The organism is Streptomyces sp. TRD_SC_5 (genome assembly GCF_056836825.1).
Genome location: NZ_JBWZZS010000001.1, coordinates 790,912 through 1,019,710 on the forward strand (window position 1 = coordinate 790,912; position 228,799 = coordinate 1,019,710).

The window sequence follows — 228,799 nt, forward strand, 5'->3', positions numbered from 1 at the left end:
GGCGGACCCTGCCCACCACGGTCGACACAGAAGCGGCGTACCGTGCGCTGTACGGCGAAAGCACGTACGCGTTCTGGCTGGACAGCAGCCGGGTCGAGTCGGGGCTCTCCCGCTACTCCTACCTCGGCGACGCAGCCGGCCCACTCGGCGAAGTGCTCACCTACCGAGTGACCGACCCCTTCGTGCGTATAGCGCACAGCAACGCCACACACACCGAGGAGCCAGGCGATGTCTTCGAAGTGCTGCAGCGACGTCTCGACGCAATCCGCTTCGAGAGTGAGGAGTTGCCCTTCGACTTCACCGCGGGGTACGTCGGCTACTTCGGCTACGAGCTGAAGGCGATCACGAGCCCGACGAAGAACAGGCACTCCGCCGACACCCCGGACGCAGTCTGGCTCTTCTCCGACCGATTCGTGGTAGTCGACCACGCCACCGGTTCCACTCACGCGGTGGCCATTCATGAGGTCGGGGATGCAGCGCGTAAGAACGCAGCTGACTGGGTGGACACGACTCTGACGACCTTGGCGACCCTGCTGCCCACTCCGGACAGTGCCGTAGAAACAACGGCGACTCCGCAAGGGGAGACCGCAGCCGCTCGCGAACTGTCCCGCAGCCCACACCAGTACCTGTCCGACATCGAGGCGTGCCAACGGCAGCTCGTCGCGGGTGAGAGTTACGAGGTTTGCCTGACGAACAGTCTCCGAGTTCCTTTTCGGGGACGGGACCTCGACTTCTACCGCCGTCTGCGCTCCCTTAACCCTGCCCCCTTCGCGGCTTTGCTCCGAGCCAATGAAGTAACCGTCTTCAGCAGCTCCCCGGAACGATTTCTACGGGTGCAGAAGAACGGAACCGTCGAAAGCAAGCCGATCAAAGGTACCGCCCCACGGTCAACCGACCCGGCCCAGGATGAGGCACTGAGGAACGCGCTCACCACGGATCCGAAGACCCGTGCCGAAAACCTCATGATCGTGGACCTTATCCGCAATGACCTCGGGCGTGTGTGCATGACGGGAAGCGTGCATGTGCCGGCCCTCATGGAAACCGAAACGTACGCCACGGTCCATCAGCTCGTGTCAACGATCACCGGCACTCTCCGTCCTCATATCTCCCCAGTTGAATGCACCCGCGCCTGCTTCCCCGGCGGCTCCATGACCGGAGCACCCAAGGTGCGGACCATGGAAGTCATCGACTCACTGGAGACCACGGCCCGCGGAATCTACTCCGGGGCGCTCGGTTACTTCTCGATCAACGGAACAGCCGACCTGAGCATCACTATCCGGACGGCAATCCGCCACGGGGACGAACTGTCCATCGGCGCCGGCGGTGCGGTCGTCCTGGACTCCGACCCCGTGGACGAACTCAACGAAATGCTGCTGAAGATGAATTCGTCACTACGCGCCTACCAGGAGCCGCAGGCAGAGCGGCGCGAAGCCACCTGACATCTGGAGACCGCACACGACCAGCAAATCATGTATGTGCCGGCCGGAGGGTGAGCCGGGCGGCTGAGGGCTCCGCGGCGAGGGAAAGACGGATGAGGACGCCCCTGATCATCGCGGACATGGCCCGGGTCCGGAGGAACTTCACCACCATCACGGTCCCGCCTCAGCAGGTCCGGGCCTCCGCCGCAGACTCGTGGCAGAGATCGCGCGCCACTGCTCGCTGGATGAGCGGATCGCGGCCAACCACCTAGAGATCGGGACGCGTCGGTGCCGACAAGCGCGCGGACATCATTTCGTGGGGGTGCGCCACAGTGTTTCGTAACTTATCCGCTGGTCACGGGACAGCCGGGCCCATCTCACCACGCTGTGTCATCCCATTGGTCGAGCAGAGCCTCGGTGGGGACGTCGTCGGCGGCGCCGGCGCCGCCGTGCAAGGGTTGCTCAGCCCAGATGACCTTGCCGTTGTGGGTGTAGCGGGTGCCCCATCGATCGGCGAACTGGGCCACGAGAAACAGGCCGCGTCCGCCCTCGTCCGTGGTGGCCGCCCGACGCAGGTGGGGAGATGTGCTGCTGCCGTCGGAGACTTCGCAGACCAGAGTGCGGTCGTGCAGCAGCCGGACCCGGATGGGCTGGGCGCCGTACCGGATGGCGTTGGTGATCAGCTCGCTGAGGATGAGCTCAGTGGCGAACGCCAGCTCCCCCAGCCCCCATGCGTCCAGCTGTCGGGCGCAGTTGGCGCGGAGGGGACCGACGGCCGCAGGGTCTGTGGGCACGTCCCAGGCGGCGACCTGGTCGGGGGCGAGAAGCCGGGTGCGGGCCACCAGGAGGACGATGTCATCGCTGGGGCGCTGGGGCAGCATGGCCTCCAGTACGGCAGCACAGGTCTGCTCCGCGGTGGGGTCCGCCCCGGCCGTGGCCAGAGCCGTGTGCAGCATGTGCAGACCGGCATCCACGTCCCGGTGGCGGCCCTCGATGAGGCCGTCGGTGTACAACACCAGGCGGGATCCCTCGGACAGCTGCAGGTCGACACTCTCAATGGGCAGGCTGCCGGCGAGGCCCAGGGGCGGGGAGACGGGCACCTCCGGGAAAGTGACGTGGCCGTCGGGGTGAACCAGCGCGGGCCCGGGGTGACCGGCGCTTGCCAGGGTGACCCGGCCCGCGATGGGGTCGTAGATGGCGTACAAGCACGACGCTCCCGTGACCGACACGTCGTCGCTCTCGTCCGCCTGGTCCTGGTCGATCTGGATCACGAGCTCGTCCAGGTGACCGAGCAGCTCGTCCGGCGGCACGTCGAGGGTGGAGAAGTTGTGCACAGCGGTACGCAGTCGGCCCATGGTGGCGGCGGCGTGCAGGCCATGGCCGACGACGTCCCCGACGACCAGGGCCACCCGGGCGCCGGGCAACGGAATGACGTCGAACCAGTCGCCGCCCACTCCTGCCTGGGCGGGCAGGTAGCGGTAGGCGACCTCCAGGCCGCTTTGTTGGGGCACGCCGCTGGGCAGCAGGCTGCGCTGGAGGGTGACCGCCAAGGTGTGCTCGTGCGTGTAGCGGCGGGCGTTGTCAATGGCCAGGGCGGCGCGGGCCGTCAGCTCCTCGGCGAAGGACACGTCCTCGTCGTCGAACGGTTCGGAGGTGTCTCGGCGCCAGAAGTTCACCAGTCCCAGGGTGCCGCTGCGGGCCCGCAGCGGCACCGTGACGAGCGAGTGAATGCCGTAGTCCAACACCTGCTGGGCACGCTCGGGATCCTGAGCCCGCCAGCCTTCGGCGGCCGCCAGGTCGGCCTCCAGCACGGCATGGCCGCCCGCCACGCCGACGGCCATTGGGGTATTGGGGTCCCAGCTGATCAGCTCGCCCACCGGATGGAGGGGCTGGTCGGTACGGACACCGAAGACGGCAGCGCGGCGCATGCGGCTGCCGGCCGGTGCCTCTCCGCGCAGGACCGGCTCCAGCAGCTCGACAGTGACGAAGTCGGCGAACTGGGGAACAGCCACCTCCGCCAGCTCCTCGGCGGTGCGCACCACGTCCAGGGTGGTGCCGATCCGCACCCCAGCCTCGTAGAGCAACTGCAGGCGTTGGCGGGCCACTTCGGCCCTGCCCGCCAATGCCCGCAGTTCGGTGGTGTCCCGCAACGTCACCACGCTGCTGACCGGTCCTCCGTACCCCGCAGTGAGCCGCTTGTTCACCGCCAGCAAGCGATCACCCGCCAGATGTACCTCGTCGGTGGCGGCCCGTTCCGAGGCGAGCAGCTCCGTCACGCCGGCCTCCAGGCCCAGCTCCCCCATGTGCCGCCCCTCGGCATCCGTCGGCAGATCCAGCAGCCGGCGCGCCTCGTCATTGGCCAGCAGCAGCCGCCCGTCCGCCGCGACGATCAGCACGCCTTCGCGTACCGCGTGGAGCACCGCGTCATGGTGCTCGTACATTCGCGTCATCTCAGAAGGCCCAAGGCCACGGGTCTGCCGCCGAAGCCGTCGGCTCACCAGCGCTGTGCCACCCGCGGTTACGACCAGGGCGCCGGCCGCGCCGCTCAGCAGGACCGGCATCTGGCGGTCCACCGTGTTGCGTACCCGCTCGGTCGTGATCCCGGCCGCCACAACACCGAGGAATGCGCCGTCGGCGCTCATAACGGGAACCGTCGACACCACAGAAGGGCCGGCGGATGTCGGGATGGTAGTAGTCACTGTCTCGCCGGCCAGCAACCGCGCGTCGACGGGTTCGGTTACGCGCTTGCCGATCCTGCTCGGGTCGGTGTGCGCGATGCGGACCCCGTCCTTGTCGAACACCGCGAGGAACGCGCCGCTGGTGCCCTTCAGGGCTCCCACGACCTTCGGCTGAAGCTGCGCAGTCGCATCGGGACTGCCGATCGCTTCTGCCGCTCCTGAGGCCTGCTCAAACGTCACGGCGACGGCGAGTGACCTCTGGCGCGCCTCGCTGTCACTGTCGCGCCGGGCCTGCAATACAAGAGCCACCGCGGCAGCGATGACGAGCAGTACCACAACCGCCACCTGCAGCCAGAACACTTGCCCGGCGAGGCTGCGCACGCCCAGCAGAGCGCGCAGGCGTCGCCCCGGTTGCTGATTCCCACCGGACGTCGACCGTGGAATCATCCCGGGGAGTACCCGGGACGACGAGCCCGAGGAGCGACCAAAACGTCCCGTCATGCCCCAGTTGTAGCATGGCGGGGTGGCTGGATCTCCATCCTCCGGACGCGTTCGGCCTGCTTGAACCCGGTATCAGCACGAAGTTCGTCGGCTTTCTGAGTGCGCATGTGAGGGTCGCTGTCAATGGTGGCGATGACCTTGTCGAGACGGCTGCCCACAAACGACCCCAAGCCCTTGACCACCGGTGCCTACATCGAGATCCAGGCGCACGCTGACGAATGGCAAGACTCCGGCATCACAGCTGTGCCAACGCAGCTACAGGCTCCCCGAAGCCCTCGACAAGTCCCGGTCCGGTCGAGTCTCAGCAGAGCCCCGACCTGCCCACCGGCCTGGCTTACCGCCAGTAAGCAAGATCAACGAGCGTCACGAGCGTCATTTCAGCGTCAAGATATCGTCTGAAACGCCCACACCGCCCATAACGCGCACCCACAAAACCGCAGGTCAGGCGCCCTACTTAACCGGCTCCAGGATCGCCACGCACTCCACATGATGAGTCATCGACAACACGTGGACCCAGCAGTCATCACATGTTCGGCATGCGTGCGGCCACAGACCACGCTACCGAGAGTGTGCCCGACAGCGTCCGGGCGTCGCGGGCCGGGGACACCGCGGTGGGGCGGCCGGGGTACCACGAGAGAACTACCACGAATACACCATCGCGCCACACCAGGGCCAGCCGAGCCCGCTCACGTCACCCTCAGCCACGCCGTTCCGGTCCGTAGGGGCTCCATCCCCTGAGGTGCGGCTTGAGTCCTCCGGCGTGGGTTCACGCGTGTGCGGCATCTCTGGAAGCCCGCTCAAGGGGTCTATCGACCTAACGTACCCCCTTGCCCACTCCAACCAGCGTCGAGCCGAGTCCAGAGCCGAGTCGTCCACGGCGCCGTCCAACTCGCCGATACGACGTTCCAATGCCATGCAGTACGCACTGAGGGCAGCGGCCTCTTGCCAGCACCCGGCCTCCTCGCGTAGCACCCGGGCAAGTTGTTCGCGAACAGCTTGTTCCTTCGCCACGTCCATGGCTGCTTGCCAACGAAGTTCGCGTCCTGCCCTGGCCTGCTGTTCATCCCGCCGCCGCCGAGCGTCCTCGACAGCTCGTGCCTCGATCTCTCCAACGATCACGCCCAAGGCTTCTTCAAGCGTCCGGCTCTTCCGATCCCGCCAGCGACCGGGCCGACCGGTCAGACCATGGGCAAGCTCCACGACGAGACGTGCGGAGCGCTCCGGATCCGTGGACTCCGGGAACTCCTGCCTGATGGTGACGATATACGCGAAGCCGTCGACAGCGACGTCCACTCCGCCCTCGCGCGGGAAGCACCGTCGACACCGCGATCACGCAGGGCGCGGCCGGCCTGTCCACGAACACGAGCCAGAGCCTGCGGGATCTGTATCTCAACACCGCGCAGCAGGGCATCGACGCGAACACCCCCGGGACCGCCGGCCGCAGCCACGACGCCTACAAGCTGGCGAAACGGATGCGTGAGCGAGTCGATCAAGTCCTCAACTTCACCCTGGACTTCCACGTCGAGTGGACCAACAACCCAGCCGAGCAGGCGATCAGGATGGCCAAGCTCCAAGCCAAGATCAGCGGGAGCTGGCGCAGCATGCGAGGACTCACCGCGTTCTGCCGCGTCCGTTCCTACATCGCCACGGCCGAAGCCCACAGCGTCGAGGTCTTCACAGCCCTACGCAACGCCTTTCTGGGCGATCCCTGGAGCATCGCCACACCGGCATGACCATCAGGTCATCGCTGAATGGACCGTGCCCGCGGGTGGCGCGAGCGAAGGATGGTCGGGCGCGGGGCGGGCAGTCACGCCTGCTGCGGCCTGCGGAGTGGCTCGCTGTCGAGGCTGGCTGCCAGGGTCGCCGGTGATGCGATGCGGCGTGGCCAGGTCCAGGCGGAGCGCAGGATGAAGGCCAGGAGCAGCACCTCGAGTCCGATGGAGAGGCCGTAGAAGTAGAAGAAGGTCCAAGACTCCCCTACCGCGTTGAACATCGAGACGGGGATGTAGAGCGTTGCTACGACGAGGTTGATGGTGCGGTTGACACGGGCGGGCAGTGTCGCGGAGAGCAGGATCATGAGGATCGGGATGGCCATGAGCGTGAGCGCAATGGCGACAAAGGTTGGACCGATGTCGAACTCGTGGACGATGCCGGCCAGGATGTCGTCGACGAAGCCGGGCTTGTACAGGGCGAGGTAGTCGACGTAGATGTAGAGGAACATGAAGCTGGTCCATGCTGCTGCGAGCTTGGCCTGCACGGGCATGCGCAGATCTTCCAGCGTGCTCTGGGACGGCGGATTCTCTAGTGCGGTACGGGGTTGAGGCGTTCTCATCACAATGCTCCCTGGCTTGATTGGGTGGGTGCTTCCACCTTCACGGATGCCGGCGGCGGGCACATCAGCCGCGGAGCCTGATTCGACCTGGCCGTTGGCACAGCCGAGCTGTTGTACTTTCGGCGGATACACCGAGCACGCGGGCCGCCTAGGCTGATCAGATGGCCACCAACGCACTCCGCTCGCTGTGGGCCGAACCTCGACCCACGAATGCCCCGGACCGGAGGCCGCGGGACTGGGCCTTGGTCGCAGTACTGATCTGCTGGTCCCTGCTGGAAGTGGTGCTTCGCCAGGACCTGGCGCCACGCCCGCTGCTGCTACTCGCGGTGCTCGCGGTCCTCGGCCCCCTGCTGTGGCGACGCACGCACCCGCTCGTCGCGGTTGCGGTCTCCTTCGGCACGTTGACGATCGTCGACATCGTCAGAATCCTCACCGGGTCGCAAGGCGCCCTGCTGAACAGCATCTCCGCGGCGCTGATCCTGGCCTACGCCCTGTTCCGGTGGGGCTCCGGTCGGGAAGCCGCAAGCGGCCTCGGCGTCATCCTGCTCTGGCTGGCCATCACCAACGTCGCCGACACCACCAGCCTGGCGGATTCGGTCGCAGCATACGGGTTCTTCCTGTTCGCCGCCGCGCTCGGCGCCGCGATCCGCTATCACACGAAGATCCTCATCCGCGACATCGACCAAGCCAAGGCCCGCGAACGCGAACAGCTCGCTCGTGAACTCCACGACACCGTCGCCCACCACGTCTCGGGCATCGCCATCCAGGCCCAAGCAGGACGTGCCATCGCGGCCTCCCACCCCGAGCGTGCCATCGAGGCCCTGGCCATCATCGAGGACGCAGCGACCCGCACCCTCACCGAGCTGCGCGCCATCGTCGGCGTGCTCCGCGCCACGCAGGACACCGAGTTCGCGCCGCAGCCCGGCGTGGCCGAGGTCGAGCAGCTCGCCACCGATGGCCAGACGCGTCCCTGCGTCGAGGTGACGCTATTCGGCGAGTTCGACGACCTCAGCCCGGCGGTCGGGGCCGCGATCTACCGCCTAGCCCAGGAGTCCATCACCAACGCTCGACGGCACGCCCGCCACGCGACCCAGGTCACCGTCGCCGTCACAGGCGACGCCGACCAGGTACGGCTGACCATCGACGACGACGGCTCCGCCGCTGGCGGCCGCGCCCCAGCAGGCTACGGCCTGGTGGGCATGCGGGAACGCGCCTCACTGCTCGGCGGCACCTTCCACGCAGGCCCCGCCGCCGAGCGGGGCTGGCGGGTAGAGGCGGTCCTGCCCCGAACCGGGACGCCACGATGAGCATCAGGGTCCTCATCGCCGACGACCAGCCCATCGTGCGCACCGGGCTGACGATGCTGCTCGACGCCCAACCCGACATCGAAGTGGTCGGCGCGGCCGCCGACGGGCGCGAGGCAGTCCGCCTGGCGCTCCAGCTGCGCCCCGACGTCGGCCTGTTCGACATCCGAATGCCGCTGATGGACGGCATCGAAGCCACCCGACGCCTCGCCGGCCCCGACGTCACCGATCCCCTGCCGATCGTGGTCATCACCACCTTCGATCTCGACGAGTATGTCCACGGGGCGCTCAAAGCCGGCGCCCGCGGGTTCCTGCTCAAGGACGCCGGACCCGCCCTGCTGACCCAGGCCATCCACGCCGCCGCCGACGGAGACGCACTGATCGCACCCAGCGTGACTGTCCGACTGCTCGCAGCGTTCGCCCACGCACAGACCCCACCACCAAGGCAGCCGATAGAACCGCTCACCGCCCGCGAGGAGGAAGTCCTCGTGCCTGTAGCCCAAGGCCGCACCAACAATGAGATCGCCAACGAGCTCCAGATCACCCCAAGCACCGTCAAAGCCCACCTCGCCAGCCTCATGCGAAAGCTCGGCGCCCGAAACCGCGTCGAGGTCGCCATGTGGGCCCACGAGACCGGCCGCATCTGACGCCGCAAAGGCTCCCGCCGCCGTTTGCCGCAACCCACAGCGTCACAAAGCGGCTCGCGCGCATATCGACCAGCCTTGCAGTACGCCACTCCCCCGGTCCGTTGCTATTCGAGAGGCTCGGTCTGGAACACGCCGCAGGTTCGGGACCGTCTAGCATGGGGACACCGTCGGCGTCCCGTCAAAGAGGACGCTGGCATGGGAACTAGCTCCGTGGTGCGTGCCCCGCGCGTCCACCGGACTGTCGACGTAGCTCCTGCGTGACCAGCCGTCAAAGCAGCGGCTAGGCAGCTACCGGTTCGGGGGCAATACTCCGTAGGACGTGGGCTTGGATTCCAAGCGGGTCACCTGCTCGGGAATAGATGCCCTTTCGGCCATACTTTGCCGCGAGTAGCTTCCACATCAGCATTGGCTGTTCCGCATGGACAGTTACGGGCTCGGACTTCCTCCAGCCTCGTGCCGACAGTTGCATGAATAGTGACAACTTGCGTCGGTCGTCTATCAAACCCAAATGTGCGCCGCGCATGATAAGAGCCTGAATAGAAAAGAGCGGCTTTAACCTCGCCCCGGGACCGGCACTCGCCAGTCCCAGGCCACTGCCCGCGAACTCAGGACGAGCCCCGGCACCACGCCGCCAGTCATCCCGGGCAGCCACGGCCCGCCCCGCAGTCAGCCGCACACATTGATCGCCGGCACGTCAGAGCGGGGGAACATAGCGTGGGATCGCCGGTTAGCCCAAACCGTCGATCCCGCGCATCATTGATAGTTCACCGCCACGACCTGCCCGTACGTCGAAAGGCATCACCGAGACCCATAAATGGAACTCGTCGCGTATCCGTTAGCGATCTGCACCGCCACGGAGCTGCTGCGGGACAGGTACCGTGCGCGCTAGAGGCCACATGAGATATCGCATCTCGGACGAACCGGGAAAGAGACTGCGCCGGATTGGCCTGCCATCGATATGCGGCTCAGCGCAGGATGCCTGGCGACCTCACTTGGGTCACCGCCGTCTTGACCAATTTTCGACCCAACACCTTGCTCTGTTCACTCGCCACAGGCGTTCCAGCCACACTTCTGTGCGTCCGACATTTAGAAATGGAGAATCGAAATACACGTACAAACTAACGGAGTACAGGGCGCCCGATACAGTCCTACGCGTATCCGCGCCACCTGGGACGGGACAGGGAGCGTAGAGGACGCCTCCAGGGCGTTGGGGTTCTCGCGCGCGAAGGGCTACGACCTCGTCCACCGCGGGGAGTTCCCATGCCGTGTGCTACGCATCGGCCGTACGACACGTGTCGTCACCGCATCCCTGCTCCGAGTGCTCGAAACCGGAGAGCCGGAGTACAACGCTGCCCCCACCGGACAATGCACGCCATCGTAGACTGCCACGCGACGAAGCCCCGCTGGATATTCGGCGGGGCTTCGTCGTCTCACGCCCTCTGCCAGAATCCGGCACCGGTGAGGACGGAGCTCACGGCCGCGGCCGCAAGAGCGGCGACCGCGCCGATCCGCTTCACTGATCCCCCAGCAGCGCGGAGGGTGCTGAGGGGGGAGCGAGGGCCGGGACTACGCGGCGTGGTCGGCGAGCGCCGAGGCCAGCTCAGCCAACGCCAGGGTCCGGGCGAACCCGGACTACTCGACGTATACGCCCACGTGCCGACGGGTGCTCCGGCCGTACGGGTACTGCCACAGCTTGGCAAAGTGGAGCGGTCCGCCCTCATGGGTCGTGACGGCCTCGGCACCAGCGTGGGCCAGGACGACCCTGTACCTGACCTGGTACCCCGTATGGTCGGCTGCACCAGGCTGGATAGGTGAGGGTGACCGGGCCGTGGTCAAAGCTCGGCACCGTGACAGTGCGCCGCGCGCTCATCGGACTGCCTCCGTTCCCGCGGCGCCCCAGAGGGCGGTACCCAGAGGAGGGTGCTCGGCGAGACGGGCCGCAGGTAGTCCGCGGCCAACCAAGGTCGTCGCCCTGCTGGCCCCTCCAGGGCAACCCGGGCGTGCACGACGCGGTCGCGATGCGGTCACACTTGTTTGTTGCCGACGGTGGCTGGCGTGGGGATGGCCAGTGCTTCCAGGCCAGCCGCAAGGAGGCCACCCAGCTCGGCGCTCAGGGTGCGGTCTTGCATGGGTTCGGCTCCCTCCTTGATCGGAAGGGTTTCGGATCAAGGACCCCGCGGTGCTGGAATCACCTCCCGGGGCCGTTCCGTCTCACGCGCGTCTCACACGCTGCGCGTGACACGGTGGCCTAGGGGTCTCTGACCTGGACCTTATGGACTGTGTGGACGCTCACGAGCGGCTGAGAACGCCAGGTAAGCTCTGGTCACGTGACTGCTGCTCCTGCGAAGCCTCGCATCCCGAATGTCCTGGCCGGCCGCTACGCCTCCGCGCAACTCGCCGTCCTGTGGTCCCCCGAGCAGAAGGTGAAGCTGGAGCGCCAGCTGTGGCTCGCCGTGCTCCGTGCTCAGAAGGACCTCGGCATCGAGGTGCCCGAGGAGGCGATCTCCGACTACGAGCGTGTGCTCGACCAGGTCGACCTGGCGTCGATCGCCGAGCGCGAGAAGATCACGCGCCACGATGTGAAGGCGCGGATCGAGGAGTTCAACGCGCTCGCGGGTCACGAGCAGGTCCACAAGGGCATGACCTCCCGCGACCTCACCGAGAACGTCGAGCAGCTGCAGATCCGGCTCTCCCTGGAGCTGATGCGCGACCGTACGGTCGCCGTGCTCGCCCGGCTCGGCAAGCTGTCCGGTGAGTACGCGGAGCTGGTCATGGCGGGCCGCTCGCACAACGTCGCGGCCCAGGCGACGACGCTCGGCAAGCGCTTCTCCACGGCGGCCGACGAGCTGCTGGTGGCGTACGGGCGCCTGGAGGAGCTGCTCGGCCGCTACCCGCTGCGCGGGATCAAGGGCCCGGTCGGCACGGCCCAGGACATGCTGGATCTGCTGGGCGGGGACGCCGGGAAGCTGGCGGACCTGGAGCAGCGGATCGCCGGTCACCTCGGCTTCTCTCAGGCCTTCACCTCGGTGGGGCAGGTGTACCCGCGCTCGCTGGACTACGAGGTCGTCACCGCGCTGGTGCAGCTCGCGGGCGCTCCCTCCTCTGTTGCCAAGACCATCCGGCTGATGGCCGGGCACGAGCTGGTGACGGAGGGCTTCAAGCCCGGCCAGGTCGGCTCGTCCGCGATGCCGCACAAGATGAACACCCGCTCCTGCGAGCGTGTGAACGGCCTCATGGTGATCCTGCGTGGCTACGCCTCGATGACGGGCGAGCTGGCGGGCGACCAGTGGAACGAGGGTGACGTTTCCTGCTCGGTGGTGCGCCGTGTCGCGCTGCCCGACGCGTTCTTCGCCTTCGACGGTCTCCTTGAGACCTTCCTCACCGTGCTCGACGAGTTCGGCGCCTTCCCGGCGGTCGTGGCCCGCGAGCTGGACCGCTACCTCCCCTTCCTCGCGACGACCAAGGTGCTCATGGCTTCAGTACGGGCCGGGGTCGGCCGAGAGGTCGCACACGAGGCCATCAAGGAGAACGCAGTCGCCTCCGCGCTGGCGATGCGTGAGCAGGGCGCCGAGCGCAACGAGCTGCTCGACAAGCTCGCCGCCGACGAGCGCATCCCGCTGGACCGGGCGCAGCTCGACGAGCTGATGGCCGACAAGCTGTCCTTCACAGGTGCGGCGGCGCAGCAGGCCGGCGCCGTAATCTCCCGCATCGAGGAGATCGCCAAGCAGCATCCCGACGCCGCCGGGTACACCCCCGGATCGATCCTCTGATCCGCACGGCATGACACCGGAAGAGTTCCTCGCCGCCCGCGACCGCCTCGTCCCCGACGTGGTGGCGGGCGGCCTGCGGGTGCTCTTCTGCGGCATCAACCCCGGGCTTATGTCGGCCGCGACGGGCCACCACTTCGCCCGCCCCGGCAACCGCTTCTGGCCCGTGCTGCACCTCTCGGGCTTCACCCCCCGGCAGCTGAAGCCCGCGCAGCAGGACGAACTCCTTTCCTACGGCCTCGGCATCACCAACGTGGTGGCCAGAGCGAGTGCGCGGGCCGACGAGATAAGCGACGAGGAGTTCCGCGAGGGCGGCCGGCTCCTTACGGCGAAGGTCGAACTGCTGCGGCCGAAGTGGCTCGCGGTCGTCGGCATCACCGCCTACCGCACGGCCTTCGGCGACAAGAAAGCAGTCATCGGGCCGCAGGAGCGGACAATCGGCGGAACCCGGGTGTGGGCCCTGCCCAACCCCAGTGGCCTCAACGCCCACTGGACCGCGCAGACCATGGCCGAGGAGTACGCCCGGCTGCGAGCCGCGGCGCAGGGCGGCGTCCAGGAGCCCGAAGCCAGGAGCCGGCGGCAGGCAGACCCGGAGTAAGCCGGCTGTCGGGTCTAGTAGCCAGCCCGTAGCTAGGGCGGATCGATCTCGGTGACCACCGCCGTCAGCTCGTACGACAGCCCTCCGTCTTCCAGCGCCAGCGCCACCGCGATCCACCTGCCGTGGGCCCGCCAGATGTGCAGGCTGTCGAACTGCGCGCTCAACGCATCCCAGGGCGCCGGTATGTCCTCGCCCGCAATGCTCCGCTCCAGGACACTCCAGAGGCTGAAGACCTGGGGCTCGCCCCACTCCCCGCCGAGCACCGCCAGCAGCGCGTCGTGCTCGGCCACGCACTCTTCCCGCGCCTCCAGGCTCTGTGCGGCGTCCGAGTTCCCCAGCTCGCCGGCCGCGCTCAGCTCCGCCGTGTGATAGCCGGGTCCGCTGAAACCGGTGTCCGACCTGCCGCGCTGTGCCGGGAATTCCTTCGTGCGCAGCAGGTCTATGAGGGCGAGATACCGTGCGGTGCTCATGTCGTCAGTAAACCTCCCGGCACTGACAATTGGCTGCCTGTCAGGCGTCGCGGCGCCGCACGGCCCACCAGCCGGCCAGCAGTGCGGCAGCCGCCCAGACCGCTGTCACCGCGAGCCCCGTCCACGCCCCGAGGTCACCCTCCGGGTTCAGGTGCAGCACCTGCTGCCCGGCACGGTCCGGCAGATACTGGGCGACTCCTCCGGCTATGTCCCCGACCACGAACGAGACGATCAGAATGAAGGGGATGAGCAGACTGAGGACGGCGACGCCGCTGCGCGGCAGAGCCGTGAGTCCTGCGGCGAGCAACGCGGACTGTCCAACGCGGAGATCGCCGCGCAGCTCGTCGTGGGCACGGAAACCGTGAAGACCCATGTGAGCGCGGTGCTGGCCAAGTTGAACGCTCGTGACCGTACGCAGGCGGTCATCGCCGCGTACGAGTCCGGATTCGTCTGCCCCAGCTGACCGGACCGCGGGGCGCGCGCCTGCTCGGGGGCGGCTCGCCGTGCTCGGAGGCAGCGAGTACGATCCGGCAGAACAAGCGCGCGAGCTGGGAGGACACACCGTGGGGCGGTTGACCGGTGGGGACCCCTCTTTGTTGCGGCGGATCAACTCCGCGGTGGTGCTGCACGCGCTGCGCGGCGCGGACTCCCCCACTCTCACCGATTTGACCCGCGTGACCGGACTGTCCCGGCCGACGGTCGAGGGGGTTGTCGAAGGGCTCATGGAGACCGGGCTCGTCGTCGAGGCCCCGCCCGAGGGGGGTGAGACGCGACGGCAGGGACGGCCGGCGCGGAGGTTCCGGTTCCGCGCCGAGGCGGGGCACCTGATGGGCGTCGAGATCGGCCCGCACCGCATCGCCGCCCTGCTGTCCGGCCTCGACGGCCGTGTCATCGGCGCCGGTTCGCGCACGGTGTCCGAGACCGCTTCGGCGGACGAGCGGCTCGACAGGGTCCGCGCCATGGTCGCGGACGTACTGCGCCGCACCGGCGTCCCGCGGAGCTCGCTGCGCGCCGTCGGTGTCGGAGCCCCCGGCATCGTGGAGGCCGACGGGACCGTGCGGCTGGGTACGGCCCTCCCCGACTGGACCGGGCTGCCGCTGGGCGAGCGGCTCCGCCGGTCCTTCCGCTGCCCCGTGCTGGTGGAGAACGACGCGAACGCGGCGGCGGTCGCCGAGCACTGGAAGGGCGCCGCCGTCGACTCCGACGACATCGTGTTCGTACTGGCCGGGCTGAGCCCCGGCGCGGGCTCACTGATCGGCGGGCGGCTGCATCGCGGGTTCGGCGGCGCGGCCGGCGAGATCGGAGCGCTCCATCTGCTGGGCCGCGAGGTCACGCCGGAGATGCTGCTGTCGACGACGGACGAGCCGGTGCTCCCGCTGGACGAGCAGGCCGTGGCCACCGTCTTCCGGCGCGCCAGGCAGGGTGACACGGCCGCGCAGGAGGCCGTCGGGCGGTTCATCCAGCGGCTGGTGCACGACGTGGCGGCGCTGGTCCTGGCGCTCGACCCCGAACTGGTCGTGATCGGCGGCTGGGCGGCAGGTATCGACGGCGTACTGGAGCCGCTGCGCGGCGAGTTGGCGCGTTACTGCCTGCGCCCGCCGCAGGTGGCACTGTCGCTGCTCGGTGAGGCGGCCGTGGCGACGGGTGCGCTGCGCCTCGCTCTCGACCATGTCGAGGAGCAGCTGTTCGCAGTCGAGGGAACGGTGACGGCCCGCCGCTGAGTGCGACGGGCCGTACGGTACGACGCTGCCGGGATCAGGACGCCCTGCGCTCCTGGGTGTGGTGGCTGATCTCCAGGTCGCCCGAGTCGCCGAAGGTGAGCCGGCAGGTGTCCGCCCGGTAGGTGGCGACCGACACGGCGGCAGTCCTGCCCTCGGCGAAATAACGCGTGGTGACGACGAGGACGGGCGCGCCCGGCAGGCGGTCGAGTTCCTTCGCGTCGTCCGCGCGGGCCGAGCCGAGCTCGACGGCGCGGTCCTGACCATCCATTCCGAGGCGCTGCAGTTCCCGCAGCACACTGCGCGCGCGGGCCGCTCCCGAGGGAGCTTCGATGGCCGCGAGGTCCGGTACGGATGCCACCGGGACGTACAGCAGCTCGGCCGCGACCGGCTGGCCGTGCGTCACGCGGATCCGGCGCACCGTGTGCACCTCGTCCTGGCTGTCGCCGTCGAGCACGCGGGCAACTGCCACCGGCGGTACGGCACTCAGGCAGTCGACGGGCTGCCAGGAGTCGCCTGCCGCGCCCGGCCAGCCGTGCTGCGAGGTCCCGACGTCCACGCCCACACGTGGCGGGGCGACGGTGGTGCCCACGCCGCGACGGCGCTGCAACCGGCCTTCGAGCTCCAGCTGTTCGAGCGCCTGGCGGAGCGTGGCGCGTGCGACGCCGAAGCGCGCGGCGAGTTCACGCTCGTTGGGCAGGATCTCACCGACCGCGAAATCGGAGTCGAGTGCCTCGCTGAGCACGGTCTTGAGGTGCCAGTACTTCGGCTCCGGCACCGTATCGAGCTGCGTGGTCCCCACCCTGATCCTCCGCAATCGGCCTGATCCCGGGGCGAGTTTCCGCGCCCTTGTTTATTAAAGGTTCCTGCACTAACACTGCGACCATAAGTGCGGGGTCTGCCTTGGTCAAGACCAATCAGCGCAGGACAGGCGTCGCCTCTACAGGGCGAGTGCGGCGAGCTTGTCGGGGTTTCGCACGATATAGACGCACTGGATGAGGCCGTCCACGACGTCCAGCTGGAAGACCGAGTCGGGCTTCCCGCCGGCGAGGACCAGCAGGGCGGGCCCGCCGTTGAGTTCCAGGAACCGGTACTCGCTGTCGGGGATCGACTGCTTGGCCGCCCCGAACAGGAAACGGCCCACCTTGTCGGCGCTCTCGATGACACGCAACGGCGCCTTGGCCTTGCCGCCGCTGTCGCCGACGAGCCTGACGTCCGGCGCGAGCAGCGTGAGCAGCGCGCCGAGGTCCCCTCCCGACGCGGCGGCGAGGAAACGTTCGGTGAGGTCCCGCCGTTCGACGGGGTCCACGTCGAAGCGCGGCCTGCGTTCCGCGACATGCCTGCGGGCGCGTCCCGAGAGCTGCCTTACGGCCGATTCCGAGCGTTCCAGGGTGGCCGCGATTTCGCCGTACGGGAAGCCGAAGGCCTCCCGCAGTACGAACACGGCACGCTCCAGCGGGGAGAGCGACTCGAGAACGACGAGAACCGCGAGCGAGACGGAGTCGGCGAGCACCGCGCGTTCCGCGGTGTCCTCGGCGGTCGCGCCGAAGTCGGTTTCCAGCGGCTCGGGGAGCCACGGCCCGACGTACGCCTCGCGCCGCGCCTGTACGTGCCTCAGCCGGTCGATGGCGAGCCTCGTGGTGATCCGCACCAGATAGGGACGCGGTTCCCGTACGTCGTCGCGCACCTGGGCCGACCAGCGCAGCCACGCCTCCTGTACGACGTCCTCGGCGTCGGCGACCCGGCCGAGCATCCGGTATGCCACCCCGGTCAGTACGGGGCGGTGCTCTTCGAAGACGTCAGTCGCGGTGTCGGCAGTCACCCGTCCATCCCAGCCGACCGTTCCCGCCGTGTCCAGGCAGCACGAGTGCGTCGCCGAACACACAGCGGGGGCGGACAGGGCGGAATCCGGAACCGTCCGGCCTCTTGAACTCCAGGCTACCCAGCGGTAATTGTTGCTGACACATTGTCTAGCGCCGACCCCACCCAGGGAGCAGCAGCATGACCGCAAAGGTCTCCTTCAGCATCGAGTCCCCCACGGGCAGCCACCCGCTCTCCGTCGCGTACGAACGGGCGGGCGCCGGCGAGCCGCTCCTGCTCCTGCATGGCATAGGCCATCACTGGCAGGCGTGGCAGCCGGTGATCTCCGCGCTGGCCGCCGAACGCGATGTGATCGCCGTGGACCTGCCCGGTTTCGGAGGGTCGACGCCGCTCCCCGACGGCTTCTCCTACGACCTGTCGACGGTCGTTCCCGTGCTCGGTTCGCTGTGCGAGGCGCTCGGCATCGAACGCCCCCATGTCGCGGGGAACTCCCTCGGAGGCCTGCTCGCCCTGAAGTTGGGCCAGGAGAAGCTCGTTCGGTCGGTGACAGCTCTGTCCCCCGCCGGTTTCTGGACCGAGAGCGAGCGCCGCTACGCCTTCGGCACGCTGCGCGGGATGCGGCTCGGCGCGCAGACGCTGCCGCTGCCGGTCATAGAGCGGATGGCGCGCACGGCGGCGGGCCGGATCGCGCTGACCAGCACCATCTACGCGCGGCCCGGGTGGCGTTCACCGGAGGCCGTCGTCGCTGAGACCCTGGCCCTCCGGGAGGCGACCGGTTTCGCCCAGACTCTCTCGGCGGGCCGCCGCGTCCTGTTCACCGACGACGTTCCCGGCATACCTGTCACTGTCGCCTGGGGAAGCCGTGACCGGCTGCTGCTGCGCCGGCAGGGCGTCAGGGCCAAGCACGCGATCCCCGGCGCCCGGCTGGTCAGGCTGCCGGGCTGCGGCCACGTTCCGATGAACGACGACCCCGCACTGGTCGCCCGGATCATCCTGGACACGAGCAGCCAGTACGACCCGGGGACGCCCGCCGAACACGCCGGAGCCCAGGGCGGCTGCTCGTACCGGCGCGCCTGACGGACGGACTCGTCGAGCGCAAGCGGACCATGGACCTGGGCCACTGCGCCGCTGCCGGCGCCTACCGGGAGCGGTAGGACGCGCACACCGCCGACCGGTTCCGCGGAACGGGGGCCAGTTGTTCACTTGTGGTTCGTGTGGTTGCCGTGGCCGGGCACTAACCATGGCGTCGCACGCTCGGACCGAACCGCCACTGGAGGCGCACCGATGCCGTACCGCCGACCGCAGAGCCGGCCACAAAGTCAGTCCCCCGACCGACGCACCGTCCTGCGCGGCTCGCTGGCCGCCTCGGCCGCGCTGGCCCTGCCCGGCGCCGCAGCCCTGGGCGTCGGAACGTCCGCCGCGCCCGCCCAGGCGCTCTCCGGCCGGCCGCGCGCCGCCTGGGGCGTGCAGACGGGCGATGTCACCTCGTCGTCGGGGCTCGTGTGGGTACGGTCCGACCGCCCGGCCCGGATGATCGTGGAAACGTCCGCGACCGAGTCCTTCCGCCACTCGCGCAGATGGCACGGTCCCCTGCTCGGCCCCGGAACGGACTTCACCGGAACGACGGCACTGCGCGGTCTGCCCGGCGGTGAGCAGGTGCACTACCGCGTGACCCTCGCCGATCCCGACGATCCCCGGCGTACCGGTGAAGCGTTCCAGGGAACGTTCCGTACGGCGCCCGTGAAGCGACGCGACGGCGTGCGCTTCCTGTGGTCCGGCGACATCGCCGGACAGGGGTGGGGCATCAACCCGGACATCGGCGGCTACCGGGTGTACGACGAGATGCGCCGCCTCGACCCGGACTTCTTCCTGTGCAGCGGCGACACGGTCTACGCGGACGGCGTCATCCAGCCGAGCGTGACGCTGCCGGACGGGCGGGTGTGGCGGAACCTCACCACCCCGGAGAAGTCGAAGGTGGCCGAGACGCTGGACGAGTTCCGAGGGAACTTCCGGTACAACCTGCTGGACGAGAACGTGCGCCGTTTCAACGCGCAGGTGCCCTCGATCGTGCAGTGGGACGATCACGAGGTACGCAACAACTGGTACCCGGGCCAGATCCTCGACGACGCCCGCTACACGGAGAAGAACGTCGACGTACTGGCGGCGCGGTCGGTGCGGGCGTTCAGCGAGTACTTCCCGATTTCGACGCTCCACGCGCGCGTGGAGGGCCGAAAGGACGCCGGCCGGGTTTATCGGGTGGTCAGACAGGGCCCCCTGCTCGATGTCTTCGTGCTCGACATGCGGACGTACCGCAACGCCAACTCGCCCGGCCGGCAGACCGACGACGCCACCGGGATCCTCGGCGCCGAGCAGCTCGCCTGGCTGAAGCGGGAACTGTCGCGCTCCCGCGCCGTATGGAAGGTGATCGCCTCCGACATGCCGCTGGGAATCGTCGTCCCCGACGGAGCGGCCAACTTCGAGGCCGTCGCTCAGGGCGATCCCGGTGCGCCGCTGGGCCGGGAGCTCCAGATCGCGGAACTCCTGCGTCACATCAAGTACGCCCGTATCACCGGCACGGTGTGGCTCACCGCCGATGTGCATTACACCTCGGCCCAGCACTACGACCCGTCGCGCGCGGCGTTCAAGGACTTCGCGCCCTTCTGGGAGTTCGTGTCCGGACCGCTGGCCGCCGGCGGATTCCCGGCGGGCCGGCTCGACGCAACCTTCGGCCCGGACCAGGTCTTCGTCAAAGCACCGACGCGCGCCAACGTGTCCCCGATGGAGTCGCCGCAGTACTTCGGCGAGGTCGAAATCGACGGCGGGAGCGGAGAGCTGACGGTACGTCTGCGCGCGGAGGGAGGCGTGGTGCTGTTCAGCAAGGTGCTTCAGCCGGGCCGGGTGAGCCTGTGATGTGATTGAAAACGGTCCCAAACTGCCCAGAAGCATACTTAACCCATCAGTCACAAAGCGTTCGTGATCACGCAACACCGCTCGGTCACAGTGGTGCCATGACCGACATGACTGAAGTGAACAAGCCGACGTCCACGTGGTCCGCGAAGAGGACCCGCCGCACGCACCACTGGCGGCGGGACCTCGTCGAACTCGCCGCCCTGTTCACGGCGGTGGCCGTCGCGGACGCCGTCGCGAACATGATCGTGCACGGACCCGACGGACCGTACCTCCTGGTGATCTCGGCCGTGGTGCTGACCGCCACGGCAGGGTTCCACACCTGGTGGGCGCGACGGCACAGCCATGCTCCGCCGCCGGCTGCCGCCTCAACGGGCGCCGGCACGAAGGACACCGGCACAAAGGACACCGGTACCGAACCAGTGGCGCCCGCGCCCGAAACCGCCCTGTGGCGGATGCGCACCACCGTCAAGGACGAGCCCGGAAGCCTTGCGCTGCTGTGCACCGCCCTGGCCCGGCACCAGGTGGACATCCTCACCCTGCAGACCCACCCGCTCGCCGAAGGCACGGTCGACGAACTGCTGCTGCGCGCCCCCGCCACCCTTCAAGCCGCCCAGCTCAGCCGCGAGATCGCCGGCGCCGGCGGCAGCGACACCTGGCTGGAGCGGGCCGACGCCCACGACCTGGTCGACGCCCCCACCCGGGTGCTCGGCCTCGCCACCCGCACCGCGCTCGACGCCGCCGAACTACCCCTGGCACTGCGCCAGTTGCTCGGCCGCTGCACCATCCACTCGCTTCCCGCGACCACCCTCACCGGCCGGCCCACCGGCGAGAGCGCTCCGGTCGAGGGCGTACTCGACGGTACGGTCATGAAGCTGCGCGACCCGTCCGGCGGGGTGATCACCATCGAGCGTCACTATCTGCCCTTCACCCCGACGGAGTTCGCGCGCGCCCGCGCGCTCGTCGAACTCGACGCCCGTCTCGGCCCGCGCATCCCCCGCAGCGAGGACGTCCTGACGCTCCCCGAGGGCAACGCGATCACCGTCCGCAGGGCAGGACTCGACGACCTCGAAGCCGCCCGCGCCATGCACGACCGCTGCGGCGACCGCACCCTGAGCCTGCGCTACCACGGCCCGGTGGGCGACGCCGACCGCTACCTCAGCCACCTCCTCAGCCCGCGCTTCGGCCGCACCCTGGCCGTCCAGACGGCCTCCGGCCGCCTCGTCGCCCTCGGTCATCTGCTCTGGGACGGCGACGAAACGGAGGTGGCGCTGCTCGTCGAGGACGCGTGGCAGCGCCGCGGCATCGGCTCCGAGCTGCTGGAACGTCTGGTGGCGCTCGCCGTCGAGGCGGGCTGCGAGAGCGTGTACGCCGTGACCCAGTCGTCCAACACCGGCATGGTCGCGGCCATGCGCGGGCTCGGCCTGCCCCTCGACTACCAGATCGAGGAGGGCACGCTGGTGGTCACCGCGCGGCTGGCTGCGCCGCCGGCCGTACGACCTCGTCCCGCACACGCAGCGGCTCCGGTACAGGCACCGGACCAGGCACAGACGCGGGCCGTGCGGCCCCAGCAGCGCTGAGCGCCTCGCACAGGTCCCGCCACAGGTCCTCCACGTCCTCCAGCCCGGCCGACATCCGCAGCAGCCGGTCGCTGACGCCCGAGGACCGCCGGTCTCCCTCGGCCACGATGCGGTGGCTGATGGAGGCCGGATGCTGGATGAGCGAATCCACGCTGCCGAGACTGACGGCCGGCGTGATCAGCCGTACGCCGCCGATCACCGCATGCGGATCGCCGTACACCTCGAAGGCCACCATCGCGCCGCCCAGCTTCGGGTAGTGCACCCGCGCCACGCGCGGGTCGGCGGCCAGCCGCCGGGCCAGCTCGGCCGCGGTCGCCGAGGCGGCCCGCATGCGTACGGGCAGCGTGGAAAGCCCGCGCAGCAGCAGGTACCCGGCGAGCGGATGCAGTACTCCGCCGGTCGCGAACCGCACCTGGCGCAGCTGCCTCGCGGTCTCCTCGTCGCACGCCACCACCCCGCCCAGGACGTCGCCGTGTCCGCCGAGGTACTTCGTCGCGCTGTGCAGGACGATCCGCGCGCCGTGCTCCAGGGGCCGCTGGAGCACCGGCGTGGCGAAGGTGTTGTCGACGAGCAGCGGCACCGGCCCGCAGGCCTGTGCGACCGCCTTGATGTCGACCTCGGCGAGCGTCGGGTTGGCGGGGGTCTCGACCATCACGAGGCCGGTGTCGGGGCGTATCGCGTCCGCGATGCCGGCCGGATCTACCCAGGTCACCTCGGTGCCGAGCAGCCCGGCGTTCAGCAGGTGGTCGCTGCATCCGTACAGCGGCCGTACGGCGACGACGTGGCGCAGGCCCGCGCTCGCCCGTACGAGAAGTACGGCGGTGAGCGCGGCCATGCCGCTGGCGAACGCGACGGCGCTCTCGGCGCCCTCCAGCCGCGCGAGGGCGTCCTCGAAGCGGGCGGTGGTCGGGTTGTCCAGCCGTGCGTACACGGGTGGGCCGTCGGGCCGCGCGCCGGTGGCGGCGAATTCGTCGATTCTCGCCGCCTCCCCCCGGCTGTCGTACGACGGATAAGTGGTCGACAGGTCGAGCGGCACGGCGTGCAGGCCCAGCGCGGCGAGATCTTCGCGGCCGGCGTGCACGGCTTCGGTGGCCAGGGCCCAGGGTGTGGTCGAGGCGTCGGTGTTCATGACATGACTCTGAACAACTACCGGAGTGGAGGGACAGTACTCCGTGTTACGTTCGGGCCATGGCCGAATCTGTCGCACTTGACCCGGTCGATCTGCACATACTGCGCCTTCTGCAGAACGACGCGCGGACCACCTACCGCGAGCTGGCCGCCGAGGTCGGAGTCGCACCCTCCACCTGCCTGGACCGGGTGGCTCGCCTGCGCCGCTCCGGGGTGATTCTCGGCCATCAGCTGCGCCTCGACCCCGCCAAGCTCGGCCGCGGCCTCGAAGCCCTGCTGCTCGTCCAGGTGCGCCCGCACCGCCGTGAGCTCATCGGCCCGTTCGTGGAACGCATCAGGGCGCTTCCCGAGACGCGCGCTCTCTTCCATCTGACCGGGCCGGACGACTATCTCGTCCACGTGGCGGTGACGGACACGGCCGACCTGCAGCGATTGGTTCTGGACGAGTTCACGTCGCGGCGCGAAGTCGCCCGTGTGGAGACCCGGCTGATCTTCCAGGCGTGGGACTGCGGACCGCTGCTGCCACCGGCTGCCGGCGCCCACGGAGGACGCTGATATCAAGCCGCCGATGTCAGGCCACTGACCTCGGACAGTAGTGACGCGGAGCCCTTGCCCGTACGAGGATGTCGGCATGTCTGTCACTCCGAGCAGCCGGCTCGCCCTCCCCCGCCAGGTCGCCGACGCGTACGTCGACGCACTCATCGCCCTCGACCCGATCACCGGCACGTACTTGGGGGTGAGGGAGAGCTCCCGCAGCCTGCCGGACTTCTCCCCCGAGGGACAGCGGGCACTCGCCGGGCTGGCCCGCACCACACTCGCCGAGCTGGACGCGGCGCAGGCCCTGCCGGGCGCGGACAATGACGTGGAGCGCCGCTGCGGCCGTCTCCTTCGCGAGCGGCTGACCGCCGAGCTCGCCGTACACGAGGCCGACGAGAGCCTGCGGGCCGTCAGCAACATCCACTCCCCCGCGCACAGCATCCGCGGCGTGTTCACCGTGACGCCCACCGAGACCGACGAGGACTGGGCGGCCGTGGCCAAGCGGCTGCGCGCGGTGCCGGGCGCCCTTGAGGGATACCGGGCGTCGCTCGCGCTCGGTCTGGAACGCGGGCTGCTGGGCGGTCCGCGCGCCACGGAGACGTTCATCGGCCAGCTGACCGAGTGGGCGGGTGACGGGCGCGGCTGGTTCGAGGAGTTCGCGGCAGCGGGACCGGATGCGCTGCGCGCCGAGCTGGACGAGGCGGCCCGCGGCGCCACCGGGGCGGTCGCCGCGTTGCGCGACTGGATGCGCGATGTATACGGCCCGGCCGTGAAGGGGGCGCCCGACACGGTCGGCCGCGAGCGGTACGCCCGCTGGTCGCGCTACTTCAACGGCACCGATCTCGACCTGGACGAGGCGTACGCGTACGGCTGGTCCGAGTACCACCGCCTGCTCGGCGAGATGAAGACCGAGGCGGAGAAGATCCTGCCGGGCGCGGCCACTCCGTGGGAGGCGCTGGCCTGGCTCGACGAGCACGGTACGCACATCGAAGGGGTCGAGGAGACCAGGGTCTGGCTGCAGGGCCTGATGGACGAGGCGATCGAAGCGCTCGACGGTACGCACTTCGAACTCGCCGGGCGGGTACGGAAGGTGGAGTCCCGCATCGCGCCCCCCGGCAGCGCGGCGGCGCCGTACTACACCACTCCCTCCGAGGACTTCTCGCGTCCGGGCATCACCTGGCTGCCGACGATGGGCGAAACCCGCTTCCCGGTGTACGACCTGACGTCGACCTGGTACCACGAGGGCGTTCCCGGGCACCACCTGCAGCTCGCGCAGTGGGTCCATGTCGCGGACCGGCTGTCGCGCTACCAGGCGTCGGTCGGCATGGTCAGCGCCAACGCCGAGGGCTGGGCGCTGTACGCGGAGCGGCTGATGGACGAGCTGGGCTTCCTCGGTGACGCCGAGCGCAGGATCGGCTACCTGGACGCGCAGATGATGCGCTCCACGCGGATCATCGTCGACATCGGCATGCACCTGGAGCTGGAGATTCCGGCGGATTCCCCCTTCCACCCGGGCGAGCGCTGGACGCCGGAGCTGGCGCACGAGTTCTTCGGCATGCACAGCGGACGGCCGGCGGACTTCGTGGAGAGCGAGCTGACCCGCTATCTGTCCATGCCGGGCCAGGCGATCGGCTACAAGCTCGGTGAACGGGCATGGCTGCTGGGCCGTGAGAACGCCCGCAAGGCGCACGGCGACGCGTTCGACGCCAAGGCATGGCACATGGCGGCGCTGTCGCAGGGCTCTCTGGGCCTCGACGACCTGGTGGAAGAGCTTTCGAAGCTCTGACGGCCCACCGCGTGCGCGGGTACGGCGGCCGGGTTCAGGCCGATTTCAAGCCGATTTCATGAGCCCGGCCGTCGTCATGCGAAACCGTACTGACAGGGGGTTCCTTCCATGGGCACCGGATATCTCTTCTGCTCCGACCCGCTCGGCGCGAGACGCCCCGACCCGGCCTTCGCCGAAGAGGTGGCGAGCGCGCGGCAAGCGGGCGGGGAAGTCGCGCTCCTCGACCATGACGCCCTGCTCACCGGGGACACGGACGCGGCGCTCGCGCGGGTGCCGCGCGGCTGCGGTCCGTACTGGTATCGGGGATGGATGCTCCCGGTGTCCAGGTATGCGCAGCTGGCAAGCGGCCTGCAGGCGCGCGACTGCGAGCTGCTCACGCCCGCGTCCGACTTCGGCCGCGCGCATGAACTCCCCGGCTGGTACAAGGCCTTCGCGGAACTCACACCGCGCAGCGTCTGGTGCCCACGGCCGTACGGAGAGCCACCCTCCGCACCGGAACTCGCCGCGCTCACCGCCCCGCTCGGCCCCGGTCCTGCCGTCGTCAAGGACTTCGTCAAGTCCCGCAAGCACGAGTGGGACGAGGCCTGCTTCGTCCCCGCGCTCGCCGACACGGAGAAGCTTTCGGCGGTGGTACGCCGCTTCTTCGAGCTCCAGGAGGACTCGCTCGCGGGCGGGCTCGTAGTGCGCGAATACGAACCTTTCGAACCGGGCGGCGAGGCACGCGTCTGGTGGGTCGACGGCGAGCCCGTACTCACGACGGCGCATCCGGACTCCCCCGCCGCGCTTCCCGCGCCCGACCTCACCGCTGTACGCCCCGCCGTGCGGGCACTCGGCTGCCGCTGGGTGACGACCGATCTGGCGCTGCGCGAGGACGGGGTGTGGCGGGTGGTGGAGGTCGGCGACGGGCAGGTCAGCGGCCTGCCCGCGGGCGCGGACCCGTCCGCGCTCTTCGACGCGCTCACCCGCGCCGCAAGCCGCCCTCGGAATCAACGACCTGACCCGTCACCCACTCCGCCTAGCCCGTAGCCGGCCAAGCGATGAGCCGGGCCGGGTCGTCCGGCATGGCCCACCGTCCTTGGTGGTCTCGGGGTTTGCTGTCATCCGGTTTCCAGGGCGCGAAAAACCGCCTCTGGAGGCGGCTCCAACGCGGCCTGGGCGAGCGGGCATTACGCGTGCGACAGCGACGCCGCGCTCGATGTGGTGCTGCGGGCGGCGCGTCCGGTGGCCGAGGTGGGGCCTCGGGACGCGCGGTTCCTGCGGCCCGCGCGTCACGTCGTACGGTGAACCGGCCCGTCAGCAGCCGCAGTTGTCCGAGTCGACGGGCGCGGTGAGCGGGTCGGCGTCGCGCCGCTCGCGGCCCTCCCAGGTCTCGATCTCGAAGCCCTCGCGGATCCAGTACTCGATGCCGCCGAGCATCTCCTTGACCTGGAAGCCGAGTTCGGCGAGGGCGAGGGCGGCGCGGGTGCCGCCGTTGCACCCGGGGCCCCAGCAGTACGTGACGACCGGCACGGCCTTGTCCAGCAGCCGCTCCGCCTGGGCCGGGATCAGCGCCGTCGGCAGGTGCAGGGCGCCGGGTACGTGCCCCTGGTCCCAGGACTCGGTGGAGCGCGAGTCGATCACTACGAAGCCGGGGTCCTCGCCGGACGCGAGGACCGAGGCGACGTCGGACACGTCGGCGTGGAAGGCGAGGCTGGCGCCGAAGTACGCGGCGGCTGCGGCGGGGGCGGCCGGCGGGACGCGGAGAACAGGGTTCGCGCTGGTGGCGGGGGCCTGGGCGGTGGTGATCCGTGTCGTGGTCATGGGTAAAAACCTACGACGAGTGATCATCCAGCTGAAGTGGGATTCCCCGGCTCTTCTCTTGATCTGCCGGTGGATTCCCTGTTGTCTCGGGGCCATGACCGGATATTCACCGGACGCCACCGACTGGCGCATCCTGGAAGCCCTGCAACGCGAAGGCCGGGCCACTTTCGCCGAGCTGGCCCGCACCGTGTCCATGTCCGCGAGCGCCGTGACGGAGCGGGTGCGGCGGCTCGAAGAGGCGGGGGTGATCTCGGGCTACACGGCCGTCGTCGAACAGGAGCCGCTCGGGATGCCCATCCTGGCGTTCGTACGGCTGCGCTATCCGCACGGCAACTACAAGCCGTTCCACGACCTGCTCGAAGTGACGACCGAGGTGCTCGAAGCGCATCACGTCACGGGCGACGACTGCTTCGTCATGAAGGTCGCGGCCCGTTCGATGAAGCACCTCGAAGAGGTCTCGGGCCGGTTCGGCACGCTCGGCTCGGTCACCACCAGCGTCGTCTACTCCTCGCCGCTGCCACGGCGCGCGCTCAGCCGCTGACCCCGGCCGTGCGGTGGCGCACCACGGAGCCGTGCCGGTCCTTGACGACCTCCAGCTGGGTGGTGACGCGGCGCCGCAGGTCCGCGACGTGGCTGACGATGCCGACGCTGCGGTCCCGTTCGCGCAGGGAGTCCAGTACGTCGAGGACCTCGTCCAGGGTCTGGTCGTCGAGGCTGCCGAAGCCCTCGTCGATGAACAGCGTGTCGAGCCGTACGCCGCCGGCCTCGTCGGTGACCACGTCGGCGAGGCCGAGCGCGAGGGCCAGTGAGGCGAAGAACGTCTCGCCGCCGGACAGCGTCGCCGTGTCGCGCTCGACGCCCGTCCAGGCGTCGACAACGTGCAGGCCGAGTCCTGAACGGCCCCGGCCGCCGGACCTGACGTCGGAGTGGACGAGGGTGTAGCGGCCGGACGACATGCGCTGGAGGCGGGCGGTGGCGGCGGCCGCGACCTGCTCCAGGCGGGCCGCCAGTACGTACGACTCCAGGCGCATCTTGCGTTCGTTGTCGGCGGAGGTGCCCGCGGTGAGGGAGGCGAGTCGCGCCACTCGCTCGTACTTCTCGCGCAGGGGGGCCAGGCGTCGCGTCTCCTCGGCGGCCTGCTGCGACAGGGTCCGGAGCGCGGCGCAGCACTCGCGGGCGGCGTCGAGCGCGGACGCGGCTTCGAGCAGTCCGCGCTCGGCCGCGTCGAACTCCGCCTGGGCCCGCTGCGGTGCGGCCTGCGGCCGGTCGGCGGCTGCGGCGGTCCCGGGCTCCGCCAACCGGTCGGCGACGGCCGCCTGTTCGCGCTGCCAGTCGTCGATCCGGTGCTGGAGGTCGCGCTGCTCCGCCTCCCCGAGCAACGCCTGGGCAGCGGCGGCCGGGGTGTCGAACCCGGCCTTGAAGGCGGCGTCGGCGAGCCGGTCGTCGGCCTCCTTGAGGCGATGGGCGGTGGCTTCGACCGCCCGTACGGCTTCGGCGGCTTCACCGAGCACCCGGACGCGGCGCTCCAGCAGCGCGGCATGCTCGGCGACAGTGCGCGCTTCGCCTCGGGCTGCGGTCAAGTCCGCTTCGAGGGAGGCCTGCTCACGGTCGAGCGCTTCACGCTGCGAGGTACGGGCGGCGGCCCGCCGCTCGGCCTGCTGCTGCGCGTCGACGCGCAGCGCGTATTCGCGCTCGGCCCGGTCCAGCGCCTCGCGGGCCGCGTGCAGACCGGCGGCGGTGGTATGCGCCTGGGCGTGCTCCTGCCGCAACTCCTCGACCAGGGCCGACAGTTCGCTGACGCTCGCGTCACGCTGACGGCCGGCGGCACCGGTCGGCCCGTCTGCGGACGTACCGCGCCCACCGCTGATGGCTTCGCCGGGAGGGTCCGACTCGGCCGCGGGTCCCGCGTACTGTGCCGGAATCCCGGCTCCCGCCTCCGCGGAGCCGTCAACACCGGCGCCGCCGACACCAACACCCTCGCACGACGCCGGTTCCCGCACCGGTACGCCAGAGCCAACGGCCCGACCCGCCCCGCCACCAGCCGCGCCAGGACTACCCGCGCCGCCCGCTCCCCCTTCGCCACCGGCCGCCGGCCCGGAGGCCGCCCGCTGCGGGAGCGCGGCGCCGGCGCTTGCAACGCCGCTCCGCTCCTGGGGTGCGTCCGCGGGCCCGCGTGCTTTCCCCGACGGCACCTCTCCGGAGCCGCCCTCAACGGGCCGCCCCGCGCCCTCGGCCGCCAGGCCGGACGCCGCGCCCGGGCCGGTCGCGGCGGTGGCGCCCGTCGCGACGATCCGCGCCGGCCGGGCGGTGTGCGCGTCCGAGGACGCGGCTTCGGACGGGTCGCCGCCAACGGCGGGGCCGCGCGCCTCGGCCCGGGCCGCCGCGTGGTCCTCCCGTACCGCTGCCAGCGCGCGCTCCTCACCGCCGCGCGCCGCCTCGGCGCTCGTGTACGTCTCGTACGCCGCTTCTTCCGCCGTACGGTCCACCTGGTCCGCCGCCGCCCGTACGGGTTTCGGGTGTTCCCGGGAACCGCAGACAGCGCACTCCTCACCGTCGCGCAGACCCGCCGCCAGCTCGGCAGCGATGCCCCGCAGCCGGCGTTCCTTGAGGTCCAGCCACGTCTCGTGCGCCGCGACCGCCCCTTCACGTGCCGCCCTCAGCCGCTCCTCGGCGGCCGTGACCTGCCCGGCGAGTACGTCGCGCCGGCGCGCGGCGTCGAGCCTGCGGCGGGCCGGTTGGAGGCGGCCCGCCAGGTGCTCCGCGCGCGTCACCGCCTCCTGCGCCGCATCGATGCGCTCCTGGCAGCGGCGGCGGGTCGCGTCCCAGCCGCCCAGCCAGTCGGCGGCGTCCCGCAGCAGCTCGTCGTCGGCGCGGGCCTGGCGCTCCAGCGCCACCCGCTCCCGGCCGATCTCCTCGCTGCGGAGCTCCGCCCTGCGCGCCGCTTCGAGGCCGCCGAGGTCCTGGCGGAGCCTTCGTTCCAGCGCGGCGAGCTGCTCGGCGCCGGTGTCGGCGAGGTCCGGCGGCAGCTCGTCGCGCGAGCGTTCCCGGGCACCGCTCGCCGCGCGGTGCTCCCGCTCGGCGTCGTCGCGCAGCGACAGGGCCGGGGCGACGCGCTCGGCCCGACGGGCGCGCTCCAGCCGCTCACGCTGCCGCTCGTACTCGGGGCGCCGCGCTTCGAGTACGTCGGCGCGCCGGCTCGCGTCCGCGTAGCGCTGCTGGAGAGCGGCCAGTTCGCGCGCGGCCTCCAGTACGCTCCGGGCCGCCGCCTGCCGGCTCCCGGCCGCGGCGACAGCCGACTGTGCGATGTCCAGACGTTCCCGCGCACCACTGCGCGCGATCGCCGCCCACTCCCGTACGGCTTCGGCGAGTCCGGGCTCGCCCGGCTGCGCGTCCGGCAGTGGCCAGGCTCGCGCGTCCGCGCTGTCGCCCGCCGCCTGAGCCATCCGCTGCGCGACGGCGAGCAGCCGCTCGTCGCCCGCGCGCACCTGCTGCTCCGCCGAGCGGCGCAGCTCGGCGAGGCGGTCCTCGACGGCGGCGAAGCGGCGGGTGTCGAAGAGCCGGCCGAGTAGCTTGCCGCGCGCCTCCGCGTCGGCGCGCAGGAAACGCGCGAAGTCGCCCTGCGGCAGCAGTACCACCTGGCAGAACTGTTCTCGGCTCATGCCGACGAGCTGGGTGATCTCCTCGCCGATCTCCTGGTGGGAGCGGCTGAGCGCCTTCCACCCGGTGTCGGGCACGTGCTCCCGCAGCCAGCTCTGCGCCTTCTCCGTGGTGAAGCCGGTGCCCTTCTTCTTCGGGCGCGGCTGTGCGGGCCTTCGGGTGATCTCCAGGCGCCGTCCGCCCACCGTGAGTTCCAGGCGCACCTCGGTCGGCAGGTCGTGCGGGGCGTGGTCACTGCGCAGCGAGGCACCAGGGCTCTGCCGGGCGCCGGGCACGGCGCCGTACAGCGCGTAACAGACGGCGTCCAGGACGGACGTCTTGCCCGCGCCGGTCGCTCCGTGGAGCAGAAAGATCCCGGCGGCGCTGAGCGCGTCGAAGTCGACTTCCTGGGTGGCACCGAAGGGCCCGAAGGCCGTGATGTCCAGCGAGTGCAGCCTCACCGGGCGACCTCACGCGTCATGTCGTCCACGCGTACGTCGTCGAAGGCTTCGTACAGCACCGTGCGCTCCCGCTCGTCCGGCCCGCTGCCGCCGCGCACATGTGCCACGAAGTCCTCCGCGATCTGCTGGTCGTCGCGCCCCTTGAGCCGCTGGGCGTACGACGCGAGGGGATCCTCGGGGCCGCGCTCGGGGTCGAAGACGAGGCTGATGGTGTGCGGGAAGCGCGCGCAGAGCCGTGCCATGGGTTCCGCGGGGCGTACGGGATCGGTGAGCGTCGCTTCGATCCACGCATCCTCGTGACGTTCCAGAGAAGGGTCTTCGACCAGCTCCTCCAGCCGTCCCCGGATCCGGGCGATCCGCCTCGGCACTGGGCACTCGAGCCGCTCCGCCTCGATCTCGCCGCCGGGTCCGAGGTCGATCAGCCACATCGTCTTGCGGTGGTCCGCTTCCGAGAAGGAGTACGCGAGCGGGGAGCCCGAGTAGCGCACCCGCGCGGTGATGGCCTGGGAGCCGTGGAGGTGTCCGAGGGCCACATAGTCGACGCCGTCGAAGACCCCGGCGGGTACGGAGGCCACGCCGCCGATCGTGATGTCGCGCTCGCTGTCGCTCGGTTCTCCGCCCGCGACGAAGGCGTGCGCGAGAACGACCGACCGTGTGTTCTCGGGACGCGCGGCGAGGTCGTCCCGTACGCGCTCCATCGCCGCTCCGAGGACCGCTTCGTGCCCCACCCCGGCCACCTTGAATTCGTCGCGCACCAGGGCGGGCTCGAGATACGGCAGCCCGTAGAAGGCCACGTCGCCGTGCGCGTCAGGAAGTACGACGGGTGTCGCACAACCAGCCGGGTCGGTACGCAGATGGATCCCGGCCCGGTCGATGAGCCCTGCACCGACGCCGAGCCGCCGGGCCGAGTCGTGGTTGCCGGAGATCATGACCGTCGGCACGCCCGCGGCGGCGAGCTGATGCAATGCCCGGTCGAAGAGCTCGACAGCGGCGAGCGGCGGCACCGCCCTGTCGTACACGTCACCCGCCACCAGTACGGCTTCCACGTCCCGCTCGCGAACCGTCGTGATCAGGTGGTCGAGGAACGCGGCCTGGGCGTCGAGCAGGTTCACCCGGTGGAAGGACCGCCCCAGATGCCAGTCCGACGTGTGCAGAATCCTCAAGAGACGGCTCCGACCTGCATTCTTACTTCCTCCGCCCCCTGAGCCTGCACCGAATCAGCGCGGACCTGTCGTTCAGCACCGACCACGTTAGCGCCGCTCAGCACCTCGCCCACCACGGACCTCAGTTTTGGGTGGGCCTTCGCAGGCGTCCTCAGGCGTCGCCGTACGCCTCGCCGCCGAGATCGAATCCGGCCGTGCCCGCCGTCGCGTCGGCGAGCCAGGCGCGGAAGGGCCCGACGTCCGCCTCCGGCAGGCCGACCTCGATCGTGACCGCCTCGGCGTACCGGACGTCGCGCACAGCGCGCCCGGTCGCCCGCAGGTCGTTCTCCAGCTTTCCGGCCCGCTGGTGGTCGACGGTGACGGTGGCGAGCCGGAAGCGCTGTCTGGTGATCGTGCCGACGGCGTCCAGGGCTTCGCCGACCACTCCCCCGTACGCCCTGATCAGCCCGCCCGCGCCGAGCTTCACGCCGCCGTAGTAGCGGGTGACGACGGCGACCGTGTAGCGGACCTCACGGCGCATCAGCATCTGGAGCATCGGTACGCCCGCCGTGCCGCCCGGCTCGCCGTCGTCGCTCGCCTTCTGTACGGCGGCGTCCGCGCCGACGACGTACGCGAAGCAGTTGTGCGAGGCCGTCGGGTGTTCCTTGCGGACGCGTGCGATGAATTCCTGCGCCTCGCGTTCGGTCGCGGCGGGCGCGAGCGCGCAGAGGAAGCGCGACCTGTTGATCTCGGCTTCGTGCACGCCCGCGCGGGCGACGGTCCGGTACTGCTCCTGCATTCGGCCCACCCTAAGCGCAGGCCGGAGGGGGTTACTTCCGCAGCAGCAGGACCACGGCCGCGACCACCAGGCCGACCACCACGGCGGCGGCGCCGTGGGCGAGACGGTGGGCGCGCAGGCCGGGGAGGAAGCGGTCGACGGCGTACCGGCCGGGGCCGGCCAGGGTGAGCGCCACCGCGGCAGCCGTGAGGAGCACTTCGTACTCCACGCCCTCGGGGGCGAAGAAGCCGCCGCCCCACTTCACCGCGAGCACGTTGACCATGGTTCCGGCGACGGCCGCGCCGGCCAGCGGGGTGAGCAGGCCGAGCGCGAGCCCGAGGCCGCCGAGGGTCTCGGTGAGACCGGCCACTGCCGCCATCGCCTCGCCGGCCGGGTATCCGCTCGCGGTGAAGAACTGCCCGGTTCCTTCGAGCCCGCCGCCGCCGAACCAGCCGAAGAGCTTCTGCGCGCCGTGCACGGCCATGGTCAGGCCGAGGGCGAGACGGAGCACGAGCAGGCCCGCGTCGTAGCCGTGGAGCGAGGGGGTACGGCCGGCTGCGGTGCCGTTACTGATGACGGGTACGCCGAGGGTGCTGGTGGGGGGAGTCATGTGAGGGGCTCTCTCCTGTTGCCTGTTGCCTTCGCGGGACCGACTTGAGCATTACTTGAAACTTCAAGTCATGCATGGCGACGATACACATCCGTACAACCTTGAACAACAACGCTCCAGTGAACAGATCGCGCGCCTTCCCGGGAATGCCCGTACGACGCCGTCTGTTGGTCACGAGCAGTGACCTTTCGACTCCAGGAGGCAGGGCGTGTACGGCGACCCGGCAACGATCCGCAAGATCCTCACGCAGTCCGGTGACACCTGGGCGGTGGTGGGCCTTTCCAGCAACCGTTCACGGGCGGCGTACGGCGTGGCCGAGGTGCTCCAGCGCTACGGCAAGCGCATCGTGCCGGTACACCCCAAGGCCGAGACGGTCCACGGCGAGCAGGGGTACGCCTCGCTGGCCGACATCCCGTTCCCGGTCGATGTCGTGGACGTGTTCGTCAACAGTGACCTCGCGGGCGGCGTCGCGGACGAGGCCACGGCGATCGGCGCGAAGGCGGTGTGGTTCCAACTCGGCGTGATCGACGAAGCGGCGCACGAGCGAACCCTCGCGGCGGGCCTGGACATGGTCATGGACCGCTGCCCGGCCATCGAGATTCCCCGGCTCGGCTGACGGGCGACCGGGGCGGGGCGGACCCGGGAGGGCTCAGACACCGAGCCCGTCGATGACGACCGCGCCCGGCAAGCCCGCGAAAGCCTTGCCGGGCACGATGAGCTTGCCCCTGCGCCGACCACTGCCGACCAGGACCCATGGAACGCCGGTGACAGCGGAGTCCACGAGCAGCGGCCAGCCGGCCGGCAGTCCGATCGGCGTGATGCCGCCGTACTCCATGCCGGTCTCGCCGACGGCCGTGTCCATCGGGGCGAACGACGCCTTGCGCGCGCCCAGCTGCTTGCGGACGGCGCCGTTCACGTCCACGCGCGTGCTGGAGAGCACCACACACGCCGCCAGCGTGCTCTCGCCGCCCCGCTTGCCGGCGACGACCACGCAGTTCGCCGACGCGTCGAGGAGACCGGCGCCGTAGTGCTCGACGAAGGCCGCCGTGTCGGCGATCCCGGGGTCGGTGTCGACGTAGATCAGCTGGTCGGCGGGGATGTCGTGGCTCCATGCGCGCACAGCGTCCGCGACCGGCGCGGTCAGCAGGTCGAGGCAGTCGGGAGCGGGGGTGGCGTTGCCGAAGTCTCCGAGAGGTGCGCGCATGAATCCGACGCTAACAGCCGTTGTCTGCGAGCGTGTTGGCCGTCTCAGCGTACGGGCGGGATGGACACGGCCATCGTCATCTCGACCGTCTCGGAGCCCTCGTTGCGGTACCCGTGCGGGACGTTCGCCTCGAACGTCGCGGAGGTGCCCGCGGGCACGGAATGCGGCACACCGTCGACCACGAGAGTGAGTTCACCCGAGGTGACGTGCAGCAGTTCGGTGGTCCCGTCGGGGTGCGGGTCGGACGCGCTGCTGTCACCCGGCATCAACCGCCAGCCCCACAGTTCGAGCGGACCGCGGGCCTCGGTGCCGACGAGCAGGGTGGTGTGGCTGCCGGCTTCGGTGGACCACATACGGACGGCCTGCTCCCGTGGTACGAGCTGGACCTGCTTGCCCTGTTCGTAGTCGAGCAGCGTGGTGATGCTGACGCCGAGCGCGTCGGCGAGCTTCACCGTCGTGCCGACGCTCGGGTTCGTACGCGCCTGCTCGATCTGGATGATCATGCCGCGGCTGACGCCCGCGCGGGCTGCCAGCGCGTCCAGTGTGAAGCCGCGCTCACTCCGCCAGCGCTTGAGGTTGCGGGCGAGCGACTGCGTGAGCTGGTCGAGGTCCGACACATTCCGTCCAATATTTTGGATGACATAGTTCAATGAACTGGACTACGGTCTGGTGTACCGATCGTTCACCACACTGTACTGCGAGGCCCGTCATGACAGCACTCTTCGCCCTGGCCACCAGCCTGCTCTGGGGACTGGCCGATTTCGGCGGCGGGCTGCTGACACGACGTACGCCCGCGCTGACGGTCGTCGTCGTGTCGCAGGCCATCGCCGTGGTGGTCCTTGGTGCGGTCGTTGTGGCGATCGGCGGCTGGAGCGAGGCCGGAGCCCAGCTGTGGTTCGCGGTCGCCGCGGGCGCGGTCGGGCCTGTCGCGATGCTCTGCTTCTACAAGGCGCTCGCGCTCGGGCCGATGGGCGTCGTCTCGCCGCTCGGTTCGGTGGGCGTCGCCGTACCCGTCACCGTCGGCCTGGTCCTCGGCGAGCGCCCCGGACTGCTGCAGTTCGCCGGCATCGCGGTGGCGATCGCCGGAGTGGTGCTGGCGAGCGGTCCCCAGCTGCGCGGGGCGCCGGTGCAGCGGCAGGCGGTCGCACTGACACTGATCGCGGCGGTCGGCTTCGGCGCGGTGCTGGCCCTGATCGCCGAAGCGTCCACCACCCTTACCGGACTGTTCCTCGCGCTGTTCGTCCAGCGCGTGACCAACGTGGCGGTCGGCGGCGCGGCGCTGTACGTGTCCGTCAGGCGCGGCGCGAAGGCCCTTCCCGAGAACGGCGGAATGCGCGTCATCCTGCACTCCCTGCCCGCTCTCGCGTTCGTCGGTCTCGCCGACGTCGCGGCGAACGGCACGTACTCCATCGCCGCACAGAACGGACCCGTCACGGTCGCCGCCGTACTGGCGAATCTCTATCCGGTGATCACCGCGCTGTGCGCGCTCGTCCTGCTGAAGGAGCGGCTGCGCGCCGTGCAGGCGGCCGGAGCGGGGCTGGCGGTGGTGGGCACGGCGCTCCTCGCCGCCGGGTGACCGAGCGGCTCACTCGGCGGTCTTCGTCTCCAGCGGCTCCGGCGGCTCCAGCTCGGCCAGCGCCAGCAGCTGCTCCGGAGTGACGCCCTCGGGGATCGGTACGGGCGCGGGCGTCCGCAGCGGCGGCTGCCAGCCCTTCGCCGCGTCCCAGCTGCGTACGACGCGGGCGGGCGCCCCGGCCACCACCGCGTGGTCGGGCACCTCACCGCGCACGACCGCGCCCGCCGCCACGACGACGTTACGGCCGAGACGGGCGCCCGGGAGGATCACGGCGCCCGTGCCGATCCAGCAGCCGGGACCTATCTCCACCGGGTCCATGCGCGGCCACTGCTTGCCGACGGGGACGTCCGGATCGTCGTAACTGTGGTTCGTGGACGTCACGTAGACGAACGGGCCGAAGTAGCAGTCGTCCGCGATGGTCACCGTCGTGTCCGCGATGACATGACTGCCCCGGCCGAGGACCACACCGTTGCCGAGCCGCAGGATCGGGTCGGGGCCGAGGTCGAGACCGGGCATCATGCCGGCGGTCAGCGTGACCTGTTCCCCGATGATGCAGTGGTCGCCGAGGTGGATCCACTCCTCGCCGAACACGGTGCCCTGCGGGAAGGCGAGCTTCGTGCCGGTGCCGATCGATCCGAAGCGCAGCCGCCCCGGGCGCTCGGCGCTGACCGCCCCGGCCTGCTGGACCCAGCGCCACCCACTGTGTACGGCGCTGGTCACCAGGCGGCGCCGCCAGGCGGACACCACAGACAACGCAGACAGCGATGAGAACGTGTTTCTGTTCTTCGGCACCCGCACACGGTAGTCCGCCGGACGTGGAGGGCCCGGAGCGGCCTGCTGTGATGTTCACCCCACCCGGCATCCTGGAGGCGAAGGGCGTCGCTTACGGTTCCCCTGGCGCGACCGACCAGCACCGAAGCACCAAGGAGCACGCGATGGCAGAGCAGGCTTTGATCACCGGCGTGGGCGGCAAGGAGCCGCGGATCGACCCGTCGGCCTTCGCCGCGCCGACGTCCGTCGTCATCGGGGACGTCACGCTGGGCGCGGGCGCCAGCGTCTGGTATCACACCGTGCTGCGCGCCGACTGCGGGCCGATCGTCCTCGGCACCGACAGCAACATCCAGGACAACTGCACGGTCCATGTGGACCCGGGCTTCCCCGTCACGGTCGGCGACCGCGTCTCGGTCGGACACAACGCCGTACTGCACGGGTGCACGGTCGAGGACGACGTACTGGTCGGCATGGGCGCCACGGTGCTCAACGGCGCGCACATCGGCGCGGGTTCACTGATCGCCGCGCAGGCCTTGGTGCCGCAGGGCATGCGAGTGCCCCCGGGCTCGCTCGTGGCAGGCGTACCCGCGAAGGTGAAGCGGGAGCTGACCGACGAGGAGCGCGAGGGCATCAAGCTGAACGCGGCGATGTACCTGGAGCTGGCCAAGGGCCACCGCGACGCGCACGCGGACTAGCCGCGCCAGCCGGCCGTCATTCGACGGTCGCCGCGACCTTCTGAGGTGCGGCGGCCTCCGACCGGTCCACGGCCTCGGCCTTCGCTTCAGCATTCGCCTCGGACTGCGCCTCTGCCTGGGCGGCGGCCTTCTTCGCGCGGTTCTTGAGTACGAGCATCGAGGTGAGGCCGAACAGTACGGCGACCACCAGGCCCAGCCACGAGAAGCGCTTGAGCCACGCCTCCGCGACCACACCCACCGAGTAGATGACGGCCGTGGTGCCGCCCGCCCACAGGATGCCGCCGAAGACGTTGGCGATGAGGAACTTCCAGTACGGCATGCGCAGTACGCCCGCGAGCGGTCCCGCGAAGATCCGCAGCAGAGCGACGAAGCGGCCGAAGAAGACCGCCCACATGCCCCACTTCTCGAACGAGCGCTCCGCCATCGCGATATTGGATTCGCTGAAGTGCTTGGGGAACTTGCGGCCCAGCTTCGCCAGCAGCGGCCTGCCGCCCTTGCGCCCGATCGCGTAACCGATCGAGTCACCGATGATGGCGCCCGCCGTGGCGCACGCGCCGAGGACGTACGGGTTGATGTCGCCGTGCTGCGAGGCGAGCAGGGCCGAGCTGACGAGAACGATCTCGCCCGGCAACGGAATGCCCAGACTCTCCAGCCCGATGACAATCCCCACCAGGAGGTAGATGCTGACCGCGGGGATGGTCTCGAGCCACTCCGTGATGTGCAACGCCGGTTCCTGTCGTTCGAAAAAGTGCGGCTGAAAAGGTGCGGCTGCCCGCCGTGCGCCCCCGTGGCACACGGCGGGCAGCCTACCCGCACCTCGTCACGCCGTGACGGCGTCCAGGTGGTCGCACCCGTCACACAGGGAGGCGGATCAGCTGTTGGGACGCAGGGTCCAGACGACGGTCATCTCGCCGGTCACGGCGCCGTCCTCGCGCCGGATGGAGATCTCGACGGGGAACTCGGGGCGCTGTCCGGCGTCGAGCTCCGCGACGACGTCCGCCACCGGGCGGCCGAGCGTGGCGGTCGCGGTGACCACGCCCATGGCGAGCTTCTTGTACCCGATCTCGGCCTTGACCGCGAGCGGCACGGCGCGCGACAGCTGGTCGCCGAAGGCCGCGATGACGATGGCGCCGCTCGCCGACTCGGCGAGCGTGAACATGGCGCCGGCGTGCGGGCCGCCCACATGGTTGTGGTAGTCGGCCTGGTCCGGCAGGCGGACCACGGCGCGCTCCGGAGTGGTCTCCAGGAACTCGAGGTGGAGGGTACGGGCCATGGGAACCGTGGCGACGAGCATGTCGCCGACGGACATCTGATCTGCGCTCATGAACGCGATGTTACCCACGAGTAGCCAATCTTGGCCATCCCTCGGGGACCGGACGTAACAACTGCGGCCGCGCACCTCTATCGTTACTGGCCATGTGGCCAGGACAGCAGCCGCCCGGGGGCGAGCAGAACCCGCAGGACGCGAACCAGAACCCGTATCAGCAGCCTGGCTACCAGCAGCCGGGGTATCCGCCACCCGGCCAGCAGCAGCCGGGGTACCAGCAACCCGGTCAGCAGCAGCCGGCGTACCAGCAACCGGGGTATCAGCAGGCCGGTCACCAGCAGCCCAACCCCTACCAGCAGCCGGCCGCGCCCCAGTACGCGGCGGCGATGCCGCCGGGCGGTCCCCGGCCGCCGGACGGCAACCGGAAGAAGACCACTGTCGTCTCGATCGTCGTGGCCACCGCCGTCGTCGCGGCGGCCGTGATCACCGGCGTGGTGATCCTGGGAAAGGACGACGAGGGCGGCTCCACCAAGGCAGGCGGCAAGGGGACGTCCACGTCGCCGCCTTCCGCCACCCCCGAAGAGCCCTCCGCCCCCACCTCCCCCGCCGAGAATCCGCGCGGCGGCTCGGTCGAGCAGGACAAGCCGACGATTCCCGGCTGGAAGGTCGTGACCAACCCGAAGTACGGCACTCGCTTCGACGTACCGCCGGAGTGGGAGGTGCAGTCGCCCGGCCGGAGCCTGAGCTACACGGACGACAAGGACGAGCCGCTGATCTCGATGTCGGCACCGGCCTATTTCAAGAGCGACTGGTGCGACGGGGGGATGCTCGGAGCGGCCGGGAGCCGGGGCGCCAACGGGGCGAGCAAGACGGGTCCCGAGGCCGAGAACGTGGCCGCCGGGTGGGTCTTCGCCAAGTTCGACCAGAAGGAGACCGGTACGTTCAAGGTCTCCAAGGCCAAGCCGTTCACCGCCGCGTCCGGGCTCAAGGGCAGCGTTTCCGTCGCCACCGTCACGGGGGTCGAGAAGAAGGGCAAGTGCGACACCGACGGCAAGTCGATCGCCTTCGCCTTCAAGAACGCCAACGGCGACTTCGCGGTCTGGTGCCTGTTCACCTCGAAGGGCGTCAAGGGCGAGCTGCCCGACGCGACCATCGAGCGGATGCTCGGCACCGTCCGGCTGGCCGGCTGAATCCCGCCCCGGCCTGTCGCCCAAAACGGTTTGGCAATGACAGCCGACGCCAGCGATAGTCCCGAGGTGACATCTCCTGCCGCCGCTCGCCGCCGAGCCCGCCGCCCCGACTGGGCAGGCCGCAACTACGTACTGCTGACCGCCGCCGCGATCGTGACGAACCTGGGTACCCATGGTGCGTTGATCGCGGCGGCGTTCGCCGTTCTCCAAGCGGGCGGCGACGGAGGTGACGTGGGGCTGGTGGCCGCGGCCCGTACCCTGCCGCTCGTCCTGTTCCTCCTCATAGGCGGCGCGATAGCCGACCGGCTGCCGCGGCATCACGTGATGGTCGCCGCCAACGCGCTCAACTGTGTCTCGCAGGCCGCCTTCGCCTTCCTCGTCCTGACGGGCGACCCCCAGTTGTGGCAGATGATGCTCCTGACCGGCCTCTGCGGCGCGGGCCAGGCCTTCTTCAACCCGGCGGCCGAGGGCATGCTGCTGTCGAGCGTCAACGGCGAACAGGCCAACCGTGCCTTCGCCCTGTTCCGGATGGCCATGCACGGCGCGGCCATCGGCGGCGCGGCGCTCGGCGGCGCGCTGATCGCCGCGGTCGGCCCCGGCTGGGTTCTCGCCATCGACGCCGCGGCGTTCGCTCTCGCCGGGGCGCTGCGCGCCTTCCTCGACGTGAGCCACATCCGGCCCCGCGAGCCCGGCGGCGGGATGCTGTCCGACCTGCGCGAAGGCTGGCGGGAGGTCGTCGGGCGGCCCTGGCTGTGGAGCATCGTGCTGCAGTTCTCGGTGGTCGTCGCCGTCGTCGGAGCCGCCGAGGCGGTGTACGGACCGCTCGTCGCCAGGGACGAACTGGGCGGCGCCGCGCCCTGGGGCCTGGCCCTCGCCGCCTTCGGCGCGGGCACGCTCGGCGGCGCGCTGATGATGATGCGGTGGAAGCCCCGGCGTCTGCTGCTCGCGGGCACCCTGTGTGTCTTCCCGCTCGCCCTGCCGTCGGCCGCGCTCGCCGTGCCGCTGCCGGTCGCCGGTCTCGCCGCGGTGATGTTCTTCAGCGGCGTCGCGATCGAGGTGTTCGGCGTCTCCTGGATGACCGCGCTGCACCAGGAGATCCCGGAGGAGAAGTTCTCGCGGGTCTCGGCGTACGACTGGTTCGGTTCGGTCGCGATGCTGCCGCTGGCCACGGCGGTGGCGGGCCCCGTCGAGAGCCTCGTCGGACGCCACGAGGCGCTGTGGGGCTGCGCGGCGCTGGTGATCCTGGTGACGGCCGCGGTGCTGTTCGTACCCGACGTACGGAATCTGACGCGCCGTACGCACGAGGTGGCGAGGAAGACGGACGCGGCTCTGGCCGTGTCAGCCGATGCTGAAGGCCCCGCCGGGCGGCTCGGGTGACTCCACCGCGTCCGCGTCCCGTACGACCGTCGTACCACCGATGAAGCGCACCAGCGAAGGGCCGCTCTCCACGCGCGCGGGGAAGGCGTCGGCGGCGGTCCTGCGGGCGAGGGCCGCCGTGTCGATGGGGGCGTGCGAGGCGATCAGCACCGCGTTGCCGAAGCGGCGTCCGCGCAGCACGCCCGGTTCGGCGATCAGCGCGACCTCCTCGAAGGCGGCGGCGAAGTTGGCCAGTTGGGAGCGGAGGAAGGCGAACGGCGCGCCGTCCGCGAGGTTGGCGGTGTAGGTCCCGCCCGGCCGCAGGACACGTTCGGCCAGGCGGGCGTAGTCGACGGACGTGAGATGCGCGGGCACCCGGGAACCACCGAAGACATCGGCGACGAGTACGTCGGCCGACGCGGCGGGGGCGTTTTCGAGCCACTCGCGCGCGTCGGCGCCGTGCACCCGCACTCCGGACCCTTCCGGCAGCGGCAGGTGCTCGGTGACCAGCGCCAGCAGGCCCCGGTCGGCCTCCACCACGTCCTGGCGCGAGCCCGGCCGGGTGACCTCCGTGTAGCGGGGCAGCGAGAGGCCGCCGCCGCCGAGGTGCAGTACGTCCAGAGGTACGCCCTCGGCGGCCGCGCAGTCGACGACGTGGGCGAGCCGGCGCGCGTACTCGAACTCCAGGTGGGCCGGCTCGTCCAGGTCGACGTACGACTGGGGCGCACCGTCGACCGTCAACAGCCAGGCCCGCCGCCGGTCCACGTCGGGCATCAGCTTGGCGGTGCCCCCGTCCACGTCCCGGATCACGGGTATCGGCTCGTCCACCCCACCATTGTGCGGCGCCGGCCGGCCCGCCCGGACCGCGGAGTCGGTCCGGGCGGGCTCGGCCGTCCGCCTCAGGCGACCAGGCCCGTCACCGTGCCCGCGCCGACCGTGCGTCCGCCTTCCCGGATCGCGAAACCGAGTCCCGGCTCCACCGGCACCTCGCGGCCCAGCTCGACGGTCACCGTGACCGTGTCACCGGGGCGCGCGACAGCCGTTTCGCCGAGGTCGATGTCGCCGACGACGTCCGCGGTACGGATGTAGAACTGCGGCCGGTACCCGCTCGTGACGGGCGTCGTACGGCCGCCCTCCCGCGCCGACAGCACGTACACCTGCGCGGTGAAGCGCCTGGTGGGCGTGATACTGCCCGGCGCCGCCACCACATGACCCCGGCGCACCGCGTCGCGCGGCACGCCGCGCAGCAGCAGCGCGACGTTGTCCCCGGCCTCGGCGGCCTCCATCGGCTTCCCGAAGGTCTCCAGACCGGTCACCACCGTCTCGCCCGCTTTGAATGTCGCAGTCGCGCCCAGCACCTCCACCCGGTCGCCGACCCGGATGGTGCCGCGCTCGACGGCGCCGGTGACGACCGTGCCGCGCCCGGTGATGGTCAGCACGTTCTCCACGGGCATGAGGAACGGCGCGTCCGTGTAGCGCTCCGGGATCGGTACGTACGTGTCCACCGCGTCCAGCAGCGCCTCGATCGCCGCCGTCCAGCGCGGGTCGCCCTCCAGCGCCCTGAGCCCGGAGACCCGCACGACGGGCACGGCGTCGCCGCCGTAGCCGTGCGCGGAGAGCAGGTCGCGCACCTCCAGCTCGACCAGGTCGGTCAGCTCCTCGTCACCCGCGTCGGCCTTGTTGAGCGCCACGACGATGTGGTCGACGCCGACCTGACGGGCCAGCAGGACGTGCTCCGCGGTCTGCGGCATGATCCCGTCGAGCGCGGACACGACGAGGATGGCCCCGTCGAGCTGCGCGGCTCCGGTGACCATGTTCTTGACGTAGTCGGCGTGGCCGGGCATGTCGACATGGGCGTAGTGCCGGGTGTCGGTCTCGTACTCGACGTGCGCGATGTTGATGGTGATGCCGCGCAGCGCCTCCTCGGGGGCACGGTCGATGCGGTCGAACGGCACGAACGTGCCGGTCCCGCGCTCGCCGAGGACCTTGGTGATGGCGGCGGTCAGAGTGGTCTTGCCGTGGTCGACGTGGCCCATGGTGCCGATGTTGAGGTGCGGCTTGGTACGCACGTATGCCGTCTTGGGCATGGTGATCTTCCTCGGAAGGTCGAAGCGGGACGGGGACCCCTGGGCCTTGCCGACCCTCCCCCTGTGGGGTCCGCCGGACGATCCGGGAAGGGTCAGCTTCGGGCGCCGTCGAAGGGCGCTGCGGCAACTGCGACTTCGGCCGCTGCCGGGACGCATGCTGCGAGGGTGAACACGGCAGCCTTCGCAGCGGCCGCGACTGCGGTCCGCGCTGCTTGGAAGGCGTGCCTGAACATGCGTTGATCCTCGCGGACGGCCACCCGCGCGTCGAACGATTTATCCGCCCGACCGCCTGGTGCGGTGCGCGTTACGGCGATCACATGTGCTTGTCGGTTAGTCTCCCCGGATGCTCGACACCGTCGCCCCGCCCGCGCCCGCCGGGTTCACCGTCCGCTGCACCAGGACGTTGCTCTCCCCGTGGTCGCGGCTGTCGCTCCTCGTGGTGATGCTCGCGGCGGCGGTGACGACCGTGCTGGTCTTCGAGCCGCAGCGGCTCCTGAGCGCGGGCTGGCCACCGCAGCTGAGCGGCGCGGCGGCCGTGGTGCTGTTCGGTGTCGCGTACGGGCTGTGCACAGCGGCGTTCGTACCGCGCCCGATCCTCAATCTGGCCGCCGGCGCCCTGTTCGGCTCCCAGGCGGGGCTCGTCGCCGCCGTCGCGGGAACGGTCGTCGGCGCCGGAATCTCCTTCGGCCTGGGCCGGGTACTGGGCCAGGACGCGCTGCGTCCGCTGCTGCGCGGGCGGGCGCTGCTCGCGGCCGACGGTCAGCTGAGCCGGCACGGTTTCCGTACGATGCTCGCCATCCGGCTGTTCCCGGGTGTGCCGTTCGCGGCCGCCAACTACTGCGCCGCGGTTTCCCGCATGGGGTGGTTCCCCTTCCTCCTGGCCACCGGGATCGGTTCGGTCCCGAACACGGCCGCGTACGTGATCGCGGGAAGCAGCGCCTCTTCCCCGACGTCGCCCGCGTTCCTGATCGCGATGGGATTCATCACCCTGTCGGGTCTCGCGGCGGCGGTGGTCGCCTGGCGCAAGCGCCACCGCCTGCGCGGCGAGTAAGCCCGGCGGGCCGGTCTCCGCCTGATCGGGTACGCAGTCGGGGGCTTCCCGCAGCGCCGACATCTTCGGGCGATACGCTGCGCTGCAACTGACCTTGACTGCATCTGCACGCTGCACGCCGCTGCACACATACATCCGGGACGGCATTAGCCCCATGAGTTGGTTCGAATCATTCATCCTCGGACTCGTCCAGGGGCTCACCGAGTTTCTGCCGATCTCGTCGAGCGCCCACCTGCGGCTGACGGCCGCCTTCGCCGGCTGGCACGACCCGGGTGCGGCCTTCACAGCGATCACCCAGATCGGCACCGAGGCGGCCGTCCTCATCTACTTCCGCAAGGACATCGCCCGGATCGTCACCGCATGGTGCAAGTCCCTCGTCGACAAGTCGATGCGCGGGGACCACGACGCCCAGATGGGCTGGCTCGTCATCGTCGGCTCCATCCCCATCGGCGTACTCGGCGTCACCTTCAAGGACCAGATCGAGGGCCCGTTCCGCGACCTGCGGCTGATCGCCACCACGCTGATCGGCATGGGCATCGTCCTCGGCATCGCCGACCGCCTCGCGGCCCGCGACGAGGCCGGCGGCAGGCACCGCGCGATCAGGGAGCGCAAGACACTCAAGGAGCTGGGCGTCAGGGACGGTCTGATCTTCGGCTTCTGTCAGGCCATGGCCCTGATCCCCGGTGTCTCGCGCTCCGGCGCGACGATCAGCGGCGGGCTGCTGATGGGGTACACCCGCGAGGCGGCGGCGCGCTATTCGTTCCTGCTCGCCATCCCCGCGGTGCTCGCGTCCGGCGTCTACGAGCTGAAGGACGCGGGCGAGGGCGGCCATGTGACATGGGGCCCGACGATCTTCGCGACGATCATCGCGTTCGTCGTCGGTTACGCGGTTATCGCATGGTTCATGAAGTTCATTACGACGAAGAGCTTCATGCCGTTCGTCATCTACCGGATCATCCTCGGCATCGCGCTGTTCATCCTGGTCGGCACGGACACCCTCAGCCCGCACGCCGGGGAGTCGGCGGGCTGATCCGCATCCCTCACCAGTGCGAAGGGCGAGTCAGCGCGGGCGGAAGCCGCGTGCCGGCGTCGCCCTTCGCCGCGTTCAGCTGCGACTGGGTGAGGAAGAAGGCCCCGGTGAGGTCGGCGCCCGAGAGATCGGCGTCGCGGAAATCGGCGCCGATCAGGTCGGCCGTTCTCAGGTCCGCTCCCCTGAGGTCGGCGCCGATCAGGTAGGCGCCTCGGAGGTTGGCGCCCTCAAGGTCTGCGCCCTTGAGGTTCGCGCCTATGAGGTCGGCGCCCCTGCGGTCCTTCTTCTTGCCCTTCTCCTTCCCCTTCCCCGCACTCACGCGCGCTCGCACGAGTTCGCTCGTACGCAGAAGGAGCGCGTTCACCTCCTGCCGGTGCGCCGCCACGTCCAGGGCGAGGAGCTCGTCGGGGCTGCCGTGCGCGAGGCCCTCGATCTTGGTCAGCGCGCCGCGGAGGTTGCCGTGGAGCGGGCGGGCCGGCTCCAGCGCCAGCGCCTCGGTCAGGTACCAGAGCAGCTCGTGGAGCTGCCGCACGACGGGGAGCAGCGCGAACATCTGCCGCGCGGTTTCGGGAGCCTGCCGCCAGTCCTGTCCCGCGTACGTGACCTGGGAGATCTGCTGCCCCGCACCGAAGCAGTCGTACACCGTACAGCCCTGAAAGCCCTCGGGCCTCAGACGCTCGTGGATGCCGCAGCTGAAGTCCGTCCGGAGGTTGCGGCAGGGCTGCCCGGCGTCCTTGTCGACCGCGAAGTCGGCTGATGCTGTGAAGGCGAGTGCGACGCAACACAGTCCGAAGCAGTTGGCGCAGTCGGATCGCAGTCCGAGGCTGCCCCGGCCGGGGACGGATTCCGCATGAACGCGCTGCTCGGACAAGGTGTCGGCTCTCCTGGTGCTGGTCCGGGCGCCGCTGCTCGGAACCCGGCGGTCAACTTTAGTGCGAGGAAAGCCACTGCCGTTCTGGTGCTCACTGTCAGTGCCTGGACGTAGTCTTGTCGCATGTACCGCTCTCCCCCGCCGGTTGGTTCCGTGCGACCTCTGACCGAGGCGAATGAGGCAATTCGCGCTCTGGTCGAGTCGCGCGCGGACGAGGCCTGGCCTGCGGACGAGTACGAACTCCTGCTTCTGCAGTGGGCCGCGGCCGTACGCGGCGAGATCGCCGAAGCGGCCTAGCGCGTCCGACGAGCCCGTCACTCGTCCCGCTCACCTGCACAGGCCAGGACACCCCTACGCCACCCCCGGCAGCATGGTCACCAGCCGTTGAGACCGCGCGGCGCAGGGCGGAGGGACATCTGACCGCCCGCACGGTCCTCATGCTCACCGCCCTCACCAGCGCCATGGCTCCGACGTCATGAGCTTCGGGTTCAAATCGCGCATTTCTCTCGCCGACGGTTGACTGATGAGCGTTGTCCGCACAGATCTACGGAGGCATGCATGGCCACCTTCACCGTCTGGAAGTTCGACGCCCCCGACACCGCGGAGCGGGTCGAGACGACCCTGCTCTCGCTGCAGAAGGAAGGGCTGATCAAGGTCAACGACGCAGCGGTGGTGAGCTGGGCCGACGGCGACAACAAGCCGAGGACCAAGCAGCTCAACAGCCTCGTCGGCACCGGCGCTCTCTCCGGCACGTTCTGGGGGATGCTCTTCGGCCTGATCTTCTTCGTCCCGCTGCTGGGCGCCGCGATCGGCGCCGCGGCCGGCGCCCTGGGCGGCAAGCTGACCGACGTCGGGATCGACGACGACTTCATCGAGCAGGTCAAGGCGAAGGTCACGCCGGGCACTTCGGCACTCTTCCTGCTGTCGCAGGACGCGGTGACCGACCGGGTCCGCGACGCGTTCCCCATCGGCCACGCGGAGCTGGTGCACAGCAACCTCGACCGCGAGACCGAGGGCAAGCTCCGCGAGGTCTTCGCGAACTGACCCCCTGCGTCATGCCCAGGGGTGCCCGGTGTCCCACGGGGCACCCCTCTTGCCGTGCGGGGCACTTGGCTCAGGAGGCTCACTGCCGGAGACTGAGCCGATGACGCAGCGTGTGGAGCTCTCGACCGTAATGGACAGGCTGGCCATCGACGCGGTGATCACCGAATACGCGGTGGCCGTGGACGACGCCAACTGGTCCGACTACCGCGCCCTGTTCACCCCGGACGGCCGGGCCGACTACCGCACCGCCGGCGGCATCGAGGGACCGGCAGCGGAAGTCGCGGCCTGGCTGGCGGAAACGATGCGGCTCTTTCCCGTGTGTCAGCACCTCATCGTCAACCGGCGGCTGCGGCTCGAAAATCTCAACGGCGACACCGGGGACCTCGCGGCGCTCCAGGCCGACTACGTGAACCCGATGCGGATGGAAGCCGCGCCCGGCGACAAGACGCCCGGCGACAACACGGCCGGCGACTACACGGCCGGCGACGGCTCGCGGCCGTCGACCGAGCCCAACTTCATGTCCGGCGGACGCTACGCGTTCGGCCTGCTGCGTACGCCGGACGGCTGGCGGCTCAGCTCGGTGGTCGTGCGGGAGAAATGGCGGCGTACGACCCTCTGACCCCCTCTGACCCCTCTGACCAGCGGGCGCCTGTTACATCCGGGAACCGGCGGGCACACTGTCCGCGATCGCCGCACTCCCCCACACTGGTGGCAGGGACTGCCCCGGGACTCCTCACGGGACAGAGCGGCAGGACGAGGAGGCGCCGCATGCGGATTCCGGCCGGCCGGTGGCACTGGCCGACGTCGCCCTGGTGGCGCGGCGCCGCCGCGGTGGCGCTCGGAGCCCTGCCCGCCCTCGCCTTCCCCGCACCCTCCCTCTGGTGGTTCGCGTACGTCGCCCTCGTGCCGTGGATGCTGTTGATCCGCTCGGCTCCGACGGGCCGGCGGGCGGCGCTGGACGGCTGGCTCGGCGCCACCGGCTTCATGATCGCCGTACATCACTGGCTGATGCCCAGCCTGCATGTCTTCATCGTGGTCCTGGCGGCGTTGCTGGCGCTTCTGTGGCTGCCGTGGGGCTGGCTGGTCAGGTCGATGCTGGGCGGGGCCCCCTCCGCCCGCCGCGCGACGGCCGCGCTCGCCGTCGTCCCCTCCGGCTGGCTGATGGCGGAACTGGTCAGGTCCTGGGAGGGGTTGGGCGGCCCGTGGGGGCTGCTCGGCTCGAGCCAGTGGGAGGTGGCGCCCGCGCTGCGGCTGGCCTCGGTCGGCGGTGTCTGGCTGGTGAGCCTGCTGGTGGTCGCGGTCAACACCGGGATCGTCGCGCTGGTCGCCGTGCCCTCGGCCCGCAGGCCCGTGACGGCCGCGCTGGTGGCCTGCGCAGTCGCGGCGGGCGCCGTGTGGGCGTGGGCGCCGCGCCCGGAGCAGTCGGGCCGGGTACGCGTCGCGGTCGTACAGCCCGGAGTCGTCAACGGCGTGGGCGGCCCGGAGCGGCGCTTCGCGCTCAGCGAGGCCCTCACCCGCGACCTGGCGGGACGGGATCTCGACCTGGTGGTGTGGGGCGAGAGCAGCGTCGGCGAGGATCTGACCGAACGCCCCGACCTCGCGACCAGGCTCGCCGCCCTCTCCCGGCTGGTCGGCGCCGAAGTACTGGTCAATGTGGACGCACGGCGCTCGGACCGGCCCGGCATCTTCAAGAGTTCCGTGCTGGTCGGGCCCGAGGGTGTCACCGGCCAGCGGTACGACAAGATGCGTCTCGTCCCCTTCGGCGAGTACGTCCCGGCGCGGTCCGTGCTCGGCTGGGCCACCTCGGTGGGCAAGGCGGCGGGCGAGGACCGGCGGCGCGGCACCGGCCCCGTGGTGATGACACTTCCCGGCAGTGGCGCCACCGGCGGGCTGCGGGTCGGTCCCCTGGTGTGCTTCGAGTCGGCGTTCCCCGACATGAGCAGGGAACTGACCCGGCGGGGCGCGCAGGTGCTGGTCACCCAGTCCGCGACGTCGACCTTCCAGAACAGCTGGGCGCCCGAACAGCACGCCTCGCTCGCGGCGCTGCGGGCCGCCGAAAGCGGTCGCCCGGTGGTGCACGCGACGCTCACCGGCGTCAGCGCGGTGTTCGGCCCCGGTGGCGAGCGCGTCGGCTCACCGCTGGGGACGGACGACAGTACTGCCGCTGTGTACGACATCCCGCTGGCCGAGGGCACGACGGCGTATGTCAGGGCAGGCGACTGGGCCGTCCATGGCGCGCTCGCCGTGCTGGTCCTGCTGTGCGTGGCCGGGGGCGTACGGACTTTCAGGCGGCCCGCTGTTCCTCGGCCGCCCGGACCACCCGCTCGCACAGCTCGTGAGTCAGCAGCGCGTCCTGGGCGCTGAGCGGCTTTCCGGCCCGTACGGCGTCGAGGAAGGTGTCGACGGACTGCTCGATGCCACGCTGGCGGGCCACCGGCACCCAGTCGCCGCGGCGGCGGACGGTCGGCTGGCCCTTGTGGTCGATGACCTCGGCGAGGTTGACGACCTGGCGCTTGGCGTCCCGGCCGGAAACTTCGAGGATCTCCTCGGTGGAGCCGTTCATCCGGTTCATGGTGCCGATCGCGGTGAACCCGTCGCCGGAGAGCTGGAGGACGACGTGGTGTATCAGCCCCTCCACGACCTTCGCCCGTACGTCGATGTGGTCGACAGTGCTGGGGACCAGGAAGCGCAGGGTGTCGACGACGTGGATGAAGTCGTCGAGGACGAGGGTGCGCGGGTCCTCGGGCAGGCCGACGCGGTTCTTCTGCATGATGATCAGGTCGCGCGGGTGCTCGGCGCACTGCGCGTACCCGGGCGCGAGACGGCGGTTGAACCCGACGGCGAGGCTGACGCCGCGCTCCTCCGCGAGCCGCACGAGCCGTTCGGACTCGGCGAGTTCGTACGCGAGCGGCTTGTCGACATACGTCGGTACGCCCGCTTCCAGCAGCCGGGTCACGATCTCCGGATGCACGGCGGTGGGCGCGTGCACGAAGGCGGCGTCCAGGCCCTCGGCGAGGAGCGCGTCGAGGCCGGTGTGGCACTGCGTGCCGGGCACGCGGTACGTGGCGGCGACCCGCGCCAGGGTGGCGGGCGTGCGGGTCTGCAGGTGCAGTTCGAGCCCCGGCCGGGTGGTCAGTACGGGCAGATATGCCTTCTGAGCGATGTCTCCGAGCCCGATGACGCCGACCTTCACAGGGGCCTCCCTAACGCTGTGCCTGATGTGCCTGATGTGCCTGATCGCGGACCTGGCGGTCCCGTGCCCCGGCAGCATACGTGCGCTGGGGCGGCAGCCAGTCCGCGATGCCGTCGAAGGTGCGCAGGGCGAGACCCGGGCCGAAGCCGGCGAGGAGCATCAAGGAGTCGCGCAGGGCGACGGCCGGGGCGCTGCGGACCGACATCAGGCGGGCGATCCTGGCGGACTTGCGGACGATGCCGGCGGTGCGCGGCAGTCGGTCGGCGGAGTACGCCGCCAGGCCGGTCCCGAGGTCGGCCGCGTCCGGGAGGTGGTGGGCCAGCACGATGCCGTCCTCGATGGCCTGGTTGCCGCCCTGGCCCATGGTGGGGCACATGGCGTGCGCGGCGTCGCCGAGCAGCGCGGTCCTGCCGCGGTGGAAGGCGGGCAGCGGGGTGATCAGGTGGTGCACGTCGTGCCGCAGGACGCCGGCGGGGTCGGCCGCCTCGATGATCCCGGGGACAGGGTTGTGCCAGTCGCCGAACCTGCGCAGGAGTTCCGCCTTCTCGCCGTCGGCCGAGCGGCCTCCGGCGGGGGCGACGGCAGCGGCGTACGCGTAGACACGGCCGTCCTTGAGCGGCTGGGTGCCCCAGAGAGCGCCGCGGCCCCAGGTCTCGTGGGGCTCGAAGGGGGCGGCTGGGGCCGGTACGACCACGCGCCAGGTGGTGATCCCGGCGTACACGGGGCCGGGGTGGTCCGGGAAGAGGGCGCGGCGCATCGCGGAGTTGATGCCGTCGGCGCCGATGACGAGGTCCGCCTCGATGCCCCCGTCGGGAGTGGTGACCACGGCGGGGCGGCCGCCCGCCACGCCGGGATCCGCGAGCGTCGCGGGGGACCCGGTGCGTACCGCGCCGTCGGGCAGCCGGGCGAGGAGCCGGTCGATGAGGGTGGCACGGTGGACCAGGACGAGGGGACCGCCGAAGCGCTCGGTGGCGGCAGAGCTGCTCGTACGGGAAAGCCAGCGGCCACCGGGGGAACGCATGCCGCCGTCGCCCTGCCAGGCGGCCAGCTCGCGGATCTCCTCGCCGAGGCCGATGACGTCGAGGGCGTGGTGCCCGTTGGGGGCGAGCCCGATCCCGGCGCCGACCGCTTCCACGGCCGCCGCGCGCTCCAGGACGGTGATGTGCCAGCCGCGCTGGTGGAGGGCGACGGCGGCGGTCAGTCCACCGATTCCGCTTCCTACGACGACGGCATGGGGCTTGGTGTGGGGCTGGGCCTGGGCCTGGGCTTGGGCCTGGGGCTCGGGACTGATGGGGGCCATGACTCCTCCTCGGCAACTACACCTGTAGTGACTCCTGGAGCGTACTACAGGTGTAGTCGGCGCGGTAGATTGTTCCCATGACCGCACGCGCCGCCACGGGCCGCTCCCGTCCCGAGCTGATCACCGACGCCGCCCTGGACCTGCTCGTGGAGCGCGGCATGCGCGGGCTCACCCACCGGGCGGTGGACGAACGCGCCCGGCTGCCGCAGGGCTCCACCTCCAACTACGCCCGCACGCGCCAGGCGCTCCTGGAGGCGACGGTGCGCCGACTGGCCGAGCGCGAGGCCCAGGTGCTCGCACTGGACGCGATGCCCGCGCCGTCGGCCGGGCTCGACGGCATCGTCGGCGCCCTCGCACTCGTCCTCCACCGCTACCTGACGCACCACCGGGAGCTGCTCGTCGCCCGGTACGAACTGGGCCTGGAGGCGACGCGCCGGCCCGAGCTGCGCGAGTTCTACGACGCGGCGGGCCGGCACCGCTTCCGCGAGCCGCTCAACGCGCTGATGGCGGCTGCCGGCTCGCGTGAGCCCGAGCGGCACGCGCTGTCGCTGGTGGCCTGGTGCGAGGGCCTGTTGTTCTCGTGCGCGGCCGGTTCCTACCACTCCGCCGTGCCCAGTGAGGAGGAACTGCGCAGGGGATTCGGCGAGTTGCTGCGCGGCATGCTCGGCACACCGGGCGTCGGAGCGTGACTTACGAGAAGGGGCGGGGTGGGGTGGGGAAGAAGACCCACCCCACCGCATCACTCGTGTGGGCCAATCTCCCCCCGCGAGCACCCGCAAACCACCCCGCGCCCCCCAAAGTTGCCGGGTGCAGCGAACAAGAACCACAGCGAAGATCCTCATGGGAGTGGCGGTTTCGGCCGTCTCCGCCACCGTCACCGGATGCGTGGCCGTGGAGCCCCTCCCGGCCCATGCCCCTTCCCCCGTACCCTCCGCGGACGTCACGCCGCTCTCCCGGGGCCAGGACGTGAAGCCGCAGATCGTCCAGGCCCCCGCCCGCGAGGCTCTGGAGGCCCTGGACGCCGCGCTCCGGCCGGCGAAGAGAGCCACACCCCGGAGCGAGCCGCGAGAGACCCCGGCGGTACGTCGAACGGCCCCGCCCTCAGCAGCCCGCCGCCCGGCCGGGCCCCCGGCCCCCGAACGGCCCGCCCCCGCCGCGCCCGCGCCCCCCAAAGCCGCCGTGCCCGTACCGCGCGTCCTCCCGTCTCTGCCCGCTCCCGCCGCAGGCGCGGGCGCCGACGTGTGCGCGCTCGGCGAGGGCTACGGGGGGTGGCAGCACGACAGCCCCCAGGCTCGCATCTGCCGCGAGACGTACGGGCGTTGACACCCAGGCAGATGACCCCCTCAAGGCAGGTGACGCCGACAGGCAGGTGACGCCGACCAGGCAGACGGCGTACAGACCCTGATCAGCCCGCGTCCGCCAGCCTCCGCTCAAGCCGGTCAATGGCCGCCCGCACCCCGTCCCCGTAACCGTCGTCCCCCAGCGCGTCCGACGCCGCCCGCGCCCGCCCCAGGTGGGTACGCGCGGCGTCCGGGCGGTGCAGCTTCAGGTAGTCGGCGGCGAGGTTGAGATGGAGCGACGGATAGAACCCGCGCACCGCGACCGAGGAGTCGTGCCGGGCCACGCGCTCGTCCGTCAGCCCGTCGGCGGCGGCCAGCGCCCGTAGATCCCAGGCCAGTTCGTCCCCGGCGTCGTCCTGCGTGTCCGCCATGTAGTGCGCGAGCGTGCAGCGGTGGAAGGGGTCGCCGTCCTCGCCGATCTCGGCCCACAGCTCACCGAGCCGGTTGCGCGCCTCCTCGCGGTCGCCGGCATGGAGAAGCATGATCGCCTGCCCGATCCGCGTCATCGTGACGTCCCCGGACGTCTCCTGCTGCTCCATCGCCGTGTCTCCTGTCGCCCGCACACCCAAGCCAATCCCGACGATCTCGACGCTAGACCCCGCCACTGACAATCGGGCTCAGGCTCGGGCGCACGGCCTCGCCGTCCTGGTAGCGCTCCGCCAGGCCGGTGACCGTACGGGCCAGCTCCGCACGCAGTTCCGGCGGTCCCAGCACCTCGACCTCCAGCCCCAGCCGCAGCAGGTCCCCCAGCGCCACGGGCAGCGTCTCGACGCGCAGTACGGTCTCGACCCAGCCCTCCGCGTCCGGCGGCCCCGACGCCCGCACCGCCTCCCCACCGGCCGCGCCGCACTGCACCGGCAGCAGCCTCGCGCCGCGCGGGGAGACCCGCAGCCGGGCCTCGCCCCGCAGCACCGCGGCCTCCATCCGCCGCGTGCTCTCCTGCCAGTACGCGGCCAGATCGAACCCGGCCGGCCGCTCGAAGCTCTCGCCCAGAGCTTCCACCGCCAGCATCCGCGAAACCCGGTAGGTACGCACCGACTCGTCCGCCCGCGCCACCAGATACCAGTTGCCGCCCTTGAGTACGACACCCAGCGGCTCCAGTTGGCGGTGTACGTCACCGCGCCAGCTCCGGTACTGGACTCGCAGCAGCCACTGCCGCCAGACCGCCCCTGCCACCTCCGCGAGGTACGGCGCGGGGTCGGCGTCCCGGAACCAGGCGGGGGCGTCGAGGTGAAACCGCTCCTGGACGCGCCGGGTGCGCTCCCCCAGGCCGTCGGGCAGCGCGGCCTCCAGCTTGAGCCGCGCCGTCGTCAGGTCGGCGGCGAGGCCCAGTTCGGCCGCAGCCGCCGGCATGCCCGCGAAGTACAGCGATCCGGCCTCGTCACCGGTCAGGCCGGTCAGCCGGGTGCGATAACCGTCCATCAGGCGGTAGCCACCGGCCGGGCCGCGGTCGGCGTACACCGGCACCCCTGAGGCACCGAGCGCATCGACGTCCCGGTAGACCGTACGGACGGAGACACCGAGCTCGGCGGCCAGTTCGGGGGCGGTCATCCGCCCGCGGTTCTGCAGCAGAAGGAGCAGGGAGAGCAGTCGGTCGGCGCGCATGGGCCAAGTCTGCCTCCGTACCTGACAGAAGGTGTCAGGTACGAGCGGGATGCTGATTCCCAGGAGCGCGAGAGTGTCGCGCCGGCTCTTGAGAGGAACCTCCATGCCCACACAGGCCACCGGAAGCTTCACCTTCGCCAACTGGGACGAGACCCCGGTCGCCGGCGCCGAGGAGGGTCGCAGACTGGCCCGCGCCCGCGTCACCAACACGTTCAGCGGCGCCATCGAGGCGGCCACGACCACGTGCCAGTACTCCATCGCGTACCTGACCGACAAGACCGGCGTCTGCGTCGGTCACCAGCTGTTCAGCGGCTCCGTGGGCGGCCGCGAGGGGACGTTCGCCGTCGAGGAGCGGGGCACGTTCGGCGAGGACGGCACGGTCCACTGCACTTTCGAGGTGGTACCCGGCTCGGGCACGGGCGCCCTGGCCGGGCTGAGCGGAACGGGCGGCTACGCCGCGCGACACGGCGAGCCGACCGTCCAGTACACCTTCAGCTACGAACTGGGCTGATCAGCCCAGGTTCGGCACGGCCCAGTCGATGGGCTGATGGCCCTGCGCCGCGATCGCCTCGTTGATCTGCGTGAACGGCCGGGACCCGAAGAACTTCTTCGCCGAGAGCGGCGAGGGGTGCGCGCCCTTGACCACCACGTGCCGTTCCTCGTCGATCAGCGGAAGCTTCTTCTGCGCGTAGTTGCCCCAGAGCACGAAGACCGCCGGGTCGGGCCGCGAGGCCACGGCGCGGATCACCGCGTCCGTGAACGTCTCCCACCCCTTGCTCTTGTGGGAGTTCGCCTCGCCGGCCCGCACCGTCAGTACGGCGTTGAGCAGCAGGACACCCTGCTCGGCCCACGGCATCAGATAGCCGTTGTCCGGGATCGGGGTGCCCAGCTCCGCGTTCATCTCCTTGTAGATGTTCCGCAGGGACGGCGGCACCCTGACGCCCGGCCGCACCGAGAAGCACAGCCCGTGCCCCTGGCCTTCGCCGTGGTACGGGTCCTGGCCGAGGACCAGGACCTTCACCCGGTCGTACGGTGTGGCGTCCAGGGCGGCGAAGACCTCCTCGCGCGGCGGGTAGACCGGCCCGTTCGCCCGCTCCTTCTCGACGAATTCGGTGAGCTGCTGGAAATAGGGCTTCCGCAGCTCGTCTCCGAGGACGCCGCGCCAGGACTCGGGCAGCATGTCGGTGTCGGTCACGTCAACAACCTCCGGTAAACGATCAGTTCTTCATCAAAGAACCTACCCGCGGCCACTGACAACGGTCCCCGCAACGACTCCTACCAGCTGGTCTTCTTGTGCAGCTGCCAGACCTGCATGATCGTCTGCGGGTCCAGCGCCCGTTCGGCGCCCGCGATCTCGTCGGAGGCGGCGACGTACAGCTTGCCCTGCCACAGCGGCAGCAGACGGACGTCCTCGAGCAGGATCTCCTGGGCGCGCCCGAACTGGTCGCCCACCGCGGCGCGGTCGCTCTCCTGCCGCGTCTTCGGCAGCAGGCTGGCCGTGATCTCCGGGGTGTTGTACGGCGTACCGACCGCGTTGTTCTCACCGACGAACGGCGCGACGAAGTTGTCGGGGTCCGGGAAGTCCGGGGACCAGCCACGGCCGAAGACCGGGTACTCACCCTTCTGGTAGCCCTTGTAGAACTCGTTCCAGGGCCGGTGCTTCAGCGTGATCTTGAACAGCCCGGACTCGTCCAGCTGCCGCTTCAGCTCGGCGAACTCCAGCGCGGTGGCCGATCCGTACCGGTCGGAGGTGTACCAGAAGGTCAGCGGGACCGGCTCGGTGATGCCCGCCTCGGCGAGGAGGTTCCTCGCCTTCGGCACGCTCGGCTCACCGTAGCTGTCGAAGAAGCTGGTCGCGTGGCCGGCGACGCCGGTCGGAATCATCGAGTACAGCGGCTCGGCGGTGCCCTTGTAGACCTTGTCGACGAGAGCGCCCCGGTCGACCACCTGGGCAATGGCCCGGCGGACGGCGGGCTTGCGCGCGTTCGGGTCCTTGGGGTTGAAGACCAGGTAGCGGATCTCGGCGCCGACCGCCTCGACGACCTGGAGCTCCTTCTCCTTCGGCTGGCCCTCCAGATCGATGACCTGCTCCGCGGTCAGACCGCGGAACGTCGCGTCGATCTCCTTCTTCTTCAGCGCCGCGACCATCACGGCCGAGTCCTGGTAGTAGTGGATCGTGACGGCGTCGTTCTTGAGATCGGCGAACCCCTCGTACTTCGGGTTCTTCACGAGCTCGGCCATCTTGTCCGGCTGATAGGACGCGAGGTTGTACGGACCCGAACCCGTCAGCTTGTTGCCCGTGCGGAGCTTGTCCTTCGGATAGTCCGCGGGGCTCACCATCGACATCGCGGGCGTCGCGAGCACGAACGGGAAGGTGGCGTCCGGCTTGTTGAGGCGGAAGGTGATCTTCCGATTGCCGCTCGTCTCCACCTCGTCGAGACTGGAGAGAAGCCCGCTCGGGCCTCCCTTCTGCCCGATCGCGACAATCCGGTCGATCGAGTACTTGGCCGCCTTCGCGTCCAGCGCCGTCCCGTCGGAGAAGACGAGGCCCTCGCGGAGCGTGCAGGTGTACACCTGGTTCGAGCTGTCCGCGAAGGAACACTTCTCGGCGGCGTCGGGTTCAGGCGTGGTGCTCCCCGTGGGGTAGCTCACCAGCGTCTGGAAGACGTTTCTGTACAGCTCCCAGGAACCGTCCCATGCGCCGGCCGGGTCGAGTGTGCTGGGCGTGCTCGTCGTACCGACAGCGAGCTTTTGCTCGATGTCGGACTGATCACTGGACAGCATCCCGCATCCGCTCAGCAGGGATATGGACACAAGGGCTGCAGCGGACTGCAGACATCTGGTCCGGTTGAACACGTGCACGCTCCTCGATCAGCCATGGGTCGGCAGACCATACCGCAGCGCCCTGCCGGGTCAACGGGCAGTCCCGGCAGGGCGCTTGGGTGTAATCCACAGTAAAAGCGGGTAAAGCGACTCAGCCGACGCCGGCGTTCAGGAAGATACCGCCGTCGACGACCAATGTCTGCCCCGTGATCCAGTCCGACTGGTCCGAGGTGAGGAAGGCGGCCGCGCCGCCGATGTCCTCGGGAACGCCGAGCCGTCCCAGCGGGTACGCCGCGGCGGCCTCGGCCTCGCGGCCCTCGTAGAGCGCCTGGGCGAACTTGGTCTTCACCACGGCGGGAGCGATCGCGTTGACCCGTACGCCCGGCGCGAACTCGTGCGCCAGCTGGAGGGTCAGGTTGACCATCGCCGCCTTGCTCATGCCGTACGCGCCGATGAAGGGCGAGGCGGAGATGCCGGCGACCGAGGCGATATTGACGATCGCCCCGCCGTTCTCCTTCTGCCACGCCTTCCAGGTCTGCTGCGCGAACCCGAGCGCGGAGATCACATTGGTCTCGTACGTCTTGCGCGCGACGCCCAGGTCCAGCTCCGCGATCGGCCCGAAGACCGGGTTCGTGCCGGCGTTGTTGATCAGGAAGTCGACGCGGCCGAACGCCTCCATGGTGCGCTCGACGGCGATCGCCTGGTGCGCCTCGTCGTGGGCCTTGCCCGCGATGCCGATCACCCGGTCCGCGCCGAGCGCCTCCACGGCCTCCTTGAGCGCGTCCTCGTTGCGACCGGTGATGCACACCCGGTCGCCACGGGCGACGAGCGCCTCGGCGACGCCGTATCCGATGCCACGGCTCGCGCCCGTGATGAGCGCGACCTTCCCGCTGTCCCGTACCTCTGCCTCAGCAGCCATGATTCTCAGTCCCTCGTCAGTTGAGCGGGCCGCCGGCGACGTACATGACCTGGCCGGAGACAAAGCCGGCGTCGTCGCCCGTGAAGAAGGCGATGGCGTTGGCGATGTCGTCCGGCGTGCCGACGCGCTGCACCGGGATCTGGGTGGCGGCCGCGGCCTGGAACTCCTCGAAGCCCATGCCCACGCGGGCGGCGGTCTGCGCGGTCATCTCGGTGACGATGAAGCCGGGCGCGACGGCGTTGGCCGTGATGCCGAACTTGCCGAGCTCCTTGGCGAGGGTCTTGGTGAAGCCCTGCAGACCGGCCTTGACGGCGGAGTAGTTCGCCTGGCCGCGGTTGCCCAGGGCCGAGCTGCTGGAGAGGCTGACGATACGGCCGAACTTGGCGTCCACCATGTGCTTCTGGCAGGCCTTGGCCATCAGGAACGCGCCCTTCAGGTGCACGTTCACCACGGTGTCCCAGTCGGACTCGCTCATCTTGAAGAGCAGGTTGTCGCGCAGGACACCCGCGTTGTTCACGAGGATCGTCGGCGCACCGAGCTCCGTGGCGACGCGCGCCACGGCGGCCTCGACCTGGGCACTGTCGGAGACGTCGCAGCCGACGGCGAGCGCGGTGCCGCCCGCCGCGGTGATCTTCTCGACGGTGTCCTTGCACGCGGCCTCGTCGAGGTCGAGTACGGCGACTGCGCGGCCCTCTGCCGCCAGACGGACCGCGGTGGCGGCGCCAATGCCGCGCGCCGCCCCGGTCACGATCGCGACACGCTGCTCGGTGGTGGACATGCTGGTTCTCCTCGCCCTTGGATGCGGCGGCAAAGTAGACCGAGAGTGAGTTCCCGATCACTGAGCAACCGCTTAGTAGCTTCAGCAGACGTGACGCTAGAAGCGATGGCACGCGGTGTCAACGGCCCGAGGAACGACCCGGGGAATCAGTAGCGCAGATCACCGCACCAGCAGGTCGAGCAGACGCTCGACCTCGGCCTGGGGATCCGCCGTCAGGCCTGTGTGCACGGGGCCCGGCTGTACGACGGTGCTGCGCGGCGCGATCAGCCAGCGGAAGCGCCGCCCGGCGTCGTCACCGGCCGCCTGGCCCGCCGCCTCCCCGCCCCCGCAGACGCCCTCCACGGCGCGCAGGGCGGCCCGTACACCCGCCACGTCGGCTCCGGGGTCCAGCGCCTTCAGCTTGGTCTCGTCGAGGTGTGTCCTGGCGGCGACGAAGGACTTGGCGCGGCAGTACACGAGCACGCCCGCGTTGAACATTTCGCCGCGCTCCACGCGCGGCACCACGCGCACCAGCGCGTACTCGAAGACATCCCGCTTCGTGCTCACTTGCCGCCGTCCTTCGTCTCCTGCTCGGCCGGACGCGGCCGCGGCGTCAGGCGGTCCGACAGCCAGCCGGGGGCCTGCGACGGCTTGTCCTTGGTCGGTGCGCTGAGGGTGATCCGGTCGTGGATCGTCGCGGCGCGCGGCAGCAGCGCGTCGACGTACGCCCGGCGCAGCGCGTCGGTGCTGTCGAAGCCGGGCTCGTCGACCAGCCACTCGACGGGGACCCGGGCGGCGACCTCGGTCAGCAACTCCTCGGTGACCAGCGGTGCGAGCTCGGCGGCCGCGGCTGCGATGTCGGGGCCGAAGGGCGCGAGCACGTGGTCCGAGGCGTTGTACGGCTTCGCGGACGCGCTCTGCGCGGTCGGCCAGTTGTGGTGCCAGATCATGGTGGCGCCGTGGTCGATGAGCCAGACGTCGCCGTGCCAGACGAGCATGTTGGGGTTGCGCCAGGAGCGGTCGACGTTGTTGATCAGCGCGTCGAACCACACCACCCGGCCCGCCTCGGCCGGGTCCACCTCGTACGCGAGGGGGTCGAAGCCGATCGATCCGGGGAGGTAGTCCATGCCGAGGTTCAGCCCCCCGCTCGCCTTGAGCAGCTCCTGGACCTCCTGGTCGGGCTCGGCGAGGCCGATGACCGGGTCGAGCTGGATGGTGACGAGTTCGGGGACGCGCAGCCCGAGCCCGCGAGCCAGTTCGCCGCAGATGACTTCGGCGACCAGGGTCTTGCGGCCCTGGCCCGCGCCGGTGAATTTCATGACGTACGTACCGAGATCGTCGGCCTCGACGATCCCCGGGAGCGAGCCGCCCTCACGCAAGGGCGTGACGTAGCGGGTCGCTGTGACTTCGGAGAGCATTTCCTCAGATTACTGCCGTACTGGCGGGGTTCTCGATCAGTTTTGGCGTGCCTAGAGTGCCCGGATGGATGCCCAGGGTCTTCCTCGCCAGTTCGCCCGTACGCGTCGCTTCTCGCTCGGGGTCCCCCGTCGCTTCACCGTCTCGCCCGACGGCCGACGCGTCCTGTTCGTACGGTCGGAAGCGGGCGACGATCCGGTCAGCAGACTGTGGCTGTACGAGGACGGGCGCGAGCGGGTACTCGCCGGGCCCGAGGGCGTGGACGACGTTCCCGAGGCCGAGCGGATCCGCAGGGAGCGGGCCCGTGAAACGTCCCAGGGTGTGGTGGCGTACTCGACGGACCGCGAGGTCCGCGTCGTGGCGTACGCGCTGGGAGGCGAGCTGTGGACCGTACGGACGGACGGGGGCGTCCCGCGTCGCGTCCCGACGGCCGGCCCGGCGGTCGACCCGCGGCCCTCCCCCGACGGAACGCTCGTCGCGTACGTCACCGGGGGCGCCCTGCGCGTCGTCGGAACGGACGGTACCGGTGACCGGCTGTTGGCCGGTCCCGAGAACGCCGATGTGACGTACGGTCTCGCCGACCATGTCGCGGCGGAGTCGCTCGACCGGACGCGCGGCTACTGGTGGTCGCCGGACAGCGACGCGCTGCTCGTCGCGCGCGTGGACACTTCGATGGTGCAGCGCTGGTACATCGGCGATCCGGCGCATCCCGGGAACGCACCGCGGTCGTTCCCGTATCCGGCCGCCGGAACGGCCAACGCCGAAACTACGATGCACATCGTACGAGTGGACGGCGAGCGGGTCGCGGTGCGGATGCCTGCCGAGGCCGACGCGGACTCCCACTGGGAGGACCGGTGGACGGACCGGGCGTTCGAGTACCTCGTCACCGCCTGGTGGGACGGCGCGGGCCCGGCCATGAACGTACAGACGAGGGACCAGCGCACCGCGTATCTGATGGACATCGACGCGGCGACGGGCGAGCCCTCGCTGCTGCACCACCAGCGCGACCGGGCGTGGCTGGAGTTCGTCCCCGGCGCCCCGACGCGCACGTCGGCCGGTTCCCCGGTACTGGCGTTCGTGCCGCCACAGAGCGACGCCCGGGGCCTGAGGATGGCCCGGCACGGCGCGGTCACGCCGCCAGGACTGCATGTCCGCGAGGTGTTGTGCACGCTCGGCGAGCGGGTGCTGTTCACCGCGAGCGACGAGCCGACGGAGGTCCATGTCTGGTCGTACGAACCGGGCTCCGGTTTCGTCCGGCTGAGCGAGGGTCCCGGCGTCCACACGGCCGCCGCCGGCGGCGACACCGTCGTACTCGACAGCATGACGCCCGAGGGGCACACCGTGAGCGTGCTGCGTGACGGCAAGCACGCCGGACACATCGCCGTACGCTCCGAGGAGCCCCTTGTCACGCCCCGCCCGGTCCGTCTCTCGCTCGGCGAGCGGGAGCTGCGCAGCCTGCTCTTCCTCCCCTCATGGCACGAGCCGGGGTCGGGCAGGCTGCCCGTTCTTCTCAGTCCGTACGCCGGTCCCGGGATGCAGCTGGTCGTCAAGGCCCGCACGTGGTGGACGGCCGTGGGCCAGTGGTGGGCCGAGCAGGGGTTCGCCGTGCTGATGACGGACGGGCGCGGTACGCCGGGGCGCGGCGTCGTGTGGGAGAAGAGCATTCACGGCGATCAGCTGACACCCGTGCTCGACGACCAGGTCGACGCACTGCACGCGGCGGCCGAGTACTGCTCGGACCTCGACCTGGGGCGGGTGGGAATTCGCGGCTGGTCGTTCGGCGGCTACCTGGCAGCGGCCGCCGTACTGCACCGCCCCGACGTCTTCCACGCCGCTGTCGCGGGCGCGGCGCCCACCGATCTGCGGCTCTACGACACACACTGGAAGGAGCGCTACCTCGGGCACCCCGACGTACTGCCCGAGAACTACGCGCGCTGTTCCCTGGTCCAGCACGCGGACAAGCTGACGCGGCCGCTGACGCTGGTCCACGGCATGGCCGACGACAACGTGCTGCCCGCTCACATGCTGCGCTTCTCCGCGGCGCTGCTGGCGGCCGGGCGGCCGCACAGCGTCCTGCCGCTCCCGGGAGCGAGCCATCTGGTCACACAGGAGGGGGTGGCGGACAAATTGCTGCTATTGGAGCTCGACTTCCTGAAAAAATCACTCGGCTGCTGAACACAGCTGTCCGCTCCCCCGTACAACAGCGCATAACCAAGACGTCGAAGAGGAGTGCCGGCATGACGGGATCTCAGGAGACAGGGCGGCTGTTCGGCCGCCGTACGGTCGTCGCAGCGGTGGGCGCCGCCGGGGTCGCCGCCGCGTTGACGGCGTGCGGCGGTTCGGACAGTGACAGTCCGTCCGGCACCGCTGCCGAGAAACCGGCGGACGGGGCCGGCTCGGCGGGCGGTGGTGGCGGCGATGCCGGCGCCGTGCTCGCCAAGACCACTGACATCCCGGAGGGCGGCGGCAAGGTCTTCGCCGACCAGGGGCTGGTTGTCACCCAGCCCACGGCGGGCCAGTTCAAGGCGTTCTCGTCGAAGTGCACCCACCAGGGCTGTGCGGTCAAGGACGTGGCGAACGGGATGATCAACTGCCCTTGCCACGGGAGCATGTTCGACGCGACGGACGGCAGCGTGAAGGGCGGGCCGGCGAAAGCGCCGCTCCCCGCCGCCGCGATCAAGGTCGAGGGCGACTCGATCACCCTTGCCTGACCTCTCGCGGACGCTTCCAGCACGCGAGCACCTCATCGGTCGTGGTGATCGTGGCGACGAGGGCGAGCGTGTTGCGGATCATCGCGGGGGTGTAGTCGGAAGGCACTCCCGCGACGGCGTCCGAGGCGACGACGGCTGTGTAGCCGAGGTTGACCGCGTCGAAGACGGCGTTGGGAATCGCCACGTTGGCCGATACGCCCGTGACGAGCAGGGTCCGGCACCCGAGGTTGCGCAGCAGGGCGTCGACGTCCGTACCGGAGAGCGGCGAGAGACCGTGCAGCCGTCGTACGACGAGATCCTCGTCCGCGACTTCGATCGGTTCCGCGACGCGCACCGCGGTCGTTCCCGAGAGCTGCTGTACGGGCAGCCGTGCGGCGGCGCGGAACAGTCGCGCGTTGTCGCCGGCGCCGCGCCCGTCCAGGCGCCGTTCCGCGACCGCGTGCAGCACCTGCACCCCTGCCTCGTGGGCACCGGCGACCAGCCGCGCGATCCGGAACAGGGCACCCGAAGAGCGTGCCTCCCTGGCGAGTTCGGGAAGGGCGCTGTCCGGGCCGACTACTCCTTGCTGGCATTCCACGGTGAGCAGCGCGGTGGTAGCCGGATCGAGCTGCTCGACGAGTTGTTCGTACGACGGCAAGGCGTCCCCCTCGGGCCTGGACGCGCGAGGTTAACGGCCATTGCGTGACGAGGGAAGAGACCCCATGCTTTCTGACACCGAGTCAGAATCCATGAAGGGAAGCCGATGACCGCCACGCAGCGCAGAGGCCGCCGCATCATGATGACGGACGCCGAGCGGGACGCGTTCCTCACCGAACAGCGCACCTGCCGGGTGGCGACCGTCTCGGCGGACGGCAGCCCGCACGTCGGTGCCCTGTGGTTCGTCTGGGACGGCGAGTCGCTGTGGCTGTACTCGATCACGCGGAGCCGCCGCTGGGCGCAGCTCCGTAAGGACGCCCGGCTGGCCGTGGTCGTCGACGACGGCGTGGAGTACGGCGAACTGCGGGGCGTCGAGCTGTCCGGCACGGCCGCCTTCGTCGGCGAGGCGCCGCGTACGGGCGAGCCGTGCCCCGAACTCGACGTACCGGAACACCTCTTCCCGCCGAAGTACTTCGGCATGACACAGATGCCGCACGACGGACGCCACGCCTGGCTGCGGCTGACCCCGGACGCGGTGACGTCCTGGGACTTCCGCAAGCTCGGCAACGGCGCCTGAGCCCGGTCCAGACGGCGGGCCACGCCTCGGACACCTCAGCCACGCCCCGGAAACCCGCGTTCGGATTCAGCTGACGACGGCCGCTCCCGCCGCGCACAGGGCGTCGACCACCGCACGGATGGAGGGCCGCCGGTCGGCGTCGGCGCGCCAGACAGCGTACACATGCCGCCGCATCGCATGCCGCACCGGTACGACGCGGACCCCGTCCGGCACGGGACCGCGCCCCAGCCGGGGCGCCACGCACACCCCGAGCCCCTCGGCGACCAGGGCGAGCTGGGTCGCGTGCTCCTCCGCGACATGCGCGATCCGGGGCTCGACGCCCTTGCCGCGCAGCGTGAACATCAGCCACTCGTGGCAGAACTCACCCTCCGCCCAGGTGACCCAGTCGTCGTCGGCGAACTCCTCCAGATCCACGGTGGCGCGGCCGGCGAGCGGATGGCCGGCAGGCATGGCGACATCGGCGGGGTCGTGGAGCAGCTCCTGCTTCGCGAGCCCTTCGGGCATGGAGAGCGGCCTGTTGTACCAGTCGAGAACGACGGCGAGATCGAAGTCGCCCCGCACCACCCCGCGTACCGAATCGGCGGGCTCCATCTCACGCATCAGCACCCGTAGTTGCGGGTGCTCGACGCGGATCGCGGCGAGGGCGGCCGGCAGCAGTCCACGGGCGGCGGTGGGGAAGGCGGCCACAGCGAGGTCGCCGACGACGCGTCCGCGCTGCGCCTCGATGTCGGACTGCGCGAGCTCGACCTGGGAGAGGATGCGGGCGGCATGGTCGGCGAGCAGCCGCCCGGCGTCGGTGAGGCGGACGCCGCGGCCGTTCTTGGCGAGCAGGGGCTGACCCACCTCACGCTCGAGCTTGGCCATCTGCTGAGAGACGGCGGAGGTCGTCACATGCAGGCCCTCGGCCGCGCCGCTGACCGAACCGTGCCGGGCGAGGGCGTCGAGCGTACGCAGGCGCTCCAGATTCAACATATAAGCAATGCTAAGCGATTGACTCCACCAAATCTCGCTTGTGCTACGTAGTTGAGCGCGCGAGGGTGGGCACCATGAGCCCCGTCTCCACACCCCGCGGCGCGCTGCCCGCCACCCCTGCCACTTCCGACGCTCCGGTCGGCCCTCCGGCACCCGCCCGGCGCCCGGCCCTGGACTGGCGCATCCGTTTCGGGGTGCTCGCGCTCATCTGGGGCTTCAGCTTCCTGTTGATCAAGGTCGGCACGCAGGCGTACGCACCCTTCCAAGTCACCCTCGGGCGACTGGTCTTCGGTACGGCCGTGCTCGCCGCCGCGATGGCGGTCAAGCGGGTGGGGCTGCCGCGCGGTGCCCGGACGTGGGGTCATCTCGCCGTTGCCGCGTTCTTCCTCAACGCCCTGCCGTTCTCGCTCTTCGCCTACTCCGAGCTGACGATCCCCTCGACGCTCGCCGGCATCTGCAACGCCACCTCGCCGCTGTGGGGCATGGTGCTCTCACTGGTGGCGTTCTCCGAGGACCGCCCGACCCGCCGCCGCGTGGCGGGACTGGGCATCGGCTTCATCGGCGTACTGACCGTGCTCGGCGCCTGGCAGGGCTTCTCGGGCCTGGACTTCGGCGGTACGGCGATGGCACTGCTGGCTTCGTTCAGCTACCCGGTGGGCTGGATCTATCTGCGTCGTACGCTCGGGAGCAGCGGCAACTCCGCCCTCTCCATGACGGGCGCACAGCTCCTCCTCGGCACTGTTCAGCTGGCCGTTGTGACACCCCTGTTCACGACCATGCCGACCTCCTTCCCGGTCGTGCCGCTGCTCGCGGTGGTGGCGCTGGGCGCGCTCGGCACCGGTCTTGCCATGCTGCTCCAGTACGGCCTGGTGGCCGAGGTAGGCCCGACCACCGCCCAGATGGTCACGTACTTCATCCCGGTCATCGCCACGGTCGCGGGCGTCACGCTGCTGGGCGAACACCTCAGCTGGAACACCCCGGTGGGCGCCCTCATCGTGCTGGCGGGAGCAGCCCTGACCCAGAGCCGGGTCCGAAGCCGGAGCATCGACACGAGCCGCGCCTGAAACTGGAAGCCCCGGTCCCGCCCCCCAGGGGCGACCACCGCCCGGCGTAGGCCGGTCCCCGCGGGCGCCGGCCTACGCACGGCCGGCCGCCCCGCGCACCACTGCCGGCCACTGCCACCCAGCGGAGGCGCCCCCAGCCCCCGCCCCTCGGCCATCAGCCATCAGCCATCAGCCATCAACCACCCTCACGCATAGCGCCGCCCCCCGGTCGCCGGCCCGGCCGCTGCGGCCACCGCCTCGGCGACCGGACCCACGTCGGCCGCCGTCATCGCCGAAACGGTGATGCGCACCCCCGGCGGCGCCGCCATCCGGAACCGCGCCCCCGGCGCGACTGCCCACCCCGAGTGCAGCAGCCGCGCCACCACCCCCGTCTCGTCCGCCACCGGCACCCACACGTTCAGCCCGCTGCGCCCGTGCGCCTCGACGCCCCGCTCCTCCAGCGCCCGCACCAGCGCGTCCCGCCGTTTGCCGTACTCACGCGAGACTGCCCCGACATCCACGGCACCCGACTCCCACAGCTCGACGACCGCACGCTGCAGCAGCCGGCTGACCCAGCCGGGCCCGAGCCGCTGCCGTCCCATGACCCGGTCCACCGTGACCGGGTCGCCTGCCATCATCGCGAGCCGCAGATCAGGTCCGTACGCCTTCGCGACGGATCGGACGAACACCCAGCGGTCCGTCACACCCGCGAGCGGAAGCAGCGGCAGATCGACGATGCCGTGCCCATGGTCGTCCTCGATGAGCAGCACCTCCGGAAACATCACCAGGACACCGCGCAGCTCTTGGGCTCGCGCGGCGCTCACCGCCGCACCGGTCGGGTTCTGCGCCCGGTTGGTGATCACCAGCGCCCGAGCCCCGCCCCGAAGCGCCCGCTCCACCTCACCGGGCAGCGGCCCCTTGTCGTCGAGCCCGACCGGTACGGCGGTCAGCCCGAGCGCGGGGATGAGGTCGAGCAGGCTGCTCCACCCCGGATCCTCCACCGCGACCGCGTCACCCGGCTTCAGGTGCGCGGCAAGTACGCGCTCGATCGCGTCCAGGGACCCCGAGGTGACGGCGACGGGGCCACCCGGCACCCCGTCCGCGTCGAACGCGGCCCGCGCGAGCCGCGCGAACCCCGGGTCGACGGGATCCTGCCCGTACAGCACAGGCCGCTGCGCATTGTGCCGCGCCGCAGCGGCGAACGCGTCGTGCAGCGGCGGCAACAGCGCGGGATCGGGATTGCCCTCGCTCAAGTTCCGCACACCGGGCGGTACGTCGACCCTGATCGAATCCCGCGCCGTACTGGCCGGCCGGGGGCGCACCCGGCTGCCACGACGGCCCGAGGTCTCGATCACCCCACGCTCGCGCAGCGTGCGGTACGCGGCCGCGACCGTATTCGGATTGACCCCCAGCTCCACCGCCACCTCACGCATGGGCGGCAGCAGTTGGCCGGGGGCCAGTTCCCCGGAGCCCACCGCCCGCTCCACACTCGCCGCGATCTCAGATGCACGCCGCCCACTGATCCGATACTCTCCTAGCACAAAGACCACTATGCACTAGTGCAATGGAGAACGCAATGCCGGACACCACCTTCTACGCGACTTCCGAGCGCACCGTCCCGACCCGCTCCCGGGAACGCGCCTCGTACGACCGTGACCTGGTGCACGCGATCCTCGACGAGGGCTATGTCTGCCACCTCGGCTTCGTCCGCGACGGCGCCCCCGTCGTCCTGCCGACGCTCTACGGCCGCGTGGGCGAGCGCCTCTACGTGCACGGCTCCACGGGTTCCCGCCCCCTGCGCATGGCCGGCCAGAGCGACCCCGGCCTCGCCGTCTGTCTGACCGTCACCCACGTCGACGGCCTCGTCCTGGCCCGCTCCGCCTTCCACCACTCCATCAACTACCGCTCCGTGATGGTCCACGGCATCGCCCACGAGGTCATCGACGAGGAAGAGCGCCGCACCGCCCTCGACGCACTCGTCGACCACGTGGTCCCCGGCCGTTCGTACGACTCGCGCCCGGCCAACGCCAAGGAGCTCGCGGCGACGGCCGTGATCCGCCTCGACCTCGAGGAGGTCTCCGCGAAGGTACGCACCGGCGGCCCCAACGACGAGCCCGAGGACGCCTCGCTCCCCCACTGGACGGGCGTGGTCCCCTTGACCAGCGGCTACGACACCCCGATCCCGGCACCGGGCCTGGACCCGGCCATCGCGCTCCCCGACTACCTCACCACCCTCTGAGGCTCCCCGGCGAGGCCCCGTCCGCCCACCGACGCACTTCCTGCCCGACGCCCCGTCCGGCGCTTGAGGACCGGGGTCCGGGACAGAGCCCCGGTTCGGGAAGGGGTGGGGCGGAGAAAAACCCGCCACCACCCCACCCCAGTGCCCTTACACGAGCACCGCCGCCGCCTTCCGGCCCACCGCCACCGTCCTCGCCTCCGCGAGCGCGAGCCCCGCCACCGCCGCAAGCAGCAGCAACGTCCCCACCACAGTGGCCACCGTCAGATGCTCACCCAGCAGTACAACCGCGATGACGGCCGCGCTCACCGGCTCGAGCAGCGTGATCACCGACACCGTCGCTGACCGAACCACCGCCGCCCCGGCGAAATAGAGCGCGTACGCAAGAGCCGTCGGCACCGCCGCGACATACACCAGCAGCCACACCACCCGCACCGGATCGGCGGTGTGCGGCAACAACCCCTCGGCAGCCGCGAACGGCAGCAGGCACAGCGAGCAGATCGCGAACGCCCACGCGGTCGTATGGAACGGGTCGGCCCCGCCCCCCTCACGCCCGAGCCGCCGCGTGAGCAGCGTCATCGCCGCGTACCCACCCGCCGACAGCAGGGCGAAAAAGACGCCGAGGGGCCGCACAGCCGTACCGCCGCTGCCCAGCACCATCACACCGAGCCCTACGACCGCACCGACCACGGTGAGCACGCCGGCGCGCCCCAACCGCTCCCCCATGGTCAGCCGCGCGCCCAGCGCGATCAGCACCGGACCCGCGCCCATGGTGACGACCGTCCCGACGGCGAGCCCGGTGGCCTGGACGGCCGCGAAGTACGCGCTCTGGAAAACGGTGAGTCCGAGCCCAGTGACAAGAATGCGCATCACCCGCCGCCTCCGATGCTCGACAGGCGACTGCGCGACAGGCGACTGCGCGACAGACGACGCCGCGCCGACCCGCCGCCGACGTAGCACAGCACGGGCCGCAACCAGCAACACGAGTCCGCCGGCGCAACGCCAGAAGGACAGGGCGAGCGGCCCGAGATCGCTGACCAGGAAGGTGAGAGAGGCAGCCGCTCCCGCGGTGCCCCAGGCCGTTCCGGCGACGATCAGATAGACCAGGCCGCGCCCGACGGGCAAACCCGGGGAGGACAGGCCGGAGGAGGGCAGACCGGAGGAGGACAGCCCTGAGGAAGGACAAGAGGATTTCGACACGTGACTTCTCCGCGTGAAGACGGGACAGGTGGTCGCTCGGCTCCGCACGCGGGCAGCGACGAACCGCTCGGGGACTGCCCGAGCCCGGTCTTCGTCTTCGGCAATGCCGCCCGCGTTACGCGGCGGGAGGCGGAAGCACAGTCAGATGCATGATCGTCACCCTATGGCGCGTTCTGCCCCGCGGACAACTCCTTATCCACGTGCTGGAGATCGGCGTCGGCGGCCACCCCGCCCGCCACCGCCGGACCTCCCGCGACAGGCCCGCCAGGAGCCGCCTTGGGCGCCGACGACTGCGCGATGAAGGCACCGATGAGCACCACAGCCCCACCGACGATCTGCGGCGCGGACAGGTGCTCCCGCAGCAGCACCCACGCCAGTACGGTCGCGATGACCGCCTCCAGGCAGGCCACCACGCCGGCGACCTGCGGCGACAACTTGCGGACCGACACCACACCCGTGACGTACGCGACGACGGTGGCGATCAGCACGATCCAGCCGAGCAGCAGCGCGGCCGGCACATCCGCACCGCCCATCTCCGCGGTCCCCGCGATCAACGCCCAGTCCATGCCCCAGGGGCGCGCCACGACGGTCAGCACCCCGGCGCCAATGAGCAGACCGTACGCGATGACGCCGAGCGGATCGGCCGCGTCCTCGCCGGCGCTGCCCTGGTCCGACAGGACGAAGTAACCCACCTGACAGCAGGCCGCACCCAGCGCGAACAGCAGCCCGAGGGCGTCGAAGCTCAGCCCCGCCCACACCTCGACGACGCAAGCCAGGCCCCCGACGGCCAGCACAACGCCCACCGCGGCGGCGCGCGTCACCGGCCTGCGCTGTACGAACCTGACCCAGCCGAGCACCAGCGCCGGAGCGAGATATTCGATGAGCAGGGCGACACCGACCGGGATCCGGGACAGCGAGGCGAAGTAGAAGGCCTGGACACCGGCGACCGCGAGCAGACCGAAACCGGCGAGCAGGGCGGGTTTGCGCCGCAGCAGATCGCGGTGGCGCCAGGCCACCGGCAGCATGACGAGAGCGGCGCCCGCCACCCGCAGCCACACCACGTGCAGCGGGTCGAGCCCCGCTTCGATCAGCGGCTTGGCCGCGACACCTGAACCACCGAATGCGAACGCCGATGCCAGGGCAAGTCCCAGGCCGGCGCTCCTCCCCTGAGACGCTTGCATCGGCACATCATGCCAGTTGCGGTCAGGAGCTTCATCACTGTTACGCCTGTCGAGACACGTCGTCGACGCGCCCGGCCAGCAGCTCCGTCTCCACCCCGCCGCGCCGCAGCACTTCGACCGCCCGGCAGTCGGGATCCGCCGCGAGTGCGGCGAGCAGGTCGAGCCCGCAGGCACGCTGGTCGCCGCGCGCCGCGGCGCGCCCCAGAGCGCCCTCCATGGCCGTGACAGCGGCGGGCGACCAGCCCGCCACGCCCACCGGGTCCGGCTTGACGGACCCGACCGGAACGACCGGCACTCTGCCCGAATCCTCCACGGCGCCCTGCCAGCGCAGCCCGTAACCGATGCTGCGCTGTACGAGATAGCCGAGCACCCTGGCGACCTGCGGCGGGCCACCGTCGAACACCGCCCTCACCTCCGGGTCGGTCTCGATCACCGAGTGCAGCAGATGCGCGGTGTCGATCTGCCGGTCCCCGTCCCGCAGCGCCCGCCTGCGGGCACCCGCGACCACGGAGGCGAGCTCCGCGGTGAGCCTGGCTTCGATGTCTGCACGGTGAGGAGCGGGCTGCTGGGGGACCCGCGGGGTACGGCTTTGCACACCTCCCACCTCATCAGCCGCCGTCGGCGCGAACATCCCCGCCGGGGAGCATTCACGCATCCCACCGAAGTTGGGCAACCCCGCCCGGGTTCTCCTCCTTACGGATGAGATCAGGGATATCGGGGCAACCCGAACCCCAACAGGACTGACGCTTCATCAGTATTGAATGTTCCGCCACGCCCGGCTACGTTCCGCGACACACAACCGGCGACAGCCGACGACAGCCGACGAGAAGGGGTGGTCGCATGGCCGAAGCCAGCGCGGAGGCACACATCGGGGCACCGGCGGAGAAGATCTGGGCGCAACTGACGGACTTCACCTCGTACGCCGAGTGGAACGCGACCCACACCAGCTTCCCGAATGGCGGCCCCGCGGTGCTCGAGGTCTCGGCGACGTACGAGGAGAACATGAAGCTCATGGGCTTCCCCGCGGAGGTCATGTGGACGGTCGAAGAGCTGGAGCCGGCCAGGCTGCTCGCGACCAGAGGGAAGGGCCCGATGGGCGTCAGCCTCGCCATGCGCTACTCCCTCACGCCCGAAGGCGACGGCACCCGGGTGCGCATCGACGGGGAGTTCACCGGCGCCGCCGTCTCGCTGATGGCCGGCAAGCTGAAGGACTCGGCGGGCGCCGCCCTGAGCGAGTCGCTGCGCAAGCTCGACGGCCTGGTCGTTTGAGCCACCTGAACCACCCGAGTCACCGGACGCGGGCCGGCGCCCCGCGGTGTCCGCGGAGCGCCGACCGTCACTCCCGTTCCTGCTGTCCCTGCCGCCTCAGTCCTCGTCGGCAAGGATCAGATAGAGCTTCTTGCGGGTCTCGTTGATCACGGCGAGAGCCTTCTGCCGCTGCTCGGCGGAGCCGGTCTTCCAGACCTGCCCGAACGCCTCCATCAGCCCGAATCCGGCCTGACGGACCTCGTTCATGGCCTCCCAGTCGACCCCGCGTCCCGCTTCCTCCCACGGAGCCTGTGGCCCCGCCTCGGCCTCGGTATTCCCGGCGTCGGTGAGCGTGAACAGCTTCTTGCCGCCCTCGCTCTCACTGACGATCAGACCTTCGTCCTCGAGCAACTGGAGCGTCGGGTAGACCGAGCCGGGGCTGGGGCGCCAGGCCCCGCCGCTGCGCTCGCCGATCTCCTGGATCATCTCGTAACCGTGCATGGGCCGGTCGGCCAGCAGCGCCAGGATCGACGCGCGCACGTCGCCGCGCCGCGCCCTGCCCCTGGGTCCGCCCCGACCACGCCCGCCACCGCCCCACGGCCCGCCGAACGGGGGCCCGAAAGGACCGAAGGCGGCGCGCCGCCCCTCGAAGTCACCCCGACCGTGATGGCCGGGCCCGCAGTCCCCATGTCCATGTGAACGCATCACTACGCTCCTTCCATCGTTGATCTGTCGCGATACACCAACGATATATCGGAATAGCTCGCCCGACAAGCACTAACGAGTCCACTCACCCGAAATTGGCCTTGGCCTGCGGCTTTGCCCCTCCCCTACGTTCATGTCCATGCGCATTCGAATCGTCGACGCCTTCACCGACCGCCCCTTCGCCGGCAATCCGGCCGGAGTGCTGCTGCTGGACACCGACGCGTTCCCCGACGACGCCTGGCTCCAGCAGGTGGCCACCGAGGTGAACCTCTCCGAGACCGCCTTCGCCCACCGGCTGCCCCCAGGCGGCGATGCGGACTGGGCGCTGCGCTGGTTCACCCCCACTGCCGAGGTCGCCATGTGCGGCCACGCCACCCTGGCCACGGCCCACGTCCTGCACTCCACGGGCGCCACGGCAGGCACCGTGCGCTTCGCAGCGCTCTGCGGCATCCTCACGACCACCCCGCAGGACAACGGCGCCTTCACCCTCGACTTCCCGACCGCGCCGCTCACCGCGACCCCGGTCCCCGACGGCGTGAGCGAAGCCCTGGGCGCGAAGGTCCTCTCGGCCCACGACACCGGACCGCACATCGGCGACCTGCTGGTCGAGCTGGCCGACGAGCAGACCGTACGCGCGCTCACTCCCGACTTCCCCGGCCTCGTGGCCCACTCCAAGCGCGGCATCATCGCCACGGCCGCCGCCGAAGACCCCTCCGGCGGCTACGACTTCGTCTCGCGCTGCTTCTTCCCCCAGCTCGGCATCGACGAGGACCCGGTGACAGGCAGCGCGCACACAGCCCTCGCCCCGTTCTGGTCGTCCCGCCTGGGCCGCGACGAACTGACCGGCCTCCAGGCCTCAGCCCGCTCAGGCCTCGTCGCCACAACACTCCGCGGTGACCGCACCCTGCTGACCGGCGGCGCCTTCACCGTCATCGACGGCGAGCTGCTCGCCTGACAACTGCCGGGACGACAACAAGACGGGGGCGTACGGACCTTCCGTACGCCCCCACTCACCCCTCACCACTCACCCCTGAGTCCTCAGTCCTCAGTCCTCGAGGGTCGGCAGCCACCCCGCCTTGCCCGCCAGCAGCGCGTACCCCACGAACGCCCCCACATCGAGCAGCGTGTGCGCCACCACCAACGGCCCCACCCGCCCCCAGCGCCGGTACAGCAGCACGAAGACGACGCCCATCACCATGTTGCCGATGAATCCGCCGATCCCCTGGTACAGGTGGTACGAGCCGCGCAGCACCGAGCTCGCCACCAAAGACGCCGTCGGCGACCACCCCAACTGGTCGAGCCTGCGCAGCAGATACCCGACGACGAGGACTTCCTCCAGTACGGAGTTCTGCATCGCGGAGAGAATCAGTACAGGGAACTTCCACCACACCGGCGGCAGCGATTCGGGCACCACCGTCAGGTTGAAACCCGACTCGACGGCGACGAGATAGAAAGCCAGCCCGGCACTTCCGATGCCCGCCGCGATCAGCGTGCCCCGCCCCAGGTCCGGCCATGGCCGCGTACGGTCGAACCCGATCGCGCGCAGCCCCGCCCCCTCCCGCATCAGCAGGTACGCGACGAGCGCGACAGGCACCAGCGCCGATGTGATGCCGAACAGCTGCCAGGCGAGATCCAACCACGGCCGCCCGGGCGTATCGGACGTGTTGAGATTCGCCGCCTGGTCCCTGAGCCCACCCGGTTTCGTGACAGCTCCGACAAACCTGATCAGGGACGCCACCCCGCTCGCCCCCAGCGAGAGCGCGAGCACGATCAGGACTTCGGCCCGCAAAGTCTGCCGCGTCACCCCCGGCCCGGGAGGAAACTCGGCCACCCGCCGCGCGTCCTGCACACCAGCCTCCAGTTCGGCAATTTCGCCTCAACCCCAAGTCCGCCCCGCCAGGAGGGGCTCCACGGTCATGGGACGTCACAGCTTGCCCGACGAGGAAGCGAACGACGGCACCAGGCCCGGCGGCACAGGCACCAGGCCGGCGGCCCATGCGCTCACCGTCGTACGCCCGCCGTCGCCATCATGCCCGTCCTGAGCGTCGCAGCGGGCACGGCGCTCGCGGCCCGGGGAGACCTCTGCCCCTCTCCGGTTCCTGCTCGGACTGCGCCGTCCGTCTGAAGCCGGCCGACGTCCACGCCGCCATCCTGCGGGTCACCACGGAGGCGGGCCGGGGCGCCTGATCAGGCCCCGCTCCCTCGTGTGCGGCGTCGCCTCACGCCCGCCCCGGGAATCCCACCGGCCAGGTGTGCACCGGATCGCCCTGGTGCATCAGCTCGCTGTAGCGGCGGGTCATGGCGGCCAGCGCGGCTTCGCGCTCCAGACCGGCGTCCACGGCCCGGTGGTACGTGTCCACCTGCCAGGAAGCACCGTTCACGCGCCGCTTGCACCGCTGCTCGATGACACCGAGGTAGAAGTCGCGGTCGGCCGGCTCGATGCCCCAGGCGTCGAGCCCGGCCGCGGCCAGCGGCAGCAGTTCGTCGCGTACGAGCTTGACGGCGGGCACCCGCGCCGTCCCGTTGGCTCGGCCCGGCTTCGGCCAGATGATGTCCGCGTCGATGCCATACCGGCAGGCGGTGTCGAAGTTCTCCTCCGCCGCCTCGAAAGGCATCCGCTTCCACACCGGCCGCGCGTCCTCGGCGAGAGCCCGGACCAGCCCGTAGTAGAAGGCCGCGTTGGCCATCACGTCCGTCACCGTCGGCCCCGCCGGCAGCACCCTGTTCTCCACCCGCAGATGCGGCACGCCGTCGGCCAGCCCGTACACGGGCCGGTTCCAGCGGTAGACCGTCCCGTTGTGCAGCACGAGCTCCTGGAGCCGCGGCACCCCGCCGTCGTCGAGCACGAGCAGCGGGTCCTCGTCGTCGCAAATCGGCAGGAGGGCCGGGAAGTACCGCAGGTTCTCCTCGAAGAGCTCGTACGCCGATTCGACCCACCGCTCGCCGAACCACGTCCTGGGCCGTACGCCCTGGGCCTGCAGCTCCGGCGGGCGGGTGTCGGTGGCCTGCTGGAAGAGGGGCGGCCGCGACTCGCGCCACAGCTCGCGGCCGAAGAGGAACGGCGAATTGGCACCCAGTGCGATCTGCACCCCCGCGACCGCCTGCGCCGCGTTCCACACATCCGCGAACCGGCCCGGCGTGACCTGGAGGTGCAACTGGACCGACGTACAGGCAGCTTCGGGCGCGATGGAGGCGAAGGTGCAGGTCAGACGCTCCACTCCGGTGATGTCGAGGGTGAAGTCCTCACCTCGCGCGGCGACGATCTGATCATTGAGCAGCTGATAGCGGTCGACGTCGGAGAGATTCCCCGAGACCAGGTCATGACGTCCGAGCGTCGGCAGAATTCCGATCATCACGATGCCCGCTTCGACTTCTTTCGCTTTCCTGTGGGCATATCCCAGACCGGTGCGCAGTTCCTCCGCCAGCTGATCGAGAACTCTGCCGCCCAGCCGGTGCGGAACGATATTTACTTCCAGATTGAACATGCCGAGTTCGGTCTGGAAATCCCGGCTGGCGATCCGCTCGAGCACCTCCGCGTTCATCATCATCGGCATACCGTCGGCCCCGGCGAGATTGAGCTCGATCTCCAGTCCCATGAAGTTCTTGGGACGGTCGAAGCGATTCTCCGCCAGCAGTCGCCCCAGCCCCTCGAGGCACTGCTGGAGTTTCCTCCGGTACCTCTGCCGGTCCGACAGGTCGAACCCGCCTGCCACGACCTTCTCCCCCATCGAAGCATCCCTCCTCGAGCGGGCGGCTCACAGCATCGGGTACTCACGTCACGATCGATGATGCCCAGACGGGCCGATCCGTAACGCCCCGCGACCACCAATGACCGAGTACCCTCCTTGCGGGGCTTCAGTGGCACATTCACTCGGCATGCGGCAGAAAGCAGATTCCACCCGGCGCCCGCTGGTGAAAAAAGCCGACGAGTTTCGGCCTACCGCTGGCGCCGGGACTTTCCAGGCCACAGGGCTGCGCCCCAGATAAATGGGTGGATTCTCCGCGGGAAAAGGTCCGGATACGTCCTTGCCCGCAATGCCGTCGACAGCTAGCAGAAACACCGCGTGAACACGGCTCGTATAAACTCCGCAGACGAGGCAGAGAGTTGGCGCCCGGCCATCGCTGTACGGCCCCCCTCTGACCCCGGAACGCAGACAGCGCCGTCCGCACCGCCCACGCACACCCACGCACCACCGTGTCTCCCAAGTGAGAGGCGACCCACCATGCCGCTGCTTGTCCCCCCGGCTCCCGCGCCCGCCCTGCGCAGCGTCCTCGCGGCACTCGGTTCCCCCTCTGCCGTCCGCGAGGCCCGTCTGCCGGCCCTCCGTACGGCGCAGGGGCCCCTGCGCCCCGAGTTCCCACTCCCCCTCCACGTACTGGACGGGATCATGCCGTCAGGCAGGCCGCCGCGCAGCCGGCTTACCGGCTGGCGGTTCCTCATCCGAAGCGGCGACCGTACGGTGGCCGCCGCCGACACCATGCTCACCCCCGACGGCTGGGCCTTCTCCCACTTCTGTGAGGGCCCGTACATCGCCTCCAGCGAGCTCGCGCTGCGCCAGGCCGAGGCGATGACGAAGCACTACCAGCCACGTCTGTTGTCCGTACCGGAGCTCTACATGCTCACCCTGTGGCTGCACGACGGCCCGGAAGCCGGCGCCGACGCCGCCGAGACGATGCCGCTGCCGACGGACTTGCTCGTACCACTGGCGCCGGCACCGCCCGGCATCGCCTCGCACCGCCCGCACCGGGTCGCCGACCTGCTGTCGCTGCTCACCCACCGGCTCACGCCACCGGCGACCGTCCCGCTCCTCAGCCAGCCCGCCTGACGGCGGCAGCCCGCGTTCGCGGGTGCCCTGCGCGTCAACTGTGCCCCGTGCCCGTCCCGGCCACGGGGCACAGTGCCGCTCGCACGCCCCCCATCCGGACTAGCCCGTATCGGCCACTCCGAACCACCCGAAGAGGCACCCCGGTTGAGCTGAACCGTCCGCACGAGTGACGCGTCATTAATCAGTAAGGAGAGCTGCCGTGAAATCCCTGCGGAACGACGCCCGTGGGGCAACACTGGGACCGGACCGACTGATACGGGGGGCGGCCATGAACACCGCATCGAGCCGCAGGACACTCACCACAACGCAGCGAAAGAACCCTTCCATGTGCCAGCACCAGCCAGCCTGCCCGACTGCCGAATCCGCCGACCGGGAGGCCGCCCTTCTTGTGGCGCACCACCCGGAGCAGGGCTGGAGCCTGCTGTGCAACGGAGTTCTCGTCTTCGAGGACACCGGTGAGCTGCTGCCGGACGGCCAGATCATCGCTCCGCACCGCCCACTCGACGTGGTCAGGGCCGCCTAGGGCCTGCCCGCCGCGACAGGCGTACACACCTGTTCGCCGCTACGACGAGGGGCCGGCCCGGAGGAATCCTCCGGGCCGGCCCCGACGCATGTCCGCGCCCCTGGGACGCTTGTCGCTTCCGTCAGTTGTCGTACTCGTCCAGCGGCGGGCACGAGCAGACGAGGTTACGGTCACCGAACGCACCGTCGATCCGGCGCACCGGCGGCCAGTACTTGTCCGCGGCCGAGACGCCGGCCGGGAAGACCGCCACCTCACGGCTGTACGCGTGCTCCCACTCGCCGCCCAGCGCGGCCGCCGTGTGCGGCGCGTTGCACAGCGGGTTGTCGTCCGCGGGCCACTCGCCGGACGCGACCTTCTCGATCTCGCCGCGAATAGCGATCATCGTGTCGCAGAACCTGTCGATCTCGGCCAGGTCCTCGCTCTCGGTCGGCTCGATCATCAGCGTTCCGGCCACCGGGAACGACATGGTGGGCGCGTGGAAGCCGTAGTCGATGAGCCGCTTGGCGATGTCGTCCACACTGACGCCCGTCGCCTTCGACAGCGGCCGCAGGTCGACGATGGCCTCGTGCGCCACCAGACCGTTCGGACCGGTGTAGAGCACGGGGTAGTGCGGCTCCAGGCGCTTGGCGATGTAGTTCGCCGCGAGCACGGCGACCTGCGTCGCCCGCTTGAGCCCCTCGCCGCCCATCAGACGGACGTACGCCCACGAGATCGGCAGAATGCCCGCCGAGCCCCACGGAGCGGCCGAGATGGGCCCCACGCCCGTCTCGGGACCGGCCGTCGGCTGGAGCGGGTGGTTCGGCAGGTACGGCGCGAGGTGTGCCCGTACGCCGACCGGGCCGACGCCGGGGCCGCCGCCGCCGTGCGGGATGCAGAACGTCTTGTGCAGGTTCAGGTGGGACACGTCCCCGCCGAACTTGCCGGGCTTGGCCAGCCCGACCAGCGCGTTGAGGTTGGCGCCGTCGACGTACACCTGGCCGCCCGCCTCGTGCACCGTCGCGCAGATGTCGGCGACGTGCTCCTCGAACACCCCGTGGGTGGACGGGTAGGTGATCATCAGCACCGACAGCTCGTCGCGGTACTGCTCGATCTTGGCGTGCAGGTCCTCGACGTCGACCTCGCCGTCCTCGCGGGTCTTGACGACGACGACCTTCATGCCGGCCATCACGGCGCTCGCCGCGTTCGTCCCGTGGGCCGACGACGGAATCAGGCACACGGTGCGCTGGTCGTCACCATTTGCACGGTGGTACGCCCGGACCGCCAGCAGGCCGGCGAGCTCGCCCTGCGAACCGGCGTTGGGCTGGATGGACACCGCGTCGTACCCGGTGACCTCGGCCAGGCGCTCCTCCAGCTCGTGAATGAGCGTCAGGTACCCCTGCGCCTGCTCGACCGGCGCGAAGGGGTGGACCGCCCCGAATTCGGGCCAGGTGACCGGCTCCATCTCGGTGGTCGCGTTCAGCTTCATCGTGCACGAGCCGAGCGGGATCATGCCGCGGTCGAGCGCGTAGTCGCGGTCGGCGAGCTTGCGCAGGTAGCGCAGCATCGCGGTCTCGGAGCGGTGCTGGTGGAAGACGGGGTGCGTAAGCACCTCGTCACTCCGCAGCAGCCCCTCGGGAAGCGCGTCGGCCACCTTCGCGTCGAGCGCCTCGATGTCGGCGTCGACCCCGAAGGCTGCCCAGACCGCGGAGATCTGTGCACGGGCCGTGGTCTCGTCACAGGCGACGGAAACGTGGTCGGCGTCAACCTGGTACAGGTTGACCCCGCCCTCACGGGCAGCGGCGACAGCATCGGCCGCCTTGCCCGGAACGCGCACGGTCAGCGTGTCGAAGTACGTGCCGTGGACGACCTCGACGCCACCGGCGCGCAGCCCCTCCGCGAGCAGCGTCGCGTACCGGTGCGTGCGGAGCGCGATGCCGCGCAGCCCGTCCGGACCGTGGTAGACGGCGTACATGCCGGCCATCACGGCAAGCAGCACCTGCGCCGTACAGATATTGCTGGTGGCCTTCTCCCGGCGGATGTGCTGCTCACGCGTCTGGAGCGCCAGCCGGTACGCCTTGTTGCCGTCCGCGTCGACGGAGACGCCGACGAGCCGCCCGGGCAGGCTGCGCGCGAACTTCTCGCGTACGGCCATGAACCCGGCGTGCGGGCCTCCGAAGCCCATCGGCACACCGAAGCGCTGGGTGGTACCCACAGCGATGTCCGCGCCGAGCTCACCGGGCGAGGTCAGCAGCGTCAGCGCCAGCAGATCCGCGGCGACGGTGACGATGGCCCCGAGCTCGTGCGCCTGCTCGATGACGGCCTTGATGTCCCGCACAGCGCCCGACGCACCCGGGTACTGGAGCAGCACGCCGAAGACACCGCGCTCGGCCACCTCGGCCGGAATGCCGTCGGACAGATCGGCGACGACGACCTCGACACCGGTCGGCTCCGCGCGCGTCTGGATGACGGCCACGGTCTGCGGCAGCGTGTCGGAGTCGATCAGGAAGACGCCGTTCTTGACCTTGCCGACGCGGCGCGCGAGCGACATCGCCTCGGCTGCGGCGGTGCCCTCGTCGAGCAGCGAGGCGCCCGAGGTCGGCAGACCGGTCAGATCGGCGACCATCGTCTGGAAGTTGAGCAGCGCCTCCAGGCGGCCCTGCGAGATCTCCGGCTGGTAGGGCGTGTACGCCGTGTACCAGGCCGGGTTCTCCATGACGTTGCGAAGGATCACCGGCGGCGTGAAGGTGCCGTAGTAACCGAGGCCGATCATCGGGGCGAGCACCCGGTTACGGTCGGCGAGCGTACGCAGCTCGGCCAGCACTTCGGCCTCGGTACGCCCGTCGGGCAGCCCGAGCGCCTCGGCGCTCTTGATGACGTCCGGCACCGCGGCCGCGGTCAGCTCGTCGAGCGAGCCGTAACCGACCTGGGCGAGCATCTTGGCCTGAGCTTCGGCATCGGGCCCGATGTGGCGCTGCTCGAAGGGGATGCCACGCTCAAGCTGTGAGAGCGGAATGCGGTTTGCGGTCATCTGCGGAAGGCCTCCTGGTCTGACGCGACCTGCGAGGGGCACCACGGCACGGGTACCCGGACGGCCTCCCCCTCTGTCATCTCAACCTGAGAGCTTCACCGGAGGACCGTCCGGACGTCGCTGACGTCGAGGGTCGTTCCGGCTTTCACCGTCGGTGAGGAAGGGATCCGCAACAGGTGCTGTGCTCTTCATCAAGCACATGCCCGTCCGACGCCCACCCTGCTTTCCAGAGTGACCTCGTCCGTGCGGTACGGGTGCCTGAGAGATTCCGGGGAGGATTTGCTCCTTCGGCGCCTCCGGCATGTTCACCGGAGACTCTCCCGCACGGGGTCAGCAGCCATTGGCCAGCCTACCAGCGAGGCCCGTCGTGGATCCCTCGAGTGGCCGAGTCCACAGTTGTGCACTTTCGTATGCTTTACGGGATTACGGAGCAGCTGCGATCAGTTGGAGGGACCGTGCAGACCGACATCGATCCGCGCAGCCTGATCGGCCGCAAGGCATTCGACCGCAACGGCACCAAGATCGGAACGGTGGACGAGGTGTACCTCGACGACGCCACCGGTGTGCCCGAATGGGCTGCGGTACGCACCGGCCTCTTCAGCCGGGACGCCTTCGTCCCCCTGGAGCCGAGCAAGGTCGTCGACGACTCCCTCCGCGTGCCGTACGACCGCGCCCTGATCCGGGACGCCCCCGACTTCGGCGTGGGCCGCCATCTCTCCCCCGAGCAGGAACTGCAGCTCTACCACCACTACGGGCTCGACATCTCCTCTCCCGCGCCCGACCGCGACTTCGGGCGGCTGGCCGGCGACGACCCCGCCTGATCCCCGTCCCGATCCGCCGGCGCCCTCACCAGCGGGAGCGGATCCGACGGCGTCAGACCCGGATCGTCCACCTTGAAGGTCCGCACCCTCCCGGGCGGCGAGGTCGGCTCCTCGAACCGCACCGTCACCCGCCCGAGGCCGCTGCCCTGCACCCACCCCGCCCCGTACTCGGTGTGCCGCACGTCCTGCCCGGCCAGCCACCGGCGCTCCGCTGGCGGCTCGGGCACGGGCACCGGCTCGCCACTGCCCGTGGCCGGCTTCCCCGCTTCCTCCGCCCCGTCCGCGTCCTGTGCCTCGGCGCGCTCACCCGCCGCCTGGGCGAAGAGATCTTCCTGTGTGTAGTCCGCGAGGCCGGTGACCCCCACGCCCAGCAGCCGCACCCCACCCGTCGTGTCCACCGACTCCAGCAGCCGCCCCGCGGCCTCCCGCACCACCGCGGGATCGTCCGTCGGTCCGCGCAGCGTCTCGGAGCGCGTCAGGGTCGAGAAGTCGTACCTGCGCACCTTCAGTACGACGGTCCGGCCCGAGCGCCCGGCCGCCCTCAACCGCTGAACGCACCGGTCGGACAGCCGCACCACCTCGTTGCGGACCCGGGTCCTGTCGTGCAGGTCGACCTCGAAGGTGTCCTCGACCGACACCGATTTCGCGTCCCGCTCGGCCACTACGGGCCGGTCGTCGTGCCCGACAGCCATCCAGTACAGCGAGACCCCGTGCGCCTTCCCCAGCAGCCGTACAAGCTCGTCCTCCCCCGCCTCCGCCAGATCGGCGACCGTCGTCATCCCCGCCCGTCGCAGATGCTCCCCGGTGGCAGGCCCGACCCCGGGCAGAATCCGCACCGGCATGGGCCCCAGCAGCTCCCGCTCGGTCCCCGGCTCGATGAGCACCAGCCCGTCCGGCTTGGCCTGCTCCGAGGCGATCTTCGCCAGCATCTTGGACCCCGCGAGACCGACGGACCCCGTGAGCCCCGTGACGGCTCTGATGTCCGCCCGCAGCAGCTCTCCGGCCCTGCGGGCCGAGGCGGAGTCGTCGGCCACCCCGCCCGCCTCCAGGTCGACGAAGGCCTCGTCCAGGCTCAGCGGCTCCACCAGTGGCGAAAGCCGCCCGAGCAGCTCCATGACCTGTTCGCTGACCGACCGGTAAAGGGCGAAGCGCGGCATGAGATAGGCCGCATTCGGGCACAGTCGCCGCGCCTGGGCGACCGGCATCGCGGAATGCACCCCGAAACGCCTGGCTTCGTACGACGCGGTGGCGACGACCCCGCGCGTCCCGATACCGCCGACCACCACCGGCTTTCCGCGCAGACTCGGCTTCGCTGCCTGCTCTGCGGCGGCGTAGAAGGCATCCATGTCCAGATGCAGGATGGTCGGCGCGGATCTCACACCACCGATGCTGCCGTACGGCACTGACAATCGGCGGCCGGCGGCGCGGCGGGAGGCCGGACCGCCGGCTCAGCCTGCCTTGTTGCGGCGCCGCGCGAGCTCGTCGGTGGGGTTGTGGCCGACCAGGGTCTCGCCCGTGTCGACGCGCTCGCCGTGCAGCTGGGACAGCGCGCTCTCCACGTCCCGCCAGACCACGCCCACGGCGATCCCGAAGACGCCCTGGCCGCCCTGGAGCAGCGCGACAACCTCGTCGGGAGACGAGCACTCGTACACCGTCGCGCCGTCGCTCATGAGCGTCATCCGCTCGAGATCCTGGAAACCGCGGGCTCGCAGATGCTGGACGGCGGCGCGGATGTTCTGCAGCGCGACACCGGTGTCCAGGAATCGCTTGACGATCTTGAGCACGACGACATCGCGGAAGCTGTAGAGGCGTTGCGTGCCCGACCCGTAGGCGGGCCGCACGCTCGGCTCCACCAGGCCCGTCCGCGCCCAGTAGTCGAGCTGCCGGTAGGTGATCCCCGCCGCCGCGCACGCGGTCGGCCCCCGGTACCCGATGCTCTCCGTACTGTCGGCCGGTGTCGTCCCGCCCATGGCCGACGTCACGCCCTGCCGCCCCGCCAGAGGGTCGACCGCACTGCCGTGAAGCGGATACGGCCCGCCCGCCACCGTACCGTCGCCGCTGCTTCTCACGCCGACCTCCGTCCTTGACCTGCCCTGTCGACGGTAGGCAGTCACCCGGGGTGCGTCAACGATCGCCACACTCGGCACGCCGAGTGATAATCACCCTGAGAGTGGTTTCCCGTGCCCCACTTCGGGGAAAGGCTACTCGAATGCGCGAAAAGCCCCTGGCGCGCGGCTCACTGGCTGTTGGTCCCGAAGTCCTCGGGAGAGATCTGGTCGAGGAACTCGCGGAACTTCTCCACCTCGTCCTCCTGCTCGTCAGGAATCGCGATCCCCGCGTCGTCCAGCACCCCGTCACTGCCGTAGATCGGCGTTCCGGTGCGCAGCGCCAGCGCTATGGCGTCCGACGGCCTCGCACTCACTTCGACTCCACTGGCAAAGACCAGCTCGGCGTAGAAGACCCCTTCCCGCAGGTCGGTGATGCGGACTTCGGTGAGCTCCTGGCCGACCGCTTCGAGTACATCCTTGAAGAGGTCGTGGGTCAGCGGCCTGGCAGGGGCCATCCCCTGCTGGGCGAAGGCGATCGCGGTCGCCTCCCCCGGTCCGATCCAGATGGGGAGGTACCGATCGCCTCCCACTTCACGCAGGAGCACGATCGGTTGGTTCGAGGGCATTTCTACCCGGACACCTACGACGTCGAGCTCGTTCACACAGCAACCCTAGGACGTGCCTGGCAGGTTTGGGTAGTCGGGATCCCCCGAGCTCAGTGCAGCCGCACGCCGAGGGCTGCCTGAATGAGGGCCGAATGGAGCTTGACGGACAGCTCGGCGAGTTCCTTGGCCGTCGCCTCCGCATGGGCTCTGGTCTGCGGATTCCGGTGCCGCCGCAGTGGTGCGACGATCTGTTCGACCAGACCGGCTTCGCGATCGGCCCCGGCTTTCACCGCTCGCAAATGGCGGGGCTCCAGACCGAACCGGCCAAATTCGGCGACAAGCTTGGCCACCGTGACGACTTCGGCGTCGTAACCGCCACCCGGCAGGGGCGAGATCAAGCCGTACGACTCCCAGACGTCGAGCTCCTCGTCGCCGACCTCTGTGGCCGCCAGAAGCGCGTCCCGTCCGATCCTGGCCGCGGTCCGGCGCTCCGCCCCGGTCTCGGGCGCGCCGTCGTTCGGTTCGCCCGTCCCGCCGGCAGCCGGAAGCCGCACCTGCTCACCGCGCTCCAGCGCGTCGAGGTGCTCGCGAATGACCTTGAGCGGGAGGTAGTGATCGCGCTGCATACGCAGCACCTGGGCCAGCCGCTCGACATGGTCGGGGCTGAATTTGCGGTAGCCGGAGGCCGTCCGCTGCGGTTCGACGAGTCCCTCGGTCTCCAGAAATCGGATCTTGGAGATGGTGACTTCGGGAAACTCGTCTCGCAGCAGGTTCAGCACGGTGCCAATACTCACCAGCCGGTCGCCCGCGGTGGCGGTGCCGTTTCCGGCACCGCCCGTCGGTGTTCGCTGCATGGACCTTCCCGTACGGGTCAGATGGCCCGCTGGCTCGCGTAGAAGACCAGCCGGTACTTACCGATCTGCACCTCGTCACCGTTCGACAGCGGGACCGAGTCGATCCGCTCACGGTTGACATAGGTGCCATTGAGACTGCCGACATCAGAGACGGTGAATCCGCCGTCCGCACCCCGTCGGAACTCGACATGCCGACGCGAGACAGTCACGTCGTCCAGGAAGATGTCGCTCTGCGGGTGCCTGCCGGCCGTAGTCAGCTCGCCGTCCAGGAGGAAGCGGCTGCCGGAATTCGGGCCGCGACGCACCACGAGCAGCGCCGCACCCAGCGGAAGGGCATCGACGGCGGCCTGGGCCTCCGGCGAGAGCGAGGGAGCGGCGGTCTGTCCTGTCGCCTCAGCCTCGTACGCCTCGAGCCCGGAGATGGAGATCGTCGACGTCGTCTCCGAAGGACGCTCGGCGGCCACTCCGGCCCGCAACGGCGCTCCACAGTTGGAACAGAAACGACTGGCCTCGGCGTTGCGGTGCCCGCACCTCGTACAAACCGGCAAGGCCGACATGGACGGATCCTCCTGCCGCGGCTGCCCCTGGGGGGCATGGGATGCGTACGGGTCGGAGCCAAACTCTCCACCCGTACTTGAGGCTGATTCCCCGAAACCTATGCGGCCGGGACCAGCCGGGTCAACAGACGACGCGCCCGGTCCACCCGAAATGTCTCCGCCCGGACCAGCGACCTCGTCCCGGAACAGCGGACGCTCGCCACCCTGCTCGTCAGCTTCTCCACCACGCGGCGCACGGTGGCGCGCAGCACTGTTCGCACCGTCCTCGCGTGCACTCTTGCCGAACAACTTCGCAAACAACTTCACGGGCGATTCCCCTTGACTGAAACAGACCCGCCCGTGGGGCAGGACGAACCCTGAATGAACACACCTGCCGAACCGGACATCTTCACAACGTCCGTATCCACCAAACAGTTTCCACCACGCACCACGCCTTCGGTGCGCCGACCCCCCGCAACCTCATGCCCTTGTCCCGGTGCCCCCATGCGCCCCCGCCTCACTGGGGTGACGACTGAGCGTAGTCAGGCTGCTTCGCCGGTCGCAAGGCATCCACGACGATCTTGTCGGAGCGGGTGACGGTGGCGACGGCCCGCTCCTCCTCCAGCGTCTGGACAACGCCGCCAGGGATGTTGAGCGCCGGCTCCAGGTCCTGCGGCTTGCCGATCACTTCGAAGCGGTACGGCGCGGCGACCTTCTTCCCGTCCACCTGGATACCGCCGCCGCTGTTCTGGAAGTACGTGTCCGCAACGACCCTCACGTCATTGATCTGGATCGCTTCCGCGCCCGCCGCCCGCAGTTCCTGGATCGCGTCCAGCAGCATGTCGGCCTCGACCGTGGAGTGCGGGTCCGTGATCGTCATCTTGATTCCGGGGCCCTGCGCCGCCACGGTGCCGGCCAGCACACCGAGCTGACGCTCCTTCTCCAGCGTTTGCTTGCGCGCCTCTTCTGCCTGGTCGGAGCTGTTCTCCAGCTCGGTCTTCTGATCGTCGAGCTTCTGCTTCTCGTCCTCGAGGCGCTGCGTACGATCGTCCAGCTCGTCGAGGATGCGCACCAGGTCCTCCTGGCGCGCTCCCCGCAGAGCGCTGTCGTCGCTGTTCGACCTGACCTGAATGGCGAGTCCGAGCCCGAGCACGAACAGCAGCAGCGCGACGATCAGCTGCGCCCGCGTGACACGCGGCGGCCAGAGCCCGGCAAGCAGTCGCTGACGCCCCGTCGACGACCGCTGCGCCGGCCACTCCTGAGCCTGCGCTGCTTCTTCGTCGCGCTGAGGGTTGTCGCGCTGAGGGTTGTCTTCTGTGCTCATCTGCCTCACGCCCGGAACACGTGACGGCGAATCGCCGCCGCGTTGGAGAAGATCCGGATGCCGAACACCACGACCACACCCGTGGACAGCTGCGCACCGACACCCAACTTGTCACCCAGAAACACGATCAGCGCCGCCACCACGACATTGGAGAGGAAGGAGACGACGAAGACCTTGTCGACGAAGATGCCGTCGAGCATGGCCCGCAGACCACCGAAGACCGCGTCGAGCGCCGCCACGACAGCAATCGGCAGATACGGCTCGACCACCGCCGGAACCTCGGGCCGGACCAACAGTCCGACCACGACTCCCACGACGAGGCCCAGTACGGCGATCACGATGTGCCCTTCCCTGTGTTGGCCGCGGCCTGCCCGGCGCCCGCGACCAGCGGCTCTGCTGTACGTACGATCAGGCTCGGCGCGGCGGGAAGCCGGACCTGCTCCTGAGCGGAAATGCTCGTCCTGATGCCGTAACTCTCCTGCAGGACATGCAGGTACCGGCCATCGGCACTGTCCTGAAAAGCGGTGCTCAGCCGCTGCCCGTCCCCCACCGCCAGCACCGTATACGGAGGCACCAGCGGCCTGTTGTCGACCAGTATGGCGTCACCGGCCGCCCGGATCGCCGACAGAGATGTCAGCCGCTGCCCGTTGATGGCCACCGCCTCGGCGCCCGAGGACCACAGGCCGTTCACAACCCGCTGCATGTCCCGGTCCCGCAGTCGGCCGGTGTCGGAGAAGCTCGTGCTCTCCCGCGGCCCACCGCCGCCCTCATCGGTGTCCTTCGCATCGTCGACGACGAGCTTCACACCCCGCCCCTGCACCGGCGTCGCACCGGAAAGCAGAGCCACCAGCCCGCCCTGGTCCCCACCGTGCTGCTGAAGCGCCTTGCGCTGACGCTCTCCCACGTCGGCCCTCAGCTTGTCGACATCCTGCTCCAGCTTGTCGGCCGCCGATGTCTCGGCCTCCACCCGGTCGATGAGCTCTTCGCGCTCCTTGGCGATCACCGGCGCCTCTATCCGCGCCTGCGCCGCACCCACGGTGACGATCAGGGCGGCCAGCACCAGGCCGGCCGCCAGCCCGAGCTTCGCGCGCAGCGTGCGCGGCATGCCCGCGCTGCCGTCGGCCTTCCGCCGGGCGGTCGCCTCCGCGTACCCGTCGTCGAGGCTGTGGTCCATCACATTGGTCAGCAGCGACATGGACGCGTCGGGGCGCCGAGGTTGCGGAGAGGTACTCCGATCAGGGGACTGCTGCGACATGCCGCACATCGTCGCACGTCGCAGCAGCTACCGCCGAATGGCCCCACCGGTGTGCCGGACGGCGTTGCCACACCCTGTCCGGCACACCGGTCACACCTCAGTGACCTGCGCTGTCCACGACCGCGGACCACTCGTCGAGCAGCGCCTGGGCCGAATCGTCATCGGGCCCCTCGGCCCACAGATGAGTGACAGCCTCCGCCGGGTCGGGCAGCACCATCACCCATCGCCCATCCGTCTCCACCACGCGCACACCGTCGGTCGTGTCCACGAACCGGTCTCCGGCGGCCTCGACCACGCGACGCATGACGAGACCCTTCACCGCCCACGGCGTGGCCAGATCACGTTTCAACACATGGGCTCGCGGTATGCGCGCGTCGATCTGGCTCAGCGTGAGCTGTGTCCTGGCCACCAGACCGATCAGCCGCACAAAGGCGGCGGCGCCGTCGAAGACACTGCTGAACTCGGGAATGATGAACCCGCCGCGCCCGTCACCACCGAAGATGGTGGACTCCTCACGGCCGACCCGTGTCAGGTCGTCCGGTGAGGTGGTCGTCCACTCCACCTGCGTTCCGTGGTACGCCGCGACCTGCTCGGCGATCCTGGTGGTGGTCACCGGCAGCGCCACCCGCCCACTGCGCCGTTCCGCAGCGACGAGGTCCAACATCACCAGCAGCGCCCGGTCGTCCTCGATGATCCGGCCGCGCTCGTCCACGAGCGACAGCCGCTCACCCACCGGGTCGAACCGCACTCCGAAGGCGGCCCGCGCCGAAGCGACCATCTCACCGAGCCGCACCAGGCCGGAACGGCGCGAATCGATCGTCTCGGTGGGCCGGGACTCATCGAGCCCGGGATTGATGGTCAGCGCGTCGACCCCGAGCCGCCCGAGAAGGCTCGGCAGCACAAGACCGGCGCTTCCGTTGGAAGCGTCGACAACGACCTTGAGCCCCGAGTCGGCAATACCCGTGACGTCCAGGTTCCGCAGCAGTGACCCGGTGTACGAGTCGAAGACGCTGGCCGGGAAGTGCAGGTCGCCGATCTCACCGGGGAAGGCCCGCCGGTACTCCTGCCGCGCGAACACCCGGTCCAGCTTCCGCTGCCCGCCCTGCGACAGGTCCGCTCCCCGCTCGTCGAAGAACATGATGTCGACGGAGTCCGGCACACCGGGGGTCGTACGGATCATGATGCCGCCGGCACTGCCCCGCGCCGTCTGCTGCCGTGCCACGGGCAGCGGCACGTTCTCCAGGTCGCGTACGTCGATCGCGCTCGTCTGCAGCGCCGAAATAACCGCCCGCTTCAGCGCACGCGCGCCACGCGAGTGGTCACGCGCGGTGGTGACCGTCGCGCCCTTCTTGAGAGTCGTGGCATAGGCACCCGCGAGGCGCACCGCCAGCTCCGGAGTGATCTCCACGTTCAGAATCCCGGAGACCCCACGCGCACCGAAGAGATGTGCCTGACCCCGCGACTCCCAGATCACCGAGGTGTTGACGAAAGCGCCGGCCTCGATGGTCTTGAAGGGGTAGACCCGTACGTTGCCCTGAACAATCGATTCCTCACCGACGAGGCACTCGTCCCCGATGACGGCGCCGTCCTCGATCCGCGCAGCACGCATGATGTCGGTGTTCTTGCCGATCACGCAGCCGCGCAGGTTGCTGTGCTGCCCGATGTAGACGTTGTCGTGCACGACGGCCCGGTGGAGGAACGCCCCGCTCTTGATGACGACATTGGAGCCCACGACCGTGTGCTCACGCAGCTCCACGCCGGCCTCGATCTTGGCGTAGTCACCGATGTAGAGGGGCCCGCGCAGCACCGCGTCCGGGTGCACCTCCGCGCCTTCGGCCACCCACACACCGGGAGAGATCTCGAAACCGTCGAGATCCACGTCGACCTTGCCCTCGAGCACGTCGGCCTGCGCCTTGACGTAGCTCTCGTGCGTGCCGACGTCCTCCCAGTAGCCCTCGGCGATGTAGCCGTAGATCGGCTTGCCTTCCTTCATCAACTGAGGGAAGACATCGCCGGACCAGTCGACAGAGACGTCGGCTTCCACATAGTCGAACACCTCGGGCTCCATCACATAGATGCCCGTATTCACGGTGTCCGAGAAGACTTGCCCCCAAGTGGGCTTCTCCAGGAACCGTTCGACCTTTCCTGCTTCATCCACGATCGTGATGCCGAACTCCAGAGGGTTCGGCACCCGGGTCAGGCACACCGTGACCAGCGCGCCCTTCTCCTTGTGGAATCTGATCAGATCAGTGAGGTCGAAGTCTGTGAGGGCATCGCCGGAGATGACAAGGAAGGCATCGTCCTTCAGCGCCTCCTCGGCATTCTTTACGCTGCCCGCAGTGCCGAGTGGCTTCTCCTCATTGGCATAGGTGAGCTCCATTCCGAGCTCTTCGCCGTCACCGAAATAGTTCTTGACGAGCGAGGCCAGAAACTGCACGGTTACGACGGTTTCACTGAGCCCATGCCGCTTGAGCAGCCGTAGCACGTGCTCCATGATCGGCCGGTTGGCCACCGGCAGGAGCGGCTTGGGCATGCTCGAGGTCATGGGGCGAAGGCGGGTGCCCTCGCCACCAGCCATCACGACGGCCTTCATGTCGGAAAAGTCCTCCTCGAAGAGACGACGGTCTAGCCGACTTCGCCCGTCCGGGGCTGCCCGAGAGGCATCATGCGCAAACAATCGGGCGCCGGGACAGTGCCGCATTCGGCAGGCTCAATCGGCCGTGGTCTCCGCCTTCACCAGCCGGCGGACCTGGACCACGTAAAGGATTCCTGCCCACCAATACAGAGTTGTACCCCATCCGGCGAACGCCCATCCGAAAATAGCAGCCAGTGACGACAACCACCCGTTTCCGTCACTGAGAAGCAGCAACGGGAAGGCATACATGAGGTTGAAGGTGGCAGCCTTCCCCAGGAAGTTCACCTGGGGCGGTGGATAGCCGTGCTTGCGGAGGATGCCCACCATCACCAGAAGCATCAGCTCACGCGCCAAAAGGGCAGCGGTGAGCCACAGCGGCAGGATCTCCCGCCAGGTGAGGCCGAGCAAGGTGGAAAGGATGTACAGCCGGTCGGCCGCAGGGTCGAGCAGCCGCCCGAGCTTGCTGATCTGGTTCCAGCGGCGGGCAAGCTTTCCGTCGAGATAGTCGCTGATGCCACTGAGCATCAACACCAGCAACGCCCAGCCGTCGCTCTTGGGCCCACCGAACACAGGCAGGAGAATCAGCCACAGAAACAAAGGCACGCCGGCGAGACGAGCCATGCTGAGGATGTTCGGGATGGTGAGTACCCGGTCCGTCTGAACGCGGGTCTCCTGGACCTCCACCCGGGGGCCTCCTGTGGGAACGGTGCCAATGATGCCCCCTGACCCTACCCTCAGCCTCCGCACCAGGCACACAGGGGTACAGAAGGACCCGGAACGCAGAAAAGCCCCGCACCATAAGGTGCGGGGCTTTCCCACAATAATTGTTCGGCGGCGTCCTACTCTCCCACAGGGTCCCCCCTGCAGTACCATCGGCGCTGAAAGGCTTAGCTTCCGGGTTCGGAATGTAACCGGGCGTTTCCCTAACGCTATGACCACCGAAACACTATGAAGTTGAACAAACCGGTAAAGGCACAGTTCGTTACTTCAGAACAAACACAGTGGACGCGAGCAACTGAGGACAAGCCCTCGGCCTATTAGTACCAGTCAGCTCCACCCGTTACCGGGCTTCCACATCTGGCCTATCAACCCAGTCGTCTACTGGGAGCCTTAACCCCTCAAAGGGGGTGGGAACACTCATCTCGAAGCAGGCTTCCCGCTTAGATGCTTTCAGCGGTTATCCTTTCCGAACGTAGCCAACCAGCCATGCCCTTGGCAGGACAACTGGCACACCAGAGGTTCGTCCGTCCCGGTCCTCTCGTACTAGGGACAGCCCTTCTCAATATTCCTACGCGCGCAGAGGATAGGGACCGAACTGTCTCACGACGTTCTAAACCCAGCTCGCGTACCGCTTTAATGGGCGAACAGCCCAACCCTTGGGACCGACTCCAGCCCCAGGATGCGACGAGCCGACATCGAGGTGCCAAACCATCCCGTCGATATGGACTCTTGGGGAAGATCAGCCTGTTATCCCCGGGGTACCTTTTATCCGTTGAGCGACAGCGCTTCCACAAGCCACTGCCGGATCACTAGTCCCGACTTTCGTCCCTGCTCGACCCGTCGGTCTCACAGTCAAGCTCCCTTGTGCACTTACACTCAACACCTGATTGCCAACCAGGCTGAGGGAACCTTTGGGCGCCTCCGTTACTCTTTAGGAGGCAACCGCCCCAGTTAAACTACCCATCAGACACTGTCCCTGATCCGGATCACGGACCGAGGTTAGACATCCAGCACGACCAGAGTGGTATTTCAAGATTGACTCCACACACACTGGCGTGCATGCTTCACAGTCTCCCACCTATCCTACACAAGCCGAACCGAACACCAATATCAAACTGTAGTAAAGGTCCCGGGGTCTTTCCGTCCTTCTGCGCGAAACGAGCATCTTTACTCGTAGTGCAATTTCACCGGGCCTATGGTTGAGACAGTCGAGAAGTCGTTACGCCATTCGTGCAGGTCGGAACTTACCCGACAAGGAATTTCGCTACCTTAGGATGGTTATAGTTACCACCGCCGTTTACTGGCGCTTAAGTTCTCAGCTTCGCACGCCCGAAAGCGCACTAACCGGTCCCCTTAACGTTCCAGCACCGGGCAGGCGTCAGTCCGTATACATCGCCTTACGGCTTCGCACGGACCTGTGTTTTTAGTAAACAGTCGCTTCTCGCTGGTCTCTGCGGCCACCCCCAGCTCACCGTGTAAAACGGATCACCAGTGATGGCCCCCCTTCTCCCGAAGTTACGGGGGCATTTTGCCGAGTTCCTTAACCATAGTTCACCCGAACGCCTCGGTATTCTCTACCTGACCACCTGAGTCGGTTTAGGGTACGGGCCGCCATGAAACTCGCTAGAGGCTTTTCTCGACAGCATAGGATCATCCACTTCACCACAATCGGCTCGGCATCAGGTCTCAGCCTCAATGAGGGACGGATTTACCTACCCCTCGGCCTACACCCTTACCCCGGGACTACCACCGCCCGGGCTGGACTACCTTCCTGCGTCACCCCATCGCTTACCTACTACCACCTTGGGCCGGCGGCTCCACCACTTCCCTTTGCCCGAAGGCTCCAGGACGGCTTCACGGCCTTAGCATTAATGGATTCGATACTGGGCGTTTCAAAGCGGGTACCGGAATATCAACCGGTTGTCCATCGACTACGCCTGTCGGCCTCGCCTTAGGTCCCGACTTACCCTGGGCAGATCAGCTTGACCCAGGAACCCTTAGTCAATCGGCGCACACGTTTCTCACGTGTGTATCGCTACTCATGCCTGCATTCTCACTCGTGAACCGTCCACAACTCGCTTCCGCGGCTGCTTCACCCGGCACACGACGCTCCCCTACCCATCCACACGGGCGTTGGCCCTATATGTGTGAATGACACGACTTCGGCGGTACGCTTGAGCCCCGCTACATTGTCGGCGCGGAATCACTTGACCAGTGAGCTATTACGCACTCTTTCAAGGGTGGCTGCTTCTAAGCCAACCTCCTGGTTGTCTCTGCGACTCCACATCCTTTCCCACTTAGCGTACGCTTAGGGGCCTTAGTCGATGCTCTGGGCTGTTTCCCTCTCGACCATGGAGCTTATCCCCCACAGTCTCACTGCCGTGCTCTCACTTACCGGCATTCGGAGTTTGGCTAAGGTCAGTAACCCGGTAGGGCCCATCGCCTATCCAGTGCTCTACCTCCGGCAAGAAACACACGACGCTGCACCTAAATGCATTTCGGGGAGAACCAGCTATCACGGAGTTTGATTGGCCTTTCACCCCTAACCACAGGTCATCCCCCAGGTTTTCAACCCTGGTGGGTTCGGTCCTCCACGACCTCTTACAGCCGCTTCAACCTGCCCATGGCTAGATCACTCCGCTTCGGGTCTAGAGCGTGCAACTCAATCGCCCTATTAGGACTCGCTTTCGCTACGGCTTCCCCACACGGGTTAACCTCGCTACACACCGCTAACTCGCAGGCTCATTCTTCAAAAGGCACGCAGTCACGACGCATTGAGTAAACTCAATGCGCGACGCTCCCACGGCTTGTAGGCACACGGTTTCAGGTACTATTTCACTCCGCTCCCGCGGTACTTTTCACCATTCCCTCACGGTACTATCCGCTATCGGTCACCAGGGAATATTTAGGCTTAACGGGTGGTCCCGCCAGATTCACACGGGATTTCTCGGGCCCCGTGCTACTTGGGTGTCTCTTAAACGAGCCGTATGAATTTCAGCTACGGGGGTCTTACCCTCTACGCCGGACCTTTCGCATGTCCTTCGCCTATCCATACGGTTTCTGACTCGTCTCACAGTCGGCAGACTGTGACAAAGAGATCCCGCAACCCCGTATGCGCAACCCCTGCCGGGTATCACACGCATACGGTTTGGCCTCATCCGGTTTCGCTCGCCACTACTCCCGGAATCACGGTTGTTTTCTCTTCCTGCGGGTACTGAGATGTTTCACTTCCCCGCGTTCCCTCCACATACCCTATGTGTTCAGGTATGGGTGACAGCCCATGACGACTGCCGGGTTTCCCCATTCGGAAACCCCCGGATCAAAGCCTGGTTGACGGCTCCCCGGGGACTATCGTGGCCTCCCACGTCCTTCATCGGTTCCTGGTGCCAAGGCATCCACCGTGCGCCCTTAAAAACTTGCCCACAGATGCTCGCGTCCACTGTGCAGTTCTCAAGCAACGACCAGCCACCCATCACCCCACCCTTACGGGCGAGTGCACTGGGGCCGGCATCGCGAAGATAAGGACCGAAGTCCGTACCCTCAGATACCCAACAGCGTGCCCGACCCGATTTACTGTGCTCACTTTCCACGCCGAAGCAGTACTTGTGAACCCACCAAACCGTGCCGAGTAGTCAACGTTCCACCCATGAGCAACCAGCACCGGACGTTCGCCGATGAACTGGCCTCTGACCCGGCGAACCGAGTAAGAAGTGCTCCTTAGAAAGGAGGTGATCCAGCCGCACCTTCCGGTACGGCTACCTTGTTACGACTTCGTCCCAATCGCCAGTCCCACCTTCGACAGCTCCCTCCCACAAGGGGTTGGGCCACCGGCTTCGGGTGTTACCGACTTTCGTGACGTGACGGGCGGTGTGTACAAGGCCCGGGAACGTATTCACCGCAGCAATGCTGATCTGCGATTACTAGCAACTCCGACTTCATGGGGTCGAGTTGCAGACCCCAATCCGAACTGAGACCGGCTTTTTGAGATTCGCTCCGCCTCGCGGCATCGCAGCTCATTGTACCGGCCATTGTAGCACGTGTGCAGCCCAAGACATAAGGGGCATGATGACTTGACGTCGTCCCCACCTTCCTCCGAGTTGACCCCGGCGGTCTCCTGTGAGTCCCCATCACCCCGAAGGGCATGCTGGCAACACAGGACAAGGGTTGCGCTCGTTGCGGGACTTAACCCAACATCTCACGACACGAGCTGACGACAGCCATGCACCACCTGTATACCGACCACAAGGGGGGCACCATCTCTGATGCTTTCCGGTATATGTCAAGCCTTGGTAAGGTTCTTCGCGTTGCGTCGAATTAAGCCACATGCTCCGCTGCTTGTGCGGGCCCCCGTCAATTCCTTTGAGTTTTAGCCTTGCGGCCGTACTCCCCAGGCGGGGAACTTAATGCGTTAGCTGCGGCACCGACGACGTGGAATGTCGCCAACACCTAGTTCCCAACGTTTACGGCGTGGACTACCAGGGTATCTAATCCTGTTCGCTCCCCACGCTTTCGCTCCTCAGCGTCAGTAATGGCCCAGAGATCCGCCTTCGCCACCGGTGTTCCTCCTGATATCTGCGCATTTCACCGCTACACCAGGAATTCCGATCTCCCCTACCACACTCTAGCCTGCCCGTATCGAATGCAGACCCGGGGTTAAGCCCCGGGCTTTCACATCCGACGTGACAAGCCGCCTACGAGCTCTTTACGCCCAATAATTCCGGACAACGCTTGCGCCCTACGTATTACCGCGGCTGCTGGCACGTAGTTAGCCGGCGCTTCTTCTGCAGGTACCGTCACTTTCGCTTCTTCCCTGCTGAAAGAGGTTTACAACCCGAAGGCCGTCATCCCTCACGCGGCGTCGCTGCATCAGGCTTTCGCCCATTGTGCAATATTCCCCACTGCTGCCTCCCGTAGGAGTCTGGGCCGTGTCTCAGTCCCAGTGTGGCCGGTCGCCCTCTCAGGCCGGCTACCCGTCGTCGCCTTGGTAGGCCATTACCCCACCAACAAGCTGATAGGCCGCGGGCTCATCCTTCACCGCCGGAGCTTTTAACCCCTCCCCATGCAGGGAGGAGTGTTATCCGGTATTAGACCCCGTTTCCAGGGCTTGTCCCAGAGTGAAGGGCAGATTGCCCACGTGTTACTCACCCGTTCGCCACTAATCCACCCCGAAGGGCTTCATCGTTCGACTTGCATGTGTTAAGCACGCCGCCAGCGTTCGTCCTGAGCCAGGATCAAACTCTCCATGAATGTTTGCTCGTAATCGAGCTAGCACCACGAAAGAGCGGAACAGATCGGGCCGGAATATGGCCCGCTGTTCTCAGCGTCCTCGCTGTGTTTGCCTGGACTGCACTATCACTAGGACAGCCAGGTCTTCTTCAAAGGAACCACCAACCCACCGAAGTGGGCCGGGGTATCAACATATCTGGCGTTGACTTTTGGCACGCTGTTGAGTTCTCAAGGAACGGACGCTTCCTTTGTACTCACCCTCTCGGGCTTTCCTCCGGGCTTTCGTTCGGTATTTCGTGTTTCCGACTCTATCAGACGCTTTCGCGTCCGACTTCCTCGGCGCTTTCCAGGTTTTCGCTTTCGCGTTTCCCTTTCCGGCGATTCCGACTCTACCAGTCGTTTTCCGTTTCCCTGACCAGTGCTCTGCGGGCATGCAGAAGCTTCAGATTCGGGATATGGTTTAGACCTGTCAGAAGCTGCCGACCCGCGACCCACAATGGAGTGCGTGCTGGTGTCAGGCAGGACTACGACAGTACATCGCTCCGGCAGACGAGGCAAACCGTTGCCGGTGCACCCCTAGGTCCGCCAAGCGGCAGCTCTCGTGCGGAACCGGGACTTCTAGTGACTTACCCTTCTGAACAGTACGCCGCCCTGGACAGGTAGTGGCGGCGGCACACGAACTCTCCACCCCTGGGAGGCCCAATGACCAGCGTGACGTCCCCTCTTGCTGGACGCGCCATCGGACTCGCCGCAGTCCCCGACCCGGTGTTCTCCGGCGCGATGGTCGGTCCCGGCACCGCGATCGACCCCGTACGTGAGCCGTCGGAGGCCGTCGCCCCTGTCGCCGGGGTCATCGTCTCTCTTCACCCGCACGCGTTTGTCGTCGTGGACGGCGACGGTCACGGAGTTCTGACGCACCTGGGCATCGACACGGTGCAGCTCAATGGTGAAGGCTTCGAGCTGCTCGTCAACAAGGGGGACACGGTGACGCGCGGCCAGGCCGTCGTGCGGTGGGACCCGGCAGCCGTCGAAGCGGCCGGCAAGTCGCCGGTGTGCCCGATCGTGGCGCTCGAGGCCACCGCTGACTCCCTTGCCGATCTGGTCGAGGACGGCGACGTGAAGTCCGGCGACGTGCTCTTCAGCTGGCAGTGACGGCGGCGCCGTAAGGGCGGCCACGGGTACGACATCCATCGCGGGGGGACTGGACAGGGTCTCACCGCAACTATCGGAGACGGTGAAATGGAGACAACGCTGCGAGGCGTCGGCGTGAGCCACGGTGTGGCGATCGGCGAGGTTCGGCACATGGGCACGGCGGTTCTCGAGCCGCCGGCCAAGCAGATTCCCGCGGAGGAGGCGGAGCGCGAACAGGGGCGCGCACGCCAGGCAGTGGAAGCTGTGGCGGCCGACCTGATTGCACGCGGCAACCTGGCCGGCGGCGAGGCACAGCACGTGCTCGAGGCACAGGCCATGATGGCGCAGGATCCCGAGCTCATGGCCGACGTGGACCGGCGCATCGCTGTGGGAAGCACGGCCGAGCGTGGTGTGTACGACGCCTTTGCCGCTTACCGGGCCCTGCTCGCCAATGCCGGCGAGTACCTGGCCGGTCGTGTCGCGGACCTCGACGACGTGCGGAATCGTATCGTCGCCCGGCTGCTGGGCGTGCCGATGCCGGGTGTGCCGGACAGTGACGAGCCGTATGTACTGATCGCGCGGGATCTCGCTCCCGCCGACACGGCGCTGCTCGACCCCACGCTGGTTCTGGGCTTCGTGACCGAAGAGGGCGGGCCGACCAGCCACAGCGCGATTCTCGCGCGGGCGCTGGGTGTGCCTGCCGTGGTGGCTCTGCCGGGTGCGGGCGAGCTGGCCGAGGGCACGGTCGTCGCGGTGGACGGCAGTACGGGCGAGATCTTTGTCGAGCCCACTGCCGATAAGCGTGCCGAGCTTGAGGCCGCTGCTGCCGCGCGCAGGGCGGCGCTCTCGGCTTCGACCGGCCCCGGTGCGACGTCCGACGGCCACAAGGTGCCGCTGCTCGCCAACATCGGGGGTCCCGCGGATGTGCCGGCCGCGGTCGAGGCCGGTGCTGAAGGTGTTGGTCTGTTCCGTACGGAGTTCCTCTTCCTCGATGACAGCAAGCAGGCGCCGTCGGAGGAGAAGCAGGTCGAGGCGTACCGCAAGGTTCTTGAGGCGTTCCCCGAGGGCCGCGTGGTCGTGCGGGTGCTGGACGCGGGCGCGGACAAGCCGCTCGAGTTCCTGACGCCGGCCGAGGAGCCGAATCCGGCGCTCGGTGTTCGAGGGCTGCGGTCGCTGCTGGAGCACCCGGATGTACTGCGCACACAGCTGACCGCGCTGGCGAAGGCCGTCAAGGGCCTTCCGGTGTACCTCGAGGTCATGGCGCCGATGGTCGCGGACCGTACGGATGCCAAGGCGTTCGCGGACGCGTGCCGTGCGGCCGGGCTGCAGGCGAAGTTCGGCGCGATGGTCGAGATCCCGTCGGCCGCACTGCGGGCGCGCTCGATCCTGCAGGAGGTCGAGTTCCTTTCGCTGGGGACGAACGACCTGGCTCAGTACACGTTCGCCGCGGACCGGCAGGTCGGCGCGGTTTCGCGGCTCCAGGACCCGTGGCAGCCGGCGCTGCTCGACCTGGTGGCGGCGTCGGCCGACGCCGCCAAGGCCGAGGGCAAGAGCTGTGGCGTGTGTGGTGAGGCGGCGGCCGATCCGCTGCTCGCCTGCGTGCTGGCGGGTCTGGGTGTCACCTCCCTGTCGATGGGCGCGAAGGCCATTCCTTACGTCCGTGCGACGCTGGCGAAGCACACGCTCGCCCAGTGCGAGCGGGCGGCCGCGGCGGCGCGTGCCACGGACACCGCCGACGAGGCGCGGGCGGCCGCGCAGGCGGTGCTGTCCGGCGAGTGACCAGCGGCTGTCGTTGATCCGAGGGGCTCCCGGCCATGAGGCCGGGAGCCCCTCGGGCGTTCAGTGGTGGATGTCGGGCTCCGCGATCTCGAAGCCCGGGCAGTACTCGACGCCGGACTCAGGGGATACCGGATCGCCGGTGTCCGCGTCCGTGCAGTAGGCGCTGAAGACCTCGCCGGCGGTAAGCGCGACCAGGTGGCCCCGGTGGAGCCTCCAGCCGTGGAGCCGGTCCGGCGCCCCGGGCTCGGTGGTCCTCAGTACCACTCCACCGGGGCTTTCCACGGCGATGCCGGCTGCGAGGACCGTCACGAACTCGGCGCCTTCGGCCTCGGTCAGGTGGACCGGCTCGTTCCCGGTGCGCTCCGCGTGGAGCACGGCGAGAAGTTGCTCCTCCTCGGCAGGGACGCTGCAGACGAGGTGGTGGCTGCCGGGGCCGGCTTGTTCGAGCAGGCTCGTGACCAGGCGCGACGCTCGGTCGAGGGCCTCGCGGCCGATGTCCTCCCCGCATTCGGCGCAGTTGCCGAGCCGGGCCAGGAGCAGAGTCGCGTACTCCCAAGTGGCCCGGCGGACCGCTTCGTTGATCAGCATGGGCACGAGGCTGTCGATGGGCTGGCCGGTGTAGGGAACGGAGGCGCCGCAGACCGCGACTTCCGCGGTGAAGCGGGTCCGGCTCTGCGCCGTGTCCGGGTCGATTCCGGTGGCCCGGCAGAACTCCAGGAAGTCGTCGGGGTCGAAGAGCGCGACGGTCGTGTGCACGCCTTGGGCCGCGAGGGCTCGCAGCAGCCCTTCGACCTCCTGGAGGTAGACCGTGTGGTCGTCGAAGGCGAAGGTGCCGTACTCCGTCATGGATGCGAAGTCCTGCTCGTCGGCCAACAGGCCTACGGTACTGGGCACTTCGCGACGGAGAGTACGGCGCATGGCCTTGTTCTTGTGGTGCTTCGTGGACTTGATGTGCGCCATTTTTCCCCCTGAGCGCAGTCGATCATTGCTCACTCACCGTAACCGACTGCACTGACAACGCACTCTCCGTGAGTTCGTCAGGGGCGGGTGCGAGCCAGGGCCTCGTAGAAATGCAGGAGTTCGAGGTTGTCGACCGAGCCCGGGTTGACCGCCTTGGTGAGCGGCGTGCCCTGGAGAAGTCGCTTCACGGGTACCTCGATGCGCTTGCCGGTGAGGGTGTGCGGGACGCCGGGGACCTCGATGATCTCGTCGGGGACGTGACGCGGGGAAAGCTCGGTGCGGATGGCCTGCTTGATGCGGGCGCGCAGGGCGTCGTCGAGGGTGGCGCCCTCCGCGAGATGGACGAAGAGCGGCATCCAGTAGCCGCCGTCGGGCTCTTCGAGGCCGATGACGAGGGACTCCCTGATCTCGGGGAGGCGCTCGACCACCTCGTAGATGTCGGCCGATCCCATGCGGACGCCCTGACGGTTGAGCGTGGAGTCGGAGCGGCCGTGAATGATCACCGAGCCGTGGCCGGTGATGGTGATCCAGTCGCCGTGCCGCCACGCGCCGGGGTACGTGTCGAAGTAGCTGTCGTGGTAGCGGCTGCCGTCGGGGTCGTTCCAGAAGTGGACCGGCATGGAAGGCATGGGGTTCATGACGACCAGTTCGCCGACCTCATTGGTGAGCGGTTTTCCCTGGGGGTCCCAGGCCTGGAGATCGGTGCCGAGGCACGCTGCCTGGAGTTCTCCGATGTGGACGGGGAGCGTCGGAACCGCGCCGGCGAAGCAGCTGCAGACATCCGTACCGCCGCTGACGGATGCGATCCAGAGATCGGACGCGACCTCGTCGTGGAGCCAGCGGAATCCGTCGGGCGGGAGCGGGGAGCCGGTGGTGGCCACGCATGTGATGCGGGAGAGGTCGTAGTCGCGCGCGGGGTGGACTTCGGCCTTGGCGCAGGCCATGACGTACGCGGCCGAGGTGCCGAAGAGGGTCGCTCCGGTGAGTTCGGCGACGCGCCACTGGGCGCCCGTACCGGGATAGCCGGGGCTTCCGTCGTACAGGACGACCGTGGTGCCCGTGAGGAGGCCGGAGACGAGGAAGTTCCACATCATCCAGCCGGTGGAGGTGTACCAGAAGAAACGGTCCTCGGGGCCGAGGTCGCAGTGCAGGCCGATCTGCTTGAAGTGCTCCAGGAGGATGCCGCCCTGGGACTGCACGATGGCCTTGGGGAGACCGGTCGTACCGGAGGAGTACAGGACCCATAGGGGGTGCTCGAAGGGGACCTGCTCGAAGACCGGTTCCGTGTCCGCGGAGGTGAGGGCGGACCAGCCGACGGCGCCTTCGGGGGCCGGTGTGCCGAGGAGCGGGATGTGGACCACGGCGCGCAGGGTGGGCAACTCGCGGCGGAGCTCGGCGACGGTGTCCGTACGGTCGTGCTCCTTGCCGCCGTAGCGGTAGCCGTCGACGGCGAACAGGACGACCGGCTCGACCTGCTGGAAGCGGTCGAGGACGCTTCGGGCGCCGAAGTCAGGGGCGCAGGAGGTCCAGACTCCGCCCACGGCCGCGGTGGCGAGCAAGGCGATGGTGGCCTGGGGGACGTTGGGGAGGTAGCCGCTGACACGGTCTCCGGGGCGTACGCCGAGGGCGCGCAGTTCGGCGGCGAGTGAGCCCACCTGGCGGCGCAGCTCGGACCAGCTCACCGGGGTGGGCTCGTGGGTCTCGTCGACGTACAGGAGGGCCGGGTCGTCCGCGCGGGACGCGTCTTCGGCCGTTCGCAGGGCGTGTTCCGCGTAGTTGAGGGTGGCTCCCGGGAACCACTGGGCGCCCGGCATGGAACGGTCGGCGAGTACCGTTTCGTACGGGGTGGAGAAGCGCACGTCGAACCAGACGGCGACGGCCTCCCAGAAGGTGTCGAGCTCGTCGACCGACCAGCGGTGCAGCGCCGGGTACCCGCCGTCAGCGGGTGCTCCGTACCGCTCGGCCGCCCAGCTCTGGAAACGGGTGACAGCGGCGGCGGCGATGCGGTCCGCGTCCGGCTGCCAGAGGGGCGCGGTGTTCGCTGCTGAGGACATGGGGCGGCTCCCGGGCTGTACGCGTGGTGTGCGTGTGTCGCGCGCACGTGCGAAGGGTGTGCGCACGAGGCGGCTGACAGGGACGATGCCATGTGATCGTCTTGCGCACCAGGGCGGGCCTCCCACGGTCGCGTAGCCGGTCGTGTGCGCACACCGCGGGTGAACGGCAGTTGAACGCCCCCCGTGCGCGTCCGGCCGGGTGGCAGGGTGAGCCGCATGGACGGTCGTGACCTGGTGCGCTCGGTGAAACTGGTCGGCACGGTGCAGGGGCTGCGCTTCGCGCGCTCCGCGTGGCGGCGTCGTCGTACGGATGCCTGGGGGCTGCAGCGGCGGGGCGCGGAGCGTGCCCGGGTGCCTGGTGCGGTGACGGGCGCCGAGCCGCAGCCGGGCGGCGGGGTGATGCGTTTCGCCCGTTCCGAGCTGCGGGTGACGGTCGCGGCGGGTGGCGCGGTGTTCTGGGGCTGGGACGGGGCTGGTGCGGAGCCTTCGTACGCGCTCGCCGGTGCGTGTCCCGAGCCCGATCCCAGGGCGGAGCTGGAGCCCGACAAGGACGGCGGCTGGCAGGTGGTGTCGGAGCGGCTCACGGTCGCCGTGTCACGGCACGGTGGCGTCGAGGTGCGGACGCCGGGCGGCGTGGTGCTCCGCCGGGAGCTGCCGCCCCGGTGGTGGGAGCCGGTCGCCGGCGGGACGGCGCGCTGGCTGCAGCGCAGCGAGGTGCCGGCGGACGCCCGGTTCTTCGGTCTCGGCGGGCGGACTTCGGGGGTCCGGCTGCGGGACGGCACGTACCCCTTGTCGAACTCGGGTCCCGGTGACGGCTTCATGCCGGGTGACGAGCCGCTCTCCATGACGATGCCGGTGCAGCTGGTCGTCTCCGACGCCGGGACACATCTCGTTTTCCACGACAACACGTGGGAGGGGCGGGTGACGCTGCGGGAGGGCGAGGAGGGGGCCGGGTCGGGGCATGACCGGCCGGGCTCGAGCGAGCTGCGCATGGACGGTGGGCCGCTGCGCTGCTGGGTGGTGGCCGGGACGCCGGCGCGCGTGCTGCGGGCCTGGACAGGGCTCACGGGTGCGCCCGTGCTTCCTCCGTCGTGGGCGCTGGGCCCGCAGCACGCCTGCCCGGGGGTCGGCGGCGAACGGGAGGTGCGGCAGGTTGTCGCCGGCTATGGGCAGCGGGGGCTGCCGCTGCCCGTACTGCATCTGGACATGGACGCGGACGCGGACGAGAGCGTCGGCCGGGGCGGCGTGGACCAGGGCAACCGGGAGGAGGGCCTCGCCGTCGGACGTGAGCGGTCTCCCGGGCTGGCGCGGCTCGCCGCGGATCTCCGGGAGTCGGGGGTGCGGCTGGTGTCGGTCGTCCGTCCCGCTGTCAGGGCTGAGCCCGGGAGCGCGCTGTACGACAGCGGAACGGCAGCGGGGGCGTTCGCTCGGGACGTGCGCGGAAGGGAAGTGCGTGAGGTTCTCCGGTCCGGGGAGCGCGTGTTTCCGGATATCACCGGTCCACGCGCGCGTGCCTGGTGGGGATCGCTTCACGAGGAACGCCTGACGCAGGGGTTCTCCGGGGTCTGGCACGAAACGAACGACACAGCGGCCTTCTCGCCCTTCGGTCCGGCATTGTCGCGCTCGGCACGGCGCGACCTGGAGGGCCGCGGTGGCGATCACCGGGAGGGCCGCAGTGTCCATGGCCTGGCGATGGCGCGTGCGGGTTACGAGGCGCTGCGAGACGGTCGTTCCCGGGAACGACCGTTTCTCGTCTCGCATACCGGGTGGGCCGGCATGCAGAGGTACGGCGGCACCAGTCCGGGGGGTGTGCCGACGGGTTGGCCGGGACTGCGTGCCTCGCTCTCCCTGGTGCTCGGTCTCGGGTTGTGCGGGGTGCCGTTCTCGGGAACCGATGTCGCGGGGTTCAAAGGAACGCCTTCAGCCGAGCTGTATCTGCGGTGGTTTCAGCTGGGCGCCCACCTGCCGCTGTTCCGTACGCGTGCGACTGGGCCCGCGGGCTCCAGCCAGCCGTGGGAGTTCGGTCCGCGGGTGCTCGAGCACGCGAAGGCCGCGCTCGCCGAACGGGAGCGGCTGCGGCCGTATTTCGTGACACTGTCCCATCTGGCCCGCCTCACCGGTGCGCCTTATGTGCGTCCCGTGTGGTGGGGTGCGCCTGAGGACCGGGCGTTGCGGGACTGCGAGGACGCCTTCCTGCTCGGGGACTGTCTGCTGGTCGCTCCCGTACTGGAGCACGGCGCGGACCGCAGAGCGGTCCGTCTGCCGCACGGACGGTGGTACGACACGGCTACCGGCGCTGCGTACGAAGGGCAGGGCCAGGTACTGCTGGAGGCACCACTGTCGCGCATCCCTGTGCTGGCGAGAGCAGGCGCGGTGATTCCCGTACGCGGTGACGACGGCGGGCTCACGCTCGAGGTGTGGGCACCGTCTGCCGGGCGTACCGGAGGAGGGCTGGTCGTGAGGGACGCGGGTGACGGCTGGGAGCGGGCCGAGGTCGAGCGGTTCACTACGCGGGTGAACGGTGGGCGGGTGCTGGTGGAACGGGAAGGGGGCGGAGACGTGGGGCTCCCGGTGCGCGTGCGGGGCTGCTGACACGGGTGCGGGCTGCTGGGGCGGCGTACCGGGGAACGTTCATTCCGATGTACCCGGGAACGTTCACTTCGACGTACCCGGGAACGTTCACTTCGACGTACCCGGGAACGTTCACTTCGACGTACTCGGGAGCGCTCACATCGGTAGGCTGTAGCTTCCCGTGCACCACCGTCGTACCGCTTCTGTGTGGAGGGGAAAGGCCAGCTCGGCGGGCTCGCGCAGAAGGTGCCAGCCGGTTGATTCCGCGGTGGGGACGGAAGGCGGCAGGCCGGCGGCGGCGCGTTCGGGGAGCAGGCCGAAGAGGAGCAGGTGGCCGCCCGGGGAGCTCAGCGCGTCGGCGAGGCGTACCTCTCCCGCCGCCGCTTCGATGCCCGTCTCCTCACGCAGTTCGCGTACGACCGCCTGCTGCCACTCCTCGCCGTGGTCGATGAAGCCGCCGGGCAGCGCCGTTCCGCCGAGCTGCGGCTCGATGTCACGGGTGATGACGACGAGTCCGCCGCCCAGTGCGTCGCGTACGGGCAGCAGGGCGATTGCGACGGGCAGGGGGTTGCGATAGGCCGTGGCGCCGCAGACGGCGCAGGTACGGGGCCAGTCACCAGCCTGCCGGTACGGCGCTCCGCAGCTGGAGCAGTGGGAGTCCCTGACGGGCTTCTTCGTGGGTGCGGACACGCGCGGACTGTATCCGATCAGCCTTCCCCCACAGGCCGTTGACCTGATAGATGGAGGGTCCATGACACGACTCGCCTCCGCACTGCGCGTCCTGGCCACCGCAGCCGTCACCCTGCTCGCCGTCACAGCCGCCTCCCCCACGGCGCAGGCGAAGCCCGAACCGAAGGCCCCCAGGGAATTCGTGTCCCTGCGGTCCGTGGACCCGACGATCATTCAGGAGATGCGCTACACCACCGCGCACAATTTCGTGGGCGCTCCTGTGGACGGCTACCGCCAGCCGGTCTGCATCCTCACCAGGCCCGCGGCGAACGCCCTGCACGAGGCGCAGACGAAGCTGCTGCGGCGCGGCTATTCGCTCAAGGTGTACGACTGCTATCGGCCGCAGCGAGCCGTGGACCACTTCGTACGGTGGGCGAAGGACCTCGACGACGAGGCGATGAAGGCGGAGTTCTATCCGCAAGTCGACAAGTCGCGGTTGTTCGCCGACGGTTACATCGCGGAGAAGTCGGGGCACAGCCGGGGCAGCACTGTTGACCTGGCGATCGTGAGGCTTCCCGCGAAGCCCACCAGGCCGTACACCCCCGGGGAACAGCTCGCAGCTTGCTACGCGCCCAAGAATGAGCGGTTCCCTGACAATTCAGTCGACATGGGGACCGGCTATGACTGCTTCGACACGCTGTCCCACACGGAGGACCCTCGTATCCAGGGCACCCAGCGCGCGAACCGGCTGCTGCTGAAGGGGCTGCTCGCTGAGCTCGGTTTCGTGAATCTCGCCGAGGAGTGGTGGCACTTCACGTACAAGCCCGAGCCCTTCCCTGACACGTACTTCGACTTCCCCGTCGCCCGCCGGTCGGTCGCCGGGCACTGACGCGTTCTCAGGGCCCGTGAAAGGGACGGGCGGCCGGGGCCCCCCGTAAGTCCCGGCCGCCCGTCCGGTTCCTTCTCTTCGGACGCGTTCCCGCCGTATCCGGTTCTCCCCCGAGCCATTACCGTGCGCGTATGGAGCAGCCGACTTTCGATTCGTACGAAGATTTCTGGCCCTACTACGTCGCGATGCACTCCAGGGCCGCGACCCGGTGGATACACCTCACGGGCACTCTCACTGGGCTCGCGGTCAGTGTGTACGGCCTGGCGCGCGGCCGGAAGCGGTACGTCGCAGCATTGCCGCTCATCGGGTACGGCGCCGCCTGGCCCGCGCACTTCCTGATCGAGAAGAACAATCCCGCCACCTTCGGGCACCCCGCATGGTCACTGCGCGGGGACGTACAGATGATCCGGATGATGCTGGCCGGCCGCGACCGGGAGCTGGCGGAGACCGCCAGCAAATGGCTCGCGGAGAACCGCTGACCGCGGTTCCGTGCCGCGGTGGTCCCGGCCAGCGGTTGCTGTCCATGACCTTGACGCTCCATCACCACCGGTGAACACTTCCCGTTGTCAGTCGGCGTCGCCGTACGACGGCTCCCGGGGGCGCGGGGATCTCTGCTGCCGGGTCCGCCCTGTCGCGGTTCAGGGGCCTCCCCCACGGGCGATTCCGCCGGCTCGGCATGCTCGTATCGGATGCCGGGCGGGGAACGGGGACCTCCTGCCTCCGGCGCAGCAGCCATGGAAACGCACCCCTGCACTTCAGAACCGGGGCTCCGGTCCCGGGCGAGGGCCTAGGAGCCGCCATGAGCAACGGGGACGTCTTCGTCGGTGAGGTCATCGGCACCGGGATCCTGATCCTCTTCGGCGCCGGTGTGTGCGCCGCAGTCACCCTCAACCACTCGAAGGCGAAGGCCTCGGGGTGGGTAGTCATCTCCTTCGGATGGGGCATGGCCGTGCTGGCAGGGGCGTATACCGCCGCCCCGCTGTCCGGCGGTCATCTCAACCCTGCGGTGACCATCGGCATCGCCGTCGACACCGGCGAATGGGGCCAGGTCTGGGTCTACGTCCTCGGTCAGATGGCCGGCGCGATGCTCGGGGCCGTACTGGCGTATCTCGTGTACTACGCGCAGTTCGCGGCCAACAGAGACAAGGAAACGGCACTTCCGACGCTGGGCATCTTTTCCACCATCCCGGAGATCCGCAGCCCCGTCGCCAACCTCGTCACCGAGATCATCGCGACAATCGGCCTGGTGCTGCCTGTCCTCGCGTTCGGCATGACGAAGGGGCTCGGTGAGTCCGGTACGCAGGTGCTGATCGTGGCCCTCCTGGTTGTCGGCATCGGTCTCTCGCTCGGCGGGCCCACCGGGTACGCGATCAACCCGGCCCGCGATCTGGGGCCGCGCATCGTCCACGCCGCACTGCCGATTCCGAACAAGGGGACGTCCGACTGGGGTTACGCATGGGTGCCGGTCGCGGGGCCGCTGATCGGCGGAGCCCTGTCGGGCCTGATCTACAACGCGGCCTTCTGAGCACTGAGCACCGCGCACTGAAACACCGCGCGCTGAACACTGAGCGCTTTCAGCCGAGTTCGGACGAGGGGACGTCATGACGGAACAAGCGGGGCAAGCCGAGAAGTACGTCGCCGCCATCGACCAGGGCACCACCTCCAGCCGCTGCATCATCTTCAACCACAGCGGTGCGATCGTCGCAGTCGACCAGCGTGAGCACCGCCAGATCTTCCCCAAGCCGGGGTGGGTGGAGCACGACGCGACGGAGATCTGGTCCAAGGTGCAGGCCGTGGTCGCGGGCGCGCTCGCGAAGGCCGGTCTGCGCGCCGGGCAGCTCAGCGCTCTGGGTATCACCAACCAGCGCGAGACGACAGTGCTGTGGGACCGGGCGACGGGCAAGCCGGTGCACAACGCGATCGTCTGGCAGGACACGCGCACCGCCGCCCTCTGCAACGAGCTGGGCGGCACGGACGGCCAGGACCGCTTCAGGGAGGCGACCGGGCTGCCGCTCGCCAGCTACTTCTCCGGCCCCAAGGCGGCCTGGCTGCTCGACAACGTTCCCGGGCTGCGCAACCGCGCGGAGCGGGGCGAGATCGCCTTCGGGACCATCGACTCGTGGCTCATCTGGAACCTCACGGGCGGCACGGAGGGCGGCGTACACGTCACGGATGTGACGAACGCGGGCCGCACCATGCTGATGAACCTGCGGACGCTCCAGTGGGACCCGGCGATCCTCTCCGCGATGAACGTTCCGGAGGCTGTGCTGCCGGAGATCAGGTCGTCGGCCGAGGTGTACGGGACGGCTGTCGGGCAGCTCTCGGGTGTGCCGGTGGCCTCCGCCCTCGGCGACCAGCAGGCCGCCGTGTTCGGGCAGGCCTGTTATGACGTGGGCACGGCGAAGAACACGTACGGGACAGGCAGTTTCCTGCTCCTCAACACCGGTAGCCGACCGGTTCCCTCGAAGAACGGCCTGCTCACCACCATGGGCTACAAGATCGGCAGTGAGGCGCCGGTCTACTGCCTGGAGGGGTCGATCGCGATTACGGGGGCGCTGGTCCAGTGGTTCAGGGACCAGCTCGGGATCATCCGTTCCGCGGACGAGATTGAGACGCTCGCGGGAAGCGTCGACGACAACGGCGGGGCGTACATCGTGCCGGCCTTCTCCGGGCTGTACGCGCCCTACTGGCGTTCCGACGCCCGTGGTGTGATCACCGGGCTCACCCGGTACGTCACCAAGGCGCATCTGGCGCGGGCGGTTCTGGAGGCGACCAGCTGGCAGACCAGGGAAGTCGTCGACGCGATGTACCAGGACTCGGGCGTGGCCATCACCACGCTCAAGGTGGACGGCGGCATGACGAAGAACAACCTGCTGATGCAGCACCAGGCCGACGTCCTGGGCGTTCCTGTCATACGACCGAAAGTCTCCGAGACGACGTGTCTGGGCGCGGCGTACGCCGCCGGGCTGGCAACCGGCGTGTGGTCGGACCTGGACGAGCTGAAGTCGCACTGGCAGCGGGACGTCGAATGGACACCGCGGATGGAGGCGCAGGAGCGCGACCGGGAGTACCACAACTGGCGCAAGGCCGTGGAGCGGAGCTTCGGCTGGGACGAGGAAGGCGGCCAGGGCTGAGGGAGCGTGCCCCGGGGGCCCCATGACCGCGGCCCGTACCCCTGTCGGTGGGGGTACGGGCCGCTCGGCCGTCGCTCCAGGGAACGCTCAGTTGGCCGCCGCCTGGCGCCGGTCCGCGGAGCGGGCCAGGGCGTGCTCGACCACCGCTATGAGCACTCCCTTGACGGTCTCGCGGTCACGCGCGTCGCACAGCAACAGGGGCACGCCGTCGTCGAGGTCGAGTGCCGCGCGTACGGTCTCCACCGGATAGCGGTCGGCGCCTTCGAAGCAGTTGACCGCAACGGCGAAAGGGATGCCCCGGCGCTCGAAGTAGTCGATGCCGGCGAAGCAGTCCTCCAGGCGCCGGGTGTCGGCGAGCACGACCGCGCCCAGTGCCCCCTGTGCCAGCTCGTCCCACAGGAACCAGAACCGGTCCTGGCCGGGCGTACCGAAGAGGTAGAGCACCAGGTCCTCGCGGAGCGTGATCCGCCCGAAGTCCATGGCCACGGTGGTGGTGTTCTTGCTCTCGACGCCGTCTGTGCTGTCGACGGGGCGCCCCGCCTCGGTGAGCGCCTCCTCGGTGCGCAGCGGCCTGATCTCGCTGACGGCGCCCACCAGGGTGGTCTTGCCCACGCCGAAGCCGCCCGCGACGAGGATTTTGAGCGTCACCGGTTCGACCAGTCGCTTCTTGCGGCTAGAGCGCCCGAAGACCATTGATTACCTCGCGAAGGATGCTCTCGTCCGGCAGCTCGGCCGGAGGTACGGGTCGGGTCACGTGTACCAGCTCGTCCTCGACGAGGTCGCCGACGAGCACTCTGACCACCCCTACGGGGAGGTCGAGGCCCGCCGCGAGCTCGGCGATCGACTGCGGCGTCTCACTGCACAGTTCGACGATTTCGACGTGCTCGGGAGCGAGCGTCTGGTCGCGTCCGGGATCGTCGGCCGCCGGTTCGGGAACGACCAGCGCGATCAGGTCGAGCCGGTGCCGGCTCGCACTGCTCGTACGGCCACGCGTCATCGCGTACGGGCGTACTACGGGGCCCGCGTCGTCGTCGAACCAGTGCGGCGATCCCTGCTGGCCTGCTTCGCTCATCTCAGCCCACTCACCCTCCGGCGGGCAGACCGGAGCGGGGCGCGGTCGTCAGGTGGACGCCGACCCGCTTGACCATCAGCGTCATCTCGTACGCCACCTGTCCGACATCGGAGTCGGAGTCCGACAGCACGGCGAGGCAGCTGCCGTCGCCCGCCGCAGTGACGAACAGGAAGGCGTCGTCCAGTTCCACGACGGTCTGCCGCACGCGGCCCGCGTCGAAGTGGCGGCCCACGCCCTTGGCGAGGCTGTGGAAGCCGGAGGCGACGGCGGCGAGGTGTTCACCGTCCTCGCGCGTCAGGTCCCTGGACGTGCCGGTGGGAAGCCCGTCGCTGGAGAGCACCAGGGCCTTACGGATGCTGCCGACGCGGTCGACCAGCTCGTCGAGGAGCCAGTTGAGCTCCCCGGAGCCCCGGTCCGTGGTGTCGTGTGCTGTGGCGTTCGGTGCGGTCATCGACCGTCCCTCTCTGGTGTGGTTCCTGGTGCTGTCCCGCCGGGCCCCGGCTCGTCCTCGGCGTTCTGCCGCCGGCCGCGCTGCCAGCCGCGTTGGAGCGAGGCCATGCGGTTGCGTACTTCCTCCGCCTCACGCCGGGCCTCCTGCTCGGTGGCCGGTACGTCGTTCGCGGGTTCGGTGCGGCCGGTGGTGGCTTCGCGCAGCTGCGGGGCGAGATTGGCCTGGCGGACACGGCGGGGCAGTCCGCCCGGCGGGAGGCCGGAAGCCTCGGCCGCGGGGGCGGGTTCCCGCGCGGGTGCGTGTGCTGTGCGTGCTGCTTCGGAAGATGCCGCGGGATCGGTGGGAGTGCGCCCGCGGCCGCTGACGCGGCGGCCGTTGTCGGCCACCAGGGTCGGCGCGTTACGGCGGGGCAGCGGAACGGGCCCGCCGGGTCGTACGCTTTCGCCGCTCTCGGGAACGTAGTCGGACGCCTGCTGGTGTTGCTCACCGGCGGCTTCCCGGGAACGGTCTCTGGAGCGTTCCCGGGAACGGTCGCGGGCCCGGAACAGTCCGCCGCGCTCGCTCTCCAGGTCGTCGATGTCGGGGATGTCGCGGACACCGCCGAGCGAGGCCTCTTCGAGGCCCAGTGAGCCCAGCGGCGGTTCGAGTTCGACGGGGCCGTCCAGCACCGCCTGAGCGGCAAGTTCCGCGGGCAGACGCGAGACCGTCGTAAGGGACTTGCGGCGTCCGCTCTCCCCCGCCGCTGAGGTGCCCCGCTCCCCGGCGGCATGCTTACGGTCGAGCCGGAAGCCGGTGCCGTCCGTTTCGGGCGCGTCCGTGAGCAGAGCGGCCGGGATGAAGACGACCGCGGTGGTTCCGCCGTACGGCGACTGCTGGAGCGAGACGCGGACGTTCTGGCGCTGGGCGAGCCGGCTGACCACGAACAGGCCGAGCCGGTCGGTGTCCGACAGCTCGAACTCCGGGGTTTCGGCGAGCCGCAGATTGGCGTCGAGGAGAGCTTCGGGTGTCATGCCGAGGCCTCGGTCGTGGATTTCGAGGGTGAAGCCGTTGGCGACCCGCTCGCCGTGCACGTGCACGGCGGTGTGCGGGGGCGAGAACACCGTCGCGTTCTCCAGGAGTTCGGCGATCAGGTGGGTGACGTCGGCGACCGCCGGGCCGCCGACGCCGATGCGCGCCAGGCGGCGTACCTCGATGCGCTCGTAGTCCTCGACCTCGGCGACGGCCGCCCGTACGACATCCATCAGCTGGACGGGCTTGCGCCACTGCCGGGACGGGGCCGCGCCGGAGAGGATGACCAGGCCCTCCGCGTGACGGCGCATACGCGTGGTCAGGTGGTCGAGGCGGAACAGGTCGGCGAGCTCGTCGGTGTCCTCGGTGCGACGTTCCATGGTGTCGAGGAGCGTGAGCTGGCGGTGGAGCAGGACCTGGTTTCGGCGCGCCAGGTTGACGAAGACCTCGGAGACGCCGCGGCGCATTTCTGCCTGCTTGACGGCCGATTCGACGGCGGCGCGCTGAAGGGTGTTCAGGGCCTGGCCGACCTGGCCGATCTCGTTCTTGTCGTACTCCAGACGGGGAGCCTCGGTCTCCACATCGACCTCCTCGCCGGCGGCGAGCCTGCGCATGACGCTGGGCAGCCGGACACCGGAGACCTCGTGGGCCTCCTTGCGGAGGCGGGAGAGGTCGCGGATGAGGCTGCGGCCGATCCGTACGGACAGGAAGAGCGAGACGATCAGGGCGAGGAAGCCGAGCACGCCGGCCGCGCCCGCCTTGACGAGGACGCCGAAGGCGACGGGCTCGACGCTGTCCTGGTATCGGCCGTCCGCCTCCTTGCCCTCTCGGGCGAGGTGGTCGAGCACGCCGGTAGCGGCCTCGTTCCAGCTCTTGGCGGTGACGCCGCGCGGGCTCTTGGTGGCGCCCGCGGTGATGAGGCTTTCCTCGGCGGTACGCAGCGGCTCGGTGGCCGGGCTGTCCCAGTAGTCCGCGAAGGCGTCGCGCTCGGAAGTGGGGAGGAGTTCGAGGTTGACGTCGTACAGCAGCTTGCGGTTCGCGGCGAGGGCCGAGATCTCGCGGAGCTCGGGAGCCTCGAACTGGCCGGCGACGAGGCCGGATGCGACGAGCCCGTCCTCCCGGGAGAGCATCTCGCGGGCGCGGGTGAGGCCGACGAGGGCGCGCCCCTGCTTGTCCATCTCCACGTCTTCGAGGGCGTGGAGGGTGGTGAAGAAGGAGTAGCAGGGGTCGATGAGCCGGTTGTAGCGGTCGAGAGCCTGGCGTCTGGTGACGGTGCTGTTCTCGACCGAGCTGCGCAGCGTTTCGATGCCTTCGAACGCTTCGAGGAGGGAAGCCAGGCGCTTCGCCGCCGGGGGGCGCAGGTCGTCGCGTACGCCGGGGTCCTGTGCGCGTGCCTTGATCCTCGCGACGGACTCGTCGGTGGCCGCGCGTTCCCGGCGGAGAGTGGTGAGCGCGTCGGAGGCGCGGGGATCGGCCAGATAGATCAGTGTCTGTCGGCGCTCCCGCTGGATGACCTGAACCGTGTCGTCGATGGGGTAGCCCACCTGCTCGACGATGTAGGCGACGTCCAGCAGCTGGTTGGCCTCGCGGCCGGTGATCACGGTGGCGAATCCCCACAGCGAGGTGAGGGACACGAGCGGCACCAGCAGCAACGCCACGATCTTCCTGCGGATGGACTTCCCGCGAAAGCGCATGGCCTCCCCCAGCTCGACCCCCGCCGGGCGGGGGTGGTGTTCCGTCAATAAACGGCGTGAGCCTACTACTGTCACTCGCGCAACTCGAAGAGACGTCCGGACGATTTTCGGCCGCGCCAAGGTGCGTTGATCATGAGTTGTCATGGAATTCGGGGAGTTGGTAGGCGCCACTGTGGCAAAGGACACCTGCGTTTGCACCCGTCACCCAATCGGGGCAGATGGCTGGAATTCTTCGTTCCGCGGGAATCTTCGAAGTCGGCCATTCGTCCTGCTTGTAGCGGGGAGCGGAGCGGATGAAGCCGTACGCGGTCACATTCGGCACACGGGGAACAGCGTAAAAGGGCGCAAGGCGGGCAGCCACTCGTGAAGGCAGATGTTCCGCGCCCGAGTTGAGGGGCACGCCAGGCGGTGGTGGGGAGTGAAGGTTCGATGGATACGGAAGAGCGCCGTACGACGACGTCCGCGGCGCCCGTGACGTACGAAGGTGCAGAGGGTTCACGGGAATTCGAGACGGCTGGGGCTCAGCGGCAATTGTGGGTCGACGAGCCAGCGGTACGACCACGGTTGCCGGATCCGGTGCGTACCGCCGCCGTCCGGGCCGTCATCATCACGTCGCTGACGATGATTCAGGCGATGGTGGCCTACCTATGCACCCTCGCGGGGTCCTGGCTCGCCTTCCCGATGGTCCTGAGCAGCGTGGGCAGCACGGTGGTCGCCACCTGGGGCGTGCTGGACGTATGGGTCACCCGACAGGTGTGGAACCAGCGCAATGGCGTGGTGTCCGTTCCGAGCAGTACGGCGCGTCAACTGCGCCGTGAGCGGCGGAAGGCGCGCCGGGTGGCCCGCAGGTCCGTCCGGACGCGGCAACAGGAGGAGCGGGCCCGACGGGGCACGGGGCGGCTCTCCCAGGCCTAGGCCCGGGGGGCCGCGACCCGGGGCGCGGAGCCGAGGCGCGGGAGGGAGTGCGCCTCGCGCCCGCTCCGCCCCGCCCGCTCCGCGCAGGCGTTCGCCGCGTTACTCGGGTGACGCCGGCGTGCGCTTGAACATCCGTGTGGCCGTGATCTCGCCGTGCACCGTCTCGCCGTCCGGGTCCTGTTGGGGCAGTCCCGGCCGCAAGTGCTCTTCCACGCTGATGTACTTCAGCCCCGCCCGGAGGTCGGCGTCGTTGCGCAGCCGGATGACCAGCGGGAACTCGGCGAGCGCGGTCGTGTCGAACAGTCCGGTCGTATAGAGCAGCTGTACACCGAGTGCGTCGGACACCGCCCGCTGGAGCTCCAGCAGATACGTGGCGTTGGCACGGCCGATCGGGTTGTCGAGGAACAGCGTGCCCGCGTGCCGGTGCTTGTCCCGTCCCCGGTCGTTGCTGCGCAGCGCGGCCATCGTGCAGTACAGCGCGATCGCGGCCGTAAGCAGCTGGCCGCCCGAGAAGACGTCGCCCATCTGCCCCACCGGCACTCGCTCGGCGCGCAGTACGGCGTCCGGTTTGAGAATCTCGACCGAGATGCCCTTCGGCTGGAGCGCGGCCTGAACACCCCGCAGGAGCAGTGACATTCCGTCCCTGCGCAGGTCGGAGTTCTTCTTGACGGCGGTGCTGGTCGCCTCGTCGATAACCTCACCGAGCCGCTCGACAAGCGTCGCCTGGTCCGGCTCCTCGAAGCGGATCCGCAGGAACTCCTGCCCGGACCACTCCCCGAGCCCTTCCGGCAGCTGGGAGAGGCGCTGGGCCGAGCGGAGCGTCGCCAGCGCCGACTCCACGAGGCCCCGGAGCCGGTCGACGATGCTGTCGCGGTTGCGCTCCAGCTGCGCCAGCTCGTCGGTAAGCACACGCAGCCGGGGCTCGAACGCCGCCGCCCACGCCGCCGCGTGCTCGGGCAGCGAGGCGGCCGGCAGCTCACGGATCTGCTGGCGCGCGGGGGTGCGTACCTGCTCGTACCGTGTGGAGTTGGCATGCCGTACGAGCACGTCGCTCGCCTCGCGCACCGATGCCTCAGCGGCGGACAGGTCGGCCGCGCACCCGCGCAGCAAGCGGCGGGACTCGGCGGCGGACTGCCGCGCCTCCTCCAGGCTGCCCGGATACGGATCGGGCTCCTCCGCTGCCTCGTCGTCCTGGTGGTGGTCCCTGAGAAGGTCGCGCAGCAGCGCCGACGTCTCGTCGAAACCGCCCGCCGCGTCCTCGGCCGCGCGGTGTGCCCGCAGCAGCTCGGCGTGGGCGGCGCGGGCGGAGTCCAGCGCGTCGGTGCGGGAAGCGAGTTCGGAGGTGGCGGTGCGCAGGAGGGTCTGAGCGTGCTCCGCGTCGGCGGGCACGAGCTCGTCAGGGAGCTCCGTGTGCGCCGCGCCGTCCTCGGGGGCGAGGCGCTCGGCCTCGCCGCGCAGCCGTCCGAGCTGCTCGCTCGCGGCGGACGCCCGCGACTCCAGCATCTGTACGAGCGATTCGGCGCGGGCTACGGCGGCCTGGCGGGACGGCCCGTCGGCTCCGTCCGTGCCCTCCAGCATCAGAGCGGCCCTCGTGCGGACTTTGTTGCTGAGCCGGTTGAGCTCGGCGAGAGCGGCGCTCTCGTCGCTCTCCGCCCTGGCTTGTTCGGAGCGCAGGTCGGCGCCGACGCCGACCTTCTCGTACAGCTGGGACGCGGCGCGGTACGCCTCGCGCAGCGCGGGCAGCGCGACGCGCGGTGCGTTCTGGTCCGGCTCCGGCAGCCTCTCGGGCGCGCCCGCGATCTCAGCCCGCTCGGCGCGCAGGGTGCGTGCGGTCCTGTGGGCGTCGTCGGCGGCGCGCTGGGCGGCGCGGCGGTCCTCGTCGGCCGCCTTGGCGCGCTCCAGGCACACTGTGGCCCTGGCCTCCGACTCCGCGGCCTCCTCGGTCAGTTCACGTACCTGGACCAGCCACCCGGCGCGTTCTCGCAGGCGGTACGCGAGGCCCGCGAGGGCATCGGCGACGCGGCGGGCGCGCTGGGCGGCGTCCTGGCGCTCGTCCCTGATGCGGGCGGCGTCGGCCGCTGCCTCGTCGGCCTCGGCGCGGGCCGTACGTGCCTCGGCGAGCACGGCTTCGGCCGCCTCGGCCGACTCGCCTGCCGTCCTGGCCGCCTCGGCCAGTTCGACGAGCATGCCGGGCGGGCAGTCGGCGCGCCAGGAACCGAGGCGGGCGGCGAGCGTACGGTCGCCGGTCAGCCGGGCGGCGAGCCGGCGGATCTCCTCGTCCCGGGCGGTCGCCCTGGCGCGCAGCGCTTGACGCTCCTCGTCGGCCGCGTGCTCGTCGTGCATGGCCGGGTTCGGCGGTACGAGGAAGACGTCGGCGCGGTCGGACGGGGTGTCTCCGGGTGCCGGTACGGGCGCCAGCAGCGCGGCGGCGGTGCCGACTGCGACGGCCGAGCGGGGCAACAGCGCGGCGCCGGCCAGGGCTTCGCGGGCCCTGACGTGCGCGTCGGGGTCGGTGATGACGACGCCGTCGACGAGCTCGGGCCGGGCGGCGAGCACGGCGGCGTGGTCTGCCGGGTCGACGGCCTGCGCGAGGTAACGCCAGCCGGGGAGGGCGGGAATGCCGTGCTCGCCGAGGAACTCGACGGTGGCCAGGACGTCGGGGCCGGGGGGAAGCAGGCCTCCGTCACCGAGCGCGCCGAGGATGCGCGCGTCGTCGGCGGCGGCGGTACGCAGCTCGAAGAGCTGCCGCTCGGAGGATGTGATGCCCTGGTCGAGGAGGACGAGGAGGTCCTCGGCGTTGCGGTCCAGCTCCTCGACGGTGAGGGGCCCATCGGCGGTACGCCGGGGGGCGCGGGCCGGGTGCGCGGACGCGCCGGGGCGCCCGGGGGCGTCCGCGCGGCTGGCGGCGCCGGGGCGGACGGCGGAATCCCGCTGGGCGACGGGGCTGTGGCCGGCGGTGCTTGTGGCGGGGTGTGCTTCTGTGCCGGGGCGGGTTTCTGTGCCGGGGCGCATGTCCGTGCGTGGGCGCGTGTCCGTGCCGGAGCGCGTGTCCGTGCCGGGGCGTGTGTCCGTGCCGGAGCGTGTGTCGGCGCTCGCATGCGTGTCAGGGCTGGTCTGCGTGTGGGTGCCCGGGCGCATGTCGGCGCTGGTGTGCGCTGGCGTGCCGGTGCCCGCTTGCGTGCCGGTCTCCGGGCCGTCGGCCGCGTCGCTCTGCCCCGGGACCCCCGCATGGGCAATACCCATGGCTGCGCCCTTGCCCGTACGCGTGCCCGAGGTGTCGGCCGCGCTGCCCTGACCGGCTGCGTCACTGCCGCCGGTACCGCTCGCAGCGGCGGATCCGCCCAGCGGCCGGTCGTCCGCCGGGCGGTCCCCGGCGTCGCCGTCGGCCCGCGCCGCTGCGGTGCCCTCCGCCAAGTCCACGATGGCGGCGTGCACGCCTTGGCGCGCCGGGCGGCCGTCGGCGGCGACGGCTCCCCCCGTGGACCCGCCGTCCGGCGCGGCCGCGCCACGGCGAGGCTGCGGTACGGAGGCGGCGGTGGCCGGCAGCACCGACGGCAGGCTGAGCAGTTCCGCCAGGCGGTCCTCCCCTGCCAGCGATTCAGCCGCGCGGCGCTCCGCTTCGTACGCGTGCTCCGCACTCTGCGCGGCGTCCGCCGCGCGGGCCGCCGCCAGTTCGGCGCGGGCCTCGGTGCCGGCGGCCTCCTTCGCCCGGTCGGCCGTCCCACGGGCGGCTTCGCGCGCCGCGTCCCAGGCGGCGACCGCCGTCTTCTCCGCGTCGGTCGCGGCCAGTGCCGCGCGCGCCGGGTCGGCGTCCGGGGCCGTGTCGTCGAGCCAGCCGGCGCGTACCGCCTCCGCCGTTTCCTGTTCGACCTCGGAGAGGCGCTGGCGCAGGTGGCCGGCCTCGCTGCGGGCCCGCTGCGCCTGGGTCGCGGCCGTGGTGGCATCTCGGTGGGCCGCCTCGCCCGACTCCTGGAGGGTTGCCGAGCGCTCCTCCTCCTCGGCGGCGACGCGCTCGCCGTCCTCGGCTGCCGCGTGCAGCGCCCGTACGAGCTCACCTGCGGCCGTGGCACGGGCGGCCAGCGCCGGCGCGGCGTCCCGCTCCGCCTCCCGGATGGCCACGGCCACGCGCGCGGCGCGGTCGGCGGCGGCGCGGTGGCGCAGTACGGCCTCGGCGGCCTGCCAGGCGGCGTGCAGCGTTCGGGCGTCGGCGAGCTCGCGGCGCTGCGCGCCTGCCGCCTTCTCGGCGGCGGTCAGGGCCAGCGAGGCGTGTCGGTAGGCGAGTTCGCTGGCGATCAGGGAGCTGCGGCTGCGTGCCTGCTCGGCTTCGGTAACGGTGTGCGCGGTAGCGGTGACCTGTTGGGCGAGCTCGGCGGTGCGGCCGCGTTCCTCACCGGCTCGGGCGGAGAGCCTGCGGGCGAGCGTACGGGTCCTGCGCTCGGCATTCGCGTGGACATCGCGGGCGCGCACGCGCGTCTCGGCGGCGTCGACGATGCGGCCGAGCAGATCGACGGAGCCCGCCGTGAAGTCCCGCTCGGCGGTGAGCTCGGCCCGGCGGCCGAGCTTGTTGCCGAAGCCGTGGACGAGGTCGGCGAGGCCGTCGGTGTCCCTGGTGTCGGTGACGGCGCGCAGCAGCAGGTCGGTGAAGTCCGAGTCCTTCTTGACCGCGAAGAGGCCGGCGGCCTCGCCCTCGTCGGCGTTCATCTCGCGCTGGTAGCGGAAGAGTTCAGGGTCGAGGCCGAGGTCGCCGAGGTGCTCGTTCCAGCGGTCGTGGATCTCTTCCCAGTGGATGTCGAGGTGCGGGTAGGCCTTGCCCGCGTCGGTGACCGCGTCGCGGAAGCCCTTCATGGTGCGGCGACGGCCCTGCGCGCCGGAAACGCCCTCGCCGTACGCACGCACGGCGGTGGACTCGGCGACCGGCAGCGAGTCGAGGCTGAGCCCGGGGCCGGGGCGGAAGGAGTACCAGGCCTCGGCGAACTTGCGCGGGTCGTTGGACACCTGCCGCCCGCGCCACTCGCTCACCTTGCCGACGACCACACATTCACCGGTGAGCGTGTGCTGCCATTCGAGCGCCACGTGGCCGCAGTCGTCGGCGAGCAGGAACTTGCGCAGTACGCCGGAACTCGCGCCACCGAGTGTGTTGCGGTGGCCCGGCAGCATCACCGAGAAGATCAGCTTGAGCAGGACGGACTTGCCGCCGCCGTTCTCCAGGAAGAGCACGCCGGCCGGCGCGGGCCTGCGCGGCGGGCCGACCGGCTCGTCCTCGAAGAACTCCGCCTGGGCGGGCGCGGGGTTGGGCACGGGCTTGCCGACTCCGCGCAGGTCAAGCACGGTGTCGGCGTAGCGCGCACCGGCGGGCCCGATGGAGTAGAGGCGAATCCGGGACAACTCGTACATGGCGGCGGACTCTCGTCGTAAGTCGTGAAGCGGCAGGTGTGGGGCGGCTGGTGTGGGGCGGCTGGTCGGCCGAGGTCTTCGGCAGCCGGCGGGCCGGGGGTCAGGCGTGGAAGGGCAGGCCGGCCTCGGCGGTCAGTTCCAGGTCGTCGGCTTCGGAAGGCGCCACGAGCGTCGCGCTGCCGTCGGTCACCGGCACGATGCCCAGTTCCAGCAGCTCGGCCATGGCGGCGCTGCCTGCCATGTCGCGGACCTGCAACTGGTAGCGGGCGGTGGTGCGGTACGCCCCTCCCGCGTCGTCGCCCGTGCGCTGCAGGAACCCGGAGTCGGTAAGGAAGGCGACAGCCTTGCCGACGATGCCGGTGGTCGAACCGGCCAGCCGCCGCGCGTCCTTGGTGGCGCCGGTCGCGCTGCGCCGGGCGTAGATCCGCCAGGCCGCTTCGAGACCGGGGGCCTCGGTGGCCGGATCGGTGTTCTCGCCCTGCTCGTCGGCGCGCTCCTCCAGACGGCGGCAGGCCTGGCGCACGAAGGCGTCGACGCCGTTGACCGTTATGCGGCCGATGTACCCGTCGTCGGCCAGGTCTTCGGGGCGGGGGAAGGCCAGCGCGGCGACGGCGAGGTGGGCGAGGCCGTGCAGGAACCGGTCGGCGGAGTCCGCGGAGGCGCGCCGGGCGTAGTCGCCCATGCGTACGGCGAAGACGGAGTCCTCTCCGGCGGAGACCGCCATGCCGGCGCGCGTGGAGACTTCGAGGACGACGAGACCGAGCCCGGTCGCGACGGCATCGGCGAGTCGCGCGAAGGCGGGCTCTTCGCGGTAGCGGCGGAGGAGGTCGGCGTACTCCATGTCGCGGGCCGGCAGCAGCTTGGGCTGGAGCCCGAAGGACACGAGCCGCGCGGCGTCGGCCGCGTCGGCGGGCGTGACCGCAGGCGTGACGGCGCCCTGAGGGGTGGAGGGGGGAGCGGCCGCCGACGCCTCGCCGGAGTCCGCCGCAGTGGCCGCGACTGCTCCCTCGCCAACGGGCCGCTCGCTCCACGCGTCGGCGTGCTCTGCGCGGTGGTCGCTCACGACTGCTGCTCCTCGGTACGGAAAGTCTCGGTTTCGGGTACGGGTGGGATGGCGGCCCCCGGCACAGATGCGCCGGCAAGTGCGGCGACAGCACTGTGGTCACCGGCCGAAGGCCGCGCCGTATCAGACCTGCCAGAGACGGTGCCGGTGACGGTGACGTGTCTCGTGGTCATGCCGCCTCCGCCCGGTCCGCGGTCATCCCGGCCGCGTCCAGCAGAGCCGTGCCCACTATCAGGTCGGCGCCGCCGAACTCCGGGTCGTCGAGCTCGGTGCCGTCGTCCACGGCGAAAAGCAGCCGCTTCTCGCCCTGCCGGTAGGCCGTGCCGACGGGCGGGCTCGCCGCGTGGATGGCCAGCAGCGCGACCAGATACGGGAGATCGGAGTCGCGCCGCCGCGCATCGGCGAGCAGTCCGGACAGCCTGCGCGGCGCGTCGTGCGGCAGGTCCAGCAGTTCCATCGCGTTCGCCAGCTGCTCCTCACTGAACCGGCTGTCGTCGGGAGTGGCGATCAGGTCGGGCTCCGGCATCTCCGCGCCCAGATGCTCACGCTCCACCGACGGGGTCAGCAGTATGTCGACAAGGTCCCCGACGCGGACGGACACGGGCGTGCGCAGCCCCGCGCCCTGCGCGAAGAAGGCGTCGGTGACGCGGATCGCCTGCTCGACCGGCAGGGGCAGCAGCGGCGCGACCAGCTGGCCGTACAGGTCGAGCCCGGCCCGCGCCGTGGGCGTGGCGAAGGCCTGACGGTCCTGTTCGGCGCGGAACAGCGGTCCGGCGTCCAGCAGCCGCGACTGCAGCTGCGTGTGCCTGCGGATGCAGTCCTTGACGATGTCGACGAGCTCGGCCGCGCGCCGCTTGTGCTCCGGCTCCTCGGCTTCGTCCCGTGCCTTGCGGATGTTGGTGAGGATCGCGTTCTCGTGCCGGTACCGGTCGGCGACGTGGTCGAGCGCCTCGGCGATCATGTCCGGCACCGAGTTGAGCCAGTCGACGGCGCGCACATTGCGCCGGGTCGCCTCCAGTGTCCTGCGGAGCGTCTCGGCGTACTGCACGGTCCGGTAGCGGGCCTGCTCGGCGGCGAGCTGGGCGTCGGCGAGCCGGCCACGGCTGATCAGCACTTCGAGCTTGACCTCGGCGGCGATCTGCGCGCTGGTGACATCCGTGTCGAGAGCGCCGACCAGGACGTTGACCGCCTCGTCGGTGGTACGCAGGTAGACGCTGCCGCCGTGTCCGGGGACCTCCTCGATGAGCTTGAAGTCGTAGTCCCTGCGCACATATGCACCGTCGGGGCCGAATGTGCCGTAAACCGCACGGAAGCCGCGGTCCACGCTTCCGACGTTGATCAGGTTCTCCAGGACCCAGCGGGCGACGCGCTCGTGCTCGGCGGGCGGGCGGTGCGGGGCCTGGGCGGCGACGCGAGGGAGGAGCCTGGCCACTATCTGCTCGTGGTCGGCGCCCGTGTCGAAGTCCATGTTGAGGGTGACGAGGTCGATCGCCGCGAGGGCGACCTCCGCCATGGCGTAGACCGAGTACTCGCCCGCGAGATTGGCCTTGCGTACGTCGAGATCGTGCAGCGGCGCCGTGCAGGCGAGCGCGCGGAGCCGCCGCGCGAGCCCCTCGTCGGCGGCCGGGCCCTGCGCGGGCCGCGGCCCCGCGCTGAGCTGGGGCGGAACGTATTCCGTCGATGCAGGCGAAGTCACGTGGACAGATTAGGTCCTCGCACTGACAACGGTCGAAACGGCGCAGAAGCGACCCCTCGCACAGGCCCTCGGGCCAACGGGACCGGCAGCCCTCATGCCCCCCAGTCGCCGGTCTCGATGTGGCGTGCGTACACCTCGGCGAGCTGCGTGCGCGAGTCGTCGAGGTAGTCGGCGAGCAGCCGTTCACCGGCCGCGCTGTCGCCCGCCCGCAGGCATTCCAGAATCTGCCGGTTCCGTACGAGATAGGGCTCGTGCAGCCGGCGCGGATCGGCCACCACATGGAAGGCGAGGCGCAGTTCGGCAAGGACGCTGCGCATCAGCTCGTCGGTGCGCGGGCTCGCGGCGAGGGCGACGAGTTCGCGGTGGAAGTGGATGTTGGCGGTCGATACGCCCTTCCACTCACGTCGGCCGGCCGCCCGCTCGCCGTCGCTCACGGCCTTGTCCAGGCCGTCGAGCGAAAAGGGCGGGTCGCCCAGCCCGCGGACGACGGCGCATTCGATCAGCTGCCTTATGCGGTAAATATCCTCAACGTCCTCTACGGCGAGGACGCGGACGAACACTCCGCGGTTGAGCTGGTGGACGAGCAGCCGCTCGTGGGTCAGCAGCCGGAACGCCTCGCGCAGTGTGTTGCGTGAGACGCCGAGCGCCTTGCCGATGCTGTCCTCCGAGAGGCGTTCCCCGGGTGGGAAGTAGCCCTCGGCGATGCGGGTGCGGAGGATGTCCGCGACCCGCTCCGCCGTGCTGGTGCGGCCCAGCAGCGGGCGGTCGTCGGCCAGCCCGCCGGCCTCGGACTCCGTCGTCCTCACAGCGCCTGTCTCCCTCGGCTCTCCGCACCGGCCGCGATCGCCGGGTGCGCGGTGTCCATCGTAGAAGCAAGAACGAGCCGACATGACTCTTGTCGGATCGTTCAACAATCCCCTACCTTGACGTCACCGCACGATCTCCAGCGCACTCCTCCCTCCTCCCCTTCTGCGAGGTGCAGATGAGCACCACCCAGGCACAGCCGAAGCAGGACGAACTCCCCGGCGACAACGGTGCGTTCGCCTGGCTGCGCGCCCTCGGCCCGCGCGGCCGCCGCGCCTTCGGCGGTGCGTTCGGCGGATACGCTCTCGACTCCTACGACTTCTTCACGCTGCCGCTGAGCATGGTCGCGATCTCCGCGTACTTCAGCCTCAGCACCGGACAGACCGGCCTGCTCACGACCGTCACGCTGGTGGTGTCCGCGATCGGCGGCGCCATCGCCGGCATCGCCGCCGACCGCATAGGCCGCGTGAAGGCGCTGATGATCACGGTGATCACCTATGCGCTGTTCACCGTCCTGTGCGGGTTCGCGCCCAACTACGAGACGCTGCTGGTCTTCCGCGCGCTCCAGGGGCTCGGTTTCGGCGGCGAGTGGGCAGTCGGAGCGATCCTGGTCGCCGAGTACTCCTCCGCGAAGCACCGCGGCCGTACGCTCGGGGCGATCCAGAGTTCCTGGGCAGTCGGCTGGGCGCTCGCGGTCATCGTCTACACGGTGGTCTTCCAGTACCTGGACCCGGACACGGCCTGGCGCGTGATGTTCTGGACCGGCGCGCTGCCCGCGCTTCTGGTGATCTGGGTACGCCGCCACGTCAGCGACGCACCGGAAGCGACGGAAAGGCGTCTCGCGAGCAGCAACAAGGGCTCCTTCACGGCGATCTTCAAGAAGGACCTGCTGCGCACGACGCTCTTCGGTGTGCTGCTCTCCACCGGTGTCCAGGGCGGCTACTACACGCTCGCGACCTGGGTGCCCACCTACCTCAAGACCGAGCGGGGGCTGACCGTCGTCGGCACCGGCGGCTACCTGACGTTCCTCATCTCGGGTGCCTTCATCGGCTACCTCACCGGCGGCTATCTCACCGACAAACTGGGCCGCAAGAAGAACATCGCACTGTTCGCGTTCTTCTCGGCCGCCTGCATCCTCGCCTACACCAACATCCCCGCCGGGGCTAACAACGTGGTGCTCGTCCTGGGCTTCCCACTGGGGTTCTGCATGTCCGCCATCTTCAGCGGCTTCGGTTCGTTCCTCAGTGAGCTCTATCCGACGGCCGTTCGCGGGACCGGTCAGGGGTTCACGTACAACACGGGCCGTGCTGTGGGGGCGTTCTTCCCGACCCTCGTCGGCTTCCTGGCCGGAAGCTGGGGAGTCGGGGGCGCTCTGATCTTCGGTGCGGTCGGTTACGGGCTCGCCGTACTGGCGCTGTTCGGCCTTCCCGAGACGCGCGGAAAGGAGCTCCAGTGAACGTCACGACGGCCCCCAGGAGGACGATGTGCAAGAGCCCGGGGGAAGTGCGCGTTCCGCGTGGCCTGACCAGGAGACTGATCCGTACATGACCTCGGTTTCGATCGATCTCAACGCCGACCTCGGCGAGGGCTTCGGACGCTGGCAGCTGACCGACGACGAGCAGCTCCTGTCCGTCGTCACCAGTGCCAACGTCGCCTGCGGCTTCCACGCCGGCGACGCGGCGACCATGCGCCGCGTCTGCGACCTCGCGGCCGAGCGCGGGGTGCGGATCGGCGCCCAGGTGTCGTACCGCGATCTGGCCGGCTTCGGGCGGCGCTCGATGGACGTCCCTTCGGACGAACTCGCCGCCGAAGTCGCCTACCAGATAGGCGCACTGGAAGTGTTCGCGCGAGCGGCTGGTTCGTCCGTCTCGTACGTCAAGCCGCACGGCGCGCTCTACAACCGTGTGGTTCACGACGAAGAACAGGCCGCCGCCGTTGTTGACGGAGTGCTGCTCGCGGGCGGCGCCCGGCCGGTCCTGGGACTGCCCGGATCGCGGTTCCTCGACATCGCCGCGAAAGCCGGGCTGCCGGTCGTCGCCGAGGCGTTCGCGGACCGCGCGTACACGGCGGAAGGGACGCTCGTTCCGCGCGGACAGGAGAACGCCATCGTCACGGACCCGGGAACGGTCGTTGAACGCTCCGTCTCCATGGCCCGGTTCGGCGTCGTCACCTCGCACTGCGGCCGCCCCGTCGGCGTACGGGCACGCTCGCTGTGCCTGCACGGGGACACTCCGGGCGCCGTCGGTCTGGCCCGCCGCGTACGGGAACGTCTGGAGGCGGCAGGCGTCCGTGTGGAGGCCTTCGTATGAGCACCATGAAGGTGCTGCCGGTCGGTGACCGCGCCCTGCTGGTCGAACTCGGCAGCGGTGAGGAAGCGGAGGCACTGCACGCCGAGCTGTCGCGGCGCCGCGCGGACGGCACGCTTCCCGCCGTGCGGGAGATCGTCCCCGCCGCGCGCACCGTGCTGCTCGACGGCCTCGACGATCCCGCGCACCTCGCGAGACAGCTGGCCCGCTGGGAGATTCCGCCGCTCGCGTCCGGTGTCCGGAGCGCGATCGAGATTCCGGTGCGTTACGACGGTCCCGATCTCGCGGCGGTGGCCGAGCTGTGGGGCGTACCGCGGGACGAGGTGGGCCGGATCCACTCGGCGACCGCGTTCCGGGTGGCGTTCTGCGGGTTCGCGCCCGGGTTCGGCTATCTGACCGGTCTCGCGGAGCGGTACGCCGTACCGCGCAGGGCCACGCCGCGTACGGCGGTACCGGCGGGCGCCGTCGCACTGGCCGGCGAGTACACGGGGGTGTATCCGCGCTCGTCCCCGGGTGGTTGGCAGCTCATCGGCTCGACGCGGGCCGTGCTGTGGGACCACGCGCGCGTGCCCGCCGCGCTGCTCACGCCCGGCGCGCGGGTGCGCTTCGTACCGGAGGAGTTGTGACGGACCGGGCTTTCGCGGTGGTGCGAGCCGGCGCCCTGACGTCCGTACAGGACCGGGGGCGGCCGGGTCACGCGCATCTGGGGGTGCCGCGCTCGGGCGCGCTGGACCGGCCGGCGAGCGATCTCGCGAACCGACTGGTGGGCAATCCGGTGGAGGCGGCCGTCCTGGAGACGACTCTGAACGGTTGTGCGGTGCGGCCGCGTTGCGCGGTCACCGTGGCCGTCACCGGTGCGCCGTGCCGGGTCACCGTGGACGGACGTCCCGCCGCCTGGGGCGCACCGGTGCGCGTGGCCGCGGGAGAGGTACTGGAGGCGGGACCGGTGGCGGGCGGCGTACGGAGCTACCTCGCGTTCGCCGGCGGGATCGCCTGCGAGCCCGTGCTGGGCAGCCGCTCCACCGACCTCCTGTCGGGACTGGGGCCCGCTCCCCTGACCGACGGGGCGGTGCTGCCGCTGGGCGGCGAATCGGGTTCACCGGTGTACGCCGATGCCGTGCCCCGGCAGGGCCCCCCGCGCGAGCTGGTGCTGCAGGCCGGTCCCGGGCCACGTGCGGACTGGTTCACCGCACAGGCACAGCGCACCCTGGCCACGGCTGTCTACCGGGTCTCCTCCGCGAGCAATCGCATCGGGCTGCGCACGGACGGTCCGCCTCTGGAACGCGCCGTACACGGCGAACTGCCCAGTGAGGGCATGGTTCTCGGCTCAGTGCAGGTGCCGCCGGACGGGCGCCCTGTGATCTTCCTGGCGGATCACCCCACCACGGGCGGCTATCCGGTGATCGCGGTCGTCAGGGAGGGGGATCTGGCCGCGGCAGCGCAGGCAGCGCCTGGTACGCCCATCCGGTTCGTCCCCGCGGGACGGCGCTGAGGGACCGCCATAGGAGCCTCAGGGGGCCCTCAGGAGCCCTCAGAGGCGCCGTATCCGCCCCCGCCCGGCGTACGGATCTCCAGGACGTCCCCCGGCCCGACCTCGGCCGTGTCACAGCCCTCCAGCCGCGTCACCGTGCCGTCGGCGCGCTCGACGAGGTTGCTGCCGGTCGCCCCCGGCCCGCCGCCCGCCATGCCGTAGGGCGGGACACGGCGGTGACCGGACAGCAGCGCCACCGTCATTGGCTCCAGGAACCGGATCCTGCGTACCACTCCGCAGCCGCCCCGCCACCGGCCCTCTCCCCCGCTGCCCTGGCGTACGGAAAAGCTCTCCAGACGCACCGGGTAACGCCACTCGAGCACCTCGGGGTCGGTGAGACGCGAGTTGGTCATATGGGTCTGCACCGCGTCGGCCCCGTCGAATCCGTCGCCCGCACCCGAGCCGCTCGCCACGGTCTCGTAGTACTGCACGCGGTCGTTGCCGAAGGTGAGGTTGTTCATGGTTCCCGAGCCCTCCGCCTGGACGCCGAGCGCGGCGTACAGTGCGCCGGTCACGGCCTGCGAGGTCTCGACGTTGCCGGCCACGGTCGCCGCCGGAAAGACGGGCGCGAGCATCGAGCCGTCGGGGACCCGCACCTCCAGCGGTTCGAGACAGCCGCTGTTGAGAGGGATCTCGTCGGCGACGAGTGTCCTGAAGACGTACAGAACGGCCGCCGTGACCACCGACTTGGGGGCGTTGAAGTTCCCGGCCTGCTGGGGCGCCGTGCCGGTGAAGTCCAGGACCGCACGGCGTGCCTCTCGGTCCACCCGCAGGGCGACGCGGATCACGGCTCCGTTGTCCGTCTCGTAGCGGTACTCGCCGTCCCGCAGTCCGGCGACGATACGGCGCACGGATTCCTCGGCGTTGTCCTGTACGTGCTGCATGTAGGCCTGGACCACACCGATACCGAACTCGCCGACGATCCGGCCCAGTTCGGCGATGCCCTTCTCGTTCGCGGCGATCTGCGCGCGCAGGTCGGCAACGTTGGTGTCCGGATCGCGCGACGGATACGCGGCGGTCCTCAGCAGTTCGCGCGTCTCGTCCTCGCGCATCCTGCCGTCCCTCACGAGAAGCCAGTTGTCGAAAAGGACGCCCTCTTCGTGCACCGTACGGCTGAAGGCAGGCATCGAACCGGGGGTGATGCCGCCGATCTCGGCATGGTGCCCGCGCGAGGCCACGAGGAAGCGCAACGACCCGCCATCGGCGTCGAACACCGGTGTCACCACGGTGACGTCCGGCAGGTGCGTGCCACCGTGGTACGGGTCGTTGATCGCGTACACGTCGCCGGGACGCATGGTGCCCTCGTTGCGCCGCAGCACTTCCTTGATGGACTCGCCCATCGAACCGAGGTGTACGGGGATGTGCGGCGCGTTGGCGATCAGATTGCCGTCCGCGTCGAACAGCGCGCAGGAGAAGTCGAGCCGCTCCTTGATGTTGACGGAGTGGGCGGTGTTTTCGAGGCGTACGCCCATCTGCTCGGCGATGGCCATGAAGAGGTTGTTGAACACCTCCAGCATGACGGGGTCCACGTCCGTACCGACCGCCGTCCTGCCGGGGCGCGGGCGCACGCGCGTGAGCAGCAGATGCCCCCGTTCTCCGGTGGCCGCCTGCCAGCCCGGGTCGACCACGGTGGTGGCGTCGTCCTCGGCGATGACGGCGGGTCCTTCGACGGTGTCCATGGGCCGCAGGTCGTCGCGCCGGTACAACGGGGTGTCCTGTCTCCGGCCCTCGGTGAACATCCGTACCGTCGCACGGGGAGCCGACGTTCCCGTGCGCGAGCGTCCTTCCGTGACGTTCCCGGGAACGTTCGGTCCCGCCGTGCCCACCGCCTCGACCGAGACGGCTTCGACGACCAGTGGCTTGTCCATGGTGAACGCGTACCGCGCGCGGTGGTCCGCTTCGAAGGCCGCGGTCATGTCCGGGACGCTGCCCAGTGCCACCGGCAGGCTCGCGTCCGTACCTGCGTAACGGATCAGCACGCGCGCGTGCGTGCTGATCGCCGCGTCAGCGACGCCGTCTGCGCGCAGCTCCGCACGAGTACGTCCGGACAGTCGGTCGCACAGTTCGCGTACGCGCCCGAGCGTCCGCTCGTCGAGTTCCGCCTCGACCGACTGTTCGCGCATGGCGGTGGCGTCGGCCAGCCCGATGCCGTACGCCGAGAGCACACCGGCCAGCGGCGGCACGATCACCGTGTTGACGCCCAGCGCGTCGGCCACGGCGCACGCGTGCTGTCCGCCGGCGCCACCGAAGCTGGTGAGGGCGTAACGCGTGATGTCGTGACCGCGCTGTACGGAGATCTTCTTGACGGCGTTCGCCATGTTGAGCACAGCGATGTCGAGGAAGCCCGACGCGACCTCCTCCGGGCTGCGTCGCACTCCGGTCGCTTCGGCGACTTCGTCGGCGAGCCGCGCGAACCCCAGGTGCACTGTCCCGGCGTCCAACGGCTGGTCGCCGTGCGGTCCGAAGACCGAAGGGAAGTGGTCCGGCTGGACGCGTCCGAGCATCACATTGGCGTCGGTGACCGTGAGGGGACCACCGCGCCGGTAACAGGCAGGCCCGGGAACAGCGCCCGCCGAGTCGGGACCGACCCGGTAGCGCCGGCCGTCGAAGTGCAGCACGGAGCCACCGCCCGCAGCGACGGTGTGGATGTTCATCATCGGAGCGCGCATGCGAACACCCGCGACCTGGGTGCCGAAGTCCCTTTCGAACGCGCCGGCGTAGTGCGACACGTCGGTGGATGTGCCACCCATGTCGAAGCCGATGACGCGCTCGAATCCGGCCTGTTCCGAGGTACGGGCCATTCCGACGACGCCTCCCGCCGGGCCGGAAAGCACGGCGTCCTTGCCGCGGAAGTGCGCCGCCTCGCGGTGCCCGCCGTTGGACTGCATGAACATCAGGCGGACGCCTCGCAGTTCCTCGGCGACCTCGTCGACGTACCGGCGAAGGATCGGCGAGAGGTACGCGTCCACGACGGTCGTGTCGCCGCGCGGCACCAGCTTGATCAGCGGACTGACCTCGTGCGAGCAGCTCACCTGGGTGAACCCGAGCTCACGCGCCGTGGCGGCGACGGCGGACTCGTGCGCCGGATGACGGTAGCCGTGCATCAGCACGACAGCGGCGCTGCGCAAGCCGTCTTCCCGCGCGGCGCGCAGTTTCTCGGTGACGGCCGCGAGGTCGAGCGGCCGTACGGTCGCTCCGTGGGCGTCGATCCGCTCCGGGACCTCGACGACGCGCTCGTACACCGCCTCGGGCAGGACGATGTGGCGGTCGAAGAGCCGGGGACGGTTCTGGTAGGCGATGCGCAGTGCGTCCCTGAAGCCCTCGGTGATGACCAGTACGGTCGGCTCCCCGCGCCGTTCCAGGAGCGCGTTAGTGGCGACCGTCGTGCCCATCTTGACAGCGCTGATCCGGTCGGCGGGGACCGGCTCGTCGGCCCCGAGTTCCAGCATCAGCCGGATCCCGGCGACGGCCGCGTCCCGGTAGCGCTCCGGGTTGTGCGAGAGCAGTTTGCGGGTGACGAGCCGCCCGTCGGGCCGTCGGCCCACCACATCGGTGAAGGTGCCGCCACGGTCGATCCAGAATTCCCAGCGCCCGCTCATTCCCCCATTCTGGCAAGGGGCGGGGCCGATACGGCGGCGAGCGCGGCCGACAGCGCCTGGGAGGCACGCAGATCGAGCCGCGCGCTGGGGCCGCGTGCCCCGTGCCCCACCTCCGCCGCCGCCAGGCCCAGGAGTTGCGGCAGCAGGTCCGTGGAACGACGCGCGAGCCAGCCGGTGCCCGCTGTCAGGAGCCACACGAGAGCGGCCGCACGGGTGGGCGGGGGCTGCTCGGGTTCGTGCCCCGGCGGCGCGCCCGTCGCGAGCCCTTCGGCGGCGAGCAGCGCGTGAAAACGGGCGGCGATCACCCGGTGACCGCGCTCCCCCGGGTGCAGCCTGTCCGCGCTCCAGAGGCCCCGGTCCGCCACCCAGTGCCCCGCGGCGACGTGCAGGTGTACGGCGCCGTAGCGCGCGGACAGGGCGTGCACCACGGCGTTGACGGCGCGCTGTCTGCGGGCCAGTGGACGGGCGAGGGGAGCCGGCAGGCCGAGCCTGGTGCCGGGGTCCGGCAGGCAGGCTGTCAGCAGTACGGTGCCGCCGGTGGTCAGGGCGGCGAAGACCGCGTCCAGCCGGACGGTGAGGTCATGGATGTCGAACGTGCGGCGAAGGGTGTCGTTGACGCCGACGACGACTGACGCGATGTCGGGCGCGAAGGCGAGGGCGCGTGGGGCCTGGCGCTCCGCGACATCCCGGGTGAGCGCCCCGCTCGTGGCGAAGTTGCGGAAATCGGCCGCTTCCCCGCACGCCGCGAGTCCCCCGGCCAGCAGTGCGGCCCAGCCGCGCCACCCTTCGCCCACGGGGTCGCCGACGCCCTCGGTGAGCGAGTCCCCCAGCGCCGCGAACCGCCCGGCCCGGCCCCGGGGCCGGGCCGGGCCGTGTCCGGCGGGAACTGTCCCCAGCCCGCCCCTTCCCGTAACCGGGGCTAGGCCCCGGACCTCGTGCGGGGCGGGCTGGGGGGCCTCCAGTAACCGGGGCCCTGAAAGGCACGGCCGTGGCGGGCGTGACTTCGGCGCAGCCGGCATGGGCTTCCAGGGTCATGCCGGCACCTGCGCGCACCGCACCCGGGAACTCGCATCGTGCGCCGCCAGGAATGCGTCCACCGCCGCAGGCCACCCGAAGAGTTCCGCACGAGCCCTCGCCGCCGCGCGGCGCGCGGCTTCGGGGCGGGCGAGCAGTTGTCGTACGGCGCCGGCGAAGGCCTCGCCGGAATCGGCCGCCGCCAGACCCGCGTCCCCGATCACCTCCGGCAGCGCGGAGGACGCACTGGCGACGACCGGAGTGCCGCAGGCCAGCGCCTCCAGTGCGGACAGTCCGAACGTTTCGGCGGGTCCGGGTGCCAGGCAGAAGTCCGCCGACGCCTGCAGGTCCGCCAGTTCGCCTCGGTCCGCCACGTGGCCCAGGAACACGGCGGGCAGCCGCTCCGTACGCGCCCTGCGCACCAGCCTGTCCCGCAACGGCCCGTCCCCGGCGACCACCAGTGCCGCTCTTACGCCGTTCCCGCGAAGCGCCGCAAGGGCGTCAAGGGCCGTTCCCGGGTGCTTCTCGACCGACAGACGCGAGCACAGCAGGAGCAGTACGTCGTTCCCGTGTACGTGCCGGGCGCGCAGCACCGTACTGCGGTGCCCCGGCCGGCACGCGCGCAGATCGACGCCCAGGGGAGCGCGCACCACATTGCGCGCGCCGATGCGTACGAACTCGCGCTCCGCCCACTCGGTCGTGCACACGATCCGCGAGTACGCCCACGCACTGCGCAGGTTCAGCCGGTCCGCCGTGCGTCCGGCGACCGTCTCCGGCAGCCCCCAGGTGCGCAGCACGCCGTCCGCCGTCTCGTGCGACACCATCACCGAAGGCACCCTGTTGCGCCGCGCCCACTCCCCCGTCCAGCGCAGCGACGTACGGTCGGAGACTTCCAGCCGGTCCGGTGCGAGCGTCTCCAGGAGCCCGCGCAGTTTTCGGCGGCCGGCGAGGATCCGGTAGCCGCCGGTCCCGGGAAGCACCGCGCCCGGCAGGGTGATCACACGCCCCTGTGCGGTGAGTTCGTCGCTCTCGCGCTCGCCCGGGACGACGAGCACCGGCTCGTGCCCGGCAGCCAGGTATCCGCGGCCCAGTTCCCGCAGGGCGGTGCGCAGCCCGCCCGACGACGGGGTGACGAAGTTGGCCAGCCGTACGATCCGCAGCGCCCCACCGTTCCCGCGCCCTCTCATGCCGCCACCGCCGTCCGGTCGCGCAGTACGTCCGCGTAATGGCCGAGCAGCTGATCACCGACGACGGCCCAGGTCCTGCTCTCGACGGCCTCTCGTCCCGCCCGTCCATAGGCGGCGCGCAAACCCGCGTCGTCGACGAGCGCCGAAACGGCCGTCCGTACGGCCGCCGCGTCACGTGGTTCGACGAGCAGCCCGGTCTTCCCGTGACGGACGAGATCCAGTGGCCCGCCCGCCGCCGGAGCGATCACGGGAACGCCGCTCGCCATGGCCTCCTGAACGGTCTGGCAGAAGGTCTCGTACGGTCCGGTGTGCGCGAACACATCCAGGGAGGCGAAGATCCGGGCGAGTTCGTCGCCCGTCCTGCGTCCCATGAAGACGGCGCCGGGCAGTGCGGCCCGCAGCGAGGGCTCGCTCGGACCGTCCCCGACGACCACCAGCCGTATGCCCGGCAGCCCGCACACACCCGAGAGCAGCTCCACCTGCTTCTCGGGCGCCAGCCGTCCGACGTACCCGACGAGCAGTTCGCTGCCCGGCGCGAGAGCGCGCCTCAGCTCCTCGTCACGCATGGAGGGCCTGAAACGCGCCGTGTCGACCCCGCGTGCCCATAGGCGGACCCGCGGCACTCCGTGCTCCTCCAGGTCGCGCAGAGCCGCCGTGGAGGGCGCGAGGGTGCGGTCCGCCGCACTGTGTACGGCCCGTATGCGCCGCCAGGCGGTGCCTTCCCCGGCTCCCATGTACGTACGGGCATAGCCCGCGAGGTCGGTCTGGTAGACGGCAAGGGCTGGGATGCCCAGCCGAGCGGCGGCCGCCATGCCGCGCACTCCGAGTACGAAGGGGCTCGCCAGGTGAACGATGTCGGCCCGGTGGGCGATGAGAGCGGCGGCCACCCTCCGGCTGGGCAGTGCCACCCGCACCTGCGGATAGCCGGGCAGCGGCAGCGAGGGCACGCGCACCACGGGGTACGGCAATCCGTTGTCGGAGCCGCTCCAGGAGCCGGACGAGGCCCCGGAGCCGGGATCGGCCGCCGCCCCCGCCGCGGCCGGGGCGATGACGAGCGGGTCATGACCACGGGCGGCAAGGTGCCGGGCGGTCTGCAGGGCGCAATGGGCAACACCGTTGACGTCGGGCGGAAAGGACTCGGTGACGATGACGACACGCATACGCATATCCGTGTTGTCGTCGGGCCATGAGTGTCCCGGCCGACTTGGATCTTTCCGGGCGAGGAACGTCCTATGAGCGTTTGGCCCCCGTGCGCGTCACGCCGCCCTCGCGCCCGCCACCACGCCGCCACGCCCGCTCAGACGGCGGGCGCGTCGGGCCCGATCCTGCTCCGTACGGCGGTCTGGACCTCGGCCTCCTCGGCCGGGTCGGCGGCGAGTCGCCGCAGTCTTTCCGCCACGCGCGCGTCGCCGGTCTCGGCGTGCAGTGCGGCCACTTCCCTGGTGGTTTCCTCGCAGTCCCACAGGCACTCGACAGCGAAGCCGGTGGCGAACGAGGGGTCGGTCGCGGCCAGCGCGCGCGCCGCACGGCCGCGCAGGTGCGAGGAGGCCGTCTCCCGGTAGACGTGGCGCAGTACGGGCGCCGCGGCGCAGATGCCGAGCCGCCCGGCCCCGTCGACCAGGGTCCACAGGAGCGGTGCGTCGGGCCCGTCGGCCCGTACGGTCTCGCGCAGCGCGCCCAGCACGAGCGGGGCGTCCTCGGCGCCGCCCCGGCAGGCGAGCACGCCGGCCGCGGAGGCCCCGAGTGCATCCGGACGGTGTACCCAGCCGCGCGCCCGGTCGACCGCCTCGGCGCCGCACATCCGCTCGAAGGAGGCGACCGCGGCGTCCGCGACGGTACGGGAGGGACTCTGTGCCGCCGCCTCGATGAGGTCGAGCACGACGGCGTCCCGTGATTCGGCGAGGTAGTGCAGCGCGGTGCAGCGCGCACCGTCCTGGCCGTCGCGTGCCGCCTCGACGATCGCGGCGCGGTCCGCGGGTCCGGCGACGGCGCTCAGACACCTGGCGGCCGGGACGTGCAGCGGCGTACCTCGGTCCAGGCCCTGCTGGGCCCAGTCGAACACGGCCTGGACGCTCCAGCCGGGGCGTGGCCCCGTCGGCCTCATCTGCCGCTGCCAGCGGTCGAACGACCCCTGTTCCCGCGCCGCCCGCACCCGTGCGCCGACGCTTTCTCTCAGGTCCTCGGACCACAGCCGCCAGGGCCGCGGCTCGAAGGCGTCCCGTACGGCGGCTGCCAGCTCGGCCTCGCCCTCGGGTGTGCCGGGGAACCGGGCGAGGACGGGCGCGGCGAGGCCGCGCAGGCCGGCGTCGTCGTCGCGCAGGGCGAGCTCGTCGAGAGCCCACGCCCAGTTGGCGCCGGTCCTGGCGTACCGCCGCAGCAGTACGAGAGCGTCGTCCCTGCCGTACGAGGCGAGGTGGCCCAGCACGGCGAGCGCGAGGCCGGTCCTGCCCTCGTCGTCGTCGACGAGGTCCTCCGCGTCGAAGAGGTGCTGCTCGATCGCTTCGAGCCCGCCGTCGAGATCCAGATAAAGGCGCGCGTAGTACAGCGAGCGGTTCTCGACCTGCCAGTCGTGGCGGGGGTCGTCGAGAACGCAGTGGTTCAGAGCCGCGAGCGCTTCGGGGCGGGGCGCGGCGAGCGCGTGCAGCGTGCCGTCGCCGCGGCCCCTCTGCAGGAGGCCGAGCAAGGTGCCGCTCGGCGCTATGACTGGATCGAACATGGAAAAAGCCTCACATCAAGCTGTCGACGCAACCGGGATACGCGGATACGTGCCTGTCTAGGCCGCGCGACAACATGTCCGGCCGGCGTCCGCCGTCATCTCTTGCTCGGTGTAGACCATCTTCCTCTGCCTCTCGTCGGTGGGCCCGGAGCGGGCCCGCTCACATTCCCCGTGATCCGGCAACTTCTGCCCGTACCGCGTGCATGTGAATCCGACGTCATGATGACCCAGCCATTTCACCGACGCGACCACATTTACGGCGCCCCGGTCACTGGGCCCCGAAGAGCTCCAGCAGGTCCTTCTTGTCGAACATGCGCGCGGTGTCCATCGCGGACGGCGTTCCGGCAGCCGGATCGGCGCCGCCCGCGACCAGTGCGCGGACCACCGCTTCCTCCCCCTTGAAGACGGCGCCGGCGAGCGGCGTCTGACCCCGGTCGTTGACCCGGTCCGGGTCGGCGCCACGGCTCAACAGGGCCTCCACAGCGGCCGCGTGGCCGTGATAGGCGGCGAGCATCACGAGGGTGTCGCCCCGGTCGTTGGTGAGGTTCGCGGGCACGCCTGCGTCGACGTACGCGGCGAGCGCCTCGGTCTCTCCCTGACGCGCCAGGTCGAAGACCTTGCCGGCCAGTTCGACCACCTCGGGATCCGGGGTTTCGTTCATCGGACGGTCCACCTTTCACTGCCGTTTCACTGCTGTGACCTGTACGTACGGCACCAGCGCCGTACGAGTGAATCGACAGGGTAGCGCCCGCTCGCCGACATGACGCGGCCCGGCGGCGGCAAAGATCAGGGCGAACCGGACCCGTGGCCGACACCATCCGCCACTCCAGTGAAAAAGATGAAAAGTAACCCATTTGCACCTTTTGCCGTATAGATACATGCTGTGAGCCTGGAAGAACTCATGGTGACTGTCCCCTCAACCAGGAGAACCTCATGATCCTGTCCATCTCAGGCGTCGTGCTGCTCGGCATCATCGTCTTCCTCTTCTTCCGGAAAGACGGCCTCAAGGCGTCGCACGCCCTCGTCTGCGCACTGTTCGGCTTCTATCTCGCGGGCACAGCGATCGCACCGAGCATCAAGGCCGGAGGCGCGAGCCTCGCCGGCCTTCTGGGCGGGATCAAGTTCTGACCTGCCACAACCGCTTCAACACCCCCAGGAGACCGAAGTGGCCCGGCTTCCACTCCCCCGCATTCTGAGCAGCGGCAGTGCCTCGATCACCCGCAGCCGCGAGATCGCGCGCACCGCAGCCGACAGCGCCACCGACGTTCTCCATCCGCTCATCACGCTCACGCGCGGTCTGCGGAAGCTGGCCGCCGCCGGCCGGCGCAAGTGGACCGATACGCCCAAGGAACGGCGTGGTTCCGCGCTGTTCCTGGTGGCGGCCGTCGTCCTGGTGGTCGCGCTCATCCCGTACGGGCCGCTGCTCGCCCTGATCACGGTGATGGCCGCGGCCGCCTGGAAGGGGCGGGAGCGCACCCCGGCGCAGACCGGCCCGGGCGAGGCCGAGACGGAGCGGCTCCGGGCCCTCTACGAGGCTCTGGTGCCGTACTTCTCGGTGGACGGTGACCCCAGCCCGCTGTTCGCCCACGGCGGTGAGTGGGACAAGGCGTTTCCCGAGTACGACTTCGACGACGGCCGGCTCGTCCGTCTCCTTGTCCGATACCCGGCGTACTTCACCGACGGCGAGGCCTCGTCCCGGGCCCGCGTCGAGCAGTTGCTGCACGCCAAGTCGGGCCGCGGGCGCGAGTACCGCTTCGACTGGGACGAAGAGGGCAACAAGCTCGTCATGACCGTGCTGCCCCCGCTGCCCACCTCGATCGCCGCCCAGCGCTTCGTCACGGCCCCCGGCGAGACCGTGCTGGGCTTCACCGACGCCGACGCGGTCCAGCGGACCGTTCCGGTCACGGAGGGCGCCAGGACGTACGACGCTCCTCCGGTGATCTGGCGGACCGGGACACGCTCCACGGAGCCGCATCTGCTCGCCGTGGGGCAGCCGGGAAGCGGTACGAGCAGCCTGCTGCGCTCGATCGCCCTTCAGGCGCTCCAGCACGGCGACGTGGTGATCGTCGAGGGCAGCGGAACCGGCGAGTACGCGTGCCTCACCGGACGCGGCGGCGTACTGGCCGTCGAATGCAGCCTCCCGGGAGCGCTCGCAAGCCTGGAATGGGCGGCGCACGAGACCGAGCGGCGGCTGATCGCCGCGAACCGCGCCCGCCAGGCGGGGCACCCCACACCGGAAGACACCAGACGCCCGCTGTGGATCCTGCTGGACCGCCCGAGCGTGTTCGGTCACCTGGCGGCCGCCGAAGGGCGCGCCGATCCCCAGCAGCTGCTCCAGGTGCCCCTGCGGCACGGCAGGGCGGCGAATGTGACGGTGGTGGTGGCTGAGCAGTTCGACGCCATGGACGCCCTCAGCGAGACCGTGCGGTCCCACACGCGCGCGCGCGTGGTGCTCGGTCCGGCCGTTCCCGGGAACGTCGAATCGGTCCTCGGAGAGCCACCGCACACGACACCCACCCGCGACACCCCGCCCGGGCGCGGTTACGCACGGCTCGGTACAGGCCCGGTGATGCGGCTCCAGGTTCCGGCGACGCCCGATCCGTACGACGACGCGACGAGCGAGGCGCACCGGCAGGCCGTCGTCGAGCTGCTTCCCGAGCGCGTTCTCCCCGCGGAGACGCAGCCGCCCGCGCAGGCCCGGATCCAGCCCCCGGCGCAGGAACCGGAGCCGGTGCCTGCCGAGAGCTGATCCACGGAGAGCTCGGAAGTCCCGTCAGGCGACGAACGTACGCGGGACTTCGGAGCCGGAGCTCGCGCCACTCTCCACGAGCCCGGCGGCAGCGGCCAGCCGCACCGCCGCCTCGTCCGCCACGGGGCCGCCGACGGTGAACGGCAGCCGGACGTACCCCTCGAAGGCCCCGTCGACCCCGAAGCGCGGCCCCGAAGGGACCCGTACGCCGACGCGCTCACCCATCTCGGCGATCCGCGAACCCGACAGCCCTCCGGTACGCACCCAGAGCGTCAGTCCCCCGCGCGGGACGTCGAATTCCCAGTCGGGCAGCTCCCTGCGCACCGCGGTCACGAGCGCGTCGCGGTTCTCGCGCGCCTGCGTACGACGGATCTCCAGGGCCTCTTCCCAGCCCCCCGTACTCATCAGCCATGTGACGGCGAGCTGCTCGAGAACGGGCGTACCGAGGTCCGCGTAGGCGCGGGCCGCCACCAGACTGCGGATCACATCCGGCGCCGCCCGCACCCAGCCGATGCGCATGCCCGCCCAGAACGCCTTGCTGGCGGACCCCACGGTCAAAACCGTGCTGCCCGACGGGTCGAAGGCGCAGACCGGCCGCGGCATGTCGACATCGGCGTCCAGGAACAGCTCCGTCATGGTCTCGTCCACGACGAGCACCGTCCCGGCCGAGCGCGCCGCGTCGACGAGCGCGCGCCGCTGGTCCTCGTCGGCCAGGGCGCCGGTCGGATTGTGGAAGTCCGCGACGACGTACGCGAGTCGCGGCGCGGAGTCGCGCAGCACCTGCCGCCAGCGCGGCAGATCCCAGCCCGTCAGCCCTTCGGCCATCGCGACGGGCACCAGCCGGACACCCGCCTCGCGCATCAGCTGAAGGATGTTGGCGTACGACGGCGACTCGACGGCGATGCGTTCGCCCCGGCCCGCGAAGAGATGGCAGATGGCGTCCATCGCGCCCATGGCGCCCGTGGTGACCATGATCTGCTCGGGCATGGTCGGGATGCCACGCTCGGTGTACCGGTCCGCGAGCATCTGCCGCAGGGCGGGCAGGCCCGCCGGGTAGTCGCCGTGGGTGTGCGCGTACGGCGGCAGCTCCTCCAGCGCGCCCTGTACGGCGCGGGTAAGCCACGGCTCGGGCGCCGGCAGCGAGGCGCAGCCCAGATCGATCACGGAGCCGAGGGACTCGGGCGGGAGGGGCTCGAGGCCCCGCGCGGGCAGCGGCTTGCCGGCGGGCACGGCGGTCCAGCTGCCGGCCCCCCTGCGCGACTCCAGGAAGCCCTCGGCGCGCAGCGCCTCGTACGCCGCCGCCACGGTGGTACGGCTGACGGCCAGGGCCACCGCCAGCTCGCGCTCGGCGGGCAGCCGCGCGGCGACCGGCACACGCCCTTCGAGGACCAGCAGCCTTATGCCGTCGGCGAGGGCGCGGTAGGCCGGCGGCTTGCGCGTACCGGGGCCCTGCGGGCGGGTCTGCTGGGCATTGAGCTGCCTGGCAAGCTGGGCCGCACCAACCGCCGAAGTCCACTGCACCATGATTTGCAGTCCACCTAACTCGAATTGGCCATGGATGGCATCTCGTGCCAAGCCACAGAGTGGCATGCGGCGGTCCACTTCCGCCACTGTCTCTATCCAGGAGCATCACTTGTCCAGGGAACTCACTCGTCGGCTGCTGCAGCTGTACGCCGGTCTCGCGCTGTACGGAGTGAGCTCGGCGGTGCTGGTGCGGGCGGGCCTCGGCCTCGAACCCTGGGGAGTACTGCACCAGGGCCTCGCCGAGAAGACGGGGCTGACGATCGGCGTGGTCTCGATCATCGTCGGCGCCGCCGTCCTACTGCTCTGGATCCCGATCAGGCAGCGCCCGGGGCTCGGCACGGTCTCCAATGTCGTGGTGATCGGCGTCGCGATGGACGGCACGCTCGCCCTCGTACCCGACGTGCACGCTCTGGCAGGCCAGATCCCGCTGATGCTCGTAGGCATCGTGCTCAACGGCATGGCGACCGGCCTTTACATCGCCGCCCGGTTCGGGCCCGGTCCGCGCGACGGACTGATGACCGGGCTGCACCGCGTCACCGGGCGCTCCATCCGGCTCGTACGCACCGCGATCGAAGTGGCGGTCGTCGCCACCGGCTTCGCCCTGGGCGGCTCACTCGGCGCGGGCACCGTCGTCTACGCCCTCGCGATCGGACCGCTCGCCCAGTTCTTCCTGCGCGCCTTCGCCGTCCCCGCGCCGGAAAGCAGCAGCACGGCCGTCACCGGCCATACACGGGAACGGGCGATAATCCCCCGGTGAACCTCGTACGCCATCCCTATCTGGACCACCCCGCGCCGCTCGCCTTCGCCCATCGCGGCGGGGCCGCGGACGGCCTGGAGAACACCGCGGCGGCGTTCCGGCGCGCCGACGAGGCCGGGTACCGCTACTTCGAGACCGATGTGCACGCCACGGCGGACGGCCGCCTCGTCGCGTTCCACGACGCGACCCTGGACCGGGCGACGGACGGGCAGGGCAGGATTTCGGCGCTTCCCTGGAACGTCGTCCGCCGTGCACGGGTGGCGGGGAAAGAGCCGCTTCCCCTCTTCGAGGAGCTGCTCGAAGAATTTCCCGACGCGCGCTGGAACGTCGACATCAAGGCCGAGCCCGCTCTCGCACCGCTGGTCGACCTGATACGCAGGACCGGCGCGTGGGACCGGGTGTGCGTCGGGTCGTTCAACGAGAACCGCGTCGCCAGGGCGCAGCGCCTCGCGGGCCCCCGCCTCGCCACTTCCTTCGGTACGGCGGGCGTCCTGGGACTGTGGATGCGGGCGCGCTCCCTGCCCGCCGCGGTGCGCCGCAGCGCCGTGTGTGCACAGGTTCCCGAGGCGCAGAGCGGCATCAGGGTCGTCGATCACCGCTTCGTACGCACCGCGCACGCGCTCGGCCTGCAGGTCCACGTGTGGACGGTCAACGATCCCGGGCGGATGGCAGCCCTTCTCGATCTCGGCGTGGATGGCATCATGACGGATCACATCGAGACGTTGCGCACGGTGCTGACCGAGCGGGGTGCCTGGGCCTGAGCCCACAACGCCCGCCCCGTGACCCGCGACGGTACGGGGACGAGCAAGGGGGGCACCCGGTGAGCGCTGGCACCGTGGACCGTACGGACGGCGCCGAGGAGGCGGACGGTCCCGACGGGCCGGCCGGCCGCAGGCGCGAACAACACGGCTGGTACTTCTACGACTTCGCGTGCTCCGTCTACTCGACGAGTGTGCTCACCGTCTTCCTGGGCCCGTATCTGACGACGGTCGCGAAGGCCGCGGCGGACGCGGACGGCTTCGTCCATCCGCTGGGCATCCCCGTACGGGCGGGCTCGGTCTTCGCGTACGCCGTCTCCGTGTCCGTCGTGGTGGCGGTCCTGGTGATGCCTCTGGTGGGCGCGGTCGCCGACCGTACGGGCCGCAAGAAGCCACTGCTGGCCGCCGCCGCGTACGTCGGAGCGGCCGCCACGGCAGGCATGTTCTTCCTGGACGGGGACCGCTATCTGCTGGGCGTGTTCCTGCTGATCGTCGCCAACGCCGCCCAGTCCGTCGCGATGGTGCTCTACAACGCGTACCTGCCCCAGATCGCGGAGCCGCACGAGCGCGACAAGGTCTCCTCGCGCGGCTGGGCGTTCGGCTACACGTCCGGCGCCCTGGTGCTCGTACTCAACCTCATCCTCTACTCCGGTCACCAGAGCTTCGGGATCTCGGAGTCCACGGCCGTACGCATCTGTCTGGCGTCGGCCGGCCTGTGGTGGGGCGCCTTCACGCTCGTGCCGCTGCGCCGGCTGCGCGACCGGAGGGTGGCGGCGCGCGGCGGGGAGGCGGCGGGCAGGGTCGGTGCGGGGTGGCGTCAACTGGTGGCCACCGTGAAAGACATGCGCCGCCACCCGCTGACGCTGTCCTTCCTGCTGGCCTATCTGGTCTACAACGACGGCGTCCAGACGGTGATCTCCCAGGCGTCCATCTACGGCTCCGAGGAGCTGGGACTCGACCAGACGACCCTCATCACGGCCATCCTGCTGGTGCAGGTGCTCGCGGTGGCCGGGGCGCTCGGCATGGGCCGGCTGGCCCAGCGGTTCGGCGCCAAGCGCACCGTCCTCGGCTCGCTCGCCGCCTGGACCCTGACCATCGGCGCGGGCTACTTCCTGCCGGCCGGGGAGCCGGTCTGGTTCTACGCCCTGGCCTCGGCCATCGGCCTGGTCCTCGGCGGCAGCCAGGCCCTGTCCCGCTCCCTCTTCTCCCATCTGGTGCCGCAAGGCAAGGAGGCGGAGTACTTCTCGGTCTACGAGATGAGCGACCGGGGCATGAGCTGGCTGGGACCGCTGGTTTTCGGCCTCACGTACCAGCTGACCGGGAGTTACCGGGATGCGATCATCTCGCTCGTGGCCTTCTTCGCGCTGGGATTCGTGCTGCTCGCACGGGTGCCCGTACGGCGGGCTGTGGAGGCGGCGGGAAACCCCGTGCCGGAGCGAATTTAGACACCTGAAGTGAAAGGCCGGTAGTGTACGCCTTTGGCCTGCCAGGCGGACCGTTACTGCGCGCTCGGAAATCGACAACGCTGGGTGACATCTGCTGCCAGAAGTGACAAACCGGGCACTGGTGGGTACCCAAGTTTTTGGGAAAAGCAGCGGCACGACGGGCGACGCATGACCCGCAACGGGAATCTTTACCGCCGACCGGACGTTGACCGGATGACGACGACAGCGACACCTGTCCTGTGGGCGACAAGCCCGGGAGGCACGATTCATGAGTGAGCGAGCTCTCCGCGGCACGCGACTCGTGGTTACAAGCTACGAGACCGACCGCGGCATCGATCTGGCCCCGCGCCAGGCGGTGGAGTACGCATGCCCGAACGGACATCGATTTGAGATGCCGTTCTCGGTAGAGGCCGAAATTCCGCCGGAGTGGGAGTGCAAGGCGTGCGGCGCCACGGCACTCCTGGTAGACGGCGACGGGCCTGAGGAGAAGAAGGGCAAGCCCGCGCGTACGCACTGGGACATGCTCATGGAAAGGCGCACCCGCGAGGAGCTCGAAGAGGTCCTGGCCGAAAGGCTTGCGGTACTGCGATCCGGCGCCATGAACATTGCGGTGCATCCGCGGGACAGCCGCAAGTCCGCGTAACGCCCCGGCGTTGCGCCTGACGGCAGTCAGCACAACAGCAGTCAGCACCACGGCAAGAGCCGCGGGGGTGTGACACAGCGAGTCTGTGTCACACCCCCGCGGCTCTTGTCATGCCAGTCGTGCCGGTCATGCCAGTCGTGCCGGTCGTGCCAGTCGCGCCATGAGGACTGAACGGGTTCAGGGGGCGAGCGGGGGCCGCGGGCCGTCGTCGCGCCGAGGCCCGGACGGGGCGTCGTCCCTGATGACCTCACCCTGTACGACCTTGCCGTCCGGGCGGTGAATGCGAGCCTGCTGGAAGGCGTCGCCCAGGCTGCCGGCGCCGGCCGCGCTCATCCTGCGTTCCAGGGAACGCTCGGCGTACCTTCCGAGGAACGACCGCACAGGCGGCACGAGGAGCAGCAGCCCCGCCGCGTCCGAGATCATCCCGGGCAGCATCAGCAGCAGACCGCCGAGCATCAGGAAGCCGTTGCCGCTGCTTCCCTGCCGCTGGGCCGGCGTCTCGCCCGCCTGCTGCCGCTGGAGCGTCTCGGTGAGGTTCCTGAACGCACGCCGGCCTGCCCGCTTGGTGACCACGGCGCCGAGCACGGCGCCCGCGACCAGCAGCAGGAAGACCGTGAAGCCGCCGGCGGCGCCGGCCACCAGAGTCAGGAGCCACACCTCGAGCACGAGCCAGACAGCGATGCCGAGCGGTACGAAGGTGCGCGCGCGTGAGCGCTTGGGAACTGTCGGGGGCGGTGAGCCGGTCGTCATGCCCCCCAGTGTGCCTGTACGGGCGCGTGGGCGGCGTAAAGACGAGATCAGGAGGGCTTGCGCCCCAGCAGCTTGTTCGCCCGGGAGCCGACGCCCCAGGCCGTCACGCGCCACAGCGCCTCGACGACGATGTCGCGGCTCATCTTGCTGTCGCCCAGCTCCCGCTCGACGAAGGTGATCGGCACTTCGACGACGTTGTAGCCGGCCTCGACGGCGCGACGGGCGAGGTCGACCTGGAAGCAATAGCCCTGGGAGGCGACGTCTTCGAGACCGAGGCCTTCCAGCGTCTGCGCGCGAAAGGCCCGGAAGCCGCCCGTGACGTCGCGGATCGGTACGCCGAGAAGCACCCGCGAGTACGTACTGCCGCCGCGGGAGAGCACCTCGCGGTGCTTGGGCCAGTTGACGACGCGCCCGCCGGGCACCCAGCGCGAGCCGAGAACGAGATCCGCGCCCTTGAGCGCGGTCAGCAGGCGCGGAAGCTCCTCGGGCTGGTGCGAGCCGTCCGCGTCCATTTCGACCAGTACGCCGTAGTCGTGCTCGATGCCCCAGCGGAAGCCCGCGAGATAGGCCGCGCCGAGCCCTTCCTTGCCCTTGCGGTGCAGGACGTGGACCTGGTCGTCCACGGCCGCGAGCTCGTCGGCGAACTTACCGGTGCCGTCGGGGCTGTTGTCGTCGGCGACCAGGACGTGCGCGTCGGGCACCGCGGCACGCACCCGGGAGACGATCGGCTTGATGTTCTCGGCCTCGTTGAAGGTCGGGATGATCACCAAGGCTCTGCCGAGCGGGCCGTAACGCCTCTGACCGCCGTCGTTCACTGCTTCCCCTTAATGTCCGTACACAGTTGCCCCACCCTAGCGAGCGTGGTCGGTCGGCCTGCACGGATGCCGTCCGGGAGGACCGGAGGAAGCCACAAGTCGTATCTGCGGGTCGGGGCCCGGTGTCCTTCGGGCCGGCCCCGGGCCCGCCGGCTGCGGGTCGGCCGAGAGCCGTTGTCTACTGAACGTCCGGGCCCCACCCGGGTCCCACCTGCCGCTCGGCTGAAACCTTCCCTCGCCCCCGAGGCGCGGGCGCTGAACCTGGCTCCGAGTGCTGGTGCGCCTGTGCGGCACACCACCCCATGACCCAGCGGCGTTCGACGACTGCGTGGAGGTTTGCCGGTCGGACGTCCTGCGGTGGACTCGCCGAACCTACCCGCCGGTGGCCGCTTTCTGTCAATAGTCGTTCGACCTGGGGTGTTTACTCAAATCACCAGGTCAGTGCGGAAGGTACGCAGGTGACACGAGGCCACGCCGGAACACCGATCGGCGGTACGCGGCCCGGCCACATCACTCGTTCGGCCTCACGTAAACAGTTTGTCCGAAAACGACGGTCCGCAGGCAGACGGGGAGTTCGGCGCCGGGCGTGAGGTCCGGCAGCCCGGGCGTCCCCGAGCGCGGATCGGTCGACCAGCGGGCGACCCGGTCGTCGGGCGCCTGCACCACCAGCTCGTCGGCGCGCCAGACCGCGTAGTCGGCGGGCGCCCCGGGGACCAGCGTGCCCGCGTCGTCGCGGCCGACGGCGCGCCAGCCGCCGCGCGTGTGGGCGGTGAAGGCGGCGCGTACGGAGATGCGCTGCTCGGGCGTGCGGTGGAAGGCCGCCGCACGCACGGTGCCCCAGGGGTCGAGCGGGGTGACGGGGCTGTCGGAGCCGAAGGCCAGCGGCACACCTGCGCGCAGCAGGGCGGCGTACGGGTTGAGCGTACGGGCCCGCTCGGCGCCCAGGCGCCGCGCGTACATCCCCTCCTCGCCGCCCCAGGCGGCATCGAAGGCGGGCTGCACAGAAGCGGTCAGGCCGAACTCGGCGAAGGCGGCGATGGTGGCGGGGGTCAGCATCTCGGCGTGCTCGACGCGGTGGCGGGCGGCGCGGATCCGGGCGAGGCCGACGCGCTCGGCGGCCGCGCGCACGCCGTCGACGACCGAGGTGACGGCGGCGTCGCCGATGGCGTGGAAACCGGCCTGGAGTCCGGCCTCGGCGCAGGCGGCGACATGAGCGGCGACGGCCGCCGTGTCGAGGTACGCGGCCCCGGTGTGGGACGCGTCGGCGTACGGGCCGTGCAGGCAGGCGGTGTGGGAGCCGAGGGAGCCGTCGACGAAGAGATCGCCCGCCGCGCCGACCGCGCCGAGTTCGCGCACACGTTCGGCGTCCTTCGCACCTGCGACCTGCTCGGCCCAGTAGCCGAAGACGCGCGGGCCGGGCTCTCCGGCCGCCAGCTTCAGCAGCCCGGTGAAGTCCTCCTCGTCGGAGATGTCCGGCCCCGCGCACTCATGGACCGTGCCGATGCCGAGCGAGGCCGCGTGGGCGAGCGTCGCGCGCTGCGCCTCGGCGCGCTGCCGGGGGGTGATGGCGCTGTGCGCCGCGCCCCGTACGGCGTGGTGGGCGGCGGAGGTGAGCGGGGCGTCCGGGTGGTAGCCCGCGAGGGCGGTGACGCCGGGGACCAGGTCGAGGAGGGCGGTGGTGACGACGGCCGAGTGGACGTCGATCCGGGGCAGGTACAGCGGCCGGCCGCCGGCCGCCTCGTCGAGTTCGGCGCGGGACGGGGGCCGCTGCTCCGGCCAGCGCGTGGCGTCCCAGCCGTGCCCGAGCAGGATCTGCCCGGCCGGTGCCGCGGCGGCGTGCGCCCGTACGAGCTCCAGCGCGGCGGTGAGGCTGCGCGCGCCGGACAGATCGAGGCCGGTGAGCGCGAGTCCGGTGGAGGTGGTGTGCACATGTGCGTCCGTGAACGCGGGCGTGACCAGAGCGCCTTCGAGGTCGATCACCTCGTCGACCCCGGACGCGAAGGCGTCGGCCGCCCCTTCGGAGCCCACCCAGGCCACCTGTCCGCGCTCGACGACCATCGCGGTGGCGAAGGGGTCGGCGGGGCTGTGGACCTCGCCGCCGCGCAGCAGCACGGTGCGGTGTTCGGCCTGGGGGGTGGGGACGTTGTGCTCGGTCATGGGGAACAGTCTCGCCCCTCGCGCGGGACGTGCCGTGCGCGGGGGCGGAGCGGGCGGTCCCACCGGTGAGGTCAGACCTGCGGCGGGCGGGCTTCGTACGGCGTCGAAAGAACCACCGTCGTACGCGTCGACACACCGGCCAGGGAACGGATCCGGGTCAGCAGGTGCTCCAGTTCGAGCGGGGTCGCGACGCGCACCTTGAGGATGTAGTTCTCGTCGCCCGCCACGCTGTGGCACGCCTCGATCTCGGGAACGCCCGAGAGCCGTTCCGAGATGTCGTCCGGGGCGCTGGGGTCGAACGGTTTCACCGAGATGAACGCGGTGAGCGGCAGCCCGACGGCCTCGGGGTCGACCACCGCGGCATAGCCGCGGATGACACCCCGCTGCTCCAGCCTGCGCACACGCTGGTGCACGGCCGAGGTGGACAGGCCCGTGGCCTTGCCCAGGTCGGTGTAACTCATCCGCCCGTCCTTGACGAGCAAATCCACGATCTGACGATCCAGCTCCTCCATAGCCGGTCAACCTATTGCCCCGGAGGGCCTCAGGCACAGCCGGGGCCGCTCCGGAGGGGCATCTGCGCCGGGCATGTGACGAATGCCACAGGCTTATGGCCGTGTCCGTCGGGCAGGCGCGATTACCGCGCGTGCGCGACGGGAAGTGCTTGCTGTGGTCGAGGCCGCAGCGCCTTGTCGGCCCACCCGAGGGGGAGTGTCTCCATGCAGAGCCTGAAGCGCGCCGGACGTACCGAACCGGATCCTGTTGAACCCGCATCCGTCGACGACGACGATCTCGATGATTTCGACGCGTACGACACTTTTGAGATGTTCCGGGTGATCTGCCCGGACTGCGCCCAGCCCATCGCACTCCTGGCGGACGAGAACGTCCTGCCCGAGCACGCGAAGTGCCCCACTCCGTGGAACCCGTTCGGCCTCACGGCGTGCGCGGGCACCGGACGCCCGGCGGCGGACGCCAAGCCCGCCGACGAGACCCTGGAGGTCCAGGAGCAGGAAACGGCCCTGCTGTTGACGCTCCCTCAGGGGCTCGACTGGCGGACGCAGCCGTTCTCGCACGTGGGCGGTCCCGGCTCGCGTCCGCTGCTCAAGGGGTCGATGCGGCGCGCCGCCTAGGGCGCGCCGGGCGGACTCAGGACGCCGCGTCCCAGTACGTCCCGTGCACCATCGCCTCCAGTGACGCCCGGTGCAGGATCATCGCGTCCGGGTCCTCCGGGACCCGGACCTCGCCGAAGTGCACCTGCCGGTAGGCGATGCGCAGCATTACGACGGCGTGCCGCAGGGCGGCGTACAGCGTGTGGAACTCCATGTCCCGCGGTGTGTGGCCGGTGAGTTCGGCGTACCGGCGCTCGATGTCCTCGCGCCGCAGGAAGTCCGGCAGGCCGCTCTGGCCGAAGCCCACCGTCAGGTCCTGGAAGAAGCGGTGCAGGTAGACCGTCCAGGCCAGGTCGAGTTCGCGCGGGCCGTAGGACGCCATCTCCCAGTCGAGTACGGCGGCGGGCTCGAAGCCGTCGTAAATGATGTTGCCGATACGGGCGTCGCCCCAGCTCAGTACGGCGGGCCCGGTGTCGTCGGGCCAGTGCGCCTCCAGCCAGTCGAATGCGGTCTCGATGAGCGGTGAGCGGGCGACGCCGTCCACGACCCAGTCGTAGTACGCCCGTTGAGCCGCCACATGGCGCCGCAGGGGGCTGCCCGTGCCCGGCGCCATCAGGAACTCCGCCTCCTTCGACGGGAACTGGTCGTGCAGCCGCGCGAGGACGGTCAGCGTCGCGTCCTGGAGGCGCGCGCGTTCGGCGTCCGAGGCGGCGTGCAGCCAATTCCCCTCGTACGTATAGGGCATGACGTCGGGCGGGACGCGGCCCTCCGCCCGCTCCATGACGAAGAAGGGCGCGCCGAGCGGCCGGGCGTCCTCCTCCAGCCACAGGACGCGCGGCACGGGGACGTCGGTGTGCGCGGCGACGAGGCTCATGACGCGGTGCTGGCGGGCCATGTCGTAGACGGGGAAGACGCTGTACGCGGCCGGGTCGGCGGCCAGTCGAAGGGCGCAGGCGGACACCGGGGCGGCCGGGTGGTCGAGATCGAAGAGGAGCGTCTCGCTCGACATGCCGTTGGAGGCGGGCGCGTTGACGCCGCCGACGCGCGCGCCGGGCAGCCGGGTGTCGAGCCACGCGGCCAGGCGGCGGCCGAGTTCCTCCGGATCGCGGGTGGTGGTGCGCGGGCGGGGTGCGGTTGCCATGCCGAACTCCTGTCGGGAGGGCGACTCTCAGGGGGCGACGGAGTCGTAGCCGGTGAAGCCGCTCGGGTCGTGGCGGCCGAACGTGCCGTGCTCGAAGACGCCATAACCGGTCCGCCCGTCGAGCGTGAAACGGGCGGCGTGGTCGGTGACGCCGTACGCCGCCATGGGGTGCGCGGCGGGATCGGAGAGGTCGTACGTACGCCGGTCCGTCCAGCCGCGCCCCTGCCAGCTGCCGTGCTGCCAGTCCGTCGCGGGCGGGTAGCCGGCGCCGACGGCCAGCGGCGAGGAGTTCAGGATCTCCACGCCGAGCTCCAGCGGCTTGCGGTCGGGGCCCGCGAGGTGGACGACGGCGCGCTCGGGGTGGCGGGTGCCCGGGCGGTACGTGATGTCGGCGTGCGGCCAGCCGAGCTGGAGGTCGCGCTCGCCCTCGCGCACGAGCAGCGCCTCGTTCAGGGTCCGGTGGCCGTCGGCGTCCTCCTGGGCGATCACCATCAGGAAGCGGTCGTCGAAGCGCGCCGGTATCCAGAGCCAGTGGAAGCCCTCGGGGCGGTGCTCCTCGGCGGCCCGGCCGCCGTCCTCGCCCGGGATCGGCCGTACGCCCCAGCTCCGGTCGCGGGTGCCGGTCCACTCCCCCGCGGACAGCTGTATCTCCTCTCCCCCGGCGCGGATCACCCCCGTACATCCACCCGCCTGGACGAAGCGGCGGCCTTCGAGCATCAGGCGGTCGCCGCGCCGCTGGACGTGGTGCGGCTCCCAGACGGCGGGGAAGTCCGCCACCCAGGTGACGTCGTACGAGAGGGAGTCCGGGTCGGCGGGATCGGCGTCGCAGTGGAGGGTGAAGCGGCGCAGCGGCTCGTCGACGGTGATCCGCAGGGGGCCGACGGCGAGGTTCATACGGTCGTCGGTGAGGGCGTCGGAGGCGCGCACGGCGTGCAGACGGTCTCCGATGCGCAGGGTCGCGTAGGCGTCGATCACACCGGTGTTCGGGTAGACCCCGAGACCGGCGATGAGCAGGGCGCGGCCGGTGTGGTCGACGAGGTGGAAGATGCAGCGGTCGTAGGCGTTGCGGTCGCCCGTGGCGACGTGCTTCATCGACAGCGGGACCTGGTGGACGGGGTATTCGTCGAGCGGTACGGGGCGGTCCTCGGCCACGGCGGTCCTCCTGGGCGCGGACGTAGCGGGATGCGGCATACGACGTACAGAGCCGACCGGAGGTGCGGCCCCGGCGGCAGATTTGACGGTACGTCAGAAACCGCGCTCAGGGCCATACGCGCGTCAGGGCCCGGGGCGGTACGGTTCACCGCGCGAACGGACTCCCGAATGAGTCCGGCGATAACCCCGGCAGCCTTGTGGCAGTTGGCCCGATATGACCCTGACGTACACACAGGTCGGTGACGGACGCCGGCGTCTCGTTCCCCCGCCCTCCATGCCCGCAGAATCGGTTCCGCATCCCTCGGACCCGCCCCTCTACCGCGCGCTCCTGCGCCAGTGGCACAGCCATGGCCGCACCCTGCCGGGACGCCGCGACCCGGAGTGGGCCCGGCTCGTGGCGTCCCCGACGTGGCCCGACGGGCGGCTCAGCGGCTCTCGGGACCCACGAGACGGCGGGCGATGACCATGCGCTGAATCTGGTTCGTACCCTCGACGATCTGGAGCACCTTCGCCTCGCGCATGAAGCGCTCGACGGGGAAGTCCAGCGTGTAGCCGTAGCCGCCGAGGACCTGGACGGCGTCGGTCGTCACGCGCATGGCCGCGTCCGTGCAGAACAGCTTCGCCATCGCCGCCTGCCGCGAGAACGGCCGTCCCGCGTCCCGCAGGCGCGCCGCGGCCAGGTACAGCGACCGGCCCGCCTCGATCTGGGTGGCCATGTCGGCGAGCATGAAGCGCAGGCCCTGGAAGTCGGCGATCGGCCGGCCGAACTGCTGCCTTCCGGTGGCGTACGAGACGGCCTCGTCCAGCGCCGCCTGGGCGACCCCGACCGCGCAGGCGGCAATGCCGAGCCGCCCCGAGTCGAGCGCGGACAGCGCTATCGCGAAGCCCTGCCCCTCCTCGCCGATGCGGCGAGAGTCCGGGACCCGTACGCCGTCGAAGTTGAGCTGGGCGGTGGGCGAGCCCTTCATGCCCATCTTCTTCTCGGGCGCCGCGGCGCTCAGCCCCTCGGCGTCGCCGGGCACCAGGAAGGCCGTGATGCCCCGGGCGCCCTCGCCGCCCGTACGGGCGAGGACGGTGTAGAAGTCGGCGATCCCGCCGTGGGTGATCCAGGCCTTCGTGCCGGTGACGACCCAGTCCTCGCCGTCGCGCACGGCCTTGGTGCGCAGCGAGGCCGCGTCGGATCCGGAGGAGGGCTCCGAGAGGCAGTAGGCACCGAGCAGGCCGCCGCCGAGCATGGCGGGCAAATGCGTGGCCTGCTGCTCCTTGGTGCCGTAGCCGGCGAGGGCGTGGCAGGCGAGGCTGTGGACGCTGACGCCGAGGCCGACCGTGAGACGGGCGGCGGCGAGCTCTTCGAGTACCTGGAGATAGACCTCGTACGGCTGGTCTCCGCCGCCGTGCTCGGCGTCGTACGGCAGACCGAGCAGTCCGGATTCGGAGAGCAGCGCGAAGATCTCGCGCGGGAAGTGCCCGGCGTCCTCCTCGGCTGCGGCCCGGGGGACGATCTCTCGCTGGATCATGTCGCGCACGAGCGCGAGCAGATCACGGGACTCCTCGGTGGGCAGCTGACGTTCCACCGGCTGCGGGGCGCGGTCGGGCATGGGGGCGCTCTCCTCCCTGTCGGGCGCTGCGACGGTCGCGCGCGCAGGGTGTGGCGGCGCCGCCGGTCTCACTGCCTGGCCGCCGGCACCCCTCCGGATCACGGAAGTCGCTGGCCAGCGGCTGTGGCGCGTTGAGTATGCCCGATGGAAGGACTTCCGTCACGGGGTGGTGGACGGCGCCGGGCAGCTCGGTTCCAGTTCCTCGATCGTACGGAGCGTGGCGCGCAGCAGCCTGGTGAGCAGCTCGCGTACGGCGTCGCGGCCGAGCTCCTGATGACCGAGCCAGTCCAGCGTGATCCCTTCGACGCCGGTCATCCAGCCGATGAGGGCCAATCGGGCGGTCAGCGGGATGTCGCGGCGGCCGTACGCCCCCTCCGCGATGGTGGCGATCAGCTCCTCGCGCACCGCGTCCCGGATGGCCTGCACCTCGGTGTCGAAGCCGACGCCGCCGGTGACGATCGTGCGGTACGCCGCCTGGTGGTGCTGGGCGTAGCGCAGATAGCCGTCGATGGTGCGCTGGACGCGCTCGGCGGTCGGAAGATCCCGCTCGCTGCCCGCCCGCGCGACGAGTTCGGCGACCGACTCCTCGACGATGGCGAGGTAGTAGCCGCGTTTGCTCTTGAAGTAGTAGTAGATCAAGCCCTTGGCGACGCCCGCGTGCCGGGCGATGTCATCCATCGACAGGGCGTCGTACGACGTGTCGGCGAACAACTTCCGCCCGGTCGCGATGAGTTCGGCGCGGCGCACCTGCGATCGCTCGGTGGAACCGCGCTGTTGACTAATATTCAATACCGGCCCTAGTCTCCAACTGCCACAGGATGTCCGCAGTATGGCAGACCTGCGCGAACTCCCTTTCCGCGTCGTCCTGTAGGTGATCGGCCACGCACTTCCCCTGCGCACCGCAGCGACGTACGGGAGGAACCAGTGAGCGCAGCCAAGCAACAGCAGCCGCCGCCCGCCGAGGGCAGAACGGCATGGAAGAAGACGGCGGTCGTCGCGATGCCGGCGGTCCTCGCGGTCGGAGTGATGGCGTCGATGATGGGCCAGGGAGCGCTGGCCGCGTCGTTCGCCGTATCGGGGACGAGCTTCCAGGTGGCGTCGGGGAAGCTGACGAGCCAGGGACTGTCCAGTTACGTACAGACGGACCGGTCGGCGGACGGCAAGGGGCATCCCGTCGCGCTGCTCGGCATCGGCGACGCCCGCCTGAGCGACATCTGCCAGGCCGCCGAGATCGGCACCCCCGTCGGGAAGGTCGTCTTCAAGCTGACGGCGGGAGGCAAGGCGGGTGAAGTGACCGCCACCAGTCTGGTCATCGACGCCGAGGATCTCGTCGGTGACGCCCGCTTCGGCACGGCACAGATCGGCCGGGACGCGTCGACCCTGGACCAGGTGCCCGGGGTCAAGGGCGAGGTCGGCAAGTTCGGTCTCCAGGCCGGGGACATCGAGGTCGCGGGCGTGAAGTCGCACGCCTGGTCCGCGACCGGCGGGAACTTCCGGCTGAAGGGGCTCAGCATCGACGTGAGCCTGGACGGCAAGAAGTGCTTCTGACCCGGGCCCGCCGTCCGGCCAAGGGGTGGCTGGAGGAGCGGCTGCCGTATCCGGACAAGCGGCGCAGGCTCCGGGCCTGGCGGCGGACCCGCCCCTTCTGGGGCGGGCTGCTGCTGATGCTCGGCGGCATCGAGCTGCTGCTGGTGCCGCTGTCGCCGCTGACGGTACTGGTGAGCCTCGGCCTCGGCGGGCTGGCCGCGATCGGCATCGGGCTCGCGCTGATCGCGGCGGGCCTGTTCCTGTGGTTCCTTCCGCACACCCGTCACTACGTGAGCATCAACGCGCTGCTGCTGTCCGTCCTGTCCTTCGCCGCGACCAATCTCGGCGGCTTCGTCGTCGGGATGGGGCTCGGGATCGCGGGCAGCGCGATGGGGTTCGGCTGGACGCCCGTACGGGAAGAGGAGGAGGTGCCGCCGCTGCGGGACGGGCAGGGGCCGCGTACGCTCGCGTACGCTCTGCCGGTCGTGCTGCTGGCGGCACTCGGGCAGGGGCCTGCCGAGAAGGCACCGGCGCCCGGGGCGGTCCACGCCGCGCGTACGCCGCCGACCGTGACCACGACGCTCTTCGCGCCGCACGGGTTCCTGATCGCGGGGGTCCGGGAGGTGCCGACCGCCGACGGGCCCGTGAAGGCGATGGTGCTGAAGATGCGGTCCGCCTCCCTCACCGACTACCGCCTCAAGACCCGCGACGGCCGCGACGAACTCGCACTGGGGGCGGACACCCTGGACCTGAGCGGCAACGTGACGCTCTACCTCACCAAGTTCAGCGGCTGCCTGGAGGGCATTCTCTGCCTCACCTTCACCCCGGACGGTCTGCCGGTGCCGCCCGTGGTGCCGCCGTTCGTCTTCATGACCGATGTCAGCGCCGAACAGGCTCTGGTGACCTCGGACTTGATCGTCACGGACGGACTGACCCTGGAGGCGTCGTGATCCAGATCCAGGCGGCCCTCTTCTGGTCGTACGCGATCGGCGCGACCTTCGCCCTGTCGGCCGGACGCCAGCTCCAGTGGTGGGAGCGGTCGGTGCAGGGTGAGGGCGTACGGACGCGCAGCCGCGCGGCCCATCCCTATCTCGCGCTCACCCTGCTCTTCGCGGCGGTCCTGATGGTGCCGGCCGGACTCTTCGTGATGTGGCAGAACCCGTCCTGGGCGACCATGCACGTGGCGCGCGGGCACGGCGGCCTGTGGGCCGGTTTCGTCCTCTTCTACGCCGCCGGGATCATCGTCGCCACCCTGCTCGGCTTCCTCGCGGCGCGGGTGTTCGTGCTGGTGGGGGCGGGCTACTGGGCGTACCTGCAGACCGTGGGCGGCTACTTCCTGCTCTTCGGCACGCTGATCCACGGCTGGGACGGCAACGGCTACCGGCGGCTGCTGACCACCAGCGCCCACGCGTACGCCGAATGGCCGCGCGACAGCGTCGTCAACAACGTCCTCGACTTCATCACCTCGGGGACGTTCCTCGCGCTGCTGATCCTCGGAGCGGCCGTCATCGGGACCATGCTCGCGGCCGAGATCGGCTGGCTGATCGAGGGCTGGCGGCTGCCGGGCGCGGACGAGGACCGCAAGGTGCCACGGGTGGCGGCCGTCGCCGTCGCGGCGGCCGGGGTGTACGGGCTGCCGTTCGCCGGTGCGCTGGCGGCGAGTGTGCTCGTACACCTGCTGGGGTGGCCCCTGGGACTCGGGCTCTTCGCGGGCCTGGCCGGGGCGGTGCTGCTGCCCCGGCGCAGTCCGGTGCGGCTGCTGTACGGGCTGGTGGGCGTCCCGCGGAGGCACTGGAGGGCGGACGCGGAACTCGTCACATGAGGCCGGCCTGGGTGACGAACATGGCCAGGACCACGACGAGGGTCCAGCCCAGGAGGTGCTCCAGGATCTTGGGGCCGTCCTCCTTGGGGCCGCCGGTGCCGGCCCTGGTCCCGGCGCGGGTGATGTCGGCAGTGGTCGCAGTCATGGGATCCACAGTGCCCGCGGGAACGGCCCCGGGGTAGATGACGTTCGTCACGCCCCCGGGGCGGTCCGGTGGGCTCAGCGGATGCCGACGGCCGCGAGAGCGCGCTGCTGGGCGGCCGTCGGGTGGGCGGGCCAGTAGACGTAACAGACGCCGCCTGTGCCGGACACCACTTTCCCGCTCGCGTTGTAGCGCTTCGTACGCAGCCAGATGTTTTCCCACTCGCGGCGCTTGTAGACGCGGCGTACGGCCTGGTTGTCCGGGGATGCCGGGTCGTTCGCGATCACGTCGCCGTCGGGGGTGAAGCCGATGACGGTCATGAGGTGGCCCGCCGTGCCGTAGCCGGCGCCCGTCAGCTCCTCCTTGAGGAAGGACTGCGACGTTATGGCCGGGATGCCGACGCGGATCAGGGCTTCCAGCTCGGTGAGCGAGTGGAGGCGGGTGACGACGGCGTTCATGTCCTTGTACGTCGCGGCGTACGCGGCGTTGAAGGGCCAGTTGCCGCAGCCGGAGTACTGGTAGTCGAACGTGTAGCGGGCCGCATGGCAGACCTGCGGGTCCTCGAAGGCCGGATCGACCCAGGCCAGGTCTTCGGCGGTGGGCCGGCGGCCCCAGTACTCGATGATCATCTGCGAGGAGGTGGGGCTGCACCAGGCCTCGCCGCCGTTGTCGTACTCCGGGTACTGGCCGATGTGCGTGTTCTGCGAGTAGCGCGGGACGGCGAGCTCCCGGGCCACCCGGGGCGGGGAGGCGGGCACGGTGAAGCGGTCCGGGATGCCGGAGGCCATCGCGCCGAGGCGCCAGACCCTGGGGGTCAGGTCCGTGCCGGGCTTGCGGTGGAGGGTCAGCCTCAGCCGGTACGACGCCAGGCGCAGGGCGCCGGCCGAGCTGTTCATGGAGAACGTGTCGGTCCAGATGCTGCTGCGGCCGTCGCTCTGATCGTCGACGGAGGTGCGCTTGATGTCGGCGTCGCCCGCCGCCCAGCGGCCCATCACGTACCAAGGCGTCGTGACGCCGTCCGAGTAGGTGCCGCTCAGCTCGACCGCCAGCCAGGTGCCGGGTGGGGTGTGCGCGTTCCAGGAGGCGATGACCTCGGCCGCCGGGACGGTGGAGCGGTGGACCGGCGAGGTCCACGTGGCGCTTTCCCAGGTGGAGGTGGTGCCGGTGTGCGGGTCGGTGTACTCGGTGCGGCCCGACGGCTTACCGATGACCACACCTGGCCTGCGGCCCGCCACCGTCCTGGTTCCGGCGGCGGTGCCGGAGCGCCAGTCCGTGGAGGAGGACCAGAAGCGGTTGTCCACGGGGCGGCGGGACGGGGCGGCAGCGGCTGCCGGGGGCGCGGATGCCGCGCCTGCGCCGAGTGCCGCGGCGATCGCGGCGGTCAGGACGGTGCGGCGCGAAGTGGTTCTGGTCATGGTCGTGGCCCCCGAGTCGTCGGATGCGGTTGGGGCGGGCAAGTGCGCGACAGTGGGCCAACTATGGCCGGTGGGGGCGGGCTTCTGCCAGCACCTGGCATCGCGTCGCCGCACCAATATTGGTGTGGACCGGTGGCGGGCGCGGGGGCCGCTGCGCGAGGCCTACCCCTCCCCTCCCCGCCCCTTCCCGAATGTGGCTCCGCCCCAGACCCCGCTCCTCGAACGCCGGAGGGGCTGGAGGGGGCGCAGAGCTGGACTTGCCGCGCCGGGCAATCCAGCTCAGCTGGGGGCCTGCCCCCGGTTCGGGAAGGGGCGGGGAGGGGAAAGGTCCGCCGGAGGCATCTGGCTAGGGTGGGAGCGTGGAACGTCTCGATCAGCTTGCCCACTTTCTGCGCGCGCTGCCGCCCTCCTGCGGCCCCGTGCGGCTGGTCGCCGTGGACGGGCACGCGGGGTCGGGCAAGAGCACCTTCGCCGGGCGGCTCGCGGCGGCCCTCGGCGGGGCGCCCGTACTGCACCTCGACGACCTGGCCACACATGACGCGCTCTTCGACTGGACCGGTCGGCTGCGCGAGCAGGTGACCGGTCCCCTCTCGCGCGGCGAGAGCGCTCGGTACGCGCCGTACGACTGGACGCTGCGCCACTTCGGCCCCGCGCGCCCCCTGGACCCCGCGCCCGTCGTACTGATCGAGGGGGTCGGCGCCGGGCGGGCCGCCGTCCGTCCGGATCTCGCGCGGCTGCTGTGGATGGAGATGGGCGCGCAGGAGTCGTGGGCGCGCGGGCGGCGCAGGGACGGGCCGGCGCAGGCGGAGTTCTGGGACGGATGGACAGCGGCGGAGACGCGCCATTTCGCCACCGACCCCTCGCGGCCGTACGCGGATCTGCTGGTACGGCAGTGTCAGGAGGGGTACGAGTGGCGCACGCGAACTTCCGCGACAGCGTTGCCGAACCGATCCGTCACGTTGAGTGACCACTGGGCCCCGCCCTCCGAAACGGCCTGAAAACCTCCCCCGGGAGTGCCTCAACTCCGCTTGACCGAGGGGGCGTACAGGTCTTACGTTCTCAATGTGCGGCTTTCCGAAGCCGCCGCAGACGCGAAGCCCCCGGTTGTTCCCCCGTGATCGGGGGCTTCGTTCTGCCCGCAGCGCCCCTTTGCGGGCGCCGGGTGATGCCATTCGCTCACCCTCGGTCACCTTCACTCCCAGGCCTGCGCCACCCTTAGGCCGGGGCCACCCGCACAGGTACGATGCCCTTCGGTGCGGTCAATTCCCGTCCGCGGCAAGGCGGTTCTGAGACCTGCTGGCGGGCGAGGGCCCGGTGGCACATCACGGGGGGCACAGTTCGTGGGGGATGTGACGGAATTCGGCACGCAGGGCGTGAACGCCCCGGCCGACCTCGCCTGGCTGCGTGGTGTCGACGCGTACACGATGGGCGCGTATCCGCAGGCCGAGGAGGAATTCAGGGCTGCCGTACGCATGGACCCCGGCATGGCCGACGGCTGGCTGGGCCTCCACGCGCTGCGCATCGACACCACCACCGCGCTCTTACGCATGTACCGCCACCGCGAGCGTTTCGGCGAACAGCGCGCCCGCCACCGGCGGACCCTCAACTCCTGGTACTGGCTCGGCTGGTGGGTCCAGCCGGTCCTGGAGAAGCCGCGCGACCTGCTGCTCGCACACGCCTCCCACTGGCTCGACGGCCGCCATGTGCCCGAGCTCGACCGGGCGCTGGCCGGGCTGCCGCCGGTGGACGCCGATCCGCAGGTGCGGTTCCTGCACGCCTGCCGGGCGTACCTGGTCAAGGACTGGGAGCAGCTCGTACGCCACACCGATCCGCTCGTCGACGACCCGCTGCTCGGCATCGAGACCGGGCTCTTCGGCGGCATGGCGAGAGTGCGCCTGGAGATGTACGGGCAGGCCGAGCCGATGCTGTCGGCCGCCCTGATGCGCTGCCGCAGCGAGCAACCGCAGCGCAAGGAGCTGCGGTACTGGCTGGCCCGCGCACACGAGGGCACCGGGCGCAGCGCGGCCGCGCTGCCGCTCTACCGGGCCGTCCACCGGGTGGACCCCGCCTTCATGGACACCTCGGCGCGGCTCGCGGCGATCGCCGAGGGGGACGGGTACGAGGACTCCGCCGGCTTCGCCGCCGTATCGCTGGCGGGGATCGGCCAGGACGCGGCGGACGCGGCCGGTGATACGGAGAGCCTCGTGGGGCCGGAGGTCCCCGAGGGGCGGGACCTGCTGCTGGGCGGCGGGAGTCAGCCGCTCCTGGGTGGCTCGGTGCCGGTCGCCGGGGACAGCGGCGTACGCGAGAAGGCGCCCATCGGGCCGCGGCCAGGGGTGGCGCAGGCCTTTCCGGCCGGTCCCTCCGATCCCGCGCTGCTCGCCGAGGCGCTGGCGGAGCTGGAGCGCATGGTCGGCCTCGAACCGGTCAAACGCCAGGTCAAAGCGTTGTCCGCGCAGTTGAACATGGCCAGGCTGCGGGCAGGGCAGGGCCTTCCCGTACAGCCGCCCAAACGCCACTTCGTCTTCTCCGGCCCCTCCGGCACCGGCAAGACCACGGTCGCCCGGATCCTCGGCCGGGTGTTCTACGCGCTCGGGCTGCTCGGTGGCGACCATCTGGTGGAGGCCCAACGAGCCGACCTGGTGGGTGAGTTCCTGGGGCAGACAGCCGTCAAGGCGAACGAGCTCATCGACTCGGCGATCGGCGGCGTGCTCTTCGTCGACGAGGCTTACTCCCTCTCCAACTCCGGGTACAGCAAGGGCGACGCGTACGGCGACGAGGCCCTCCAGGTGCTGCTCAAGCGCGCCGAGGACAACCGCGACCACCTCGTCGTGATCCTCGCCGGCTACCCGGAGGGCATGGACCGCCTGCTCGCCGTCAACCCCGGCCTCTCGTCCCGCTTCACGACCCGCGTGGACTTCCCCAGCTACCGCCCGCTGGAGCTGACGTCCATCGGCGAGGTACTGGCCGCCGAGAACGGCGACGCATGGGACGAGGAGGCGCTGGACGAACTGCGCAGCATCAGCGGGCACGTCGTCGACCAGGGCTGGATCGACGAGCTGGGCAACGGCCGCTTCCTGCGCACCCTGTACGAGAAGAGCTGCGCGTACCGGGACCTCAGGCTCTCCGGTTACGCCGCCACTCCCACCCGCGACGACCTGTCGACGCTGCGCCTGCCCGACCTGATGCAGGCGTACGGCGAGGTCCTTTCGGGACGCCGCGGCCCGGCGAACCGGGGCCGGCAGGAACCGCCCGCGCTCTGAAGGGCGCGGACGGTCCGCCGGTCACCCCACCAGCGCCGCCGGTTCGTTCGCCGTCGTCGTGTCCTGTGGCAGCCGGGGCACCACCACCCGGTGAGCCGGGTCGCGTACCTCGCCCACCAGCATTTCCAGTACGTCCTCCAGCGCGACCAGTCCGAGCACCCGCCCCGCCCCGTCCGCCACCTGCGCCAGGTGCGTCGCCGCGCGGCGCATCACGGACAGGGCGTCGTCCAGGGGCAGTTCGGCGCTCAGCGTCGCCATCGGACGCCAGACCTGCTGCGGAACGGCCCGCTCCCGCTCCTCCAGGTCGAGTACGTCCTTGACGTGGATGTACCCCATGAAGGCCCCGCCGCCGACGCACACGGGGAAGCGCGAGTAGCCGGTCCGTACCGTCAGCTCCTCGATCTCGCGGGGCGTGACGGAAGGCTCCACGGTGACCAGGGACGCCCGGTCGAGCAGCACGTCGGTGACCGGCAGGCTGCCCAGCTCCAGGGCGTCCTCCAGCCGCTCCTGCTCCCCCGGCTCCAGCAGCCCGGCCTGGCCCGAGTCCTCGACGAGCCGGTTGAGCTGCTCACTGGTGAACACCGCCTCGACCTCGTCCCTGGCCTCGACACCGAACATCCGCAGCACCACCCGCGCGCACGCGCCGAGCCCGGCCGTCACCGGACGGCACAGCCGGGCGAAGCCGACGAGTCCCGGGCTCAGCCACAGCGCGGTCTTCTCGGGCGCCGCCATGGCGAGGTTCTTCGGAACCATCTCGCCGATGACCAGGTGCAGGAAGACGACCACGGCAAGCGCGATCACGTACCCCAGCGGATGGATCAGCCCTTCGGGCAGACGCACGGCGTGGAAGACCGGCTCCAGGAGGTGCGCCACGGTCGGCTCCGCGACCGCGCCGAGGGTCAGCGAGCAGACGGTGATCCCGAACTGCGCCGCCGCCATCATCTGCGGCAGGTTCTCCAGTCCCTGCATGACCTGTCGGGCGCGGGCCGAGCCCTGGGCCGCGAGCGGTTCGATCTGGCTGCGGCGTACGGAGACGAGCGCGAACTCGGCGCCGACGAAGAAGCCGTTCGCCAGTACCAGGAGCAGTGCGAACAGCAGTTGGAGAACGCTCATCGGACTGCCTCCGTGACGGCCTGCGCGGTACGGACGAAACGCACCCGCTCGGCGCGGTGGCGGTCCACCTGCCGTACGGAGAGCCGCCAGCCGGGCACTTCGGCGCGGTCGCCGGGGGCGGGGATGCGCCCCAGCAGATCGGCGACGAGCCCGGCGACGGTTTCGTACGGCCCCTCGGGCACTTCGAGGCCTATGCGCCGCAGGGTCAGGACGCGGCAGCTGCCGTCGGCCTCCCAGGCGGGGCTGCCGTCCTCGGCGGGCGCGGCGGCGAGTTCCGGCCGCTCGGCGCCCTCGTCGTCGTGCTCGTCCCTGACCTCGCCGACGAGCTCCTCGACGATGTCCTCCAGGGTGACGACCCCGGCCGTACCGCCGTACTCGTCGACGACGACGGCGATCGGCTGCTCGCTGCGCAGCCGTTCGAGGAGCTGCTGCACGGGCAGGGTCTCCGGGACCATCAGGGGCGGTACGGCGACCCTGGCCACCGGGGTCCGCAGTCTGGCGTGCGCCGGCACGGCGAGTGCGTCCTTGAGGTGGACCATGCCCACGACCTCGTCGATGCGGTCCCGGTAGACGGGGAAGCGCGAGAGGCCGGTGGCGCGGGTGAGGTTGAGTACGTCGGCCGCGGTCGCTGAGGACTGGAGGGCGATGACCTTCACGCGCGGCGTCATGACGTGCTGCGCGGTGAGTCCGCCGAGCGAAAGGCTGCGTACGAACAGGTCGGCGGTGTCCTGTTCCAGGGCGCCGGCCCGCGCCGAGTGGTGGGCGAGCGACACGAGTTCGCCCGGGGTGCGGGCGGAGGCCAGCTCGTCGGTGGGCTCGACGCCCAGCATGCGTACGAGCCGGTTGGCGACCGCGTTCAGCAGGGAGATCACGGGGCGGAAGACCGTCGAGAAGAGGTGCTGCGGTCCGGCGACGAACCGCGCGACTTGCAGTGGCCGGGAGACGGCCCAGTTCTTCGGGACCAGCTCGCCGATCACCATCTGGACGGCGGACGCGAGCAGCATGCCGACCGCGACGGAGACGCCGGGGACGACTCCTGCGGGTATGCCGGCCGCGGTGAACGGGCCGGACAGCAGGTGGGCGAGCGCGGGCTGGGCGAGCATGCCGACCACCAGCGAGGTGATGGTGATGCCGAGCTGGGTTCCCGAGAGCTGGAAGGACAGCTCGCGCAGCGCTGTTACGACGGTGCGGGCACGCCGGTCGCCTTCGGCGGCGGCGCGCTCGGCGTCCTGTTTCTCGACGGTGACCAGACCGAATTCGGCGGCCACGAAGAAGCCGTTGGCGAGGATCAGGAGGAATGCCGCAACGAGCAGCAGGAGGGGGATGGTCATGCCGCCGCCTCGGGAGAATCAGCAGAGGGGGCGGCGCAGGTACTGCCGGACGATCCGTCCATTGCTGGAGGGAGTCACTCCTCGGGTCGCAGGTGCCCCGCGGGCCGGTGTTGCGCCCTTAAACGCGGAGCGGGGCGCACTGGGCGCGCCGCCTGCAACAGAGTAAACGGGAGCGGGGCGGGCCGGGCAGGGGCTCAGCCGGTGTGTGTGCCGGTGCCGCGTGATTCCGCGAGGTCCCGCAGGGCGCGGGCGTCGCGGATGGCCTGCTGCTTGGCGACACCGGGCTGGATGCCGAGAGCGGGGAGGCTGGTGCCGTCGCTGAGGTCGAGGAACACCCAGGCGTCACCGGGGCGCAGGTTGACCCGTACGATCTCGGCCCACTCCAGCCGGCGCCTGTTGGTCAGGTTGACCACGGTGACACCGGCCTCGTCGGCGACGACCTTGGGACGGCTCAGCAGCAGCAGTACGCCGAAGAGGAGCAGCGCGGTGAAGATGAATGCCACCCGCTCCCCGCCGCTGAGCGTTTCGAGGAGCAGGGCGACGGCGGTGATGACGGCGAACATCGCCACCCCGACGGTCAGGAGGACGGCCCGGGTGCGGGTCGGCCGGAAGGTGACCGGCAGGGTGGGGAGTTCGGGCTGTGACACGGCGGTCGCGGTTCCTTCGAGGGGTGCGGGCGGCGGTACGGCGATCAGAGGCGGCAGGCGTGGATGGCCGTGGTGAGGATGGCGCGGGCGCCGAGCTCGTACAGGTCGTCCATGACGCGCTGGGACTCCTTGGCCGGGACCATGGAGCGGACGGCGACCCAGCCCTCGTTGTGCAGCGGCGAGATGGTGGGCGACTCCAGGCCCGGGGTGAGGGCGACGGCCGCTTCGAGGTGCTCGGCGCGGCAGTCGTAGTCCATCATCACGTAGCTGCGGGCGACCAGGACGCCCTGGAGGCGGCGCAGGAACTGGCCCACCTTCGGGTCGACGGCCTCCTCGGCGGAGGCGCCCGTGCGGCGGATCACGACCGCCTCGGACTTCATGATCGGCTCACCGATCACTTCGAGGCCCGCGTTGCGCAGGCTCGTGCCCGTCTCGACGACGTCGGCGATGACCTGGGCGACACCCAGCTCGATGGCGGTCTCGACCGCTCCGTCCAGGTGGACGACCGCGGCGTCGATGCCCTCGTCGGCGAGGTGCTTGGCGACGATGCCCTCGTAGGAGGTGGCCACCGTCATGCCGGTGAAGTCCTTGACACCGGTCGCGGTGCCGGGCTTGGTGGCGTAACGGAAGGTCGAGCGGGCGAAGCCGAGCTGGAGGATCTCCTCGGCGTTGGCGCCGGAGTCGAGCAGCAGGTCGCGCCCGGTGATGCCGATGTCGAGGCGGCCCGAGCTGACGTAGATCGCGATGTCACGGGGCCGCAGGTAGAAGAACTCGACCTCGTTCTCGGGGTCGACCAGGCGCAGTTCCTTCGACTCCTTGCGCTGCTGGTAACCGGCCTCATGGAGCATCTCCGACGCAGGTCCGGAGAGGGAGCCCTTGTTGGGGATGGCGATGCGCAGCATGAGGTCTGGTTCCTTCTGTGCGGTGGGAGTGATCGTACGTAAACGAAAAAGGGTGCAGCTCAGAGGTGGGCGTAGACGTCGTCGAGCGAGATCCCGCGGGCGACCATCATCACCTGGACGTGGTACAGCAGCTGCGAGATCTCCTCGGCGGCGGCTTCCTTGCCCTCGTACTCGGCGGCCATCCAGACCTCGGCGGCCTCTTCGACGACCTTCTTGCCGATGGCATGCACACCCTTGTCCACCAGCTCGGCGGTGCGGGAGGTGGAGGGGTCGCCGTTGGCGGCCTTGAGCTGGAGCTCGGTGAAGAGCTCTTCAAAGCTCTTGGGGGGTTTGTTGGCCATGATGGTCCTAAGAGTACGGGGTGGCCGGCTGCCACTCAGCGCCAGGGTTCGGCGACCGTGCGCAGTGTGGTGGCGGTGGCGACGGCGGCGGTGACCGCCTCGTGGCCCTTGTCCTCGTTCGAGCCCTCGATGCCGGCCCGGTCGAGCGCCTGCTCCTCGGTGTCGCAGGTCAGTACGCCGAAGCCGATCGGAACGCCGGTGTCGACGGAGACCTGCGTGAGGCCGTTCGTCACGCCCTGGCACACGTACTCGAAGTGCGGGGTTCCGCCACGGATGACGACGCCGAGCGCGACGATCGCGTCGTAACCACGGCCCGCGAGGACCTTCGCGACGACCGGGAGCTCGAAGCTGCCGGGGACCCGCAGGACGGTCGGCTCGTCGATGCCCAGCTCGTGGAGGGCGCGCAGCGCGCCGTCGACGAGGCCGTCCATGACCTTCTCGTGCCACTGGGCCGCGATGACTGCCACCCGGAGGTCACCGCAGTTCTTCACACTCAGTTCGGGTGCGCCCTTGCCGCTCACGCGTTCTCTCCTTCGAGGTTGTTACGGATTTACTGGTTGCCGCAGGTGGAGGCGGAGGCGCCGTCCAGCCACGGAAGGTCGTGCCCCATCCGGTCCCGCTTGGTCCGCAGGTACCGCAGGTTGTGCTCGCCCGCCTTGACGGGCATCGGCTCGCGTGCAATGACGGTCAGGCCGTGCCGGACGAGCGCCGCCGTCTTCTCGGGGTTGTTCGTCATCAGCCTGAGGCTGTGTACGCCGAGGTCTTCGAGGATCTGCGCCCCGGCCGCGTAGTCGCGGGCGTCGGCGGGCAGGCCCAGCTCCAGGTTGGCGTCGAGGGTGTCGCGGCCGAGTTCCTGGAGTTCGTACGCCCGCAGCTTGGACAGCAGCCCGATGCCGCGCCCCTCGTGGCCGCGCAGATAGACGACGACGCCCCGGCCGGTCTCGGTGATGCGCTGCATGGACGCTTCCAGCTGCGGGCCGCAGTCGCAGCGCTGCGAGTGGAAGATGTCGCCGGTCAGGCACTCGGAGTGGATCCGCACGAGGACGTCGTCGCCGTCGCCGATCTCACCGTGGACGAGGGCGACGTGCTCGACGCCGTCGACGGTCGAGCGGTAGCCGTACGCCGTGAAGTCCCCGAAGGACGTGGGGAGCTGGACGGTGGCCTCGCGGCGGACCTTGGGGTCGGAGGTGCGGCGGTAGGCGATCAGGTCCTCGATGGAGATGATCGTCAAGCCGTGCTTGCGGGCGAACGGGATCAGCTCGGGCAGCCGCAGCATCACACCGTCCTCGCCGGCGATCTCGACGATCGCGCCGGCCGGGCGCAGGCCCGCGAGCCTGGCGAGGTCCACGGCGGCCTCGGTGTGGCCGTTGCGGACGAGTACGCCGCCGGGCTTGGCGCGCAGCGGGAAGATGTGGCCGGGGCGGACGAAGTCGCCCGCGGTGGAGCGGCCGCCCGCCAGGAGCCGCAGGGTGGCGGCGCGGTCGGCGGCCGAGATGCCGGTGGTGACGCCGTGCTCGGCGGAGGCGTCGACGGAGACGGTGAAGGCCGTACTCATCGACTCGGTGTTGTTCTCCACCATCTGCGGGAGTTCGAGCCGCTCCAGCTCGTCGCCCTCCATGGGCGCGCAGATCAGGCCGCGGCACTCGCTCATCATGAACGCGACGATCTCGGGGGTGGCCATCTCGGCGGCGATGACGAGGTCGCCCTCGTTCTCCCGGTTCTCGTCGTCGACGACGACCACGGGGCGGCCGGCCGCGATGTCGCGGATGGCGAGTTCGACGGGGTCGAGGGCCAGGTCCTCGGCGTTGTCGGTGCTGTACCAGGTGGGCAGGGCGCTCATGCTGCTGCTCCTTCCATGGCGGGCTTCACGCTTGCGCGTGAACGCTGCCACCAGTCATAGGCACCCCAGAGGACGAGGGCGAGGTAGACGACGTACACAAGACCGGAGAAGGCGAGACCGCTACTGAAGGCGAGCGGTACGCCCACCAGATCGACCAGCAGCCAGGCAAACCAGAACTCGACCAGGCCGCGCGCCTGGGCGACCATCGCGACGAGCGTGCCGACGAAGATGTACGCGTCGGCCCAGGGGCTCCAGGACAGCGACGGATACAGGGTGAAGAGGCCGCCGACGGCCAGCGTGCCGACGACCGCTCCGGCCGCCAGCAGTCCGCGTTCGCGCCAGGTGGCGAAGCGGACGGCGATCGAACCGTCCTGGGCCTGCTGCCTGCCGAGCTGCCACATCCGCCAGCCCCACAGGGCGACACCGATGACCAGCAGCTGCTTGCCGACGCCGCCGCTGAGGTTCGCGGAGGAGTACGCGGCGACGAGGATGACGCCGGACAGGAACTGGGCGGGCCAGGTCCATATGGAGCGCCGCCAGCCGAGCCCGAGGGCGATCAGGCCGATGGTGTTGCCGATCATGTCCGACCACAGGATCTGCTGACCGAAGGCCGTGAAGGCCTCGCTGTTGAGCCAGGAAACGGCGCTCACCGCACGGTCTCCTTCCGGCCCGACCGGTCCGCGCCGAGCAGCCGCTCGACGTACTTCGCGAGTACGTCCACCTCGAGGTTGACCTGGTCCCCGGCCTGCTTGATGCCGAGGGTGGTGAGGGCGAGGGTGGTGGGGATGAGGCTGATGGTGAAGTAGTCGTCCCCGGCCTCTACGACGGTGAGGCTGACGCCGTCGACGGTGATGGAGCCCTTCTCGACGACGTAACGGGCGAGGTCCCCGGGGAGCGAGACCTTGACGATCTCCCAGTGCTCGGACGGCTCGCGGCCGGTGATCGTTCCGGTGCCGTCGACGTGCCCCTGCACGAGGTGTCCGCCGAGACGGCCGCCGAGCGCCATCGGGCGCTCCAGGTTGACGCGGGAGCCGACGGTGAGGGCGCCGAGGCTGGAGCGGGTCAGCGTCTCGGCCATCACGTCGGCGGTGAATTCACCGTCCCCGAAGTCCACGACGGTGAGGCAGACGCCGTTGACGGCGATCGAGTCGCCGTGCTTGGCGTCCTCGGTGACGAGCGGGCCGCGCAGTCGGAAACGGGAGGCGTCACCGAGGTTCTCGACGGCGGTGACCTCACCCAGCTCTTCGACGATTCCGGTGAACACTCAGTGCTCCTTCGATACGGGGACGGCGGGGACGGCGGTGATGCGCAGATCGGGGCCGATGCGGACGGTCTCGGTCACGTCGAGCCGCAACGCTTCGGTGATGGTGGTGATTCCGGCGTCGGCGAGGGCGGCGGGCCCGGCGCCGAGCAGTACGGGGGCGAGGTATCCGGTGACCGTGTCGACCGCCCCGGCGGCGACGAAGGCGCCGGCGAGCGTCGGCCCGCCTTCGAGGAGTACGGAACGGACGCCCCGGGCGTGCAGGGCGGCGAGCAGCGCGTGGATGTCGAGACCGGTGGCGGCGCGTGGCAGGCGTACGACGTCCGCACCGGCTTCGGCGAGATGCGTGGCGTCGGCGTCCTCGGCGACGGCGATCAGCGTGGGCGCGGCGTCGTCGAGGACGCGGGCGCCGGGCTTGACGGCGGTGGCGTTGGTGTCGACGACGACGCGCAGCGGCTGCGTGACGCCCTCGATGCCGCGTACGGCGAGGTGCGGGTCGTCGGCGCGCATCGTGCCGGAGCCGACGATCACGGCGTCCGCCTCGGCGCGCAGCCGGTGGACGTCGGCGCGGGACTCGGCGGAGCTGATCCAGCGGCTGGTGGAGTCGGCCGCCGCGATACGGCCGTCGAGCGTCGCGGCGTACTTCCAGCGGACGTACGGGCGGCCGAGGCGTACGGACGTCAGCCAGGCCGCGTTGCCCGCCTCCGCCTCGTCCGCGAGCAGGCCCTGTTCGACCTGGACCCCGGCCGCGCGCAGGGTGTCCGCGCCGCCCGTGGCCTGCGGGTTCGGGTCCGCGACGGCGTAGACGACGCGGGTGATCCCGGCGGCGACGAGGGCCTGGGCGCAGGGGCCGGTGCGACCGGTGTGGTTGCAGGGTTCGAGGGTGACGTACGCCGTACCGGCGCGCGCCCGCTCCCCCGCCTCCCGCAGGGCGTGCACCTCGGCGTGCGGGCCGCCCGCGCGCTGGTGGAATCCGGCGCCGGCGAGCTGACCGTGGGCGTCGAGAACGACGCATCCGACGACCGGGTTGGGGCTGGTGGAGCCGAGTCCGCGGGCGGCCAGCGCGATGGCCCGGCGCATGGCGTTCGCGTCGGTCGTGGCTGATGCGGCTGCGGTGGCCACCGGGTCCTCCTGCCTCTTCGGGCACGGACTCCGGGGCTGTCGATGACGACAGAGAGCGGGAAAAACGCCAACGGGTGCGTACGGGGACGCCGTGGCCGGAAAGAGGGGTCGCCCTTGAAGGACGAGCCGAACCGCCGACAGCGGCGTACCGATGACCTGTGACGGCCCGCCGCGCACTGCCTCCCATCCGGACTTTCACCGTCGGTACAGGAATTTCACCTGTTCAACCGGCCACTGGAGGTGACCGGGTCGCGGACTGTAACCGCCGGTTCGGAATTACACCGACCCCGGAGTGCGCTGCTGCTGGTACACGGTCAGTGTGCCACGCCCGGCGTGATGCCATGCACACGATCCCCTGTGGGCCGGATCACAGAAGATTGGTCCATACCTATTGACGCTCTGGTCTAGTCCTCTTAACGTCTGCGCCACAAGACGATCACCCATCGTTCGTTGTGCCAGGCCGACCTCCACAGGAGGAACAGACCGTGCTGTCCCCCACCCGAGCGAGAACCTCCCTGCTCGCCGCCGGCGCCGCTGTCGCCGGACTCCTGCTCAGTTCACTCGCCGGAGGCGTCTCTCACGCCGCCGACAACGAGTCCTGCCGCCCCGACGGGCTGTACAAGACCCCGGGCGTAGACGTTCCGTACTGCTCGGTCTACGACACCGAGGGCCGCGAGAAGATGGGCGCCGACCACCAGCGCCGCGTCATCGGATACTTCACCGGCTGGCGTACGGGCAAGAACGGTGAGCCCGCGTACCTCGCCTCCGACATCCCGTGGGACAAGGTCACCCACCTCAACTACGCCTTCGCGCACATCGGCGGCGACAACAAGATCTCGGTCGGCTCCGACGGCGAGAGGAACGCCGCGACCGGGATGACCTGGCCGGGCGTGGCCGGTGCGGGAATGGACCCGGCGTACAGCTACAAGGGTCACTTCAACCTGCTCAGCAAATTCAAGAAGCAGCACCCGGACGTCAAGACACTCGTCTCGGTGGGTGGCTGGGCCGAGACCGGCGGGTATTTCGCGGACAACGGCGACCGGGTGAATTCCGGCGGCTTCTACTCGATGGCGACGAACGCGGACGGCTCGGTCAATCAGGCGGGCATCGACACCTTCGCGGATTCGACGGTCGCGTTCATCAAGAAGTACGGCTTCAACGGCGTCGACATCGACTACGAGTACCCGACGACGATGAAGGACGCGGGCAACCCGCTGGACTTCTCCCTCTCGAACGCGCGCCGGGCCGGGCTGGTCAAGGGCTACGCGGCGCTGATGAAGTCGCTGCGCGAGAAGCTCGACCGGGTGGGCGCGGCCGACGGGAAGCACTACCTGCTGACGGTGGCCGCGCCTTCGTCCGGATATCTGCTGCGCGGCATGGAGACGTTCCAGGTCCAGAAGTACCTGGATTACGTCAACATCATGTCGTACGACCTCCATGGCGCCTGGAACGAATACGTCGGCCCCAACGCCTCGCTCTTCGACGACGGCAAGGACGCCGAACTGGCGGCCGCCGGTGTGTATTCGACGGCGCAGTACGGCGGGGTCGGTTATCTGAACACCGACTGGGCCTATCACTACTTCCGCGGCTCGATGCCGGCGGGCCGCATCAACATCGGCCTGCCCTACTACACGCGCGGACACAAGAACGTGCAGGGCGGTACGGACGGGCTGTGGGGCAAGGCTCCTTCGACGAACTGCCCGGCCGGCGCGGGTCTGACCAAGTGCGGCGACGGCGCGTCGGGCATCGACAACCTGTGGCACGACAAGGACACGGCGGGCAAGGAGTCCCCGGCCGGGTCCAACCCGATGTGGCACGCGAAGAACCTGGAGAAGGGCGTCGTCGGGGACTACGTCACGAAGTACGGCTTCCCCGCCGACACCAAACTGACCGGCACGTACGCCCGCAAGTACGACTCGACGCTCGTCGCACCCTGGCTGTGGAACGCGGAGAAGAAGGTCTTCCTGTCGACGGAGGACGAGCAGTCCGTCAAGGCCAAGGCCGACTACGTGGTGGACAAGGGCATCGGCGGCACGATGGTCTGGGAGCTCGCGGGCGACTACGACTGGAACGCCGCCAAGGGCCAGTACGAGATCGGTGACTCACTGACGACGGCGATGTACGACAAGTTCAAGTCGGCCTCCCCGTACGGCGCGAAGCGCTCCACCATCGAGCTGCCGGCGAAGGCGCTCGACATCGGCGTGGACTTCGGGCAGTTCCCGCTCGGCGACTCGAACTATCCCATCAGCCCCAAGCTGAAGATCACGAACAACTCGAAGGCGACGCTGCCGGGCGGTACGGAGTTCCAGTTCGACTACGCGACCTCCGCGCCCGCCAACGCCAAGGACCAGTCCGGCTTCGGCACCAAGATCGTGCGCAGCGACCACACCGCCGCCCACAACATCGGCGGCCTGAAGGGCGACTACAACCGGGTCTCGCTGAAGCTGCCGGCCTGGCAGACGCTGGCACCGGGCGCCTCGGTCGAGCTGGACTTCGTCTACTACCTGCCGACGTCGACACCGTCCAACTGGACGGTGACGTTCGGCGGCCGGTCCTACGCCTTGGCAGGGGACTTGGCTCGCGGTACGACGGTGGTGGACCCGGGCACGGATCCGGGACCGGGCCCCGGGCCGGACCCGAGTCCCACGCCGAGCCCCGGCGGGCCGTGCACCGCGCCCGCGTGGAGCACTTCGTCCGAGTACGGCAGCGGTACGACCGTGTCCCACAAGTCACACAATTGGAAGTCCAAGTGGTGGACCAAGGGCGAAGAGCCGGGTACTACGGGTGAGTGGGGTGTCTGGCAGGACCTCGGAGCCTGCTGACCCGACCCCCAGTTGAACGCCCGGCGGCGGTGACCGGCCCTTCCCGCCGCCGGGTCTTTACCCACGAGGCGCTAGCTCCGAGGCGCGAATACGTCGTCCTGGGCCGCGTCCCGCGCCGCGAGCAGCGCGCCCTGGAGTACCGCCGCGTCGCCCAGCTCCCCGGCCCGCACCTCCGTGCGCAGCGGCGACATCGCGGCCAGCCTGTCCGCGACGCGGGCGGCGAGGGCCGCGCCGCCCGCGTGGCCGGTCTCGCCGCCCAGGAGGACGCAGCCCGGGTCGAGGACAGCGGTCACGGAGGCCACGCCGATGGCCAGACGCGTCGCGAGGGCGTCCAGGAACGGCTCGCCGCGCCGGCCCGCCGCGAGACCCGCCCGTACACCGGCGGCTGCGGAAGCGTCCCCGGCGGTCATGAGACCGTGCCGCGCGGCGAGTTCGCCGATCGCGGCGCCGCCGACGAGCGAGTGGAACCCGCCACCGCAGTCCGTCGCCGACGGCAGCCCGACCGTTCCCGGCACCGGCAGGAAGCCGATCTCGCCGGCGCCGCCCGACGCCCCCCGGCGCAGCTTGCCGTCGAGCACGAGCGCCGCGCCGACGCCGTGGCCGAGCCAGAGCAGTACGAAGGTGTCACGGTCGCGGGCCGCGCCGAGCCGCTGCTCCGCGACGGCGGCGAGGTTGGTCTCGTTCTCCACGAGCACCGTGGCCGGGAGACGCTCCTGGAGGACGGCGACCAGGCTGCGGTGCCAGGCTGGGAGCCCGGTGGTGTGGCGCAGTTCCCCCGTCGCCGGGTCGATCAGGCCGGGCGCGCCGATCCCGACGCTGTGCAGGCGCCGCGCGCCGGCCTCGCGGGCGGTGCGCTCCAGGAGCGCCACCGCCTGCTCGACGGCGGGTTCGGTGCCGGTCGCGTCGGCGTCGATCGGCAGCGTCGCCTCGGCGAGGGTCGTACCGAGCAGGTCGGCGACGACGACGGAGACCCCCTGGGTCCGTACGTCGAGCGCGGCGAGGTGCGCGCGGTCCGCGACGATCCCGTACAGCCGGGCATTGGGGCCGCGGCGCTGCGCGCCGGTCTCCCCCACCACGCTGATCAGGCCCGCGCCCTGGAGCCGTTCGACCAGGTCGGCGACGGAGGGGCGGGAGAGTCCGGTCAGCGTCTTGAGCTGTCCTGCCGTCAACGGGCCCTCGTCCTGGAGCAGCTTGAGGGCGGAGCGGTCGTTGATGGCCCGGGCGGTGCTCGGTGATGCGGGCATGCCACGGATCCTCTCAGACTCGTCCGCTCTATTTATCAGGCAGGCTCCCTGATAGTTTACTCCGGCAAGCTGGAAGTGCGGGACGAACGGGGAGGGCGCTACGCGTGACGGGCGAAATGGTCTTCAGCCGGCAGCAGTTGAAGCGAGCACGATACGCGGTGGCCGCCGTCTTCTGTGTGCACGGCGCGGTCACCGGCAGTTTCGCCACCCGTATCCCGTGGATCGTGGACCACACCGGCGTGAGCGCGGGCCAGCTCGGCCTGGCGCTCGCCTTCCCCGCGATCGGCGCCTCGGTGGCGATGCCACTGGCCGGCACGATCAGCCACCGGTTCGGGGCGCGGGGCGCGCTGCGCGGGCTGCTGGTGCTGTGGACGCTCGCGCTGACGCTGCCCGCGCTGGCGCCGAATCTGCTGACGCTGTGCGCCGCGTTGTTCGTGTACGGCGCGACGGCGGGCATGTCGGACGTGGCGATGAACGCGCTCGGCGTCGAGATCGAGAACCGGCTCGACAAATCGATCATGTCCGGGCTGCACGGCATGTGGAGCGCAGGCGCCCTGATCGGTTCGGCGGCGGGAACGGTCGCCGCACACCTCGGCAGCGACGCGCGGCTGCACCACGCGCTGGCCGCAGTCGCGCTGACCGTCCTCGGACTCGTCGCCTGCCAGGGCGTGATCGACCTGCGCAGCGCGCCGGAGGCCCAGGCTCCGCCGCGTTTCGCCCTGCCGCCGAAGTCGGCGCTGGTGATCGGCGCGATCGGGTTCTGCGCGGTCTTCGCGGAGGGAGCCAGCCTGGACTGGTCGGCGGTCTATCTGCGGGACGTGCTGGACACTTCGCCGGGCGTCGCGGCCGCGTCGACGACCGCGTTCGCGCTGACGATGGCGGTGGCACGGCTGGCCGGGGACCGGGTGGTCGACCGGTTCGGTCCGGTACGTACGGTCCGGGTGGGCGGCGTCGCGGCGACGGCCGGTGGCGTACTGGTGGTCGCGGCGCCCCATCCGGGGCCGGCGATGGCCGGCTTCGGGCTGCTCGGCCTCGGCGTCGCGGTGGTCGTACCGCTGGCATTCGCCGCGGCGGGGCGCAGTGGGCCGAACCCGAGCCAGGCGATCGCCGGCGTCGCGACGATCACGTACACGTCCGGCCTGATCGCCCCCTCGGCGATCGGCGCGGTCGCGGACGCGACGTCGCTGGTGGTGTCGTTCGGGGTGGTGACGGTGCTGGCGTTCGGCCTGGTGGTGGGGGCGGGGGTACTCCGGGGCGCGGGCCGGGTCTCGGCGGGCGCCGGTAGCGACGCGCAGGCCCCGGCCGCCGCGACGAAGGACTGAGTGGCGGGTGGCTGCGCGGGCTTGTTCCCCACCCCCGCTCCGCTCCTCGCAGCCAGTACAGACCATTTCCAAGGGCTAGGCGGCGGCCAGTTCGGCGTTGGCGCGGGCCGTCAGGACCGTCAGCAGGCGGCCGGCGACCGCCATCTCGTCCGGCTCGAAACCGTCGTACAGCCGAGCAGTGATCTCACCGACCGCCGTACGGATCGAACGGTTCAGGTCCCGTCCCGCGTCCGTGAGGCGGATCCGGCACTCGTCACCGGGCACCGCCTCCACCAGTGCCGACGCGGTGAGTTCGGCGATCGTCGCCAGGGCCGTCGCGTCGTCGGTCTTCAGGGTCCCCGTCATCCGGCTGACGAGGTGGCCGCGATCGACGCCCGCGCCGCTGTCCGCGGTGACGTTGAGCGCCACGGACTGGTGAAAGGTGGTGCCGGTGCGGGCCAGCTGCCGTTCCAGGACGGCGCGCGTGGCGTAGTGGGCCTGGCCGATGACCTGACCGTTGACGTTCGGGGTTGCGGACATGGTTGGTCTACTCCTCGGTCGGTGAGACGAGTGGTGCGTCGAGCGACGCGTCCGGTCGTGCGTCCAGTGGTACGTCGATCAGGGCCGTCAGCTCACGGACCAGCACCTCGGTACGCCGCCCCTCCAGACCGCCGAGCGGCGCCAGGAGCTGGTCGACGAGCTGCTGTACGACGCTGATCGCGCGGCCGGTGACCTCACGGCCCCGGCCGGTGAGTTCCAGCCGTACCGCGCGGGTGTCGGCCGCGTCCCGGGTGCGCTCGAGGAGACCCGTGGTCTCCAGCGCGCGGGCCAGCTTCGAGACGTACAGCGCCTCGAGGCCGGTGTGGTCGGCGAGCTCTCGCTGACTCGGCCGCCGGCCGGCGCGCTCCATGCCGAGCAGCGAGCCCAGCAGCGAGTACTGCGCGTGGGTCAGCCCCAGCGGCGCGAGGGCCCGGTCCACAGCCACGCGCCATTTCATCGACAGTCGCCAGACCAGGAAGCCGGGCGTCGGGCCCTCGGAAGCTGCGCTCATGACAGATACCATACATAGCTACTATGTACATGGCTAGTGTTTCTCGCGCTTCAGTCGCCGCGCGCCAGCTGATACGCGTAGTCCGGCGTGAACGTACCCGCCGCCCCCTTGCAGCCGTCGGACTCCCCCGGCAGCTTGATCCACAGGTAGGCGTCCACCCGTGCCTCGCCGGTCCGTGTCGTCGGCGCGCGGCCGAGCGCCCGGCCCGCCGGGTCGCACCACTGCCCCTCGGCCGGAGGGCCGTTGCCGTTCCTGCTGGTGTCGATGACCGCGCCGAGACCCGAGGGGCCGCCGAGCGCGGCGAGCACGCGCCGGGCGTAGTCGGCCTCGTCGGCGGTGCGGTGGAAGTTGGAGACGTTGGTGAAGATGCCGTCGCTGTTCGACCTCGCGCCCGCCGCGCGCAGGGCGGCGGCCTGCTTCCCGGCGGAGTGCCAGCCGGAGTGCCCCGCGTCGAAGTAGACCTTCGCCCGTGGGTTCGCGGCGCGCAGAGTGCGGCCCGCGCGCGCCAGCGAGGCGAAACGCGCCTCCCGCTCCCCCTCGGAGAGGCAGTCGGAGAGGGCGATCGAGTCGGGTTCCAGGACGACGATGACCTCACCGCCGCCGAGCCCGGCCGCGAAGTCGCCGATCCAGTCGTCGTACGAGCCGAGGTCCGGCGCACCACCCTGTGACGCGCCTCCGCAGTCCCGGTCGGGTATCGCGTACGGCACCAGGACCGGGACCCGCCCCGCCGTCTCGGCGGCCGAGGTCACGGACCTCACCTGCGCGGTCACGGCTCCCGGGTTGTACGCCGCGAACCAGACGGCGGCCGGCCGGTCCGCGATCCGGGACTTGATGAGCGGGTGTCTCGGGTCGTCCCGGTTGGCCCTGACCCAGTCGAGTACCCGGGACTCGGGGTGCCGGTAGAGGCCGGCGGCGCCCGGCGGTGAGGCCGGCGGCCGCGACTCCGGCTTCGTCGTGGGCTTCACCGACGACGAAGCGGACGGCCCGGACGGCTTCGAGGGCGGGCGCGAGGGCGCGGCCGAAGGTGACACCGGGGCCGAAGCCCGCAAGGAGGGCGTCACCGAGGGGCTCGGCCGCGCGGGCAGCGGCCCCTGAACCGGCGTTCTGGTCGTCTCCGGCCTCGCGGTGTCCCTGTGGTCACCCTCCCCCGCCACGGCGGACATCACCCCCGTCACCGTACCGACGGCGACTACCGCCGAAGCCGCGACAGCCATCGCGTTGCGGCGCTTGGCGCGCCGCCGCTCGGCGCGCTCGATCCGGCGCTGCGCACGTAAGCCTGGCACCCTGGCTCTCCCCCCAGATGGCCGGTCCCCCGGCGCCTGCGACTCGGTTCGTTCCCCCGTTCTGGGGAAGCCCTCACCTACGGCACCCGGTCAAAAGCCTAGGGCTGCGACGCTGCCCGTATGGCGCAGATCGAGTACTTCCCAGCTCAGGCGGACCGCTCCCGGACCTCGGTCGACGCAGTCGTGGCGCGGATGCGTTCCTTCCGCTGCGACTGGCCGCCGTCGGACGGTCTCGCTGTCTTCAACCGGGTCTATCTGGCGGTCACCGAGGAGATCGACCGGCGTATCGACGGCGGTCTGTTCCCCGACGCCCGCACCGCCGCCACCCTCGACGTGCTCTTCGCCGAGCGCTACCTGACCGCCGTCGACGCCTCGTCGGCCGGGCGCCGGGGACCCGCCTGCTGGCGGCCGCTGCTGCAGTACCGGCGCCATCCGGGCGTACGGCCGCTGCAGTTCGCGCTCGCCGGGATCAACGCGCACATCGGGCACGATCTGGCGCTGGCCGTCGTCGACACCTGCCAGGCGCTCGGCTGCCGGCCTGCCGATCTGGAGGGGGACTTCGACCGGGTGGGCGACACGCTCGTGGCGCTGGAGGAACGTATCCGCGAGGAGCTGATGCCGGGACCCGACCTGCTGGAGATCGCCGATCCCCTGACGCATCTGCTCGGCTCGTGGAGCCTGGAACGGGCCCGCGACGCCGCCTGGTCCGCCGCCCGGCTCCTGTGGCGGCTGCGCGAACTGCCCGATCTGGCCGAGGACTTCACGGAGCGGCTGGACGCGGGGGTCGGGCTCGTCGGACGGATGCTGCTGACGCCGCTGCCCGGCGGCGACTGAGCCACAGCCTTCGGGCGCGACGCCGGTGAAGCGGTGGTGAACAGCAGCCGTCGGCCGGCCCGAGACCGCGTTCGCACCCCGCGCCCCGCCCTACCCTGACCCGCACAGGTGCGCGAACAGGCGTGCTCCGGCGGCTGGGCGAGGACACGCGTGGAGTGGTTGAACCCCGAGAACGTGGTGGCGCTGCTCACCGCCATGGTGGGAGTGGCGGCCGCGATCGGCCCCTTCTGGTACGAGCGCCGGGTACCCCGCCGCAAGCGCATCGGCTACCGCGTGCAGATGGACACCCCCATAGGCGACGACGCCCGCAACGGTCACGACACCGTACGGCTGGGCCTGTTCGACGACTCCCCCGACATGTCCAACGCCACCCTCGTGCTCCTGCGTATCGAGAACGACGGCGCGCAGGGCATCTCGGCCACCGCCGGGGCCAGCACTACAAACTCCTCAACCTGCTCGGCGAAGGCGGCGTAGGCAGTGAGGTCCGGGTGACTGGCGGCCTCCAGGACGGCGATGTGATGCCCAACAAGAGCACGACCCCGGACGACAGGCCGCCCCTCTTCAATAGACCACCCTGATCGCCCTCTCCGATGGTCCAAAACCGAACGGCTATCCCCAGTTGCGCGAGAGCCGGGTCGCCGTGTCCGCGTTCGCACTCGTACTCGTACTCGTACTCAATGACCAGGTGCCGCTCAAGGGTCTGACGACCGCGCAGGTACGGCGGCTGTACGCCGGTGACATCCGCGACTGGAAAGAGCTCGACGGCCCGAATCCGCCGGTCCGCCTGATAAGCCGGGACGCCAACTCGGGCACCCGCCAGGTCTTCCAGCGCAGAGTGCTGGGGCGCGGCGAGCCCGCGAACTCCTCCCAGGACTCCCGGCCGTCCAGGCGCAGGTGGTGCAGGCCCTTGGGGCCGCCGGGCATCGAGAACATCGGCGCGGGCGGCCACCCGTACCACGAGATCGAGTACGCCTACACGTACGGCAGCCCGCCCGCCGACTCGCTGGTCTCCAGCTTCCTCGTCTGTCTGACCCGTGGCAGCGGCCAGGACGTCATCCGCACCCACGGCCATCTGCCGTGCGCCGCCCCGGAAGCGGCGAAGCCCTGCGCCGGAGACCAGGCGCAGGGCGATTGATGACCGCTCGGGGCCGGCCGGATCGCGGCCGGTCCCGAGCGGTACGTTCTTCCGGTTTCCCGGGTCAGTCCTCCGGCAGCTCGACCGGGGCGATCTCGTCGTAGAGGTCGCCGGGGCCCGGGTTCGTCGGGTCGGTCGTACCGCCGAAGTGGTGCATGACGCCCCACACCGCGTTCAGCGCGGTCTGTACGGCGCCCTCGGCCCACCCGGCTGTCCAGGAGATGTCGTCGCCCGCGAGGAATATGCCGCGCTTGTCCTGGGGGAGGCTGTCCTGCATGAAGTGGGTGAACAGGCGGCGCTGGTAGCGGTAGTGGCCCGGCAGGTTCGCCTTGAACGCGCCCATGAAGTAGGGCTCGTTCTCCCAGGACACGGTCACCGGGTTGCCGATGATGTGACGGCGGATGTCGACCTTCGGGTAGATCTCGCCGAGGGACTTCAGCATGACCTCCATCCGCTCGTTCGCGGACAGCGGCAGCCACTTGAGGCTGTCGTCGCACCAGGTGTACGAGAGGCAGATGGTGGCCGGCTTGTCCGGACCGTCGTCCAGCAGGTACGTACCGCGCGTCATCCGGTCGGTGAGCGTCATCGACATGACGTCACGGCCGGTCTCCTCGTCCTTGTCCAGCCAGAACGGCCGGTCGACGGGCACGAACAGCTTGGACGACTCCATGTAGTGGGTGCGCTCCATCGCCGTCCAGTGGTCGATGGGGAACAGCGAGTCGTCACAGGTGATCTTGGAGAGCAGCATCCACGACTGCGCGGTGAAGATCGCCGCCTGGTACGTCCGGATGTCGCCGGAGGCGTCGGTGACGGTGATCCGGTTGCCGGCCGTGCGGTGCATCCGCGTCACGGCGGGCTTCGGCTCGCCCTCGTGGAGCGACTTCAGCGACGTACCGAGCGGCCAGTGCACGAGCTTGACCGGCTCGCGCTCCCAGAGGCGGACGGGGAGCTGCTGGCTGCCGCCGACGATGCCGCGGTGGTGGTCGTCCGCCTCGGTGTAGACGACGCGCAGGATCTCGAGGATCGAGTTCGGGAAGTCGGTGTCCCAGCCACCGGTGCCGAAGCCGACCTGGCCGAAGATCTCGCGGTGGCGGAAGGACTTGAAGGCCTCGGACTCGCAGAGGAAGCCGTAGAAGGTCTGGTTGTCGAGCTTCTCGACGAGCTGCGCCCAGATCTCACGGATGCGCGGTACGTCGCGCTCCCGCATGGCCTGGTTCATGTCGGTGAAGTCGGCGCCCTCTTCGAGACAGGCGTTCCAGGCGTTCATGACGTCGCGGTAGACCTGCGGCAGGTCGTCGACGGTCACGGCGTAGTGCGACTCGCCCTTGAGGTCGACGACGGTCGACGGGGTCTCGGGGGCGAGGGGGTTCGGAAACGCCTTCGTCTCCAGACCGACCAGGTCGATGTAGTGCTGGAGGGCCGTGGAGGACGGCGGGAAGCGCATCGCGCCCATCTCGGCGGTCATCGACTCGTCGCAGCCCTCGAAGCCGACGGTACGCAGTCGGCCGCCGATCTGGTCGGCCTCGTACACGACGGGCTTGAGGCCCATCTTCATCAGCTCGTACGCCGCGATGATGCCGGACAGGCCGCCGCCGATGACCGCGACCTCGGTGCCGTGCTCGGTCGCCGGTATCTGGCCGAGGCCGGCCGGGTGCGCGAGGAAGTCGTCGTACGCGTAAGGAAAGTCCGGCCCGAACATGGTGATCGGCGGCTGCGCGTCGGTGTGCTGGACGGCGGTGGGCACCGTGGACGTCATGGGGTCGGACTCCTTGCGAAAACGAAAAGAAAGGGGCGAGGCGGAAGCGGCGTCAGGCCAGGGACGCGTACAGCCCGGGGCGGCGGTCGCGCAGGTACGGGTTGTTCTCGCGCGAGGCCCGCAGGAACTCGGGGTCGGCGTCGCCGAACACCAGCTCCTCCCCGCGGCCCGCGCGGGCGCGGGAGGCCCCGTCGGGACCGGCCAGGCAGCTGAGCCCGACGAACTCGAAGTCGCCCTCGGGCCCGGTCCGGTTCACATAGGCGACGTACATCTGGTTCTCGAAGGCCCGCACCGGCACGACGGACTCGGCAACGAACTGGAACGGGTGCATCTGTGCGGTAGGCACCAGCAGCAGGTCGGTGCCCGCGAGCGCGTGGGCGCGGACGTTCTCCGGGAATTCGACGTCGTAACAGATCATGAGGCCGACGGTCAGACCGCCGAGCTCCGCCTGGACGACCGCGTCCTCGCCGGGCGTGAACCACTCCTGCTCGAAGCAGCCGAAGAGGTGGGTCTTGCGGTAGTTCGCGAGCCGGGCGCCGTCAGGACCGATCAGCTGGGCCGAGTTGTAGACGACCTCCCCGTCGCGCTCCGGGTAGCCGTAGTGGACGGCCAGCCCGTGACGTACGGCGATGTCCGCGACGGCGTCGGCGGCCTCTCCGTCGGCGGGCTCGGCCAGCCGGTGCACGTCCGCCCCGATGGCGTAGCCGGTCAGGAACAGCTCCGGGCTGACCAGCAGCCCCGCGCCCGCGGCCGCCGCACGGCCAGCGGCCTCGTCGAGGACCTTGAGGTTCTCGTCGACGGAGCCGGGACGGCCGGAGCTCTGGAGCAGTGCGGTGCGCAACGGCGGCATGGCTGACCTCGGGCAGGTGGGGAGGGGCGTGCGGGAGACGTAATGACGGTACGTTCCGCGCTCGTACCGGGACAAGGCGCGACCGTTGCGGACCGACCGTCGATCCGTTGCGCAATTATCGCGGGATGCGGCGATTCATTGCGCGTACGCCGATGGGCCTGAGGTCGTACGACCGTACGCCGCCGGGAGTACCCCTGCGCCGTTGCTCCCCGCCGCCCGGCGGGGCGGCGATGCCGACCTGGGCGCGATGCCTGCCGGGGCCGTCGACGGAAGAGTGAGGGGCGTCCGGACGACAGCCGGATCGCCTGCTGAAGGAGCCGTAATGAACCGTCTCACCCATCGCCGTACGAAGATCGCCGCACTCGGCGCCGCACTGCTGATCACCGCGGGGGCCGCCGGCACCGCCCTCGCGTCCGGGGACGAGGTCCCGCGCGGCAAGGAGCGCGAGGCGGCGGCGCTGACCGGCACGGCGAAGCTGTACCGGCCGGCCGGGGACGACATCACGTTCACCTTCGACGCGCACTTGGCGGCGAAGGACAACATGGACCCGGAGCAGGCGTACGGAACGTTCCGCTTCAAGCACGTCTTCCCGGACGGCACGTCCGGCTGGGCCAAGGGGAAGGTCGACTGCCTCGTGACGGGCGGCAAGGTCGCGGTGGTGACGGGGACCATCACGGAGACCGATCAGGACAACAAGGGCAAGCGGGTCGGGATCTCGGTCCACGACCAGGGCAAGAACGACCGTCTCGGCTACAGCTGGATCGGCCGCGATGTCGCGAAGCAGAACCTGCCGAAGTGCATGAGCTCAGCCCCGTTCGAGAAGACCGAGCCGGGCTCGGGCGACTTCAAGGTCCTGCCCTGGCAACCGGAGTACGAGCAGGCCCCCGCGAAGGGCTAGGCGTATCGCCCAGGGGCGTGTCCTACGCCGGCGAGCCCGACGAGAACCGCCTCAGCAGCGGCGACAGCACCAGCACCGACTTCGTGCGCTCCACGAACGGCTCCCCCGCGATCCGCTCCAGCACCCGCTCGAAGTGCCGCATGTCGGAGGCGAAGATCTGGACGACGGCGTCCGCGTCACCGGTGACGGTCGACGCGGACACCACCTCCGGGTAGCGCGACAGGCCACGACGGATGTCCTCGGGGGACGTGTTGTGGCGGCAGTACATCTCGATGAAGCCCTCGGTCTCCCACCCGAGCGCGGCCGGGTCCACCCGTACGGTGAACCCGGTGATCGCTCCCTCGGCGCGCAGCCGGTCCACCCGCCGTTTCACGGCGGGGGCGGAGAGACCGACCTCGGAGCCGATGTCCGCGTACGAGCGGCGGGCATCCTGCGCGAGGGCGTGCACAATGCGTTCGTCGAGATCGTTCAGTCGCACTACGGGTGGATCACTTCTCTGCGGTGGCCAGACTGGAGCGGCGCAAGCCGTAGAAGAAGTAGAACACGAGCCCGGCGATCATCCAGCCACCGAAGTAGGCCCAGGTCTTGCCCGGCAGGCTGTACATCATGTACGCGCAGAAGGCGAAGCCCAGGATCGGCGTCACCGGGAACAGCGCCACCCGGAAGGTGCGCGGCATCTCGGGCCGCTTGTACCGCAGGATGGCTACGGCGACATTGACCAGGGCGAAGGCGAACAGCGTGCCGATGCTGGTGGCGTTGGCCAGCTCGCCGAGCGGGATGAAGGCCGCGAGCACGCCGCAGAACAGCGAAACGATGACCACGTTGGCCTTCGGAGTCCCGGTCTTCGGGTTGACCTTGGCGAAGACCTTGGGGACCAGGCCGTCGCGCGACATCGCGAAGAGGATGCGGGTCTGGCCGTACAGGACGGCGAAGACGACGCTGGCGATGGCCACGACCGCGCCGGCGGCGAGGACGACGCCCCAGAAGCTGTGCCCGGTGACGTCCTTCATGATCTGGGCCAGGGCCGCCTCGGTGCCCTCGAAGTCCTGCCACGGCATGGCGCCGACGGCGACCAGGGCGACGAGGCAGTAGAGCACGGTGACGATCAGCAGCGACAGCATGATCGCGCGCGGCAGGTCCTTCTTCGGGTTCTTGGCCTCCTCACCGGCGGTGGAGGCGGCGTCGAAGCCGATGTACGAGAAGAACAGAGTGGCCGCGGCGGCGCTGATCCCGGTCACGCCGAGCGGGGCCAGGGGGCTGTAGTTGCCGGCCTTGATGCCCATGAAGCCGATCGCGCAGAAGAGCACCAGCGTGGCGATCTTGATCATGACCATGATCGTGTTGACGCGAGCGCTTTCCTTGGCTCCGCCCATCAGGAAGACCATGGCGAGCATGATGACGACGAGCGCCGGGAGGTTGATGTAGCCGCCCTCGCCGAGCGGGGCGGAGACGCTCTCGGGGATGGTGAAGCCGAGCGTGCCGTCGAGCAGCTCATTGAGGTACTCACCCCAGCCGACGGCCACGGCCGCGACGGACACGCCGTACTCGAGCACCAGACACCAGCCGCAGATCCATGCGATGACTTCGCCCATGGTTGCGTACGAGTAGGAGTACGAGGAACCGGACACCGGTATGGAACCGGCGAGTTCCGCGTAGGAGAGCGCCGAGAAGAGGGCGGTGAGACCGGCGATGACGAACGAGATCGCGACGGCGGGGCCGGCGAGGGGGGTGGCCTCACCGAGCACGACGAAGATGCCGGTGCCGAGCGTGGCGCCGATGCTGATCATCGTCAGCTGCCACATGGTGAGCGAGCGGCGGAGCGAGCCGCCGTCGCCCTGGCCGCCTTCCGCGACGAGCTGCTCGACGGGCTTGCGCCGCATCAGCCGGGTGCCGAGATTCGGACGCTCGGATTCCGGTTGGGGAGTGACGGGTGGCGCTGCGTCCAACACTGGGGTGGCTCCTTATCGCTGCCGATCGGGAAGGCGGCGACCGCAGCGGTCCGCTCGGGGCGTCAGAAATCAGCCCGGAGCTCGGGAACCGCCGAGCAGGCGGTCCCCGCCACTCCACGTACAGCGCGAAGCCTACGAGGTGTGCGTTCGCATGCGTAATGCAGCAACCTTGCGTACCGACGGACGTTCATTGCGCACAACCGCCGACACATGGCTCTTTGTTGCGCCTCACCTTTCGATATCCCTTTTGTCCGTTACGACTGACCCCTTGTGGAGGCGAATCATGACGACGACGGACCAAGCATCCGGGGCTCCTGAGACAGCCCGCGCCGACCCGGAAGGATGGCTGGACCCCGCCCCCTTCCTGCGCGGCGTCGCCTGGCGCGACGGCGGCCGCGTCGTGCGCGCCGACCCCGCCGCCCTGGACCGGCTGCCGTGGGACACCGCCGAGCGCGCCGCCGTCCCCGTCGGCGTACGGCTGGAGTTCACGGCGCGGGGGGCCACCGCCCTCGACATCCGCTACCGCGCCGCCCTGCCCGCCCGCGCCGACGCCCTGCGCGACCTCGCCCACACCTTCGCGCTGTGGCACGACGGCGCCCTCGTGACGGAGGTCACCGAGACGCCGGAGGAGGAGACGGTCGTACGGATCGACCTGCCGGACCGGCGGGGCCGGTTCACCGTCCACCCGCCGGAGAGCCAGTGCCCCGAGATCCTCGGCCTGCGTCCGGTCGGCGGATCCATCGCGCCCGCCCCGCCGCAGCCCCGCTGGCTGGTGCACGGCGACTCCATCACCGAGGGCTGGTGGTCCACCCGCCCCGCCCACGCCTGGCCCTCGGCGGCGGGCCGCGCCCTCGGCCTGGACGCCGTCAATCTCGGCCACGCGGGCGCCGGCCGGGGCGAGTTGGCCGTCGCCCAGCAGATCGCGGGCCTCCCCGCCGATCTGCTGACCCTCGCTTTCGGCACCAACTGCTGGTCCCGGGCCCCGTTCTCGGCGCCCCTGCTGTACGAGACGGTGCGGGCCTTCGTCGGCCTCGTACGCCAGGGCCATCCGGACACCCCGCTGCTCGTCCTCTCCCCCGTCGTGCGTCCGGAGGCGGAACGGACCCGCAACGCCCTGGGCGCCACCCTCGCCGACCTGCGCACCGCCCTGGAAGAGGCCGCGCTGGCCTGCGCGGCCGAAGGCGACGACCGGCTGGCGCTGCTGCCCGGCAGGGACATCCTCGGCCCGGAACATCTCGCGGACGGGCTGCACCCGGACGACTCCGGCCACGCCCTCATGGCCGAGGCGGTCGCCGCCGCCCTGCGGCAGGCGGACTTCGTCGCACCACCGGGCGCCTAGCGGCCGTACTCCCGCCGTGTTCGCCCACGGCGTGAGTACAGGAGGGGCCAGAGGCTCATGGGACGGCGAAGACAGGGTAAACGAGCCATAGATGACTGAGGAGTCGCCCATGGTTGTCCTGGACTCGCCCCTGCAAGACACCGCGACGGCCAGAGAGGCCGCCGCCGACTACGTGTCCCGGCACTGCCCCTGGGCGGACCTCGACGCCGTACTGCTCGTGGTGAGCGAGCTGGTGGCCAACGCCGTGCGACACACCTCCGGCTGGTGGCGCCTGACCCTCCGCGCGGGCCAGGAGGAGCTGGTGGTGGAGATCGACGACTCCAGCGACCAGCCGCCCGTACCCCGCGAACCGGACTTCGGCGGCGGTGGCGGATTCGGCTGGCACATGGTGCAAAGGCTCGCCGGGCGGGTCGAGGTCCGCCCCCTGCCCGAGGGCAAGCGCGTACGGGCGATCTGGCCGCGACCGGCCGAGGCGTGCTAGGCCGCACGGCGAGGCCTGCGTATCAGGCCGCACAGCACAGCGGCCGGTCCCCGCGGGAGCGGGAACCGGCCGTCGGTGAGAACGGGGAGCGTCAGCTCCAGCTGGCGTGCAGCGGCTTGCCCTCGGCGTAACCGGCGGCGCTCTGCACCCCGACGATCGCCTTCTCGGCGAACTCCTCCAGCGAGCCGGCGCCCGCGTAGGTGCACGAGGAGCGGACACCCGCGATGATCGAGTCGATCAGGTCCTCGACGCCCGGACGGGTCGGGTCGAGGAACATGCGCGAGGTGGAGATGCCCTCCTCGAACAGCGCCTTTCGCGCCCGGTCGTACGCCGACTCCTCGCTCGTACGGTTGCGTACGGCACGCGCGGAGGCCATGCCGAACGACTCCTTGTACGCGTGGCCCTCGGCCGAGTGCTGGAGGTCGCCGGGCGACTCGTACGTACCGGCGAACCAGGAGCCGACCATGACGTTGGACGCACCGGCGGCGAGCGCCATCGCGACGTCGCGCGGGTGACGGACGCCGCCGTCGGCCCACACGTGCTTGCCGAACTTCTTCGCCTCGGCGGCGCACTCCATCACCGCGGAGAACTGCGGCCGGCCCACGCCGGTCATCATGCGGGTGGTGCACATGGCGCCGGGGCCCACACCGACCTTGATGATGTCCGCGCCGGCCTCGATGAGGTCGCGCACGCCCTCGGCGGCGACGATGTTGCCCGCGACGATCGGCACCTGCGGGTCGAGCGCGCGCACGGCCTTCACCGCGGCGATCATCGACTCCTGGTGCCCGTGCGCGGTGTCGACGACGAGCGTGTCCACACCGGCGTCGAGCAGCTGCTTGGCCTTGCCGGCGACGTCGCCGTTGATGCCGACGGCGGCCGCGATGCGCAGACGGCCGTCCGCGTCGGTGGCGGGCGTGTAGAGGGTCGCGCGCAGGGCGCCCTTGCGGGTCAGGACACCGGCGAGACGGCCGTCCTTGTCGACGGCGGGCGCGTACTTGCGGTTGGCGTGGTCGAGCCGGTTGAAGGCCTCGCGCGGGTCGATGGAGGCGTCCAGCAGGACCAGGTCGCGGGACATGACCTCGGACAGCTGCGTGAAGCGGTCGACGCCGGTCAGGTCGTGGTCGGTGACGACACCGACGGGACGGCGCTCGGCGTCCACGACGACGCCCGCGCCGTGCGCCCGCTTGGGCAGCAGCGACAGCGCGTCGGCGACGGTCTGCGAGGGGGCCAGGATGATCGGGGTGTCGAGCACCAGGTGACGCGACTTCACCCAGGAGACGACCTCGGTCACGACCTCGATCGGAATGTCCTGCGGGATGACGACGAGCCCGCCGCGACGGGCCACGGTCTCGGCCATCCGGCGGCCGGCGATCGCGGTCATGTTCGCCACGACCAGCGGGATGGTGGTGCCGGTGCCGTCGGGGGCCGCGAGGTCGACACCCTGGCGGGAACCGACGGCCGAACGGCTCGGCACCATGAATACGTCGTCGTACGTCAGGTCGTACGGCGGCTTCAGATCGTTGAGGAAACGCACGTGCTGAACATCCCAGTCGTTCGGAGTTGGCCCCCGGGCATTTCAGCCGGGGAAAAACGCACGTACTTCAGTGTCCCACGAGCACGCCGGAACACCCTCCGGGCCGAACATCCAGGCCGGGGGAGGTGCATTCGTCGGATCCTCCGAACGCGAGCGCCGGGCTCAGTCGTCAGGGTCCGCCCGGTCCAGCGCCGGCCGCGGCGCCGTCCCGGTCTCGCTCAGCAGGTAGTCGGCCGCCGCGGTGTCCGTGACCAGGCTCGTGACCAGGCCCGATCTCAGTACGGCGTCGATGGCGGCCGCCTTGCGCAGTCCGCCCGCTATGGCCACCACCTCGGGGATACGCCGCAGCCGGTCGGCCTCGACGGTGATGCACCGCTCCCCCAGGTCGCGCCCGACCCGGCGGCCCTGCGCGTCGAACAGGTGCGCGGACATCTCGGCGGCGACACCCAGCGAGGCGTAGTGCGCGCGCTCCTCGTCGGAGAGCATGTCGTGGACGGTGGAGATGCCCGGCTCCCAGGAACCGATGGAGACGGCCGCGACGGTCACCTTGTCGAAGTACTCGAAGGCGCGCGCGATGCCGGTCTGGCTGCGCAGCGCCGCCGCGGTCGCCGGGTCGGGCAGCAGCATCGGCGCGTAGATCGGGTGCGCCTCGCCGCCGGAGACCTGGGCGGCGCGGCGTACGGCCTCGACCGAGCCGCGCTCCGCCGTGCCCGCGTCGTACACGCCGGTCAGCTGGACGACGGTGCACGGTGGGAGCTGGTGCAGCGCCGCCGCCATGTGGATCGTGGAGCGGCCCCAGGCCAGGCCCAGTACGTCGCCCTCGTTCACCAGCTCGCCGAGGAGGTCGGCAGCGACCTCGCCCAGGTTCTCCGGATCGGTGGGCGCGCTGCCGGCGAAGCCGGGAGATCCGGGGAGCGCGTCCTCGGTGGCGTCGGCCGGGGACTCGACGACGACCGCGTGCCGCAGGCCGTAGCGGGCACGCAGCGCGTCGGAGCGCTCGGCGTCCAGCTCGGCGGGCACCCTGATCTCGATCCGTACGAGATCGCGTTCGAGGGCTGTCTCCAGGACCCTGGCCACCTTGAAGCGGCTGACGCCGAACTCCTCGGCGATCTGGATCTTGGACTTGCCCTCCAGGTAGAAGCGGCGGGCCATGGCCGCCGCCTGGACCAGCTCTGCGGGTCCCATCCGCAGGGCTGACCGGCCCGCCGACATTGCAGACACCGCGATCTCCTCACTGCTGTTCACACTCTGGGCTCGCTGTTCATCCTGTCAGATCAGCGAGACCTTGATCAGCCCCGAAGGGCGGCGTTCACCGAGCCGTGGCTCAGTGGTCGCATGCCCAGCCGGCCGTGGCCGTGGTCTCGGTCGCCTGGTTCCGCAGCATGCGCACGGCGGCGGCCGGGTCGTCCGTCCCGTACACGGCCGAACCCGCGACGAAGACGTCCGCGCCCGCCTCCGCGCAGCGCTCGATCGTCGACGCCGATACGCCGCCGTCCACCTGCAGCCACAGCTCCAGGCCGTGCTTGGAGATCAGCTCACGGGTACGGCGGATCTTCGGCAGCATGATGTCGAGGAACGCCTGGCCGCCGAAGCCCGGCTCCACGGTCATGATCAGCAGCATGTCGAGCTCGGGGAGCAGGTCCTCGTACGGCTCGATGGGCGTGGCCGGCTTCAGCGCCATGGAGGCACGGGCGCCCTTGGCGCGGATCTCGCGCGCCGTCCTGACCGGGGCGGCGCACGCCTCGGCGTGGAAGGTGACCGATCCGGCGCCCGCCTCGACGTACTGCGGGGCCCAGCGATCGGCGTCCTCGATCATCAGATGGCAGTCCAGCGGGATGTCCGTCGCCCGGCTGAGGGACTCCACGATCGGGACGCCGAGCGTCAGGTTGGGCACGAAGTGGTTGTCCATCACGTCGACATGGAGCCAGTCGGCGCCTTCGACGGCCTTCGCTTCCTCCGCCAGGCGGGAGAAGTCTGCGGAGAGGATACTGGGATTGATCTGAACAGCCATGGGCCAAGCCTGCCATGTTCCACGGCGCTTCCTCTCCTCGGTAGGTCCCTCGGTACGGACCAAAGGCGCCCAGGATCATCACAGTCCTCGCAATCCTGGCGATTCGGCCCACGACAAGGGCCATTGGGGGCGCCATGCCGGACGCTCAGGAGCTTCAGCCGCCGCCGCGGAAGGAGCTTCGGCCTCCGCCACGGAAGGGGATCGCCCGGTTGGTCTGCGGGCGGCGCAGCAAGTGGGTCGTCGTGGTGCTGTGGCTGGCGGTGATGACGCTGGCCTTCCCGCTGGCTTCGAAGCTCACCGACGCGCAGGACAACGACGCCGCATCCTGGCTCCCCGGCAAGGCCGAGTCCACCCAAGTCCTCCAGGAATCGGAGGAGTTCCGGCCCGATGTCATCCCCGCGGTCGTCGTGTACGCACGCGAGAGCGGCCTGACCGCCGGCGACCGTGCGCGGATCGCCGAGGATGTCGCGGCGTTCAGGGAACTGCGGGCTCACGGGGTGCGCGGCGACGAGACGCGCGGACCGGTCCTGGACCGGCCGGACGATCCGCGGGCCGCTCAGGTCTTCGTACCGATCACGATGGACGAGAAGGGCTGGGAGCGGCTCGCGCCCGCCGTCGACTCCGTGCGTGCCGAGACGGGCACCGGCGGGGGCGGGCTGGCTGTGCATGTCACGGGGCCGGGCGGCACCTCGGCCGACTTCTCCGAGGCCTTCGAGGGAATCGACTCCACACTGCTGCTCTCGGCGCTCGGTGTGGTGATCGTGATGCTGCTGATCACCTACCGCAGTCCGACGCTGCTGGTGCTCCCGGTGATCGCGGTGATCGGCGCGCTGGGGGCCGCGCAGGCGCTCATCTACCTCCTGGCGGAGCACGCCGATCTGACGGTCAACGGGCAGAGCGCCGGCATTCTCACGGTCCTCGTCTTCGGCGCGGGGACCGACTACGCCCTGTTGCTGGTCGCCCGTTACCGCGAGGAGCTGCGCCGCCACGAGGACCGGCACGAGGCGATGGCGCTGGCCCTGCACCGAGCCGGGCCGGCGGTGCTGGCCAGCGGCGCGACCGTGGTGCTCGGCATGCTGGTGCTGGTGGTCGCGGAGATGAACTCCACCAGCGGGCTCGGTCCCGTCGCCGCGATCGGCGTCGCGGTCGCCCTGCTGGCCATGCTGACGCTGTTCCCCGCCCTGCTGGTGATCTTCGGCCGCTGGATCTTCTGGCCGGTGATCCCGCACTTCGGCTCGCCGGAGCCCACCGAGCGCGGGGTCTGGGCCCGTGCGGGACGGCGGATCGCCCGCCGTCCGCGAGCGGTCTGGGCCGCCACGGCCCTCGTCCTCGCCGCCTTCGCCCTGGGTCTGACGCAGCTGCGCGCCGAGGGCGTCAGCAACGCGGACGCCTTCACGGGCAAACCCGACGCGATCACCGGGCAGGAGGTCCAGGGCAGGTACTTCCCGGCGGGCAGCGGCGATCCGCTGGTGATCGTGTCCAACGCCGGGCAGGCCGGGCAGGTCGGCGAGACCGTGGCGCGGACGAGCGGGGTCGTGCCCGGATCCATCGGCGTACCGCCCGGGACGAAGCCCCTGCACGACGGCCGGGTGCTGATCGAGGCGACGATGACCGCCCGCGGCGACAGCCCGGCCGCCAAGGACACGGTGGAGCGGGTACGGGACGCCGTGCACGCGATCCCGGACGCGGACGCCCAGGTGGGCGGCGGCACGGCGGCGCTGCTCGACATGGACGAGGCCACCGCCCACGACAACAGGCTGATCATTCCGCTGGTGCTGGCCGTGGTGCTGCTGGTGCTCATGGTGCTGCTGCGCTCGCTCGTCGCGCCGCTGCTGCTGATCGCGACGGTCGTACTGTCGTTCGCGGCGGCTCTCGGCCTGAGCGCGCTCGCCTTCCGGTACCTCTTCGACTACGCGGGCGAGACGACGGACTTCCCGCTGTTCGTCTTCGTGTTCCTGGTGGCGCTCGGCATCGACTACAACATCTTCCTGACCACCCGGATCCGGGAGGAGGGCCGCCGCCAGGGCACCAGGGCGGGCGTGGTGACCGGCCTGGCGGCGACCGGGGCGGTCATCACCTCGGCCGGCCTGGTCCTCGCCGGCACGTTCGCCGCCCTGGGCACGCTCCCGCTGGTGGCCTTCGCGGAGATCGGATTCGCGGTCGCGCTGGGTGTGCTGCTCGACACCTTCGTCGTACGGTCCGTACTGGTGACCGCACTGTTCCTGGACATCGGTCCCAAGGTGTGGTGGCCGCACCGCCTGGCCCGCGCGGACGGCCCGCAGGAGTGAGCGCGAGCACCCCTCACCATCCGATGTCGTCGCCGGACACGATCTCCGCGTGCAGATTGCGCCGCATCATCTCCAGCGCCGCCTCGGCCAGAGGGGGATGGATGTGCGCCACGGCGTCCCGCGGCACGGTCACCCGCAGGTGCCGGATGTGCGCGTCGAGCGCCGAGTACAGCACGCACTGCTCGGTGACCTGCCCGCACAGCACCACATGGTCGATCCCCAGCGAACTCAGCAGATAGCCGAGGGGTGTCTCGTAGAAGATCGAATGCCGCGCCTTGACCACGAAGAGCGAGTCGTCGTCCGGCCTCAGGGGCCGCACCAGCTCGGCGTGCGGACCGGAGAGCGCCGTATCGACGATCTCACCGTGGTGGGAGCGCCACTCGCCGAAGTTGTCGTTGGCGTAGACGACCGGAACGCCACTGGCCCTGGCGCGCTTCAGCAGCCCGACGATCGCCGGTACGGCCTGGCGCGCCGAGGGGAGCAGCAGATCGGCGTCGTCGTGGTCATAGGTGTTGATCATGTCGATGACGATGAGAGCGGTCTTTCCCATACGCCCCAGGGTTCCCGAAAACCGCCGGTCCCCCCACTCGGGGGCCGCGATCCCGCCTAGGCGGTCCGGCGCAGCAGCGCCAGGTACATCGCGTCCGTGCCGTGCATGTGCGGCCACAGCTGTACGTCGGGCCCCTCACCCAGCGCCGGGACACCGGGCATCAGCGGCTTGGCATCGATCCACTCGACCTCGAACGGCTCGTGCCCGCCCCGCCCCTTGAGTACGTCGTCCACGACGATCCGCGTCTCGGCGAGGTGCGGCGAGCAGGTCGCGTACCCGACGACGCCGCCCACACGGACAGCGTTGAGCGCCTCCCTCAGCAGCCCGCGCTGGAGCGGGGCGAACCCCTCCAGGTCCTCGGCGCGCCGGCGCCAGCGCGCCTCGGGGCGGCGGCGCAGCGCGCCGAGCCCGGAGCACGGGACGTCTACGAGGACGCGGTCGAAGGTGCCCGGGAGCCACGGCGGGCGGGTGCCGTCGGCGGCGACGACCTGGTACGGGCCGGGGTTGCCCGCGAGTGCGCGCTCGACGAGGCGGGCGCGGTGCGGCTGCTTCTCGGCGGCCAGCAGCGCGGCGCCCCGCTGGGCGGCGAGCCCGGCCAGCATGGCCGCCTTGCCGCCCGGCCCGGCGCAGCCGTCGAGCCAGCGCTCGTCCCGCCCGTCGAGGGGCGCGTTGGCGAGCGCGACGGCGACCAGCTGGCTGCCCTCGTCCTGGACGCCGGCGCGGCCCTCGTGGACGGCCGCGATGGCCCCCGGCTCGCCGCCCTCGGCCAGCCGTACGGCGTACGGAGACCAGCGGCCGGGCAGCCCCGAGTCGTCGCCCAGTACTTCCATCAGCTCATCGGCGGTGGAACGTCCGGGGCGGGCGACGAGCGTCACCTCGGGCCGCTCGTTGTCCGCCTCCAGCAGGTCCTCGATGCCGGCGCGTCCGCCGCCGAGGGCGTCCCAGAGCGCGGAAACGATCCAGCGCGGATGGGAGTGGACAACGGAGAGGTGCTGCTCGGCGTCGTCGTCGTACGGCGGAGCGACCTGCTCCACCCAGGCGTCGAGATCCTGCGCGGAGATCTTCCGCAGTACCGCGTTGACGAACTTCGCGCGCCCCTCGCCGAGCACCACGCGCGCCAGTTCCACACTCGCGGAGACGGCGGCGTGGGTCGGGATGCGGGTGCCGAGCAGCTGGTGCGCGCCGAGCGCCAGCACGTCGAGGACCGGCGGGTCCACCTCGCGCAGCGGCCGGTCGATGCAGGCCGCGATGACCGCGTCGTACGTGCCCTGGCGGCGCAGCGTGCCGTACACCAGCTCGGTCGCGAGGGCCGCGTCGCGCTCGTCGAAGTTGCCCTTGGCCCGGGCCTTCTTGAGCAGCGGCGGCAGGACGAGGTTGGCGTAGGCGTCCCGCTCGTCGACGGCGCGCAGCGCCTCGAAGGCGAGGAAGCGGACCGGGTCCTTCTGAGGGCGCCGGTGCGGCTTGGCGGGGCGCTTTGCGGGGCGCTTGGCGGGACTGCTGCTTGGCTGGTCACTCACGAAAAAGGTGCTCCGCTTGAGAGGGGGACGAACCCTCTCAGCGTACGTCCGCCGGGCCGAGGTGTTCGCCCGGGGCGATCCGCACGCCGCGCGCCCAGTCGGCGGCGGGCATCGGCTTCTTGCCCTGCGGCTGCACCCAGAGGAGCTCCACGGGATGCGATCCGGTCCCGACGTACACATTCTTCTTGCCTGCGGCCAGCTCGCCGGGAACCAGGCCCAGGTCCGTCCGCTCCGGCAGCGGCTTGACCGCGACCAGCTTGAGCCGCTCGCCGCGCAGCAGCGTCCAGGCTCCGGGTGCGGGCGTGCAGCCGCGCACGACACGGTCGACGCGCAGCGCGGGCGCCGCCCAGTCGATCTGCGCGTCCTCGACGGCGATCTTCGGTGCGAGCGTGATGCCTTCGGAGGGCTGCGGTACGGCGTGGAGCGTGCCGTCCTCGATGCCGTCCATGGTCGCGGCGAGCAGCCCGGACCCGGCGAAGGCGAGCCGGGTGAGCAGGTCGCCGCTGGTGTCGGTGGGCCGTACCTGCTCGGTGAGCACTCCGTACACAGGCCCGGAGTCGAGCCCCTCCTCGATGAGGAACGTCGAGGCCCCCGTGACCTCGTCCCCCGCGAGGAGGGCGTGCTGCACGGGAGCGGCACCGCGCCAGGCGGGCAGCAGCGAGAAATGAAGATTCACCCACCCCTTGGCCGGGATGTCGAGGGCGCTCTTGGGCAGCAGCGCGCCGTACGCGACGACCGGGCAGCAGTCCGGGGCGATCTCGCGCAGCCGCGCGAGGAAGTCCTCGTCGCGCGGCCTGACCGGCTTGAGCACCTCGATACCGGCCTCCTCGGCGCGCGCGGCGACGGGACTGGCGACGAGCCTGCGCCCACGTCCGGCAGGAGCGTCGGGGCGGGTGACGACGGCGGCAACTTCGTGCCGGCCGGAGGCGATCAGGGCGTCCAGGGCGGGTACGGCGACCTCGGGGGTGCCTGCGAAGACGAGCTTCATCGGTGGCGCGGGCCTCTCGGGCAGGAAGGGCGGAACGGGGTGCGGCGTGCGGGAGGCGCACCAGTCTATGGGCGCCCGGAGGCCATGGCTCCAGGGGGCGTACGCACATTCGCGCGCCCCGCGCATATGCGCATACGCCCCCAGCAGCGTGACCCCGGTGCCGGGTGACGCGTTGGTCAAGAGAGATTGACCAAAACGGCCCGCACACGCGGCCCCGACGCCCTTCGCACTGCCTTGCTTTCCTTCTTCCGCCCCTTCTTTCACGCCGGTTCGAGAGGCTTGTTCATGGCCGACCACGCAACCCACGACGCCCAAGCACGGGCCAGCCTGCATCTGTTGGTACGGGACATCGAGCGGGTCCGCCGGCAGGTGGACGCACTGCGCACCCTCACCGCCCAGCTCGGCAACGTCTACCGCCCGCGTCGCTCCGGCCCTTCCACGGGCTTCGTCGTCTACGGCCGGGCCCCGGCGCCGACCGTACGCCTCGCGCAGGAGCTGCGGGACAGCGTCGAGACACTGGTGACCGCCGCCGTGGACTTCGACCGTTCGCTCGGCTTCTCCTGGGATGCCGTCGGCTCGGCGCTCGGAGTGACCAAGCAGGCGGTCCACCGCCGTTACGGCGCGCGGCGGGCGGCGACGCAGACGGCTGCGCCCGTCGAAGCCGACCTGGCGGTCGAGACGGCGACCGCTACCCGCACTCTGCCCGTCCCGCCACCCCCGCCGTCGGTACCGGCTGCGCGCTCCATGCCGCCGCAGCCGACGGCCGCTTCCCAGTCGCTGCGCGACGAGTTCCGCCCAACCGCCTTCCCGGGCCCCCGCAACGGCTGACCTCCCGCGCCCCTTCCCGGCCGTCCCGCCGGCACGCCGACACGGCACGCACGACGGGACGGCCGGGGCGTCGGGTCACCCGATGTCCGGCGGATCGATCCTGATCCGCACCGGATCTCCGGCTCCGCGAGCCATCCGCGCCGCCTGCGCCGCCTTCAGCGCCGCGGCGAGCGCCGCCCCGCTCCCCGGCGGCACCCTCAGCAGCGCCCGCTCCCACACTTCGCCCACCGGAGGATCGCCGGGCCTGCGGGGCCGGCCGGGCTCCACGACAGGCAGCGGCACGGGCCCCAGCACCTGCGCGTCGCCCGGCAGCTCCGCCGCCGCCAGGAACGCGGCGATCGCGTCCGGCCGGCCGCTCACCGCCGCCATCCGCGACACCGGCGGGAAGCCGAGCTCCGCCCGCTCCGCCAGCTCCCGCTGCGCGTGCCCCACCGGATCCCACCGCACCAGTGCCTGCACCGGCCGCAGCGTCGGCTCGGCGACCACCACCACCGTGCCGCCCTCCCCCTGCGCCCTGACCAGCGCCGAGGCGCTTATCCAGCGCCACAGAGCGTCCTCCCCGGCCCGCAGATCCGGCCGCCCGAGCATCGCCCAGCCATCGAGCAGCAGCGCCGCCGCGTAACCGCCCTCGGCCACCGGCTCGGCCCCCGGCGTACTGACAACGAGCGCCGGCACCCCCGGCACGCTCTCCAGCACATGGTCGCGCCCGGACGTACGCACCGGCACAGCGGGAAACGCCCGCCCCAGCTCCTCCGCCGTACGCCGCGCCCCGACCACCTGCGCCCTCAGCCGCACGCTCGCGCATTCGCCGCAACGCCACCCGGCCGCGTCCCGGCCGCACCACCCGCAGTGAAGTTCCCGCTGGTCGGCGGCCTCGAGCGGCCCCGCGCAGTGCCGGCACCTCGCGGGCGTACGACACCGCTCGCAGGCCAGGCTCGGTACGTACCCGCGTCGGGGCACCTGCACCAGCACCGGGCCGGTCTTGAGCCCGTCCCGCACCGTCTGCCACGCCAGACTGGGCAAACGCGCCGCCCGCGCGGCCCCGTCCCGGGCCACCTCCTCGTCACCGACCGTCCGGATCAGCGGCGCCGCGGCCCGCACCTGATCACGCCCCGCCCGCAACGGCGCGGCCCACTTGCTCTCCACCAGCTGGGCCGCCTCGACCGTGCAGCTCGCAGCCCCCAGCAGGAACCCGCATTTACTGTGCTGCGCCCGCAGCTCCAGCACCTCCCGCACATGCGGAAACGGCGCGTGGTCGTCGCTGTGGCTCGAATCCCCGTCGTCCCATATCGCCACCAGCCCCAGGTCCGTCACCGGCGCGAACATCGCGGCCCGCGTCCCGATCACCGCCCGCACCGATCCCCGCCGCGCGGCCAGCCACTGCCGGTACCGCTTCTGGGGCCCGGCATCGGCGGTCAGGAGCGTGTGATGCCCCTTGCCCACCAGCGCGGTGAGCGCGGCGTCCACCCGGGCCGCGCTCCGCCCGTCCGGCAGCACGACCAGCGCGCCCCGCCCGGAGGCCAGCGTCGCCGCCACGGCTCGGGCCAGCTCGTCCGGCCAGTGCGGCCCCGGCAGCGCGTTCCACACGGCTCGCGGCGCTCCGCCCGCCGCCAACTCCCGCAAGAACGCGGGCCCGTGCACATACCGCTCCCACGTCCCGGCCTCCGGAGCGTCCGGTGGCGGCAGCGGCTCGGGCGAAGGCTTCCCCTCGGCCGGCCCGTTCCTGGGGGGGACGGCCAGCTGCAGTACGTCGGCGAGGCTCCCCGCGTACCGGTCGGCGATCGCCCGCGACAACGCCAGCAGCTCCGGCCCGAGCACCGGCTCCGGGGACACCACATAGGCGAGCGCCGCCAGCGGCCCGGCGTAGTCCGACTCGGCCCGCCGCTCGATCAGGAAGCCGTCGATCATGCCCCCGCCCTCACGACGCCCCTCACGCACGTTGTGCGCCCCGGCCCCGAACCGCACCCGGACCCGCACCCCCGGCTGGGCGACGGCGTCCAGCTCCTCGGTCACGGCGTAGTCGAAGTACTGGTCGAGGTGCAGCACCCCCTTGTTGACCATCACCCGGGCAACGGGCAGCTCCTTCGCGAGCGGCGCCCCCCGCCACGTCCGCGGCTTGGCCTTCGGAACCTTCGCCTGCCGCACACTCTCCCGAATGAGCGCAAGCTGCTCCGGCACCCCGCCCCCGGGCTGCTCCTCGGACCGCTCATCGTTCCTGCTCACAGCCAAATTCCTACCAGAGACCACTGACAACGCGGCAAGCGCGAAGGCCCCGGACCGATGCGGATACGGTCCGGGGCCTTCGCGGCCGAGCAGTCGGGCAGGTCCGGTCAGAGACCAGCCGCCGCGCGCAGGGCGTCCACGCGGTCCGTGCGCTCCCAGGTGAAGTCGGGCAGCTCGCGGCCGAAGTGGCCGTACGCCGCCGTCTGGGCGTAGATCGGGCGCAGCAGATCGAGGTCGCGGATGATCGCGGCCGGACGGAGGTCGAAGACCTCGCCGATGGCGTTCTCGATCTTCTCCGTGTCGAGCGTGGCGGTGCCGAAGGTCTCGACGAAGAGACCCACCGGCTCGGCCTTGCCGATCGCGTACGCGACCTGGACCTCGCAACGCGCGGCGAGACCCGCGGCCACGACGTTCTTGGCGACCCAGCGCATCGCGTACGCCGCCGAGCGGTCGACCTTGGACGGGTCCTTGCCGGAGAAGGCGCCGCCGCCGTGGCGGGCCATGCCGCCGTACGTGTCGATGATGATCTTGCGGCCGGTGAGGCCGGCGTCGCCCATCGGGCCGCCGATCTCGAAGCGCCCGGTCGGGTTGACCAGCAGCCGGTAGCCCTCGGTCTCCAGCTTGATGCCGTCCTCGAGCAGCCCGCTCAGGACGTGCTCGACGACGAACTCGCGGATGTCGGGGGCAAGCAGCGAGTCCAGGTCGATGTCCGACGCGTGCTGCGAGGAGACGACGACCGTGTCGAGGCGGACGGCCTTGTCGCCGTCGTACTCGATGGTGACCTGGGTCTTGCCGTCGGGACGCAGGTACGGGATCGTCCCGTTCTTGCGGACCTCGGACAGCCGGCGCGAGAGCCGGTGCGCCAGGTGGATCGGCAGCGGCATCAGCTCGGGCGTCTCGTCGCACGCGTAACCGAACATCAGGCCCTGGTCGCCCGCGCCCTGCTTGTCGAGTTCGTCGTCGTCGCCCTCGACCCGCGTCTCGTACGCCGTGTCGACACCCTGCGCGATGTCCGGGGACTGCGCGCCGATGGACACCGAAACGCCGCACGAGGCGCCGTCGAAGCCCTTCTTCGAGGAGTCGTACCCGATGTCGAGGATCTTGTTGCGTACGAGCGTCGGGATGTCTGCGTAGGCCTTGGTCGTCACCTCGCCGGCGACGTGCACCAGGCCAGTGGTGATCAAGGTCTCCACGGCGACCCGGGAAGCCGGGTCCTCCCGCAGGAGCGCGTCGAGGATCGTGTCGCTGATCTGGTCAGCGATCTTGTCTGGGTGGCCCTCGGTCACGGACTCCGAGGTGAACAGGCGGCGGGACACATCGCTCCCTGGGGTTGCAGCGGCTGCTGGCTGAGCATTGATGGAACGGGCCGGGAGCTGCGCCCGGCGTCGTTCCGGGACCAGTTTATCGGTCGCATCCGGTCGGCGGACCACGCGTCTCGCTTCGTGGGAGCCCTGTGACCAGCGGCACTGCATTGTGCCGTACGGCCAACACCCCGCACCAGAGGGCGAAACGCCACATTTGCAAGGACTTGGGGAACCCGGCGAAGCCCACCAAGAATTAACCGAGCCGACGTGTCACCAGGTCCCAGACCGTGTCGGCCAGAGCTTCCTTGGGGCCGTACGGCACCGGAGTCTCGCCCCCGCCGGCGTCAAGCACGACGGCTTCGTTCTCCTCCGAGCCGAAGGTCTTGTGCTCCCCCACCTCATTGACAACCAGCAGGTCACAGCCCTTGCGGCGGAGCTTGTCGCGGCCGTTGGCCAGGACGTCGTCGGTCTCGGCGGCGAAGCCGACGACCACCTGACCGGGCCGTCCACGCCGCTCGGCGGAGATCTCGGCGAGGATGTCGGGGTTACGGACCAGCTCGACGGCGGCCGGCTCCTGGCCGTCCTTCTTCTTGATCTTTCCCTCGGCGTACGCCGTCGGCCGGAAATCGGCCACTGCGGCCGCCATCACCACCACGTCGGCGTCCGCCGCCGCCTTCAGCACGGCCTCGCGCAGCTGCAGCGCCGTCCCGGCGCGCACGACATCGGCGCCCGCCGGATCGGGCAGACCGGTGTTGGCCTCGACGAGCGTGACCCGGGCGCCACGCGCTACGGCGGTGCGGGCGAGGGCGTACCCCTGCTTACCGGAGGAACGGTTCCCCAGGTAACGGACCGGGTCGAGCGGCTCGCGCGTACCGCCCGCGCTGATGACGACGTGCCGGCCCGCGAGATCGGGTCCGGCCACGCCCCGCGCGAGCACCCGGCGGCAGACCTCGAAGATCTCGTCCGGGTCCGGCAGCCGGCCCTTGCCCGTGTCGACGCCGGTCAGCCGTCCCACCGCGGGCTCGACGACGACCGCGCCGCGGCGCCGCAGCGTGGCGACGTTCTCCTGGGTGGCCGGGTGCTCCCACATCTCGGTGTGCATCGCGGGCGCGAAGATCACCGGACACCGGGCGGTGAGCAGGGTGTTCGTCAGGAGGTCGTCGGCCAGCCCGTGGGCCGCCTTCGCCAGCATGTCGGCGGTGGCGGGGGCCACCACGACCAGATCGGCGGCCTGCCCGATCCGCACGTGCGGCACCTCGTGCACCGATTCCCAGACCTCGGCCGAGACCGGGTTGCCGGAGAGGGCGGACCAGGTGGCCGCGCCGACGAAGTGGAGCGACGCCTCGGTCGGCACGACCCGTACGTCATGGCCGGATTCGGTCAGCCGTCGCAGCAGCTCGCACGCCTTGTACGCGGCGATGCCCCCGCTGACTCCCAGCACGACCTTCGGCTTGTCCACTGCGTCTCCCGCTTGTCCGGTTGTCCGGCCGGTCCATGTCCCGGCCTGCATCCCTATGACACACCACAGGCCCGGCAGCGAGACTGCCGGGCCTGTGGTGAAAAAGATTCCTGCGCCTGCTGACTACTGCGCCGGGCCCTCAATGGCCTCGGAGGTCAGCAGACCCGCGTTGATCTCGCGCAGGGCGATCGAGAGCGGCTTCTCGTGGACGTGGGTGTCCACCAGAGGGCCGACGTACTCGAGCAGGCCCTCACCGAGCTGCGAGTAGTACGCATTGATCTGACGCGCACGCTTCGCCGCGTAGATCACGAGGCTGTACTTCGAGTCAGTAGCCTCGAGCAGCTCGTCGATCGGCGGGTTGATGATGCCCTCGGGCGTGGAAATGGAAGAGGACACGCTCTACCTTCCGATAAGTGAACAGAGATCAAGCAACTTCCACCAAGGCTAGCAGCTCGCGCGCCACGTCCTCGACGGAGGTGTTGACCAGGGTGGTGTCGAACTCCGCCTCCGCGGCGAGTTCGATCTTTGCGGCCTCGAGACGGCGCTCGATGACATCGGGCGCCTCCGTGCCGCGGCCGGTCAGCCTGCGGACCAGCTCGTCCCAGCTGGGCGGGGCCAGGAAGACCAATTGGGCCTCCGGCATCGATTCACGGACCAGCCGTGCACCCTGGAGATCGATCTCCAGGAGCACGGGCTCGCCCGCTTCGAGCCGGTCCACGACGGCACGCCGGGGCGTGCCGTAACGGTTGCCGGCGAACTCGGCCCATTCCAGCAGCTCACCATTGGCGACGAGCTTGTCGAACTCCTCGTCACCCACGAAGAAATACTGGATGCCGTGGCGCTCGCCGGGTCGCGGCTTGCGTGTGGTGGCCGACACCGAGAGCCATACCTCGGGGTGGACCTTGCGCATATGGGCGACGACCGTGCTCTTGCCGACACCCGAGGGGCCGGAGAGCACGGTCAGCCGCGGACGTACGTCCGGGGGTACGGGGGTCGTCCCCCGGGATGTTGCAGCCATGGATGCGATTATCCAGGTTCTCGGGGGTGCCCGAGAACGTCAGGCAGCTCCGCCGCCGAACTCGCGCTCCAAAGAGGCGATCTGGTTGGAGCCGAGACCGCGCACACGACGGCTCTCGGAGATCCCGAGCCGCTCCATGATCTGCTTCGCGCGGACCTTGCCCACGCCCGGCAGAGATTCAAGAAGGGCGGAGACCTTCATCTTGCCGACGACGTCATTCTCCTGTCCCTGCTTGATGACCTCGTGGAGCGAGGCGCCGGAGTGCTTGAGTCGATTCTTGACCTCGGCCCGCTCCCGGCGAGCCGCGGCGGCCTTTTCGAGCGCGGCTGCGCGCTGTTCAGGGGTAAGGGGCGGAAGAGCCACGCCTACGTCACCTCGGATGTCGAACTGTCGGATACGGACCGGTGAGGAACCTAGTCGCCCCACACCAGGCGAGCAACGAACAGCCAGCCGCAAAACGACGAGCTGCACGTTTGCTCTCGTCGGAGACTAGCGGCCAGGACCGCTCCAGTCAGCGAGAAGCGGCGAAAAGTCCTGGTCAGCCTCCGTCGACCAAGGCATATCGGACATAACACCCCGGTTTTCGGTCAGGATTCCGTCAACATGAATCGCCGACCCCCCGTTAGGCCGCCGAGACCGCCGCCCTGACCTCGTCGGAGAAGCGAGAAGCGGACTCTCGCAGTCCGGCTACATCGGGCCCGAAGCGGAGCACACCGCGGCTCACACTCGGTACGACATTGCCGACGGCCGACCCGAATACGCCTGGAAGGTCCGCCGGCGTCGCGCCCTGCGCCCCGATGCCGGGAGCCAGCAGCGGACCGTTGATCGCCAGATCGACGCCCGCGTCGCCGAGCGTCGCGCCGACCACGGCGCCGACCGACCCGAGCGGCTCGGCGCCCTCGTTCTCGGCCGCCATGTGGTCGAGCATCAGCTGCGCGAGCGACCGGCCGTCGGCAGCGGTGGCCCGCTGGACCTCGGCGCCCTCCGGGTTGGACGTAAGAGCCAGTACGAAGACACCACAGCCGTTGATCACGGCCGCGTCCAGCGCCGGGCGCAGGGAGCCGAAGCCGAGGTACGGCGAGACCGTCACCGCGTCCGAGAAGAGCGGCGAGCCCTTGTGGAGGTAGGTCTCGGCGTACGCGCCCATCGTGGAGCCGATGTCGCCGCGCTTGGCGTCCATGAGCACCAGCGCACCGGCCGCCCTGGCCTCCTCGACCGCCTTCTCCAGTACGGCGATGCCGCGCGAGCCGAAGCGCTCGAAGAACGCCGACTGCGGCTTGAGTACGGCGACCCGGTCGGCCAGCGCCTCGACGACGGTGCGGGTGAAGGTCTCCAGGCCCTTGATGTCGTCGTTCAGACCCCACGCGCCGAGCAGCGAGGCGTGCGGGTCGATGCCGACACAGAGCGGGCCGCGGGTGTCCATGGCGCGGCGCAGGCGGGCGCCGAAGGGTTCGACGGTCGATTCGGTCGCGGCGCTCACTTGGCGGTCTCCCGGGTCTCGGCGCCGACGGCGTCGGCGAGCGTGGCGTACGGACTGTTCGCGAGACGCTCGGCGAGGCCCTGGTGGATCGCGCGGGCCCAGAAGGGGCCCTCGTAGATGAAGGCGCTGTAGCCCTGAACGAGCGTGGCGCCCGCCAGGATGCGCTGCCAGGCGTCGTCGGCGCTCTCGATGCCTCCGACCCCGACCAGGGTGATCCTGTCCCCCACACGGGCGTACAGGCGGCGCAGGACCTCCAGGGAGCGTGCCTTGACGGGCGCTCCGGACAGGCCGCCGGTCTCCTTGACGAGCGCCGGGTCGGACTTCAGGCCCAGGCCCTCGCGGGCGATGGTGGTGTTGGTGGCGATGATGCCGTCGAGGCCGAGCTCCAGGGCCAGGTCGGCGACGGCGTCGACGTCCTCGTCGGCCAGGTCGGGCGCGATCTTGACGAGGAGCGGGACGCGGCGGCCGGTGACCGTACGGTCGGCCGCCTCGCGCACCGCCGTCAGCAGCGGGCGCAGCGACTCGGTGGCCTGGAGGTTGCGCAGCCCGGGGGTGTTCGGGGACGAGACGTTGACGACCAGGTAGTCGGCGTGGGCGGCCAGGCGCTCGGTCGAGGCGACATAGTCGGCGACGGCCTCCTCCTCCGGGACGACCTTGGTCTTGCCGATGTTGACGCCGACCGTCGTCCTGAAGACCGGGTTACGGGCCGCCAGGCGGGCCGCCACGGCCTCGGAACCCTCGTTGTTGAAGCCCATGCGGTTGATGAGCGCGCGGTCCTTCACGAGGCGGAAGAGGCGCTTCTTGGGGTTGCCGGGCTGCGGCTGGGCGGTGACCGTACCGATCTCGATGTGGTCGAAGCCGAGCATCGACATGCCGTCGATGGCGACCGCGTTCTTGTCGAAGCCGGCGGCGAGACCGAACGGGCCGTGCATCCGCAGGCCGAGCGCCTCGGTGCGGAGGGAGGTGTGGCGGGGCGCGAGGACGGCGGCGACGAAGGTGCGCAGGACCGGGACGCGGGCGGCGAGGCGGATCCAGCGGAAGGCCGTGTAGTGGGCCTGCTCGGGGTCCATGCGCTTGAAAACGAGGTTGAAGAAGAGTTTGTACATGGGTGCTTTCCTCAGGAGGCTCGGGCGACGGGCTCGGCTCATGGAGAGCCGGGCTCATGAAGAGGGGGACACCGCAACCGGTGTCCCCCTCCTGGGCCGCTAGACCTCGCGGGCCGCTGTCAGGTGTTGTGCGTGTTCCTGAAGGGAACGGACCCCCACGTCGCCGTGGGTGAGCGCGTCGATGCCTTGGACGGCGGCGGCGAGGGCCTGGACCGTGGTGAGGCAGGGGACGCTGCGGGCGACGGCGGCGGTGCGGATTTCGTAGCCGTCGAGGCGGCCGCCGGTGCCGTAGGGGGTGTTGACGATGAGGTCGACCTGACCGTCGTGGATGAGCTGCACGATCGTCTTCTCGCCGTGCGGGCCTTCGCCCTCGGACTGCTTGCGTACGACGGTGGCGTTGATGCCGTTGCGCCGCAGGACCTCGGCGGTGCCGGAGGTGGCGAGCAGCTCGAAGCCGTGGGCGACCAGTTCCCGGGCCGGGAAGATCATCGAGCGTTTGTCGCGGTTGGCGACCGAGATGAACGCCCGGCCCTTGGTCGGCAGCGGCCCGTACGCGCCGGCCTGTGACTTGGCGTAGGCGGTGCCGAAGACCGAGTCGATGCCCATGACCTCACCGGTGGAGCGCATCTCCGGGCCCAGGACGGTGTCCACACCGCGCCCGTGGATGTCGCGGAAGCGGCTCCACGGCATCACGGCCTCCTTGACGGAGATCGGCGCGTCCAGCGGCAGCGTGCCGCCGTCGCCCGTCTTCGGGAGCATGCCCTCCGCGCGCAGCTGGGCGACGGTGGCGCCCAGCGAGATGCGGGCGGCGGCCTTGGCGAGCGGGACGGCGGTGGCTTTGGAGGTGAAGGGGACGGTGCGGGAGGCGCGGGGGTTTGCTTCCAGGACGTAGAGGATGTCGCCGGCCATGGCGAACTGGATGTTGATCAGTCCGCGTACGCCGACGCCCTTGGCGATGGCCTCGGTGGAGATCCGCAGCCGTTTGATGTCGAAGCCGCCGAGGGTGATCGGGGGCAGGGCGCAGGCGGAGTCGCCGGAGTGGATGCCGGCTTCCTCGATGTGTTCCATGACGCCGCCGAGGTAGAGCTCGGTGCCGTCGTAGAGGGCGTCGACGTCGATCTCGATCGCGTCGTCGAGGAAACGGTCGACCAGGACCGGGCGGGTGGGGCTGATCTCGGTGGATTCGGCGATGTAGGAGGACAGGCGGGTCTCGTCGTAGACGATCTCCATGCCGCGTCCGCCGAGCACGTAGGAGGGGCGGACCAGGACGGGGTAGCCGATCTCGTCGGCGATGGCCTTGGCCTCGTCGAACGTCGTCGCGGTGCCGTGCTTGGGGGCCGGCAGACCGGCCTCGGCCAGGACCCGGCCGAACGCGCCGCGGTCCTCGGCGGCGTGGATGGCCTCCGGCGGGGTGCCGACAATCGGGACCCCGTTGTCCTTGAGCGCCTGGGCCAGACCCAGCGGTGTCTGCCCGCCGAGCTGCACGATGACACCGGCGACCGGGCCGGCCAGGGTCTCGGCGTGGACGATCTCCAGCACGTCCTCGAGGGTCAGCGGCTCGAAGTACAGGCGGTCGGAGGTGTCGTAGTCGGTGGAAACGGTCTCCGGGTTGCAGTTGACCATCACGGTCTCGTAGCCCGCATCGCTCAGCGCGAAGGAGGCGTGGACGCAGGAGTAGTCGAACTCGATGCCCTGACCGATACGGTTGGGACCCGAACCCAAAATGATCACCGCGGGCTTGGTGCGCGGCGCGACCTCGGACTCCTCGTCGTAGGAGGAGTAGAAGTACGGCGTCTTCGCCGCGAACTCGGCGGCGCAGGTGTCGACCGTCTTGTAGACCGGACGCACCCCCAGCGCATGCCTCACCTCGCGCACGACGTCCTCACGCAGACCACGGATCTCGGCGATCTGGGCGTCGGAGAAACCGTGCCGCTTGGCCTCCGCGAGCAGGACCGGGTCGAGCTTGTCAGCAGCGGCCAGGTCGTCCGCGTGCTCCTTGATCAGGAACATCTGGTCGACGAACCACGGGTCGATCTTCGTCGCGTCGAAGACCTCCTCGGGGGTCGCGCCGGCCCGGATGGCCTGCATGACGGTGTTGATACGGCCGTCCGTGGGGACCTTCGCGATCTCCAGGAGGCCGGCCTTGTCACCCGGCTCACCGGTGAAGGCGAACTGACTCCCCTTCTTCTCCAGCGAGCGCAGGGCCTTTTGGAGGGCTTCGGTGAAGTTGCGGCCGATCGCCATCGCCTCACCGACCGACTTCATGGTGGTCGTCAAGGTGGCGTCGGCGAGCGGGAACTTCTCGAACGCGAAACGCGGCACCTTCACGACGACGTAGTCGAGCGTGGGCTCGAACGACGCCGGAGTCTTCTCCGTGATGTCGTTCGGAATCTCATCCAGCGTGTAACCGACAGCCAGACGGGCGGCGATCTTGGCGATCGGGAAGCCGGTGGCTTTGGAGGCAAGGGCGGAGGAGCGCGAGACGCGCGGGTTCATCTCGATGACGATGATCCGCCCGTCGTCGGGGTTGATCGCGAACTGGATGTTGCAGCCGCCGGTGTCCACACCCACCTCGCGGATGATCGCGATACCCACATCGCGCAGCCGCTGGTACTCGCGGTCGGTCAGCGTCATCGCCGGCGCCACGGTGATCGAGTCGCCGGTGTGCACACCCATCGGGTCGAAGTTCTCGATCGAGCAGACCACCACGACATTGTCGTTCCTGTCGCGCATCAGCTCCAGCTCGTACTCCTTCCACCCCAGGATCGACTCCTCCAGAAGCACCTCGGTGGTCGGCGACAGCGTCAGACCCTGCCCGGCAATGCGGCGCAGCTCGTCCTCGTTGTGCGCGAAACCCGAACCCGCGCCACCCATCGTGAACGAGGGGCGCACGACCACCGGGTAGCCGCCGAGCGTCTCGACGCCTTCTATGACGTCGTCCATCGAGTGGCAGATCACCGACCGGGCGGACTCGCCGTAACCGATCTTGGCCTTGACGGCCTCGACGACACCCTTGAACAGCTCGCGGTCCTCACCCTTGTTGATCGCCTCGACATTCGCGCCGATCAGCTCCACGCCGTACTTCTCCAGCACACCCTGCTCGTGCATGGAGATCGCCGTGTTGAGCGCGGTCTGGCCGCCGAGGGTCGGCAGCAGCGCGTCGGGACGCTCCTTGGCGATGATCTTCTCGACAAACTCAGGAGTGATCGGCTCCACATACGTGGCATCGGCGATCTCCGGATCAGTCATGATCGTCGCCGGGTTGGAATTGACCAGAATGACCCGCAGGCCCTCGGCCTTCAGCACCCGGCAGGCCTGCGTACCGGAGTAATCGAACTCCGCGGCCTGGCCGATGACGATCGGACCGGAGCCGATCACCAGAACGGACTGGATATCGGTGCGCTTAGGCACGCTCGGCCTCCATCAGCGATACAAAGCGGTCGAAGAGATACGCGGCATCGTGCGGGCCCGCCGCCGCCTCGGGGTGGTACTGGACACTGAACGCCGGCTGATCGAGCAGCCGAAGACCCTCCACCACGTCATCGTTCAGGCAGACGTGGGAAACCTCGGCGCGCCCGTACGGGGTCTCGGAGACCTTGTCGAGCGGGGCGTCGACGGCGAAGCCGTGGTTGTGCGCGGTGACCTCGACCTTGCCGGTCGTACGGTCCTGCACGGGCTGGTTGATCCCACGATGCCCGTACTTCAACTTGTACGTACCAAACCCGAGCGCACGGCCCAGAATCTGATTGCCGAAGCAGATGCCGAAGAGCGGCGTCTTGCGGGCGAGGACGTCCTTGATGACGGTGAGGTCAACCGTGGACGGGTCGCCGGGGCCGTTGGAGAGGAACACCCCGTCGGGCGCGACGGCGTACACGTCCTCGGCTGTGGCGGTCGCGGGAAGGACGTGCACCTCTATGCCGCGCTCGGCCATCAGGTGCGGGGTCATGCCCTTGATGCCGAGGTCGATCGCGGCGACGGTGAACTTCTTCTCACCGATCGCGGGGACGACGTACGGCTCGTCGGTGGAGACCTCGGCGGCAAGCGAGGCACCCACCATCTGCGGGGCCTCCTTCACACGGGCGAGCAGCGTCTGCTCGTCGGCGAGCGCGTCGCCGGAGAAGATGCCGACGCGCATCGCGCCCCGCTCACGCAGGTGGCGAGTGAGGGCGCGGGTGTCGATACCGCTGATGCCCACGACGCCCTGCTCGACGAGCTGCTCGTCGAGCGAGCGGCTGGAGCGCCAGTTGGAGGGGATGCGGGCGGGGTCGCGGACGACGTAACCGGCGACCCAGATCTTCTTCGACTCGTCGTCCTCGTCGTTCACGCCGGTGTTGCCGACGTGCGGCGCCGTCATGACGACGACCTGACGGTGGTACGACGGATCGGTGAGGGTCTCCTGATAACCGGTCATGCCGGTGTTGAACACCGCCTCGCCGAAGGTCTCCCCCACGGCCCCGTAGGCACGGCCGCGGAAACTGCGACCGTCCTCCAGGACAAGAACGGCGGGAGCCTTGGCGGCTCCCCGGGTGGAGATCGTCATCGTGCGGTGCCTTCCGTCGTAATGAACTGGTTCATGAAGTTGATGGCCTCGACCCAGGCCGTGTGTTCGGCCGCCCGGTCGGAGCGGAAACCGGAGTCGATCTGCTTGTCGCCGTGCTGCCAGGTGACGACCAGCAGGCCGCCCTCGGCGAGGACCTTGCCGGCGATCCCCTTGTCGAGCCTGGCTTCGCGCAGCTGCCCGGCCGGTACGAAGAAGTCGGCCGCCCCGGGGCGTACGACATCCAGGCCCGCGTCGGTGAGCGTCAGCTCGACCCTGCTGCGCGTGCCGAGACCATGGGCCACGATCCGGTCGAGCCACTGCCCGGCGGTCGTCGAGCCGTGGTAGCGGCCGCTCATGCTCAGCTTCGCCTCACCGGGCTCCTCCGGCGCGGTGGGCAGCTCCGGGATGTCCGACTGGAGGGTGGCGCGCCACTTCCAGCCCTGGCGCATCAGCCAGTACACGAGCGCGATGAAGAGCAGCAGCCCGACGACCCAGCCGATGCGGGCGGCCCAGTCGGTCACTTCGGCCGACTTCCGCTCCGCGGCGGCGGCCTCGGCGGCCAGATGGATGAAAGGTGTCACGCCAGATTCCCGTCGACGACCGTTGCGCGGCCCCGCAGCCAGGTGTGGGTGACGCGTCCCGGCAGCTCACGGCCCTCGTAGGGGGTGTTACGGCTGCGGGAGGCGAAGCCCGAGGGGTCCACTGCTCCAAGGTAATCCGGATCGACGAGCGTGAGGTTTGCAGGCTCGCCTGCCGAGACGGGTCGGCCGTGACCCTCGAGGCGGCCGATGGCCGCCGGGCGGAAGGACATGCGGTCCGCGACACCCGCCCAGTCGATGAGGCCGGTGTCGACCATCGTCTGCTGGACGACGGACAGGGCGGTCTCCAGACCGACCATGCCCATCGCCGCCGCGGCCCACTCGCAGTCCTTGTCCTCGTGCGGGTGCGGGGCGTGGTCGGTGGCGACGCAGTCGATGGTGCCGTCGGCGAGGGCCTCGCGCAGGGCCATGACGTCGGCCTCGGTCCTCAGCGGCGGGTTCACCTTGTAGACGGGGTTGTACGTACGGACCAGCTCGTCCGTGAGCAGGAGGTGGTGGGGTGTGACCTCGGCGGTGACATTCCAGCCCTTGGACTTGGCCCAGCGGACGATCTCCACCGACCCGGCGGTCGACAGGTGGCAGATGTGGACGCGCGAGCCGACGTGGGCGGCGAGGAGGACATCGCGGGCGATGATCGACTCCTCGGCGACGGCCGGCCAGCCGCCGAGACCCAGCTCGGAGGAGACGATGCCCTCGTTCATCTGGGCGCCCTCGGTGAGGCGGGGCTCCTGGGCGTGCTGGGCGACGACGCCGTCGAAGGCCTTCACGTACTCCAGCGCGCGGCGCATGATCACGGCGTCGTCGACGCACTTGCCGTCGTCGGAGAAGACCTTCACCCCGGCGGCGGAGTCGTGCATGGCCCCGAGCTCGGCGAGCTTCTTGCCCTCGAGGCCGACGGTGACGGCGCCGACGGGCTGCACGTCGCAGTACCCGGACTCCTTGCCGAGACGCCAGACCTGCTCGACGACGCCGGCGGTGTCGGCGACCGGGAAGGTGTTCGCCATGGCGTGGACGGCGGTGAAGCCGCCGACGGCCGCCGCCTTCGTGCCGGTCAGGACGGTCTCGGAGTCCTCACGGCCGGGCTCGCGCAGGTGGGTGTGCAGGTCGACGAGGCCGGGCAGCAGGATCTTGCCCTCGGCCTCGACGACGGTCGCGCCCTCGGCACTCAGTCCGGTGCCGACCTGGGCGACGGTCTCGCCGTCGATCAGTACGTCCTGCGGCTCGCCGCCCAGCACCTTCGCACCGCGGATCAGGATTTTGCTCATGGTTACTTGTTCTCCTCGGTGCGTGCCTGGGTGGAGCTGGGGCTGATGGCGGACTCGTTGCCGCCGAGAAGCAGGTACAGGACGGCCATCCGGGTCGAGACGCCGTTGGCGACCTGCTCGACGGCCGTGCAGCGGTCGGAGTCCGCGACCTGCGCCGTGATCTCCATGCCGCGGTTCATCGGGCCGGGGTGCATCACGATGGCGTGCTCGGGCATCCGGGCCATCCGGTCGCCGTCCAGGCCGTAGCGCCGCGAGTACTCGCGCTCGGTCGGGAAGAAGGCTGCGTTCATCCGCTCACGCTGCACACGCAGCATCATCACCGCGTCGGACTTCGGCAGCACGTCGTCGAGGTTGTACGAGACCTGGCACGGCCAGTGCTCGACGCCGATCGGGACCAGAGTGGGCGGCGCGACGAGCGTCACCTCGGCGCCGAGGGTGTGCAGCAGGTGGACGTTGGAGCGGGCGACCCGGCTGTGCAGTACGTCGCCGACGATCGTGATCCGGCGCCCCTCGAGGTCACGCCCTATTCCGGCGTCGGCACCGACGAGCCTGCGGCGCATCGTGAAGGCGTCGAGCAGCGCCTGGGTGGGGTGCTCGTGCGTACCGTCGCCCGCGTTGACGACCGCGCCGTCGATCCAGCCGGACGTCGCGAGGCGGTAGGGGGCTCCGGAGGCGCCGTGCCGGATGACGACGGCGTCGGCGCCCATCGCCTCCAGGGTCAGCGCGGTGTCCTTGAGCGACTCGCCCTTGGAGACCGACGAGCCCTTCGCGGAGAAGTTGATGACGTCGGCGGAGAGGCGCTTGGCGGCGGCCTCGAAGGAGATACGGGTGCGGGTCGAGTCCTCGAAGAAGAGGTTGACGACCGTACGTCCGCGCAGGGTCGGCAGCTTCTTGATCGGCCGGTCCGCCACGCGGGCCATCTCCTCGGCGGTGTCGAGGATCAGCACGGCATCGTCGCGGGTGAGGTCGGCGGCCGAGATGAGGTGACGCTTCATCTGGTGCTCCGTGGTTCGTGAGGGGCGCGTGTGTGGAGGCGGGCAGCAGGGCAGGCCGGCGCGCGGCCCCCAGGGTCTCGGGGTCCGTGCGGGGAATGCCGCTACTGCTCGCCGGCCGGAGCGGTCTGCTGAAGGCCGAGCAGCACGGCGTCGCGGCCGTCCTCCTCGGAGAGCTGGACCTTGACCGTCTCCCGCAACGACGTGGGGAGGTTCTTGCCGACGTAGTCGGCGCGGATCGGCAGTTCGCGGTGACCCCGGTCGACGAGGACCGCGAGCTGTACGGCACGGGGGCGGCCCATGTCGCCCAGCGCGTCCAGCGCGGCCCGGATCGTACGGCCGGAGAAGAGCACGTCGTCAACGAGCACGACGAGCCGGTCCTCGATGCCGTCACCGGGGATTTCCGTACGGGCGAGGGCCCGCGCGGGGCGCATGCGCAGGTCGTCGCGGTACATGGTGATGTCGAGGGAGCCGACCGGCATCTTGCGGCCGGTGATCTCTTCGAGCCTGGCGGCCAGCCGGCGGGCCAGGAAGACACCGCGGGTGGGAATGCCGAGAAGCACCACGTCGTCGGCACCCTTGGCGCGCTCGACGATCTCGTGAGCGATGCGGGTCAGTACCCGCTCGATGTCAGGGCCCTCGAGTACAGGGCGCGGGGCATCGGAATTAACCGTGTCCATAGGAAACGGACCTCCTTCTCCGCCTCACGGGACGGACCTTAAAGGACGTCGGAATTGCGTCAACCACCGTACCAGCAGGATTCGAGAACCCTTGCGGGACCCCCCTCGTAGGTGGTCTGGACCCATTCGGCTTGACGCACCCAAGTAACGCTGCGTAACCTCACAGTGAGTTACCAGCCGCGCGGCGGAGCCGCACGTCGTCACAGCGTCCGGGGAGCCATATGTCCAGCGAATACGCAAAACAGCTCGGGGCCAAGCTCCGCGCCATCCGCACCCAGCAGGGCCTTTCCCTCCACGGTGTCGAGGAGAAGTCCCAGGGCCGCTGGAAGGCCGTCGTGGTCGGCTCGTACGAGCGCGGCGACCGCGCCGTGACCGTACAGCGCCTCGCCGAGCTCGCGGACTTCTACGGCGTCCCGGTGCAGGAGCTCCTGCCCGGTACGACCCCCGGCGGCGCCGCCGAGCCGCCGCCGAAGCTCCGCCTGGACCTGGAGCGCCTCGCGCACGTCCCGGCCGAGAAGGCCGGCCCGCTCCAGCGTTACGCCGCCACGATCCAGTCGCAGCGCGGCGACTACAACGGCAAGGTCCTGTCGATCCGCCAGGACGACCTGCGCACGCTGGCCGTCATCTACGACCAGTCGCCCTCGGTCCTGACCGAGCAGCTGATCAGCTGGGGTGTGCTCGACGCGGACGCGCGCCGTGCGGTCTCGCACGAGGACATCTGAGTCCGGGCCACATCAGCAGAAACGTAACGCCGGGGCCGGCGGAAGCTTTCACGCTTCCACCGGCCCCGGCGTTTTTTGGTGTCTTCTCCGGCGCATTCCGCGTTTTTCCCGACCCCGGGCGTGACGAAAGGACCCGCAGTACGCCGTAAAGCGCTCTGCGGGCCCTTTCAGCCGTCAAACAAACCAGCGAGGCTACTCGCGACGCAGATTCGGCTTGAGGTCCTTGAAACGGCCCAGGAGGCCGTTCACGAAGGACGGGGAGTCGTCGGTGGAGAACTCCTTGGCGAGTTGCACCGCCTCGTCGATCACCACCGCGTCGGGCGTCTCGTCCATCCACACCAGCTCGTACGTGCCGAGCCGCAGGATGTTCCGGTCGACGACCGGCATCCTGTCGATCTCCCAGTCGACCGCGTAGGTGGCCATGAGGTCCTCGATGCGGTCCGCGTACTGCGCGTACCCCTCGACGAGCTGCATGGTGTACTCGCTGACCGGCGGCTGACGGGTGTCGGTCCTGGCGTGCCGCATCCAGTCCGCGAGGACCGTCTGCACGGACTCACCGCGCTGGTCGGCCTCGAAGAGGATCTGGAAGGCGCGCTTGCGCGCCGTATTCCGGGCAGCCACGGTTAGCTGTTCACCCGGCCGAGGTAATCGCTCGTGCGGGTGTCGACCTTGATCTTCTCACCGGTGGTGATGAAGAGCGGGACCTGGATCTCGTAGTCCGTCTCCAGCGTGGCCGGCTTGGTGCCACCGGTGGAGCGGTCGCCCTGGACGCCCGGGTCGGTGTGCTTGATGGTCAGCTCGACCGCGGCGGGCAGCTCGACGTAGAGCACCTCGCCCTCGTGCTGGGCGACGGAGGCGGTGAAGCCCTCGATCAGGAAGTTGGCGGCGTCGCCGACGGACTTCCGGTCGACCATCAGCTGGTCGTAGGTGTCCATGTCCATGAAGACGAAGTACTCGCCGTCCATGTACGAGAACTGCATGTCGCGCCGGTCGATGGTGGCCGACTCGACCTTGACACCGGCGTTGAAGGTCTTGTCGACGACCTTGCCCGACAGCACGTTCTTGAGCTTGGTGCGCACGAAGGCAGGGCCCTTGCCGGGCTTGACGTGCTGGAACTCGACGACGGACCAGAGCTGGCCCCCGTCGAGCTTGAGCACCATGCCGTTCTTGAGGTCGTTCGTGGAAGCCACGGTTGCGGAATCTCCTGGACTGAAGGCTGGTGGGGCTGCTGTGACCTCGGGGGGTCGCACTGCGGCTCAGGGCTACAGCGCGAGCAGCTCCTTGGTCGTAATGGTGAGTAGCTCGGGTCCGCCGTCCGCCTCGGGGCGCACGACGAGCGTGTCATCGATCCGGACACCGCCCCGGCCCGGGAGGTGGACCCCCGGTTCGACGGTGACCGGCACACAAGCGTCCAGTTTACCCATGGCCGCAGGTGCCAGCTGCGGGTCCTCCTCGATTTCGAGTCCGACACCGTGCCCGGTCTGCGGTGAGAGGCCCTCGCCGTGGCCTGCGGCGGCGAGTACGTGACGTGCCGCGCGGTCGACTTCGCGGTACTCGACGCCGGGCAGGAGAGCCTCCCGGCCCGCCCGCTGAGCGGCGAATACGACGTCGTACAGCTCGATCTGCCACTCGGCCGGGCTCGTACCGATGACGAAGGTACGGCCGATCTCGCAGCGGTAGCCGCGGTAGTTCGCACCGAGGCAGACGGAGAGAAAATCACCCTCCTCCACGCGCCGGTCCGACGGCCGGTGCCTGCCCAGACCCGAGTTCGGTCCCGTGGCGACCGAAGTGGGGAAGGCGGTCCCGTCCGCGCCGTGGTCGACCAGGCGACGCTCCAGTTCCAGCGCGAGATGCCGTTCCGTACGGCCGACGAGGATCGATTCGAGCAGCTCGCCGAGGGCCTGGTCGGTGATCTCGGCCGCGATCCGCAAGGACGCGATCTCTTCCTCGTCCTTGACGATGCGCAGCTGTTCGACGGCGCCGGCGAGGTCGCCCAGACGCAGCCGGGGCGCGACCGAGCCGAGCGCCCGGTGCCGGGCGACGGTCAGGTGGCTCTCCTCGACGGCGAGCGACTCCGCGCCGCCCGCCGCGGCCGTCCGGGCCGCCGCGACGACGGCGTCCCCGCCGGGCGCGGGCAGGACCGTGATCCGCAGCTGCTCGTCGGGGCGGCCGTCGGCGGGGTCGATGACGGACGTGCCGGGGCAGATCAGCACGTCCTCCTCCGGCCCGAGCAGCAGGACGGCACCGGGCGGTGCCCCGCCGGAGAGGTAGCGGACGTTGGCGGGACGGGAGACCAGTGCGGCGGCGCTGCCGGCAGCGGCGCACCGGTCGCGCAGCCGTCCACGGCGGACCGCATACAGCTCTGACATGTTTCGAGCGTACGAGCGCGGGCGCCGTCCGGCCGGTTCAGCGCGTCCGACCGGGCGGCGCGGCCCTCTGTGCGAAAGGTGCGGCGGCGCTGTCGCCTACCAGGCCGGCGGGCTGGCTATGGAGCGCGCCAGCACCTCGTCCAGTACCCGGGCCGTGGTCGGCACGTCGTACTGCGAGTTGTCGATGATCGGCAGCCCCGAGCCGTACCACCCGGCCATCCGGCCGTGGATGCGGGCCACTTCCTCGTCCGACAGGCGCCGGTTGCCGCTGCGCTGGGCGTTGCGTTCCAGCACGATCTCGAGACCGGGAAGTATCACGACGGGCAGCAGGCCGGGGCCCACGTGGCGCTTCCAGCCGCCGAGCCCGACGACGGGACGGTCCGGGAAGACGGCGTCGTCGACGATGCAGGAGATGCCGTTGGCCAGGAAGTTGCGGGCGGCGAAGCCGCAGGTACGGCGGGCGAGGCGGTACTGGGCCTCGGACTGGTCGTTCCAGCCGGACTGCGGGTCGGCGAATCCCGAGCAAACCCATTCGCGTACGTCGTCGAGGCTGATGTGCGCGGTCGGTACCCGGCGGTGCTGCGCCCAGTGCTTGGCGACGGTCGTCTTGCCCGCGCCCGCGGGGCCGATGAGCAGCACCGCCAGCGTCGTGCTGCCGGTGTCCGTGGGCGCGGCGGCGGGCGGCGGCGCGGGAACCGGGACAGGGCCGCCGGGCGGCAGCTGGATGTGCCCGGTGGTCTCGCGGGACGGCGGCCTCGGCGCGTGCTGCGGGGCGGGGCCGGTCCAGCCGGGTGGCGGGGCGTGCCCGGGGGCGGCGCCAGGAGCGTGAGGGGCCTGCGGGGGCCCTTGGGGCGCGGGCGGCCCGGCGGGGTGCGGGGCGCCGTGCGCCCACCCTGCGCCGGGCCCTTGGGGTGGTGGCAGCGGAGCCCCCACTGCGTGCTGCATCCGGTGCCACTCCGTCTCGTACAGGCGATTCATGCGGGCCAGGACGGCCCGGGCCTACCGAAAGGTACCTGCCCCCGCCGTTCTACTGTGAACGGCGGGGGCAGGTACAGAGTGCCCGCTCAGCCGTCGAGTTCCTCGGCGAGGGCGCGAAGGGCGAGCCGGTACGAGCCGATCCCGAAGCCCGCGACCGTACCGCTGGCGACGGCGGCGACCACCGAGGTGTGCCGGAATTCCTCGCGTGTGTACGGGTTCGAGATGTGCACCTCGATGAGCGGCGCGGTGCGCTGGGCCGCCGCGTCCCTCATTCCGTACGAATAATGCGTGAACGCACCTGGGTTGAGAACGACCGGAATTGACCCGTCCGCGGCCTCGTGGAGCCAGCGGATCATCTCTCCCTCGTCGTTCGTCTCGCGTACGTCGACGTCGAAGCCCAGTTCCTTGCCGAGCCGTCCGCACTCCTCCACCAGCCCCGCGTACGACGTGGCGCCGTACACGTCGGGCTCGCGCGAGCCGAGACGGCCGAGGTTGGGCCCGTTGAGCACCAGCACCCGCCGTGTCACCCGCGTCACTTGGACACCTCGCCGTACGCCGCCAACAGCACCGCCGGGTCGGGGCCTTCCAGCACGGTCGGCTTGGCGAGCCCGTCGAGGACGATGAAGCGCAGCACGTTGCCGCGCGACTTCTTGTCGACCTTCATGGTCTCCAGCAGCTTGGGCCACTGGTCACCCCGGTAGGTCAGCGGCAGCCCGACCGACTCCAGCACCGCGCGGTGCCGGTCGGCGGTCGCGTCGTCGAGACGGCCCGCGAGACGCCCGAGTTCGGCGGCGAAGACCATGCCGATCGACACAGCCGCGCCGTGACGCCAGTTGTAGCGCTCGTTCTTCTCGATGGCGTGCGCGAGCGTGTGACCGTAGTTCAGGATCTCGCGCAGACCCGACTCCTTCAGGTCGCTCGACACGACGTCGGCCTTGACCCGGATCGCGCGCTCGATCAGCTCGGCGGTGCGCGGCCCCTCGGGCGTGCGGGCCGCCGCCGGGTCCTCCTCAATCAGGTCGAGGATCACCGGGTCCGCGATGAAGCCCGCCTTGATGATCTCGGCGAGACCGCTGATGTAGTCGTTGACCGGCAGGGAGTCCAGCGCCGCCAGGTCGCACAGCACACCGGCCGGCGGGTGGAAGGCGCCGACGAGGTTCTTGCCCTCGGCGGTGTTGATGCCCGTCTTGCCGCCGACGGCCGCGTCGACCATGCCGAGCACGGTCGTCGGTACGGCGATCCAGCGCACTCCGCGCAGCCAGGTGGCCGCGACGAATCCGGCCACGTCGGTGGTGGCCCCGCCGCCCACGCCGACGATGACGTCCGTACGCGTGAAGTTGGTCTGCCCGAGCGCCTTCCAGCAGTACGCCGCGACCTCTACGGTCTTCGACTCCTCGGCGTTCGGCAGCTGGATCGCGATGACCTCGTAGCCCTGGGCCGCGAGGTCCTCACGGATCGTCTCACCGGTGCCGGCGAGCGCCTCGGGGTGCAGGACGGCGACGCGCTGGGCCCGGTCGCCGATCAGCCCGGGAAGCTCACCGAGCAGCTGCCGGCCGACCAGCACCTCGTAGGGCTCCGCGCCCTCGCTGCCGCCGATCTGGATACGGGTGACTGCCTGCTCCGTCATGCTTCCTTCAATTCGAGTGCGTCGAGGACCGCCTGGGCGACCTCTTCGGGGGTGCGGTCGTCCGTCTCGACGACCGCGTCGGCCACCACGGCGTACAGATGCCGGCGCGCTTCCATCAGCTGCTTCCACTGCTGGCGCGGGTTGACGGCGAGCAGCGGGCGGGCGGTGTTGAGTCCGACGCGCTTGATCGCCTCGGTCACGTTCATGGAGAGGCAGACGACGGGCAGCCCGGCCAGGGCCGCGCGCGTGCTGTCGTCGAGGACCGCGCCGCCGCCGAGGGCGAGTACGCCCGTGTGCTCGGCGAGGGCGGCCCCGACGGCCTGCCGCTCCAGCTCACGGAAGTGAGCCTCGCCCTCGTCGACGAAGATCTCGGCGATGGGCCGGCCGTCGGCCGCGACGATGTCGGCGTCGGTGTCCCGGTACGCCACGCCCAGCCGCTCCGCGAGGAGCGCGCCGACGGTGGACTTGCCGACCCCCATGGGCCCGACCAGTACGACGACCGGCCCGCCTGTCCCGCTCACCGTACGACCAGGGTGTCGAGGTAGCTCTGCACGTTGCGCCGGGTCTCGCCCACGCTGTCGCCGCCGAACTTCTCCGCGACGGCGTCCGCGAGGACGAGCGCGACCATGGCCTCGGCCACGATCCCGGCCGCCGGGACGGCGCACACGTCGGAACGCTGGTGGTGCGCGGCGGCGACCTCGCCGGTGGCGGTGTCGATGGTGGCGAGGGCGCGCGGCACGGTGGCGATGGGCTTCATGGCGGCCCGTACGCGCAGCAGCTCACCGGTGGACATGCCGCCCTCGGTACCGCCGGCGCGCCCGGTGGTACGACGTACACCTTCGGCGGTGGGCACGATCTCGTCGTGCGCCTTGCTGCCCGGCACTCGGGCCAGGTCGAAACCGTCGCCGACCTCGACGCCCTTGATCGCCTGGATGCCCATCAGCGCGGCGGCGAGCCGCGCGTCGAGCCGGCGGTCCCAGTGCACGAACGACCCGAGCCCGACGGGCACGTTGTACGCCAGTACCTCGACCACGCCACCGAGCGTGTCGCCGTCCTTGTGGGCCTGGTCGATCTCGGCCACCATCGCCTTCGACGCGTCGGCGTCCAGGCAGCGCACGGGGTCCTCGTCGAGCTTCGCCTCGTCGGCGGGCACGGGCAGCACGCCGTACGGGGCCTTGGCCGCGGCCAGCTCCACGACGTGCGACACGATCTCGACGCCGGTGGTCTGCTTCAGGTACGACCGGGCGACGGTACCCAGCGCCACGCGGGCGGCGGTCTCACGCGCGCTGGCGCGCTCCAGGACCGGCCGGGCCTCGTCGAGCGCGTACTTCTGCATCCCCGCGAGGTCGGCGTGCCCGGGACGGGGGCGGGTCAGCGGCGCGTTGCGCGCCAGCTTGGCCAGCTCCTCGGGGTCCACGGGGTCGGCCGACATGACCTGCTCCCACTTGGGCCACTCGGTGTTGCCCACCATGATCGCGACGGGTCCGCCCATGGTCAGGCCGTGCCGTACGCCGCCGAGGAAGGTCACTTCGTCCTTCTCGAACTTCATCCGCGCGCCGCGCCCATAGCCGAGGCGCCGCCGGGCGAGCGCGTCCGCCACCATCTCCGTGGTGACGGGGACACCGGAGGGAAGGCCCTCCAGCGTCGCTACGAGTGCGGGGCCGTGGGATTCCCCCGCGGTCAGCCAGCGCAACCTGCTCAACGGTGCTCCTCATGCTCGCGCCTGGAACTGCGACGGCGCGACCGGGTGCGCGGCCCTGGCCCGCCACCCCTGATCCTCCCACGACCGGGCCCCCGACCCGGCCGCCGGTCCATCAGACGGACGGCCCGCTCACTGCGTGGGACGCGTCGGCTCGGTCCGTGGGCGCCGCTGTCCGACGCCACAGCCCGGGAGCGCCGTACGTCAGCAGCAGGAGAAGAACGGCCGAGCCGAGCGCATTACGGAGCCGGTCCGACAGGAATCCGCGGCTCCTACGGGGCGGCGAGTGCGCTCTCGCCGGCGGCGCGCATGACGGCGAGCGGCGCGGTGGCGCAGCCCGTCATCTGCTCCACTTGGAGAACGGCCTGGTGTACGAGCAGGTCGAGGCCGCCTACGACCGCGCCACCGCGCGCGGACCAGGCGGCGGCGAGTGCGGTCGGCCAGGGCTCGTACAGGACGTCGAAGAGGGTGCCGGGGCGGTCGGGCACGGCCTGGGCGAGGGCGTCCGTGGTGCCGGCCGGGGTCGTGGCGATGACGAGCGGGGCGTCGAACGCCCGCGCCGCTTCCGCCCAGTCGGCGACGCGTACGTCGACTTCGAGCCGCTCGCCCCACTGCCGCATCTCATCCGCGCGGGCGGAGCTGCGGACGTACGCGGTGACCGGGCCGGCGCACAGGCGGGAGAGAGCGGCGAGCGCGGACGAGGCGGTGGCGCCGGCGCCGAGGATGGCGGCGGAGTCGACCTTCTCGACGCCGCGCTCGTGCAGGGCGGCGATCATCCCGGGGATGTCGGTGTTGTCACCGAGGCGTCGGCCGTCCTCGGTGAAGACGACGGTGTTGACCGCCTCCACGGACGCCGCCGTGTCGCTGATCTCGTCGAGCAGCGGGATGACGGCCCGCTTGAGCGGCATGGTCAGGGACAGGCCGGCCCAGGACGAGTCCAGCTCGGCGAAGAAGCCGGCGAGCCCGGTCTCGTCCACTTCGAAGCGGTCGTACGACCAGTGGGCGAGGCCGAGTGCCTCGTACGCGGCGCGGTGGAGCACCGGTGAGAGCGAGTGGGCGATGGGCGAGCCGAGGACCGCCGCCCGTCGCGCCGGCGTCCGCTCATCCATTGTTGCCCTGCCGCTCATTGAACTCGGCTACCAGCTTGTTGTGCTCGGTCAGGTTCTTGGTGAACTTCGTGGTCTTTCCGTCCACGGACACGAAGTACAGCCAGCCGCCATTGTCCGGGTCCAGCGCGGCCTTCAGCGCATCGTTACCGGGGTTTCCGATCGGCCCCGGAGTCAACCCGCGGTAGAAGTACGTGTTGTACGGGTCGTCGTAATTCCGGATTTCGTTCGTGGCGATATTGATCTTGCTCTCGTTCTTCAAGTAATTGAAGGCGGAGTCGAATTCGAGCTTCTGGTTCGTGTCCGTGTTCGTCGGCTTGAGCCGGTTGTAGACGACTTCGGACATCCTCCTGAAGTCGTCGTGTGTGATGCCCTCCGCCTGCACGAGGCTCGCCACCGTGATGACCTGCAGCGGCGATTCAAGACCGAGTTTCTTGGCCTCCGCCGAGAGGTCCGTCTTCGCGTACTCGTTCTTGGCCCGCGACACCATTTCCTTGAGCACGGACTTCGGCGTGGATTTACCGCCGAGGTCGTAACGCGACGGGTACAGGAAGCCTTCCAGCGGGTCCTTGATATCCGGATTGTCATTGGCCCACTCGGGCAGCCCGAGGTCCTTGTACTCCTCCTTGGCGACCTCTCTGGTCGTACCGACGTCGACCCTCAGCTTCTTGTCGATATTCTCGTAGATCAAGACGTTCCGCTGGCCCTCCGCGACGGTGAGGGAATTCAGGTTCGCCGGATTGATCATGAGCTCGAGGGCTGCCTGGGCGGACATCTCCTTCTTCATGGTGTAGACGCCGGGCTGGATTCCCTTGGCCTTGGGGTTGCTGGTCGCGGCCGAGACGAAAGCCCCCGAGCTCTTGACCACACCCTTCTTCGCCAGAATGCTGCCCATCTGGCCCAGGCCGGCACCCCTGGGGACCTCGATCTCGACGGACCCGGTGCCGGTGCCCGCGAAGTCTTCAGGAGCACCGAACTTGCTTTGGTAGAACTGGTAGCCGAAGTAACCGACGCCGCCCACACCGCCGGCCAGGACCACCGTGACGAAGAGGCATGCCGTGCCGTTGCGGCTCTTCTTCTTTTTGGACTTTCCGCCGCGGCGGTCGCTGCCCCGGCCCCTGCGCGACTCGCGCGGATCGCCGTCGTCGTGGTCGTCGGCGCCCGTGAAGAACGGGTGCTCCTCGCGCTCTTCGGGCTCCGGCTCCCACTCGGGGGCCTGTTCCGGCTCCGGGGCGTGGCGCTGGTTCGGGGGCTGGGGCGGGGGGTACGCGTCGGGCGCGGCGTAGTAGTCGGTCTCGGGGGCACCGTAGGCGGGCTGCTGGCCGGCGTAGGCGTCGGGCGCAGGGTTCATGCCGTACGGCACCGGCTCCTGGGCCTGGTACTGAGGCTGGTACCCGCCCGTGTCCCAGCCGGCGTTGTCGCCGTACTGCTGCTGGTCCGCGTACCCGGGTTGCTGCTGGCCGTCGTAGTACGGCTGTTGCTGCGGCTCCTGCTGGTAGTGCTGCGGCTGGCCGTCGTACGGACCCTGCCGGCCGCCGTGCGCGGCCTGCTGTCCTGCCCATCCCTGGTCCCCGTACAACGGGTCCTCGGGATGCCACGGTTCGTGGCCTGCGCCCCGGCCGTACTCAGTCATGAAACCCCATAGTGTGCCGCGAGGCGGCGGCTGCTTCGCGCGTGGGGCACGGCATCCGTTCCGCCTCTTCTTTGTGCGGTGGCTGTTCGAACACCGCCGCATCGCGCGGAACGTTACCGTATCGCGATCAGACAACCACTTCGACGCCCTCGCCCGGGGGATTGCCGGAGACCCGTTCGGCCTCCAAAGCGTTCTGAAGGATGACAATTGCGGCCGCTTGGTCGATCACAGACCTGCCCTTCTTGGACTTCACGCCCGAAGCGCGCAGGCCCTGACTGGCCGTCACTGTGGTCATCCTCTCGTCCACGAGCCGCACCGGAACGGGCGCGATGCCGCGAGCGAGCTCCTGGGCGAAAATGCGGACCTTGACCGCCGCCGGCCCCTCGCCCCCGTTGAGGGAGCGAGGAAGGCCGACCACGACCTCTATCGGTTCGTACTCCTCTACGAGCTGCCTCAGCCGCCGGTGGGCGGCCGGGACGTCACGTCCCGGCACGGTCTCCACCGGCGTGGCCAGCACCCCGTCGGGGTCGCACGAGGCGACCCCGATCCGGGCGTCTCCGACGTCGATCGCGAGGCGACGGCCGCGTCGCATCAGGCGCTCTCGCCGACAGCGCGCTCGACGGCGGCCACGGCGTCGCCGATGGCCTCCGGGTTCTGGCCGCCGCCCTGGGCGACGTCCGGCTTGCCGCCACCGCCGCCGCCGAGGGTCTTGGCGGCCGTACGGACCAGGTCGCCGGCCTTGAGACCGCGCTCACGGGCGGCCTCGTTGGTGGCGATGACGGTCAGCGGGCGGCCGTTGGCGGTGGTGAAGAGCGCCACCACCGTCGGGCGGTCGGACGGGATGCGGCCGCGTACGTCCAGGACCAGCCTGCGCAGGTCGTCCGCCGAAGTGCCGTCCGGCACCTGGCCGGTGACGACCGCGACGCCCCGCACGTCCTTGGCGCCGGAGGCGAGGCCGGCGGCGGCCTGCAGGACCTTCTCCGCACGGAACTTCTCGATCTCCTTCTCGGCGTCCTTGAGCTTGGCGAGCATCCCGGAGATCTTCTCCGGCAGCTCCTCCGGACGGCCCTTGACCAGCTCCTGGAGCTGGGCGACGACCGTGTGCTCACGAGCCAGGAAGTTGTACGCGTCCACGCCCACCAGGGCCTCGATGCGCCGCACGCCCGAGCCGATCGACGACTCGCCGAGCAGCTTCACCAGACCCAGCTGGGCGGTGTTGTGGACGTGCGTACCGCCGCACAGCTCCTTGGAGAAGTCGCCGATGGTCACGACGCGCACGCGCTCGCCGTACTTCTCGCCGAACTCCGCGATGGCGCCCTGCTTCTTGGCGTCGTCGATCGACATGACCTCGGCCTGGACGTCGAGTTCACGGGCGAGCACGTTGTTGATCTTGTGCTCCACGTCGGTGAGGACGGTGCCCGGTACGGCGTTCGGCGAGCCGAAGTCGAAGCGGAAGCGGCCCGGCGAGTTCTCCGAACCGGCCTGGGCGGCCGTCGGGCCGAGCGCGTCGCGCAGCGCCTGGTGCGTCAGGTGCGTGGCGCTGTGGGCGCGGGCGATGGCGCGGCGGCGCTTGAGGTCGATGGCGGCGTACGCGGAGGCGCCCACGGTCACCTCGCCGACCTGGACCGAGCCCTTGTGGACGGAGACGCCCGGGACCGGCTGCTGTACGTCGCGCACCTGGATGATGGCGCCCGTGTCCAGCTTGATGCGACCGGTGTCGGCCTGCTGGCCGCCGCCCTCGGCGTAGAAGGGCGTGCGGTCGAGGACGACCTCGACCTCGTCGCCCTCGGTGGCGGCCGGGGAGGGCAGACCGTCGACGAGCAGGCCGACGATGGTCGACTCGCCCTCGGTGTGGGTGTAGCCGGTGAACTCGGTGGTGCCGGAGTTGTCGGCGACCTCGCGGTAGGCGGAGACGTCGGCGTGACCGGTCTTCTTGGCCCTGGCGTCGGCCTTGGCCCGGTCGCGCTGCTCCTTCATCAGGCGGCGGAAACCGTCCTCGTCCACGGACAGGCCCTGTTCGGCGGCCATCTCCAGGGTGAGGTCGATCGGGAAGCCCCACGTGTCGTGGAGCAGGAACGCCTTGTCGCCGGCGAGGACCTTGCCGCCGGCGGCCTTGGTCTCCGTCACGGCCGTGTCGAGGATGTTCGTGCCGCCCTTGAGGGCCTTCACGAACGCGGCCTCCTCGGCGAGGGCCACGGTCTCGATGCGCTTGCGCTCGGTCAGGAGCTCCGGGTACTGCTGGCCCATCGACGTGATCACGGTGTCGACGAGCTCGGCGACGACGGGACCGGTGGCGCCCAGAAGGCGCATGTTGCGGATGGCGCGGCGCATGATGCGGCGAAGGACGTAACCACGGCCCTCGTTGCCGGGGCTGACGCCGTCGCCGATGAGCATCACCGACGTACGCATGTGGTCGGTGACGACGCGCAGCGAGACGTCCGAGGCGTGATCGACGCCGTACTGGACACCGGTCAGCTCGGTGGCCTTCTCGATGACCACCATCGAGGTGTCGATCTCGTACAGGTTCTGTACGTCCTGGAGGATCATCGCCAGGCGCTCGAGGCCGAGGCCGGTGTCGATGTTCTTCGACGGCAGGTCACCAAGGATCGGGAAGTCTTCCTTGCCGTCGCCGGCACCCCGCTCGTACTGCATGAAGACCAGGTTCCAGATCTCCACGTACCGCTCGTCGTTGACGGCCGGGCCGCCCTCGACGCCGAAGGCCGGGCCACGGTCGTAGTTGATCTCCGAGCACGGGCCGCACGGTCCGGGCACGCCCATGGACCAGAAGTTGTCCTTCTTGCCCAGGCGCTGGATCCGCTCGGCCGGTACGCCGATCTTGTCGCGCCAGATCTGCTCGGCCTCGTCGTCGTCGAGGTAGACCGTGATCCACAGCCGCTCGGGGTCGAGGCCGTACCCGCCGTCCGCCACGGAGCTGGTCAGCAGCTCCCAGGCGAACTCGATGGCGCCTTCCTTGAAGTAGTCGCCGAACGAGAAGTTGCCGCACATCTGGAAGAACGTGCCGTGGCGGGTGGTCTTGCCGACCTCTTCGATGTCCGGCGTACGCACGCACTTCTGCACGCTGGTGACGCGCGGGGCGGGCGGCTTGACCTCGCCGAGGAAGTACGGCTTGAAGGGCACCATGCCCGCAGGGACCAGCAGCAGGGTCGGGTCGTCCGCGATGAGCGACGCCGAAGGCACGACGTTGTGTCCGCGCTCCTCGAAGAAGCGCAGCCAGCGGCGGCGGATTTCAGCCGACTCCATCAGTGGTCCTCATTCCGGTTGTACGAATGCTTGTTGTGGTCGAGAGCGGCGACGCGTCGGTGCTCGATGACTTTGGGGGCGTTCCGCTCTTCGAGGCCGAGGGCGTCGCCCAGTTCGGCTTCGCGCTGCGCCATGCCCGCCTTGACGTCGAGCGCGAAGTCCTTGAGCCGGTGACCTGCTTCGACCGCCTTGTCGGCGGCCTGCGCGGCGAGGCTCTCGGGCGTCAGCTGCTTGAGCTTGCGGTTGACCTTGGTGGTGGCCCACACACCGGCTGCGGCGCCGGCGGTGAACCAGAACGTACGGCGGAACATTGCGGCTTCAGCCCTTCCGCTTCCGGCGCCGGGCGGACGGCACGGTCCGGCCGGCGATCACAGTGCGACGCGACGGCTGCTCCGCCGGGGCGTCCTTGTCGCGGCCGAGCGCCCGGCGTACGCCGTACCCGAAGGCGGCGACCTTGACGAGCGGGCCGCCGAAGGTCGACGCGACGGTCGTCGAGAGCGCGGACGCGTTGGAGGTGACTTCCTGGACGTCCGTCGCGATGGCGTCGACCCGGTCGAGCTGGGTCTGCGCGGACCGTACGGTCGCGGAGGCGTCCGCCAGCAGCGGGACGGCCTGTTCGGTCACGTCCGCGACGAGTTTGGTCGTCGCCCTGAGCGTCTGGGCCAGCCTCACCAGAACCACGGCGAGGAAGGAGACCAGGATCGCCCAGAAGACGGCCACCAGGATGCCGGCCACCTCTCCACCGGACACTTTGCACCGCTCCCTGCCGTCGAGAAAAGTCGTTCTGCGAGCCTATCGCGCCGGGACTCAGGGTCCGTACCGCATTACGGGCGCGAGGAGCGGAAGCCGTCCGGCCTGATTGTACGGAGTGCTTACGGATCGGTACGCTCCGTGTCCTATGCGACGCACTCCCCCTCCGGTGTCCCACTCCCCCGCTCACAGCAGCCTCCCGGCAGAGCTGAACCCGTTCGTCGGGCGCCGTACGGAACTCGCGGAGATCGGCCCGCTGCTGGAGGACGCCCGGCTGGTCACCGTGACGGGGGTCGGCGGCGTCGGCAAGACACGATTCGCCCTGCGCGCCGCCTGCGACCTGCAGGAACGGTACTTCGACGGGGTCC

General features: G+C 70.2%; 203 protein-coding genes, 3 rRNA genes, 3 pseudogenes and 2 riboswitches (2 of these 211 running past the window's edge). Of the genes and pseudogenes, 75 read left to right on the forward strand and 134 right to left on the reverse strand.

Annotation, left to right across the window (positions count from 1 at the left end; all coding sequences use genetic code 11):
• On the forward strand, positions 1-1,439 hold the 3' portion of the coding sequence (pabB, locus tag AC1P0E_RS03720) for an aminodeoxychorismate synthase component I (RefSeq protein WP_482740715.1). 658 nt of this gene lie to the left of the window's left edge; the window shows 1,439 of its 2,097 coding nt (coding positions 659-2,097); its start codon lies beyond the left edge, outside the window; the stop codon is at positions 1,437-1,439.
• A gap of 356 nt (positions 1,440-1,795) precedes the next feature.
• On the opposite strand, the gene AC1P0E_RS03725 is transcribed toward pabB, so the two are convergent.
• Complete coding sequence (locus AC1P0E_RS03725; protein WP_482745640.1) at positions 1,796-4,543, reverse strand: SpoIIE family protein phosphatase; 2,748 nt, start codon at positions 4,541-4,543, stop codon at positions 1,796-1,798.
• 1,463 nt (positions 4,544-6,006) lie between these two features.
• Between AC1P0E_RS03725 and AC1P0E_RS03730 the strand changes: the two genes are divergently transcribed.
• A complete protein-coding gene (locus AC1P0E_RS03730) occupies positions 6,007-6,330 on the forward strand; it encodes an IS66 family transposase (protein ID WP_482745641.1) in 324 nt (107 codons plus the stop codon).
• A gap of 74 nt (positions 6,331-6,404) precedes the next feature.
• Here AC1P0E_RS03730 and AC1P0E_RS03735 read toward each other — a convergent pair whose 3' ends face one another.
• Positions 6,405-6,860 carry a DUF6326 family protein gene (locus AC1P0E_RS03735; RefSeq protein ID WP_482740716.1) on the reverse strand — a complete coding sequence of 152 codons (456 nt, stop codon included), beginning with the start codon at positions 6,858-6,860 and terminating at the stop codon, positions 6,405-6,407.
• Positions 6,861-7,090: 230 nt separating this feature from the next.
• On the opposite strand from AC1P0E_RS03735, the gene AC1P0E_RS03740 reads away from it, so the two are divergent.
• From AC1P0E_RS03740 to mug, 5 genes are all read left to right on the forward strand, one after another.
• Positions 7,091-8,236, forward strand: coding sequence for a sensor histidine kinase (locus AC1P0E_RS03740; protein ID WP_355267136.1), 1,146 nt, complete (start codon positions 7,091-7,093; stop codon positions 8,234-8,236).
• Entirely contained in the window at positions 8,233-8,880 is a 648-nt protein-coding gene (locus tag AC1P0E_RS03745) for a response regulator (RefSeq protein ID WP_482740717.1), read from the forward strand. Before AC1P0E_RS03740 ends, AC1P0E_RS03745 begins: the two co-directional genes overlap by 4 nt.
• Positions 8,881-10,036: 1,156 nt before the next feature.
• Positions 10,037-10,261 carry a helix-turn-helix domain-containing protein gene (locus AC1P0E_RS03750; RefSeq protein WP_482745642.1) on the forward strand — a complete coding sequence of 75 codons (225 nt, stop codon included), beginning with the start codon at positions 10,037-10,039 and terminating at the stop codon, positions 10,259-10,261.
• Between the two features lie 946 nt (positions 10,262-11,207).
• Positions 11,208-12,650, forward strand: a complete 1,443-nt coding sequence (gene purB, locus AC1P0E_RS03755) for an adenylosuccinate lyase (protein ID WP_482740718.1) — start codon at positions 11,208-11,210, stop codon at positions 12,648-12,650.
• A 10-nt stretch (positions 12,651-12,660) separates the two neighbouring features.
• Positions 12,661-13,245 (forward strand): G/U mismatch-specific DNA glycosylase, encoded by a 585-nt coding sequence (gene mug, locus AC1P0E_RS03760; protein ID WP_482740719.1) that lies wholly within the window; start codon positions 12,661-12,663, stop codon positions 13,243-13,245.
• A 32-nt stretch (positions 13,246-13,277) separates the two neighbouring features.
• Here the strand turns inward: mug and AC1P0E_RS03765 are convergent, their stop codons facing one another.
• Together AC1P0E_RS03765 and AC1P0E_RS03770 are read right to left on the reverse strand one after the other, a co-directional pair.
• Positions 13,278-13,715 carry a hypothetical protein gene (locus AC1P0E_RS03765; RefSeq protein WP_482740720.1) on the reverse strand — a complete coding sequence of 146 codons (438 nt, stop codon included), beginning with the start codon at positions 13,713-13,715 and terminating at the stop codon, positions 13,278-13,280.
• A 40-nt stretch (positions 13,716-13,755) separates the two neighbouring features.
• A pseudogene (locus AC1P0E_RS03770) lies at positions 13,756-14,025 on the reverse strand (ABC transporter permease); the annotation flags it as partial.
• Here AC1P0E_RS03770 and AC1P0E_RS03775 point away from each other — a divergent pair.
• A pseudogene (locus AC1P0E_RS03775) lies at positions 14,023-14,178 on the forward strand (response regulator transcription factor); the annotation flags it as partial. The pseudogenes AC1P0E_RS03770 and AC1P0E_RS03775 sit on opposite strands and share 3 nt — an antisense overlap.
• A gap of 100 nt (positions 14,179-14,278) precedes the next feature.
• Entirely contained in the window at positions 14,279-15,436 is a 1,158-nt protein-coding gene (locus AC1P0E_RS03780; RefSeq protein WP_482740721.1) for an ROK family transcriptional regulator, read from the forward strand.
• 34 nt (positions 15,437-15,470) lie between these two features.
• Here AC1P0E_RS03780 and AC1P0E_RS03785 read toward each other — a convergent pair whose 3' ends face one another.
• Positions 15,471-16,235: a GntR family transcriptional regulator gene (locus AC1P0E_RS03785; RefSeq protein ID WP_482740722.1), complete on the reverse strand. Its 765-nt coding sequence runs from the start codon at positions 16,233-16,235 to the stop codon at positions 15,471-15,473.
• 138 nt (positions 16,236-16,373) lie between these two features.
• Positions 16,374-17,255: an RNA polymerase sigma-70 factor gene (locus AC1P0E_RS03790; RefSeq protein ID WP_482740723.1), complete on the reverse strand. Its 882-nt coding sequence runs from the start codon at positions 17,253-17,255 to the stop codon at positions 16,374-16,376.
• Positions 17,256-17,434: 179 nt separating this feature from the next.
• Between AC1P0E_RS03790 and AC1P0E_RS03795 the strand changes: the two genes are divergently transcribed.
• The 3 genes from AC1P0E_RS03795 (at position 17,435) to AC1P0E_RS03805 (ending at position 21,741) form a co-directional block, all read left to right on the forward strand.
• Positions 17,435-18,331, forward strand: coding sequence for an alpha/beta fold hydrolase (locus tag AC1P0E_RS03795; RefSeq protein WP_482740724.1), 897 nt, complete (start codon positions 17,435-17,437; stop codon positions 18,329-18,331).
• A gap of 207 nt (positions 18,332-18,538) precedes the next feature.
• Positions 18,539-20,164 carry an alkaline phosphatase D family protein gene (locus tag AC1P0E_RS03800; RefSeq protein ID WP_482740725.1) on the forward strand — a complete coding sequence of 542 codons (1,626 nt, stop codon included), beginning with the start codon at positions 18,539-18,541 and terminating at the stop codon, positions 20,162-20,164.
• A gap of 98 nt (positions 20,165-20,262) precedes the next feature.
• Positions 20,263-21,741 (forward strand): GNAT family N-acetyltransferase, encoded by a 1,479-nt coding sequence (locus AC1P0E_RS03805; protein WP_482740726.1) that lies wholly within the window; start codon positions 20,263-20,265, stop codon positions 21,739-21,741.
• On the opposite strand, the gene AC1P0E_RS03810 is transcribed toward AC1P0E_RS03805, so the two are convergent.
• A complete protein-coding gene (locus AC1P0E_RS03810; protein ID WP_482740727.1) occupies positions 21,626-22,870 on the reverse strand; it encodes a trans-sulfuration enzyme family protein in 1,245 nt (414 codons plus the stop codon). The two genes, AC1P0E_RS03805 and AC1P0E_RS03810, sit on opposite strands and share 116 nt — an antisense overlap.
• 59 nt (positions 22,871-22,929) lie before the next feature.
• Between AC1P0E_RS03810 and AC1P0E_RS03815 the strand changes: the two genes are divergently transcribed.
• The 3 genes from AC1P0E_RS03815 (at position 22,930) to AC1P0E_RS03825 (ending at position 26,218) form a co-directional block, all read left to right on the forward strand.
• The gene (locus AC1P0E_RS03815; protein WP_482740728.1) at positions 22,930-23,424 is read left to right on the forward strand and encodes an Lrp/AsnC family transcriptional regulator; all 495 of its coding nucleotides are present in this window, start codon (positions 22,930-22,932) and stop codon (positions 23,422-23,424) included.
• Positions 23,425-23,500: 76 nt separating this feature from the next.
• Complete coding sequence (locus AC1P0E_RS03820) at positions 23,501-25,192, forward strand: DUF885 domain-containing protein (protein WP_482740729.1); 1,692 nt, start codon at positions 23,501-23,503, stop codon at positions 25,190-25,192.
• 108 nt (positions 25,193-25,300) lie between these two features.
• Complete coding sequence (locus tag AC1P0E_RS03825; protein ID WP_482740730.1) at positions 25,301-26,218, forward strand: ATP-grasp domain-containing protein; 918 nt, start codon at positions 25,301-25,303, stop codon at positions 26,216-26,218.
• Positions 26,219-26,485: 267 nt separating this feature from the next.
• Here AC1P0E_RS03825 and AC1P0E_RS03830 read toward each other — a convergent pair whose 3' ends face one another.
• Positions 26,486-26,992, reverse strand: coding sequence for a rhodanese-like domain-containing protein (locus tag AC1P0E_RS03830; protein ID WP_482740731.1), 507 nt, complete (start codon positions 26,990-26,992; stop codon positions 26,486-26,488).
• 94 nt (positions 26,993-27,086) lie between these two features.
• Here AC1P0E_RS03830 and AC1P0E_RS03835 point away from each other — a divergent pair, with 94 nt between their 5' ends.
• Entirely contained in the window at positions 27,087-27,533 is a 447-nt protein-coding gene (locus AC1P0E_RS03835) for an Lrp/AsnC family transcriptional regulator (protein ID WP_482740732.1), read from the forward strand.
• On the opposite strand, the gene AC1P0E_RS03840 is transcribed toward AC1P0E_RS03835, so the two are convergent.
• From AC1P0E_RS03840 to AC1P0E_RS03855, 4 genes are all read right to left on the reverse strand, one after another.
• Positions 27,523-31,089, reverse strand: a complete 3,567-nt coding sequence (locus AC1P0E_RS03840; protein WP_482740733.1) for an AAA family ATPase — start codon at positions 31,087-31,089, stop codon at positions 27,523-27,525. The genes AC1P0E_RS03835 and AC1P0E_RS03840 overlap by 11 nt on opposite strands.
• Positions 31,086-32,252, reverse strand: coding sequence for an exonuclease SbcCD subunit D (locus AC1P0E_RS03845; RefSeq protein ID WP_482740734.1), 1,167 nt, complete (start codon positions 32,250-32,252; stop codon positions 31,086-31,088). Before AC1P0E_RS03845 ends, AC1P0E_RS03840 begins: the two co-directional genes overlap by 4 nt.
• Positions 32,253-32,403: 151 nt before the next feature.
• Entirely contained in the window at positions 32,404-33,030 is a 627-nt protein-coding gene (locus AC1P0E_RS03850) for a YigZ family protein (protein ID WP_482740735.1), read from the reverse strand.
• Between the two features lie 31 nt (positions 33,031-33,061).
• Positions 33,062-33,619, reverse strand: coding sequence for a DoxX family membrane protein (locus AC1P0E_RS03855; protein ID WP_482740736.1), 558 nt, complete (start codon positions 33,617-33,619; stop codon positions 33,062-33,064).
• A gap of 208 nt (positions 33,620-33,827) precedes the next feature.
• Between AC1P0E_RS03855 and AC1P0E_RS03860 the strand changes: the two genes are divergently transcribed.
• Positions 33,828-34,235, forward strand: a complete 408-nt coding sequence (locus AC1P0E_RS03860; protein ID WP_482740737.1) for a CoA-binding protein — start codon at positions 33,828-33,830, stop codon at positions 34,233-34,235.
• A 33-nt stretch (positions 34,236-34,268) separates the two neighbouring features.
• On the opposite strand, the gene AC1P0E_RS03865 is transcribed toward AC1P0E_RS03860, so the two are convergent.
• Entirely contained in the window at positions 34,269-34,823 is a 555-nt protein-coding gene (locus tag AC1P0E_RS03865; protein ID WP_482740738.1) for a YbaK/EbsC family protein, read from the reverse strand.
• Positions 34,824-34,867: 44 nt separating this feature from the next.
• Entirely contained in the window at positions 34,868-35,440 is a 573-nt protein-coding gene (locus tag AC1P0E_RS03870) for a helix-turn-helix domain-containing protein (RefSeq protein WP_482740739.1), read from the reverse strand.
• Between the two features lie 92 nt (positions 35,441-35,532).
• Between AC1P0E_RS03870 and AC1P0E_RS03875 the strand changes: the two genes are divergently transcribed.
• Positions 35,533-36,399, forward strand: a complete 867-nt coding sequence (locus AC1P0E_RS03875) for an EamA family transporter (protein WP_482740740.1) — start codon at positions 35,533-35,535, stop codon at positions 36,397-36,399.
• Between the two features lie 9 nt (positions 36,400-36,408).
• Here the strand turns inward: AC1P0E_RS03875 and AC1P0E_RS03880 are convergent, their stop codons facing one another.
• Positions 36,409-37,191 (reverse strand): acyltransferase, encoded by a 783-nt coding sequence (locus AC1P0E_RS03880; protein ID WP_482740741.1) that lies wholly within the window; start codon positions 37,189-37,191, stop codon positions 36,409-36,411.
• Between the two features lie 143 nt (positions 37,192-37,334).
• On the opposite strand from AC1P0E_RS03880, the gene AC1P0E_RS03885 reads away from it, so the two are divergent.
• Positions 37,335-37,865: a gamma carbonic anhydrase family protein gene (locus AC1P0E_RS03885; RefSeq protein WP_482740742.1), complete on the forward strand. Its 531-nt coding sequence runs from the start codon at positions 37,335-37,337 to the stop codon at positions 37,863-37,865.
• Positions 37,866-37,881: 16 nt separating this feature from the next.
• On the opposite strand, the gene AC1P0E_RS03890 is transcribed toward AC1P0E_RS03885, so the two are convergent.
• Together AC1P0E_RS03890 and AC1P0E_RS03895 are read right to left on the reverse strand one after the other, a co-directional pair.
• The gene (locus AC1P0E_RS03890) at positions 37,882-38,589 is read right to left on the reverse strand and encodes a DedA family protein (protein ID WP_482740743.1); all 708 of its coding nucleotides are present in this window, start codon (positions 38,587-38,589) and stop codon (positions 37,882-37,884) included.
• A gap of 147 nt (positions 38,590-38,736) precedes the next feature.
• Positions 38,737-39,174 (reverse strand): DUF4442 domain-containing protein, encoded by a 438-nt coding sequence (locus AC1P0E_RS03895; protein ID WP_482745643.1) that lies wholly within the window; start codon positions 39,172-39,174, stop codon positions 38,737-38,739.
• Positions 39,175-39,281: 107 nt separating this feature from the next.
• Here AC1P0E_RS03895 and AC1P0E_RS03900 point away from each other — a divergent pair, with 107 nt between their 5' ends.
• Together AC1P0E_RS03900 and AC1P0E_RS03905 are read left to right on the forward strand one after the other, a co-directional pair.
• A complete protein-coding gene (locus tag AC1P0E_RS03900; protein ID WP_482740744.1) occupies positions 39,282-40,322 on the forward strand; it encodes a DUF8017 domain-containing protein in 1,041 nt (346 codons plus the stop codon).
• A gap of 36 nt (positions 40,323-40,358) precedes the next feature.
• Complete coding sequence (locus tag AC1P0E_RS03905) at positions 40,359-41,699, forward strand: MFS transporter (protein ID WP_482740745.1); 1,341 nt, start codon at positions 40,359-40,361, stop codon at positions 41,697-41,699.
• On the opposite strand, the gene AC1P0E_RS03910 is transcribed toward AC1P0E_RS03905, so the two are convergent.
• Together AC1P0E_RS03910 and tuf are read right to left on the reverse strand one after the other, a co-directional pair.
• Positions 41,661-42,506 (reverse strand): spermidine synthase, encoded by an 846-nt coding sequence (locus AC1P0E_RS03910; RefSeq protein WP_482740746.1) that lies wholly within the window; start codon positions 42,504-42,506, stop codon positions 41,661-41,663. The two genes, AC1P0E_RS03905 and AC1P0E_RS03910, sit on opposite strands and share 39 nt — an antisense overlap.
• Before the next feature lie 71 nt (positions 42,507-42,577).
• Positions 42,578-43,765, reverse strand: coding sequence for an elongation factor Tu (tuf, locus tag AC1P0E_RS03915; protein ID WP_482740747.1), 1,188 nt, complete (start codon positions 43,763-43,765; stop codon positions 42,578-42,580).
• A gap of 343 nt (positions 43,766-44,108) precedes the next feature.
• Between tuf and AC1P0E_RS03920 the strand changes: the two genes are divergently transcribed.
• Positions 44,109-44,816: a TVP38/TMEM64 family protein gene (locus AC1P0E_RS03920; RefSeq protein ID WP_482740748.1), complete on the forward strand. Its 708-nt coding sequence runs from the start codon at positions 44,109-44,111 to the stop codon at positions 44,814-44,816.
• Between the two features lie 154 nt (positions 44,817-44,970).
• Positions 44,971-45,846 carry an undecaprenyl-diphosphate phosphatase gene (locus AC1P0E_RS03925; RefSeq protein ID WP_482740749.1) on the forward strand — a complete coding sequence of 292 codons (876 nt, stop codon included), beginning with the start codon at positions 44,971-44,973 and terminating at the stop codon, positions 45,844-45,846.
• A gap of 10 nt (positions 45,847-45,856) precedes the next feature.
• Here the strand turns inward: AC1P0E_RS03925 and AC1P0E_RS03930 are convergent, their stop codons facing one another.
• The gene (locus AC1P0E_RS03930; protein WP_482740750.1) at positions 45,857-46,717 is read right to left on the reverse strand and encodes a pentapeptide repeat-containing protein; all 861 of its coding nucleotides are present in this window, start codon (positions 46,715-46,717) and stop codon (positions 45,857-45,859) included.
• A gap of 153 nt (positions 46,718-46,870) precedes the next feature.
• Here AC1P0E_RS03930 and AC1P0E_RS03935 point away from each other — a divergent pair, with 153 nt between their 5' ends.
• From AC1P0E_RS03935 to lnt, 4 genes are all read left to right on the forward strand, one after another.
• A complete protein-coding gene (locus AC1P0E_RS03935) occupies positions 46,871-47,014 on the forward strand; it encodes a hypothetical protein (RefSeq protein WP_482740751.1) in 144 nt (47 codons plus the stop codon).
• A gap of 261 nt (positions 47,015-47,275) precedes the next feature.
• Positions 47,276-47,761 (forward strand): DUF1269 domain-containing protein, encoded by a 486-nt coding sequence (locus tag AC1P0E_RS03940; protein ID WP_482740752.1) that lies wholly within the window; start codon positions 47,276-47,278, stop codon positions 47,759-47,761.
• 100 nt (positions 47,762-47,861) lie between these two features.
• Positions 47,862-48,380 (forward strand): nuclear transport factor 2 family protein, encoded by a 519-nt coding sequence (locus AC1P0E_RS03945; protein ID WP_482740753.1) that lies wholly within the window; start codon positions 47,862-47,864, stop codon positions 48,378-48,380.
• Between the two features lie 149 nt (positions 48,381-48,529).
• Positions 48,530-50,125 carry an apolipoprotein N-acyltransferase gene (lnt, locus tag AC1P0E_RS03950; RefSeq protein WP_482740754.1) on the forward strand — a complete coding sequence of 532 codons (1,596 nt, stop codon included), beginning with the start codon at positions 48,530-48,532 and terminating at the stop codon, positions 50,123-50,125.
• On the opposite strand, the gene AC1P0E_RS03955 is transcribed toward lnt, so the two are convergent.
• Positions 50,046-50,954 (reverse strand): Gfo/Idh/MocA family protein, encoded by a 909-nt coding sequence (locus tag AC1P0E_RS03955; protein ID WP_482740755.1) that lies wholly within the window; start codon positions 50,952-50,954, stop codon positions 50,046-50,048. The two genes, lnt and AC1P0E_RS03955, sit on opposite strands and share 80 nt — an antisense overlap.
• Before the next feature lie 10 nt (positions 50,955-50,964).
• Entirely contained in the window at positions 50,965-52,254 is a 1,290-nt protein-coding gene (locus AC1P0E_RS03960) for an FAD-dependent monooxygenase (protein WP_482740756.1), read from the reverse strand.
• Positions 52,255-52,331: 77 nt separating this feature from the next.
• Here AC1P0E_RS03960 and AC1P0E_RS03965 point away from each other — a divergent pair, with 77 nt between their 5' ends.
• Entirely contained in the window at positions 52,332-52,943 is a 612-nt protein-coding gene (locus tag AC1P0E_RS03965; RefSeq protein WP_482740757.1) for a TetR/AcrR family transcriptional regulator, read from the forward strand.
• A gap of 118 nt (positions 52,944-53,061) precedes the next feature.
• Positions 53,062-53,577: a hypothetical protein gene (locus AC1P0E_RS03970; RefSeq protein ID WP_482740758.1), complete on the forward strand. Its 516-nt coding sequence runs from the start codon at positions 53,062-53,064 to the stop codon at positions 53,575-53,577.
• Between the two features lie 82 nt (positions 53,578-53,659).
• Here the strand turns inward: AC1P0E_RS03970 and AC1P0E_RS03975 are convergent, their stop codons facing one another.
• Entirely contained in the window at positions 53,660-54,133 is a 474-nt protein-coding gene (locus tag AC1P0E_RS03975) for a hypothetical protein (protein WP_482740759.1), read from the reverse strand.
• A 52-nt stretch (positions 54,134-54,185) separates the two neighbouring features.
• Positions 54,186-55,199 carry a helix-turn-helix transcriptional regulator gene (locus AC1P0E_RS03980; RefSeq protein ID WP_482740760.1) on the reverse strand — a complete coding sequence of 338 codons (1,014 nt, stop codon included), beginning with the start codon at positions 55,197-55,199 and terminating at the stop codon, positions 54,186-54,188.
• Positions 55,200-55,302: 103 nt separating this feature from the next.
• Here AC1P0E_RS03980 and AC1P0E_RS03985 point away from each other — a divergent pair, with 103 nt between their 5' ends.
• A complete protein-coding gene (locus tag AC1P0E_RS03985) occupies positions 55,303-55,710 on the forward strand; it encodes a DUF3224 domain-containing protein (RefSeq protein ID WP_482740761.1) in 408 nt (135 codons plus the stop codon).
• On the opposite strand, the gene ung is transcribed toward AC1P0E_RS03985, so the two are convergent.
• The 6 genes from ung to AC1P0E_RS04015 all read right to left on the reverse strand — a co-directional run bounded on the left by ung (position 55,711) and on the right by AC1P0E_RS04015 (position 61,116).
• Complete coding sequence (gene ung / locus AC1P0E_RS03990; protein ID WP_482740762.1) at positions 55,711-56,394, reverse strand: uracil-DNA glycosylase; 684 nt, start codon at positions 56,392-56,394, stop codon at positions 55,711-55,713.
• Between the two features lie 80 nt (positions 56,395-56,474).
• The gene (locus tag AC1P0E_RS03995) at positions 56,475-58,055 is read right to left on the reverse strand and encodes an ABC transporter substrate-binding protein (RefSeq protein WP_482740763.1); all 1,581 of its coding nucleotides are present in this window, start codon (positions 58,053-58,055) and stop codon (positions 56,475-56,477) included.
• A gap of 118 nt (positions 58,056-58,173) precedes the next feature.
• Entirely contained in the window at positions 58,174-58,941 is a 768-nt protein-coding gene (locus AC1P0E_RS04000) for an SDR family oxidoreductase (protein ID WP_482740764.1), read from the reverse strand.
• A gap of 16 nt (positions 58,942-58,957) precedes the next feature.
• Positions 58,958-59,719, reverse strand: coding sequence for a 3-oxoacyl-ACP reductase FabG (gene fabG / locus AC1P0E_RS04005; protein WP_482740765.1), 762 nt, complete (start codon positions 59,717-59,719; stop codon positions 58,958-58,960).
• 159 nt (positions 59,720-59,878) lie between these two features.
• Positions 59,879-60,265 (reverse strand): DUF3037 domain-containing protein, encoded by a 387-nt coding sequence (locus tag AC1P0E_RS04010; RefSeq protein WP_482740766.1) that lies wholly within the window; start codon positions 60,263-60,265, stop codon positions 59,879-59,881.
• Positions 60,262-61,116: a HipA family kinase gene (locus AC1P0E_RS04015; protein WP_482740767.1), complete on the reverse strand. Its 855-nt coding sequence runs from the start codon at positions 61,114-61,116 to the stop codon at positions 60,262-60,264. The genes AC1P0E_RS04010 and AC1P0E_RS04015 overlap by 4 nt, the downstream gene beginning before the upstream one ends.
• A gap of 64 nt (positions 61,117-61,180) precedes the next feature.
• On the opposite strand from AC1P0E_RS04015, the gene AC1P0E_RS04020 reads away from it, so the two are divergent.
• A complete protein-coding gene (locus tag AC1P0E_RS04020; protein ID WP_482740768.1) occupies positions 61,181-63,289 on the forward strand; it encodes a prolyl oligopeptidase family serine peptidase in 2,109 nt (702 codons plus the stop codon).
• A gap of 62 nt (positions 63,290-63,351) precedes the next feature.
• The gene (locus AC1P0E_RS04025) at positions 63,352-63,825 is read left to right on the forward strand and encodes a Rieske (2Fe-2S) protein (RefSeq protein ID WP_482740769.1); all 474 of its coding nucleotides are present in this window, start codon (positions 63,352-63,354) and stop codon (positions 63,823-63,825) included.
• Here AC1P0E_RS04025 and AC1P0E_RS04030 read toward each other — a convergent pair.
• Positions 63,812-64,462, reverse strand: a complete 651-nt coding sequence (locus AC1P0E_RS04030; protein ID WP_482740770.1) for a cysteine hydrolase family protein — start codon at positions 64,460-64,462, stop codon at positions 63,812-63,814. The genes AC1P0E_RS04025 and AC1P0E_RS04030 overlap by 14 nt on opposite strands.
• A gap of 105 nt (positions 64,463-64,567) precedes the next feature.
• On the opposite strand from AC1P0E_RS04030, the gene AC1P0E_RS04035 reads away from it, so the two are divergent.
• A complete protein-coding gene (locus tag AC1P0E_RS04035) occupies positions 64,568-65,038 on the forward strand; it encodes a pyridoxamine 5'-phosphate oxidase family protein (RefSeq protein ID WP_482740771.1) in 471 nt (156 codons plus the stop codon).
• A 66-nt stretch (positions 65,039-65,104) separates the two neighbouring features.
• Here the strand turns inward: AC1P0E_RS04035 and AC1P0E_RS04040 are convergent, their stop codons facing one another.
• Complete coding sequence (locus AC1P0E_RS04040) at positions 65,105-66,010, reverse strand: LysR family transcriptional regulator (protein WP_482740772.1); 906 nt, start codon at positions 66,008-66,010, stop codon at positions 65,105-65,107.
• A 74-nt stretch (positions 66,011-66,084) separates the two neighbouring features.
• Here AC1P0E_RS04040 and AC1P0E_RS04045 point away from each other — a divergent pair, with 74 nt between their 5' ends.
• The gene (locus AC1P0E_RS04045; protein WP_482740773.1) at positions 66,085-67,074 is read left to right on the forward strand and encodes a DMT family transporter; all 990 of its coding nucleotides are present in this window, start codon (positions 66,085-66,087) and stop codon (positions 67,072-67,074) included.
• A 185-nt stretch (positions 67,075-67,259) separates the two neighbouring features.
• Here AC1P0E_RS04045 and AC1P0E_RS04050 read toward each other — a convergent pair whose 3' ends face one another.
• The gene (locus AC1P0E_RS04050) at positions 67,260-68,594 is read right to left on the reverse strand and encodes an aminotransferase class I/II-fold pyridoxal phosphate-dependent enzyme (protein ID WP_482740774.1); all 1,335 of its coding nucleotides are present in this window, start codon (positions 68,592-68,594) and stop codon (positions 67,260-67,262) included.
• A gap of 35 nt (positions 68,595-68,629) precedes the next feature.
• Between AC1P0E_RS04050 and AC1P0E_RS04055 the strand changes: the two genes are divergently transcribed.
• Positions 68,630-69,292 (forward strand): pyridoxamine 5'-phosphate oxidase family protein, encoded by a 663-nt coding sequence (locus tag AC1P0E_RS04055; RefSeq protein WP_482740775.1) that lies wholly within the window; start codon positions 68,630-68,632, stop codon positions 69,290-69,292.
• A gap of 147 nt (positions 69,293-69,439) precedes the next feature.
• Here AC1P0E_RS04055 and AC1P0E_RS04060 read toward each other — a convergent pair whose 3' ends face one another.
• From AC1P0E_RS04060 to AC1P0E_RS04070, 3 genes are all read right to left on the reverse strand, one after another.
• The gene (locus tag AC1P0E_RS04060) at positions 69,440-70,489 is read right to left on the reverse strand and encodes a DMT family transporter (protein ID WP_482740776.1); all 1,050 of its coding nucleotides are present in this window, start codon (positions 70,487-70,489) and stop codon (positions 69,440-69,442) included.
• Positions 70,490-70,650: 161 nt separating this feature from the next.
• The gene (locus AC1P0E_RS04065) at positions 70,651-71,670 is read right to left on the reverse strand and encodes an EamA family transporter (RefSeq protein WP_482740777.1); all 1,020 of its coding nucleotides are present in this window, start codon (positions 71,668-71,670) and stop codon (positions 70,651-70,653) included.
• Between the two features lie 40 nt (positions 71,671-71,710).
• On the reverse strand, positions 71,711-72,265 hold the full coding sequence (locus AC1P0E_RS04070; protein WP_482740778.1) for a peptidase: 555 nt from the start codon (positions 72,263-72,265) through the stop codon (positions 71,711-71,713).
• A gap of 245 nt (positions 72,266-72,510) precedes the next feature.
• Here AC1P0E_RS04070 and AC1P0E_RS04075 point away from each other — a divergent pair, with 245 nt between their 5' ends.
• Positions 72,511-72,939: a type II toxin-antitoxin system Rv0910 family toxin gene (locus AC1P0E_RS04075; protein ID WP_482740779.1), complete on the forward strand. Its 429-nt coding sequence runs from the start codon at positions 72,511-72,513 to the stop codon at positions 72,937-72,939.
• A 96-nt stretch (positions 72,940-73,035) separates the two neighbouring features.
• Here the strand turns inward: AC1P0E_RS04075 and AC1P0E_RS04080 are convergent, their stop codons facing one another.
• Positions 73,036-73,623 carry a PadR family transcriptional regulator gene (locus tag AC1P0E_RS04080; RefSeq protein WP_482740780.1) on the reverse strand — a complete coding sequence of 196 codons (588 nt, stop codon included), beginning with the start codon at positions 73,621-73,623 and terminating at the stop codon, positions 73,036-73,038.
• Positions 73,624-73,762: 139 nt separating this feature from the next.
• On the opposite strand from AC1P0E_RS04080, the gene AC1P0E_RS04085 reads away from it, so the two are divergent.
• The gene (locus tag AC1P0E_RS04085) at positions 73,763-74,578 is read left to right on the forward strand and encodes a PhzF family phenazine biosynthesis protein (protein WP_482740781.1); all 816 of its coding nucleotides are present in this window, start codon (positions 73,763-73,765) and stop codon (positions 74,576-74,578) included.
• 90 nt (positions 74,579-74,668) lie between these two features.
• Here the strand turns inward: AC1P0E_RS04085 and AC1P0E_RS04090 are convergent, their stop codons facing one another.
• Entirely contained in the window at positions 74,669-75,454 is a 786-nt protein-coding gene (locus AC1P0E_RS04090; protein ID WP_482740782.1) for a CPBP family intramembrane glutamic endopeptidase, read from the reverse strand.
• Positions 75,455-75,842: 388 nt separating this feature from the next.
• Positions 75,843-77,351 (reverse strand): glutamate-cysteine ligase family protein, encoded by a 1,509-nt coding sequence (locus AC1P0E_RS04095; protein ID WP_482740783.1) that lies wholly within the window; start codon positions 77,349-77,351, stop codon positions 75,843-75,845.
• A 495-nt stretch (positions 77,352-77,846) separates the two neighbouring features.
• On the opposite strand from AC1P0E_RS04095, the gene AC1P0E_RS04100 reads away from it, so the two are divergent.
• Positions 77,847-78,449: a hypothetical protein gene (locus tag AC1P0E_RS04100; RefSeq protein ID WP_482740784.1), complete on the forward strand. Its 603-nt coding sequence runs from the start codon at positions 77,847-77,849 to the stop codon at positions 78,447-78,449.
• A 325-nt stretch (positions 78,450-78,774) separates the two neighbouring features.
• Positions 78,775-78,972: a DUF5999 family protein gene (locus AC1P0E_RS04105; protein ID WP_285439539.1), complete on the forward strand. Its 198-nt coding sequence runs from the start codon at positions 78,775-78,777 to the stop codon at positions 78,970-78,972.
• A gap of 121 nt (positions 78,973-79,093) precedes the next feature.
• On the opposite strand, the gene gcvP is transcribed toward AC1P0E_RS04105, so the two are convergent.
• On the reverse strand, positions 79,094-81,979 hold the full coding sequence (gene gcvP / locus AC1P0E_RS04110; RefSeq protein WP_482740785.1) for an aminomethyl-transferring glycine dehydrogenase: 2,886 nt from the start codon (positions 81,977-81,979) through the stop codon (positions 79,094-79,096).
• A 236-nt stretch (positions 81,980-82,215) separates the two neighbouring features.
• A riboswitch (glycine riboswitch) is annotated at positions 82,216-82,312 on the reverse strand.
• A gap of 122 nt (positions 82,313-82,434) precedes the next feature.
• Here gcvP and AC1P0E_RS04115 point away from each other — a divergent pair.
• Positions 82,435-82,800, forward strand: coding sequence for a PRC-barrel domain-containing protein (locus AC1P0E_RS04115; protein WP_482740786.1), 366 nt, complete (start codon positions 82,435-82,437; stop codon positions 82,798-82,800).
• Here AC1P0E_RS04115 and AC1P0E_RS04120 read toward each other — a convergent pair.
• The 13 genes from AC1P0E_RS04120 to AC1P0E_RS04180 form a co-directional block, all read right to left on the reverse strand.
• Positions 82,728-84,179 (reverse strand): DNA polymerase IV, encoded by a 1,452-nt coding sequence (locus AC1P0E_RS04120; protein WP_482740787.1) that lies wholly within the window; start codon positions 84,177-84,179, stop codon positions 82,728-82,730. The two genes, AC1P0E_RS04115 and AC1P0E_RS04120, sit on opposite strands and share 73 nt — an antisense overlap.
• A gap of 69 nt (positions 84,180-84,248) precedes the next feature.
• Positions 84,249-84,869 carry a MerR family transcriptional regulator gene (locus AC1P0E_RS04125; protein WP_482740788.1) on the reverse strand — a complete coding sequence of 207 codons (621 nt, stop codon included), beginning with the start codon at positions 84,867-84,869 and terminating at the stop codon, positions 84,249-84,251.
• A gap of 167 nt (positions 84,870-85,036) precedes the next feature.
• On the reverse strand, positions 85,037-85,510 hold the full coding sequence (locus tag AC1P0E_RS04130; RefSeq protein WP_006123076.1) for a bifunctional nuclease family protein: 474 nt from the start codon (positions 85,508-85,510) through the stop codon (positions 85,037-85,039).
• Between the two features lie 53 nt (positions 85,511-85,563).
• Complete coding sequence (gene ftsR, locus AC1P0E_RS04135; RefSeq protein WP_482740789.1) at positions 85,564-86,307, reverse strand: transcriptional regulator FtsR; 744 nt, start codon at positions 86,305-86,307, stop codon at positions 85,564-85,566.
• Between the two features lie 17 nt (positions 86,308-86,324).
• Positions 86,325-87,278 (reverse strand): FHA domain-containing protein, encoded by a 954-nt coding sequence (locus AC1P0E_RS04140; RefSeq protein WP_482745644.1) that lies wholly within the window; start codon positions 87,276-87,278, stop codon positions 86,325-86,327.
• A gap of 82 nt (positions 87,279-87,360) precedes the next feature.
• Positions 87,361-88,167: a DUF881 domain-containing protein gene (locus tag AC1P0E_RS04145; protein ID WP_482740790.1), complete on the reverse strand. Its 807-nt coding sequence runs from the start codon at positions 88,165-88,167 to the stop codon at positions 87,361-87,363.
• Positions 88,168-88,172: 5 nt separating this feature from the next.
• Complete coding sequence (locus AC1P0E_RS04150) at positions 88,173-88,505, reverse strand: small basic family protein (RefSeq protein ID WP_023543062.1); 333 nt, start codon at positions 88,503-88,505, stop codon at positions 88,173-88,175.
• Positions 88,502-89,422, reverse strand: coding sequence for a DUF881 domain-containing protein (locus tag AC1P0E_RS04155; protein ID WP_482740791.1), 921 nt, complete (start codon positions 89,420-89,422; stop codon positions 88,502-88,504). The genes AC1P0E_RS04150 and AC1P0E_RS04155 overlap by 4 nt, the downstream gene beginning before the upstream one ends.
• Positions 89,423-89,519: 97 nt before the next feature.
• Complete coding sequence (locus AC1P0E_RS04160) at positions 89,520-92,015, reverse strand: sugar phosphate nucleotidyltransferase (protein ID WP_482740792.1); 2,496 nt, start codon at positions 92,013-92,015, stop codon at positions 89,520-89,522.
• 117 nt (positions 92,016-92,132) lie between these two features.
• A complete protein-coding gene (gene clsA / locus AC1P0E_RS04165; RefSeq protein WP_482740793.1) occupies positions 92,133-92,741 on the reverse strand; it encodes a cardiolipin synthase ClsA in 609 nt (202 codons plus the stop codon).
• Between the two features lie 142 nt (positions 92,742-92,883).
• A 5S ribosomal RNA gene (gene rrf / locus AC1P0E_RS04170) occupies positions 92,884-93,000 on the reverse strand.
• Between the two features lie 74 nt (positions 93,001-93,074).
• A 23S ribosomal RNA gene (locus tag AC1P0E_RS04175) occupies positions 93,075-96,199 on the reverse strand.
• A 299-nt stretch (positions 96,200-96,498) separates the two neighbouring features.
• Positions 96,499-98,024 (reverse strand): 16S ribosomal RNA (locus tag AC1P0E_RS04180).
• Together the 16S, 23S and 5S rRNA genes form the textbook arrangement of a ribosomal RNA operon.
• Before the next feature lie 681 nt (positions 98,025-98,705).
• Here AC1P0E_RS04180 and AC1P0E_RS04185 point away from each other — a divergent pair.
• Both AC1P0E_RS04185 and ptsP read left to right on the forward strand, forming a co-directional pair.
• A complete protein-coding gene (locus tag AC1P0E_RS04185) occupies positions 98,706-99,155 on the forward strand; it encodes a PTS sugar transporter subunit IIA (RefSeq protein ID WP_482740794.1) in 450 nt (149 codons plus the stop codon).
• Between the two features lie 87 nt (positions 99,156-99,242).
• The gene (ptsP, locus tag AC1P0E_RS04190; RefSeq protein WP_482740795.1) at positions 99,243-100,913 is read left to right on the forward strand and encodes a phosphoenolpyruvate--protein phosphotransferase; all 1,671 of its coding nucleotides are present in this window, start codon (positions 99,243-99,245) and stop codon (positions 100,911-100,913) included.
• Between the two features lie 60 nt (positions 100,914-100,973).
• Here ptsP and AC1P0E_RS04195 read toward each other — a convergent pair whose 3' ends face one another.
• A complete protein-coding gene (locus AC1P0E_RS04195) occupies positions 100,974-101,873 on the reverse strand; it encodes a hypothetical protein (protein ID WP_482740796.1) in 900 nt (299 codons plus the stop codon).
• A gap of 77 nt (positions 101,874-101,950) precedes the next feature.
• Complete coding sequence (locus AC1P0E_RS04200; protein WP_482740797.1) at positions 101,951-103,927, reverse strand: acetoacetate--CoA ligase; 1,977 nt, start codon at positions 103,925-103,927, stop codon at positions 101,951-101,953.
• Between the two features lie 216 nt (positions 103,928-104,143).
• On the opposite strand from AC1P0E_RS04200, the gene AC1P0E_RS04205 reads away from it, so the two are divergent.
• On the forward strand, positions 104,144-106,519 hold the full coding sequence (locus AC1P0E_RS04205; protein WP_482740798.1) for a glycoside hydrolase family 31 protein: 2,376 nt from the start codon (positions 104,144-104,146) through the stop codon (positions 106,517-106,519).
• A gap of 135 nt (positions 106,520-106,654) precedes the next feature.
• On the opposite strand, the gene AC1P0E_RS04210 is transcribed toward AC1P0E_RS04205, so the two are convergent.
• On the reverse strand, positions 106,655-107,188 hold the full coding sequence (locus AC1P0E_RS04210; RefSeq protein ID WP_482740799.1) for an NUDIX domain-containing protein: 534 nt from the start codon (positions 107,186-107,188) through the stop codon (positions 106,655-106,657).
• A 61-nt stretch (positions 107,189-107,249) separates the two neighbouring features.
• Between AC1P0E_RS04210 and AC1P0E_RS04215 the strand changes: the two genes are divergently transcribed.
• From AC1P0E_RS04215 to glpK, 4 genes are all read left to right on the forward strand, one after another.
• On the forward strand, positions 107,250-108,056 hold the full coding sequence (locus tag AC1P0E_RS04215; protein WP_482740800.1) for a M15 family metallopeptidase: 807 nt from the start codon (positions 107,250-107,252) through the stop codon (positions 108,054-108,056).
• Between the two features lie 131 nt (positions 108,057-108,187).
• Positions 108,188-108,535 carry an Mpo1-like protein gene (locus AC1P0E_RS04220; protein ID WP_482740801.1) on the forward strand — a complete coding sequence of 116 codons (348 nt, stop codon included), beginning with the start codon at positions 108,188-108,190 and terminating at the stop codon, positions 108,533-108,535.
• A gap of 320 nt (positions 108,536-108,855) precedes the next feature.
• A complete protein-coding gene (locus tag AC1P0E_RS04225; RefSeq protein WP_482740802.1) occupies positions 108,856-109,581 on the forward strand; it encodes an MIP/aquaporin family protein in 726 nt (241 codons plus the stop codon).
• 76 nt (positions 109,582-109,657) lie between these two features.
• Positions 109,658-111,190, forward strand: a complete 1,533-nt coding sequence (gene glpK, locus AC1P0E_RS04230; RefSeq protein WP_482740803.1) for a glycerol kinase GlpK — start codon at positions 109,658-109,660, stop codon at positions 111,188-111,190.
• Between the two features lie 87 nt (positions 111,191-111,277).
• On the opposite strand, the gene AC1P0E_RS04235 is transcribed toward glpK, so the two are convergent.
• The 4 genes from AC1P0E_RS04235 to AC1P0E_RS04250 are packed head-to-tail and all read right to left on the reverse strand — an operon-like array spanning position 111,278 to position 115,415.
• Entirely contained in the window at positions 111,278-111,883 is a 606-nt protein-coding gene (locus AC1P0E_RS04235) for a GTP-binding protein (protein WP_482740804.1), read from the reverse strand.
• Positions 111,864-112,262 carry a DUF742 domain-containing protein gene (locus tag AC1P0E_RS04240; protein ID WP_093801939.1) on the reverse strand — a complete coding sequence of 133 codons (399 nt, stop codon included), beginning with the start codon at positions 112,260-112,262 and terminating at the stop codon, positions 111,864-111,866. The genes AC1P0E_RS04235 and AC1P0E_RS04240 overlap by 20 nt, the downstream gene beginning before the upstream one ends.
• Before the next feature lie 10 nt (positions 112,263-112,272).
• Positions 112,273-112,713: a roadblock/LC7 domain-containing protein gene (locus tag AC1P0E_RS04245; protein WP_482740805.1), complete on the reverse strand. Its 441-nt coding sequence runs from the start codon at positions 112,711-112,713 to the stop codon at positions 112,273-112,275.
• Positions 112,710-115,415: a sensor histidine kinase gene (locus tag AC1P0E_RS04250; protein WP_482740806.1), complete on the reverse strand. Its 2,706-nt coding sequence runs from the start codon at positions 115,413-115,415 to the stop codon at positions 112,710-112,712. The genes AC1P0E_RS04245 and AC1P0E_RS04250 overlap by 4 nt, the downstream gene beginning before the upstream one ends.
• A gap of 429 nt (positions 115,416-115,844) precedes the next feature.
• Here AC1P0E_RS04250 and AC1P0E_RS04255 point away from each other — a divergent pair, with 429 nt between their 5' ends.
• A complete protein-coding gene (locus AC1P0E_RS04255) occupies positions 115,845-116,330 on the forward strand; it encodes a hypothetical protein (protein ID WP_482740807.1) in 486 nt (161 codons plus the stop codon).
• A 99-nt stretch (positions 116,331-116,429) separates the two neighbouring features.
• Here the strand turns inward: AC1P0E_RS04255 and AC1P0E_RS04260 are convergent, their stop codons facing one another.
• From AC1P0E_RS04260 to AC1P0E_RS04280, 5 genes are all read right to left on the reverse strand, one after another.
• A complete protein-coding gene (locus tag AC1P0E_RS04260; protein WP_482740808.1) occupies positions 116,430-121,724 on the reverse strand; it encodes a hypothetical protein in 5,295 nt (1,764 codons plus the stop codon).
• Positions 121,725-121,824: 100 nt separating this feature from the next.
• The gene (locus AC1P0E_RS04265; protein ID WP_482740809.1) at positions 121,825-122,787 is read right to left on the reverse strand and encodes a hypothetical protein; all 963 of its coding nucleotides are present in this window, start codon (positions 122,785-122,787) and stop codon (positions 121,825-121,827) included.
• Complete coding sequence (locus AC1P0E_RS04270) at positions 122,784-122,960, reverse strand: hypothetical protein (RefSeq protein ID WP_482740810.1); 177 nt, start codon at positions 122,958-122,960, stop codon at positions 122,784-122,786. The genes AC1P0E_RS04265 and AC1P0E_RS04270 overlap by 4 nt, the downstream gene beginning before the upstream one ends.
• Positions 122,957-124,483, reverse strand: a complete 1,527-nt coding sequence (locus tag AC1P0E_RS04275; RefSeq protein WP_482740811.1) for a hypothetical protein — start codon at positions 124,481-124,483, stop codon at positions 122,957-122,959. The genes AC1P0E_RS04270 and AC1P0E_RS04275 overlap by 4 nt, the downstream gene beginning before the upstream one ends.
• Positions 124,484-124,575: 92 nt before the next feature.
• Complete coding sequence (locus AC1P0E_RS04280; RefSeq protein ID WP_482740812.1) at positions 124,576-125,289, reverse strand: GntR family transcriptional regulator; 714 nt, start codon at positions 125,287-125,289, stop codon at positions 124,576-124,578.
• A gap of 176 nt (positions 125,290-125,465) precedes the next feature.
• Between AC1P0E_RS04280 and AC1P0E_RS04285 the strand changes: the two genes are divergently transcribed.
• The 4 genes from AC1P0E_RS04285 to AC1P0E_RS04300 all read left to right on the forward strand — a co-directional run bounded on the left by AC1P0E_RS04285 (position 125,466) and on the right by AC1P0E_RS04300 (position 129,085).
• A complete protein-coding gene (locus tag AC1P0E_RS04285) occupies positions 125,466-126,743 on the forward strand; it encodes an MFS transporter (RefSeq protein ID WP_482740813.1) in 1,278 nt (425 codons plus the stop codon).
• A gap of 88 nt (positions 126,744-126,831) precedes the next feature.
• Positions 126,832-127,596, forward strand: coding sequence for a LamB/YcsF family protein (locus AC1P0E_RS04290; RefSeq protein ID WP_482740814.1), 765 nt, complete (start codon positions 126,832-126,834; stop codon positions 127,594-127,596).
• A 5-nt stretch (positions 127,597-127,601) separates the two neighbouring features.
• On the forward strand, positions 127,602-128,219 hold the full coding sequence (locus AC1P0E_RS04295) for a 5-oxoprolinase subunit B family protein (RefSeq protein ID WP_482745645.1): 618 nt from the start codon (positions 127,602-127,604) through the stop codon (positions 128,217-128,219).
• The gene (locus tag AC1P0E_RS04300) at positions 128,216-129,085 is read left to right on the forward strand and encodes a 5-oxoprolinase subunit C family protein (RefSeq protein ID WP_482740815.1); all 870 of its coding nucleotides are present in this window, start codon (positions 128,216-128,218) and stop codon (positions 129,083-129,085) included. The genes AC1P0E_RS04295 and AC1P0E_RS04300 overlap by 4 nt, the downstream gene beginning before the upstream one ends.
• Before the next feature lie 29 nt (positions 129,086-129,114).
• Here the strand turns inward: AC1P0E_RS04300 and AC1P0E_RS04305 are convergent, their stop codons facing one another.
• The 6 genes from AC1P0E_RS04305 to AC1P0E_RS04330 all read right to left on the reverse strand — a co-directional run bounded on the left by AC1P0E_RS04305 (position 129,115) and on the right by AC1P0E_RS04330 (position 138,301).
• Positions 129,115-132,723, reverse strand: a complete 3,609-nt coding sequence (locus AC1P0E_RS04305; protein WP_482740816.1) for a hydantoinase B/oxoprolinase family protein — start codon at positions 132,721-132,723, stop codon at positions 129,115-129,117.
• Positions 132,720-133,742 carry an SGNH/GDSL hydrolase family protein gene (locus tag AC1P0E_RS04310; RefSeq protein WP_482740817.1) on the reverse strand — a complete coding sequence of 341 codons (1,023 nt, stop codon included), beginning with the start codon at positions 133,740-133,742 and terminating at the stop codon, positions 132,720-132,722. The genes AC1P0E_RS04305 and AC1P0E_RS04310 overlap by 4 nt, the downstream gene beginning before the upstream one ends.
• Positions 133,743-133,754: 12 nt before the next feature.
• Entirely contained in the window at positions 133,755-134,924 is a 1,170-nt protein-coding gene (locus AC1P0E_RS04315; RefSeq protein WP_482740818.1) for a glycosyltransferase, read from the reverse strand.
• Positions 134,921-136,084, reverse strand: a complete 1,164-nt coding sequence (locus AC1P0E_RS04320; protein WP_482740819.1) for a glycosyltransferase family 4 protein — start codon at positions 136,082-136,084, stop codon at positions 134,921-134,923. The genes AC1P0E_RS04315 and AC1P0E_RS04320 overlap by 4 nt, the downstream gene beginning before the upstream one ends.
• Before the next feature lie 137 nt (positions 136,085-136,221).
• Positions 136,222-137,640, reverse strand: coding sequence for a HEAT repeat domain-containing protein (locus AC1P0E_RS04325; protein ID WP_482740820.1), 1,419 nt, complete (start codon positions 137,638-137,640; stop codon positions 136,222-136,224).
• A 268-nt stretch (positions 137,641-137,908) separates the two neighbouring features.
• Positions 137,909-138,301: an ankyrin repeat domain-containing protein gene (locus AC1P0E_RS04330; protein ID WP_482740821.1), complete on the reverse strand. Its 393-nt coding sequence runs from the start codon at positions 138,299-138,301 to the stop codon at positions 137,909-137,911.
• Between the two features lie 272 nt (positions 138,302-138,573).
• Here AC1P0E_RS04330 and AC1P0E_RS04335 point away from each other — a divergent pair, with 272 nt between their 5' ends.
• Together AC1P0E_RS04335 and AC1P0E_RS04340 are read left to right on the forward strand one after the other, a co-directional pair.
• A complete protein-coding gene (locus tag AC1P0E_RS04335; protein ID WP_028814016.1) occupies positions 138,574-138,768 on the forward strand; it encodes a hypothetical protein in 195 nt (64 codons plus the stop codon).
• A gap of 37 nt (positions 138,769-138,805) precedes the next feature.
• Entirely contained in the window at positions 138,806-140,389 is a 1,584-nt protein-coding gene (locus AC1P0E_RS04340) for a hypothetical protein (protein ID WP_482740822.1), read from the forward strand.
• Between the two features lie 24 nt (positions 140,390-140,413).
• Here the strand turns inward: AC1P0E_RS04340 and AC1P0E_RS04345 are convergent, their stop codons facing one another.
• Positions 140,414-141,913 carry an SCO1417 family PLP biosynthesis transcription factor gene (locus tag AC1P0E_RS04345; RefSeq protein WP_482740823.1) on the reverse strand — a complete coding sequence of 500 codons (1,500 nt, stop codon included), beginning with the start codon at positions 141,911-141,913 and terminating at the stop codon, positions 140,414-140,416.
• 64 nt (positions 141,914-141,977) lie between these two features.
• Between AC1P0E_RS04345 and yczE the strand changes: the two genes are divergently transcribed.
• The 4 genes from yczE (at position 141,978) to AC1P0E_RS04365 (ending at position 145,516) form a co-directional block, all read left to right on the forward strand.
• Positions 141,978-142,670, forward strand: a complete 693-nt coding sequence (gene yczE, locus AC1P0E_RS04350; RefSeq protein ID WP_482740824.1) for a membrane protein YczE — start codon at positions 141,978-141,980, stop codon at positions 142,668-142,670.
• Positions 142,667-143,431: a glycerophosphodiester phosphodiesterase family protein gene (locus tag AC1P0E_RS04355; protein WP_482740825.1), complete on the forward strand. Its 765-nt coding sequence runs from the start codon at positions 142,667-142,669 to the stop codon at positions 143,429-143,431. Before yczE ends, AC1P0E_RS04355 begins: the two co-directional genes overlap by 4 nt.
• Before the next feature lie 74 nt (positions 143,432-143,505).
• Entirely contained in the window at positions 143,506-144,873 is a 1,368-nt protein-coding gene (locus AC1P0E_RS04360; RefSeq protein ID WP_482745646.1) for an MFS transporter, read from the forward strand.
• A 268-nt stretch (positions 144,874-145,141) separates the two neighbouring features.
• Positions 145,142-145,516, forward strand: a complete 375-nt coding sequence (locus AC1P0E_RS04365) for an RNA polymerase-binding protein RbpA (RefSeq protein ID WP_014044757.1) — start codon at positions 145,142-145,144, stop codon at positions 145,514-145,516.
• A 177-nt stretch (positions 145,517-145,693) separates the two neighbouring features.
• Here the strand turns inward: AC1P0E_RS04365 and fxsA are convergent, their stop codons facing one another.
• The 4 genes from fxsA to AC1P0E_RS04385 all read right to left on the reverse strand — a co-directional run bounded on the left by fxsA (position 145,694) and on the right by AC1P0E_RS04385 (position 149,750).
• Positions 145,694-146,266, reverse strand: coding sequence for an FxsA family membrane protein (gene fxsA / locus AC1P0E_RS04370; RefSeq protein ID WP_482740826.1), 573 nt, complete (start codon positions 146,264-146,266; stop codon positions 145,694-145,696).
• Between the two features lie 47 nt (positions 146,267-146,313).
• On the reverse strand, positions 146,314-147,081 hold the full coding sequence (locus AC1P0E_RS04375) for a polyprenol monophosphomannose synthase (protein ID WP_482740827.1): 768 nt from the start codon (positions 147,079-147,081) through the stop codon (positions 146,314-146,316).
• A 510-nt stretch (positions 147,082-147,591) separates the two neighbouring features.
• Positions 147,592-149,238, reverse strand: a complete 1,647-nt coding sequence (locus AC1P0E_RS04380; protein ID WP_482740828.1) for an amidohydrolase — start codon at positions 149,236-149,238, stop codon at positions 147,592-147,594.
• Positions 149,239-149,309: 71 nt separating this feature from the next.
• On the reverse strand, positions 149,310-149,750 hold the full coding sequence (locus AC1P0E_RS04385; RefSeq protein ID WP_069929760.1) for an Lrp/AsnC family transcriptional regulator: 441 nt from the start codon (positions 149,748-149,750) through the stop codon (positions 149,310-149,312).
• 204 nt (positions 149,751-149,954) lie between these two features.
• Between AC1P0E_RS04385 and AC1P0E_RS04390 the strand changes: the two genes are divergently transcribed.
• Complete coding sequence (locus AC1P0E_RS04390; RefSeq protein ID WP_482740829.1) at positions 149,955-150,365, forward strand: hypothetical protein; 411 nt, start codon at positions 149,955-149,957, stop codon at positions 150,363-150,365.
• 16 nt (positions 150,366-150,381) lie between these two features.
• On the opposite strand, the gene AC1P0E_RS04395 is transcribed toward AC1P0E_RS04390, so the two are convergent.
• From AC1P0E_RS04395 to AC1P0E_RS04410, 4 genes are all read right to left on the reverse strand, one after another.
• Positions 150,382-151,485, reverse strand: a complete 1,104-nt coding sequence (locus AC1P0E_RS04395; protein WP_482740830.1) for a phosphotransferase family protein — start codon at positions 151,483-151,485, stop codon at positions 150,382-150,384.
• Positions 151,486-151,512: 27 nt separating this feature from the next.
• Positions 151,513-152,676 (reverse strand): Rv3169 family protein, encoded by a 1,164-nt coding sequence (locus AC1P0E_RS04400; protein ID WP_482740831.1) that lies wholly within the window; start codon positions 152,674-152,676, stop codon positions 151,513-151,515.
• A gap of 386 nt (positions 152,677-153,062) precedes the next feature.
• On the reverse strand, positions 153,063-154,235 hold the full coding sequence (locus AC1P0E_RS04405) for an acyl-CoA dehydrogenase family protein (RefSeq protein WP_482740832.1): 1,173 nt from the start codon (positions 154,233-154,235) through the stop codon (positions 153,063-153,065).
• 159 nt (positions 154,236-154,394) lie between these two features.
• Entirely contained in the window at positions 154,395-155,024 is a 630-nt protein-coding gene (locus AC1P0E_RS04410; protein WP_482740833.1) for a TetR/AcrR family transcriptional regulator, read from the reverse strand.
• Positions 155,025-155,234: 210 nt separating this feature from the next.
• Here AC1P0E_RS04410 and AC1P0E_RS04415 point away from each other — a divergent pair, with 210 nt between their 5' ends.
• Genes AC1P0E_RS04415 through AC1P0E_RS04425 form a run of 3 tightly spaced genes read left to right on the forward strand, consistent with a single transcriptional unit; the run spans position 155,235 to position 157,584 of the window.
• Positions 155,235-155,783, forward strand: coding sequence for a DUF6230 family protein (locus AC1P0E_RS04415; protein ID WP_482745647.1), 549 nt, complete (start codon positions 155,235-155,237; stop codon positions 155,781-155,783).
• Complete coding sequence (locus AC1P0E_RS04420) at positions 155,774-156,712, forward strand: DUF6114 domain-containing protein (protein ID WP_482740834.1); 939 nt, start codon at positions 155,774-155,776, stop codon at positions 156,710-156,712. Before AC1P0E_RS04415 ends, AC1P0E_RS04420 begins: the two co-directional genes overlap by 10 nt.
• The gene (locus AC1P0E_RS04425) at positions 156,709-157,584 is read left to right on the forward strand and encodes a hypothetical protein (protein ID WP_482740835.1); all 876 of its coding nucleotides are present in this window, start codon (positions 156,709-156,711) and stop codon (positions 157,582-157,584) included. The genes AC1P0E_RS04420 and AC1P0E_RS04425 overlap by 4 nt, the downstream gene beginning before the upstream one ends.
• On the opposite strand, the gene AC1P0E_RS04430 is transcribed toward AC1P0E_RS04425, so the two are convergent.
• Both AC1P0E_RS04430 and AC1P0E_RS04435 read right to left on the reverse strand, forming a co-directional pair.
• On the reverse strand, positions 157,577-157,729 hold the full coding sequence (locus tag AC1P0E_RS04430) for an SCO1431 family membrane protein (protein WP_482740836.1): 153 nt from the start codon (positions 157,727-157,729) through the stop codon (positions 157,577-157,579). The two genes, AC1P0E_RS04425 and AC1P0E_RS04430, sit on opposite strands and share 8 nt — an antisense overlap.
• A 74-nt stretch (positions 157,730-157,803) precedes the next feature.
• Complete coding sequence (locus AC1P0E_RS04435; RefSeq protein ID WP_482740837.1) at positions 157,804-159,141, reverse strand: peptidase C39 family protein; 1,338 nt, start codon at positions 159,139-159,141, stop codon at positions 157,804-157,806.
• A 359-nt stretch (positions 159,142-159,500) separates the two neighbouring features.
• Here AC1P0E_RS04435 and AC1P0E_RS04440 point away from each other — a divergent pair, with 359 nt between their 5' ends.
• Together AC1P0E_RS04440 and AC1P0E_RS04445 are read left to right on the forward strand one after the other, a co-directional pair.
• Positions 159,501-160,139, forward strand: coding sequence for a uridine kinase family protein (locus AC1P0E_RS04440; RefSeq protein WP_482740838.1), 639 nt, complete (start codon positions 159,501-159,503; stop codon positions 160,137-160,139).
• 342 nt (positions 160,140-160,481) lie between these two features.
• Positions 160,482-162,404: an AAA family ATPase gene (locus AC1P0E_RS04445; protein ID WP_482740839.1), complete on the forward strand. Its 1,923-nt coding sequence runs from the start codon at positions 160,482-160,484 to the stop codon at positions 162,402-162,404.
• A 21-nt stretch (positions 162,405-162,425) separates the two neighbouring features.
• On the opposite strand, the gene AC1P0E_RS04450 is transcribed toward AC1P0E_RS04445, so the two are convergent.
• From AC1P0E_RS04450 to ribD, 10 genes are all read right to left on the reverse strand, one after another.
• A complete protein-coding gene (locus tag AC1P0E_RS04450; RefSeq protein ID WP_482740840.1) occupies positions 162,426-163,517 on the reverse strand; it encodes a hemolysin family protein in 1,092 nt (363 codons plus the stop codon).
• Positions 163,514-164,848 (reverse strand): hemolysin family protein, encoded by a 1,335-nt coding sequence (locus AC1P0E_RS04455; RefSeq protein WP_482740841.1) that lies wholly within the window; start codon positions 164,846-164,848, stop codon positions 163,514-163,516. The genes AC1P0E_RS04450 and AC1P0E_RS04455 overlap by 4 nt, the downstream gene beginning before the upstream one ends.
• A gap of 194 nt (positions 164,849-165,042) precedes the next feature.
• Positions 165,043-165,495 (reverse strand): PH domain-containing protein, encoded by a 453-nt coding sequence (locus AC1P0E_RS04460; protein ID WP_482740842.1) that lies wholly within the window; start codon positions 165,493-165,495, stop codon positions 165,043-165,045.
• A 44-nt stretch (positions 165,496-165,539) separates the two neighbouring features.
• On the reverse strand, positions 165,540-166,397 hold the full coding sequence (gene hisG, locus AC1P0E_RS04465; protein ID WP_482740843.1) for an ATP phosphoribosyltransferase: 858 nt from the start codon (positions 166,395-166,397) through the stop codon (positions 165,540-165,542).
• Between the two features lie 59 nt (positions 166,398-166,456).
• Complete coding sequence (locus AC1P0E_RS04470) at positions 166,457-166,738, reverse strand: phosphoribosyl-ATP diphosphatase (protein WP_214916175.1); 282 nt, start codon at positions 166,736-166,738, stop codon at positions 166,457-166,459.
• A gap of 35 nt (positions 166,739-166,773) precedes the next feature.
• Complete coding sequence (gene ribH, locus AC1P0E_RS04475) at positions 166,774-167,259, reverse strand: 6,7-dimethyl-8-ribityllumazine synthase (protein WP_355267533.1); 486 nt, start codon at positions 167,257-167,259, stop codon at positions 166,774-166,776.
• Positions 167,260-167,288: 29 nt separating this feature from the next.
• Positions 167,289-168,578, reverse strand: a complete 1,290-nt coding sequence (locus AC1P0E_RS04480) for a bifunctional 3,4-dihydroxy-2-butanone-4-phosphate synthase/GTP cyclohydrolase II (protein WP_482740844.1) — start codon at positions 168,576-168,578, stop codon at positions 167,289-167,291.
• Positions 168,575-169,228, reverse strand: coding sequence for a nicotinamide mononucleotide transporter family protein (locus AC1P0E_RS04485; RefSeq protein WP_482740845.1), 654 nt, complete (start codon positions 169,226-169,228; stop codon positions 168,575-168,577). The genes AC1P0E_RS04480 and AC1P0E_RS04485 overlap by 4 nt, the downstream gene beginning before the upstream one ends.
• Positions 169,225-169,842 (reverse strand): riboflavin synthase, encoded by a 618-nt coding sequence (locus AC1P0E_RS04490; RefSeq protein ID WP_482740846.1) that lies wholly within the window; start codon positions 169,840-169,842, stop codon positions 169,225-169,227. Before AC1P0E_RS04490 ends, AC1P0E_RS04485 begins: the two co-directional genes overlap by 4 nt.
• Positions 169,843-170,919, reverse strand: coding sequence for a bifunctional diaminohydroxyphosphoribosylaminopyrimidine deaminase/5-amino-6-(5-phosphoribosylamino)uracil reductase RibD (gene ribD / locus AC1P0E_RS04495; RefSeq protein WP_482745648.1), 1,077 nt, complete (start codon positions 170,917-170,919; stop codon positions 169,843-169,845).
• A gap of 211 nt (positions 170,920-171,130) precedes the next feature.
• A riboswitch (FMN riboswitch) is annotated at positions 171,131-171,261 on the reverse strand.
• A 185-nt stretch (positions 171,262-171,446) separates the two neighbouring features.
• Between ribD and AC1P0E_RS04500 the strand changes: the two genes are divergently transcribed.
• Positions 171,447-173,783 carry a chitinase C-terminal domain-containing protein gene (locus AC1P0E_RS04500; RefSeq protein WP_482740847.1) on the forward strand — a complete coding sequence of 779 codons (2,337 nt, stop codon included), beginning with the start codon at positions 171,447-171,449 and terminating at the stop codon, positions 173,781-173,783.
• A gap of 71 nt (positions 173,784-173,854) precedes the next feature.
• Here the strand turns inward: AC1P0E_RS04500 and AC1P0E_RS04505 are convergent, their stop codons facing one another.
• Positions 173,855-175,027, reverse strand: a complete 1,173-nt coding sequence (locus AC1P0E_RS04505; RefSeq protein ID WP_482740848.1) for an ROK family transcriptional regulator — start codon at positions 175,025-175,027, stop codon at positions 173,855-173,857.
• A 116-nt stretch (positions 175,028-175,143) separates the two neighbouring features.
• Here AC1P0E_RS04505 and AC1P0E_RS04510 point away from each other — a divergent pair, with 116 nt between their 5' ends.
• On the forward strand, positions 175,144-176,349 hold the full coding sequence (locus AC1P0E_RS04510) for an MFS transporter (protein ID WP_482745649.1): 1,206 nt from the start codon (positions 175,144-175,146) through the stop codon (positions 176,347-176,349).
• A 75-nt stretch (positions 176,350-176,424) separates the two neighbouring features.
• Here the strand turns inward: AC1P0E_RS04510 and AC1P0E_RS04515 are convergent, their stop codons facing one another.
• The 3 genes from AC1P0E_RS04515 to AC1P0E_RS04525 are packed head-to-tail and all read right to left on the reverse strand — an operon-like array spanning position 176,425 to position 178,593.
• Positions 176,425-176,868 carry a hypothetical protein gene (locus AC1P0E_RS04515; protein WP_482740849.1) on the reverse strand — a complete coding sequence of 148 codons (444 nt, stop codon included), beginning with the start codon at positions 176,866-176,868 and terminating at the stop codon, positions 176,425-176,427.
• 7 nt (positions 176,869-176,875) lie between these two features.
• Positions 176,876-177,379, reverse strand: coding sequence for a MarR family winged helix-turn-helix transcriptional regulator (locus AC1P0E_RS04520; RefSeq protein WP_482740850.1), 504 nt, complete (start codon positions 177,377-177,379; stop codon positions 176,876-176,878).
• Between the two features lie 50 nt (positions 177,380-177,429).
• Positions 177,430-178,593 (reverse strand): glycoside hydrolase family 6 protein, encoded by a 1,164-nt coding sequence (locus tag AC1P0E_RS04525; protein ID WP_482745650.1) that lies wholly within the window; start codon positions 178,591-178,593, stop codon positions 177,430-177,432.
• A 189-nt stretch (positions 178,594-178,782) separates the two neighbouring features.
• On the opposite strand from AC1P0E_RS04525, the gene AC1P0E_RS04530 reads away from it, so the two are divergent.
• Positions 178,783-179,496, forward strand: coding sequence for a DUF5995 family protein (locus AC1P0E_RS04530; RefSeq protein WP_482740851.1), 714 nt, complete (start codon positions 178,783-178,785; stop codon positions 179,494-179,496).
• A gap of 150 nt (positions 179,497-179,646) precedes the next feature.
• Positions 179,647-180,631 (forward strand): annotated as a pseudogene (locus tag AC1P0E_RS04535) (substrate-binding domain-containing protein).
• A gap of 64 nt (positions 180,632-180,695) precedes the next feature.
• On the opposite strand, the gene AC1P0E_RS04540 reads toward AC1P0E_RS04535, so the two are convergent.
• A complete protein-coding gene (locus tag AC1P0E_RS04540; RefSeq protein ID WP_482740852.1) occupies positions 180,696-182,387 on the reverse strand; it encodes a flavin monoamine oxidase family protein in 1,692 nt (563 codons plus the stop codon).
• Positions 182,388-182,439: 52 nt separating this feature from the next.
• The gene (locus AC1P0E_RS04545; RefSeq protein ID WP_482740853.1) at positions 182,440-183,237 is read right to left on the reverse strand and encodes a carbon-nitrogen hydrolase family protein; all 798 of its coding nucleotides are present in this window, start codon (positions 183,235-183,237) and stop codon (positions 182,440-182,442) included.
• Between the two features lie 322 nt (positions 183,238-183,559).
• On the opposite strand from AC1P0E_RS04545, the gene AC1P0E_RS04550 reads away from it, so the two are divergent.
• Positions 183,560-184,135 (forward strand): Repetin, encoded by a 576-nt coding sequence (locus tag AC1P0E_RS04550; protein WP_482740854.1) that lies wholly within the window; start codon positions 183,560-183,562, stop codon positions 184,133-184,135.
• 22 nt (positions 184,136-184,157) lie between these two features.
• Here AC1P0E_RS04550 and AC1P0E_RS04555 read toward each other — a convergent pair whose 3' ends face one another.
• Both AC1P0E_RS04555 and AC1P0E_RS04560 read right to left on the reverse strand, forming a co-directional pair.
• Positions 184,158-184,613 (reverse strand): Lrp/AsnC family transcriptional regulator, encoded by a 456-nt coding sequence (locus AC1P0E_RS04555; protein WP_028814051.1) that lies wholly within the window; start codon positions 184,611-184,613, stop codon positions 184,158-184,160.
• Between the two features lie 10 nt (positions 184,614-184,623).
• Positions 184,624-186,084: an amino acid permease gene (locus AC1P0E_RS04560; RefSeq protein WP_482740855.1), complete on the reverse strand. Its 1,461-nt coding sequence runs from the start codon at positions 186,082-186,084 to the stop codon at positions 184,624-184,626.
• A 283-nt stretch (positions 186,085-186,367) separates the two neighbouring features.
• Between AC1P0E_RS04560 and AC1P0E_RS04565 the strand changes: the two genes are divergently transcribed.
• Positions 186,368-187,423: a GDSL-type esterase/lipase family protein gene (locus AC1P0E_RS04565; RefSeq protein ID WP_482740856.1), complete on the forward strand. Its 1,056-nt coding sequence runs from the start codon at positions 186,368-186,370 to the stop codon at positions 187,421-187,423.
• Positions 187,424-187,532: 109 nt separating this feature from the next.
• The gene (locus AC1P0E_RS04570) at positions 187,533-187,904 is read left to right on the forward strand and encodes an ATP-binding protein (RefSeq protein WP_482740857.1); all 372 of its coding nucleotides are present in this window, start codon (positions 187,533-187,535) and stop codon (positions 187,902-187,904) included.
• A 91-nt stretch (positions 187,905-187,995) separates the two neighbouring features.
• On the opposite strand, the gene AC1P0E_RS04575 is transcribed toward AC1P0E_RS04570, so the two are convergent.
• The 3 genes from AC1P0E_RS04575 to rpe form a co-directional block, all read right to left on the reverse strand.
• A complete protein-coding gene (locus AC1P0E_RS04575) occupies positions 187,996-189,438 on the reverse strand; it encodes a GuaB1 family IMP dehydrogenase-related protein (RefSeq protein ID WP_482740858.1) in 1,443 nt (480 codons plus the stop codon).
• A gap of 162 nt (positions 189,439-189,600) precedes the next feature.
• On the reverse strand, positions 189,601-190,683 hold the full coding sequence (locus AC1P0E_RS04580) for a sugar-binding transcriptional regulator (protein ID WP_453407622.1): 1,083 nt from the start codon (positions 190,681-190,683) through the stop codon (positions 189,601-189,603).
• A gap of 79 nt (positions 190,684-190,762) precedes the next feature.
• Positions 190,763-191,449 (reverse strand): ribulose-phosphate 3-epimerase, encoded by a 687-nt coding sequence (rpe, locus tag AC1P0E_RS04585; RefSeq protein WP_138896807.1) that lies wholly within the window; start codon positions 191,447-191,449, stop codon positions 190,763-190,765.
• 134 nt (positions 191,450-191,583) lie between these two features.
• Between rpe and AC1P0E_RS04590 the strand changes: the two genes are divergently transcribed.
• Positions 191,584-193,737: an MMPL family transporter gene (locus AC1P0E_RS04590; protein WP_482740859.1), complete on the forward strand. Its 2,154-nt coding sequence runs from the start codon at positions 191,584-191,586 to the stop codon at positions 193,735-193,737.
• Between the two features lie 13 nt (positions 193,738-193,750).
• Here the strand turns inward: AC1P0E_RS04590 and AC1P0E_RS04595 are convergent, their stop codons facing one another.
• Genes AC1P0E_RS04595 through fmt form a run of 3 tightly spaced genes read right to left on the reverse strand, consistent with a single transcriptional unit; the run spans position 193,751 to position 196,792 of the window.
• Complete coding sequence (locus tag AC1P0E_RS04595) at positions 193,751-194,287, reverse strand: cysteine hydrolase family protein (RefSeq protein ID WP_482740860.1); 537 nt, start codon at positions 194,285-194,287, stop codon at positions 193,751-193,753.
• 56 nt (positions 194,288-194,343) lie between these two features.
• Positions 194,344-195,804, reverse strand: a complete 1,461-nt coding sequence (locus AC1P0E_RS04600) for an RsmB/NOP family class I SAM-dependent RNA methyltransferase (RefSeq protein ID WP_482740861.1) — start codon at positions 195,802-195,804, stop codon at positions 194,344-194,346.
• Positions 195,805-195,841: 37 nt separating this feature from the next.
• On the reverse strand, positions 195,842-196,792 hold the full coding sequence (gene fmt, locus AC1P0E_RS04605; protein WP_482740862.1) for a methionyl-tRNA formyltransferase: 951 nt from the start codon (positions 196,790-196,792) through the stop codon (positions 195,842-195,844).
• 285 nt (positions 196,793-197,077) lie between these two features.
• Between fmt and AC1P0E_RS04610 the strand changes: the two genes are divergently transcribed.
• Positions 197,078-197,620, forward strand: coding sequence for a hypothetical protein (locus AC1P0E_RS04610; RefSeq protein ID WP_482740863.1), 543 nt, complete (start codon positions 197,078-197,080; stop codon positions 197,618-197,620).
• 75 nt (positions 197,621-197,695) lie between these two features.
• Here the strand turns inward: AC1P0E_RS04610 and AC1P0E_RS04615 are convergent, their stop codons facing one another.
• The 14 genes from AC1P0E_RS04615 to pyrR all read right to left on the reverse strand — a co-directional run bounded on the left by AC1P0E_RS04615 (position 197,696) and on the right by pyrR (position 214,286).
• Entirely contained in the window at positions 197,696-199,843 is a 2,148-nt protein-coding gene (locus AC1P0E_RS04615; RefSeq protein WP_482740864.1) for a primosomal protein N', read from the reverse strand.
• A 107-nt stretch (positions 199,844-199,950) separates the two neighbouring features.
• Complete coding sequence (gene metK / locus AC1P0E_RS04620; RefSeq protein ID WP_482740865.1) at positions 199,951-201,159, reverse strand: methionine adenosyltransferase; 1,209 nt, start codon at positions 201,157-201,159, stop codon at positions 199,951-199,953.
• A 241-nt stretch (positions 201,160-201,400) separates the two neighbouring features.
• Positions 201,401-202,606, reverse strand: coding sequence for a bifunctional phosphopantothenoylcysteine decarboxylase/phosphopantothenate--cysteine ligase CoaBC (coaBC, locus tag AC1P0E_RS04625; RefSeq protein ID WP_482740866.1), 1,206 nt, complete (start codon positions 202,604-202,606; stop codon positions 201,401-201,403).
• Between the two features lie 123 nt (positions 202,607-202,729).
• Complete coding sequence (gene rpoZ / locus AC1P0E_RS04630; RefSeq protein WP_028814064.1) at positions 202,730-203,002, reverse strand: DNA-directed RNA polymerase subunit omega; 273 nt, start codon at positions 203,000-203,002, stop codon at positions 202,730-202,732.
• A gap of 28 nt (positions 203,003-203,030) precedes the next feature.
• The gene (gene gmk / locus AC1P0E_RS04635; RefSeq protein WP_482740867.1) at positions 203,031-203,624 is read right to left on the reverse strand and encodes a guanylate kinase; all 594 of its coding nucleotides are present in this window, start codon (positions 203,622-203,624) and stop codon (positions 203,031-203,033) included.
• Positions 203,625-203,663: 39 nt separating this feature from the next.
• Positions 203,664-203,987, reverse strand: coding sequence for an integration host factor (locus AC1P0E_RS04640; RefSeq protein ID WP_028814066.1), 324 nt, complete (start codon positions 203,985-203,987; stop codon positions 203,664-203,666).
• A gap of 259 nt (positions 203,988-204,246) precedes the next feature.
• Positions 204,247-205,104: an orotidine-5'-phosphate decarboxylase gene (gene pyrF / locus AC1P0E_RS04645; RefSeq protein WP_482740868.1), complete on the reverse strand. Its 858-nt coding sequence runs from the start codon at positions 205,102-205,104 to the stop codon at positions 204,247-204,249.
• The gene (locus tag AC1P0E_RS04650) at positions 205,101-206,210 is read right to left on the reverse strand and encodes a quinone-dependent dihydroorotate dehydrogenase (protein ID WP_482740869.1); all 1,110 of its coding nucleotides are present in this window, start codon (positions 206,208-206,210) and stop codon (positions 205,101-205,103) included. The genes pyrF and AC1P0E_RS04650 overlap by 4 nt, the downstream gene beginning before the upstream one ends.
• 99 nt (positions 206,211-206,309) lie before the next feature.
• Complete coding sequence (gene carB / locus AC1P0E_RS04655; RefSeq protein WP_482740870.1) at positions 206,310-209,621, reverse strand: carbamoyl-phosphate synthase large subunit; 3,312 nt, start codon at positions 209,619-209,621, stop codon at positions 206,310-206,312.
• Positions 209,614-210,750: a glutamine-hydrolyzing carbamoyl-phosphate synthase small subunit gene (gene carA / locus AC1P0E_RS04660; RefSeq protein WP_482740871.1), complete on the reverse strand. Its 1,137-nt coding sequence runs from the start codon at positions 210,748-210,750 to the stop codon at positions 209,614-209,616. The genes carB and carA overlap by 8 nt, the downstream gene beginning before the upstream one ends.
• Complete coding sequence (locus tag AC1P0E_RS04665; protein WP_482740872.1) at positions 210,747-211,331, reverse strand: PH-like domain-containing protein; 585 nt, start codon at positions 211,329-211,331, stop codon at positions 210,747-210,749. Before AC1P0E_RS04665 ends, carA begins: the two co-directional genes overlap by 4 nt.
• Positions 211,328-212,614, reverse strand: coding sequence for a dihydroorotase (locus tag AC1P0E_RS04670; RefSeq protein WP_482740873.1), 1,287 nt, complete (start codon positions 212,612-212,614; stop codon positions 211,328-211,330). The genes AC1P0E_RS04665 and AC1P0E_RS04670 overlap by 4 nt, the downstream gene beginning before the upstream one ends.
• Before the next feature lie 2 nt (positions 212,615-212,616).
• Entirely contained in the window at positions 212,617-213,609 is a 993-nt protein-coding gene (locus tag AC1P0E_RS04675) for an aspartate carbamoyltransferase catalytic subunit (protein WP_482740874.1), read from the reverse strand.
• A 101-nt stretch (positions 213,610-213,710) separates the two neighbouring features.
• Positions 213,711-214,286 (reverse strand): bifunctional pyr operon transcriptional regulator/uracil phosphoribosyltransferase PyrR, encoded by a 576-nt coding sequence (gene pyrR / locus AC1P0E_RS04680; protein ID WP_482740875.1) that lies wholly within the window; start codon positions 214,284-214,286, stop codon positions 213,711-213,713.
• A 221-nt stretch (positions 214,287-214,507) separates the two neighbouring features.
• Between pyrR and bldD the strand changes: the two genes are divergently transcribed.
• Positions 214,508-215,008, forward strand: coding sequence for a transcriptional regulator BldD (gene bldD / locus AC1P0E_RS04685; RefSeq protein WP_482740876.1), 501 nt, complete (start codon positions 214,508-214,510; stop codon positions 215,006-215,008).
• A 192-nt stretch (positions 215,009-215,200) separates the two neighbouring features.
• On the opposite strand, the gene nusB is transcribed toward bldD, so the two are convergent.
• The 14 genes from nusB to AC1P0E_RS04755 all read right to left on the reverse strand — a co-directional run bounded on the left by nusB (position 215,201) and on the right by AC1P0E_RS04755 (position 228,431).
• Positions 215,201-215,629, reverse strand: a complete 429-nt coding sequence (gene nusB, locus AC1P0E_RS04690) for a transcription antitermination factor NusB (RefSeq protein ID WP_069929707.1) — start codon at positions 215,627-215,629, stop codon at positions 215,201-215,203.
• 2 nt (positions 215,630-215,631) lie between these two features.
• A complete protein-coding gene (gene efp, locus AC1P0E_RS04695; protein WP_482740877.1) occupies positions 215,632-216,198 on the reverse strand; it encodes an elongation factor P in 567 nt (188 codons plus the stop codon).
• Positions 216,199-216,270: 72 nt separating this feature from the next.
• Positions 216,271-217,377, reverse strand: coding sequence for an aminopeptidase P family protein (locus AC1P0E_RS04700; RefSeq protein ID WP_482740878.1), 1,107 nt, complete (start codon positions 217,375-217,377; stop codon positions 216,271-216,273).
• Between the two features lie 96 nt (positions 217,378-217,473).
• The gene (locus AC1P0E_RS04705) at positions 217,474-218,322 is read right to left on the reverse strand and encodes a Pro-rich N-terminal domain-containing protein (protein WP_482740879.1); all 849 of its coding nucleotides are present in this window, start codon (positions 218,320-218,322) and stop codon (positions 217,474-217,476) included.
• Positions 218,323-218,441: 119 nt separating this feature from the next.
• Positions 218,442-218,882: a type II 3-dehydroquinate dehydratase gene (locus AC1P0E_RS04710; protein ID WP_482745651.1), complete on the reverse strand. Its 441-nt coding sequence runs from the start codon at positions 218,880-218,882 to the stop codon at positions 218,442-218,444.
• A gap of 5 nt (positions 218,883-218,887) precedes the next feature.
• Complete coding sequence (aroB, locus tag AC1P0E_RS04715; RefSeq protein ID WP_482740880.1) at positions 218,888-219,982, reverse strand: 3-dehydroquinate synthase; 1,095 nt, start codon at positions 219,980-219,982, stop codon at positions 218,888-218,890.
• Complete coding sequence (locus AC1P0E_RS04720; protein ID WP_482745652.1) at positions 219,979-220,461, reverse strand: shikimate kinase; 483 nt, start codon at positions 220,459-220,461, stop codon at positions 219,979-219,981. Before AC1P0E_RS04720 ends, aroB begins: the two co-directional genes overlap by 4 nt.
• A 38-nt stretch (positions 220,462-220,499) precedes the next feature.
• Positions 220,500-221,684: a chorismate synthase gene (aroC, locus tag AC1P0E_RS04725; protein WP_482740881.1), complete on the reverse strand. Its 1,185-nt coding sequence runs from the start codon at positions 221,682-221,684 to the stop codon at positions 220,500-220,502.
• A gap of 269 nt (positions 221,685-221,953) precedes the next feature.
• The gene (locus AC1P0E_RS04730) at positions 221,954-222,790 is read right to left on the reverse strand and encodes a shikimate dehydrogenase (protein ID WP_482740882.1); all 837 of its coding nucleotides are present in this window, start codon (positions 222,788-222,790) and stop codon (positions 221,954-221,956) included.
• Positions 222,783-224,420, reverse strand: a complete 1,638-nt coding sequence (mltG, locus tag AC1P0E_RS04735; protein WP_482740883.1) for an endolytic transglycosylase MltG — start codon at positions 224,418-224,420, stop codon at positions 222,783-222,785. The genes AC1P0E_RS04730 and mltG overlap by 8 nt, the downstream gene beginning before the upstream one ends.
• A gap of 127 nt (positions 224,421-224,547) precedes the next feature.
• The gene (gene ruvX, locus AC1P0E_RS04740; protein WP_482740884.1) at positions 224,548-225,012 is read right to left on the reverse strand and encodes a Holliday junction resolvase RuvX; all 465 of its coding nucleotides are present in this window, start codon (positions 225,010-225,012) and stop codon (positions 224,548-224,550) included.
• Positions 225,012-227,681 (reverse strand): alanine--tRNA ligase, encoded by a 2,670-nt coding sequence (gene alaS, locus AC1P0E_RS04745; protein WP_482740885.1) that lies wholly within the window; start codon positions 227,679-227,681, stop codon positions 225,012-225,014. Before alaS ends, ruvX begins: the two co-directional genes overlap by 1 nt.
• Positions 227,681-227,992, reverse strand: a complete 312-nt coding sequence (locus AC1P0E_RS04750; protein WP_482740886.1) for a DUF6167 family protein — start codon at positions 227,990-227,992, stop codon at positions 227,681-227,683. Before AC1P0E_RS04750 ends, alaS begins: the two co-directional genes overlap by 1 nt.
• Positions 227,993-227,999: 7 nt before the next feature.
• Positions 228,000-228,431, reverse strand: coding sequence for a DUF948 domain-containing protein (locus AC1P0E_RS04755; RefSeq protein WP_482740887.1), 432 nt, complete (start codon positions 228,429-228,431; stop codon positions 228,000-228,002).
• Positions 228,432-228,579: 148 nt separating this feature from the next.
• Here AC1P0E_RS04755 and AC1P0E_RS04760 point away from each other — a divergent pair, with 148 nt between their 5' ends.
• Positions 228,580-228,799, forward strand: partial view of an ATP-binding protein gene (locus AC1P0E_RS04760; protein WP_482740888.1) — the beginning only. 1,970 nt of this gene lie beyond the right edge of the window; the window shows 220 of its 2,190 coding nt (coding positions 1-220); its start codon is at positions 228,580-228,582; its stop codon lies beyond the right edge, outside the window.

Coding starts and splice junctions, on each gene's coding strand:
- AC1P0E_RS03725 (WP_482745640.1), bottom strand. CDS start 4,543: ATGATTCCACGGTCGACGTCCGGTGGGAATCAGCAACCGGGGCGACGC.
- AC1P0E_RS03735 (WP_482740716.1), bottom strand. CDS start 6,860: ATGCCCGTGCAGGCCAAGCTCGCAGCAGCATGGACCAGCTTCATGTTC.
- AC1P0E_RS03740 (WP_355267136.1), top strand. CDS start 7,091: ATGGCCACCAACGCACTCCGCTCGCTGTGGGCCGAACCTCGACCCACG.
- AC1P0E_RS03745 (WP_482740717.1), top strand. CDS start 8,233: ATGAGCATCAGGGTCCTCATCGCCGACGACCAGCCCATCGTGCGCACC.
- mug (WP_482740719.1), top strand. CDS start 12,661: ATGACACCGGAAGAGTTCCTCGCCGCCCGCGACCGCCTCGTCCCCGAC.
- AC1P0E_RS03765 (WP_482740720.1), bottom strand. CDS start 13,715: ATGAGCACCGCACGGTATCTCGCCCTCATAGACCTGCTGCGCACGAAG.
- AC1P0E_RS03795 (WP_482740724.1), top strand. CDS start 17,435: ATGACCGCAAAGGTCTCCTTCAGCATCGAGTCCCCCACGGGCAGCCAC.
- AC1P0E_RS03800 (WP_482740725.1), top strand. CDS start 18,539: ATGCCGTACCGCCGACCGCAGAGCCGGCCACAAAGTCAGTCCCCCGAC.
- AC1P0E_RS03805 (WP_482740726.1), top strand. CDS start 20,263: ATGACCGACATGACTGAAGTGAACAAGCCGACGTCCACGTGGTCCGCG.
- AC1P0E_RS03810 (WP_482740727.1), bottom strand. CDS start 22,870: ATGAACACCGACGCCTCGACCACACCCTGGGCCCTGGCCACCGAAGCC.
- AC1P0E_RS03815 (WP_482740728.1), top strand. CDS start 22,930: ATGGCCGAATCTGTCGCACTTGACCCGGTCGATCTGCACATACTGCGC.
- AC1P0E_RS03820 (WP_482740729.1), top strand. CDS start 23,501: ATGTCTGTCACTCCGAGCAGCCGGCTCGCCCTCCCCCGCCAGGTCGCC.
- AC1P0E_RS03825 (WP_482740730.1), top strand. CDS start 25,301: ATGGGCACCGGATATCTCTTCTGCTCCGACCCGCTCGGCGCGAGACGC.
- AC1P0E_RS03830 (WP_482740731.1), bottom strand. CDS start 26,992: ATGACCACGACACGGATCACCACCGCCCAGGCCCCCGCCACCAGCGCG.
- AC1P0E_RS03835 (WP_482740732.1), top strand. CDS start 27,087: ATGACCGGATATTCACCGGACGCCACCGACTGGCGCATCCTGGAAGCC.
- AC1P0E_RS03850 (WP_482740735.1), bottom strand. CDS start 33,030: ATGCAGGAGCAGTACCGGACCGTCGCCCGCGCGGGCGTGCACGAAGCC.
- AC1P0E_RS03855 (WP_482740736.1), bottom strand. CDS start 33,619: ATGACTCCCCCCACCAGCACCCTCGGCGTACCCGTCATCAGTAACGGC.
- AC1P0E_RS03865 (WP_482740738.1), bottom strand. CDS start 34,823: ATGCGCGCACCTCTCGGAGACTTCGGCAACGCCACCCCCGCTCCCGAC.
- AC1P0E_RS03875 (WP_482740740.1), top strand. CDS start 35,533: ATGACAGCACTCTTCGCCCTGGCCACCAGCCTGCTCTGGGGACTGGCC.
- AC1P0E_RS03885 (WP_482740742.1), top strand. CDS start 37,335: ATGGCAGAGCAGGCTTTGATCACCGGCGTGGGCGGCAAGGAGCCGCGG.
- AC1P0E_RS03895 (WP_482745643.1), bottom strand. CDS start 39,174: ATGTCCGTCGGCGACATGCTCGTCGCCACGGTTCCCATGGCCCGTACC.
- AC1P0E_RS03900 (WP_482740744.1), top strand. CDS start 39,282: ATGTGGCCAGGACAGCAGCCGCCCGGGGGCGAGCAGAACCCGCAGGAC.
- AC1P0E_RS03905 (WP_482740745.1), top strand. CDS start 40,359: ATGACAGCCGACGCCAGCGATAGTCCCGAGGTGACATCTCCTGCCGCC.
- tuf (WP_482740747.1), bottom strand. CDS start 43,765: ATGCCCAAGACGGCATACGTGCGTACCAAGCCGCACCTCAACATCGGC.
- AC1P0E_RS03920 (WP_482740748.1), top strand. CDS start 44,109: ATGCTCGACACCGTCGCCCCGCCCGCGCCCGCCGGGTTCACCGTCCGC.
- AC1P0E_RS03925 (WP_482740749.1), top strand. CDS start 44,971: ATGAGTTGGTTCGAATCATTCATCCTCGGACTCGTCCAGGGGCTCACC.
- AC1P0E_RS03940 (WP_482740752.1), top strand. CDS start 47,276: ATGGCCACCTTCACCGTCTGGAAGTTCGACGCCCCCGACACCGCGGAG.
- AC1P0E_RS03945 (WP_482740753.1), top strand. CDS start 47,862: ATGACGCAGCGTGTGGAGCTCTCGACCGTAATGGACAGGCTGGCCATC.
- lnt (WP_482740754.1), top strand. CDS start 48,530: ATGCGGATTCCGGCCGGCCGGTGGCACTGGCCGACGTCGCCCTGGTGG.
- AC1P0E_RS03960 (WP_482740756.1), bottom strand. CDS start 52,254: ATGGCCCCCATCAGTCCCGAGCCCCAGGCCCAAGCCCAGGCCCAGGCC.
- AC1P0E_RS03965 (WP_482740757.1), top strand. CDS start 52,332: ATGACCGCACGCGCCGCCACGGGCCGCTCCCGTCCCGAGCTGATCACC.
- AC1P0E_RS03975 (WP_482740759.1), bottom strand. CDS start 54,133: ATGGAGCAGCAGGAGACGTCCGGGGACGTCACGATGACGCGGATCGGG.
- AC1P0E_RS03980 (WP_482740760.1), bottom strand. CDS start 55,199: ATGCGCGCCGACCGACTGCTCTCCCTGCTCCTTCTGCTGCAGAACCGC.
- AC1P0E_RS03985 (WP_482740761.1), top strand. CDS start 55,303: ATGCCCACACAGGCCACCGGAAGCTTCACCTTCGCCAACTGGGACGAG.
- AC1P0E_RS04000 (WP_482740764.1), bottom strand. CDS start 58,941: ATGGCTGCTGAGGCAGAGGTACGGGACAGCGGGAAGGTCGCGCTCATC.
- fabG (WP_482740765.1), bottom strand. CDS start 59,719: ATGTCCACCACCGAGCAGCGTGTCGCGATCGTGACCGGGGCGGCGCGC.
- AC1P0E_RS04015 (WP_482740767.1), bottom strand. CDS start 61,116: ATGCTCTCCGAAGTCACAGCGACCCGCTACGTCACGCCCTTGCGTGAG.
- AC1P0E_RS04020 (WP_482740768.1), top strand. CDS start 61,181: ATGGATGCCCAGGGTCTTCCTCGCCAGTTCGCCCGTACGCGTCGCTTC.
- AC1P0E_RS04025 (WP_482740769.1), top strand. CDS start 63,352: ATGACGGGATCTCAGGAGACAGGGCGGCTGTTCGGCCGCCGTACGGTC.
- AC1P0E_RS04035 (WP_482740771.1), top strand. CDS start 64,568: ATGACCGCCACGCAGCGCAGAGGCCGCCGCATCATGATGACGGACGCC.
- AC1P0E_RS04040 (WP_482740772.1), bottom strand. CDS start 66,010: ATGTTGAATCTGGAGCGCCTGCGTACGCTCGACGCCCTCGCCCGGCAC.
- AC1P0E_RS04045 (WP_482740773.1), top strand. CDS start 66,085: ATGAGCCCCGTCTCCACACCCCGCGGCGCGCTGCCCGCCACCCCTGCC.
- AC1P0E_RS04055 (WP_482740775.1), top strand. CDS start 68,630: ATGCCGGACACCACCTTCTACGCGACTTCCGAGCGCACCGTCCCGACC.
- AC1P0E_RS04065 (WP_482740777.1), bottom strand. CDS start 71,670: ATGCAAGCGTCTCAGGGGAGGAGCGCCGGCCTGGGACTTGCCCTGGCA.
- AC1P0E_RS04075 (WP_482740779.1), top strand. CDS start 72,511: ATGGCCGAAGCCAGCGCGGAGGCACACATCGGGGCACCGGCGGAGAAG.
- AC1P0E_RS04080 (WP_482740780.1), bottom strand. CDS start 73,623: ATGCGTTCACATGGACATGGGGACTGCGGGCCCGGCCATCACGGTCGG.
- AC1P0E_RS04085 (WP_482740781.1), top strand. CDS start 73,763: ATGCGCATTCGAATCGTCGACGCCTTCACCGACCGCCCCTTCGCCGGC.
- AC1P0E_RS04095 (WP_482740783.1), bottom strand. CDS start 77,351: ATGGGGGAGAAGGTCGTGGCAGGCGGGTTCGACCTGTCGGACCGGCAG.
- AC1P0E_RS04100 (WP_482740784.1), top strand. CDS start 77,847: ATGCCGCTGCTTGTCCCCCCGGCTCCCGCGCCCGCCCTGCGCAGCGTC.
- AC1P0E_RS04105 (WP_285439539.1), top strand. CDS start 78,775: ATGTGCCAGCACCAGCCAGCCTGCCCGACTGCCGAATCCGCCGACCGG.
- gcvP (WP_482740785.1), bottom strand. CDS start 81,979: ATGACCGCAAACCGCATTCCGCTCTCACAGCTTGAGCGTGGCATCCCC.
- ftsR (WP_482740789.1), bottom strand. CDS start 86,307: ATGCAGCGAACACCGACGGGCGGTGCCGGAAACGGCACCGCCACCGCG.
- AC1P0E_RS04145 (WP_482740790.1), bottom strand. CDS start 88,167: ATGAGCACAGAAGACAACCCTCAGCGCGACAACCCTCAGCGCGACGAA.
- AC1P0E_RS04155 (WP_482740791.1), bottom strand. CDS start 89,422: ATGTCGCAGCAGTCCCCTGATCGGAGTACCTCTCCGCAACCTCGGCGC.
- AC1P0E_RS04160 (WP_482740792.1), bottom strand. CDS start 92,015: ATGAAGGCCGTCGTGATGGCTGGTGGCGAGGGCACCCGCCTTCGCCCC.
- AC1P0E_RS04185 (WP_482740794.1), top strand. CDS start 98,706: ATGACCAGCGTGACGTCCCCTCTTGCTGGACGCGCCATCGGACTCGCC.
- ptsP (WP_482740795.1), top strand. CDS start 99,243: ATGGAGACAACGCTGCGAGGCGTCGGCGTGAGCCACGGTGTGGCGATC.
- AC1P0E_RS04195 (WP_482740796.1), bottom strand. CDS start 101,873: ATGGCGCACATCAAGTCCACGAAGCACCACAAGAACAAGGCCATGCGC.
- AC1P0E_RS04200 (WP_482740797.1), bottom strand. CDS start 103,927: ATGTCCTCAGCAGCGAACACCGCGCCCCTCTGGCAGCCGGACGCGGAC.
- AC1P0E_RS04205 (WP_482740798.1), top strand. CDS start 104,144: ATGGACGGTCGTGACCTGGTGCGCTCGGTGAAACTGGTCGGCACGGTG.
- AC1P0E_RS04215 (WP_482740800.1), top strand. CDS start 107,250: ATGACACGACTCGCCTCCGCACTGCGCGTCCTGGCCACCGCAGCCGTC.
- AC1P0E_RS04220 (WP_482740801.1), top strand. CDS start 108,188: ATGGAGCAGCCGACTTTCGATTCGTACGAAGATTTCTGGCCCTACTAC.
- AC1P0E_RS04225 (WP_482740802.1), top strand. CDS start 108,856: ATGAGCAACGGGGACGTCTTCGTCGGTGAGGTCATCGGCACCGGGATC.
- glpK (WP_482740803.1), top strand. CDS start 109,658: ATGACGGAACAAGCGGGGCAAGCCGAGAAGTACGTCGCCGCCATCGAC.
- AC1P0E_RS04235 (WP_482740804.1), bottom strand. CDS start 111,883: ATGGTCTTCGGGCGCTCTAGCCGCAAGAAGCGACTGGTCGAACCGGTG.
- AC1P0E_RS04240 (WP_093801939.1), bottom strand. CDS start 112,262: ATGAGCGAAGCAGGCCAGCAGGGATCGCCGCACTGGTTCGACGACGAC.
- AC1P0E_RS04245 (WP_482740805.1), bottom strand. CDS start 112,713: ATGACCGCACCGAACGCCACAGCACACGACACCACGGACCGGGGCTCC.
- AC1P0E_RS04250 (WP_482740806.1), bottom strand. CDS start 115,415: ATGCGCTTTCGCGGGAAGTCCATCCGCAGGAAGATCGTGGCGTTGCTG.
- AC1P0E_RS04255 (WP_482740807.1), top strand. CDS start 115,845: ATGGATACGGAAGAGCGCCGTACGACGACGTCCGCGGCGCCCGTGACG.
- AC1P0E_RS04260 (WP_482740808.1), bottom strand. CDS start 121,724: ATGTACGAGTTGTCCCGGATTCGCCTCTACTCCATCGGGCCCGCCGGT.
- AC1P0E_RS04270 (WP_482740810.1), bottom strand. CDS start 122,960: ATGACCACGAGACACGTCACCGTCACCGGCACCGTCTCTGGCAGGTCT.
- AC1P0E_RS04285 (WP_482740813.1), top strand. CDS start 125,466: ATGAGCACCACCCAGGCACAGCCGAAGCAGGACGAACTCCCCGGCGAC.
- AC1P0E_RS04290 (WP_482740814.1), top strand. CDS start 126,832: ATGACCTCGGTTTCGATCGATCTCAACGCCGACCTCGGCGAGGGCTTC.
- AC1P0E_RS04295 (WP_482745645.1), top strand. CDS start 127,602: ATGAAGGTGCTGCCGGTCGGTGACCGCGCCCTGCTGGTCGAACTCGGC.
- AC1P0E_RS04305 (WP_482740816.1), bottom strand. CDS start 132,723: ATGAGCGGGCGCTGGGAATTCTGGATCGACCGTGGCGGCACCTTCACC.
- AC1P0E_RS04310 (WP_482740817.1), bottom strand. CDS start 133,742: ATGCCGGCTGCGCCGAAGTCACGCCCGCCACGGCCGTGCCTTTCAGGG.
- AC1P0E_RS04315 (WP_482740818.1), bottom strand. CDS start 134,924: ATGAGAGGGCGCGGGAACGGTGGGGCGCTGCGGATCGTACGGCTGGCC.
- AC1P0E_RS04320 (WP_482740819.1), bottom strand. CDS start 136,084: ATGCGTGTCGTCATCGTCACCGAGTCCTTTCCGCCCGACGTCAACGGT.
- AC1P0E_RS04325 (WP_482740820.1), bottom strand. CDS start 137,640: ATGTTCGATCCAGTCATAGCGCCGAGCGGCACCTTGCTCGGCCTCCTG.
- AC1P0E_RS04330 (WP_482740821.1), bottom strand. CDS start 138,301: ATGAACGAAACCCCGGATCCCGAGGTGGTCGAACTGGCCGGCAAGGTC.
- AC1P0E_RS04335 (WP_028814016.1), top strand. CDS start 138,574: ATGATCCTGTCCATCTCAGGCGTCGTGCTGCTCGGCATCATCGTCTTC.
- AC1P0E_RS04345 (WP_482740823.1), bottom strand. CDS start 141,913: ATGGTGCAGTGGACTTCGGCGGTTGGTGCGGCCCAGCTTGCCAGGCAG.
- yczE (WP_482740824.1), top strand. CDS start 141,978: ATGCGGCGGTCCACTTCCGCCACTGTCTCTATCCAGGAGCATCACTTG.
- AC1P0E_RS04365 (WP_014044757.1), top strand. CDS start 145,142: ATGAGTGAGCGAGCTCTCCGCGGCACGCGACTCGTGGTTACAAGCTAC.
- fxsA (WP_482740826.1), bottom strand. CDS start 146,266: ATGACGACCGGCTCACCGCCCCCGACAGTTCCCAAGCGCTCACGCGCG.
- AC1P0E_RS04380 (WP_482740828.1), bottom strand. CDS start 149,238: ATGACCGAGCACAACGTCCCCACCCCCCAGGCCGAACACCGCACCGTG.
- AC1P0E_RS04385 (WP_069929760.1), bottom strand. CDS start 149,750: ATGGAGGAGCTGGATCGTCAGATCGTGGATTTGCTCGTCAAGGACGGG.
- AC1P0E_RS04390 (WP_482740829.1), top strand. CDS start 149,955: ATGCAGAGCCTGAAGCGCGCCGGACGTACCGAACCGGATCCTGTTGAA.
- AC1P0E_RS04395 (WP_482740830.1), bottom strand. CDS start 151,485: ATGGCAACCGCACCCCGCCCGCGCACCACCACCCGCGATCCGGAGGAA.
- AC1P0E_RS04400 (WP_482740831.1), bottom strand. CDS start 152,676: ATGCCGCATCCCGCTACGTCCGCGCCCAGGAGGACCGCCGTGGCCGAG.
- AC1P0E_RS04405 (WP_482740832.1), bottom strand. CDS start 154,235: ATGCCCGACCGCGCCCCGCAGCCGGTGGAACGTCAGCTGCCCACCGAG.
- AC1P0E_RS04415 (WP_482745647.1), top strand. CDS start 155,235: ATGCCGGCGGTCCTCGCGGTCGGAGTGATGGCGTCGATGATGGGCCAG.
- AC1P0E_RS04430 (WP_482740836.1), bottom strand. CDS start 157,729: ATGACTGCGACCACTGCCGACATCACCCGCGCCGGGACCAGGGCCGGC.
- AC1P0E_RS04435 (WP_482740837.1), bottom strand. CDS start 159,141: ATGACCAGAACCACTTCGCGCCGCACCGTCCTGACCGCCGCGATCGCC.
- AC1P0E_RS04450 (WP_482740840.1), bottom strand. CDS start 163,517: ATGAGCGTTCTCCAACTGCTGTTCGCACTGCTCCTGGTACTGGCGAAC.
- AC1P0E_RS04455 (WP_482740841.1), bottom strand. CDS start 164,848: ATGACCATCCCCCTCCTGCTGCTCGTTGCGGCATTCCTCCTGATCCTC.
- hisG (WP_482740843.1), bottom strand. CDS start 166,397: ATGCTGCGCATCGCCATCCCCAACAAGGGCTCCCTCTCCGGACCTGCG.
- AC1P0E_RS04470 (WP_214916175.1), bottom strand. CDS start 166,738: ATGGCCAACAAACCCCCCAAGAGCTTTGAAGAGCTCTTCACCGAGCTC.
- AC1P0E_RS04480 (WP_482740844.1), bottom strand. CDS start 168,578: ATGAGCGCCCTGCCCACCTGGTACAGCACCGACAACGCCGAGGACCTG.
- ribD (WP_482745648.1), bottom strand. CDS start 170,919: ATGCGCCGGGCCATCGCGCTGGCCGCCCGCGGACTCGGCTCCACCAGC.
- AC1P0E_RS04505 (WP_482740848.1), bottom strand. CDS start 175,027: ATGCCCGCATCACCGAGCACCGCCCGGGCCATCAACGACCGCTCCGCC.
- AC1P0E_RS04510 (WP_482745649.1), top strand. CDS start 175,144: ATGGTCTTCAGCCGGCAGCAGTTGAAGCGAGCACGATACGCGGTGGCC.
- AC1P0E_RS04515 (WP_482740849.1), bottom strand. CDS start 176,868: ATGTCCGCAACCCCGAACGTCAACGGTCAGGTCATCGGCCAGGCCCAC.
- AC1P0E_RS04520 (WP_482740850.1), bottom strand. CDS start 177,379: ATGAGCGCAGCTTCCGAGGGCCCGACGCCCGGCTTCCTGGTCTGGCGA.
- AC1P0E_RS04525 (WP_482745650.1), bottom strand. CDS start 178,593: ATGGCTGTCGCGGCTTCGGCGGTAGTCGCCGTCGGTACGGTGACGGGG.
- AC1P0E_RS04530 (WP_482740851.1), top strand. CDS start 178,783: ATGGCGCAGATCGAGTACTTCCCAGCTCAGGCGGACCGCTCCCGGACC.
- AC1P0E_RS04540 (WP_482740852.1), bottom strand. CDS start 182,387: ATGACGTCCACGGTGCCCACCGCCGTCCAGCACACCGACGCGCAGCCG.
- AC1P0E_RS04545 (WP_482740853.1), bottom strand. CDS start 183,237: ATGCCGCCGTTGCGCACCGCACTGCTCCAGAGCTCCGGCCGTCCCGGC.
- AC1P0E_RS04550 (WP_482740854.1), top strand. CDS start 183,560: ATGAACCGTCTCACCCATCGCCGTACGAAGATCGCCGCACTCGGCGCC.
- AC1P0E_RS04565 (WP_482740856.1), top strand. CDS start 186,368: ATGACGACGACGGACCAAGCATCCGGGGCTCCTGAGACAGCCCGCGCC.
- AC1P0E_RS04570 (WP_482740857.1), top strand. CDS start 187,533: ATGGTTGTCCTGGACTCGCCCCTGCAAGACACCGCGACGGCCAGAGAG.
- rpe (WP_138896807.1), bottom strand. CDS start 191,449: ATGGCTGTTCAGATCAATCCCAGTATCCTCTCCGCAGACTTCTCCCGC.
- AC1P0E_RS04590 (WP_482740859.1), top strand. CDS start 191,584: ATGCCGGACGCTCAGGAGCTTCAGCCGCCGCCGCGGAAGGAGCTTCGG.
- AC1P0E_RS04595 (WP_482740860.1), bottom strand. CDS start 194,287: ATGGGAAAGACCGCTCTCATCGTCATCGACATGATCAACACCTATGAC.
- fmt (WP_482740862.1), bottom strand. CDS start 196,792: ATGAAGCTCGTCTTCGCAGGCACCCCCGAGGTCGCCGTACCCGCCCTG.
- AC1P0E_RS04610 (WP_482740863.1), top strand. CDS start 197,078: ATGGCCGACCACGCAACCCACGACGCCCAAGCACGGGCCAGCCTGCAT.
- gmk (WP_482740867.1), bottom strand. CDS start 203,624: ATGGCTGCAACATCCCGGGGGACGACCCCCGTACCCCCGGACGTACGT.
- AC1P0E_RS04650 (WP_482740869.1), bottom strand. CDS start 206,210: ATGTACAAACTCTTCTTCAACCTCGTTTTCAAGCGCATGGACCCCGAG.
- carA (WP_482740871.1), bottom strand. CDS start 210,750: ATGACGATCTCCACCCGGGGAGCCGCCAAGGCTCCCGCCGTTCTTGTC.
- AC1P0E_RS04670 (WP_482740873.1), bottom strand. CDS start 212,614: ATGAGCAAAATCCTGATCCGCGGTGCGAAGGTGCTGGGCGGCGAGCCG.
- AC1P0E_RS04675 (WP_482740874.1), bottom strand. CDS start 213,609: ATGAAGCGTCACCTCATCTCGGCCGCCGACCTCACCCGCGACGATGCC.
- pyrR (WP_482740875.1), bottom strand. CDS start 214,286: ATGGACACGGTTAATTCCGATGCCCCGCGCCCTGTACTCGAGGGCCCT.
- bldD (WP_482740876.1), top strand. CDS start 214,508: ATGTCCAGCGAATACGCAAAACAGCTCGGGGCCAAGCTCCGCGCCATC.
- AC1P0E_RS04700 (WP_482740878.1), bottom strand. CDS start 217,377: ATGTCAGAGCTGTATGCGGTCCGCCGTGGACGGCTGCGCGACCGGTGC.
- AC1P0E_RS04705 (WP_482740879.1), bottom strand. CDS start 218,322: ATGCAGCACGCAGTGGGGGCTCCGCTGCCACCACCCCAAGGGCCCGGC.
- aroB (WP_482740880.1), bottom strand. CDS start 219,982: ATGACGGAGCAGGCAGTCACCCGTATCCAGATCGGCGGCAGCGAGGGC.
- AC1P0E_RS04720 (WP_482745652.1), bottom strand. CDS start 220,461: ATGGGGGTCGGCAAGTCCACCGTCGGCGCGCTCCTCGCGGAGCGGCTG.
- AC1P0E_RS04730 (WP_482740882.1), bottom strand. CDS start 222,790: ATGGATGAGCGGACGCCGGCGCGACGGGCGGCGGTCCTCGGCTCGCCC.
- mltG (WP_482740883.1), bottom strand. CDS start 224,420: ATGACTGAGTACGGCCGGGGCGCAGGCCACGAACCGTGGCATCCCGAG.
- ruvX (WP_482740884.1), bottom strand. CDS start 225,012: ATGCGACGCGGCCGTCGCCTCGCGATCGACGTCGGAGACGCCCGGATC.
- alaS (WP_482740885.1), bottom strand. CDS start 227,681: ATGGAGTCGGCTGAAATCCGCCGCCGCTGGCTGCGCTTCTTCGAGGAG.
- AC1P0E_RS04750 (WP_482740886.1), bottom strand. CDS start 227,992: ATGTTCCGCCGTACGTTCTGGTTCACCGCCGGCGCCGCAGCCGGTGTG.